The following is a 230,686-nucleotide window of genomic DNA, read 5'->3' on the forward strand; positions in this document are numbered from 1 at the left end:
GTACCGGAAGTACCTTCCAGCCTTACACCTTGCAAGCCAATTTCTCCACCGGCCTTACCGCCTCCAGTTTCTTTAAATGGATGAAGAACGGCAACGTGGTGGCACAAGGCACCAATATGACGTCCTTTACCATCACCGGCCCTAATCCTTTTGGCACGTACTGGGTAGAAGTGATTGATGTGAACGGATGCCTTGTGAAGTCCAATGCCGTTTCGGTAATACAGGACTGCGGTTCTACCGGCGGATGTACTGTAACTCCCAGTCCGAATCTATCAGTAACCGCTTCATTGGGTTCCTGTAATACCATCAATGCACAGGTTACCTTCACTACCGCCCCAAGCAACATTGTCTGGAAGCTGAACGGCAATGTAGTACCGGGCACCGGAGCCACCAATTCCATGACCACTACCCTTGCGGGAGTCAATGTGGTGCAGGTGGAAGCCACTTACGGCAGTTGTGTGCTGATCAGGACTGCACAGGTAATCAAGCCTTACCAGCCTAAGCTGAAATATGTGATCGGATGCGGTGGCGTGAACCCAAGTGCCTATACACTAACCGCGCATAACATCTCCTCGCTTTTCGGAGTCTCAGCCAATGCGGTGACGTACAGTTACCAACTGACCGGAGGCGGACAGCCACCACAGAACGGCAGCGGGCAAAGTGCGACGTTTAGTGGCCTGACACCGGGACAAACCTATCAGCTGACCCTGACGCTCACTTCGCCGGGATTGTTGCCCTGCAGCATTACGGAGAACATTACAATGCCGGCAATGCCTGACATGAACTTTACCCTTTCCCCGGATCCAACGGGAGGAACGGTGTGTTCAGAGAGTGTCATCACCGTGAATATCCCGGGATATGATCCTGCGAATTCCTACTATATTGGATTTAGCGGAACGGGTGTGTATGCGACAAGTGGAAGTCATCCTATCACCATAAATAGCATTTACCCATCCTTATTTTCATTAACAGTAACCACTCCGTTAAAATGTAAATTTACTTCAAAGACAAATTTAGTTGCTGTGCAGAAAGCAAAGTACGAGGGTCTACTTAACCCGATAAATGGTTACAGTGTAGATGAATCGAGCTCCGTAAAACCCCTGATTACGTTCAGAAATTTAATTCCTGGAACTCCTTCACCGTCCAGTTATATCTGGATGAATGATGACCAACCGGTACCGGGTGCACCCAATACCCAGAGTTTTACCCCTACGCAATCGGGGAATTACTGGCCGATACTGTTGAATGCCAATGGATGCAGAGATATAGGTATGGCTAAAAAAATTATCCCAATTATTATCAAACGCGAATCTTTACAGTAATTTTTCTATAAGATGACGCCAAGTATAAGTCTTGAAGTGGAACCCAAATTTGCCAAAGTTATTAAGCCGGAATTTGTTATATGTATGTTTTTGATTGTTAAGCATATTTTCTTTTTATGTTTCCCATTAAATGATTAATTTTAACTGAAAATTTTTACTTATGAAAAAAATAGTATACTTTTTTACAATCTTTATATTTCTGCCCGCTTTGTTGCCTGCACAAACGTATAACTGGCAATGGGCAAAGCCCGGCGGGGGTTATGTTGGATCTTACGGAAGCGGAATTAATATGGGCAAAGATGAAATGATTAGAGATATAGTGGTGGACAATAACAACAACAGCTATTACCTGACCTCACTGTATCCCAATAATCCTCAGGTGGGAGGGGTACCCGTTACCCACTATCACGACAAAGATTTATTGCTCTATTCTTTAGACTGTAACGGAAACCTAAGATGGACAAAAACCATCGGAGGGTATCAGGATTACGAGCAGGCGTGGAAAATAAGCGTGGACAATAACGGCGGATTGTACATGATGTTTTATGTAATCAATAGAGTAAATATAAATGCTCCCCCTCATTTTCCCCAAGTTCATCTGGACGATAATGTGGTGCTGCCTAAAATACAACTGAGCTATCCTTACGGAAACACACCGGATGAGGGCTTCCGGTCGGCATTTCTACTGAAATACAGCACTTCCAACGGTGCTCTGGAATGGAGTAAGCCTCTACAGGGAATACCCACTTCTGATACTCTTTATGCAGACAATCAGGTGTGGACGATGGACAGCAACCATAATATTCATGCAATATTAGGATTTCAGGAAGGTACCCATTTGGACGGTTTAATTACCGTGCCGCCCAACTATGCTGATGTTTTCAAATATTATTTAGTTAAGTTTGAATACCAAAACGGCACTATGGTGCCGCAACAAAATCCAATCCCACTACCGATGACTGGTAACATTACCACTGGCTGGAGGGCCGGGGAAGTTAAGTTGTTATATAATGAGACATTAAGCATCTATTATTTAGCAGGTACAAGAATGACTCCTGGCTTTAATTATAATCCTTTAACTTACGGAACGACAACATTTCAGAATGACGCTTTCCTTATTGCTTTCAGCGAGACCAACGGTCAATTGTTATGGAGTAAAGAATTCAGTAGCCCTACAACCGCAGATCCTTTTCATAAAATTTACGACATAAAAAAAGACAATTTATCTAATGATTTATACATCACAGGCTGGTATTTAAATTACGGGAATAATCTCAATACGTACTTTGGTACTACTCCTATGACTGCTAATTTACATCTCCAAAATCCCTACGTAATGAAACTTACGCAGGATGGTACTATTCTTTGGACAAAGTCGGCCACTTCTTTAGATCATGGTTTCACGTGGCTAAGTTATACAGGAGAAAAGATTAAAATAGCCCAAAACGGGAACGAAATCGCCATGGTCAAAGGGGCTTTTTTGGAGAAATGGGATAACCATTCCATGAATATGCCTCTGAATGATCAGAACAGCCCACTGCTGATCCGCCTCAATAAGGATAACGGCAATATCGTAGGTTTTCATAAAATAAGTTCCGGCTACGGTTATCAGGATGAGTTTACCGCCATTGCAGTGGATAATGACGGGAATTATCTGTTAGGAGGGTTTTTCCAACATGAGTTATTTACAGATCCCAATGATGGGATTCCTACCATCACCAGCCCTATTGTAGATAAAACCAACTTTTTCGTAACCAAGCTGGCTAAATCTGCCTGCTCCCAAATGAACACAACAGAAACCCCGGTAAAGCAAACGGATGTGGTGTTTTACCCGAATCCTGTAAGTGATGTTCTTCATATTAAAACTAAAGAAAAGCTGGTTTCTTACGAAGTGATCACTGCAGACGGCAGGTTGATGAAGCAGGGTATATTCAGCGGGAATTTTACGATAGACATGAGTGGTGTTGCCACCGGAGTGTATTATGTGAAAGTGCAGGGTGAGAACTTTGCTACGGCAGGGAAAGTAGTGAAGAAATAGGTTAATTGGTTAATCGGTTAATTGGTTAAAAAGCGAATTTGCGGATTTGCTGATTGCTGGTTAATTGATTAATCGGTTAATTGTTTAGTAATAGCGAATTTGCTGATTTGCAAATTTGCTGATTTGCTTAAAAGACGGAAGGCTTCGACGGACTCAGCCTGAAAGAAGGTTTGTTTTTTCACAGTGGTTTCTTCAGTAGGAGGAAAAAATCCCGGAACAGCTCCTTTTAGGGTCGGGGTAAAATGTTCCGGGATTTTTTGTGTGAATTTGCTTAATAGTGGAGATGCCTACAGCAGAAACAAAAGATAAGTGGCTGACCTTTTCTGTTGCTTTTTTTACCTACAATGCTCCTGAAACGCCAAGCCCAAACAAGGCAAAATCATACTTTGCAGGATCGGCAGCATCCATTTTTCGGAGGATTACATCTAGTTCTTCTACGGTTTTCCAATCGTTTTGCTTCCGAATCACCAAACCCAAAGATCTGGAAACATTTCCCGTATGAACGTCCAGCGGCACAGAAAGATGAGCCGGACTGTGCAGCTTCCAGATTCCAAAATCCACTTTTTTGTTGTCCTGGCGTACCATCCATCGCAGAAACATCATCAGCCGTTTTGCGGAAGAATTTTTATAGGTAGAACTCACATGTTTTCGGCTGCGGTGATCTGCATTTCCCAAAAACACATTTCTGAATCGGTCCAAAGCATGATAATAACTGGATTCATTTTCCTGAGGAAAGAACAAAGGTTCCATGCTGCCATATTCTGCATAAATTCTTTTCAGGTTTCTGATAAATTCTGCAAAATCCTCACCGTTGAAGGTGCGGTGCACAGGCTTTCCCTCAAGGCTTTTTAAATATTTTTCGGAAACATTTAAAACAAAATCATAAGGAGAATGATTCATAAAGCCGAGCATTTTTTCTGCAGAATTTAATATCGATTTCCGGTTTCCCCAAGAAATCGTAGCGGTCAGAAAACCACTGATTTCAATATCCTGTTTCAGCACGAAACGATGTGGAATGCTGATGGGATCTTTTTCAATAAAACCAGAATGATTGTATTGATCAGCTTTTTCGTCCAGAAAGGTTTTTAATTCCTCAAACTTCATTTGAACATGCTCTTAACGAATAGCTTTTGCATCATACTCCGATTCATTTCCCAAACGGTCGACCGCTTTCACGGCTACCGCATTCAGTTTCTTCCCTGATTGTGAAAACTCAAGGTTTTTTGAAACTTCGGAACGTTCCAGAATTTCATACTGCCAGTCGTTTCCATATTTTGAATATAAAATCCACTTGAAAACCTCCGATGTTTCCGAAGAACTCCATCGAATATGAACTTCATTTCCTGCTTGCTGAAGTGTCAGTTGGGGTTTTGTCAAAGGTTTTGTTTTGATCCACGGACTTGCCGGAACCAGCGCTTTTTCCTTATAAATTTCTTTCAGGGCTTTCAGCATTGCCGGGCTTTTGGAGATGCCGTCCATGCTGTAATGAATGACACCTTTACTTTCAGGAAGCACATTTCGGGTAATTTTTATTTGCTTTATAATTTCAGCTGGCCTGTCAGGAACATTTTTAATTCCAACGGTGTTGAGTCCGGGCCAGAGATGAATATTTTTTACATTTTCAGATTCCCACCATTTCAGTAATGCACTGAAACTTTGGGGCCCCTCTTCCTTCCAGTAGAGTTGCGGCGCATAATAATCGCACCAGCCTTCATTCAGCCATAATTTTGCATCGGCGTACAGTTCGTCATATTGGGAACTCCCTGTAATACCGGCAGGAAATCCGGGCTTCCAGATTCCAAAAGGAGAAATCCCAAATTTCACCTGTGGCTTTTCTGCTTTTATTTCTTCATGAATTCTCTTAATGAACTTATTCACATTAGCTCTGCGCCAGTCGGCCTTGGAAAGTGTCCCACCTACTTTCAGATAAGCATTCCAGGTGCGCTGGTCCGGAAAATCGCGCCCACCGTTGTACTCTTTATACGGATAAAAATAATCATCAATATGAATGGCATCGATATCATACCGCTTCACAATATCCTTGATGACGCTGGAAACATGATCCTGTACCTTATCATCGGAAGGATCCATCCAATACATTCCGTTGCGAAGTTTATAAGTAGCTTCAGACATCTTTTTGGCCATACTTTCTCCCGTTACGGCACCACCTGTAGTGTGATGTGCCCGATAAGGATTCAGCCACACATGCAGTTGCATTCCACGTTTATGTGCTTCGGAAATCCAGAATTCCAACGGATCATAAAAATGATTCGGAGCTTTTCCGATATTTCCCGTCAGAAAATACGACCAAGGTTCCAGTTCGCTTTTATAGAATGCATCGGCAGATGGCCGGGCCTGAAAAACAACCGCATTGAAATGGGCTTCCTGCAACATATCCAGAATAGTAATTGCTTCCTGTTTTTGCTGCGCCGTGGTCAAATTATTGCGCGAAGGCCAGTTGATATTGGCAACTGTAGCAATCCAGGCTGCACGGAATTCACGCTCTGCCTTTGGTAACTGAACCTTGGACAAAGTGTTATCCTGAAGTATTTTTGTTTGCTGAGCCGGTTGTGCAATAATTTTTCTTTCACGAACAGTTTCCTGAGCAGCACACGAACTGAACAGTATGGCTGATAAAATAATCGCAATATGAATGTTATATGGGAATTTCATGAAGGCAAAAGTAAAGAATTTTGTTTTGTATCCTGAACTCCTGAAAATTTAATGAAACGGTATTTTAGAAAAAGAGAACAATGCCTTTTAACAATTATCAAAAGAGTCATGTCACAAAGAATATAGACGTAACAATTTCCCGATTCACTTTCAGAATTGGCAAAACTCATTAAAGGTTAAGAAAATTTCGTGTACTTAAAGCTCCAATGCCGGCTCCAGAATCCTTTCCATTCTGTTTTTAACCTGATCCACAGAACCCGCATAATTGTTGATCAACAGAGAGAAAGCAAGGGTTCGGCCGGTGTTGGTTTTTATATATCCGGCAAGCGTTTTCACTTTGTTGAGCGTTCCTGTTTTGGCAAATACCTGTCCGTTCCCGATGGTTAAAAACGATCTTTTCAGCGTTCCGGTTTGTCCTGCAATTGGCAAAGAATCGAAATAGGTTTGGTAGTATTTTTGATCCATAATAGAGGTCAGATATTTCACCTGAGAAATGGGAGTCACCATATTATTTCTGGACAATCCGCTTCCATCGGAATAACTGAGTCCATTCATATCAAAACCTACTTCCGCAAGGTGAGAAGTCACTGTGTTTTTACCGGATTCCAAAGTCTGATCCCCATTTTTATAGAATCCTGATGTTCTTAAAAGTGCTTCTGAAAGCGCATTATCGCTGCGGTGATTGATATCGTACACCAAATCTGCAAGTGCAGGAGATTTGTAGGCGGTGATATAATGCCGGAGTTCAGGTTCTTTATCGGTGATTCTGGATTCCACTTTTCCAGAAACCGGAATTCCGTTTTTCACCAATGTTGTTCTCAAACTGTTCGCCAATGAATAGGGAGCATCTGCAATTTTGGTAGTTAACGAACCGCCGTCGAACTGCTCGGCGTATACCATTTTGTTGATATAGGGAGAAATATAAAAGTATCTTTTGGTCTTTTCTTCAAATGGATTAAATTTCTTGGCAATAACTCGCTCGTTGGCTGGATTAATGCTCAAAGTAGTTCCTACGGGAAGGTAATAATTATGATGTTCCATCCAAACCACATTGGCAGGGAGCACCGCCAGTTTATTTTCTTTAAAAATTGCTGTTTGAACAATAATATTTCCATTGATTTTTTTGATCCCTCTTTCCTGCAGAGCGTACATAAAATCTTTTGAAATAGTACTATATGTGCTCGATCCAGCTTTTCCTGTTCCAATAAAAGGATCGCCGCTGCCAATTACATAAAGGTTCCCGTTCAGATTTCCTGCATCATCCACTTCACCCGAAAACTCAAGTTGGGTAGTCCATCGAAATTTCTCGCCCAACATGCTCAATGCTGTTTCTGTAGTCAAAAGTTTGGTGGTAGAAGCGGGAATAAAAGCTGAATTTTCGTTGTAAGAAGAAACTATTTTCTTTGTTTTCGGATCATAAACTACAAATCCCCAATCGGCATTTCGCAATACGGGATCGCTCATCATGGTATTGATATTGATATCTACCAGTTCTTTTGCAGAAAGCGTAATTTTTTCAGGGGTAGCAGAAGGAGAAGGCAATTGTCTGGTCTGATTTTCATACATGGCCGGATAATGTTTCTCTGCTATTGTGTGCAGTTGCGCCATTCCCCATGCAGAAACCATCAGGGCGGCTCCTGTGATATAATTTTTCAGTGTGTTCATCATTATCTTTTTCTTCATTTGAATCTTTTGGATGATTCAGAGAGCATTATGTTAAACAGAGCATCGTCAAATGCAAAACGTTGCTCCACGGTTCAAATGTAAAAATTATAATTGAAAACCAGCATTTTAACATGCTTAAAAGACGCAAAATACTGTTAAAGTTTGTTAAAAATCGACAAAAATATTCTTTTTCACGCTGTGATAACCAGTGATTTCGTCGAATTCTTCCAGACTGAGCATTACAAAATTCTTGAAATCTTTATATTTTTTTCCACGGGGAAGCTTGAGTAAAATCTGATACTGATACAGCAGGTTGATTTTCCCGACAGGTGATTTTTCAGGGCCAAAAATACATTCCTGAGGTAAATATTTTTTCAGAACCGAGCCCAAAAACTGCGAGGCGCGATCTGCTTTATCCTCTTTTCGGTGTTTCAATTCTATGAGAATGGTTTTTGTAAATGGCGGATAATTGAATTTTCTGCGCTCTTCCAGAAAATAATGGTAAATATTTCCCGGATCTTCTTCCTGAATAAGCTTAAACACAGGATGTTCCGGATGATAAGTCTGAATCAGCACTTCACCCGCACCCGACACTCTGCCTGCTCTTCCGGAAACCTGATGAATCAGCTGATATGCTTTTTCTTCAGCACGAAAATCCTGAATATACAGCAACTGATCCGCTCTGGGAATGACCACGAGTTCGATATGATCGAAATCCAATCCTTTGGAGATCATTTGTGTTCCGACAATAATATCAGTTTCTCCTTCTTCTATTTTTTCGTACAGTTGCTCATACGCAAACTTTCTGCGCATCGAATCGACATCCATTCTTTCCACCGAGGCATCGGGAAAAAGCCGGGCTGCTTCTTCGTAAATCTGCTCCACTCCCACTCCGCGAGCGGTAATATGTTCCGAAAAACACTTTGGACACGTGGAAGGTTTTGATGCTTTATGACCGCAATAATGGCACTTCAGCTCGTTCGAAAACTTGTGATATGTCATCACCACATCACAATTGGAGCAATACGCTGCATATCCACAACTGCTGCATTCCACTACATTTGCATACCCTCTTCGGTTGTGCAGAATCATGATCTGTTTTTTTTCTTCCAGAGTTTCCCGAATGGCTTCAATACTTCTCAGAGAAAAATTCCCTTTCACATGCTTTGTATCCCGGTCTTCTTTAAAATTTAATAACTTGAATTTCGGAAGTGCCACATTACCGAAACGTTTTGCCAGAAAAATATACTTCAATTTATCTCTCGCCGCCAGCCAATAGCTTTCCACAGAAGGTGTTGCAGATCCGAGAATGACTCTTGCCTGATAAAATTCCGCCAGAATCAGGCTCGCATCTTTTGCATTAAAATAAGGACTGACTTCCTTCGGTTTATACGCCGCATCGTGCTCTTCGTCCACAATGATAAGGCCTAAATTCTGAAAAGGGAGAAAAAGTGCATTCCGGGTTCCGATAAGAATGCTGAGGTCGTTATTCCGGACTTTCCTCCAGACTTCCACTTTTTCAAAATCGGTGAGTTTCTGATGGTAAAATCCAAGTCTTTTTCCATACTTTTTCTCTAATCTTTGGATCATTTGTTTTGTTAAAGAAATTTCCGGCAACAACAGCAAAGCATTTTTACCTTCTGAAATCGTTTCTTCAATTTTATCCAAATAAAGATGTGTTTTCCCTGAAGAAGTCACTCCATGCAGGAGCACATTTTTCCCGACATTAAAAGCCAAATCCATCTGCAATTTTGCCTGTTGCTGAACTTCTGTGAGTTGTTCCACTGCTTCCGTTTCTCCTTCATACGCTTCCAGCCGGTCTTTCTGAAGATAAAATTCTTCCACGAAACCTTTCTCGATCAATGACTTCAATGGTGCGTTCGCAAAGTTTCCTGATTCAAAAACTTCGGATTTCCGGAGCGGTTTTTCAGAATTGGCGGTATCATGTTCCAAAATGAGGAGCAAAAGTTCTTTCTGTTTCGGCGAACGTTTTAGCTGGAGTAAAACTTCCGGCAGTTGACTAACCAATGTTTCCTTATTTTTCAGCCTCAGATAAGCAATTTCTTTCGCCCTGTATTTTTCGGAAACTTTTTCATCGATTTCAATATACTGAAGATCGATTAACGAATGAATGGTTTTTACGATTTCCTTTTTGGGTATAAAAGCTTCAATTTCGGAAAGACTGATGAGCTGCCGGACTTCCAAAGCCTGAATAAGATACAATTCATTCACATCCAAATGCTGAAGATCGATAACCGCACCGGGTTTCAATTTCAAGTACGTTTCACTTTCCAGTTTTAGCGAACCCGGAAAAGAAAAGCGGTAAATTTCACCTTTATTGCAGAGATAATATTCCGAGAGCCACTTCCAGAATTTCAATTGTTGTGGCGGCACAATAGGCGCATCATCCAGAATATTGATGATGGGTTTTGGAATAAAAGCTTCGGGAATATTGGAATGAAGTTCTTCTACGATTCCCGTATAGATTTTCTTACCCCGAAAAGGCACCAATACCCTCATCCCGATTTGGATTACAGAAACGAGTTCCTCTGGTACCGAATACGTAAAGGTTCCTTTCAGGTTGAGCGGCAAAATGATTTGGGCAAAATTCAAAATCGGGCGGCAATTAATCGTACTTACAAAAGTAGCAAAATAAATGCGGAACATAATCCTGGTATTAACAGGTCGCAGCTACCCTGCCTTAATTGCGCGGGGAATGATAGTAATGCCAAGAGTAACAGCAGCGATTTTTCGCAGCTACGTTACTATCAATTATCAAATTGCAAACTTATCGCACAAACTTTTAGATTCCGTTTTTCCGGCGTTTGATTTCTTTATCAATCAACATCAGTTCACGGCCGGTTTGCCCGGCAACAGAAGTGTTTTCCTGTGCTCTTCTGGTAAGATACGGCACCACATCTTTCACAGGACCGTAAGGAAGATATTTGGAAGCGTTGTATTTTTTTTCACCAAGATAATACGTAATATTATCGCTCATTCCGTACAATTGGCCGAAATAAATATTAGGATGATCGTTCGCTAAACCTTTTTCCCTCATTCTGTCCATCACGAGTTCCGTGGATTTCTCATTATGAGTTCCGAAATACCCTGAAACTTTTCCCAAATGACGGATAACAAAGTTGATGGCGGCATTATAATTATCATCGGTGGCCTCTTTTGTAGGCTGTATTGGATCCGGATAGTTTAGTTCTGCGGCCCGCTCTCTTTCTTTTTCCATATAGGCACCCCGCACGAATTTATATCCCAGAAAATAGCCTTTTTCAGAAGCGCGTTTTAAATCCTGCTCCAGATACTCGATGCGGCCGGTTCTGTACATTTGAACCGTATTCCAGATGATTGCTTTTTCTTTATTAAATTTTTCCATCAGGCCATTCACCAGTTCATCTACAGCATCCTGAGCCCAGGTTTCTTCGGCATCGATCATGAGGACAACATTTCTGTCATAAGCCATCTGCCCTACGTCTTCATACCGTTTTTTTACCTTTTCCCATTCTTCTTTCTCACTACTGGTAAGTGTTTTTCCGGCTTGTACTTCTGCATAAAGATTCAGTCGCCCAAAACCGGACGGCTTGAATACCACAAAAGGAATGGCAGGATTTCCCTCGGCAAATTTGATGTTTTGTTTTATTTCTTCGCAGGTATGATCAAATGCGGATTCTTCTTCCTTGCCTTCAATAGCATAATCAAAAATACTCCCAACATGGCTTTTAAAAAGTTTTTTCACCACTTCCATGCTTTTTTCCCGGGTTTCGCCGCCCACAAACTGATCGAATAAAGTTTTGCGAACCACGGTTTCCACAAAAGGAAAGTTGTTTTTTATGGTAAAATTTAACGCCGCAATTCCAATATTGGTGACTGCCGGATTTTCGATGGCTTTGAACATCCAGTACGCTTTTCTGAGCTGGTCTGTAGACTTATGCTGAAAAGCGATTTGAGTATCGTTGAAGATTGACATAAAGATTCAAAAAATTAATGTCAAATTTAACAATAGTTTGCAGGATAAAAAAAGGAAATTAATATTTCTGAACGATGCCGTCAGCAAGCATGGCCAATATTCCGATAAAAATCCACAATCTGAGAAGGTTCAAAGTAATAAATCTGGCGTTTCTGGTGTTGCGAAACATCTGGAAAACTGCTGTTAAAATTACAGCAAATCCGGCTACAAAATACCAACCCATTATTCTGTAAAAGCCGATTCCGTAAAGAATAACGGCCGATACCAGAAGTGTTGAAATCAACAGAAAAACAGCAATCACACTTGCAGTTTTTCTTCCGAAATAAATGGGAATGGTAGTATATCCGAAAATTCTGTCAACTTTCGCAGTAAGGGTATCTTTTATGATATCTATCATAAGAAGCATCAGAAAAAGGAACGCCGCCATCATCATAACTTTACCCGAAAAGGTTCTGTAATACACCAACATTCCGAAAAAAGGATATAAGGTGAGTGCGACGAAAGTCAGATTATTGAGAATCAGCAATCTGCTGAGTTTATGGCTGTAAAACCACATCAGGAACTGGTACAGCAGATAAAAAAGAAAAACCCGATAGGAAATAAAAAATGCAACGCCCAGGGAAACGGTGTTCAGAATAATATAGGCGTACAGAAAATATTTCTGTTTCAGGAAACTTTGAAGCCTTGTCCGAAAGGGTTTGATGAGATGGTCTTTTTCCACATCATAAAACTGATTGATAATTCCTCCTGCAAGAATACTGAGTACAGCACAGAAAATAATCCCATGAACCCTGAAATCAAATACAAACTGACGCAGATTTTCTTCCTGATTGAACAGAAAAAAAGTGGAAACATACAGTGCAAAAGTGAGGAGTAAAGCCATGAAAAAACGAGCTCCCACCAGAAATCCAATCAACTGTGAAATCCGGTATGAAAACGTTCTGGGAGCAGAAGCAGGAGCCGCTGAGGTTCTGTTTTCTGTGCCCATTTTTTTCTTAGAAACGGTAGATTACTTCCTTATTAAAACCTTCAAGCATTTCCTCCGCTTTCTCGTAATCGCGGGTAAAACCAAGAATGTATCCTCCGCCACCGCTTCCGCAGAGTTTCAGATAATAAGCATTGGTATCAATACCTTTTTTCCAGGCTTTATAGAGGCTTTCCGGAATCATGGGTTTAAAATGTTCAAAAGCCCAAACGGATAGATTTTTAAGATTCCTGAAAAAAGGATTCATTTCTTTACTCAGAAAATACTCGATGCAGGCGTTGTTGTAGCGGATAAATTCTTCCTTCAGTGTTTTGCGGAAACCTTCGGTTTTCATTTTTTCAAAAAAGATTTGTACCATAGGTCCGGTTTCTCCGGCAGTACCACTATCGATCAGAAAGATGGCGCCTTTTTTTCCTTCTTCACTTTGGGGAATCGCTACTTTGTCAACATTCTCTTTATTTTCAATCAGAATCGGAAGATTCATGTAACAGATGAGTGGATCAATTCCCGAACTGGTGCCGTGAAAATAACTTTCCAGTAAACCAAACACTTTTTTCAGAGCTTTCAGATCGTCTTTGGAAATGGTTTCAGCATCGTATTTTTTCAAGGAATATTTCTCAAAAACTGCAGCCACCAAAGCACCGGAACTTCCGATACCGTATCCTTGCGGAATATTGCTGTCAAAAAATAATCCGGAATTGATGTCTTTGATGAAACTTTCAGTATCCACTTCAAAACCGGCAGGCAAAGTCAGAACCTTCAGATATTCTGCATAATTCCTGAGATGTTCGTTAGATTTTTTCTCGAAATCTGACTGAAGTTCTGAAAATTTAAGCGTTCCTTTATAAAAGCTGAAAGGCAGCGTGAGTCCTCTGGAATCTTCAATGATTCCGTACTCGCCGAACAGCAGGATTTTTGCATAAAATAAAGGATTGGTCATCGTTGGTTTTTAAAACACTGATATACAGTGGCAAATATACAAAATATTTTTAACAGATTACAAAATCTGCAATTTTCAGGCCGTTTTATTCTTAATTTTCAAAAAAGAAAACCTGACTCTACAGTTTGAAGAGAGTCAGGTTGATGATTTTTAATGATTGCTGACCAACTTTTCAATTTTATCCAAAGCAATCTGAATTTCTTCCTGCGACACATTCAGATGTGGGCGAAAACGAAGCGATTGGTCGCCACACGGCAGAATGATAAGATGATCTTCGTACAACATTTCGCGCATCCGGTCGCGTTGTGCTCCGTCCGGTAAATCAAAAGCACACATCAGGCCTCTTCCTCTCGGATTGGAAATAACGTCAGGATATTTTTTTGCCAATTGCTGAAGTCCGTTCAACAGATAACTACCGACGGTTTCTGCGTTCTGACAAAGATTTTCTTTTTCAATTACTTCCAGAATCAGTTTAAACCTCATCATATCAATGAAGTTTCCTCCAAAAGTGGAATTAATTCTGGAGCTTTCACGGAATACATTATTCGGGATCTCGTCAAACTTCTCTTTGTTGGCAAGGACTCCGCACACCTGAGTTTTCTTTCCGAAAGCAATGATGTCCGGCTTTGCTGTAAAATGTTCAAAAGCCCACATTTTCCCTGTGATTCCGATGCCGGTTTGCACTTCGTCAAAAATCAGCAATACTTCATTCTGATCACAGAGATCGCGCAATCCTCGGAAAAATTCATCCCGGAAATGATGATCGCCACCTTCTGCCTGAATGGGCTCAATGATGATGCACGCCACTCTGTTCGGGCTGGAAAGGATGGCCTCCTCAATATTCAGCAATGCTAACTGCTCATTCTTAATGGTTTCTTCCAGATTTTCTTCTGTAATCGGGAACGTGAGATGCGGATTGATGATTCTTGGCCAATCGAATTTCGGGAAATACTGATATTTTCTGGGATCTGACGTATTGGTAAGGCTCAAAGTATATCCGCTTCTGCCATGAAAAGCCTGGCGGAAATGAATACAGATATCGCCTTCTACGTTGATATCTTTCTCAAAGTTTTTACGGGTTTTCCAGTCAAAACATGCTTTCATCGCATTTTCTACAGCCAGCGTTCCTCCGGAAATAAAAAACGCATACTGAAGATGTTCCGGGATGGCTACCCTTTCAAAAACCTCCATAAATTCTGCATATTCTTCAGAGTATACATCGGCAAGCGTTGGTTTGTTAATGGCCATTTTCCCAAGCCAGTTTTGATGTTGTACGAGATACGGATGATTGTATCCGATGGAAGCGGAGCCGAACATGGAAAACATATCCAGATAATTTTTCCCAGTGAGAGAATCATGAATCCATGATCCCTGCGATTTTTCAATATCCATTACGAAATCGAATCCGTCGGCAAGAATATGACGGGAAAGGGTTTGTTTTACTTTGTTGATTACTTCGGGTTGCGAAGCAGTTGTGTTGTTCATACTATTATTTTTGGATTTAATTCTTTTTAATGACGATATTTTATTAATGGGTTTGTCGGTGTCAGGCTGGGCTTTCGGTCGTCGAAGCCTCATTGATATGATTTGTTGTTAGATAACCAGGTAATAATTCCCATTGGTTATTGATGATTTGTAATCCCTGTAATAAGAATTATCAGAACATTGAACAATATAAACAAAATAGGTTTTCATGTTTTAATGCTTCGACAGGCTCAGCATGATCATCGTTTGCCTTCGTGATGTTTTACACCGCATCAATTTCTTTTTTTTCATTACCGCTCAAATCGAACTTAATGCCCTGAGCAAGAGGCAATGTTGTAGAATAATTGATGGTATTGGTTTGTCTTCTCATATAGTATTTCCATACATCGGACCCAGATTCGCGGCCGCCGCCGGTTTCTTTTTCACCACCAAAAGCACCCCCGATTTCTGCTCCTGAAGTTCCGATATTCACGTTTGCAATCCCGCAGTCTGAACCAGCATGGGAAAGGAAAAGTTCGGCTTCACGCAGATTCTGAGTCATTATTGCAGAAGACAACCCTTGCGGAACATCATTCTGAATGGCAATTGCTTCGTCCAATGTGTTATATTTCATGATATATAAAATAGGAGCGAAAGTTTCATGCTGCACTATTTCGTAGGAATTCTCCACTTCAGCAATACATGGTTTTACATAACATCCGGAAGCGTACTGATTGCCGGAAAGCACTTCACCTTCTACGATGAACCTGCCTCCTTCTTTTTTACATTTTTCAATAGAAGCTTCATACTGTTTCACTGCATCGGTATCAATCAGCGGCCCTACGTGATTATTTTCATCCAGCGGATTTCCAATTTTCAACTGGCCGTATGCCTGAACTAGTCGGTTTTTCATTTCATCATAAACGGATTCGTGAATAATAAGCCTTCTGGTAGAAGTACATCTTTGGCCGGCCGTTCCTACTGCGCCGAAAACTGCGCCGATAATGGCCATATCCAAGTCTGCATGTTCAGAAATAATAATGGCGTTATTACCTCCCAATTCCAAAATGGATTTTCCGAAACGTTCTGCCACTTTCGCTCCTACCATTCTGCCCACTTTGGTGGAACCGGTAAAGGAAACCAGCGCAATATTTTTATCGTCCACTATTTTTTGGCCAATGGTGTGATCTGCGACAATCATTCCTGAAATACCTTCAGGCATATCATTTTCTTTTAAAACTTCGGCAATGATGTTCTGACAGGCAATGGCGCATAAACCAACTTTCTCAGACGGTTTCCAAACGGTCACATTTCCACAGATCCATGAAAGCGCGGTGTTCCAGCTCCATACGGCAACAGGAAAATTGAAAGCGGAAATAACGCCCACAATACCAAGTGGATGGTACTGCTCATACATCCGGTGCGAAGGCCTTTCTGAATGCATGGTAAACCCGTGAAGTTGCCTGGAAAGCCCGACAGCGAAATCACAAATGTCTATCATTTCCTGAACTTCACCCAAGCCTTCCTGAAGTGATTTTCCCATTTCATAGGAAACGAGTTTTCCGAGATCGTCTTTTTTTTCTCTTAATTTATTTCCAAATTGCCGCACCAACTCTCCTCTTTTGGGAGCGGGCATCATTCTGAATTCCTGAAAAGCCTTTTTTGATTTTTTGATAATTTGTGCATAATCGGCTTCATTTCCCGACTTTATTTTGGCAATCAGTTTTCCGTCTGTAGGAGAAAAGCTTTCGATAACTGCGCCATTTCCGAAGGAAGTTCCGCCGGCAGATACGCCGTAGTTTTCTGAAGTAATACCTAAATTTTTAAGGGATTTTTCGATTCCGAAATCGTTTGTATTCTTTGTCATTTCACATATTTCATTGGTGCTTAAAGGTAGGGAGATTTTACAGAATAGCAAAAAAGCACGAGCTTAAAAAAATAAAATTTTTATTAAAAACCTGCAATGAGGAGCGTTAAGGAAGCAGCTTAATGATATAACAATCGCCTGATTTGGACAAAAAAAAGCACCATTAATTTAAGCTTGATTTACCTGGAAATCATCTGGCATTGAAACAAATGTTCTTTCCAAAGGAATAGAGAATTTCTCACCGGGGATTCCCGTAATGCAGTAATAGTGGGCAAGAGGTTCCCCAATCTGATCTCGTATTTTTTTGTTGAGCCTCGATTTGTTATAGGAGAAATTGCCATCAATATTATCTACCAATTTTTGAATATTTTCCCGTGCGGTTCTTATTTTCATCAACTGATATAAGGAAAAAATTTCCATCTCATATTCATCTAATTCAGCAAGACGTATCCCTTCCGGATGTGAAAGAAAGAAAACCCAAATCGTTTTCTCTAAGGGTGTTAAACGAAGTTCCAATTCTCCAATCTGAATTTTTCCTTTGTCAGTAATGGTCAGTTTTTTAGGCTTTGCATTTCTGGATAAACCTTGCGAGAATTTTAACTGCGACCTGATTTTCTCAAAAATGGCAAGCGACCGCATAATTATTCCGGAAGCAACGCCATTGTCATCCAAACGCTGAAGACAGGAAAGACACAGATCAGCGGTTCTTAATTTCAGGATAATCTGGCTTTTGTTTTCACAGAAATCGTTCATGCATCCAATAGAATCCATATGAAAATTAACTTCCATATTCTCAGAGAGATCAAATTTCATCAAGATTCTCAGGAGATTGGCCACCACTTCATATGCAACCGGAAAACACTCTGAAGCCTTCAGGAAAACATCCCAGTCTGAAGATTGAACAAAAGCATTTTTTTTTCCACCAGTATCGAACATACTGAAGTAATTCATCGAATTTCTGCGGTTGGTAATCAGAATTACAAAATCTTCCGGAGAGAATTCCTCAGACATTCGCGCTTGCTCACAAAGAAAAAACAACTCCCGCCAACTTAACGGATAACCAAGTGCTTCCCGATAAGGCTGAATCTTATCCTCAGATGCTAATAAAAATCTGAAATCAGAACGATAGTGTTGCTGATTTACCTGCTGGAGTTGCACGGCTTTCCATTTCACGTCCCTCACGCCAAACACTATAGGTCCTGAAACACTTTTCAGAATTTCCTCTACTTCATCTATTAGCTGAGGATGAACATCAGGGGTGTAAATAAGATGAACTTTCAAGATAGATAAATGTTTTAGGGAATTGTCTACTGAATTTCAAGATTCTGTCGTGATGACCATGTTAATATCATATATATATATATATTGGAAGCCGGTATTTCAGATATAAATCCTTTTTGACTTACATCATTAACCGGGCAAATTATTTAATTAATTTGAAACATTTATAATAATTTTCATTACGCTTCACAACAAAACTAACGAAATATTTATAATTTTCAACAAATTATAAACTCTGCTTTTTAAAAATAATTCTGTGCGTTTTACTAATTCAATACAAACCGTTCCTGAAACTGCAGCGCAATTTCAACAAAGGACATCGGCAAGCGCATCAGGGTAAATTCCGCTATCTCCTGAGGCATCTCCTGATAATAGGCCATGGCAAAGGCTGCGGATAGCGAAGCTAAAGCTTCAGGACTGACCCCAATTTCAAGTGCATTTCGGATGGCGTGTTCATAAGAATCACTTTCCATAAATGCTTGGAAAGCCAGAGGCGCAATAAACTGAGCATGAAGCGGATGTCTGAAGCATTTTCTTAGTTTTTCAAGAGTCTGTGTATGACGGTATCCGGGAATGTATTGATCCAGCGTATTCTTGATATCGTTCTTTCTGTAACCACAGATACAAAGATAGAGAGCCGTTGTAATGAAACGGGACGCCTGAAGTGAACCTCCGTCGTTTTTTGTGGCATCCAGCACCGTTTGGGAAATCTCCGGGAGGCTGCAAAAACTATTAGCTATATAAGGAATGGGGATAAATCGCAACAACACAGGTTTGCTGTATAGATTCATTGCATAAGGATCTCCTCCAATCAGAAAATCTAAAAAAGGAGAAGTGAACTTTTTAGTGGCATAGGTGCCAAAATAGTGGCAAATACGCTTTATAACACATTTTTCAGTGAGCAGAGCATCTGCAAAAAGAGTCTCATCTGAAAATGTAGCGTCTGGATTTAAAAGATTTTCATCCCCTATTTCATACGGACGGTGCGCATAGGAGGAACCCAATAAATCTCCAGCTATGCAACCCAATAAAATGTTTTTTCTAAAGTGCATCATTATTTTTTTTTATCATAAATGCTTAAGCATCAAATGTGCCTCTCTCAGTTTTTGCAAGGTTGCAGACAGCCGAGAGATTTCCTCTCCCAGCCTTCACGAAAATACCTCTAAAATATTTTGCATTATCCACGAAGAGTTTTATATTTGCACCACTGAAAACGGAACATCTGTTTTTTTGGAGAAATGGCAGAGTGGTCGATTGCGGCAGTCTTGAAAACTGTTGACTGTAACAGGTCCGGGGGTTCGAATCCCTCTTTCTCCGCCACTTTTTAAAATCCCGCACACGCGGGATTTTTTTTGTATTTTTGCCGCATGGAATTGATTCACCGAAACTTACTGATAGGAATCCACGATGCCCTGCAGGAAACCTTTTTTGAGAAAAATAAATATGCAGATAAAGTCATCGAACGCCTGCTGAAAGCCCATAAAAAATGGGGTAGCCAAGACAGAGCTGTGGTTTCTGAAATATTTTACAACATCATCCGGTGGAAAAAACGCCTAGAATATTACATGGGCGAAGGGGTAAAACCCGGCAATATCTATAAACTCATCCTCGCCTACCTGCTGTGGAGCAAAACAAAATATAAAAAATTTGAAGAATTCGACGGGATCAAAACGGCTGATATTCTGAAAAAATTAGAGAAAACATCCTTCCCTTCCAAGGCCATTCAGCATTCTGTACCGGAATGGCTGGCAGAGACCATGGAAAAAGAACTGGGCTCGGACTGGGAGAAAGAAATGATTGCCCTAAACGAACAGGCTCCCACAGTACTTCGGGCGAATACATTGAAAACCTCTGTTCACGAGCTAGTCAATGAACTGCGCGAAGAACAGGTGGAAAGTTTCCCTCTGAAAAAATATCCTGACGCTGTACAACTGGAAGAGAAAAAAAATGTGTTTCTGACTTCAGCTTTCAAGGACGGACTTTTTGAAGTTCAGGATGCCAGTTCCCAGAAAATAGGGGAAATGCTGGATGTACAGGACGGAATGCGCGTGGTGGATGCCTGTGCAGGAGCCGGAGGAAAGACACTTCATCTGGCTGCATTAATGAAAAATAAGGGACAGATCATTGCGCTGGACATCTACAATTGGAAACTGGCCGAGCTGAAGCGCCGGGCCAAAAGAGCCGGAGCACACAATATTGAAACCCGCGTTATAGAAGACAATAAAGTCATCAAAAGGCTGCACGGCAAAGCCGATCGTGTGTTGATAGATGCACCTTGTTCCGGGCTGGGTGTTCTGAAAAGAAATCCGGACAGCAAATGGAAAATCGATCAGGATTTCATCGACAGAATAAAAAATGAGCAGCAGCAGATTCTTCAGGATTATTCAAAAATGCTGAAAATAGGAGGCAAAATGGTATACGCCACCTGCTCCGTGCTTCCTTCAGAAAATAATGAACAGGTAGCCTCATTTCTGAAAAACAATCCGGAATACACCCTTATCCGTGAAGAAAACATCATGCCCAGCGAAGGCTACGACGGGTTTTACATGGCTTTGATACAACGAATGGAATAGCGAGTGGCTGATTTAATGTTGTAATTACAAAACAAAAGAAGAATCTTATAGGCTTAAACATATTTTCTTTCAGGAGACCCGTCTCAATGAATAATAATTTCAATTTTAACATTTCGCTTTTAAAAATATCCAATAAATAACTATATTTGAACAATGATAAAATATTCATAAAAGATGAAAAGAAACCTATCTCTACTTATTGCTGTACTATTCGCCTTTAATTTTTCTTTTGCACAGAAGAATAAGTTTGAAAATGTAATGAATTCCAGAAAACTGGGTGTTTCTTATAAAAATGTAAAATCTAAGGATAAAGAAGATTTCTATCAGCAATATTACTGGCTCACTAAAATGGAACAACTGAAAGCGTATCCGCATCTGGATGGCATCAAGCCGAAGGTGCTGTATTCTTTTGTGAAAGAAATTACGCCACAGATTCCTACCAAAAACTTATCTGAAGAAAATAAAAAATTCAGAGCTGAAGCCGAATTGTCACTGGATCAGTACCTTAAAAACAAAGACTGGAGTAATCCTATCATGGCTCTCAACCTGGAAACCTATGTGGATCCTCAGAATGAAAAGTATTTCGACGTCATCAAACCGGAAAGAATAGTCACCCTGCTGCCAAAGAAGCTTTATTCTTTCACATCTGAAAATGTGAAAACTGCGGAACAGAAAATCTATTACTTGTGGATTAATGAAAGAGACCATAAAATTGTAAGCATTATTCCGGACGAAAAAAAGAATCCTGATTTCTACAGACTGCTTCACGAGATTTTGCCGGAATACAAGTTCCCGAATTATGTGCCCGAAGAGGCCAGAATGGGCGACAGAAAAGTGAAGAGTGATGCCGATTATATTTATATCCGAGCATTTCAGATAGGTTCCGATAATATTGAATACAAAACCTTAGATTTCGAAAACTTCATCTTTGTGAGGTACAAAAAAGACGGCGGTCCGTGGACGGACGTGGAACACCGACCAAGAAAATATTAATTTCAAAACCTGCTTCTGGCAGGTTTTTTTCTGCTTATTAATATCTCTTTATTTTCCGTTCATGAAATGCGTACAGATACAAATCAGATAAACGACAAAATCAAAAAAATTCTTCCGATCATCATGGCAACATCTATTTTCATGCAGATGTTGGATTCCACGATTCTGAATACCGCTCTACCATCTATTGCAGAAAGCCTGAACGAATCTCCGCTAAACATGCAGAACGCCATCATAAGCTATGTACTCACCTTGGCTCTGTTCATGCCGGCCAGCGGATTTTTGGCGGACAAATTCGGAACCAGAAAAACTTTCATTCTTTCGCTGGTACTTTTCAGTCTGGGTTCCGTGTTCTGCTCCCTTTCACAGGATCTTACACAACTGGTCGTTTCCAGAGTCATTCAGGGACTTGGCGGTGCGCTGATGACACCAGTAGGCAAACTGGCCATGATCAAAACCTATAAAAAAAATGAATTGGTAAAAGCCCTGAACTACGCTATTATTCCTGCTCTTATCGGGCCTGTTCTCGGGCCTTTGTTGGGCGGTTATCTCGTAGATTACCTGTCCTGGCATTGGATTTTTATCATCAATATTCCTTTTGGAATTGCCGGAATTATTTTGGGAATGAAATACATGCCGGACTACCATTCGGGAGAAACACATTTTGATCTTAAAGGATTTCTCATTTTCGCCGCAGCATCGCTTCTGCTTTCGGTTTCCCTCGAATTGTTTGGTAATACGCAGAACATCACTCCTATTCTGATGATTTTTATTCTGGGTTTCCTACTATTTTATTTTTATTACCGTCATGCTAAAAAAGCGACCAACCCCTTGTTTCCGCTGAATCTTTTTCAGGTGCGCACTTTCCGGGTAGGCATTGTGGGAAATATGGTGACCCGTCTTGGCATCAGTTCCGTTCCACTCCTGTTACCGTTGATGATACAGATAGCCTACGGTGGATCTGCTGTTATTTCAGGGTGGATTGTCGCACCGATGGCTTTAACGGCCATGTTTGGAAAGAATTATGTGATCCAGATTCTGAACAGATTTGGTTATCGGAAAACCTTGTATTACAACACTATTATTTTGGGCATACTCATTATATTCCTGGCCGTACCTGGAATTGCGGATTCTCTCTATTGGTTTGTGCCTATTATCGCATTAATGGGATTTTTCAATTCTATTCAGTTTACGTCTATGAACACTATTTCCATTGCAGACCTGAGAAGTTTCCATACCAGCAGCGGCAACTCTCTTTTATCCGTCAATCAGCAGCTTGCGGTAGGATTCGGAATTTCGCTAGGTTTATTAATTCTTAACATCTTCGAAACACAGACCAATCTGATCTCCGGTGAAATCCACAATGCCTTCCGATATACTTTTCTCACCATCGGATTGCTGACGATATTGTCCAGTAATGTATTTAAAAGGCTTCATTTCGCTGACGGAAATAATATGAAAACTGTAGAGTAAACCATACGCCGGTAACTAATTTTTCATAACTTTATACGTAATATAGCACTGCTGTTATTCTTAATATCTATAACAGTTTAGTTCCTATTAGCAAAAATCTGAATAATTTAGCTTCACCAATTTAACAAAATATGACTATGGACAAGAAAAAACTGACACGGCAAACCGGTGCTCCTGTACCTGACAATCAAAATGCAATGACCGCTGGACCGCGAGGCCCCTTGTTGATGCAGGATTTTTGGTTTCTGGAAAAAATGGCTAACTTCGACAGAGAGGTTATCCCAGAAAGAAGAATGCACGCCAAAGGTTCCGGTGCTTTTGGGACGTTTACCGTTACCCACGACATTACCCCTTTCACGAAAGCCCATATCTTCAGTGAAATCGGGAAAAAGACAGAAATGTTTGCCCGTTTCTCTACAGTTGCTGGCGAAAGAGGGGCTGCCGACGCTGAGCGTGATATCAGGGGTTTTGCTCTGAAATTTTATACTGATGAAGGCATCTGGGATCTGGTAGGAAACAATACTCCCGTTTTCTTCTTCCGAGATCCCATGAAATTTCCAGACTTAAATCACGCTGTAAAACGTGATCCCAAAACCAATATGAGAAGTGCCAACAACAATTGGGATTTCTGGACTTTGTTGCCCGAAGCATTACATCAAGTCACCATTGTGATGAGCGACCGCGGAATTCCAAACGGATACCGGCACATGCACGGTTTCGGAAGTCATACCTACAGTTTTATAAACACGGATAACGTGCGGCATTGGGTGAAGTTTCATTTCCGCACACAACAGGGAATAGAAAACCTGAGCAACGAAGAGGCAGCTTCTATTATCGGACACGACAGAGAATCTGCACAGCGAGACCTTTTCGACGCCATTGAAAGAGGCGATTTCCCAAAGTGGAAACTGTACGTTCAGATTATGACAGAAGAGCAGGCTAAAACGTACCGCTTTCATCCTTTTGATCTTACCAAAGTCTGGTCGAAAAAGGACTTTCCGCTGATTCCGGTGGGGGAATTTGAACTGAACAAAAACCCTGAAAATTACCATGCTGATGTGGAACAAGCAGCTTTTAATCCCACCAATATTGTTCCCGGCATCGGCTTCTCGCCGGATAAGATGCTTCAGGGTCGTCTTTTTTCCTATGGTGATGCTCAGCGTTACCGTTTGGGCGTGAATCATTTCCAGATTCCCGTAAACAAGCCGAGATGTCCGTATCATGCGTTCCACAGGGATGGTGCGATGCGCGTCGATGGAAATTATGGCGATACCTTACATTATAATCCGAACAGTTACGGAGAATGGCAGGAACAGCCGGAAACAAAAGAACCGCCCTTGGAACTGGAAGGAACTGCGTATGCACATAATTTCCGTGATGATGACGAAGATTATTATACCCAGCCGGGCGATCTTTTCAGAATCATAAAAGCCGACGGCAAAGCGGAAATTCTTTTCAGCAATACCGCAGCGGAAGTGGGTGCGGCAGAAAAATTCATCCAAATCCGGCATATCAGAAACTGCTACAAGGCAGATGCTGAATATGGCGAAGGTTTGGCGAGAGCACTCGGGATGACGATGGAAGAAGTGAAAAGTTTTGATATGAGTCCGTACGACAGATGGGCACCGAAACCGACTCACGGTTAATTTATTTCATTACTAATACATACAAAACCCCGGAATATTCGGGGTTTTTTGTTATGGTTCCGCAAGAATTCGGATGTGATCATACTTTTGAAATCCGTTGAGAAAATCTTTGATCAACATTCTTTTCTTTCCTTCCAGCTGTACTTCTTCGGGATAATAAATGCCATCCTGGGTATAAATCTTAAAAGTAGATTTGTCTACTTCCACAGTTGCCGGAGCATGTGAATGAGAAAAAAGCTCTTTTCTTCCGGAATAAATTTTAAGTTGCTTTTCCTCTTCCCCAATCTTCAAAGTGGTAAAAGCACAGGGATAAGGAGACATACCGCGGATGAAATTATACACCCGATCCGTTTCCTGATCCCAGTTGATTTTGGTGTCTTCCTTAAATATTTTAAATGCGTTTTTAGGCTGCTCAACTTCGGGTTGTGGTTTCGGCGTCAGCGTATCTTCGGACAGTCCGTCAAGGGTTTTTACGACCAGAGCAGCACCTACTTCCATCATTCTATCGTGAAGAGAACCGGCATTTTCATCAGGAAAAATAGAAACTTTTTCCTGAAGGAGGATATTTCCTTCGTCAATCTTTTCATTGATAAAAAAAGTAGTGAGTCCTGTAGTTTCTTCGCCGTTAATCACTGCATAATTAATAGGTGCAGCACCACGGTAATCCGGAAGCAAGGAAGCGTGAAGATTAAACGTTCCCAGCGCAGGAATTTCAAAAAGTACTTTGGGCATCATCCGAAAGGCTACGACGACGAACACGTCTGCATTCAGCGATTTCATCTGTTGCAGAAATTCCGGATCTCTTAATTTTTCAGGCTGAAAAACAGGCAATTGTTGTTGTTCCGCAAAAACTTTCACCGGCGACTGATGAATTTCCAGTCCTCTACCGCTTGCTCTGTCAGGCACTGTAACCACGCCTGCGATCTTATGTGGGGAATTTTGAATCGCTTCCAAGGATGTTTTTGCAAATTCAGGAGTTCCGAAAAATACGATATTTAATGGCTTCATGATGCAAAGATAACATCATTTTAAGAATTTCTAAGCCAAAGTATAGGTTCTGAAATTCAGCATTTTTATTTTTCCTACATCCAAAAGAAGAATAATATTTTCAAGGATTTTTTCTTTTTTGCAATAAGCCAGTTGCATAAAAATTTCATCCGCAGTGGCAGGCTGTGCCGTCAGAATTTTTATAATTTCTTCACTTATACTTGTTGAAGAACGGCTTTTCTTGGTTTCACATACATCACAGGTTCCGCAGTTTCCGGTATTTTTTTCGCCAAAATAAGTGAGAATCATTTTCATTCTGCAATGGTCTTTATTCGCAGCAAAAAATTTCATTTCTTCCCATTTCCTGATTTTATTTTTTTGAATCTGCTCAAAAAGATGCCAATATTTTCCTTCAAACGACCGGTCGTCCCGCGGTTTAATAAAAGTAATGCTCGATAGCGCACCGTCAATGTATTCCAGATGGCCCGCTTCGCGAAGTTCACGAATTCTTTCTTTAATCAACGGCATTTCAGCTCCTATTTTAACGCTCAGATTTTGTTCACTGAACATCACTTTATGCGTTGAAATCCCTGGAATACTGCGCAGTAATAGTTCGATAAAATAAGCGTCTTTCTTCGGAAGAAGATCTATTTCATGAGGCTCAAGTTTGAGTTCAAGAGAAGAAAGGCTTTTATGATTATTCAAAAAAATAAGTTCCTGATTGTGAAGAAAATTCAGCACATTTTTGATCTTTGCTGCCGAACATTTCGTCGTATTCTGAAGGTGATGCAGAAAGAGTTGATGCGCTCTTTCCGGCCTTTCGCTGTCTGCAATCTGAAAAATGGAATAAAGGTGTGAAATGATTTTCAAAAATTCTTTTTTATCGGGAATTTGATTTTTCAGAATTTGATCGAACTGAAGGAATTCCTGCTCATTCCAGATCATGAAAGCGAAACTTTCCTTACCATCGCGGCCGGCTCTACCGATTTCCTGATAATAATTTTCCAAACTGGCAGGAGCAGAAAAATGGATGATAAAACGGACATTTTCTTTGTCAATTCCCATCCCGAAAGCATTAGTAGAAACCAACACTTCGTTTTCACCGGCAGTCCAGCGCTGCTGTTTCTGATGTTTTTCCCGGGAAGACAAACCTGCATGGAAAAAATCCACCCTGCTCTTATCACGGTTCTTTAGAAATTGGGTAAGCTCCTCAGCCTCTTTTCTGGTTTTGGTATAAATGATCCCTGAACCCTGGTGATAGCGCAGAAGATCATAAACCCATTGGTATTTATCAGAAATGGTTTCAGAAAAGATTCTGATGTTATCTCGCTGAAAACTTTTTTTAAAAACAGCGGGAGCTTTCAGTTCCAGTTTCGCTATAATTTCACTGAGCACTTTTGGGGTGGCGGTAGCGGTAAGCGCAAGGCAGGCAAGTTCGGGATGATCGTTCCGAAATGTTTTAATGTTCTGATATCCGGGTCTGAAATCCTGGCCCCATTCTGAGATACAGTGTGCCTCATCCACAGCGATAAAGGAAAGTTGAATATCCAGAAGATGTTCCAGAAAAGCAGGACTGGCAAGCCGTTCCGGAGAGACATACAAGAGTTTTGTAATCCCTTCCCTGCATCGGGAGTAAATTTCTTCAGCTTCAGCTTCATCGAGTTCTGCAGAAAGATATTCCGCTTCGATATTTCTGAATTTCAATTGCATCACCTGGTCTTTCATTAAAGCAATGAGCGGCGATACCACCATACAGGTACCCTCCATAATCAACGCCGGAAGCTGATAACACAAAGATTTTCCGCCACCGGTAGGCAATAGCGCAAGAGTATCTTTTCCGGAGGCGATACTGTCTGTAATTTCGTCCTGTAAATCCCTGAAATGTTGGTAGCCCCAGAAATGTTGGAGCGTCTCATTTTTTAATTTCTTGAACTCTTGCAGCGTAATCATGAAGTAAAAATACAAGAAAACAAAAAGCTGCGCAAATATGCGCAGCCTCTCATATCAAAAGATGAGTTTTGATTTATTTTGCTTCGAAGTATACTCTTCTGTTAGCTCTGTTTTTCCATTCAGGACATTTTGTAGCCGGATCACACTCAGGATATTTAAGGTCTTTTTCACCTCTTCCCACAGCTTCCAGTTTCCCTGAACTTACTCCCTGTTGTACCAAATAATTTTTAACATTATTTGCTCTTCTTTCAGAAAGTCTTTGGTTATAAGCATCTGAAGCTCTTGTATCTGTAGCACCCACTACTCTGTACGCTCCTGTTGAAGAGTTGATATAGTTTACTGCATTGTTCAGGATCGGGGTGTTGGAAGGCAGAATTCTGTCAGAATCAAGGTCAAATTCGATTCCTTCTAAAGTTCTTGTGTTGTCAGTAATAATTCCTCCTGTAGAAGGCATCGTTGTAGGACATCCGTCATTTTCAACAGGCCCGGGAACGGTTACACACTTGTCATAAAGGTCAATCACTCCATCCAAATCAGTATCTAAAGCGACTCCAGCTCCGTCAACTCTTGCTCCTGCAGGTGTATCAAGCTGTCTGTCCCAATCGTCACAAACGCCGTCATTGTCGTTGTCTCCCGATTTGCACACTTCAATATCCTGGTTTCTTTGCTCCAGTACATCCAGTTTATAATAAACTTCCTGTAACGGATCATGCCAGAAAAGGTGTGACTGATGTCTTCCTAAGTTGAAAGTAAGACCTAAAGTCGTATTGAAGAAATTGTCAGAAGTTCTTGCTGTTGTTGTCAATCCGTCGAAAGCATCATCTCCGGTATAAACGTACATTACTCTACCTTCAAGGTCGATGGTATTGTTAATTTTATATTTTAAACCGGCACCACCCTGTCCGAACCAAGAGAATCCTGGTTTGAAAGCTTTCACTTCATGAGCCAGCCTTTGTCCTGCCATGTCTTCAACATACGCTCTGTAAGCTAAAGTACCGATACCGGCATATCCGTGCAATGCCCATCTGTAAGGTGATTTGTTATCTACTCTTCTCAAAAGATTCGAGAAGTTAATATCTCCCAAGATAGAGATGGCATCGTACTGTGTTCTGGCTCCTATAGGCATTGTTGGAGAAGCATCATCATTTTTCGTATTGAAGAATCCTTGTCTGGTTTCCCCTCTGTCATACTGTAATTTCAGGCCAAACGCATGAGTAATAGCCTTATCAACACTGATGTAAGCAGAGTATCCGAACACATCTTTACCCATACCGTCACCATCCTTGATGGAGGTAAGAGTAGCGGTTTGCATTAAAGGAATTCCAGCTCCTACAGAGATAGACCAGTCGTTGAATCTCTTTGATTCCTGAGTGAATGGGTAAACGTTAGCAGAACCGGAAGAGTACGTATTAGGGTACTGATCCGAATAAACCGCAACTGAATCTTGTGCAAAGAAAGCAGCCGGCATTGCCAGTGCTAACGCAGCAATTGTTGAACTTAGTTTCATAATTTAATTATTTAAAGTTTATAAATGATCTTTTAATTCGGCTTATATTGAGGGCAAACCTATCTGTTTTTTTTAGAAACACCTGTGCCAGTACAAATACTGTACCTTAGGTCAATTTGCTGAATATTTTTTTTATTTTGAAAAAAAAACTGAAAAACATATAACAATTTCTGCTCCGTGACTTTAAATTTCTAATACTACTCAACCGTTTGATTCAATTCAGAAATCAGTACCTGTGAAAACGCTCTTTCAAAGAGATGTTTCTTATGTGGAATCTGAAGTAGCTCAGAATGAAACACTAAGTTACGAAATTTTACAATATCAATATCAATAATTCGGTCTTCATATTTTCCGGCTGCCAAACTGTCATTAGTTCTTCCCATTTCAGTTTCTATCTTTTTAATGAGTTCGAGCAATTTCAAAGGAGATAATACCGTATTCACGTACACTGCTACATTGCAGAATTCATGAGAACTTGAAAATTCTACAGGCGCAGAAAAATGAAATCCCGTCTTCTTTATGATTTGGCATCCGGAGTCTTCAAGCCGCTTCAGCGCACAATTCAAATTCTTTTCAGTATCTCCCAGATTACTTCCGAGTAACAAAAGGGCATTATGTTGCGACATATAGTAAAATTTAGATTCAGCTATGAAAAGTTTCTTTAAAAGTGTATTAGCAAATATAGTGGCTATATTCATTATCGGAGTTATCTTCTTCGTGTTTTTTGTTTTCATGATTGCCATGAGTGCTGCGATGGGAGACCCAAAAGTAAATGTGAAAAGTGATTCCATCCTTACTTTAGACTATAAAACCAATATTATCGACAGCCCGACTGAAGATCAGCAGGGAATTTTTGATTTTAACAATAAAAACCAAAATATTCTGGTGTATGATTTCGTGGAAGCGATTCAGAATGCCAAAAATGATGATAAAATAAAAGGAATCAGCATAGAAACCGATTTCATAAGTGCGGGCTTCACCCAACTGGATGCTGTGAGAGCTGCTCTCGAAGATTTTAAAAAATCAGGAAAGTTCGTATATGCTTATGGAAATATGGTATCGCAGCCTGCTTATTATTTAGGATCGGTTGCGGATCAGTATTACCTGCATCCATCGGGCGGTATCGAACTGAAAGGAATGGCCACAGAAGTTATTTACTGGAAAAGTTTCGCTGAAAAATACGGAATTGGCCTCGAGGTTATTCGTCATGGAAAATATAAAGCAGCCGTTGAGCCTTACCTGAGAGATGATATGTCCGAAGAAAACCGCGAACAACTTTCTACACTCTTGAATGATATTTGGAGTACTGTGTCCACCAAAATTGCTGCTTCAAGAAAAATAGAACCTGCCGTTTTTAAAACTGCGGTAGACAGCCTGTATGGAATTATCCCGGAATTGAGCGTACAACATAAACTCGCTGACAAACTGATTCAAAAAAGTGAGTATGACCAACTTCTGAAACAAAAGCTTAAAGTAAAAAAAGAGAAAGACCTGAACAGAATCTCGGTTTCAAAATATATTGCTGCCAATAGCGACCGCAAATCTTCCGGAAAGGACGGACAGGTTGCTGTTTTATACGCTTCCGGACAGATATTTAACGGCGAAGGCTATCAGAATATATACGCTAAAAATTTCGTAGAAGAAATTCAGAAAATTGCGGATAACGATAAAATAAAAGCAGTAGTATTCCGCATCAATTCTCCAGGAGGAAGTGCAAACGCGTCCGACGAGATCCTGTTTGAACTGCAGGAACTGAAAAAGAAAAAACCTTTGGTCGTTTCTTTTGGTGATTATGCTGCTTCAGGCGGATATTATATGGCGATGGCCGCAGATAAAATTTATTCTGAACCCAACACGATTACCGGTTCCATCGGTGTTTTCGGAATGATCACTTATTTTAAAGACCTGGCCAACCGCAACGGAATCAACTCCTATGATGTGACCACTAATTCCAATTCCAACTACTACTCTATTATTAACGGAGTTTCACCGTCAGCCGTGGATATGTTTACCAAAAGTGTAGAAGGAACTTATAAAAGGTTTGTGTATTTTGTTACTCAAAATCGCAAAAAGTCCTTTGAACAGATTGATGAAGTGGGTGGAGGAAGAGTATGGAGTGGAACCCGTGCGAAGCAAATTGGCCTGGTGGACGAACTGGGAAGCCTGCATGATGCGGTGAATTTTGCTGCACAGAAAGCCAAGCTAAAGGAATACAAAGTATCGGCGTATCCTAAAAAACTCACTCAGTTTGAGCAAATCTTTAAAGATTTTGAGGAAGATAAAATCTCTGCAAGATACTTGCGCAAAAAAATGGGTGATGAACAGTATAAAATTTTTGAACAGGTAACCAACCCTAAACTTCAGTCTGGCGTTATAATGGGAATGCCTTACACCATCACCCTCAAATAAAAAGAACATTCTTTCAACTTTCATATTAACTGAAATCCCCCGCTGAGTTGTTCAGCGGGGGATTTTGTTGTGTTAAAATAGGTAATTTTGTTAACCTTTTCTGGTGGCCATTCCGTATAGCCAGAGGACAATTAATGCTCCTACAACTGCAAGAAGGATACTTTTAAAGTCAAATTCATCGACTGTTCCCCAGCCAAGAAGTGTTCCGATCCAGCCTCCAACAAACGCACCTACAATTCCTAGAATGATGGTCATCAGCCATCCCATATTTTGGTTTCCTGGCATAATGAGTTTTGCCAGTGCACCGGCGATAAGGCCGAAAATAATCCATGCTAAAATGCTCATAGTTTAAAATTTTAATTGTTAATAATTGATGATTTGCATTTTGCACAGCGAAAGTTGTACCCTTTGCGAGACCAAAACTCCTCTCATTAAAATTTTATAACATTTAGCCTGAATTCTAAAATCACCTCTTTTTGAAGAAGGAATCTACAAATACTTCTCCGTTAAAGAGCTGCAAATCCTGCATTTTTTCGCCAACACCGATGTACTTCACCGGTATCTGAAACTGATCTGAAATACCGATGACCACGCCGCCTTTTGCTGTGCCGTCCAGCTTGGTTACAGCCAGCGCATTCACTTCCGTAGCCGCTGTAAACTGTTTGGCCTGTTCGAAAGCATTCTGTCCTGTAGAGCCATCCAGCACCAGAAGGATTTCGTGAGGCGCATCCGGAATGACCTTTTGCATCACTCTTTTTATTTTTGTCAGCTCATTCATCAGGTTTACTTTATTATGCAACCTACCGGCAGTATCAATAATGGCGACATCCGCATGCTGAGCCAACGCACTTTGCACGGTATCGAAGGCAACGGAAGCCGGATCCGAACCCATTCCCTGCTTCACGATAGGCACTCCTACCCTTTCGCTCCAGATCACCAGTTGATCCACGGCAGCAGCGCGAAAAGTATCCGCAGCACCCAACACAACACTTTTTCCTTCAGATTTGAATTGATGCGCCAGCTTTCCAATGGTGGTGGTTTTTCCCACACCATTGACGCCGACCACCATGATCACATATGGCTTTTTGGAAGCATCGATGTTTCCGGTTCCGGCATGGGGATTTTCCAGAAGTAATCCGGTGATTTCTTCGCGAAGGATGGTATCGAGCTCATCGGTGCCCACATATTTATCGCGGGCCACTCTTTCTTCGATCCTGTCAATAATTTTGATGGTGGTGGCAGCACCCACATCGGAAGCGATCAGGATTTCTTCCAGGTCATCCAGCACTTCTTCATCTACCTTGTTTTTCCCAACAACGGCTTTTGATATTTTCTCAAAAAAACCCTTACTGGATTTTTCCAGGCCTTGGTCTAAAGTTTCTTTCTCCTGTTTGTTGAATATTTTTTTGAACCAGCTCATCCCTTGTCTTTAGTTAATAATGTCGGTATTTATTAGTTGTTACGCCGTACAAAGATAAATAAAAAACTACCCAAAAAATTTGAGTAGTTTCATATTGTTATGTAGAAGTAGATTATTTCTTCAGGAAAGCATCCACTTCGTCAGCATTCATTACTTTTTCATCGAAAAAATAAGCTCCCGTTTTTGGGGATTTTACCATTTTCACGACTTTAGTCATCTTCTTAGATGTACCGTCTTTCAGGGTTGCTACTACTTTTTTTGCCATTGTAAATATCTTTAAAGAGGGTTACTTAATTTCTTTGTGAACCGTGTATTTCTTCAAAACCGGATTGAATTTTTTCAGCTCCAGTCTTTCAGTGGTGTTCTTTTTATTTTTCGTAGTGATATAACGGCTCATGCCGGCTACACCGCTTTCTTTATGCTCTGTACATTCCAGGATTACCTGTACTCTGTTTCCTTTTTTTGCCATGATCTGATTGGTTATTTAATGAATCCGTTTCTTTTCGCTCTTTCCACTGCTTCTTCGATCCCCACTTTGTTGATTACTCTCAATCCATGAGCAGAAACCTTCAGTGTGATGTTCTTTTCAGTTTCCGGAAGGAAAAATTTCTTTTCTAATAAGTTAATTTCAAAACGTCTTTTCGTTTTGTTATTAGCGTGGGAAACGTTGTTACCAACCATTGCACGCTTTCCTGTTATTTGGCAAATTCTTGACATATCTCGATGTTCTTTTTTACTACTAATATTTGAGTGTGCAAAATTATAAAGAATTTTCCAGTCTTACAAATGTTTTCTCTTTTATTTTGAAAAAGTTACCTGCCTACGGGACGGCGCTTTGGGGTTCTCTTTTGGATCTGTTTGATCAAGGTATAAAAAATTAAAAAACCGAGGACAAAGATAGAGATTCTTGAGAGCAAGTCCCCTACCTGTGTATAAAGAGTCTGGCCTTCGTACAACTGTATTTTTGCAAACAAAGCTGTTTCATCTCCGTATAAAGTATCTGCCTCTATCTCGCCTTTCGCATTAATATGAGCGGATATTCCACTGTTCGCTGCCCGAGCAATTTCCCTTCTCGTTTCTATAGCGCGAAGCCTCGCATACGACAGCAGTTGCTGATGTCCCTGAGTAACACCCCACCAACTGTCATTGGTCATGATTGCAAGAAAATTAGCGCCTTTTTTCACATACTCGGTGGTGAATTCCCCATAGATACTTTCATAACAAATAATGGGAGCCATTTTTCCATTATTAAACGGATTGCTGAATACTTTTCTTTCCTCATCGCTTCCTAAAGACGCAATAGTCCCGCCCAGATTCAGCATCGCATCACCCAAAACAGGTTTTAAAATATTGATATATGGGAAAATCTCTACGCCAGGAACCAGCTTTCCTTTGTGATAGGCCTCCACTTCATGTCCCGGAATAATTTGAACCCCCGTGTTATAACCTTCTACCCAACCCTGAGAAACGGGATAGGCATTATCTGGCGCTTCACTTTCACTCGTGAACAGCGTATGCGACGAGATTCCCGTTGCAAATATAGCACCCGGCTTTGTAGCTAAAAATGACTTGACCCCATTCAAAATCATGCTTTCTTCAAATCCGGATTCCGAAATGGAACCTCTTCCGGGAAGCGATGTTTCCGGGCCGATATAATAATCAATATCTCCTTTTTTAAAGTCTTTCGGTGAATGTTGTTCTGCCAGAGTCAGGAGTTCCTGCAATACCTGAATACTGTCTTTCTGATACTTTTCGGTATAAGGATCCAACTCCGGCTGCAACAGCAAAACACTGACCTGCCCAGAAGGCTTTTCGTTGAAGTTTTCGTATTTCCACACAGAAATGAGCATCGGCAGAGAAATTCCCAGAACCAGAATAATGGAATTGAGGATCAGCGGTTTTCTCTTTCTTCCGGCTTCCCAAATGCGCAGTGTGTAGAATGCATACACATTCACGAGCAATATCCAGAAACTGCCTCCGGTTGCGCCCAAAGTATCATACCATTGGATAATCACCGGATATTCTGAAAAGACATTCCCGAGGTTCAGCCATGGCCAGGTGAGTTCCCAGCCCAGATGAAATTTCTCGAAAGCCATCCAAATGGCAACAAAAAAAGTAAGCCCCCAATAGGTTCCCTGAATTTTCTTGTACCAGTGATACAGCATAAAAATGGTGCTGTACAGCAACGAATTCACCAGCACCGGAAACACCACTGCCATCAGCGCCGGGCTTCCGTCAGGATTTTGAGAACCGTACAGCCAACCCGTGGTGACAATGTTCCAGATGATGAAGGTAAGATAGGAAAGTCCGAAAATAAGACCGCTTTTCCGGCGGAAATTAGAGAATTTTGTAATTTCATGTTCCGCCATGAGCAGCGGTACCAACGCAAAAAAAATGAAGAACGGCAAGCCGTAGGTTGGCCAGGAAATACTTAGCAGAACAGCACTGATAAGGCACAGAAAAAGGTATTTCATTTCGGAATTTTAAGCAACAAATTTACTATTATTAATTCATTTCTTTCTTCTAGCGTTCCGCGGTTTTTCTTTTGCCTCAAATAATTCTATCTTTGTAAAAAGAATGAACATGAGCGAAACTGTGCTTTGCCCGAAATGTACTTCGGAATTTACGTATGAGCAGGATGGCCTGCAGGTATGTTCCCAATGTTTCTATGAATGGAATCCTTCGGAAACGCCCTCAGAAGGTAAAATCCTGGACAGCAACGGAAATGAACTTCAGAACGGAGACAGCGTTGTAGTGATCAAAGATCTGCCGGTGAAAGGGGCTCCGAAACCGGTAAAAGCGGGCACAAAAGTGAAAAATATCAGACTAAGGCCGGACAGCGATCATAATATTGACTGCAAAATTGACGGATTCGGCTCGATGGCGCTGAAATCGGAATTTGTGAAAAAGGCATAAAAAAAGGAAATAATTGGACAGGGTTCCTATTCTAAGACTTTCATTGCACAATGCTAATTTCCAGTCCCAAGGCAGAAAGAGAATTAACCAAAAATTTCCTTATTCGTTTGGAACTGCTAAATTACACATTATTTTCAATATATCATGGTTATCATCACATAACTTACTAACATACTAACAATAACGAAATGCCGTTCCGCACGTTTCAACAGGCCAGGAAGAGTAAAATTACTTTTGGAAAAATCCTGATAACCCTCGTGATCCTTGATATTCTGGCGATCATCACCCTACTTATTCTGGCTTTTCTGCCTCAATATTACAGAATGAAGGATGATTTTCTCTACCAGACGTTCACCCTGAATCTGGTTTTGGTGGCTCTTCTCATCATTTCCGCAATATATTACATCGGCTTTCGGGGAAAGAAAAAAGAAAAGGTTTCGGGCTTGCTGGAACTGAAAGAAAATGAAATCGTCCTGAACGGAACCTCTATTCCTTTGGCTGATATTCAAAAAGTCAGGATCATCGGTAATGATATTAAAGGAGAATTTCGCGGCTTTGTTTCAAAAGGCTCTCAAAATCAGATCATCATCACCAAAATCAACAGTGAAGAACTGAGTTCTTTTTTTGAACAAACCATAGAAAACCCGCTTCGCAACTCAAAAAACATATTGAATCTTTATCACGACAAGGGCATTCTGTCCGAATCTAACTTTACCAATATTATGAACAATACCAATTATTTCTGATTCAGCGCATCAGCAGCCTCGCGGATAATTTCGTATGATTTCTTCCGGGCTTCATGATCAAAAATATGCGAAGCCACCATCAGTTCGTCTACCTGAAACCGTTCCTGAAAGTCGGTCATCTGCTGCTGTACGGAACCTTTACTCCCTTTAAAACTGTATTTCAATTTCTGTAATAAATGGGCTTTTTCGGCCGGATTCCAGATTGCATCCATATCGTCCACAGGCGGAGAATAAGGCTCTCTGACATTACGGATCAGATTTAAAAAGGTAATATACAGCGTTGAAGAAATCCTTTCAGCTTCCTCGTCCGTATCTGCTGCCATACCGTTTACACAGGCAATGGTGTAGGGATTTGGGAATTTCTCACTCGGCTGATAATGTTCGTGATAAATCTTAAAGGCGGATTCCATCATTTCCGGAGCAAAATGGGCCGCAAAGGCGTACGGCAAACCGAGATCCGCAGCCAGCCAGGCACTGTCGGTGGACGATCCTAAAATATAAATCGGAATATCACAGCCCTCACCCGGAATAGCGCGTACCAGAGCGTCGCTGTTTTTAGATGAAAAATATCTTTGAAGTTCTACAATCTGCCGGGGAAACTGTTCATTGATGGTCATTGGATTTCTGCCTAACGCTTTCGCAGTATAACCATCGGTTCCCGGAGCACGGCCTACTCCTAAATCGATTCTGCCGGGATAGAGCGTTTCCAAAGTCCCAAATTGTTCGGCAATCACCAGCGAACTATGATTAGGAAGCATGACACCGCCCGATCCTACCCGGATCTTTTGGGTTCCGGAGGCGATATAACCTATCAGTACCGAGGTGGCCGAACTGGCAATTCCTTCGAAATTATGATGTTCTGCCAGCCAATATCTTGTGTAGCCCAGATTCTCTACAAACTGCGCCAGATCCATACTTTCATGCAAAGCCTGCTGTATAGTGCTTCCCTGCTTCACAGGTGCGAGATCCAAAACGGAAAGTTCAAAATTCTTCATGTTCGCAAATTACAAAACATAAAGAACCTTTCCCAAATCTTTCCATTTAAAATAAAAATAAGGCTGTTCAGGAAAAACTATTTCGGTGAATCACCCTATCGAGGAACCCACTACTAGAGAACGAACCCTCTGTCAGGCTCAGCCCGTCGAAGCCTTCTGTCTTATAAGCAAATCTGCTGATTTGCAAATTTGCAAATTCGCTAATAAGCGAAAAAGCAAATAAGCAAATCCGCTCCTTCTAAACAATTAATGAGATGGGTTACCTTTTATGATCAAAAAAAGACCACAGCAGCCGAATTTCATTATACTCAAAATCAGCCGGAAGCTGCTTCTTCCAATCGGTTAAATTCTCGAATCTTTCCTTTTGAAAAAGCTGTTCAAATACTTCTATTTTCTCTTTGGGCAAAATTCTTAAAAGATCTTCTTTGTTGAGAATTCCGGTTTCCGCAAATTTCGAAAGATGCCCCATGACAGTAGCCGGCAAAACGCCGCGCTCTTTGGCAATTCCAGATATGGAACCTCCTTTTTCAAAAAGCTGCCACGTAAGGATGTGCGCCGGTATTTTCGCTACTTTTGTGGATATAGTTTTTATTTCTTTCCCGGCGTACAACGGGGTATCAAACAAGCGCAGCGTTTGTATATTTTGAAGATAATCGTGGACATCATCCAGAAAAACACGCGCATCTTCATTGTACGCTTTCAGTCCAGTAACACCTTTGGTTTCGGCATAAAAGTCCTTGAAAGGTTCAAAAATATTTTCATGAACGGCCTTGAAAAAAAATGCTGTCGCGCCTTTGCATTTACTTTCTATCTCTGCCCATTCGGTTTTGGTGTCCAGAAAACTTTTCGTCATCGAAAGAAGAACTCTCGAGAATTTCTCATATACCCCCGACAGGTTTTGAACATCTTTGTTGATGTGAACATACAGCTCCTTCGCCTTTTTATGATCCAGTTTTTTACTTTCGGAGGCAGATTTGTACCAATTTACCAGTTCGGGCAGCATCCAACGGCAATCGATGCGCTGCAGAATTTTTCCGATGCTGTAATCGAACTTCTCCGCACCCAGAATCTGTTCAATTTTGTCATTAGCCATCGTGGCATTTTGAAATCCGGAAACCCTGTGGTCATTAAAAATAATTTCCGGCGTAATCCTGGATTTTAAAACAATCCCTTCCAGGGTTCTGCAGCGGGAAAGCGCTACATACACCTGTCCGGAGGCAAAAGAATTTCCGGCATCGATAATCACCCGGTCAAAAGTAAGTCCCTGACTTTTATGAATGGTCACCGCCCACGCAAGTCGAATAGGATACTGTTCAAAACTGCCCAGAACGTTTTCCTGTATGTTTTTATTTGCGTCCAGCGCATATACTTTCTGTTCCCAGATTTCTTTTTTCAGTTTATATTCCTCATCATCTCCTTCGATCTGCACATAAATCTCGTCTTCATCCAGACGCACGACTTCTGCCAGTTTGCCGTTGAAATAACGCTTTTCGCTGGAAGCATCGTTGCGGATAAACATGATTTGTGTCCCTGCTTTCAATTCCAGGCTCACTTCGTTGGGATATGAACTTTCTTTAAAATCACCAACAATTTTCGCGTCATAAAAATGGGAATTCCCAGGCAAAGCCCGCAGTTTCTTCTGATTAATAGCATCGGCAATCCGGTTATGGGAAGTCAGATAAATATAGGCTTCCTCTTCAGGTTCAAAATCCGGATCGTAGCGTTCATTTAAAGCGCCAAAATCAATGTCCTCGCTCTTTCCTTCGCGAATAGCATTCAGAATAGTAAGGAAATCCTCATCTTTCTGACGATAGACTTTTGTCAGCTCAATGGTTACCAGACTGAGCTCCTGCAAAGCTTTGGCACTGAAAAAAAAGGGCGATTCATAATATTGCTGAAGAAGATTCTCGTCCCGAACCACGGGAGGCAGTTGATACAGATCGCCGATAAAAAGCATCTGTACTCCGCCAAATTTCTGTGGATTTCTTCGTATGTGACGAAGCGAAAAATCCATCATATCCAGAACATCTGCCCGCAGCATGGACACCTCATCGATAATGATAATCTCCACCTCGCGCAACAGTTTTATTTTTTCTTTCCGGTATCTGAAATGCTGCATCAAATCGGCAATATTGTTCGCAAGACTACCGTCAATTCTCTCGGTTGTAGGGATAAAAGTGCGCAATGGCAGTCCGAACATGGAATGAATGGTAACACCGCCTGCATTGATGGCGGCAATTCCCGTGGGTGCTACCACGATGTGTTTTTTCTGGGTTTCACTGACGAAACGGTTCAGGAAAGTCGTTTTTCCGGTACCTGCCTTTCCGGTAAGAAAAATACTGCGACTGGTATGTTCTACCAACTCAAAAAGCGGCTCATTCATTTTGTAAAAATACTTAAAATAACAACGGGCTTATCATAAAGGCAGAATTTTTGCAGAAGGAAATTACTTCTAGTTTTAACCAAATGTTTCTTTCATGAAAAAAGTTTTGTTGCTGATGATAGGCTTTTTAACATTCTCCTCTTGTAAAACCAAACAAGTGGATCCGGAAAAGCTTCCCAAAGATATTGCCCTAAAGCCTGAGCGTGAGAATGGGAATCTGGAGCAGGAACTGGCTTTGGAAGCAGAACGCTTGCGAAGCCTTCGCGCCACTATCGATTCCTTAGCTAATTCCAGAAATTGTACCCATGCTGAGGAATGGCGCATTTCACCGTTGGGCTCCAAACCTTGCGGCGGACCCGCTTCTTACATCGCTTATCATAAAGAAAATGAAGAAGAAATCATTCCCAAAATTCAGGAATTTACCAAAAGACAGGCAGACTACAACCGGAAAAGAAATCTGTTTTCTGATTGTGCTATCGAGCCCCAACCCTCCGGATTGCGTTGTGAATCAGGAAAAGCTGTATTGATAAAAGACGGTTCGACTTTGCAGATAGACTAACCGGGTTTTTCAGATTCCTGATACCACGAAGAATATTTTACATAATTCTGTGCAATACGCTGCACTTCTCCTTCCAGAAGTTCAGAAGAAATATCCTTGATTTTTCTGGCTGGAATTCCTCCCCAAACCTCGCCGGATTTGATATGCGTTCCCTGCGTCACTACTGCGCCAGCTCCTACAATGGAGTTGCTTTCTACTACACAGTCGTCCATCACAATGGCACCCATCCCAATCAGAACATTATCATAAAGCGTACAGCCGTGGACAATGGCGTTGTGGCCAATAGAAACATTATTTCCAATCTGCAACGGATATTTCTCATAGGTGCAGTGCAGCATCGCATTATCCTGAACATTTACCCTGTCGCCCATTCTGATGAAATGCACATCGCCCCGGATCACCGCATTATACCAAATACTGCACTCTTTTCCCATTACCACATCCCCGATGATCGTGGCCGTTTCTGCCAGAAAAGTGCCTTCTCCAATGCTGGGCATTTTACCCAAAAGTTCTTTTACGATTGCCATAATTCTTAAAATCTTAATCCGGATCTCACTTCATAATCCTGAAATAGAAAATATCTAACTCCATACCTTCGGCTTCTGATATCTTATCCGTATTTTTGCAGTTCAAATGTAATAAAAAATGAGACAAGTCACGATAGAACCTACCGCCAACGAAAAAGTAATGAAATTCGTTGCTGAATATACCCTTGTTCCGGGATCATTGGAATTCGACCGATCTTCGGATGTGGCAGATATTCCCTTGGCACAGGAACTTTTCAAATATCCTTTTGTAGATAAAATCTTCATCACCGCCAATTTTATCGCTGTAGCCAAGCAGGACAGCGTGGAATGGGAGCATATTGCCGAAAGCCTGAGAGAAGTCATTCAGGATCAGCTGCTGGAACATCCCAGAATCTATAAAGAGAAAAAGCGAGAACTGTTCCCGATTTACGCAGAAATGACCCCGAATCCTGCTGTGATGAAGTTCGTATCGCAGCGGTACATTGTTGAAGGATTTCTGGAAATAAAATCAAAAGACCAAGCGGCTCAGATTCCTCTGGCTCAGGCACTTTTTGATGAGTTTACCTTTGTAAAAGAAGTTTTCATTTCTGATAATTTTGTAGCGGTTACCAAGGATCATTCGGTGGAGTGGCATGAGGTAATGGTTCCTGTAAGAAGTTTCATCGCAGACTTCCTTCAGGCTGGAAATAAGGTTTCCCTCATCGCTCCTCAGAAGCACGAAAGTCCGGTGGAGCAGCTCATCAACAGAGACTATACCGAAAACGAACAGAAAATTTCAGAGATTCTGACCGAATACGTGTCGCCGGCGGTAGAAAATGATGGGGGTAAAATTTCTCTTTTGGAATATAATGCAGAAACCAAAACCGCCAAAATGCTTCTTCAGGGCGCTTGTTCCGGTTGCCCAAGTTCCACTGCCACGTTAAAAGGAGGTATTGAAAACATCCTGAAACAGTTTCTCCCCGATATGGTAGAAAAAGTAGAAGCAGTGAACGGCTAATCCGTAGATCTAAAAATTTAAAAAAAAAGGCTTTGCAAACGAATAATACGGCTGAATTTCAGAAACCGAAAAAAGGAATTCTTTTGGTGAATCTCGGATCTCCAAAATCCACCAATGTAAAAGATGTGAAAGAATATCTGGATGAATTCCTGATGGACGAAAAAGTGATCGACTACCGCTGGATGTTCCGGGCATTGCTGATTCGTGGTATTATCCTCAGAAAAAGGCCGGCCAAATCTGCGGAAGCGTACCGTACCGTGTGGACGGATGAAGGGTCGCCGCTCATCGTAATTACCGAGAAAATAAAAGAGAAACTTCAGAAAATGGTAGATGTTCCCGTCGAAATCGGAATGCGGTATGCCGAGCCGTCCATCAAAACAGGAATCGAAAAACTGGTCGCACAGGGAGTGACAGAAATTGTGCTTTTTCCACTATATCCGCAATATGCCATGAGCACCACAGAAACCGTGGTAGAAAAAGCAGAGGAAGTGAGAAAAGAACATTTTCCGGGCATCAGAATCAATTACGTTCAGCCTTTCTACAACCGCGAAAACTATATCAGCTGCCTCGCAGAAAGCATCCGTGAAAAACTACCCGCGCAGTTTGATGCGCTGCAGTTCTCCTATCACGGAGTTCCGGAACGCCATATTTTCAAAACCGATCCTACCAATACCTGTAACCTGAACGACTGTTGCTCGCGCGACAGCAATCCGAGTCATACATTCTGCTACCGCCACCAGTGTTATAAAACTACGGAACTGGTGCTGGAAAAACTGAACATTCCAAGAGAGAAAGCCATCGTGACTTTTCAGTCTCGCCTCGGAAATGACAAATGGATTGAACCGTACACCGATGAAACGTTGGAAAACCTTCCTGCAAAAGGCATTAAAAACCTCGCCATCGTTTGTCCGGCTTTCGTTTCCGACTGTCTGGAAACCCTGGAAGAAATCGCCATGGAAGGCAAAGAGGAGTTTCTGCACGCCGGCGGCGAACAGTTTCATTACATCCCCTGTCTCAACGATGAAGACCGGTGGATTCAGGTCCTGAAAGACCTTTGTGATGAAAAATTAAACGAGTTTTATCTGGTTTAATGGACAGATTTCTTAGCCGGTCTTAACTTAAAGAGAGAGAAGGCATCATCAAGCTCAGCCTGACATAGAATACACACCTCGGTAAACAGAAAATTTCAAAAACAGCTCATAAGATGGGGTAAAGTTTGAAAACCGTTAACCATGTAAGGACCCGTTTGGTTTCGGATATTTCAGATGTCTGTCATCTCATTCTTTTTCTATTCTATCCAATAAATAGATCTGTAACTTTGTTCCCTTTGGTCTAGCCCCCTCGCACAGGCGTCCTGAATTCCCCATACCCAATCAGGCCGTCATAATTTCTGCCGAAAGGTCGATAATACAAAAACGCCTGATACAGGTTTTCCGTCTGCCAGAAGTTTCCGTTTACTTCACCCAGATTAACATTTCCAGCGGAATCTTTTGTGCCGATGATATAGTTGTAAAACCCCTGTTTCAGATAGATTCTGGCGATGTACTGCTTCCTGTCTTCATCATAATGCATTTGGCTTTCTTCGGTAGGCAAATATTGGTTAAAACCGCCTAAAATGTACAGTTCGCGGGCTGTTTTTTCGGAATCAAGAATGAAATGAACCCAGGAATAATCCGCCTCCCGGTCTGCATTTCTTTCAATTCCCAGATCGCTCCTTCTGAAATAAAAGGCCCCGTTTACATCCGGCTGATACTGATAGTTCAGCGGAAAGGCCCATACCGGATGAAGGTAGGTGTAGTTTCTATTGTCAATAATTTCACCGCCGGCCACCATATCAAATCCCTGAATGATATTTTTATTGTCGAAATAATAAAATTCATTGTTGCCCGGAAATGCGAGATCCAGCTGCTGAAAAAGCATCCTGCTTCCCAGAGTGGAAGTCGGGCGCATATTATTCAGCGACAGGTTCCAGTTGTTGTTCTGCATCACGTTCAGCGATATCGAACTGGCATTAGAAATCAGGCTTTGTTGCGTGGCTACAGCCTGCACTTCCACCCTTTGGTTCAGCTCCGGATGCCGTGCATCGGCATGTCTGGAGATATTCACCCCCAGTTGCACCCCGTCTTCCACCACACAGAATCTTCTTGTAAAAAGCGGCTGCTCTGGCCGGTCTTTATAAACAATAATCTCAAAATTCCCTGAAATTTTAGGCTTTATCTTTTCATTCGGAAACGACAAGGTATAATGGGTATAAGGCTGCAAAGTATTAAACGAATACTGAAACTGATCCAGAAGCGCCGTCATGCTTCCCGTGGCATATTCGGTAAAAAACAATCCGTCTTCCTGCCAGTTGCGGTCGTAATGCTTAATGGTATATCGGTAAATATCCGACCGGTTAGAGAGGTCGTCAAATCTCAGAATGAGCTGCTGCCCGAAACTGATCACCGGCGTCTGGTCGTTGGTCTGTGGATTATGCAGCTGGATACCTCTAATATCTTGCGCCGCAACGAACACACCGAAAAACAATAATAGAAAGGTTAGTCTTTTCATCTTCACGAAGATAGCGATTTTCAGGAGAATGAGAAATAAAATTTCCCTCGGAAACCGTATATTTGTTAAAAACCAGTCAATGATTTCGATACAGTCTTTTACTTTCAACCCTTTTTCAGAAAACACCTATGTGGTGTACAACGAACACCGCAACGGATTTATCATCGATCCGGGAAACATGCAGGATTCGGAGACCCGTACCTTAGAACGTTTTATTTCGGACAACCAATTAAACATCCGGAATATTCTTCTTACACATGCCCACATCGATCATGTTTTAGGCTTGCAATGGGCGTTTGACCAATATCAGGTTCCCGTGCTGCTTCACGAAATAGAACAAGAAATTCTGGACCGCAATCCGATGTCAGCACAAAGATTTGGCTTCTCTATGCCGCCTTTTCAGGGAAATACTGAATTTGTTTCTGAACATCAGATTCTGAAACTGGATAACGATGAACTCATTGTGTATCACGTTCCGGGACATTCGCCCGGGCATGTGGCCTTTCATTGCAAAGCTCAGAAAATAATTATTTCCGGCGACGTGCTTTTTCAGGGAAGTATTGGCAGAACAGATTTATACAAAGGAAATCACGAACAGCTGCTCACCAGTATTCGTGAAAAATTATTCATTCTGGACGACGATACCGAAGTGCTCAGCGGACACGGGAATCCTACCACCATCGGCGTTGAAAAGAATTTCAATCCGTTTTTTAAATAAAAAAGAGGAAAACCAATTCCTCTTTTTTTAACTTTTAATGTTGCATTTTTATTCTTTCCACTTGATGTTGCAGCCCATGCTTGGTTTCTGGAGCTCTTCCTGTGGTTCGCCTGCCAGAAGGTTTTCAAAAGCAACAATCAGATCTTCGCCGGTAATTTCTTTGGTGTTTCCTGGCCGCGAATCGTCCATCTGTCCGCGGTAGACGAGGTCTAATTTTTCGTCGAAGAAATAAAAATCGGGAGTGCAGGCAGCATCATACGCTCTGGCAATGCTCTGGCTCTCATCATAAAGATACGGAAAATCGAATTTCCTTTCTATCTGAAATTCAATCATTTTCTCCGGTGAATCGGCAGGATATTTTTCCACATCATTGGCATTAATGGCGATAAATTCAATGCCTCTTTCCTGATAATCCTCGTACAGTTCGGTAAGGGTATCGATCACGTGCAACACAAAAGGACAGTGATTGCACATGAAAATAACGAGCGTCCCTTTCTCGCCTTTCAGGTCGTGCAACGTCTGTACTTCGCTGTTGGCAGCCGGATTGGGGAGTTCAAAATACGGAGCTTTCGTGCCCAGTGGAAGCATATTCGAAGGAGTATTGGCCATGATAGTATAAATTTAAATATTATTAAAAAGTAAAAGAACGTACTCTTTTTACCCTACAATTTTCTCCAACAAAGATAAGGCTTCTTCGTGAGAATGTTCAAAATTCACCCAATGGATATCATCCTCTTTGCGGTACCACGTCAGCTGCCGTTTGGCAAAACGTCTCGAGTTTTTTTTAATTTCTGAAACCGCCGTTTCCAGATCCCATTCTCCGGAAAAATACCAGAAAAGCTCCGTGTATCCGACGGTTTTTAAGGGAACCAAATCCTGATAAGGCAATAAAGATCGGGCTTCTTCCACCAGGCCGGATTCCATCATCACCTCCACTCTTCTGTTGATTCTGTCGTAAATAATTTCCCTTGGTGCAGTAATGCCGATTCGGATTACCTGAAAATCCCGTTGTTTTCTTGGTACCGAAATCAGTTCAGAATAAGGCCTGCCTGTTTGCCAGATCACGTCGATCGCTCTCAGCAGCCGCCTCGGATTGTCCAGATCTACCTGCTGAAAATAGATTTCATCCAACTGCTTCAAAAGTTGCTGCAACCCTTCGATCCCTGAATTCTTCCAGATCTCATTCAGCTTTTCCTGATGGATTGCGCTGGCTTCAGGAAGGTCGTTCAGTCCTTCAGTTACGGCTTTTTCGTACATCATGCTTCCGCCCACCATCACCACCACCTCATGAATCGCAAACAATTCTTCCAGTTTCTGAAGCGCATCCACCTCATACTGGCCGATGGAATAAGAATCCGTCACCGACAGATGCCCGATAAAATGATGTGGAACCTCAGCGAGTTCTTCCGCAGACGGAGCCGCAGTGCCGATCTTCATCTCTTTGAAAAACTGACGCGAATCACAGGAAATAATCTCGGTTTGGTAATGCTTCGCAACCGCTATGGCCAGCCGCGTTTTACCGATTCCCGTAGTGCCTGCAATAGAAATTAATTTTTTCACATTGCGAATTTAAATTTTTATCTTTGTAAGACAATACCGTTTTATGATATTATCCATGACAGGCTTCGGCAGATCCGAAGGAGTTTTTGAAGGAAAAAAAATTACAATAGACCTTAAGTCTCTCAACAGCAAGAGCTTCGACCTCAACACCAAAGTACCTTCCCGATACCGCGAAAAGGAATTCGACATCCGGAAAATCCTGACCGACCGCATTGGGAGAGGAAAAGTGGACTGTTATATCAATATGGAAAATCTGGAATTGAACACGGATATAAAAATCAATAAGGAACTGGTGAAGTCCTACGTGGAAGAACTTCGAGGCGTGGCAGATGATGCGCCGGATTTTGAATACCTGAAAATGGCCATCCGGTTTCCTGACGCTCTTTCTACCCGAAGCGAAGCCTTGGAAGAAAATGAATGGTTTTTTCTGGTCGGCCTTTTGGAAAATGCGATCGCAAAGTTTGACGAATTCAGAAATACGGAAGGAAAAATATTGAAAAGAGAACTCACAAAAAACCTCAACAGCATCGAAGAAAACCTTCAGAAAGTGATTCCATTCGAAGAAACAAGAATCACCGCAGTCCGGGAACGGTATCAGAATATTTTGAAGGAATTTGAAAACGTAGACGAAACCCGGTTTTATCAGGAACTGGCGTATTATACTGAAAAACTCGACATCTCTGAAGAGAAAGTAAGGCTGACCCAGCACCTCAAATATTATGAAGAAGTGATGAACAAAGAGCATTTTAACGGAAAAAAACTCGGCTTCATCATTCAGGAAATAGGCCGCGAAATCAATACCCTCGGCTCCAAAGCGAACCACGCTGAAATCCAGAAACTCGTCGTGATGATGAAGGACGATTTGGAGAAAATGAAAGAACAGACTTTAAATGTACTGTAACGGTATGGAAAAAGTAATTATCTTTTCGGCACCTTCAGGAAGCGGCAAAACAACATTGGTAAAATACGCGCTGTCGAGATTTCCCGCCATGGCCTTTTCCGTATCTTGCACCACAAGAGCGCCTCGCGGAACAGAAAAAAACGGGGTAGATTATCACTTTCTGACGCCAGAAGAGTTCAGAACCAAAATAGCCGAAGACGCTTTTGTAGAGTATGAAGAAGTATACAGCGGCCTATATTACGGAACCCTGAAAAGCGAAGTAGAAAGAATATGGAACGCGGGGAAAACAGTTATCTTCGATGTGGATGTAAAAGGCGGCATTTCGCTTAAAAATTATTTTGGAGACAAAGCCCTTTCACTGTTTATCATGGCGCCTTCAGTAAAGGAACTGGAAAACCGGCTGAAAAACCGGGGAACCGAGGATGCCGAAACCATCAAAATGCGCGTAGCCAAAGCAGAAGAGGAACTGAGTTTCAGGTCCGGTTTTGATAAAACCATTATTAATGCCGACCTTGCAACTGCTGAAAAGGATATTGAAATGAGTATTAAAGATTTTTTAAAACACTGAAATGAGTACAGAAACATTAGATAAAGCAAAAGCAAACCTGCCGATTAGAGGATATCTGAAACTGGATGATATCATGATTCCCCAAGGCGACGATTTGGTACAGGCCATTCTCGACCTTAAAAAAGAAAAAAATGCGGTGATTCTCGCCCATTATTATCAGATTCCTGCCATTCAGGATATCGCTGATTTCCTTGGAGATTCGTTGCAGTTGGCAAGGCAAGCGAAAGATACGGATGCAGATATGATCGCCTTCTGCGGCGTTCATTTCATGGCGGAAGCGGCTAAGATCCTGAACCCTACCAAAAAAGTGGTTCTTCCTGACTTACAGGCCGGTTGCTCTCTGGCAGACGGCTGCAGCGGAGAAGGCCTGAGAAAAATGAGAGAACAGCATCCCGGTGCTTTAATCGCCACCTACATCAACTGTAATGCGGAAACAAAAGCCGAAAGCGATATTATTGTGACGAGTTCCAACGCAGAAGTCATCATCAACTCCATGCCGAAAGACCGGCCACTCATTTTCGCGCCGGATAAAAACCTGGGCCGTTATCTGATGAAGAAAACCGGCCGCGACATGATTTTGTGGGATGGAAGCTGTATCGTACACGAAGCGTTCTCTATGGAACGAATTGCTGCACAGCTGGCACAGCATCCCGATGCCAAGCTGATTGCCCATCCGGAAAGTGAAACGCCAGTGTTGGATCTGGCCCATTTTATAGGCTCCACCTCCGCACTGCTAAATTATGTAGAGAAGGATGAAGCTCAGAAATTCATTGTGGCAACAGAAGAAGGGATTCTGCATGAAATGAAAAAACGCGCACCGCACAAGGAACTGCTTCCGGCTTTGGTGTTCGACGAGAGCTGCAACTGTTCGGAATGTTTTTTCATGAAAAGAAATACCATGGAAAAACTATATTTGTGCATGAAATACGAACTGCCGGAAATCACCATGGATGAAGAACTTCGCCTGAAAGCGCTGGTGCCGATTGAGAAAATGCTGGAACTTTCCAAATCTGTTAAATAACAAATTTCGTTGCTGACTGTGGGTATGAATTCTAAAATTATCATCGAAGATCTGAGGATTTATGCCTACCATGGCGTGCTTCCGGAAGAAAAGATCATTGGCACCTGGTATCTGGTCAATCTGGAAATCACGACAGACCTGTGGAATGCCGTGGAAAGCGATGCCCTCAGCAGTACACTGAACTACGCTGAAGTTAATGAAATTATTCACCGCGAAATGGCCATACCGTCCAAATTGATGGAACACGTGGGAGGCAGAATCCTAAATACGGTTTATCAGAACTACCCCGGAATTACTTTTTTGAAAATCAAAATCACCAAAACCAATCCGCCCATGAAAGGAGAAATGAAAGGCGTAAGCATCGAATTGGAAAAAAAGATTACCCGCAATACTTCAAAATAATTTTTTATTTTCGCAGAAATCACTATATTTGCCAACCTCAACAAGGTACTTTGGCCGAGTGGTTAGGCAGTGGTCTGCAACACCATCTACAGCGGTTCGAATCCGCTAGGTACCTCACAAAAAATCCCTTCTTAGAAAAGGGATTTTTTTATTGCCTGTTTTTAATAAAAACTTACAGAATCTCAATTTTAACAGTCGTTAACACCCACTTGGTTTCTTTCTTGCGAATCCTTAGCTAAAATTGTTAAAAAGAATCGTCATGAAAAATATAATTACAGCAGGAATGGTTGCTACTTTAATGCTGACCGCCTGTACTAAAAACGACCAGGTAGCCGAAAAGAGCCTGGAACAGCAGAAGATGGAATTTCAACAGCGACAGATTGAAATAGAAAAGCAGCGACTTGCCATTGAAAAGGAAAAAATCGCTTACGAAACCCAAAGAAAAGCTGATAGCATCGAAACGGTGGCAAAAGCCAGACAGGCATCCGCCGCACCGGTGCGAACCAATGTGGTAAGGGAAACCGTTTACGTGAACAATACACCCTCCGGGAATTCAGGAAATACAGGAACTGCTTCTTCCGGAACCACTCAGGCGCAGCAAAAACAGGGAATGAGCAAAGCGGCTAAAGGTGCAATCATCGGTACCGTAGGAGGTGCCGCAGCCGGAGCCATCATCAATAAAAGAAACCGTGGAGCCGGAGCCGTAATTGGCGGTATTGTCGGCGGTGCGACAGGATACACCATCGGCCGGGCACAGGATCGTAAAGACGGCCGCGTTCAGTAACCAAAATAAAAGACCAACATTCATATTAGCAGGCAGACTTCCGAAAGGGGGTCTGCTTTTTTATTGTGTTTTGGGGCAACATGATTTGCCGGTTTTATTAGCCAGAAAAATTAACGCCTGTCATTACAATAACTGCCTTTAAATGATCAGACACAGATATTCAACGCAAGGTTCTTATCCATATAAATTGAAGATGCAGGATTTATCGGTTGTTTTTGATTTGAATTTTATCCCAGTTTCCGGGATTATTGATAATGTAATTTGAAATATTTTCAAATGACCGTGCATCCCGAATGATATGATCATGAAAATGGGTTTCCCACGCCCTTTTGTACTCTTTAATTCTATTTTATTTCTGCTCCATAATCAAATCAATCACTTCTTCGGGGTCGGTATTGTTGTTAATCCAAATGCTTTCTATTGTTGTGGCTCCGTCAATTGAAATTCCGTTTGTTTCTAATCTTTTAACGGCTTCGGAATAATCAACCTCCAGCGCTTTGAAAGCATTATCAATAGGGGCTTTTACTATTTTGTTAATAATGATTGTGTCCACTGGAGGATACATACTTTCTCCAATAATAAGTATAACCGATATTGCCAATACACCCAATAAAGCAGGAATAAAAACACCTTTTTTGAAGTGAACCCGTAATCCTTTCCAATTGAGTATGATGTGAAAAACGGCACAAACCACGAAAAATACACTTAAAAACTCGTGAACGACTTCTGTATAGCCGTCAAATAAATGGAAAAACATCAGTAAGCCCGAAAGACCTACAACAAAGAAAACCAATGATATAAAAGGAGTAACATAATTTCTGTTCAGTTTCATAATAAAAGGATTTAGTTAAATTTTGAAAATCTGTTTTCAAGATTGGATAACCATTCTGCCCTTTTTTCCTGACTGACAGATTTTACAGAAGTAAAACTTATCCAATTCAGATTTTTGTAGCCCATAGTTTTAAAAACACTTCTTAACATTGCTTTTCTGATTAAATTTCCGATGAGCAGGGAATACATTATTTTGGGTTTGTTCATTGTGGTAATGATGGTAATACTTTTCAGTTTTTTTAAAAGCGGAACTAATCCAAAACCTCTCGGATGATGGTCATACACAACTCCCGGACTTAAAACACGGTCAATAAACCCTTTGGTCATTGCAGGCATTAAATCCCACCAAATCGGAAAAATAAAAATCAGATGGTCTGCTTTTTCCAAGCGGTTATTATAATCTGTTACTTGCGGGTCAATAGGTTTGTGGTTTACAAATGCCTTTAAATCTGCCTTGGACATTACAGGATTAAATCCGTCATTGTCAAGGTGCATAAGATCAATTTCGTGATTTGCTTTTTGAAGCCCTGTGGTTACTGCATTCAGAATTGCGTTGCAATAACTTCCTTCGTTAGGATGATTAAATACGATTGCTGTTCTCATTTTCTACTTTGTCAAATTTTATGTTGCAAAGTTGAGAAGTAGCCAATAGTTGGACGATAACAATTGTAAAGAAATCTGTGTGTAAAAAAGATTTTATCGTCTGTTTCGTATTCGGCTTAATGAAACAGAGGTAATTCCTAAATAGGATGCGATATAATGTTGAGGAATACGCTGGACAATATGCGGATATTCTTCGATAAGCTCTTGGTAGCGTTGTTGAGGATTGTTTTTAAGATAGGAATAAAAAGTTTTTTGAGATTGCAAAAGCCGTCTGAATAAATGTTCCTGCATCTCCTCTTTGATTTCGGGAAAGTCCTCCAAAATATTTTGAAAGTCATGTTGCGAAATTGTCTGCAAAATGCAAGGTTCTAAACTTTCGATGCTGTATAAACTCGGTTGGTTCGTTCTAAAACTTTCGATAGATGCAACCTTGTCGCCCTCAAAGAAAAATTGGGTGGTAATTTCTTTACCGTCATTATTTACCCAAGTCCGCAAACAGCCTTTTTCAACAAAAAACATTGTTCTCGAAATATGCCCCTCCTGCAAGAGTATTGTTTTGGCAGGAATTTCCTGTCGTTTAAAAAGATGGCGGAACTTGCTCCACTTGCTTGTATTCGTAGTTGTCTGTTTGTTCATTACGCTGTCGCTTTAGGATTCTGACTAACGTTAAATTTAAATATTGATAATCAAATAGTTATATGTTCTCGTTTTTTGACTATTTGATTATCCAAAATAGTAAAAATTCTTCGTTAGCGGCTAAAAACAACTTCGTTTTCGAGTAGGGGAATTGCAGATAACGGGATTCAGCTATACGAAGGCAGGGCTTTTATCACTGAACTTCCTACGAAGAACTGAACTTTAAATCTACTACTTACCTGTCCTACGAAGCACGAAACCCCTGCTTGCGTATAGGTGATGTTGTCGCTTCGGTGTTCTTTTTCGTCCACTAGTTTGTAGTTCGTTTTGGTTGTGCGGTTGGACAGACACACTCTTTGCCAAACTTGGGTTTGAGCGTTGGTTGGTGTGTATTGGCAATGTGTGTCGCTGCTATGCGATGAAACCGGCATCTATTAATCTAGATAAATGTCTCTTTATATTATTTTGGTGAAAATCGTTTAGAGTTTTAAGACCGTAAGCAAAATCAGCAATGTACTGTAATTCTTTGGTTGACAATACTTTTGCTTTTGTGTCCCATACCACCATTTTTGTTAGTAAATCAGTACTTATTTTATGATTCGAATTAAATTCTGGTATTTTTGAATTTTCTGAAACTTCATCAAAGAAATTTGGAGCGCTTGTCAAAATGTTTTCAATGATTTTTATAGCATCCTTTCTTTGGCTTTCAGATAATACTTTATTTAAGCGTAGCGAGGACTGGATATTAATGGCTCTGTCTTTTAGATGTTGTGTCATATTTTCAATATCTGACCCCATTTTGCTTATTTCAACCCATTTTGCAATTGGTATAGATTTTATAAAATCTAATTCAGCCTGAATTAAATGATTGTCAATGTCATCTTCACTTAACTTTTTCCGCTTTTCAGACGATTTACTTTCCAGCTCTCCTTTTAAACTTTCCAAATCAATACCGAAATCCTCATTTTTTATAGCATTCCAACATTCTTCTTTTTTTGCCCATTCTCCATACAAAGAGCCTGGGGCTTTAGTTTTGATGTAATCCTCTATTTTAGACATTACCTCGTGTAATTTAGACTTTAAAGTATCGCCAAGCGATTGCTGTTTCCATATTTTGTATAAATCAAGTTTGTAGTTCAATTTATTACCTAACCAAGCTAATGAATAAGGAACTGTTATATAACGCATATCTCCAATTGCGTTTGGTTTTACACCATATACCTTTTCAGCAGATGAAAATAAAATAGCTTTTGCAATAGCATCTTCAAACCAAATATTGTCTGGCTTAAAACTAAAATTATAATTCAGAAATTGAGCGTAATTTTTCTGACTTCCTCTAACAACAATATGAGGTCCAATTACTAACTTTTTACCATTATATACTTCCTCGTATGAGTTGATAAACTTTGCCAAAGATTCTTTAGTGAACATCTGACTTCTTGGATTCTGCTTGTCAAATTGTTTTCGCTTTGATGGTGTAATACCAAATCGAATTCGCTCATTTTTATATTGACCTCTTGAACGCTCAAAAAACCAACGTGTTTGAGTAGTTTCTCCTGAAATTGGCGGTGCCCAAATAGTCCGTGAAAGTTTTTCAATTAAAACGTGATTTTCTTTGTTAGAACTTAAATCAGAAGCAGAAACTCTATTTTGAGTGTTAGCATATTCTGCAATACGACCAACTATTTCAGAAAAATTCTCTCTGTTTTTTACAATAGTAAGTTTAACAGGAACAAACACATTACTTATCTCGACTTTATCTTTTTTCCAAGTATGATAAACTGACGCTGTAGTTTGACCACCATTTACAATTTGAAAATCCTTTACTTTGGCAATAGCTTTACCTTGATTGTTTGGCAAATCTGTAATGGTAACTTCTTCGGCAGTAGCTGCGATACCATTATTAAATGCCATAAACATATGTTGCTCTTTCAGAATAGTATTTCGAATTCCTTTATTTATTTTACCTGTGAATTGAAGAAATGAACGAACATTTTGCTCCAGAAGTCTAGCCCCATATTGTTCATAAATATCAGCTAAGGCAAGACCCGGAATAATCGCAAGCCAAGATTGATAATCAGAATTTGCGCTTTCATTGACAATACAAGGCACTTTATATCCAGCTAGTTCAAAGTTGATTTCAATAGGCACTCTGGATTTATCTGAAAGGTTAAAAAGGTAGTTTATATCAATTGTTCTGTAAAAAATAGTATAACCAGCTATTGTATCAGAAATTTTCACATCTGATTTTACCTCACCATTCGTTATTAAAAATATATTTACTCTGGTTAGATATTCTTTAACCTCTGGAACATTTGCTAGAGTCTGAGCAAGATCAAATATTTCAGAACTTTCCTCTATTTCGTTCACATAATCTTTGTAAATAGCATTTCTGAAGAATTTTACTGCTCTTTCAATTGTTTTGTCTGCATCACCCTTTGTAACACTTTGAATGGTGGAGTCACCATTGTATATAGTTACAAACAAATCGAGTGTTTCGTAATTTTCATAAAGTGAGTAACCATTAATTTTATGTTCAACACCTCTTTTACTAATCTTTTCGTCAAAGCAAACTCGATAATTTTCTGTTTCTCCTGCTTCGGATAAATACGATAGGGCTAACTCTGTAAAAATCTGTTCTGGATTTGTTCCTTCTTCTTCCGAGATTAGACTTGAGTTAATTTCTTCTTGAAGGTCTATATAGAACTTTTGTAATTCTTTGTTTTCCATAAAAATGTTATTGTATTTCTCCCAAAAGAGTTTGGTGGTTAATTCTCCATTCCTCTGATTCAGAAAGGACAATAGAATATCTCACATCTCCAACACCTATAGGGATTTGATTTTCAGTTATCCTTGGGAAATTACCCGTAACTCGGTATATATTTTCTTGACGAAGAGTGTAACCTCTCTCATCATAAAGAGGTTTGTGAATATCATAATATCCAGATTCCAATAATTTCAGCTTAAATAGGTTGGAAGCCATTGTGTTATCATTCAATAATTCCGAAACTTCGTCAATTAGTATATTCAATGATTCACCGTTTCCCACTCTTACATCTAGCGAAAGATGAAATAAAAATATTTTTTCAATGATGGAATCGTCTAACTGTCTTTCACTCGTGATATGAATTTTTTGATGATTGTTACCGTGTGTAGTTTTTACTTCAACTGCCCAGTTTGAGTATTGAAAATCTTGAATAGACTTTTCTGGGCCAAGCCAAGATTTAATACAATAGTTTTTATCAGAATTATTAGTCAAGAAAAATCGTAAAAAATAAATTTCACCGTAAAGCCCCCTTTGTGCTTCGTCTGATAAACCTTTTTTACCAACTTTTTCAAACAAAGACTGCCATTTAGCCAACCGCTCCAATAGTTTTTCTACCAAGGTTTGTTCTGTTGACACGTCTGATACTCCGAATATCAAATCTTCGCAAAGCGTAGAGAAAATATCTTTGTGCTGTTTGTTTAGTAAGAGAATTAGTAAAAATTTCTTCGATTTATCTCTTTCATCTAGTAGCGTTTCAATCTTGATGTCTTTGAGTTTATTCCATTGGTTTTCATCAAATGGGAATGTAGCACTTATTTTAAATGCTATGCACCGTAATTTTTCTGGAGCTTTTAATGCGATAAAAACATCCGGCAGTACTTCTGCCGAATACCTCTTATAAAGTAAGCCTGAATGATTGGAAGTCTCACTCTCTAATCCAATCCAAATATTTTCAATCTTCGTCATCTCCATATTCTTCGAATTCTTCTTCAACCACATCAAATCTGTCGAGTAACTCCTCATTTACAGCGTAAGATACTGGTGCGTTAAAATTACTTTTTGGGAAACTTATTGCATAGCCTACAAAAGGGCTGGTTCCTTTTGGCAGGGGATATTTTTCAAGACTTTCTTCTGGGTCAAGTAAATAGATTATTAATAATGGCCTTCTTGGGTCTCTTAATTCATTTCTAACTATTTGTCCATTTGGATACATTGCTTCACCTTCTTTTTTTCTATGAAGATTGGTCAATTCCATCGCTCGTGATTTCTCAGCATCCGTAAAATCAATAAATTCGTCAGATGGACTTATTATATGAGACTTTCTTAAATAGTAAAGTTGTTCGCTAGAATTCTTATCATCTTCTGTCCTTTTCCATTGACCGATTGAAACAGTATTACCACTAACAACAAAATAAGAGGTGTTTTTGGCGTTTGGCTTAGTCATTAGGGCGACTCTCCAATCGGTTAGTTCTCCATTTCGCAATTGAGTAGTAATGAACTGAATTATTTTCCTAGGTTCTGCTTTTTTAAGGTTTTCCACGGATTGAATTCCCTCAAAAAAGTTGATGACTTGTTCAGCTGGGATATCATACCAAACAAAAGCATTTGGTTTAGAAACAAAATTAGCTGGTAACCCTGATATAAATTTTTGAGTGTTACTAAGGTTGTTGTCTATAGTCGAAATATCTTTTTTAAACTCGTAAGATTCGACCAATCTACCTGCCCAAGATATTTGAACCGTAGTTGCTGAACGCATTTTGTTCGTTGCAGAAATTTGAAGAACACCAGGGTGAGTTCTCACTCTTAAAGCATATTGTTCTGGCGTTGAACCTGCAATATCCGACATATAGTCAAACTCTTCTCTTAGCTCCTCAGAGGCTTGTGTTATATGGCAGAACCACTCATTCAATTCTCTACTTGTAAAAAGTCTGCATAAGTCAACATAACCACCCCTATAACCAAACCAACGCCCCATTTGCATAAGTGTATCATACATTCTTGATGCTCTTAAATAGTAGCTAACGGAAAGTCCTTCTAAAGTCAAACCTCTGGATAGCTTGTTTCCCCCAACTGCAATTACTGAAAGTCCGTCTTTGTGGTCATAATAGTCAAGTGCTTCACCAGACCCACCGTGAATAGCTTTTACTTTTATTCGTTGAACAGCGTCATTTAAATGCTCTAGTACATCACTCCATTTATGCACAGTAATTTGTGAATCAATTTCTTTTAAAGGTGAGTTGAGAATTTGTTCTGAAATGGAAACATAAGATTTATATCCATTTAAATCTGTTTCAAAAGTATTTCTGAACAGTTCTAATGTTGTCTTATCATTTTGATCTATTCGATTTCTGTAGTCGACTAATTGGTTAGAAATTAAATCAGTAATAAAATCTTGCCACCGTTGGAATCTGGAAACGTGGATTAACATTGAATTATGAACTGCTGTTTGCCCTCTTAATCTTCTAATCGCACAAGTGATGATAAAACAACGAATAGCCCTTTTCAAGGACTCTGGTAATGATGAAGGTAGTTGGTCATCTTTTTTATGTCTGTCCGGAACAAATCCACTGTAATCATTTATTCTGTTTACAATTGGCAAAACAGTATTTGAAGCCTCGTCTTCCTCTAATGGACTGAATCCGAATACTTTTTCGGGTCCAATATAGTTTGAAGGAGCTGGAATATTTTTTATGAAGTTTCTAGGAAATAAATTTTGGTCATCCAGCGGAATGAAAATATTGGCAAAAGGTGTAGCTGTGTAGCCAACATAAGCACTTTTATTAAATAGATTAAGAATATCTCGTATTTGCCCATTTATTCTTGTTGGTTCTCGTTCTTTTTTATTGGTATTGATTGAGGCGTTATCGGCTTCGTCATCAATAACCAAAATTGCTTTTTCGCGAATGGCCTTTCTCAAATCAGAATCTTCTTTGGCGTTTGCTGATAGCCATCCATACAAATGTCTCAATGGACTTGGATTCTTCTTCATTACTGCTATTAAGGTATCCGAAGTATCAAAATTTAAACCTAGGGAATTTGCTACAGCCTGTTTAAAATCCCCATTTTCTTCACTTGAAGTAAGGGAATGGGCCACATTTTTATTTGAGTAACTTGGTTGACCTACTCCAATTCTAATATTCTTCGTTATTAATGCACGTTTATGTTTTGTGTCAAAACCTAAAAAACTTTCGTCAATTCTAAGCTGGGTTTGGCTTCTTAAATTATTATGTATTCCTGCCAGCACTATAATTAACCCAAAACCGGCATCAGCTGCTTTGCAAATTAGACCTGTATAATTTGCAGTTTTTCCTGATTGTACTTGACCAACTACAAGACCTTTTTTGTTTACTTTTATTTTTTCTGTTGGGTCAAATAAATTATCTAGAATACTATCCGTGAGCCTATCGAGTTTGTTAATAACATCTGGAGCAAAGTTTTTTTCTTCTTCAAGGTGCTGCTTATAATTACCCCAAAAACCATTTGCAAAATCAATTTTAGCTCTTTTTTCACTTAACCAAGGTAAATTTTCATCTGCTTTTTCTATCGACCTGAATTCATCTTGACGGATGGTAAAAAGCTCCTCAACTTTTCTGATTAACATTTCTCTTGAATCAGGAATTGGGAGGTTCATTTTCATAAAAGTATCAACTGCCGTTTCCACTTCCTGAACAGTAACGGAAGACTTTCCGAAAAGTAGTTGCCTAATTATTTTTATTGGATCTATGTTGCTCATTCGGTTATAAATTCTATGTATTCGGGATAAAAATTAAAAGGTTCAGTGTTAAGAATTCGTGCTTTTGCTTTTTCAACAGAAAGTCCACTTGCTACAAATCCGTTAAAAAGTTTTTGCATTGTTTCCTTAATTGCGTTGTGGTCTATTCCTTCAAATGGTTGCCCGTGTGGTTTTTCATTTTCGCTTTCTTGAAGCGCGATTAAAGGCACAGGTATTGTTTCCTCAATGAACTGAATTACTTTTTCAATTTCTTTTTTTAAATCGCCTGATTTAGAAAGTAATTCATTTAAAAGCGGGTGATTCCGATTTATTTTATAGAATCTTTTACCGTGTCTGGCTCTTTCTTCCCAAAACGGAAAATATTCATCCGATGCCAATTTTCTTTTAAGCACCTTGCCCTTGTGTCTATAAACCTCTACAGCTTGATTTCTAACATCTTTTGTTAGTGCAAGAATTTGTTCACGGTAAATTGAAGGAGGTCTAGCGATAGATTTCTTGATGTCAATTTGCCAGTCATCATCAAAATTATTTGGTAAGTCAATTTGAATTCTACAAAGGTCATAATGTCCCTCTTTTTTAAAAAGACCAAGCCAATCGCCAGCAACTAACAATCTGCGATTTCTATAAACATAGAAACCTTGATGAGCTGTCCAACTATCTTTTGGACCTTTTCCATAATTATATTGTTCTGCTGAAAGTTTCGACCGGTGTGGAAGCACAAAACCTTTAATCTTTATTGAACCACCTTCTAATCTTGTTTCGGGTTTGCTTTGTAAATTATCTATTCCAATCATAAATGGATCCCAAGATTTTATTTCCCTCTCACGTAAATAGATTTTTAAACCTTCGTCCATATACCTATGAAAAACCATAGATAAGTGAGATTTTACAGAATCCATTATTCCAAAAAACTTACTTTTTGCTTCTTCATTATCTTCTGAAGTATCTTTTGTAAGTCTATCCAAATCCCACCAAATTACACAAGTGCCTGTCTCAACAGTTTCTATTTTCTTAGTCCAGTTTTCTACGTTAGGAATGTATCTAATTAATTTCCATACTTTTTCTTGATTGACAAAGTCCAAATCCCAAGTCCAAAATACAGGCTTGTAACCCTTAGCTTTAGAGAAAACAGTAAATTTTCTTGATTGCGAAAATGAAGCAGTTTTTAATCCTAAACCAAAACGACCTAAATCATCTCGATTTCTTTCATCTAATGGATTTTTGCTTCCAGGACGCATAGCTTGAATGAGTTGTTCATTATTCATCCCAGTGCCATCATCTAAAATAGACAATGTTGTGTTTGAACCTTTCCAATCGTAATCAATCCATATATTTTTCGCTCCAGCAGTAATCGAATTATCAATAATATCAGCGATTGCAGTTTCAATAGAATAACCAATCGCTCGAAAGGTTTCAATCATTGAGCTTGCCTCTGGTTCTGCGGAAGTGGATGGTATGTTGGTGTAGTCAATCATTTATTCCTTGTAATTCGTTATTTGAAACACTCCACTGCACTTGGACTGTTTGGATTATATTCTTTTTGGGATTTAATTTTGAAAATGGGTCATTTATGAAGGAAATTTCAGGAGAATCATTAATGTTTGACACAATACAAACTGTATATCGTGACCTTTCTCGTTTTGCAGTTTCCCATTCTTTATTTGTAAAGAGAAGTCCGCCTATATTACTAGCCAGTCCTTTAACTTCAATGAAATGTTGATATGATTTAGATTTGATTTCAAAATCATATCCACATCCTAAATCTCGCGAATCAATTAACTCGCCTGCAACAGGCAAATTATTTAATCTATGATATTCAATAAAAAACTGTTCAGCTTTTTTTCCTGTTGGACCTCTTAGTATAAAAATCGGATTAGTAATGACTTCATTTTCTGAGTTATCTATTTCAGGCAAATCAATCTTATTCCCATTTATAATTTCCACTGCTATTTGTCTTATATCAAATTCCTCCAACTGCTCAAATTGGGAAATAATATTTGAAATTGTTTTTCTTGGTTGTCTCTGATGCCAACCTGCTCTATGTCCGTGAAATGGATCAAACTCATCTCTCCAATTTTTTATAGTATGTTTGTTAATTTGAAGCTTGTCAGATAAATCATCAAAAGCATCTTTCCAAGTTTTGTATCCTAAATTATTAACAGCATCATCATTGAAACGTGACAAATAGTAAGAGACAACAATAGCTTGTTCTTTATTTTTCATTCTTCAAAACTTTAAACAATTCTTCAGCTATTTTTTTTGCCATTAAAGGTGGTACTGCATTCCCAATTTGTTTAAAAGCAGCTGTTCTATTAGCTCCTTCCTTTTCTCCTTCAAAATAATAGTCATCTGGAAAAGATTGTAGTCGTGCTGCTTCTCTTACGCTGATTGATCTATTTTGCTTAATATCAGGGTGAATATAGTAATGTCCATCTTTGGCAATATGGGCGACTACTGTTTGCGAGTAGGGTAAGTCAGAAGCAACCACCTTAAATCTGTCAAAAAATGAAGTGCGATTTTGATGGGTCTTTAATCTTTCTGGTAAATCATTGTAGTTTAATCGTTCTTGCTTTTTATCCCATTTCTGTACAGCAATTCTGTATATTTCTTTATCTTGCTCTCTATGTGGTCTTGCAATATGTTGGGTTAAAATATCAATACCATTCCGTAAAGCGTGAGATTTTAAGTATTCCGTTGCTTTAGTTTTGTATTTTAAAAATCTGTCTACACCTTCACCAGCTTTTATCACAGGCAAATCTTCCAACAAATCTTTAACTAAATAATTATTTTCAATTGCAATTTCTTCCAGATTTGGTATACTAATCTTTTTGTTTTTTTGCCAACCTAGTATGATAATTCGTTTTCTGTTTTGCAATACTCCAAAGTTTTTTGCTTCAAGCGTATGCAGTTTTATTTGATAGCCTTTTTTGTTAAAAATCTTTTCCATCTCTTCGAGATAGTGTCCACCTTTAGCAGACTTTAATCCCAAAACATTTTCAAAAACAAACATATTAGGCTTATATCTTTCTAAGTATTTAGCATATTGAATAAAGAGGTAATTTCTTGGGTCACCTACCATTTTGGTTTTGGACCGTGAGCGTCCAACTAATGAATATGCTTGGCACGGAGGACCACCAATAATTAAATCAACCTTTCTTTTTCCTAGGCTTTTCTTTATTTGCTGGTGTATAGTTTCATTGTGCTCATCTCCAATTGGAAGGTTAATAACAGAGTCCAAAATGTCTTTTGGCACACTTAAATATAATTGCTCACGAGTTATTTCTCCTTTAAGATAAGAAATGTAAATTTTATAGTTGTTGGTAGCTTTTAAGTAATGGTAAGCTGCTCTTGTTCTCAGAGTATTACATGCAGAATTTTCAATTTCAACGTGAGCAATAGGCTCAAAACCAGCTTGGATAAATCCTTCTGAAAGTCCTCCTGCTCCTGCAAATAAGTCTATGAAATTGTATGTCATTATTATCTTCTCTAATTATTTTTTTCTGTTCAACAGCTTGAAATTAAGCTTATTTCTGACAAGGAATTACTTATAAATAATGCGTCGGAAAACACCTGAAAATGTCTGCCATTTTTTGTATTGCCCAACATTCAAATATAGTAATTGTCACTAATATAACCACAATCGCTTATGAAGTAATCCAATATTTATTGAGTATGGTTCATTAACTGACAATTAATTAGAGTAGATTTTGCAAATCAGCTTCTCACACTCCATCCATCATCTTCCTCATCAGCGATATCTGCTCCAAATGATAATAACCGTGCTCGATAACGCCTTCTATATTTTCAGAAAAGTTCCGTATCGCTCATCGATAAACGTCTTGTCATTTGCTCAACCAATCGTCAAACTTTTAAACGTTTTCAAAAAAGCCTGCAACGCTCGACGCCTGTTTTCGCAAACAAAAACTTGTTTTTTTTATAAGAAAAATCTCTTTTCCTTCTTCCTTTTGTTCGGGTACGGTTCGGGTCTCCTTCGGATCGTGTTCGGTAAAATGGGGGTTTTACCGAAGGTTTACCGAACACGACCCGAACAACATCCGAACAAAACCACTTTTCTGTTACCCGTGTTCTTTTTCACTACCGGACAGTATTCGGACAGTTACAGGACCTCTTCGGGCATTACCCGGTAAAATGACGTCAACCCGCTCTACAAGCTTGTTTACATGGATTTGCGTGCGTATGTTTGTAACTCATTTTAAACACTTTTTGCAATGGCAGAGATTAAAAAAGGAATCCTGGGAGGATTCAGTGGTACCGTAGGTACCGTAGTAGGAACCAATTGGCGCGGCAAGGACATTATCAAAAGCCGCCCCAGAGCGTCCAGGAAAGCTCCAACTGCAAAGCAGCTGGAGCAGAGGGTTAAATTTTCAGCAGCGGTAGGTTTTCTTACGCCGCTGAAAGAAGTGCAGAATGCCTATTTTGGCAGCAACTCAGGAGCCAGGTCGCGCCTGAACCTTTCGGTATCACAGATGATACGGGAAGCGATGGAAATGACGGGGGATGTACCTCAGATTATTTTCAACAAGGTGCAGGTGACCAAAGGAGAACTAACCGGATTGATGAACCCCGAAGTGGCTCCCGGTACAGGCAATGTTCTGGAGTTTACGTGGGAGGACAATTCGGATCAGGCGAAATCCAGTGCAGACGATGTATTCTCCACGGTGTGTTACTGTTCAGACCTGAAGGAGTTTCACCTCACGGATGGTCCGGCAACCAGAAGCACGATGACTGAACAGGTCAGCATGCCTGCTGCCTTTGCAGGAAAAGAGGTACAGGTGTATGCCTTCCTTCACGCTGCTGACGGCGGCATCGCCTGCAATTCGGTGTATCTGGGTGCGGTTACCCTTCAGTAACCCGCAGGATGCCACAAGTAAGGCCGTTTCACGAATTGTGAAACGGCCTTCTTCTTCAGAATAAAAAGTAAAAATCAGCTTCTCCCTCTCATTCTTTTGCGGATGCTTCTGAGGGTAGATTTGGGATAGTAAAACTTCCCGTTCATCTTGGCATATCTTACCAGACCCTGTTGTCTCCAGCGATAAAGTGTTCTATCACTGATATGCAGCATACTTTTCAGATCCGCATTGTCATAAAACCCTTCATCTTCCTCCTCAACCTTTTGCAATAATGCTTTTAAAGTCTGTGCAAGATCAAGAAGCATCTGCTCCATGTTGTCGTTTTCATTCATCATTAAAATGTTATGAATTTGAACCCCTGCTTACTCGTTCCGGGCAGGACTCGGATGGAAGATTGGGCCGTACTCTGTAAGGCAGGAACATAAAAAAAAGTGTTAAATTAAAGCAAAAGGCTGCTTCTAAATGAACTTTTTTGTAGTTTCGCGTTTACAAAGCAGGAGGTTGATGTATCTTCCAGACATCGCTTCCTCTCTTGGTGAATAAGAAGTCCATTACTTTTCGAGGGTGCAGGGCTTCTTTTTTTTTTTTATTTTTTGATCACTCTCTTGACCAGTTGGTAATGGTTTTCTTCATCCATTCGCCTGATGTCAAAAATAGTGGTGTCTTCTGAAGTATAATCAATATCCAAATCCTGCAGCAGGCTTTTAGCATTTATATAATAATACGCTCCCGCCTTGGCTATATTAAAGGTCTCATCGTCCGCCTGGCTGAACATCAGTATCACCAGCTGATCGTTCTCATCAAACCCGAATTTAGCAAACTTGTATTTATTCAGGTTTAAAAGCTCCATCGCTCCTTTTGAGAATCCTAATTTCCCTGTCTTGTGCACCGTAATTTTCGCCGGTGCATGACTTTCTTTTGGCTTCAGTATTCTTATTTTCATACCATTTCTTTTAGTTTAATATCACAAAAATATACTTTTGATTCCAATTTACAAAATTACTTTGCAAAATATTTATCCACAATCTTCTGATCTGTAATGTTATATATGTACATGTGCAAGTTTAAAACCCTTGTTACAAGCATTTAATCACCATTAAATCTCTTGTATTGTTCTCTCATTTTTTAATTAATGTTTCTTTTTGTGTTTACTTTTTTAATTACTTGCATATTTGCAAATAACCTCTGGAGTGCATCGCCTTTCAAGACAATCAGCAAGCAATCATACCAGTCCCTACACAATAAACCGATTAACCAGCGTACTAAGTGAATAAGTTAGCAAGTGAATAAGCAAATAAGCGAATAAGCGAATAAGCGAATAAGCGAATAAGCAAAATTACAACAAAACAGATATCCGCTGTGGCTTCGAGTACCTCAGCCACCCGAGGCGACTAACCATATAAACGATTAATCACTTAACCGAAAAGCAAATTCGCAAATTTGCTGATTTGCAAATTTGCCCATTAAACAACTAACCGATTAACCAATTAAACCAATATTCACCATTCCCTTTTTGCGTTTTATAATCGTGAAATCCGTGAGAACTAAAATCCACTTTGGTTTCGAGAGCCTCAGCCACCCGAACCGATTAACCATCTAACTATCTAAACGATTAATCACTTAACCCAAAAGCAAATTCGCAAATTTGCTGATTTGCAAATTTTCCCACTAAACAACTAACCGATTAACCAAATAACCTTCTCAAAACAATTAACTAATTAACCGATGAATCCATTCCGCAAATTGCTTATCTTTGTCCTATGTTCAGTTTTGGAAATTTTCTGACTTTATCTACTTTCGGCGAGAGCCACGGTGAAGCCTATGGTGGCATCATCCAGAATGTCCCTGCCGGACTGACCATTGATTTCAAAGCCATTCAGCACCAACTGAACCGCCGGAGACCGGGACAAAGTTCTCTGGTGACCCAAAGAAAGGAAAGCGATACCGTTACTTTTCTGTCCGGAATTTTCGAAGGAAGAACCACTGGCACCCCCATCGGTTTTCACATCAGAAATGAAGATCAGAAGCCCAAAGATTATCAGCACCTCGCAGACACCTACCGTCCCAGCCATGCCGATTTCACCTACGAGCAGAAGTACGGCATCCGCGATTACCGTGGTGGCGGAAGATCATCTGCCCGGGAAACCCTCAACTGGGTAGCGGCAGGAGCTTTGGCGAAACAGCTCATCCCTGAGGTGCAGATTCAGGCCTATGTTTCCTCTGTAGGGGAAATATTTTGTGAGAAACCGTATCAGAAGCTGGACTTATCAAAAACAGACGACAGTGAAATCCGTTGTCCGGATCCTCACACCGCTGCCAGGATGACAGCAGAAGTAAAAAGAATAAAAAAAGAAGGCAACACCATTGGAGGAACCATCACCTGCGTGGTAAGAAACCTTCCGGCCGGAATTGGAGAACCCGTGTTCGGGAAATTACAGGCCGAACTGGCCAAAGCCATGATGAACATCAATGCCGCAAAAGGCTTCGAATACGGAAGCGGTTTCTGCGGTGCAAAAATGACCGGAGCCGAACACAACGATATTTTCAATCCTGATTTTACCACCAAAACCAACCTTTCAGGAGGCATACAGGGCGGGATCTCCAACGGAATGGACGTGTATTTCCGGGTCGCATTCAAGCCGGTCGCCACCCTGCTGCGGCCGCAGCCCAGCGTAGATAGGGACGGCCAACCGGTAACGCTGGAAGGGAGAGGACGGCACGACGCCTGTGTAGTTCCCCGGGCAGTACCCATAGTAGAAAATCTCGCCGCATTTGTCCTGGCAGATTTGATGCTGATCAACAAATTAAGAACTTTCTGATAACATGTCGGATGAGGATAAAGAATTAAAAACACAGTAATACAATGAAAACATATTGGGAGAAATCCATCACCTTCGACGAATATATGAAGGTGGCCAAAGAAAGAGTAAGCCATCCAAGAAATGAGGCTGATGAAGAAATGAAGGAATACTACGACCTCGGGTTGCAGCGGATGGAACGCACCCTGAAAACCTTCAGAAAGGAAGAGGAGCAGCTGGAAACCCTGAAGAAGAAAAACTTCAAAGGAAAAATTCTTATCGTTACCGAACCCTGGTGCGGCGATGCGAGTGCTACAGTACCCGCAGTCAGCCAATTTTTTGAAGGCCATAACGAAGTCCGCATCTTCCTTCGCGATGAGGATACTTCCCTCATTGACCAATTTCTCACCAACGGAACCCAGTCCATCCCTATCGTGATTCTTCTGAATGAAAATTATGAACTGATCGCCCATTGGGGACCGCGTCCGGCCTTCGGAACGGAGCTTCTGGCAAAATTCAAGGCGGATCCTGAAGCCTATCCGAGAGAAGAGTTTTACAATGACCTGCAAGTCTATTACGCAAAAAACCGCGGCAAAGATGCCATAACAGAAATATTAGAATTAATGTAAAACCATGAAGTTCTTCAGAAAAAATATCATTTACCTCCTCCTGCTGGGTGTGCTGGCAGCCATATTTTTAATTCCCGGTGCCAAAGATTTCCTGAAAGACCGTTTTTTTCCCGTCGCCGCCATTGAAGAAGCGGTTCATGTGGAAGATACGGCCTACGATATTGTGCTGAAAGGCATTAATGTTCCGGATGCCAATTTCAAAGATTTTAAAGGGAAGAAGACGGTATTCCTGAATTTTTGGGGAACCTGGTGTGCGCCGTGCCGGGAAGAATGGCCCACCATTGAAGCCCTCTACGAATCCCGGAAAGACAAGATGGATTTCGTGCTTATTGCGATGATGGACAAGGAAGAAGATGTCCGTAAATTTGTAGAAGAAAAAGGGTATACCGCACCGGTGTATCTCGCGGAAAGCCCCATCAGCGGAAAAATTCTGCCTAAGGTATTTCCGACTACTTTTATTCTGGACAAAAACGGAAGAATCCTGCTGAAGGAAACCTCCTCCAAAGACTGGAATACAGATGCTGTTCATCAGTTTATCGACAGGATTGCCCCTTAGACACCTGGATAAAGTAGAGCAGCTTTTGGCAAGTAAATTGATAAAGTATGGACATTGAAATGACTCGAACAAAAAACATTTCCATACCAAACACAAAAATGAAATATTCAAAAATAGAACTTGCAAAACAGGCCATCAAACACAAAGGCCTGATGAGGAAAATCCCCGACATCTACAGGATGATAAAGTACTGGAGAAAAGGAATTTATCCTGTGAACTCCATCGATATGATTCTGCCGATCCTCGGAATTCTCTATATCATCTCTCCTATCGACCTGCTGCCGGAAATTGCGGTGCCTGTTCTGGGAATAGCGGATGATTTGGCTGTACTTTCCTTAACTTTGCCTAAATTGCTGAAGGAAGTGGACAAGTTTCTCCTCTGGGAAGCAAAGCAAAAAGGCAATTTACAAAACATATCCGATGCCAAAATCATCGGGTAAGTGACCATAGAGGTGATCCTGATGAGCATGTATCCGGGTTTTTTTATCCTTTTTAAAATTTATTGGTTGAAGTAGAATACTTTATTTCTGCCTGAAATACACTTCGATGGGAACACCGGTAAAACCAAAATGTTTCCGAAGCTGATTTTCCGTATACCTTTTATAAGGCTCCTTCACATACTGCGGAAGATTGCAGAAAAACACAAACTGCGGCGAGGGAGTTCCCAGCTGAACGCAGTATTTAATCTTAATATATTTTCCTTTCAAAGCAGGCGGCGGATTGTTTTCAAACACCGGAAGCATCACTTCATTCAGTTGAGAAGTCTTGATTTTCTTCTTGCGGTTTTCGAACACTTCCATCGCGGTATCGACGGCTTTCAGAATTCTCTGTTTCGTTAATGCAGAAACGAACAGTACCGGAATATCTGTAAACTGCCCGATTTTATTTTTGATGGTTGCTTCAAAATCCCGCATCGTGTTGGTGTGTTTGTCTTCTACAAGATCCCATTTGTTCACCAGAATCACGATTCCTTTTCTGTTTTTCTGTGCAATGCCGAAAATATTCATGTCCTGGCTTTCCCAGCCTTGAGTGGCATCCACCATAATGATGACTACATCGGAATTTTCAATAGCTCGCACGGAGCGCATCACGGAATAAAACTCGAGATTTTCGCTTACCTTGGCTTTCCTCCGCATTCCGGCAGTATCTACCAATACAAACTCGTGCCCGAATTTATTGTACAGGGTTTCAATACTGTCGCGCGTGGTTCCGGCAATATCGGTCACAATATTTCTATCGTGATCCAGCAGCGCATTGATCAGAGTGGATTTCCCTACATTCGGACGGCCGGCAATGGTGATTTTAGGAAGGCCTTCAAAAGGATCTTTATAATCTTTAGTCGGAAAATCTTTTACGATATCATCCAGCAGCTCTCCGGAACCCGAACCTGTTGCAGAAGACATGGTGTAATATTTATCAATTCCCAAAGAATAAAACTCGGTGGCAGGAAGCTCTTCTTTGGCAGAATCTACCTTGTTGATCACGATATACACAGGTTTTCCGGAACGACGGAGCATTTCATTAATTTCTCTGTCTGTATCGGTTAGGCCTTCCTCCACGTTCATCATAAAGATAATGGAAGTAGCTTCATCGATGGCCAACTGCACCTGTCTTGCGATTTCTTCCTGGAAAATATCTTCGGTATTCACTTCATATCCACCGGTATCGATGACGGTAAATTCAATTCCATTCCAGTCGGATTTCCCGTAATGACGGTCACGGGTAACGCCTGCGGTAGCATCCACGATGGCTTCCCTGCGTTCCAGAAGACGGTTAAAAAGTGTTGATTTCCCTACATTGGGACGGCCTACAATGGCGACAATGTTGCTCATAAAATTTTGTTTAATAATTCTTCTTGAGAAAGAATGTTGATTATTAATGGGTTACCCGGACTTTCCGAGCCCAAAAATTTCGGCAAAGATAATGTTTTCTCCCTTAGCATGGGCAAATACATCATTTTACAAAATCAATGGGAATTTTGTACATTTAAACACTAAAATCCAGCGTATGAAAAAAATACTAATTGTATTGGTTGTCCTTCTGATCCTGATTCAGTTTTTCAGAATTGACAAGGCTAATCCGCCCGTAAATCCCGGGATGGATTTTCTGACTATAAAAGAAACTCCGCAGAATACTGCCTCTCTGATTCGCAACGCATGTTACGATTGCCACAGCAATGAAACCAAATATCCGTGGTATTCCAATTTCCAGCCCGTCGGTTGGTTTTTGAAAGATCATATTGATGAAGGCCGCAAAAAACTCAATTTTTCCCTGTTCGCTACCTATGAGCCCAAAAGGCAGGCACACAAATTGCATGAAGCAGCCGAAGTAACAGAAAATGGTGAAATGCCGATGGATTCTTATCTTATCGGTCATCCTGAAGCGCAGATTACCGATGAAGAACGAAAAATACTGGCTGATTATTTCAGGAAAATAGAAACGGATATCAGAATCAGTCACCGGCTTCCGGCAGAGGAAGAATAATTATGAACAAACACCCCGACTCTTCCAAATACTATATTTTTTATGACGGAGCATGTAGCTTCTGCAATTATTGGATTCAATGGATTCTGAAAAACGACCGTAAGGACCAGTTTCTTTTTTCTCCGCTGCAGTCCGCATTTGGACAAAAATTCCTTCAGGAAAGAAATCTGCCGCGACAGCAACTCAACACCCTGTATCTCTGGAGGCCGAATTCTTTTTATTATGTTAAATCTGAAGCTGTCTTGGAAATCGCAAAACTTTTGGGCGGGAAATACCAGTTGATGACTGCTTTCAAACTCTTCCCGAAGTTCTTTTCGGACTGGGTATATGACAGAATTGCCAGAAACAGAAGCAAACTTCCGGGAGCACAATGCCATGTTCCTACGGCACAGCAGAAAGAAAAATTTATTGAATAAAAGACCTTCAAATCCTTATATTTGCATTTATGGAATACAATACCGACAGAACCCATTTATATATGCCAGAGTATGGAAGAATTGTCCAAAGCTTGGTAGAACGCTGCAAAACTCTTGAAGACAGAGACGAGCGCAATACAATGGCCAAAGCCATCATTGATTTTATGGGGCAAAGAAATCCGCAACTTCGCGACGAAGAAAACTACAAACATAAACTCTGGGATCATCTTTTTATCATGGCTGATTTCGATCTGGATGTAGATTCTCCGTATCCCATTCCGCCCAAAGGGGAAAGAATGAAAAAACCTGCGAAAATGGAATATCCTGCCCTTCAGGGCGACTTCAAATTCTATGGGAAAAGTATTCTTCAGCTTATTGAAAAAGCTATTGCACTGGAAGAAGGCGATGAAAAAGATGCTCTTATTGAAGTGATTGCCAATAACATGAAAAAATCCTACAACATTTATAATAAAGAACATGTGACGGATGATGTGATCTTCAGGCATTTAAAAGAACTCTCCGAAAACCGTCTGGATCTTACGGGAATCGACAGTCTGGAGAAAAGTAAAATTTACTACAGTGCCACCAAGAATAAAAATCAGCAAAATAAAAACCAGGGACAAAGTCAAAGTCAAAACGGTAACCGCAACAAGCAGAGAAATCAGCAAAACCAGCAAAATAAAACCCGGCGAAAATAATGAACGGAACATTTGAGATCAAAGGAGGAAAACAACTGAAGGGAGAAATTACGCCGCAAGGAGCCAAAAATGAAGCTTTGCAGATTCTTTGTGCAGTGTTGTTGACAGATGAAGAAGTACGGATCAACAATATTCCGGATATTCATGACGTGAACAGGCTGATCGAAATTTTAGGTGCGATGGGCGTGGAAATTCAGAAACATGGCAAAGGCGATTATTCCTTCAAAGCCGAAACGCTGGATTTTAATTACATCCAATCGCCGGAGTTCAAAAAAGAAAGTGCCAGACTGCGGGGTTCCATTATGCTGCTGGGCCCGATGCTCGCCCGCTTTGGAAAAGCTTCCATGCCTACTCCCGGCGGCGATAAAATTGGGAGAAGACGATTGGATACCCATTTCCAAGGCTTCACAGAATTAGGAGCCGAATTCCGGTATGATGAAAAAGAAGGATGTTATAGCCTGAAGGCCAAAGAATTGCAAGGAAAGTTTATCCTTTTGGAAGAAGCTTCGGTTACCGGTACCGCGAATATCATCATGGCGGCCGTTCTGGCCAAAGGAAAAACGAGAATTTACAACGCGGCTTGCGAACCTTATATTCAACAGCTTTGCCGAATGCTCAACAGAATGGGCGCGGTAATTTCCGGAGTCGGATCCAATCTGCTCACCATAGAGGGCGTTCCCCACCTACGCGGAACGGAACACACGATGCTTCCCGATATGATAGAAATCGGTTCGTGGATCGGCATGGCAGCCATGACGAAATCAGAAATCACCATCAAAAATGTAAGTTGGAATCATTTGGGCGTTATTCCGGGAGTTTTCAGAAAACTGGGAATTGCCATGGAACGTCACAATGACGATATTTATATTCCGGCACAGGAACAATATACCATTCAGAAATTCATTGACGGTTCGATCCTTACCGTAACAGATGCGCCCTGGCCGGGCTTCACGCCAGATCTGCTTTCCATTATTCTGGTGGTGGCAACACAGGCTCGGGGAACTGTTCTGATCCATCAGAAAATGTTTGAATCCCGATTGTTTTTTGTTGATAAACTGATTGATATGGGTGCGCAGATCATCCTTTGCGATCCTCATAGAGCTACGGTGGTGGGCCTGAATCATGAATTCCCGTTGCGGGGTACTACCATGATTTCCCCTGACATCCGAGCCGGGAATGCACTGCTGATTGCCGCTCTCTCTGCGGAAGGAACATCTGTCATTCATAACATTGAGCAAATTGATCGTGGTTACGAAAATATTGATGGAAGATTGAAGGCATTAGGCGCAGAGATCACAAGAATATAAAAAAAAGTGACATTCCATTTCTCTCGCAAGTGCTTCTGATACTACTACACTAAAAGCGATTTATCCCGGTAAAAACAGCTTTTTAAAATTCATATTGGGTTAATACGTGTTTGTTTACATTTGAAAAAAAATTGGGAATAATGAGAAGACGTGATTTCTTGAAAGGCGGCTCACTAGCATTTGGAGGATTGCTTTTAACACCTATTGGCACTAAAGCCAATATCATAAAAGAAGAATTTGGCAAAAAAAAAGCCAAGAACATCATCTTTATGGTGAGCGACGGAATGAGCGCAGGAACCCTGAACATGGCAGATATCTACAGCAGAAGAAAGTTGGGAAGGCCGTCGCACTGGATTTCCCTATATGAAGATAATTTGGCACAAAGAGGACTGATGGATATGGCTTCTGCCAACTCTATTGTCACCGATTCTGCAGCAGCCAGCTCTTCGTGGGGAGGAGGACATCGGGTAAACAACGGCAGTATCAATATCGGCGCGAATGGCGAAGAGTACCTTCCCATCCTTCAAAAATTTAAAAAAGCAGGGAAGAAAGTAGGATGTGTCACCACGGTTCCGATTACCCATGCTACACCAGCCGGATTTTCCGTGTTTACCAAAAACAGAAATTCTCAGGAGGAAATTGCCTCCCTGTATTCAGAACTGGGATTTGATGTGATGATGGGCGGGGGACATAAATATTTTGATGCAGCACAACGAAAAGACAAAAAAGATCTCTATTCCGTTTTCAGAAACAAAGGCTATGCTGTAGCACGAAATAAAGCGGAAATGAATGCCGCACCTCAAAACAAACCGTTGCTGGCTACTTTTGATGAAGATGGACTTCCTTATTCTACAGATCAGTTCAGCAGCAGTTTTATAAAAAATAATATTCCGACTTTGGCAGAAATGACTTCGAAAGCCATCAACCTGATGAAAGACCATAAAGAAGGTTTTGTAATGCAGGTGGAAGCCGGAAAAGTGGACTGGGCAGCGCACGGAAATGACATCGCCGGACTTCTTTATGATCAGCTCGCTTTTGATGATGCCTTGAAAGTGGCACTTGATTTCGCAAAAAAAGACGGAAATACTCTGGTGGTTATCACTTCTGATCATGGAAATGCAAATCCGGGACTGATTTATGGTAAAGAAGTCAACAATAATTTTGACCGGATTCAGAAATTTTCGCAAACCAATGAATGGATTCTTCAGGGAATTCAGGCGTCTGACAGCATCAGCACCATAAAAGACAGAATTGCGCAGGCGAATGCCGGAATTAAAATCACCGATGAACAAGCCAAAGAAATCCTCTCTTTTTATTCTAAAGCCAAGAGAGAAGACGGGATTTACAACCCGAGACATCTCCCTTTCAAACTGCTTTCGCAGATTCAGCAGGAATTTACTTCCGTAGGCTGGATCAGTATGGATCACTCAGCGGATTATACCGAACTTGCAATGTACGGCCCGGGTAGCGATCAAATGAAGCCTTTCATGAAGAATACCGACATACATACTTTCCTGCTGAAAGCAGCACAGGTGGAAAATAAATTTTAAACAGAACAAAACGCTTCGGAAAACCGAAGCGTTATTGATTTAGATGAATAAAAGAATTTTATTGAATCCAGAACTTGATTAAGCCCACGGATCCAGAACTACTTTCACACAACCGTCTTCTTTTTTATCGAAAATTTCATACGCTTTAGAAACTTCTGAGAGCGGCATCCGATGGGTGATAATATCCTCCAGCGTTACTTTTCCTTGTTCCACATAGCCCAAAAGCCTGTCTATAATGTTGTGCACCGGAACTTGCCCGGCTTTTACGGTAAGCCCTTTATCAAAAATCTGTCCCAATCTGAAATTATCATAATGGACAGGATAAACTCCTAAAATAGAAATCCTTCCTCCCCTTCTTACAGCGCTGAAACAGGCATCCAGAACCTTAATAGAACCTTTTTCAAAATTCACGGTAGCTTTCAGACGATCGATTATATTTCTTTCCGGCTCAAATCCAACGGCGTCAATACATACATCGGCACCCCGTCCTTTGGTCAGTTCCCGGATTTGGGTAATGGTATCGCGGTCGTTTTTCCAAAGTACAGTTTCGCAACCGGTGAGTTGCTGCACTTTTTCCAAGCGGTAAGAAAGCGTATCGATGACGATCACCTTGCCTGCATTGTGGAGCACGGCACTTTTCGCTGCCATCACTCCTACGGGTCCAGCGCCGAATATGGCTACTGTTTCGCCGGGTTTCAGTTCTCCCCATAAAACTCCCATATATCCGGTCGGGAAAATATCCGTTAAAAAAAGTACTTGTTCATCCGTAAGGTTATCCGGAACTTTCCGCGGGCCGTGATTCGCATAAGGAACCCGTACATATTGCGCCTGGCCACCATCATGTGCGCCATACAAATCGCCGTAACCGAAAAGTCCGCCTCCTTTTTCTGTCAGGATACCGCCTTCCGGGCCATAATTTTTGGGGTTGGAATTTTCGCAAGCAACGGGAAGCTCGTGCTGGCAGAAAAAACAACCGCCACAGGCGACGGGAAACGGAACGACCACACGGTCTCCTCTCTTCAGATGGTGCACGTCCGGGCCGGTTTCTTCTACAATACCCATAAATTCATGGCCTAAAACCATAGGACGGGCTTGTGGAACGCCGCCGGAATAAAGATGGAGATCACTGCCGCAGATCGCAGTGGCCGTCACTTTTAAAATAACATCTTCAGGAGATTGTATGTTCGGGTCTTCAGTTTCGTCACAGGTTACTGAACCGGGACGGTGGAATACGGCTGCTTTCATATGGAATGTTTTTGAATATTTTAGATGATTACCTCATCAAGAAATATACTGATACACAGCCAAACCCTGAATTTTAAAAACAATAAAGAAAATATTGTACAATGCTTTCGTACTGAAAACGAGTTCGACACAAGAGGACATTATGTATTCCTGAAGTGTTCTCTATGACAAACTATCAATAAAAATATGCGTCCGGAGTAACCCATTTTCACCTGCACATACTACCCGTTCATTTCATTCGTAAAACTGATTCGCCCATTATCTGTATAAGAGAAAGTTTATTTCCCGCCACCTTCATTTTTCTCTGCATTCACTTTAGAATTCTCTTTTACTTTTTGATTTCCAAATCGCTTGACCAAAGTAAATGAAGCACCGTACCAGTCAGACCGGCTTATGGTGTGGAAAGTTCCCACCTGGCTGTACGTAGTTTGATCAAACACCGGCTTCATAAAGATATTATTGAAACGGAGACTCGCCTCAAGTCCCGCTTTTTCAAAGATTTTGGTTACCGAAAAGTTGTGATAGAAATTAAAAGTATTGCCCTGCGTATTTCCGTTATTCTGTTTGTACAGACCTCCCCATCCGGAAAGATTGATGTTTTTACCAAATAGATTCGTGTAAGAGAAATTAACTGATCCCCCGAAATTGGTTAGATAATCCTTCGCTTCAATACCGTTTCTCGCATTAAAATCACTGTTATCGATATAGTTGAGACCCAGATTCAGATTCACATTCAGTTTGTTTTGAAAGAAGGTCTGGTTCGTATTGAAATTGGCTGAATACCGCTCCGATCTTCCCGGGAAGTTGGCCGGATAAGAGATCAGCCGGTCTCCGTCCTGAATATAATCGTCCCAGTAATCCTGATTCGTAAATCCGTAATTCAGGGAAAGGAAATATTTTTTATAAATGCCGGCTTTCAGCGTAAAACGATGGTTGGGATTGGGCTCCAGATCCATATTCCCTTTAGTATAATTGCCGTCTCCGGATGGAAGCTCAAAAGGATTGAACTCCGAATACCACGGTCTCCAGATGCTGTAATTATACGATGTAGAAAGATTGAAATTTGGGGTGAAGGTATATTTCAACAACACATTGGGCATCAAAATACCATAAGAATCTTCTCTTTGAATATTGTCCGTTTCCTGATGCAGTTTCAAGGTCATGTATTCGTAGCGCAGACCTATTCTTACATCCAGATAATCAAAAAACTTACTGCTGTAATTGGCATAAACAGAATTGAGATTATCCCGATACCTGAATCTGTTTTTCAATATTTGCGAAGTGAATCCGTAATAGTCCGTCGGAACATGATTATTGTTAAAATCCAGTTTCATTCCTGCTTCAAAAGTGCTTCCAGCTGAATCCAACAGCTGCGAGTAATCCAGTTTCAGGTAATAATTCCGCATTTGGGTATGGCTCATCACCTGCTGGAATTCCATGAACGGTAGAAGAGTCTGGTATCTCAGGAAATTCCGGTCGCTCTCGTGTGTATTATAATTAACGCCGGCATTCACATCAAAAATCTTATTTTTCTGCTTATCGTAATATTTGTAGAATATATTAGAACTCAGAACTCTGTAATTGGAGTTTTCTTGCTGCTCTACTGAATACTGATTGTAAGGCAATCCGTTTCGCAGAATTTCACCTGTAGAATTTCCTTCAGAACTACTGTTGTTCTGAAAAAACTCCCCAATGATTCCGATATTGTTTTTATCGTTCAACTCCCACTCTGAAGTGCTGGAAAAAGACGGCATTCTGCTATGATACAGCGCGTTGCTTTCTGTACGACGGCTTTCATTGTTCAGATATAGCAGACTTTCGGTAGTATCAGACTGAAAACTGGAGTAGTCGTTATAACTGCCGGTGATGGTTTGGGTGAATTTTCCTTTGTGATAATTCAAATTCAGGCCGGAATACTGATTGTTTTTGCGGTTCTGCGTATTGGTCATGGATATACTTCCTTTCACGCCCTCATCTTCCCTTTTTTTCAACACAATGTTGATAACCTGTCCGCTTGTTTCATAACGAGAAGACGGATTCGTGATGACTTCAATTTTCATCAGATTATCTGCGGGAATGGATTTCAGATATTCTTTCAGTTCTTTGCCTGTGAATACTGATTTTCTATCGTTAATATAAACAGTTACGTTCTCGCCCTCAGATTTTACCACATCATTATTATCAATGCTTACCAATGGCGTCATGCGCAACACATCCCACGTGGTATTTCCTGCAAGAATGGAAGAATTCTCCACGTTGAAAACGGTACGGTCCACCTTACTTTCAACGGTAGGCTTCCGGGCAGTAATGACGACACCTTCTATTTCACTTTGCTTCAAGGTATCTTGAGTTGACTGCGCAGAAAGCAACGTACAGAAACATAAAAAAGCGAGAGTAATGCTGATTCTCATAATGGTATTTAGCTGGATAATAAGACAGCGAAATTCCTGTTTTGTTACACCGCTTAAGTTATTTCTGTTTTAGATTTATTTTAATTTTTTTTGCGGCGGCTGCGCCGCCGCAAAAAAAGCGCGCCCAACTGGACGCGCTTCCCCAATATATTATTCGGTTATTCTTAGAACTTCAAATCCCCATTCACTTCTCTTACCGCCTGTGCAGCAGTTGCGAATTTTTCTTTTTCAGCATCTGTTAAAGAGATTTCCACGATTTCCTCCACACCGTTTCTTCCGATAATGGCCGGAACGCCAAGACAAATATCCTGTTGTCCATACTCACCATCCAGCATTAATGAACAGGGAATCATCTTTTTATGATCGCAAAGAATCGCCTGAACCATCACAGAAACAGCTGCTCCTGGAGCATACCAGGCTGAAGTTCCCAGAAGTTTGGTAAGCGTAGCACCTCCTACTTTGGTTTCTTCGATAACGTAGTTTTGTTTTTCTTCATTCAGGAATTCGGTAACAGGAACGCCATTTCTGGTTGCTTTGCTCAGCAATGGAAGCATTCCTGTATCGCTGTGTGCGGCGATTACCATTCCGTCTACATCAGAAATCGGAGCTTCCAGGGCTTCAGCCAATCTGTATTTGAATCTTGCACTGTCCAGAGCACCGCCCATTCCGATGATTCTGTTTTTTGGCAATCCGGAAGTTTTATGAACCAAATAAGCCATCGTATCCATCGGATTCGATACTACAATGATGATGACATCCGGCGAATGTTTTACCAGATTGGCAGTAACTTCTTTCACGATCCCGGCATTAATTCCGATGAGTTCCTCTCTTGTCATTCCCGGTTTCCGTGGAATTCCGGAAGTGATAACGGCTACATCTGAACCTGCTGTTTTGGAGTAATCTCCTGTTGTTCCTGTAATTTGGGTATCGAACCCGTTCAGCGAAGCGGTTTGCATCAGATCCATGGCTTTTCCCTCAGCAAAACCTTCTTTGATGTCTACTAACACAACTTCTGCACAGAAGTTTTTCATGGCAATATACTCAGCACAACTTGCTCCTACTGCTCCTGCTCCTACTACGGTAACTTTCATATTTTTTATGTTTTTTAATATTGTTTTCAGCACCTTCCTCTGTACCAGAGGCAGCCTGTAATTCAAGCATTCAAATTTACAAATTATTGAAAGCCTGACCAAGAGATGGGAACAGGTTTTCTGTTTCAGGTTGTCAGGTTATTTTTCTTCATCAAAATAAAGACGATAATATTTCCCTTTTTCGTCCTGTCCGGTTTCTATTTTCTGACGGTCGCCATGTACATAAATATGGAAATTCTTATCCAGTTTGATGACACTTTTGAAATACCGGGAATTCTTTTTAACCGCTGTGGCATTGATGGGAAATTCCTCTGCAATGGAAACCTGCATATCTTGTTCGTAATCTGTTTTATAGTTCACAAAACTTTCGATCACATTTTCATCCTGAAGAACTTCCTTGGAGAATTCCTGCAAATCGAATTGTTCTTTTTCTTTAAAGAAAGTAATGGATTTATTCAGAAAATCAGCCTGATCTGCTTTTGACACTTCAAACTCCTGCGGAAGCTGTTTGGTAATGAAATCCTTATAAACAGAAAGGGTTTCGCCGGTATGGAAATAATCGTCACTGCGGGGTTGTACTTTCAGGAAATCCTCGAACCAGTAATATTCGTCGCCGTTTTTATTTTGATCAATCACCGAAACGGCATATCCTGTTTCCCGGGAATGATTATAAATGATGCAGCCCTTATCCAGTTTTGAAAGCCCGATTCCCCAATCCTGTTGTAGATCGAAGCTTTCCTCTTCTCCTTTAATTTTCAGGAAAGGCAGTTTATTTTCAGTTTTAAAAATCCCGATTTTATCTATTTTACCTTCGTCCGTTTCTTCTCCTTCAAAATAACAGACGAACATTTCACCGCTCTGAATTCTTGGATTTTCCGCTACTTCATACAAATGTTTTGCGATGGCTTTACTTTCTTCGGTAAAGTTTTTTTTATCATCAAAAATTTCAGAAACAGCGTGATAGACGGGATTATTGACCAGATAAGAATCGCTGTAAAACTGAAACTGTTCTTCCGATTTGAACGCTTTCAGAAAAAAATCTGAGAGCAGTTCCTTCATCTCATCTTCCAGTTGAAGAGTATCGTGAGAAAGATGAAGGTTTTCCTGGCGTACTTTATTTCCGACCCGGTGTACGATAATATCCGTGAACATAAGTAAAAATTTATCGGCTGCAAAAATACCTTTTTATCTTCACAATAAGTTTGCTGAAAAAACTTTCTATGATCGCTTTAGCAATGTCTTTACTTTACGAAAGGTTATAATTCTGTGCGTTGGTTGATGTTCAGGATATTGTAGATAACTTTCAGATGGTATTTGACGGTGTTTTCAGAAATAAATAAAAGTTCTGCGATTTGTCGGTTGTTTTTCCCCTGCTTTACAAGCTCAATGATCTCTCTTTGTCTTTCAGTAAGGTTGAAGGAGGCCAGATCAGTTTTAGAACCATCTTTTTTGCTTGCAGAATTGGTTAGAATTTCTATTTCATGCAGAATGCGCCGGTTTTCATCTTCAGTTAAAATCCGTTTCTGTTTGTTCACGAGATAGAGTTTGATGAATATCAGAATGAGAAAAATGAGAAGTCCGGATAAAATAACAAAAAAGAACTGTTCATTTCGTTTTTCCTTCATTTTATATTCGTATTCCCGGGCTTTCATTTGTTGTTCCAGAAGTTCTATTTTGCTGCTGTTGCTGTTGGAATTGTATAGAAAAAATACAGAATCACAGATCTGCTGAAACTCGAACGCTTTGTGGTAATCCTGATTTTTACGGAATACATTTTTCATGATTTCGTGCAGATAGAATTCGTATTTCAAATTTCCAAATTTTTGAGCAATTTTCAGCCCCTCTTTGTACATTTCATCACGCTTTTCCGTGTCGTTCGTTTCATTATACAGTTCTATTTTTTTCCCGTAAACGATGGGAAGATCTTGCAAATAGAATTTCTTGGCAATCTGAATCGCCTGATCCAGGCTTTTTTCAGCCTCATCATATTTCTTATCTTTCATCAGAAAATATCCTTCCTGAGTGTAAAGGAAAACGCGTTGTTTTGCGGAAAGATATTGGTATCCTGTAGCTTCCAGCTCTTTCATGAACTGTTTCGCTCTTTCAAACTGCTGCAGATCAAAATATACAAAAGATTTTTCGGCTTTTATTTCCTGCTGCACCATTTCCTTTCTGTTGCTTTTCATTCCTTCCTGAAGGGCGAGATCCAGATTATGCAACGTCTGATCATAATTGAACAGTTTCTTGTAAATCATGGCTTTCAGCAAAAAAGCAGTGTAGCGTTCATGATGTGAAGCGTGACCATCGGCTAAAAAGTCCGATATAAGCTGCATAGAAGTTTTATATTCTGCGAAATCGTTGTAATGAGAGATTTGGTTTCTAAGCGAATCGATATGAATTTCTTTTGCAGTAAATGCAAGCGAGTAGAGAATAACCCATAAAATCATCAGGCGTTTCCAGAACATTTATATGTTTTTTTCAAAATTAGGAAAATTACAGAACACATTAAGTTTTTTATCACTTTTTTCATCACTATCTCATTCAAAAAATAAACGTAAACTGAATATGAAAGAACTATCCCATTCTACTGGCGAAAGCTGAGATTAATAATAAGATTTATCTGCAAAAAGCTTTACCAGACGATTTTTATGTGTCTGTAGAAATGTTAAGAGCAAATAATAGATTATAAATTTTTAATTTCCATAACCATAACTACTTGCATTTTCTATAAAGCTTTTTTCTTATTTAAGAGATATTCTATATTAATAAGAAAAGCCTGATATTTTTTTATTGCGAATATTAAAATTAGTTATACCTTTGTCACAAACACAAATGATGGATACTATAAAATTTTATTTATATTATCTTGATTCACTATTTATCGGTTATCCTTTTGTCATCAGAATGACGGTCAGCCTTATCACGTTATTGATAAGCTTGTATGTCATTGCGATGGTCAGAATTGTCGTCACCGTTAGGAAGCGAAAACGAGATAATGCACGACGCGAAAACATCTCCGAACGATTTGGAGAAAAACTGCGAACCGTATTGCTCACTGAGCAGGAAATGTCTTTTTTTGAAATAAAAGACCTCCTGAATCCCAATGACACTGTTTTTAAAAACTGGGAAAAAAGGTACATCACCGATCTGGTTATTCAATTAAAAGAAAAACCTTCTTTTAACGATCACAACTATACACACCTGTTAGAGATTTTTCCGCTCCTGGAATTTTGGGAAAAAAAACTGCAGAAAGATAATCTTGGTGAAAGTAAAAATGCTATACGTATCCTGGATCAGATCAAGCAAGGGATTACGGGAAGTTTATTTTCAAAGAAAATTAATTCTAATGAAGCCTCACTCCGCAAACACATCAAAAGCGAGTATCTGAAATATGCTTCTAATGATGCTTTCAAATTCTTGGAAAATAATTTTGACAAAGATTTTAATGGACTGGATGGCGTTCGGCTTCATGATTCCCTGAAAGAACGGGATGCAGCACGTCCATTGCCTTTGCTTACCAAATGGCTGAAAAACTCCGGAAATGAATTTTACCAAAGTTTCATTATCAAAGAAATCGGCTATTTTGAACAGAGAGCTGCTGCACCCTATTTAGTAGAATTCTTCAAAGAGACCGACAGCGTCGAGGTAAAATCCGAAATTGCCAATACTTTGGGAGTTTTGAAGTATGAAGATGCAATATCTCTGTTGGCACAGGAATACCCTTACCAAAACACAGTAGTACAGGAAGCCATCATCGATATGATGGGAGAACTGCGTACCAAAAAAGCCTTTGATTTCCTGAAAGAAATCTATCCTGAGACCCAAAACAATGAAACAGTAATTAAGATCATAAAAAATCTGTATAAAATTGATAAACGTAAGACCAATACTTTTATACAGAAATCTGCTCCTACATCCTTTGAGAAGGAAACCCTTGCTTATATTAAGCATAATGCAGTAACTTCTGTATAAGATATCCCATGGAACAAATCCTGTATTTTTATCAGTACCTTATTTACTTTTACAGTTTTGCGATCACTATTTTCTATTTATTTTTGATGATCTGCTCTTATTTCATGATTGAAAAGAAAAAGATCAAATACACACATATAGAAAGCGAACTGTTGGTAAGCCTACCAGAATATGCGCCATATATTTCCATCATTGCACCTGCCTTTAACGAGGAAGTTATAATCATCGACAATGTGAAATCATTGATGAGCCTTAATTATCCCAATTATGAGGTGATTATTGTGAATGACGGCAGCGAGGACAAAACATTAGAGCTTCTGATCGAGAATTTTGATCTGGAAGAAATCGCTTTTCCTTATATTGAAAAAGTACGGTGCCGTCCTGTAAAAAGGGTTTTTAAATCAACTAATATTGAGTTTCAGAAACTTATAGTGGTGGATAAAATCAACGGAGGAACCAAGGCCGATGCGATGAATGCAGGGGTGAATGTCGCCAATTACGATTATTTTATTAACACAGATGTGGATTGCCTTTTGGCACCAGATACGCTTACGAAAGTCATTCTTCCCGTATTGGATTCCAAGGTAGAAGTTATTGCAGTAGGTGCAACCATGCGAATGTCGAATGGCTGCGAAGTGAAGCATGGTGTGATGACAAGAGTGCGCCCGCCAAAAGGAATTATCCCGACTTTTCAGGAAACAGAATACCTGCGATCCTATCTTTTGGCGAAAATGGGATGGTCCATGTTTAATCTTATTCCTAATGTATCCGGAGGTTTTGGGCTCTTCAGTAGAACAATCGTTATTGAAGCCGGAGGTTTTGATCCGCTTTCTCATGCCGAAGATATGGATATGACGATGCGGATGGTGGCATACATGCGGGAAAATAACAGAAAATATAGAATTGTACAGATTCCTGATACCTGCTGCTGGACACAAGGACCACCGAATCTTAAAGTTCTGAACCGACAGCGTACACGTTGGGGACGAGGCCTTCTGCAGATTTTTGTGGTACACCGTAAATTTCTTTTTAACCGAAAATACGGAAGAATGGGCCTCGTGATCATGCCTTATGCATTGATATTTGAATTTTTGGCCCCCATCATCGAGCTTACCGGATTGGTGACCATAATATATCTTCTGTTTACCAGCCAGATAAATTTCAACACCTTCTGGCTTATGCTTCTCTATGTTTATCTGATTGGTATCACCATGTCATTGATGACCATTTCTTATGACGTGCGTGTGAAAAGACAATATAAAACCTATCCCGAATATCTTCGCCTGATTTTATTTTCATCTATGGAAGCATTTGTCTATCACCCTCTTGTTGTGTTTTTCAGCTTGAAAGGATACTGGCAGTTTTTAACGCGGAAAAACTTCAGCTGGGGTGCAATGACGAGACAAGGATTCTCCCAACAAAATCCGCCATCCAAAACGGCCGCATAATTTTTCAATAAATACATCTATTTCTATGAACTGGATTTTAAAAAACAAAGCCTCTATCGCCGCCAAACAGTTCTTAACCCTTGTGGCGCTTTTTGGTTTTATGGTAATGAGCCACGCCCAAACTCTGGAAGATCCTGACGGAAGTGTGGAACTTGCTACTCAGGTTAAAAATCATTACCAGAGCGGAAACTGGGAAACCGGCAAAAAAATCCTGGACGAAGGACTGAAGAAATACCCGAAAGATTCTGACCTGAAAATGCTTTCAGGAAGATATTTTCATCAAAAAAAGCAATATGACAAAGCACGATACGAACTAAAGAAAGCTTTGGATTTCAATGCTAAAAACGTAGATGCCAAGCAAATTCTTGTAAATGTGGAAAGCGAATCAAAAAGATACTCCAGCGCGATCTGTTATGTAAATGAATTATTAGAAGTAAATCCATACTGGAAAGGCCTTTGGCAAAAAAAAATTGAACTGTATGAGCAGCAGGGAAACAATGTAGAAGCCAACAGACTGAGGAAAAGGCTGAGTCAAATTTATCCGAAAGATGTCAAAATACAGCAAGATTATACTTATACTACCGAAATGAGAGCCAATGCACTTCGCAAATCCGGAAGAATAGATGAAGCTATTGCCCTCAGTACAGAACTTGTAAAAAAACAACCCGACAATCCGAATCATTACCTCACCCTGATTAACGATCACCTGAAAGCCGGAGATCCTTATACTGCGATGACGTACGCTGAGCGCGGACTAAACCAGTTTTCAGGAAATATCCAGCTTGTCAATAAAAAATCAGGAATATTGGCCGATCAGAAAAGGTATGATGAACTCCTTCCTTTTCTTCAGGAACAAATGAAATATGGAAACCGCGGTGTTCTTCAGGAACAGTACAACTACTATCTTCTGGAAGCAGCCCGTCATGCTAAAGATCGAGATCCTTCTACTCTTTATGGGAAAATATTTGAAAGCAGCCCGGGAAATGAGGAAGCATTCAATTATGTTTTTAACAACGCCGTTGGAAACCAACAATATGAGGAAGCACTGCACATTCTTACCCGCTACCGAAGAGCGCGGGGTGGTTCCAAAAACCTTTCTTTGAAAGAACTGATGGTATACAGCAGAATGGGAAACATCAGCCGTGCTGAATCTCTCACCAAGCAGCTTTTTACTCAATATCCAGGAGATGCTGACCTGAAAAGTGCCTATGTGAAAATTCTCATCAATGAGGCTAAAGATTTGATGGCAGATCAAAGATTTGATGAAGCCATTCCTGTGTGGGATTTGGTAAAAAGATATGGTGACAATGAAAGTTTCAAAACTGCAGACAACGCACTCTACAATGCTTTCGTGGAACTTAAAGATTATAATAATGCATTGAATACCCTGAACAGCATCCAACTAGACGATCCTGATAATCCTTCTTTAAACATCCGAAAAGCAGATCTTTATTTTCAACTGAAGCGTTATGAGATGGCCCTCACTTCTTACGAGCAAGCTTTCACACAAGTTACAGAAGAACAAAGGGTGAAATATCTGTCAGGATATGGAGAAATGCTCACCATTATCGTAAAAGAACTGAATGAGCAATTCCGTTATGATGAATCAATGACGTACGTACAGCGCTGGCTTCAGCATGATCCGGTGAATCTTACGGCATTAAAATATGCGGTGAATCTTGCTTTCCAGAGAAAAAACCCTCAGGAAATGAAAATGTATGCCCAGAAGGGGAATGATGCTCATCCTGATGAACTTTATTTCAAATTGAAACTGATGGAAATCGATACATTGGATGCAGAAAACTATGCGCAGGTTTATAATGGACTTCAAAATGAACTTTTGGAAAACCCTTATCATCAGGAAACCATTAAAGCATTTGCCGATGTATCAGAAAAATACAGCATTTATCTTATTAAAAACAGCCGTAGCGAGGAAGCCGTTGCCGTAGCAGATGCGGCTCTGAAATATATGCCGAATCAAAAAAGCCTTCTCTATACGAAAGGAATGGCTTTTGAAAAACTGAAAAAGTTTGATTCTGCTTATGCGTATCAAAAAACCTTTGAGCCTTCCCTTCTGGAACTTCAGGAGTTCAAACAGCATCTTCATTATTTAAAATACAAAAGTTTTCGAAATGAAATTGCCGTCTATCATTTGAGAAGCAGATTCGGAGATCAGGATATTCTCAGTACTATTTCCACTTTGGAATACAATCGTTTCGGGGCAAAAGATACGTATACCGGCCGGATTAATTATGCAGGAAGAGATGCCGGAAAGGGACTTCAATTCCAGGCGGAATGGTTCCGGAACTGGGATGAAAAAACCCGCACCAAAATAGACGCAGCTTGGGCGAGCCAGTTTTTCCCTTCCATCGCTGTGAATGCTTCGGTTTATCGGGATTTTCCGGTACTGGAAGGAATCGAAGCAGAGCTGGGAGCCGGTTTCAGAAAGTTGCCGGAAGGAGAAAGCCTCCCGAATGCGGTTGTAGGTGCCACCAAAGTACTGGATCCGTGGCGCCTGAACCTCAGGTTAAACAATTTCTTTCTGAACGGACAGTGGTTGTATAATGCTTCTACTAATGTGCGGTATTACCTGTCTTCTCCTAAAAATTATTTAACAGCGATAGGAAGTATTGGTTCTTCACCAGATGTGGATCTGATTAATTATCAGTTTTATAACGGATTTTCTGTGCTCAACTCTATGGTAGGAGCCGGATTCAGCCATTTGATTACCGATTCTGTTTCCACAGGAGTTCTGGGAACCTGGTATCATTACAAATCGAATGATGTGAGCTACCGCAATCTGTATAACATTTATATGAACCTCAATGTTTCTTTCTAAAATTTTAAAAAGAAATTTATTACTCATTATTTTGGCATTTGTGAGTTGTTCGTCAGGGAAATCACCTGCGCTAAAAGCGGACGGATACGTCATTTCTTCAGAAGAAGACGCCGCCAGTGAGCGTTGGGCAGAATATCTTTTCCGTCATTTAAAGAAAAGAGCCAAAGATCCATCGACTGTTGTTCTGGTAAAAGGCACTCAACAGGGACCGGAGAATTTCAAGAAAATCCATATTGAAGTCGCTGCTGACTTGAAACACAGCTATTGTATAAAACATGATGAAAAACGCCTGCACATCCGGACAAAAGATGAAGCTACTGCGCTTTGGATGGCGTATCAGGTAATCGAAAGCATTTCTAATGAAGATTCCAAAATCAGCACTCCGGATCTTCCTCCACCCGTTATTGCGCTCAACAGCTCGTGTTTTACTTTTGATTTTTCGTATCGAGGCCCTCATTATTCTCCAAATCTGGAAGAAGACATGGCTCCGGTTTATGGAAATGACATGGTAGAAACAGCTTGGGGATTGTGGGGGCATCAGTTGTCAAAAATCGCAGCTAAACTGCCATCAAAAAACGTTTACGCATTGGTTAATAATAAACGAAATTCTAACCAGCTTTGTTTTTCATCTCCGGAACTTTATGATGGAGTCCGGAATTTTATCATTGATGAATACGGAAAAGGAGAAAAAAATTCCCATCGTTTCATGTTGATGCCGAACGACAATACTATGGTATGCACCTGTCCGCTTTGCCTCCAGGCCGGAAATACGGATAAGAATGCTACACCAGCTGTGGCAGAATTTATGCGAAAATTGGCAGACGAATTTCCCCGTCATCAGTTTTTCATGACCGCTTATCTCACTACTCATACTGCTCCGGAATATGAGCTTTCAGAGAATTCAGGGGTGTTTTTCAGCACCATAGAACTTAAAAAAGGAGTTGCTCTGAATATGGATCAAAAAGAAACCAAGAAATTTATTCAAGACCTTCGTCAATGGCGCATTGCCACGCCAAATCTTTACATCTGGGATTATGGAGCCAATTTCGATGATTACCTGACACCGAGCCCGCTGTTGTACGGTTTACAGAAACAGCTTATTTTCTTTAAAGAAAACCAGATACGGGGTATTTTCCTGAACGGAAGCGGTTACGATTATATGCCATTTGATGATATTAAAACCTATGTTTCTGGTGCCCTAATGATGAATACAGATGCTGATATCGATGCGTTGACCCGGAATTTTTTCAAAAAGAAATATCCCGTCAGCGGAACTCTTTTGGCTAATTATTATCTTGGTTTAGAAGCTGAATACGATAGCAAAAACAAACCATACAACCTTTACGGAGGTATGCGCGAGAACCTGAAAACCTATTTCAATCCAGAAACTTTTACTGAATTTTACACTCAGCTTCAATTCATCATTCCCAAAACTTCAGGAGAAGAACGGGTGAAACTGGAAAAGCTGTTTACGGCTCTTACTTACCCCCGAATGCAAATCGCCTATACCCAAGGACACCGACAATGGGGATACGCGACCTTAAACGGGAAAAAACTAATTCCAAAGCCGGAAGTCCGGACATGGCTGGCGGCATTGAAGAATTATGAAAACTATGAAAATTTAAATTCTTATAAAGAAACCGAAGGAAATCTTGCAGAATATATTGGGGAATGGAAAGAACTGTTGGCAGGAGACAGTTATGAAAACCAACTGCTGGAAGGTGCGGTTTCAGTACTTTCAGAAAAGGATGAAGGTTTCGAGAAAACGCAGCTTTTAAATGACGGCACTCGTGGATTTACACAGGATTATCATCAGGGTTGGTATCTTAACAGCAGTAAAAATTTCAGGGTAGCATTTTCTACTGAAACCTTGAAGCAAGGCGGAAAAATACGCATGCGGTTCCTTCGCAATGAAAGACACCGAATTCTTCCTCCGGAAAAAATCACGGTGATTGCAGATGGAAACACTGTCAGGACATTCACAAAAAACGACTTTACCGTTTCAGAAAATACCGCTATGGTAGAGATGGCTCTTCCCTTATTGCAATTCAAAAATATTGAACTTCATTTCGACCAGGATCCCGACACCAAAAGCATCATTGCCTGTGATGAGATTCAGGTTTTAAATTAAAATAAAATGAGAAAACTATTTTTCATGACCACTGCGGTATTATTATTACTTAGCGGTACTGCCTGCGACGATATTAAAGGCAAGAAAACAACCATTCAAATTACTGACAATAACCGCCATTACTATCCTATCCTCATGGGCCAGGAGCTGAATATTGTTTTTCCTATCAAAAATACTGGGAAAAATCCGTTCATTCTGGAAGATATCATTACCTCGTGCGGATGCATAACGCTTGAGAAATCTTCCATCGGCACTATTCCGCCTGGTAAAGAGGCCAAGCTTGTCCTGACTTATAATTCTGCTAAAAACATCGGGGAAGTACAGCACTACATTACGCTGTACGGTAATTTTGCTACAACTCAGAAAATGGAACTCATGTTTGATGTGCATGTGGTGCCCCAGTCATTGTACACTAAGGATTATGAAGAAATGTTTCAGGAAGAGAAAGACCGTGCCGGAAATATAGAAGATTTGGCAGACGGCAATGAAAATAATAAAGGGTATTATCTGGACTAAAGAAATCGGAAATAGCCGATCCATCTTTACAAATTCTCCCGACTTCTCGGTCTCCGTGAAAATTAGGAATTAATATTAGTTCTAAAATAATTTGTTTACTCACCTTTAAGAGTCGGCGCTCATTTCTGATTTAAATGGGAACAGTTTTCATGAGTTTTAATCCTGTATTTTAAATACTTAGCAAGCAATCGACAAATCAAGAACAAAAAGAAGCGGCCCTAAAGCCGCTTCAATACTATATATGAGGATCAGAATATTATTTCTTGATCACTTTTACAGATTTCACTGAACCATCTTTATACTGTAATTTCAGAAGGTACAATCCTGAGGTCAAGCCACCAAGGTTGATCTGTTTTTCAGGAGAAGTTATTGTTTTCACAGTTCTTCCGGAAGCATCAATCACGGTTACCGTTCTCAAATCCTTAACATCAGAAATATAAATGACTTCTGTAAACGGATTCGGATAAACGGTCACCTCCTTAGTGTTCTTCACGGTTTCATTTGTAGAAAGAGATCCTGATATTGCAAAATTATCTACAAAAAATTCGAAGTCCTCTGGATCATCTACAGTTCCATCTGTTCCAAAAAATGCAAACCTTGCAGTGGTAACAGTATTTGGAATAGTATAGGTGTACGGATTTGAAGTATTGGTTACCGGTGTAGTGGCATCCCAGGTCTGAAGTACGGTCCAGGTAGCTCCTGCATCTGCAGACATCAGAAGTTGAACCATATCATCACTTCCCATTGCTGAAGAAGTGGTAGAAGCATATTCCGTAACTCCATAATCGAATGTTAACTGATGTCCACCTCCGGCAAGATTGAAATCGGGAGTGATCAGCCATCCTGCACGACCTGTAGTCCATAAATTAATCTTCACAGCACCCGTAGTTCCCACATTCAGGAATCCACCTACGACCCATAAAGCATTACTTCCGGTAGGTCCTGTTGCTGCCGTTCCTCCGTTACCCTGAGCCCAGCACGGCCCAGTAGCAGAAGTAAAAGCATAAGTATATGATGGCGTTATGGTATCACACACTGTGGTAAAGTTTCTTATGGTACAATTGGGTGCTATCACTGTTCCATTAGATGCTTTCACAGAATAGAAATATTGTGTAGAATATTGAAGTGGTGTCGGAAGGGTATATGAGGTTACATTTCCTACATCTACTGCATTCATAATATCAGTTCCACCTGAAGTAGTACCAATGGTCAGCACATAGCTGGTAGCTCCTGCCAGAGCATCCCAGGTAATGGTAGGTGTAAGTGAAACTGCTGCGGCATTATTGGCGGGACCAGTAACTGTCGGACAGAAATTCACTGTAGTGAAAGACGGACCAACACTCCAGTCGCTGAATTCAGTAGCACTACATTTGGCTCTTACCCACACATAATACGTAGTTCCTGGAAGTAAATTCTGAAGCTCTGTATAAATTCCGTTAATTCCAGTTACACTTGGTGCAGTAGCGGCAGTCGGTGCAGTATTGGTAGTGTTGTAATATACTTCATATCCCATTGCCGGTACAGGAAGTCCTCCCCAGTTTACTTCAGCAGTAAAGGAAGTGATGCCGGAAATAAAGAGACCTGTTGGCTGAATACAAGTTGGCTGTTCCATAACGCGTACATTATCCAGCAATAGATCATCATAGAAATAACCATTTCCACTCACATCTTTATCTACAGTAAATCTGACTTTTATGATCGTATTGGCAAAGGTTGCTGGAATGACGACACCTTCAAGTCTCCAACCGTTGTTGTTGGTTTCATCCATAAATACTTGTGTCCACGTCGTTCCATTTCCTATTTCTACCGTCAGCCTGTTATTATCATAAGGTGGCAGGTTACCTGCAGCAGCATCTAAGTGATTTTTGAACCACTCAAACTGTAAATATGGATTCGTGAGTCCAGTAAGATCAATCATTGGCGAGATTAACTGTACGGTATGAACTCCGGTGTATGGAGAACTGGCGTCAACCCAAGCATATGTTCCAGAGGTTCTGCCATTATTCGTCGCTCCGTACCCTGGTGCTCCTGTAAACTTCCATCGTACATTAGCATCCGTTGAGGTACTTGTTGGGTTTACATTTTCCCAGCATCCTGGTTTTACACCTCCATCAAATGTTTCTGTAAATGGCGCAGAGAAAGCAACACAGTCTGTAAGGAATGTGGCATAAGGAGTCCAGACGCTTTTTTCCGTAGCACTACAGTTGGAACGAACCCAAACATAATAAGTAGTATTAGGAGTCAGTCCACCGATCGTGGCCGTAGAAACGCCTGGAGGAGCCGTTTCAGTAGGTACTGCCGTTGCTGTAGGCGTAGTATTGATATTAGAATGATACAATTCATATCCCAAAGCCGGTGGCGTTCCTGGTTGTGTCCATGAAACAGTTCCTGATGAAGATGTAACACTCTGCACAACCAATCCTGAAGGTTCGGCACAAGATGGAGTTTCTAAAATTAAAATATCATCAATATATAGATAATACTGGTTTGCATCTGAATAAACATTGAACCCAAGATAATAAACACCGGAAACAGCAGGAGTGAAATCATGGAAACCCAGTTGCATTGTATTAGAACCCGTAATATTCGTATAATCATGGATGACATTGGTTTGACTGGCGGCTGTTTGCGCTGTTCCATACGTTATTTTCAGTTTTTCTACAGAACCTGCACTGTTTTGTCCATATTTGAAATAAACACGATAACTGGTTCCTGCAGTCAGGTTCACGCCTCCTGTATAAAACCATGCATTGGCAGGATTTGACCAATCATATTCATAGGTAAGCGTATTGCTTGTGAAACCATATCCCGGATTATTGCTAGTTTCCCAGTTATTCCCGGATCCCAGATTCTCTTCTAATGTACATATTGGCATTCCAGGCACAGTTGCATTTTCAAAATCAATAGAATACGGCAACGCATACGGTGTACAAGGGGTCGTAAAAGTATGAACTGAAGACCAGATACTTTTATCGGTAGGAGAACATACAGAACGTACCCATACATGATAAACAGTGCCGGAAGAAAGACCAGTGAGAGGCTCAGATAATCCAGATGCTGTTAGCATTGCAGAAGTAGAAGCAACAGGGGGCACTCCGGTAGTGTTATAATAAATTTCATAACCATTGTTAGGTACCGTTGCAGGTGCAGTCCATGAAAGTGTAGCACTGTTCACTGTTACACCACTACTACTGACTGCCGTTGGCATCATACAGGTAGGAGGTGCTGCCACTACTAAAGTGTAGTCATGCGCTTCCCCAAAACCTGAGGTATTACAGGCCATTGGAGGTGATGTATTGTCAAAATCATACTTTGAAGCAATCCTCAATCTATAGCTTCCCAGGGGAGTAGATGCAGGAATTGTCAAAGTTCCATTGGTAGTCAAAGAAGTTCCGGAATACCCTGAACCGATCTCCGTATCAAGATTAAAACTGTTAGTAAAATCTCCCCAGATCCGAACACTTTGTGTTTCATAACCATGGGTTACCGTAAAATCATACGGAATACCTGCCTGCAAAGTAATTGTCATACTTGTAAAATCGCCATACGCACCTGTAGAACAGCCCGTATTGACGTGTGAAAAACCGGCTGAAGGAATCAAAAAATTATTGATCCGGTCACCATCTGCACATCCATTTGGAAAAGCAGGGGTACAGTAGCTCGTCTGTGCATTAAACTGTCCTAGAAACAGAATAAATGCTGTTAAAAAATAGATTCTTCTCATAACACAAAAATTTTTAATTGGTTAAATGTATACATAATTTATCGAAAATCAAACAATACTTCATTTTTAATATGAAAATAAAATGAAATTATCATAAAATAGATAAAAACAGTCATTATTAAACAAATTGATCAAGGTCGTGAAATCAGTGATAGTAGGCAGAAGCACCATTTTAATTACGCAAAACCATGAATAAACCAACAGGAAAATTAAAACTCTACTCATCATAACCTCATGGAGAGTTGCCAGTTTGGGAAAATAAATTTAGATTCGCTTAAAATTTTATTCTATGAAAAAAATATTCTTCTTTTCGTTATTATGTATCTCTTTTTCGATGCTGTTGTCTTCTTGTTCCGGTGATGATGAAGAACTGCCAAACCTGGGTAATTTCACTGTAGATGGTGCTACATACCAAATCAACAAAGGAAATCTAAAAGGGTATAAAAGCACAGCTGCCAACCAATCCAACAACTATACTTTCGATTTCGCTTCAGAACAGGGAAACACAGTTCGCACCGTAAGATTAAGCATCAGCTTTCCTTTCAATACGATGATGAACGGCGAGTACAAAATAACAGGCAGCAGCCGGCAACTCGATCCATGGTTATCCCAATACACTGAAACCACAGGAAAACATACGGATACCTACAATAACCTGATTACAGGAGTATGCACAGTAGCGCGCATTGGTGAAAATAATTTCAAAGTAAAGTTTCAAATGCAGACTACTTCTGGGCCTGAAATAAAAGGAGAATTTGAAGGAGATGTAAAAATACAGGAAATTGAATAAATTTCAGGTATGGGCGGACAACCCTCTTAAATATTCCCTGAAGCAATTTGAAACTTTTTTCATATAATTTAAAATCAAAAACAATGGCAACAGTAAATACCTATCTAACTTTTAACGGCAATTGTGAAGAAGCTTTCAACTTTTACAAATCAGTATTTGGAGGTGATTTCGCGTATATCGGAAGATTTGGCGAAATGCCCGAAGGCGACGGATATTCGGTTCCCGAAGCAGACAAAAACAAAATCATGCATGTTGGTTTACCCATAGGAAACACCATCTTAATGGGAAGTGACACCGGAGGCGACTGGGCCGCAAAATTAATAGAAGGCAATAATTTTTCTGTTTCCGTTAATACTGAAAGCAAGGAAGAAGCAGACCGTATTTTCAACGGCTTGACGGCAGAAGGACAAATTACTATGCCTATGGAAAACACTTTCTGGGGTGCCTATTTCGGAATGCTGACCGACAAGTTCGGCATTCAGTGGATGGTCAACTTTAATCACTAAAACCGATAATCCAAAATTAACAACCTCCCTTTATTACGCAAAGGGAGGTTTTTTTTCATCTCGGCCGAAAAGGATTACTCAGATTCTTTGAAGATCAGAAAGCAGTCTTCCCGGCTTTTTCCTCTTGCTTCTTCATTTGTCTTTCTTCAATTTTTTTAACAATAAATCCGATAATCAATGGCGCTGCCCACAGAAGGGCTTTTCTTAAAAGTCTTGCTCTCATAATGTTTTTTTTGATTTTGAAAAACATTGCAAGAGATACGCCAATTATGACCAAAGTCAGAATTTTATAAGAAAGCGAATGCTACCTTTGTTTCATATAATCGTTGGTATGAGAATTTCCGATTTAAATTTTATCAAGTGTTCCGAAGCTTATTTGGACATTTTCTCATTACTGCTCTACAAAAAATTTCTGCGCAAACCTACCTGATTATTGTCTCTTATATTTTAATTTTTTCAGGAATTTCTCATTATAAAATTCCTTACAACTCTAATTTTCAATCTTAAAATGACAAAACAATGTTACCAAAAAGAGACAGCTGGGCAGAACCCTACAAAATAAAAATGGTGGAACTTTTGAAAATGACCACCCCTGAACAAAGAAAAAAAGCGCTCACAGAAGCCGGATACAATACCTTTCTTCTCAAATCAGAAGATGTATATATCGATTTGCTTACCGACAGCGGAACCAGCGCCATGAGTGATGAACAATGGAGCGGAATGATGCGCGGCGATGAGGCCTATGCCGGAAGCAAAAATTACTATAATCTGGAAAATGCCGTTTCAGAAGTTTATGGCTACCAATATCTCGTGCCCACCCATCAAGGAAGAGGAGCCGAGAATATCCTTTCCCAAATCATGATCAAACCCGGAGATATTGTGCCCGGAAACATGTATTTTACCACCACACGCCTCCATCAGGAACTTTCCGGAGGAATTTTCCATGATGTGATTATTGATGAAGCGCATGATCCGGAATCTGAATATCAGTTCAAAGGAAATATAGATCTGAATAAAGTGGAAAAACTGGTTCAGGAATACGGAGTGGAAAAGATACCCTACATCTGCGTCGCAGTTACCGTCAACTTAGCCGGCGGACAGCCCGTTTCCATGCAAAACCTGAAAGAACTCCGAAAATATACAGAAGAGAAAGGCATCAAAATCATGCTGGACATGACCCGCATTGCGGAAAATGCCTATTTCATCCAGCAACACGAAGAAGGGTACCGCCTGAAAACCATCGCAGAAATTGTAAAAGAAATCTGCAGTTATACCGACGGTGCAACGTTCAGCGGCAAGAAAGATGCTCTGGTCAATATCGGTGGATTTCTCGCACTAAATGATTGGGATAAATTTGAAGAAGCCCGGAATCTGGTTGTCGTTTATGAAGGTTTGCATACCTACGGCGGACTTGCCGGAAGAGATATGGAAGCCATGGCCATCGGTATTTATGAAAGTGTACAGGATGCGCACATGAAAGCTCGGATAGGGCAGGTGATTTATCTGGGCAATAAAATGAAAGAATTTGGAATCCCGATCGTAAAACCCATTGGCGGCCACGGAATTTTCGTAGATGCCAAACAGTTTCTGCCCCATATCTCACAGGACGATTTCCCGGCGCAAACTTTAGCCGCAGAAATTTATCTTGACGCCGGAATCCGGACAATGGAGCGCGGAATCGTTTCTGCAGGAAGAAAAGCCACCGGCGAAAATTACTACCCTAAACTGGAACTCGTACGTTTCACCATACCCCGGCGGGTGTACACACAGGCGCACATGGACGTTATTGCCGAATCCACCGCCAGAGTGTATGAAAGAAGAAACGACATCAAAGGCCTGAAAATGGTGTATGAACCGAAATATTTAAGATTCTTTCAGGCGAAATTTGAGAAGCTGTAAAACTGAAATGTAAATATTATTTTTACAAAGCAGATGATGACACCCTCACAGATTGATGAGGGTTTTTATTGCACCTTACGCTATGGGAAGTCTATGCGCCCCGAAGTCTCTCGGATACTGGGACACAAATTACATTCTCTACTGCGAGTTCCACAACAAAAAAGAGCTGTGCAACTCTCAGAACAGGACATAACGATGCAGATCACCGCAGTACCCGAATCACAGATCCCTCAATACTGCCGACATCACCCACGGACTCCGTAGGAGTCAAATGTGCATAAAAAAAACCACCGAAGTTCGGTGGTTTCACTATCTAAAGTCCTTTAATTAGAATCCTTCCGGCTTCTCGTCAATCGGGTTTTCTCCTTCGTTCAATGGTTTGAAGGTATCTTCGCCGGCTGGCCTTTCATCGGTTCTCCCGCTGTGTGAAGGACGGTTGTTTCCGCCTTGTCTGCGGTCGCCGTTTTCTCTTCTGTCACCTCCACCTCTTCTGTCTCCACCTTCTCTTCTATCCCCTCTTGGCGGACGGCTGTCGCGGTTTTCGCGTCGCTCTCCTTCTTTTCCTTCTTCTCTTGGCGGTCTTGGTAGGAGTACTTTTCTCGAAAGTTTCATCTTCTTGCGGTCATCAAAACCTAAGAATTTCACTTCCACTTCATCGCCTTCTGAATATGGTACTTTGTCGGTACGCTTCCAGTCGATTTCTGAAATATGCAACAGTCCTTCTGTCCCTTTCGCAATCGCTACAAAAGCTCCGAAGTCCATTACTTTCACTACTTTTCCATTGTATACTTCACCAACCACTGGTACGAAAGTGATTTCGTTGATGGCTGCTATGGTAGCGTTGATGTTTTCTCTGTTCACACCGGAAATCTCGATTCTTCCGATTTCGCCAATCTCCTCGATCGCGATAACAGTATCGAAATCTTTTTGCATCTGCTGGATAATTTTTCCTCCAGGCCCGATGATGGCTCCTATGAAGTCTTTCGGAACTTCCAGTACTTCCATTTTCGGCGCGTGTGGTTTTACATCTGCTCTCGGCGCATCGATGGTCTTCAGCATTTCGCCAAGGATATGAAGACGACCTTCTCTCGCTTGTTTCAGTGCAGTTTCCATAATGTCCATAGAAAGTCCCTGGATCTTGATATCCATCTGGCAGGCGGTGATACCGTCGGCTGTTCCGGTTACTTTAAAGTCCATATCGCCAAGGTGATCTTCGTCTCCAAGGATATCAGAAAGTACAGTAAACTTACCTGATTCAGGATCTGTTACCAATCCCATTGCAATTCCGGAAACCGGTTTTGTTATCTGGACACCTGCATCCATCAGAGCCAGTGTTCCTGCACAAACCGTTGCCATTGAAGATGAACCGTTAGATTCTAAAATATCGGAAACGATACGGATCGTGTAAGGGTTTTCTGCAGGAATAATTTTGGAAAGTGCGCGCTGTGCTAGGTTACCGTGACCAACTTCTCTTCTTGATGTTCCTCTTAAAGGTCTTGCCTCACCCGTTGAAAACGGCGGGAAGTTATAGTGAAGGAAGAATTTCTCGTCGTAATTAATCGCAACTGAATCTACCATGTTGGCATCTTTAACTGAACCTAAAGTTACTGCTGTTAAAGACTGAGTTTCACCTCTTGTAAACACGGCAGAACCGTGAGCACCCGGCAGATAATCGATTTCTGACCAGATCGGGCGGATGGTTTCCGGTGTACGGCCGTCCAGACGTATCTTTTCGTTCAGAATCATCTGACGCATTGCCTCTTTTTCCACATCATGAAAGTAGATCTTCGCGAAAGGCTCCACTGTTTCCACTTCTTCTTCTGAATATTGAGCTAAGAACTCCTCAAGAACTGCCTTGAAGTTTTCATGTCTTTCTTCTTTTGCCGATGGTGTTTTGGCCACCTCGTAAACTTTATCGAAAGTTTCTTTCCACACCTTCTCACGAATTTCCTCGTCATGTGTTTCGTGGCTGTATTCTCTTTTTGGCAAGGACTTGCCTACTCTTTCAGCAAGTCTTTCCTGAGCTTCCACCTGAACTTTAATTTCTTCGTGGCCGAATTTTATTGCTTCAATCATTTCCTCTTCGGTAATCTCGTCCATCACACCTTCAACCATTACGATAGAATCTTTGGTAGCACCTACAAGGATATTCAGGTCAGCTTTTTCCAGGTTTTCTCTGCTTGGGTTTATCACCAACTGCCCATCGATTCTGGCTACTGTCACTTCAGACATAGGACCGTTGAAAGGGATGTCGGTAATGGCGATGGCAGCAGAAGCGGCTAATCCAGCCAATGCTTCAGGCATACATTCTTTATCATAAGAAATCAGGGAAATCATCACCTGAACCTCAGCATGGAAATCATCCGGGAAAAGCGGGCGCAATACCCGGTCTACCAGTCTCATTGTTAAAATTTCCTCGTCAGATGGTCTTGCCTCTCTTCTGAAAAAGTTTCCGGGAATCTTACCGCCTGAATAGAATTTCTCTCTGTAATCTACGGTAAGCGGAAGGAAATCCACACCCGGGCTAGCATCTTTATTGGCTACAACGGTGGCTAGAAGCATCGTTCCGCCCATTCTTACTACTACAGATCCGTTGGCCTGCTTTGCCAGTTTCCCTGTCTCAATGGTAATCTCTCTACCATCCTTTAATTGAATTTTTTCAATAATTGCTTGTGGAGCATTCATAAAATTTGTTCGTCTTGGCACTCCGTATTGAGTGCGGTTAAATATTTAATCTTTTTAAATTTCGAGGGCAAAGATACATTTTTTGACCGGAAAACGATGTTACATTTTTGAAGAACAGCACTGTAACATTCCAAACCGGGAAGAATACTCATTAGAAAAATATTTACATGAAAACAATTTTACGTCTTGAGTATTTGATGCTTTTTTTTGCTGGATTATGGATGTTTTCCGAAACAGAATTCACGTGGTGGTGGTTTCCGGCATTATTTTTTGTTCCTGATATTTCTATGTTGGGATATCTTTTCGGAACTAAAACAGGAGCTGTCTGTTACAACGTGTTTCATCATTTTGGAACAGCAATTTTTTGTTATATAGTCGGAAACTATATCGATTCTGATATTCTGAGTTTGGCCGGCATTATCCTTTTCTCACATACCGCCTTTGACAGAGTTTTGGTATACGGACTAAAATATCCTGATGATTTTAAAAACACTCATTTAGGAAGAATCGGGAAGTAACTTTTATGATTTACTCGCTGTTTTTCAAAATTTCCATTCCGTTTGAATGCGGCATAATAGTGGATTTACGAAGTGTATAATCACTAAAAATAAAAGTTATGGGAATTTTATGGACACTTATTATCGGAGCAATAGCGGGATGGCTGGGTTCCTTAATTTTCCGGGGTTACGGATTAGGACTTCTGGGAAATATTATTGTAGGAATCATTGGCGGATTCATCGGATATTGGCTTTTGGGGTCGCTATTCGGAACCGCAATTATCGGCCAGATTTTAACAGGTGCAGTTGGCGCAATTATCCTTCTGGCGATTATCAATTTGGTATCAGGACGGCGATTAGATTGACGTTTCTACTTTTAAAAATATAAGAGCTTTCGTGGAAAGCTTTTTTTTATTTCCTACCCGCTCGTGCCAACATGGGAATAGAAATAAATCCCATGACTACCATGATGACCAGTTGCATGGTATGAGAAATAAAGGCGTAGGCCAAACCTACTTCAGCTCCTTCTTCATACGATTTTCCCATAGCGAGAAATAAAGCGCCAATCCCGATTTTCAAAGCAAAATGAAAAGCGCCGATACCACCGCTCGCCGGAATCATCATTCCCAAAGTTCCAATGACAATGATGAAAGCGCCGTCAGCCAAAGTAAAACCGGAAGTTTCCGGAAGTGAAAAACACACGAGATAAGCTGCCAGATAATAACAAAGCCAGATGGCCAAAGAGTACAATATGAATTTTCCGGGTTCTTTCAGTTTAAAGACCGACATAATTCCCTGAAACAAGCCATCCACAACAGCATATATTTTCCGAAAAAAAACGTTTTGTTCTAAAAATTTCCTGAGGGCAAAAAAGAATACTGCACCAAAAACTCCGATTCCCAGGATCCACCACAGATTTCCCGAAGAGCTTGCCGGTTCACTATTTCCATTTACGGAAAACATCCAAAAAGCAGCTATTGCATCATATTTGAAAATAAGGGTGATGCCCAAAAATAACAACATACACAACAGATCCACTACCCTTTCCAGAATGATCGTCCCAAAAGATTTATCTACCGGAACTTTCTCTACACCATACAATGCGGTAGAGCGCGCCAGTTCGCCACTTCGGGGAATAGTGAGATTCATAAGATACCCGAAAGCAATAGTCCAGAAAGCATTGGAGTTAGAAATCCTGTATCCCATCGGTTCCAGCAAAAGGTTCCATCGCACCGCCCGAAACCAATAGGCCAAAATTCCAAAAACCATCGCTGCAGCTACCCAAAAATAGTTGGCCTTTGCAAAATAACTTTTTATTTTTTCAAATTCCAGATCACGAAAGGCAAGCCACATAAAAAAAACGGCCACTGCCAGTGAAATGACAATGGTAAGCACCTTTTTCAGGGAATTATTTTTTTTGTTATGCTTCACAACGACTAAGTGAGAAGATTGGTTTTTTCGTCGGGAAAGATAATTTTAGGTTGGAAATCTTTAGCTTCTTCAGGGGTCATTTGCGCATAAGAGATGATGATGATGATATCGTCTTTCTGAACTCTTCTTGCTGCAGGCCCATTCAGGCAGATTTCACCAGATTTTCTTTTACCTTTTATCGCATAAGTATCAAAACGTTCACCATTATTGATGTTGACAATAAACACCCGTTCGCCGACTATAATTCCCGAGGCTTCCAGAAGATCCTCATCAATGGTAATGCTTCCGATATAGTTCAGATCCGAAGAAGTAACCCTTACACGGTGAATTTTTGATTTAAAAACTTCAATTAACATAGCCGCAAATTTATTAATAAATATTGGAACTGATTCAAAAACATCAAGTTCAGCCAGTGAATTTCACTTTTTATAATCATTACATTATTATTATGTTTCGAATCTATCTGTTGCCAACCTAACAACAATAACAAAATAACTTTATGATATATTTAGAATTTGAAAATCCTCAATTCTTACGCTAAAAGAATCAAAATACAATTATATAAGTACCCACAAGGGTTCAGGGCAAAACCAACTGTTGCAAAGCCTTAGTTTTGGCGTCGGAGGTCATTATCATTTCCAAAGCAATCCCCAAATATTAATAAAATTTTCATTAATTTTTTCAAAATAATTTGCACAAATTGAATTTTGTTTTATATTTGCTCAAGACAACGAATCAACTAACTTTAATATTTAAATTATGAACAAGTCTGAATTAATTGATGCTATGGCACAGGATGCCGGAATTACAAAAGTGGCTGCAAAAGCTGCTCTGGAATCTTTTATGTCCAATGTACAGTCTACATTGCAACAAAAAGAAGGAAAAGTATCTCTGGTAGGTTTCGGAACTTTCTCTGTAGCTGAAAGAGCTGCAAGACAAGGAATCAATCCTGCTACTAAAAAACCAATTAAAATTGCTGCTAAGAAAGTGGCTAAATTTAAGCCGGGCGCAGATTTATCCAATGCTGTTGCAGGTGCGGGTGCTAAGAAAAAATAATTTTCAGATATTCTGAAAAATACGAAGAGGCGGCATAGTGCTGTCTCTTTTTTGTGTTTATTAAACAAGAACTATTGAGAAAAAAATTTTAGAGAAAATAAAAATTATCGAGATCATTGAAGTTCAAAATACGCAATCATCAGGGAGCCAGCCTTGAAATTTTCCAATCGAAATCGTGAGTAAGTTCGTACAAAATACGGTCGTGAAGGCGATTTGGGCGGCCTTGCCAGAATTCTATTTCGTAAGGTTTAGCCAAATAGCCACCCCAGTTTTCAGGACGTCCCACTTCTTTTCCGTCAAAAGCTTTTTCCAGTTCTTCCAGTTTCTTTTCCAGGAAATCCCGGTCTGGAATCACAGTGCTCTGCGGGGAAACCAAAGCTCCCAACTGACTCCCTTTCGGCCTTGATGCAAAATAACCGTCACTTAAATTCTCAGAAAGCCGCTCCATTTCTGCTTTAATAATGATTTGCCGTTCCAAAGGCGGCCAAAAAAAGTGAAGACACGCTTTGAGATTTTTCTCGATGGCTTTTCCCTTTCGGCTGTCATAATTGGTATAAAAAATGAAACCTTCCCAGGTATAGGATTTCAGCAACACCATTCTTGTTCTCGGGCAACCGTCGTTTTCCATAGTGGAGACGGACATCGCATTCGGTTCAGAAATATTTCCGTTTTCTTCAGCATCAGAAAACCAATCGCGGAACTGCTCTATCGGATTGGCCTTGACATTCGCTTCCAAAAGTTCAGATTTGCTATAAATTCTCCTTTTATCGTGCAGGTTTTCCATACTTTTTTTTACATTTGAACAAAGAAGGTGATTATTATGGATTATTCGTACAAAGGTAAAATATTAATTTCCACTCCTGACATCTCTACAGATATATTTTCGCGCTCTGTAGTTCTGATTGTAGAACACGATGAAAACGGCGCTTTCGGAATTATTCTGAATAAAAAGGAAGATACCGTCAGCCAGAGTATTTCAGAAGTTTTCGGTTTCCCAGTGGATATTTATGAAGGCGGACCTGTGGAACACAACAAGATTTTTTTTATTGTAAAAGGAACTCCGGTAACAGAACTTTATATACGTATTGATGAACAATATTATCTGACGGAAGACAGCGAAACCATCATAGAAGAAATGGTGAACAAAAGGCTGGGCACGGAGGAAGTGAAGGTGTTTTCAGGATATTCGGGCTGGACAGCGAAGCAGCTCGAAGGTGAAATTCAGAAAAAATTCTGGACGGTAGTAGAAGTGTACAATCTGGAGTATACAGCGCCTAGCACCCACCATCTGTGGAAAAATATTATGCAAAACCTGGGTGGAGAATTTCTGATTTGGGCCAATGCGCCGGAAAATATTTCGATGAACTGACGGCAATCGTAAAGGTTAAAGACGAAGAATATACTATTCCCCCACTATTTTCGTTAAAGAGAATACAACCAATAAAACCCGGCTAAATGACTTCTCGAAAGGTTGTTTACCGGGTTTGTCAAAGAAGGAAGTTATACGAGCAATGTCGCCTTCCACAGGTCTATCATTTCTGAAAATCTAGAATATCCAAAAGTTTTGTTGCGAATTTTACCTACAGGAAACACTCCTTTCTCATCTGAAATCATTAGAATTTCATCGGCCTTTTGAGTTTCAAAAGCAATCATTTCTTCCTGTTCTATTTCTGCCAGATTATTTTTATGAACAAAAGTAATAAAGCTTTCCATGAGTGGAGAAATATACGCTCCTTCAGATTGCTTCGGAACGCGAATAACATTATTGTGTAAAAGCAGCAGATTTCCAAACCTTGTTCTGGCCATTCTTTTTTGCGGATTTAGCAGGATGACATCATCTAAATCATTCTCCCGGGCATAAATTTCTGCATACACATTTTCCGGACAATGCACCCGTATGTTGCTGAGCAAATTGGTATTGACAGATATTTCCCTGATCATATCCAGTTCAATTTCCGGCTTCAGCGCCAACACATCATCCACTTCCTGAACTTCAAAATAGAATGACGTTCCCGATTTGGGCAACGGATGATCATCAGCATCCCGATAAGCCATAAAATGCACCACGGCATTCATCACACCCTGCTCTAAAACCCGTTGAACGATGAGTTCCCGAAAGAAATCGAAAGTATACTCCAAAGGAATATTCATTCTCATTTTGCGCATGGATGCCATCAGAAAAAAATAACATTCTTCGGCCAGAATCAGTTGTCCGTTTCTGATAAAAAAAGATACTTTCACTGCATCTCCAAAAAGGAAGGCACGGTTTACAGGTTCAAAATTTCCTGAAGCGTAGTATTTGTGAGCCATTTTATGAAGTTTTTAAACAATAAATGAACGATCTCTCGTCCATCATGTATTTTAAAAATGAGTTTTTCGGGTTTATGCTGCCCCAAGTTTTATTTGAAGGTTTTCGATTAGATTTTCCCAATAAAGTCGGTTTTCTTCCCGATCTTCAGGTTCGCTAAAATCAGTAATATTCAGGGAAAGATCTTCGGTTATTTCATCGATAACGATGGTCATTTCAAAGAAATTTTTGGTTCCTTCATCTTCTTCCCAACGAAAACGAACGAAGCTTTCGGGTTTGTAGCGGATCAGTGTTGCTTTTTCGGCAGGCCCTCCTCCCCAACTGAAATAGAAGTCATCTCCTTTTTCCACAACCTCATCAGCAAACCATTCCGCAAGCCCTTCTGCACTTGCCAGATATTCATATAAAATCTCTGAAAGACAGTGCATTGGGAATTCGTACTGCACTTTCTGCTTCGCCATATTGTTCACTTTTTAATGTTGCGCAATATATAAATTAATTATTGAACTATGCAACAATAGAGATATGATTTTTATCTAATCAAAATTTAGTACATCCAGAAGGATACGGCAACCTTCGCGGATTTCTTCTTCGGAAATAGTGAGCGGCGGCGAAATTCTAAGATACTCATTTCTATACAGTTGCCAAAAGACAATAAGTCCTTTGCCCATACAGTCTTTGGCGACCTTCAATGTATAGTCAGGCGAACCGAGATCTACAGCCAGCATGAGACCTTTCCCGTTGATCTTCTTAATTTTCGGATGTACAAGCAACTCCCGAAACAACCGTTCTTTCTTTGAAATTTCATTCATCAGTCCACTCGAAAGCACTTCTTTCAAGGTAGCATAACTGGCCGCTGCAATGAGTGGATTTCCTCCGAAAGTAGTGATGTGCCCCAATTTCGGAGAATGCGAAAGCGTTTCCATAATTTTCCTTGAACTCATAAAAGCACCAACAGGAACACCACCGCCCATACCTTTCCCCATCACCAGAATATCGGGAACGATTCCGTAATGCTCGAAAGCAAATAGTTTTCCGGTTCTTCCAAAACCCGGTTGTATTTCATCCAGAATCAGCAAAGCGCCGGTTTCTTCACATCTTTTCTTCAGCTTTTGAATATAAGAATGATCGGGAAGAAGAAATCCTGCAGCACCCTGAATAGTTTCCATAATGACAGCCGCTGTTTTTTCTGTAATCTTTTTCAGATCTTCCTCCGCATTGAATTCGATGAAATTCACCAAAGGTAAAAGTGGCCGGAAAGCATTTTTATGATATTCATTACCCGAAACCGAAAGCGCACCGTGGGTATTGCCGTGATAGGAATTTTTAAACGATATAATTTCTTCTCTTCCTGTGTATCTTTTTGCCAGTTTCAGCGCACCGTCTATCGCTTCTGCTCCTGAATTTACCAGATAAGTAACTTCCAGAGGTTCGGGAGTGTTTTCTGCCAGAAGCTGACATAATTTCACGGGCATTTCCTGTGCATATTCTCCATAGACCATCACATGGAGGTATTTATCTGCCTGTTCTTTTATAGCGGAAATAATTTTGGGATGAGAATGTCCCAACGTATTGGCCGAAACTCCGGCGACAAAATCCAGGTATTTTTTTTCGTCGGTTCCGTAAATGTAACTGCCTTGCGCCTTGGCGACTTCAAAACCGGCAGCAAATTGGGTAGTTTGTGCCTGATAGGCGAAGAACTCTTTTTGCATACCGCAAAATTAAGAAAAACCGCCGCATTCTTATTTATAAATGGAGAAGACCTGCAACTAAACGTATTAATTGTGATGAAAGCCGATCTGTCGTCTTGGCATTTCCACTACTTTGTAAGTTTCCAGTTCGTGTTTCAGTTTTTCTATTCTTTTGGTAAAAGCATCGTAATCATTCGCGGAAACTTCAAAAATAAATTGCTGTACCGAGTTCAGATATTCATCAGTAAGCTTAGTTGCGGCTTCGATAAGGCTGTGTTCCAGGAGAGATTTTTCGATTTTGAACTGATGCGTTTTTACTTTCAGGTAATGATTGCGGAGGCGTTTTTTCACACTTTGCGTAAAATCAATCACCATCGTATTGCTGAAAAGTTTCATCTTGGAAGAATATTCAGTCCAGAACGGTTTATGATCAGCTTCATTGTATTCCAGTATTTTCATCAGAACAGCGTCTTCTTCCAGATGATGGGTAAGATAGCGGAGAATCATTTGAGCCCTTTCATCCTGATTGGGTGGGAACACCGGGATTTTGACATCGAATCTTCCGGGTGCGAAAACTTCGCTATCCATCCCGAGAAGATTATCTGCGGCAACCACCATCAGCAGATCTTCGTTCACAAAACGATGAATACTGTGGAGAATAATATCTTTGGTATCTTCATTTTCAGTGATCTGATTCTGATTGGGCGACCGGTCTTTGGCGATTTTATGAAAGTCCTCCAAAAACAGAAGTACTTTTTTCTCCTTCATCATCGCCGTTAGAAAATCATTGAAATCTGCTTTTTTTCCGTTGATAAATGACGTTCCCAGATAAGAATTTTTCACTTCCCGAAATTCGTAGTTGATAATTTCTGCGATTTTACGAGCCCAGAAAATTTTTCCGCTTCCTTTCGGCCCGTACAGGATAATTCCGGCGGGTTTGTAAATTCCCCAATCTTTCGCCTGTTGTTCATCAATAAAGGGATTCAGCATGTCGGTAATATAAAAAAACAAATCGCGGTATCCGATGAAATCCCGTTGAGACAAAGGCGTTTTATTTCCGAAATAATCATAAACAAATTTGTAATTTCCACCCAGATCATGATCTATACCATAACTGGAGACAGACGATTTGTACATTCCGTTTTCGAAAAGATTCGGCTTTTGTTTTCTGATCAGCGCTTCTACTTTTTCAACCGGCTGATTGATTTGTTCCGCAATCTGGCTGCATGTTTTTTCCTCAGTAAGATCTTTTTCATATTTCAGGAGAAATTTTCTGTTTTCGCGGGCAAACCTCAGGAAATCATCTTTCACCTCCATATTCGGATACAGACATTCCGAAAGTTCCAGATCGAAATCCTCAATAAACTGTTTGATGCTGTAAGTAGATACGCCCAATTCCAGCGCAAGATCTGTGATTTTCATTGAATTTATTTAGAAAGATTACTTAAAGATATAAATTCTGTTGCAAAAAGTATGCGGTTTTGGTTCTCTCCCAACGTTCCTGTCATTTTAAATTTTCATTTAAAGTTTGATTTTATCAATATTGAATACCGAAATAGTGTTCAACATGCTTTTTAGATTCACGAAAAACGAATAAAATTATCACTAAATTTCCCTAAATTTGCACCTTATCTGACTTCGGCAACCGACTTCAGGCCTCAAGCAAAAAGAATATGACTTCACAACAGATCCGCCAGCAGTTTTTAGATTTTTTTGAAAGTAAAGAACACCTTATCGTCCCTTCCGCACCCATTGTGCTGAAAGATGACCCTACCCTCATGTTCTCGAACTCGGGAATGACGCAGTTCAAGGATTATTTCCTGGGTTACAAAACCCCGAAATCGCCACGGATTTCCGATACACAGAAATGCCTTAGAGTTTCGGGCAAACACAACGATCTGGACGATGTAGGACGCGATACCTATCACCACACCATGTTCGAAATGCTGGGCAACTGGTCTTTCGGAGATTATTTCAAGAAAGAAGCTATAAGCTGGGCATGGGAACTGCTGACCGAAGTGTACGGAATTCCCAAGGAGAATATTTACGTCACTATTTTTGAAGGCGATGCGTCCGAAAATCTGGAGCGCGATCAGGAAGCGTATAATTTCTGGAAAGAACATATTGACGAAAGCCGCATCATCAACGGAAATAAAAAAGACAATTTCTGGGAAATGGGCGACAGCGGGCCTTGCGGGCCTTGCTCAGAAATACACGTAGATTTGCGGACAGCCGAAGAAAAAGCACAAATCTCCGGCCTGGATCTGGTGAACAACGACCATCCTCAGGTAGTGGAAATATGGAACCTCGTTTTCATGGAGTTCAACCGGAAAGCGGATGGCAGCCTTGAGAGGCTTCCTGCACAACACGTGGACACCGGAATGGGCTTCGAGCGCCTGTGTATGGCACTTCAGGGAAAATCCTCCAACTATGACACGGATGTTTTCACACCGCTTATTGCAAAAGTAGAAGCGCTTTCAGGAAAAAAATATACCGGAATTTTAGAAGACGAAAAAGATATTGCCATCCGCGTGGTGGTAGATCATATCCGAGGAGTTTCCTTTGCTATTGCAGACGGACAACTGCCTTCCAACGGAGGTGCAGGATACGTGATCCGAAGAATTCTTAGGCGAGCTATTTCTTATTCCTATCGCTTCTTAGGAATGAAAGAACCCTTCCTTTATCAGTTGGTAGAGGTGCTGAACAACCAAATGGGCGGATTTTTCCCGGAAATCAGGAAGCAGCGTACCCTAGTTTCTGAAGTCATCAAAGAAGAAGAAAATTCATTTTTAAGAACCATTGAAACCGGCTTGGTTCGACTGGACAACATCATCAATGAAACTCTTAAAAAAGGCCAAAAGGACCTTCCCGGCGAACAGGTTTTTGAACTCTACGATACTTTCGGATTCCCCGCCGACCTTTCCAGAATTATTGCTGAAGAAAAACAGCTAACGGTGGACGAACAGGGCTTCGAAGCTGAAATGGCAAAACAGAAACAACGATCCAAAAAAGATTCGGCAGCGAAGGTGTACGACTGGGTGGTACTGGAAGAAAGACCTGAAACTTTCGTCGGATATGATCAGATGGCTGCCGAAACTTACATTACTAGATACCGCAAAATTGAAAATAAAGACGGCGAATTTTATCAGATCGTTCTTTCACAATCGCCGTTCTATCCCGAGGGCGGCGGACAAATCGGCGATACCGGTGTACTGATACCAAGCTATGCTCCACATTTCGATATTTCGCAGCCGGATATGTACAATATAAAAGACAATCCCGATGTGATTCAGGTGCTGGATACCAAAAAAGAAAACAATCTGATCGTCTCTCTGATCAACGAACTGCCGAAAGATGCAGGGGCGGTTTTCTATGCCAAAGTAGAGGCGAAAAACCGGCGGAACACCCAGGCCAATCACTCGGTGACGCATTTGCTTCACGAAGCCCTGCGCGAAGTTCTGGGAACGCACGTGGAACAGAAGGGTTCGTTTGTTGGCCCGGAATATCTGCGGTTCGATTTCTCGCATTTCTCCAAAATGACTGAGCAGGAACTGGCGTTAGTAGAAGAAAAAGTAAATGCTAAAATAAAGGAAAATATTGTGCTGGAAGAGCACCGAAGCATTCCCATTGCGGAAGCGATGGAGCGCGGAGCACTGGCGCTTTTCGGCGAAAAATACGGCGATTCCGTCCGCATGATTCAGTTCGGAACTTCCAGAGAACTTTGCGGCGGCACCCACGTGAAATCTACCGGAGAAATCGGTCATTTTAAAATCATTTCAGAATCTTCTACAGCCGCAGGAATCCGGAGAATAGAAGCCATTTCCGGAGACAAATCTGCAGAATATTTTAAAAATCTGGAAACACAACTGGCTGAACTTTCGCGGGTATTGAAATCCAAAGACTTGGCGAAATCGGTAGAAAAGTTATTGTCCGAAAATGCTGCACTGAAAGCAGAAGTGGAATCTTTGAAAAAAGAGAAAGCCCAAAGCGAAACTGCCAACTGGAAAAATGATTTTACAGAACAGAATGGCAAAAAACTTCTCGTGAAAAAAGTATCTCTGGAAGCCGGAAGCGTAAAGGACATTGTATTTCAGCTGAAAAAAGAAGTTTCGAATTCCATTACGGTGATTATTTCTGATGCCGGCGAAAAACCGATGATTACCGTGGGCGTTTCACCCGATCTGGAAGGGCAATACCACGCCGGAAACATTGTGAAAGAACTGGCCAAGGAAATCCAGGGCGGCGGCGGCGGAAATCCCGGCTTTGCCACAGCAGGCGGAAAAAACCTGGCAGGAATAGATCAAGCTGTTGCCAGAGCGATGGAGCTGTAAATTTATTTATTAGCTTAAGATGAAACTACTTTCAGTATGTGAAAAAGCTGATTTATTAGCTATGATCTGCCTCGTCCATATATTTTCCCTCAGCTCTTGCGAGCGAGGGATTTTTATTTAATTTTGATTCCTGATCGCTTATAATCTTTTTATGCAGATACGCCCGTATATAGTTCTTGTATTCATGCTGGCTTTCAGTGTGTTTCATGCGCAACAGAAAATTACTGTTGCCGACGAATATTCACAACTTCCCGTTTCCGGAGCCTCGGTGCTGTGCCAGGGAAAGCTGTTGGGGAAAACCAATACCTTGGGCGTGCTTGAATTTGAAGGCACATGCCGCGAAATCACCGTGCGCCATGAAGAGTATCAGGAAGAGCGAACCACGATGACGGAAGACCATGCCGAGGTGTTTCTGATGAAAAAAAACAGAATGGCTTCGGAAATAGAAGAAGTCGTTATCAACGATAAAAGTGATCCGAACGCTTTGTCAATTCTGAAAAAAGTAAACCAGCGTTTTCAGGAGAATTCTCCTCTTTCGCTGCCTTCGTACCGGTTCAGTTCTTTTCAGAAACTCGCTGTGGATCTGGATAAGGATTCCCTGGACATTTATAATAAGTTCATTACGGCATATCAGGATTCTTTGAAAATGAAGGAAATCCCTGTACAGACCGAGAAGCAGAAAAAAGATTCCCTGATGGAGGTTCAGTTTCAGAATGTGTTGAAAGAAAGCCAGATGTTCATGTGGGAAAGAGCCATGCAACACCTCTATTCCAAAAAGTACGGCGAGAAGGTAAATCTGCTAGACAACAGGATTTCCGGCCTGCAGCAGCCTATTTATGAACTCATCACTTTGCGATCGCATCTGAACAAAATTCCAAAGGAAGTGAACACCGACAATGAAGGGCTGTACCGCTATTACCTGACCGATAGTATTGATATTGACGGACGGGAGAACTACGTGATTCTCTTCCGGGAAAAATCTGACAAAAATGCCCAAAAGAGAAGGCGGTTCAACGGGTATATTTATATCGACCGTGACAGCTATGCGATAAAAAAGATTGAAAGAAATGCCACCAAAGCTACGGAGGGCAGCATCAGTTCCACATGGATTCCGATGTACGGCAAATGGTTTCTGAAAGAAGAAAAGATGAAAATCAATCTCGGCTATCAAAGGTATGACATCGCTAAAATTCAGGATGAAAACGGCAAAGAAAAAACTTTGAGAAAGCGGTTCGGAAACTATGCCTATCTGCACAATGAATATTTCGATTTTGAAAGCCCTGTAGAATTCCGCTCCGGCGATTTTGCGGGTTACACTTATTCGGTGCAGAACAGCGACGGCACTTCGCTGGATGAGTTCCGCAGAGATCCGCTTTCCGAACGTGAAATGAATACCTATGTGAAAATAGACAGCATCGGCCAGAAATTTAAAATTGACAGAAGAGTGGCCATCGTGACCAATTTATTGCGAGGTTACCTGAGGCTCGGGAAAGTGGATCTCGACATTATCCGCCTGTTCAGTTTCAATAATTACGAAGGTGTGCGTTTGGGCGCAGGTGCCAAACTGAATGAACATTTCCACAAGTATATTTCACCCGAAGGTTATTTTGCCTATGGCTTCAAAGACAGAAAATGGAAATTTGGAATCGCGACCGATATCCGCACCACACTGAAGAAAAACTCACTCTTCAGGATAGAATATATGGATGATGTCATCTCCACTGGAAAATTCAATCAATATTTGTGGACGACGAATATGCGGATTCAGAATGCCGGTGTAGATGTGAACAACGGACGGTATTTTTCTTCGAAACAATTCCGCCTCTCCTATGAAAACGATCTTACGAATGCCCTCACCATGAGAATCACGGCGAGAAAGCAGGAACTGGAATCGAAGTTTGAATATCAATATTTGAATTACCCTAATCATTTTCAGGATTTTGGAAGTATTCTGACCTTGAAATATTCTCCTTTTTCAAAAAATATTATGACTCCCGCAGGAAAATATACGTATGAACAGGGCTATCCGGAAGTGTATTTTAATTACGAAAAAGGGATGAAACTTCTGGGCGGTGAGTTCGATTATCACCGTCTGGATCTGTTGTATCTTCAGATTATCAAAACTACCTTAGGCACAACAGGAACGCGGATTTACGCAGGATTGCAGGAAGGAAAAGTTCCTATTTACAATACTTTTGAAATGGGCGGACTCGATCACTTTGAACATCAGAAACTCATTAATCGTGTGAATTTCACTACGTATCTGGGATTTGCTACCATGCCTTCGGCGAAATATTTTAATGACCGTTTTGTAGGCTATTATCTCACCCATCGACTTCCTTGGAACTTCAGGTTTTTAGGCAAGAAATCGTCCAGCATTGATATTCTTTACAAAGGCATCATCGGTGATTTCAAAAATATGAGCGATCATCAATTTGAGTTTGAAAAACTGGATCGTCTTTATCAGGAAATCGGGTTCGAGTATAATAATATTTTCAACACTGGATTCAATCTCGGTTTCTTTTACAGAATCGGACATTATGCCCATCCGAAATTTATTGATAATATCGGTTTCCAGATTAAACTCCAAATGCTCGGTTTCTAAAGCTTGATGTGAGCCGACAAGGTAACCCCGAATTTGGGCGGTACTCTTCCGTCCGGCAGCGGATTCAGATGCGTAAGCCTGTGAATAAAGTCTACCCGAAGAAATCTGAAGATATTAGAAACTCCGTATCCTACTTCCATATACGGTTTTCCCTGCAATCCCTGAAAATAATTGTGTCCGATGCTGTTGCCGGCCATCATTTTCGGATCCAGCGACCCGATAAGGTAATTGAAAGTAACATGATTCCGCCAGTGTAATTTCCTGATCAGCGGAAGACTGTTGGTAATAAGGCCTTCCAGATTCTGGATATATTGAAAAGACGCGTACCTGTTGCTGGTGAATTCAAAAAACCGCATCATGTTGAATGCATATTTGTTGTAAAACATGAAATCATTTCCCAAATGATTTTCCAAAAGCGGATATGGCAGTTGCCCCGGAATATAACCGCCGGTTAAGGAATATTCTCCCCTTCCGAGAATTCCCATGGGAACAGTCTGCTGCACATTCAACGTGAATTTATTATAATCAAAATCGCTGTCCAGCACACCTTTGATTCCTCGGTGATACCGGAAAGTAACGAGTGGATTGTAAATATTGTCTTTCAGGTTGAGCTGCGTGTTATTCGCCCGCTGCAAAATTCTTCTTCCCGGTCTCCAGACGGTTTCCGCTATTAATTCTGACGTTTTGTAATCATTCATTATTCCCTGTTCAGGATCGTGATAGGCAAAATCAAAAAGCGGATCGAAGGTAGCATGTTTAAAAGTTATTTTCTGCGTCAGTGAATTCAGCACATCCATTTTAAAATACGCTTGATACTGATCTTCCCAAAATGGCCGCCGCACGCTCATTTTTCCATTTTTGGTAAATGCATTGAAAATATTGTTCATTCGCACAGAAAAGTCTTCGTACTGGAATGCCACCTGTCCCAGATCGTGAGCGTAGTTCACTCCTGCCTGAATCCATGGTTCACGGGAAATAATATAATCTGCATGAACGCCGTATTTCAGTTTTTCATCTTTAAAACCATAACTCAGATATCCTCCGAAAATCCATTTTTTGCTGAAATGTTGATTGGTTTTAAATCCTGCCCTCAGCCGCAGTCCTTCCACATCATTATAACCCAAAGTGTACAGATACGGACCAATACTGATGTTCCCGACTTTATAATATCCGTTCAGCAAAACCTCGATCACATCCAGATACGTGCGCAGCGACGGAAGGTTTTTCACTTCTTTGATCATGCCGTACATTTTTTTCTCAGCTGCGGTCATCGTGCTGTGCCTGTTCTGTTCCCAATAGGCTTCATCCTCTGTTGTCGCATTTTCCAAGACCACTATTTCTTTCTCAAAAACCTCCTTATTAATGGGCTGATTGATGACCGGATCTTTAATAGAAGAATAATATTTCAGAAAAACGGCAACACTTTCTTTTCCCGGTCTGGCTGTTTCCAGAAATACTCTGGTTTTTCCCGGAAGCCAGTTGTCCTCTTCCGGAAGCCGCATCATTTCTTGCTGAATTTTCAGGGAATGGATAAAATTGATGTTGGCTGTCGGCATAATTTCCGCATCTATTCTGAAAAGCGAATACGTGCCATGATTGATGAGCATGCTGCCCATAAAAGCGAGATCAGACTCCCTTTTAGGTTTAAAATTCAGGAGATAATACCGTTCTCCGTCTATTTCGTGGTTTTTGCTGACGAGTTCATAATCATACAGCAGTTTATAGGTATCATTAATTGGTGAGACGAAATCTTTCCCCAGAATCCGGATGTTGTTGTTATAGAAATTGTATTTCACAAAAGTAGAACTGGTGAGTTGGGTAAACATGCTGCCATCTTCAATCCCGATACCTTCAATTTTAGTTTTTTTTATGATTTCTGTAGACTGATGAGGACTTTTCTGATAGTAATAATCTGAAAGGTTTTCTGAAATAAACACTGGCAACACCGGTTTGCCGTCCTCTCCGGCCACTTCTTTGGCAGTTTCCATAATGGTTTTGATGTCGCGCACCACTTTCCTTTTTTCCATTTTTTTTCCGAAATTACTGATCGAAATTTCCATCCGGTTGTAATTTTCATACGAATAGGAATCAAACTTTTCTGGATTGTTACTCGGTTTTCGTTCGATCACTTTTTCCATGATCTCAAAAGCGGGATTTTTATATTTCTTCTTTTTCTTGGTGATCACCACTTCATCAATGTGCCTTTCTCGGGTTCTTTCAGCTTTTTTGGTGTTTTTATTCTGAGCAACCTTTCTTTGAAGGGTTACGTGATGTTCGGGTTGAAAATCTTCTCTGATGAAAAAGCTTTTTCCTTCAAAACCATCCAGCGAAACCGCAAGCGAATCGGGAACAGTGTCATAAGGAATGGAGTAGAATCCATCAAAATCTGTGGAGGCAGAACGTTTGGAACCGTCGGCATAGGTAACATACACCTTGGCATATGGTAACGCCTCGCCGTTTGCGGAGTTGATAATTTTACCGGTGATTTCTTTCTGTTGTGCACTGCCAAACAGCGAGAACAAAGGAAATAATAGCAAAAATATCTTCAGTAAAAGTATTTTCATAGATTATTAGTTATGATGTAAAAATAACAAATTCACCCGATACACAATAATTTTTTAACTTTGCTCTTTAGTTTTCTTGAAAAAAGAAAATTACCATTACCATCAACTCATGAAAAACATTCAGATTACAGCCTCCCTTTTCTTTGATTTGCTGAAAACCCGCGACACTTCCATGTGGGAAATATTCTCACAAATGATCGACGGAGAAGAAAAGGAAATTGTTTTTATGGATGATGACGGCAAAGTGCTGTTCAACTATATATTGCCTGCCACACAAGCGGAACTCGCAAAAGATCAGAAAAAATTCGCGAAGGAATACGCTGAAAAACTGACGCAACAATAATAAAATTCTTACTTACTCTTTTAAGAAAGCATTCACGGTTTCTTTGGCAGCTTTCACATCGTGCACCCTCAGTATTTTTGCTCCCTGTTTCAGCACTTTATAATGCAGCTTTTGCGTCTCTTCTGAAATTTCCAATGGAGATTTTCCCAGAGGTTTGTAAATAAACGATTTGCGGGAGATCCCGATAAGCACCGGAAATTTACCGAGTCCGATGTATTCTGTTTCATCAATCATTTTGTGCTGGTCATCCACCGTTTTCCCGAAACCGAAACCTGGATCCAGAATAATATCTTTCACTCCTACTTCCAGCAGATTTTGGCTTTTTTCCAACAGAAATTTATTGATTTCCACCATAATATTCCCAAACTTCTTTTTCACATGCATTTCCTCATAAACGGGATTTACGTGCATCAGGATATACGGAAGACCGGTTTGCGATACGGTTTCAAAAAGCTTTTTATCAAACTGTCCAGCTGAAATGTCATTTACAATATCCATTCCTTCATTGTACCCAAAACGCACCGTTTCAGACCAAAAAGTATCGACAGAAATTAACGCTTCCGGAAACTCTTTTCTAAGGGAAGAAATAACTTTTCCCAACCTTCGTATTTCTTCGTTGCTGTCAATAAATTCCGCATTCGGCCTTGTAGACTGTGGCCCGATATCGATAATCTCTGCTCCTTCTGTCAGCATTTTTTCGGCATGAAGCAAAGCAGCTTTTTCGGTATTGAATTTTCCACCGTCCGAAAAAGAATCGGGAGTGAGGTTCAGAATTCCCATAATTTTCGGACGGTCGAGGTTGATGAGCCTGCCGTTGCAGTTCAGCGTGAAAGAATTGCGGTGTTCCATCGAAATGCGGTGTATCATGACACAAATGTACAGAAAAAGCAGTCATCGCACCGGAGATCCGGCCTCGGTTTCGGGCAAATTTGTTATCTTTGGAAATCAAGAATAGCTATGACGAAAACCTCTGTACAGTTCGATAAAGTGATTGCGGAATGCCGAGATCTCTTCAGCAAGAAAATGCAAGATTACGGTGCTGCATGGCGGGTTTTGCGCCCAAGCTCGATTACGGATCAGCTTTATATTAAGGTGAATCGAATCAGGACGCTGCAGATGACGGATAAAAAAATGGTGGATGAAAGCGAACATACCGAGTTTATCGCCATTGTAAATTATGCGATTATCGGATTAATTCAGATAGAAAAAGGGTTAAGCGAAACGCTGAATGAAAATCCCAGCGAAATCATGAAACTTTATGATCATTATGCGCAGGAATCCAAAAACCTCATGGAAAGAAAAAATCATGATTATGGCGAAGCCTGGCGCGATATGCGGATTTCTTCCATCACGGATTTGATTTATCAGAAAGTCCTGCGAACCAAACAGATTGAGGACAATGCCGGTTCAACTTTAGTTTCAGAAGGAATAGATGCCAACTATTTTGATATGCTGAACTATGCCGTTTTCTGCCTCATCAAGTTTTCTGAGGAAACCGAAATACAAAATCTTTCACAATCCGTTTCACCTTAATTCTTTTACCATGATCACCACTATTCTGCGTTATCTTATTGCGCTCATCTTTATCGCTTCCGGTTTTGTAAAGGCAGTCGATCCGGTCGGTTTCTCCTTTAAGTTGGAGGAATATTTCTCTCCCGGAGTATTCAATATGCCTTTTCTGGAATCCTTCGCATTACCGCTTGCCATTTTGGTCTGTTTTGTAGAAGTCGTTCTGGGCCTCATGCTTTTGCTGAAATTTAAGCTAAGATTGACGCTCATCCTGTTAATTGCACTTTGCGTTTTCTTTGGCTTTCTGACATTTTATTCCGCTTATTTCAATGTAGTGACTGACTGCGGATGTTTCGGAGACGCCCTCAAAATGACGCCTTGGCAAAGTTTTTGGAAAGACATTGCTCTTCTCATCGGCTTGTTGATCCTTTGGTTTACAACCCGTAAACAACCGGAAACTGAAGAAAAAAATAATTTTAGGTTAATGATTTTAGGGTTAGGCATTGCCATCACCGTTTTCTACCTATACAGCGGCATCCGCCACGAACCGTTGATTGATTTCAGGGCTTATAAAATCGGAACTAATCTGAATGCGGAAAAACAAAAAATTGCTGAAAACCCTTCTGTGTATAAAACATTTTATGTGCTGAAAAACACCAAAACCGGAGAAGAAAAAAAGGTAAATCAAGATGATTACGTGAACGATAAAACCTTTTGGGAAGAAGGAACGCCCTGGGAAATTCAGGAAGACAAATCAACCTCCGAAATCACGCATCAGGGTTATGCTTCCGAAATCAGCAAACTCAGGATTGAAGATCTTCAGGGAAATGATATTACCGATACTATTTTAAAAGCTGAAAAAGCTGTTTTAGTATTCAGTTACCATCCGAAAACCCTGACTCCTGAAGAAGTTTCGCAGGCGGTTCAGGTTATTCAGAGCCATCCCTTTTCTTATGGAATTTCGACACATCCGGACACGTTCCCGAATGTTCCGAATGCAATGCTGGACGGAACTGCCATTAAAACCATTGCGCGAAGCAACCCTTTTGTGCTGACGCTCGAAAAAGGAATTATTAAAGATAAAAAATCACTTCAGGACTATTTAAATAAATAAGAATAAAAAATACATTATGCAAAAATCCAATAAACCCATTGCCGGCTATCATCTTCTCATGATTCTTTCAGCTGTTGACAATGAATTTTCACCGGAAGAAGGAATGAAAATACAGGAATATCTGGCTGAGGAATTTCCTTTCCGGATGAACCTAGACAACGAACTGGACACCATTGCGACCCTGAAACCTGAGGAATGGAAAGACCATTTTGAGTTTCATGCAAGATGCTTCATGGACGATTCTACCGCAGAAGAAAGAGACAGTTTCATCAGTTTTGCAAAATCACTCATCAAAGCAGATGAAGAAGTGAGCGAAGACGAACACCGATTTTACAAGCTGTTGAAAAACCTCTGGAATCTGGATTCATAAAATAATTAAAAAACCGAATTTGTAAAAAAACTTAAAATAATGAGAAGAAAAATTGTAGCCGGAAACTGGAAAATGAACAAAAATGTTATTGAAGCGCAACAGCTGATGTTTCAGTTACTGGAGTATCAAAAAAGTAATGCCGTGAACTGCGAAGTATGGATTGCTCCGCCGTCGCTTTATTTGATGATGGCAAAAGACCTGTACGAAAACGATGAAATCGGAGTGTTTGCCCAAGATGTAAGTGAACATGAAAAAGGAGCCTACACCGGAGAAATTTCTGCCGATATGCTGGAATCCATCGATGCTGAAGGAAGCCTTATCGGACACAGCGAACGCAGACAGTACCACGGCGAAACCGATTCGCACTGCAACAGAAAAATAAAAATAGTTCTGGAGAAAGGAATGATTCCAATATATTGCAACGGCGAAACTTTGGAACAAAGAAAATCCGGCAAACATCTGGAAGTCGTGAAGAATCAGACTGAAACAGCACTCTTCACCCTTTCTGCAGAGGAAATTAAAAAGGTAGTCATCGCTTATGAACCTGTTTGGGCCATCGGAACCGGAGAAACGGCAACTCCTGAACAGGCGCAGGAAATTCACGCACACATCCGCAGCCTTATCGCTGCAAAATACGGACAGGAAGTGGCGGATGAAATTTCCATTTTATACGGCGGTTCTGTGAAGCCTGACAATGCGAAAGAAATCTTCTCTCAACCCGATATTGACGGCGGCCTGATTGGCGGTGCAGCTTTAAATATTGATGATTTCGCAAAGATTATTGAAGGATTTAACGCTTAATTTTCTCATGAAAAAAGTAATTCTTCTCCCAGCGCTTCTCATCGGAACGCTTTTGTTTTCGCAGACGAATATCCCTAAAACCTCATCGAAAGGAAGGATATTAACATCCACAGATGTAAATATAAATTATACTCAGCTGGTTTATGAAAAAGGAAAGGTCACCTTTTTTAATTATGAAACCGGAAAAGAGGAATTTCTGTACGACAGTTCTATAAAAAGTATTTCTGATGAAGAAACAGGGAGTGAATTCTCTGTTCCGAAAACTGAATATACTCTCGCGAGCCCTGCCATAACACAGCCTTCAGAAAGTTATCTGATCAAAAATGACTTTGTTAACAATGCAGATTATATTAAAGCCAAAAAACTGAGTCAGTTAGGCACCGGATTCCTTGTGGGTGGTGGCGCCTGTTTTCTGGTAGGTGGTATTCTGAATTTATCTTCATCCTCGAGCCAAACAGTAAATGAAGTGAACCAGAAAGCTGAAGCGAAAGGAAGTCCGATTCCGTTGATTATTGGATTGGCGGGAATGGGAGCGGGATTGGTAATGAAAGTTTCGGGAAATTCTAAAATGAAGAAAATTAAAAATAATTCCGCTTTTATCATAAAACCTGCCACAGAATACTTTGTTGTTACCAACGGCGATGGTGTCGGGATTAAAATGAAATTTTAACATTATATCAATGTATACTATAAACAAAAAAAGAACGCAAAATCGCGTTCTTTTTTTATACCAGATAAAGTATTCTATTTCTCTTTTTTTCTTTCCAGAACTTCATCTACCATTCCCATTTCTTTGGCTTCAGTAGAGGTCATCCAATAGTCACGATCCGACGCTTTTTCTACCCATTCATAGGTTTGCCCGGAATGCTGTGCAAGAATTTCATAAAGTTCTTTTTTCAATTTAAGCATTTCGCGAAGATTAATTTCCATATCAGAAGCCACACCATGTGCACCACCGCTCGGCTGATGAATCATCACTCTGGAATGCTTCAGTGCGGAACGTTTTCCTTTTTCGCCTGCAACCAGCAAAACAGCTCCCATGGAAGCCGCCATTCCGGTACAGATGGTGGCTACATCAGGTTTGATGATCTGCATGGTATCATAAATTCCAAGTCCGGCATATACACTTCCTCCCGGAGAATTAATATAAATCTGAATATCTTTTGACGGATCTGAACTTTCTAGGAAAAGCAATTGTGCCGTAACGATATTAGCGACCTGATCGTCAATTCCGGTTCCTAGGAAAATAATGCGGTCCATCATCAGTCTGGAAAAAACATCCATTTGGGCAACATTCAGCCTTCTTTCTTCCATAATGTACGGCGTAAGGTTCGTAGGGGAAAAAGCTCCCATATATTGGTCGGTGGCAAGGCCGCTGTTTCCAAGGTGTTTTACAGAGAAATCTCTGAAATCTTTTTTAATGTCCATATAAAGTTATTTAATATCTTCTGATTTTCAAAAACTGTTCCCCTTTCAAAGACAGTCAAAATGTCATAAAATTCTGTATAATTCTGCATCCATTTCTTTGCGGAGTTCATTCAGTTTCATCATCATTACATACTGTTCGGTATTATCGGTTTCCGCCTTCAGGCTTTCTTTTATTTCCTGAATCATGCTCACCACATATTCCCTTTTATGGCGGATCATGGTATCGCTGATGAGTTTGGGAAGCACTTCCTCCTCCTTGCTGAAAAAAATATTATGCTTGCTCCAGTCGCTGATTTCATAAGGTTCCAAAAGCGCATTGGCTACTTTCACGGTCAGTTCTTCATCCATCAAAGTAAAGAAAAAACTTCCCGAACGCAGTTCATTTTTTTCAATTCCTTCCTGTATTTCCCGGATAATTTTTTCATTTATTGGCGACTGTATTTTGTAATCGTCTTCCTCAAAATGAGCCAGAACCTCTTCTATCACGGTGATGGTGTACGGTGTGCCGTCTTCAGTTTCTCTGTTCAGCACTTGTGCTCCGTATTTCAGCATAAGTTCTATCAGTTTTTCTTCCAGAACCAACAGCGGCTGGACCGAAATCGCCTGTTTGGGAACTACTTCAAGTTTCGGAGAAGGCCTGGATTCTTCCCTTTTGTACTGCTGTTGCTGAACCTGTTTTTGTAAACCCAGTTCATTGAAAAGGCTTTGTTCGCTTAATCCAAACCGGGAAGAAACCTCCTTCAGATAGATTTCCTGTTTCAGCGCATTGGGAACACACGCTACCGATTTTACAATATCCCGAATCGCTTCTCCTTTTCGGATCGGATCGGTGTTGGCTTCCTGGAGAAGCACTTCCGCTTTGAAATCGATGAAATCCCGGGCTTGTTCCGCAATATACTGTTCTACATATTCCTGAGGATGTTTTCCGGAAAAACTGTCAGGATCGTCTCCATCTGGAAATAATACGATGCGGATATTCATTCCTTCCGAAAGCAACATATCAATGCTCCGGAAACTGGCTTTAATTCCTGCTGCATCGCCATCAAAAAGAATGGTGACATTTTCGGTGAGCCGTTTGATGAGTTTAATTTGTTCTGTAGTCAGCGCGGTTCCGGAACTGGAAACCACATTCTGAATTCCGTTTTGGTGAAGGGCGATCACGTCCATATACCCTTCCACCAGCAAACAGAGATTCTGTTTGGAAATGGCCTGTTTACTGAAATTCAATCCGTAAAGAACATTGGATTTGTGATAAATTTCGGTTTCAGGAGAGTTTAAATATTTCGCAGCTTTGGCATTATTCTTCAGAATTCTTCCTCCGAAACCCAAAACTCTGCCGGAAAAACTGTGAATCGGAAAGATGACCCGCTCGCGAAATCTGTCGATTCCGTACGATGCGTTTTCAGGAAAAACAGAAAGGCCTGATTTTTCAATAATCTCTTTGCTATAGCCTTTTTCCAGAGCGTATTCGGTGAAGGCATTCTTTTTTTCCGGAGAATACCCCAGCTGAAATTTCCGGATAATATCGTCCGGAAGGCCGCGTTCTTTAAAATAGGAAAGCCCGATCAGCCGGCCTTCTTCGGTTTCATGAAGTTGTTCCTGAAAAAAACTCTGAGCAACCTCATGAATTTTATAAAGCTGGTCCCGTTCAGACTGCGCCATTTTCTGCTCTTCCGTCTGTTCCTGAATGGTTTCCTCAATTTCAATTCCGTACTTTTTTGCTGCATGCCGCAATGCTTCGGGATAGGTAAAGCTTTCGATTTCCATTAAAAATGAAATGGCAGTTCCGCCCTTTCCTGTAGAAAAATCTTTCCAGATCTGCTTGGAAGGAGACACAACAAAACTCGGGGTTTTCTCGTCCTGAAAAGGGCTGAGCCCTTTGAAATTGGAACCTGCGCGCTTCAGTTGTACATATTCACCAATAATTTCTTCCACCCGGATGGCGGAGAAAATTTTATCGATGGTCTGTTTGGAAATCATGGGGTAAAAATAACAATTAGTTTCCAAAGCCATCATAAAATCCTTATTTTTGGATGAAAATAAAACGTTCTGATTCTATGAAAACGTTCACCATTACGTCGCCTGAAGAATGGCAGGAAGTTGTTGCTGAAGTTCTGCCTGAACTGCAATATCCGGTTCTTCTTCTCAAAGGAAATCTGGGCGCAGGAAAAACAACCTTCACGCAGTATTTACTGAAAGCATTGGGAAGTTCAGATGACGTTTCTTCGCCCACGTATGCTATTGTGAACGAATATCATACACCGAAAGGCTTGATTTTTCATTTTGATCTGTATCGGATGAAAGACGTAAGCGAAGTGTACGACATTGGAATGGATGAATATCTGGATCAGGCCTTTTTGTGTATTATTGAATGGCCGGAGATTTATGAAGACGAACTGCAGCACTTGCCGCATCACATGATGACGATTGAAAATTCGGACGGCAGCCGCACCATAATTTTTGAATAGTGTATCTTTGTATCTGATGATTTTAATTTAAAAAAATGAGCAGCGGAACTATTTTCACCCCTTTCAAGGAGGAAGAACTGATGCCTTTGGAAGAAAAGCTGGAGGTGGTTCGGAGAGAACCGAAGTTCAGCATTGGCGTTCCGAAAGAAACGTGCCTGGAAGAGCGTCGAACCTGTCTCACTCCCGATGCCGTTCAGGTGTTGGTTCAGCACGGACACGAGGTCATCATTGAATCTGAAGCGGGTTCCGGTTCCTTTTTTACCGATCAGCAGTATGCCGATGCCGGTGCACGGATTACTTCAGATCCTAAAGAAGCATTCGGCCAGAATTTGGTGATGAAAATCAATCCGCCGACGTTTGATGAAATTGATTTTCTGAAACCCAATGCGCATCTTATTTCTGCGCTTCAGATCAATCTTCGCGATGCTTCTTATTTCCTGAAACTGGCAGAAAAAAAAATCAACGCTATTGCTTTTGAATTTATTTCCGATGAATACAGCCAATTGCCTTTGGTGAGGCTTATTGGCGAGATTGCAGGTACGGCTTCTGTTCTTTACGCTTCTGAACTTCTGGCACTGTCTAACGGCAATATGCTGGGTGGAGTCACCGGCGTTCGCCCGGCGGAAGTCGTGATTATCGGAGCCGGAATTGTAGGTGAATTTGCCGTAAAAGCAGCTTTAGGACTGGGAGCGAGTGTTAAGGTTTTCGACAATTCGCTTTCCAAACTTCGCAGGCTTCACATGATGATTGACGGTAGGGTTCCTACTTCCATTATCGATCCTAAAGAACTATCGAAAAGCATACGGCGGGCTGATGTACTGATTGCCGCTTTGCCCGAAGCAAGCCGGGTTCCCGTGGTGACCGAAGATATGGTGCTTAAAATGAAAAAAGGAAGTGTGATCATCGACGTGACGGTGGATTATGGAAATCTGGTAGAAACTACGGAAATTACAACACTTACCGATCCTTACTTTATAAAACATGATGTTATTCACTGCGGACTGCCGAATCTTACGTCGAGAATTCCGCGGACGACCAGCAAAGCGATCTCCAATTTCTTCCTGAGTTATCTTTTGGGATACGACAAAGAAGGAAGTATTGAAAATATATTCATGCATAAAAGCGAAATGAAACAGAGCTTGTACATGTACAAGGGGCGTCATACAAAAAAAATCATCTGCGACCGCTTCGGGCTGCCTTATCACGATATCAACTTATTACTTTTTTAATGTTAAGAAAATTCAAATTCTACCTCATCGGCCTTGTACCAGGGCTTCTCATTGTTTTTTTCATCCTGAATCAGAAAGGGGCAAGCTGTAGTGGCTACCTTCCGAACAGCCGCGTTATTGCTGAAACGCTGAGCAAGGATTTTTCTTATTCTGAAGATTTTCAAACAGAAATGAAGACACTCAATATCGACGAAAAATTCCTGAAAGACAGCATCATCACCAAAGGTTTTGTAGATTTTGAAAGGAGCAATGCCCAAAAAAAGCCCTGCCCCGATTATCTTTTGCATTATCCTGAAAAAAATCCCCGCTTTGAAATCACCTTCGAGAAGTGTTCCGAGAAAGTAACTTTTCAGACGGTGAAGAAAGTGAGGTGACGACTTTTTACCTTGAGACTGGAGATCATTTTTATTAAAATCATGGTTAAAAGAATATTGCTTCAGAAATAATTCTTACATTTGTAATGTTTTACATTATAATGCACGGAAATTTTAAAATACTATTGCTTTCCCTCACACTCGCGTTATTTCTGGCACCGGGGATCTCCTTAGCTTGCAGCAAAAAGGAGAAGCAGGTTTTTAAAACCCAGTCACAAAGTAAAACTCACATTAAACAATCCTGTACTACAATTCATTCCCATTCCGAAACGGTCATTAAACAGTCTTTTCCGGCAATGCAACCGTCTTGCGATAGTACCGATTGTAAGGATGAATGTTGTCATCCCAAATCTCACAATTGCCAAACGGAAGGTTGCTCAGGAAACTGCAGTGGCAATCTTTGTGGATCTGCACAATATACTGTATTATCCGACAGCAGATTTTTAGAAGATTCCAGAAATGAAGTACTCGGTTACTATGACAGTAATTCTAATTTTTATTATCACAACCCTAAGTATTCCGGTGGGTTCCATACCATCTGGCAACCCCCTAAAATAGGTTAATCCATTCCTTGTACAGCCTAAAATATGTTTGGTCGTAAAGTTTTGATACTTTATCCAGAATTATTTTATGGTGAATTCCGTTGAGAACTCCCCTTTCTTTCAAAAGTCGCACTTCTGCCCAGTTTATGGTAAGCACACTTTTAAGAAACGAATGTTCACTAACGGCTTCCTGAAAAGTAAGCGCATCATCAATCTTTAACCTATAATTTAATGAAGAATATTCTTTTGGGAATACTGGCTTTTGCATCGGTATTTCTCGTTTCCTGCAACAATTCAAAAGCCGAAAATACACAAATCGCGGTCGCAAAGTTCACCACGGGCGATATTGTTCCGCACGATCAGGTATGTATGGTAAACAACGCCTATATGGGTAAAAAACAACTCGAAGTACAGCACGAAGGTAAAACGTATTACGGCTGCTGTGAAAACTGCCAACTGAGAATTCCGGAGGAAGAAAATGCCCGCATGGCCTATGACCCGATATCAAAAAAACTTATTGATAAAGCCACTGCTATTATTGCGATCTCGGATAAAAACGACAACGTTGTTTACTTCGAAAATAAAACAAACTACGAAACCTTTTTTAATAAATAAAATAATCTTTAAACTTATAAAATAATGAAAACAGTACTATTCAGCCTTTTGGCAATCGGCACATTTGCACTTACTTCCTGCAAAGAAAACAAAGAACATAAAAACACCACTGATACAACCATGCAACACGATATGAGCACAATGTCTGACAGTCCAGCGATGGACAATATGGAAATGAATAAAGAGGTAACCGTAAGCGAAGCAAAAAAAACTTCCGCTGACCTCACGGAGCTTTATTCTCATTACACCCACCTTACATTCGCGTTGTCCGGTGATGATGATAAGGAAGCGGTAAGTGCAGCAAAAGGAATCTTGGCGTCCTTTCCCAAAATAGACAAAATCGGTTTTTCCGCTGAACAGAAGAAAGAATTTGCGGAACTGGAAGCCAGCATCCGGGAACACGCCGAGCACATTGCAGATAACGCCGGAAAGATTGATCATCAGCGCGAACATCTGGATTTAATGAGTGCAGATTTTTACGACCTGCTGAAAGATTTCGGAACTCCAAAACCGGTGTACAAAGTATTTTGTCCAATGTATAACGATAACAAAGGCGCTTTTTGGCTTAGCGATTCACGTGAGGTGAAGAATCCTTATTACGGCAAAGAAATGCTTTCATGTGGCGAGGTTCAGGAAGAAATTAAGTAAAACCGTACAGAACCATGATTCAAAATTTAATCAAACTGTCCCTCCGCAACAGGTATTTCGTGTTGCTGATAGCAATCGGCCTTTTTATCTGGGGTATTTTTGCGGTAAGGGACAATCCCATCGATGCCATTCCGGATCTGAGCGAGAACCAGGTCATCGTTTTTACGGAGTGGATGGGCAGAAGTCCCCAGATCATTGAAGATCAGGTGACTTTCCCGCTGGTCAGCAACCTTCAGGGAATTCCGAAAATTAAGAACATCCGCGCCTCTTCCATGTTTGGGATGAGCTTCGTGTATGTTATTTTCGAAGATAACGTGGACATTTACTGGGCCAGAACCCGGGTAATGGAACGGCTTAACTATGCCCAGCGTTTACTCCCGCAAGACGTTACGCCTACTCTCGGACCGGATGGCACCGGTGTAGGTCACGTCTTCTGGTATCATTTCGATGCACCCAAAATGGATTTGGGAGACCAGCGTGCCCTTCAGGACTGGTATGTAAAGTTTGCGCTTCAGACGGTTCCCGGTGTGGCGGAAGTAGCCTCCTTTGGCGGCTTCGAAAAACAGTACCAACTCATTGTAGATCCTGTAAAACTCCAGTACTATAACGTATCCCTCATGGATGTCATGAACAAAGTGAAAGCCAACAATAATGATGTGGGCGGACGTAAATTTGAGATGGCCGATATGGCCTATATCATTCGCGGCCTGGGTTATATCAAGAACGTAGCCGATATCGAAGAAATTGCTTTGGGAAATTACAACGGAATTCCTGTGCGGGTTAAAGACATTGGTTCTGTACAGATGGGTGGTGATTTGCGTCTGGGTATTTTTGATGCAGACGGTGAAGGCGAAGTTGTGGGCGGTATCGTAGTGGCAAGGTATGGCGAAAATGCAGATAAGGTCATCAACGATGTGAAAGAGAAAATGAAGGACGTTGAAAAAGGACTCCCTGAAGGTGTCACCTTCAAGACATCGTACGACCGCAGTACCCTTATTGAAGGGGCAATAGACAATATCAAAACCAAGCTGATCGAAGAGATCATCGTGGTCGCTATCATTGTTATTCTGTTCCTGTTCCACTGGCGAAGTGCATTCAGTATCATTATTCAGATTCCGGTCACCATTGCCATCAGCTTTATTCTGCTCAATGCGTTTGGACTTTCATCCAACATCATGTCGCTTACCGGAATTGCACTTGCAATCGGGGTGATTGTAGATAACGGAATTATTATGTCTGAAAATGCGTATAAAAATCTTTCGGATTGGCAGAACCATCAACAAAATAAAAACCCATAACAATGAAGACCAACTGGTTTAAAAATATATTCAGAAAAAAGGATAAGGAGAAAGACAGTTACGTTAAAATTCCAGAAGATATTAGGATGAAGATTATTGAAAAATCGTCCTTACAGGTATCCAGAGGCGTCTTTTTTTCAACAGTGATCATCGTGGTTTCTTTTCTCCCAGTATTTATGTTGACGGGGCAGGAAGGTAAACTTTTTCACCCCCTAGCGTTTACCAAAACCTTTATCCTGATCGTTGATGCAATCCTGGTGCTTACCCTTGCACCGGTGCTGATCTCCTTTTTTATGAAAGGAAAATTTAAGGACGATAATAAAAACCCAATAAACAGGGGCTTGGAAAGGGTGTACGAACCGCTTATCAGATGGTGCATGAAATGGAAAAAAACGACGCTTGGCATTAATATTTTGGCCCTGCTCATCAGTATTCCAATGATTATGAACCTCGGGCGTGAATTTATGCCGCCTTTGGATGAAGGATCCCTGCTCTTTATGCCGGTAACCCTGCCCGATATTTCGAACTCTGAGGCCAAAAGATTACTGCAGGTGCAGGATAAAATCATTAAAGGAGTTCCGGAAGTGGATCATGTCCTTGGAAAAGCTGGAAGAGCCAACACGGCGACGGATAATTCACCCATCTCCATGATTGAAACCATTATTTTGTTGAAACCGCAAAGCGAATGGCGCGAGGGCAAAACAAAAGATGATCTCATCAATGAGCTGAATGCCAAACTGCAGATTCCAGGCGTAACCAATGGCTGGACCATGCCGATTTCCAACCGAATCAATATGCTTTCAACCGGGATCAGAACGGATGTGGGCGTAAAAGTATACGGACAGAACCTGGACAGTATTGCCGTCCTTTCAGAAAAGATTAAAAAGGAACTCACAGGAATTGAAGGGATCAAGGACATGTATGTCGAACCGATTACCGGCGGAAAATATGTGGACATTCAAGTGAAACGCGAAGAAGTAGGAAGATACGGGCTAAGCGTGGATGATGTAAATGCAGTCGTAGAAAGTGCCCTTGGCGGAATGAAACTAACCACCACCGTCGAAGGCCGACAGCGATTCTCGGTAAACGCCAGGTACGGCCAGGATTTCAGAAATAATCTGGAGTCACTGAGAAGACTGCCTATGCAGACCATGGAATTTGGTTCCATCCCACTGAGTGCAGTGGCGGACATCCGCCTTACAGAAGGTCCACCAATGATTAATTCTGAAAATGCCATGTTACGCGGAACTGTTCTGTTCAACGTCCGTGATCGGGATTTAGGCAGTACCGTAGCAGAAGCACAGAAAAAACTCAACAGCATGGTCACCAAAATGCCTAAAGGCTATTTCGTGGAATGGAGCGGCCAGTATGAAAACCTGATTCGGGGTGAGCAGACCTTAAAAATGATTATGCCACTGGTATTGGTCGTGATTTTCCTCTCCATGTATTTTGCATTCAATTCTTACCGCGAAGCTTTTTTTAATCTCATCAGTATTCCTTTTGCATTAATCGGGGGCGTTTTTATGATTTCGATTTGGGGGGTGAACCTTTCCGTAGCAGTAGCAGTAGGATTTATTGCCCTATTCGGACTTGCGGTGGAAACCGGAATCGTGATGGTCATCTACCTGAACGACGCCATGGTTCAGCTTATTGCAAAAAATGGCAACTCAAGGGAGACCATCACCAATGAAGAACTTCGTGAATATGTCATTCATGGTGCAGCCAAAAGATTAAGACCAAAGATTATGACGGTTTGCGTGACCCTCTTCGGGCTTGTACCCATCCTGTGGAGCCACGGCGTGGGAAGTGATATGATGAAACCAATCGTATTGCCGATGGTTGGTGGTGTTTTCACTTCGGCCATTCACATCCTTTTGGTAACACCAATTATCTTTTATATGCAGAAGGAATGGGAACTGAACAAACTAGGGAAAATTGACGTCCTCGACGCTGCCCATTAATCCTTAAATGATTACAAAATGAAAAAATTAATAATAACAGCAGTACTGGCCTTCCTTTACACTACCATTGATGCTCAGCAAATGTCCCTGCCCGCAGTAATGGACAGTATCGCAGCCAACCATCCGGTGGTAAAAATGTACAATGCCGAAATCCGGTCAATGGATGCTGCCGCAAAAGGAGCAAGAAGCTGGATGCCTCCAACCGTAGGAGCAGGTTTCTTCATGACGCCCTATAATGCAAAACTCTGGCAGCGCGACGGCGATATGCTCGGCATGGGCTCAGTAGCAGTTTCGGTGGAACAGATGTTTCCTAACAGAAAGAAACTCAACGCCAACGAAAATCTGATGAAGGCAATGTCTGCTGTAGAAAAGGAAAAACTTTATGCCGCCCTCAATGAAAACTTTCAGGATGCAAAAAAACTGTATTACAGTTCCATTGTCCTGGATAAAAAGCTGAAGGTCGTTAAGGAAAACGAAAAGATGCTGGACTTTATGATTAGAAACGCCGAAATCCGGTACAAAAACGGACTTTCCAAAATATCCGCCTATTACAAAGCCAAAGCGGCCCTCGGAAGTTCAAAAAACATGCAGCTCATGTATGAGAATGACCTGCGCGTCAACCGCATCCGGTTGAATGCCCTCATGGGAAGAGACGCGTTCGCACCGCTGGAGATTGAGCCCGAATACAACCTGAATGACTACTCTCTCGAGACTTTTGGTCAGGATCTCTTTTATCAGAACAGAAGTGATCTCCGCGGCATCGACCGGGAAATCAATATTGCCAAACTGAAGCAGGATCTGGAAAAACAGAATCTGAGACCGGAATTCGGCGTTAAGTTCGAAAATATGTTCGGTTTTGGTGGCCAGCCCATGCAGTTTTCTCTGATGCTGATGGCAAAGCTGCCGTTTGTTTCGTGGGCTTCGGGCATGAATAAAGCCAATATTGAAAGCCTCAAACTGAAAGAAGAAGCCTTGCAGGCACAGAAAGAAATGATGGTGAACGAATACAGTGGAATGGCCTACGGAATGCGCAATGAACTGGACCTGAATAAAAATCAGCTCAAACTCTATGAAGACACCATCATTCCAGCTTTAAAAAACAACTACAAATCCATGCAGTTGGGCTACGAGCAGAATACGGAAGAACTCTTCATGTTGTACGATGCCTGGGAACAGCTGAATATGACCCAATTGGAATATTTCGAGATCCTGACCAAAGCACTGCAGACGCAAACTGAAATTGACCGCTTAATTGAAAGAAGATGAGAAAAATTATAATATTCACTATGCTTTTATTTGGTTTGACGGCGTGTGACAAAGTTAAGTTCTGGGAAGATAAGCACTCGGCAGAAGCTGCAATGCATACTTATACCTGTCCGATGCACCCGGAAGTGATCTCAGACAAACCCGGTCAGTGTCCCAAATGTGGGATGGATTTGGTCCTGAAAGATGCCCCTGAAAAAAAGGAAGAGGGGATTAAACTCGACGATCTGCTGAAACCAACCAATGAATTTGTAGTGTCGGAACAGCCCGTAATAAAAGTAAAAAGAGAAAACATACCCACCACGGTTGATGCTTTAGGGACGGTAGAATACGATACTCGACAGATTGGCAGTATTTCCTCACGCGTTGCGGGCCGTATCGAGAAACTCTATGTGCGGTATAAATACCAGAAAGTGTCGAAAGGGCAGCGTATTTTAGATATATACAGCCCGGAACTTTTAACCGCACAGCAAAACCTGCTCTTCGTTATTAAAAATGACCGCTCAAACAAAACAATGATCGATGCTTCACGCCAGAAACTCCTTCTTTTGGGAATGCCGGCTTCACAGATACAGAAAGTCATCCAGCGAGGGAAACCTGATCTAACAGTTCCGGTTTTCAGCAATTACAGCGGACACATTCAGCAGGCAGGATCGGCCGGAAGCATGGGGTCATCACCACAATCTGCACCCGCAATGGCTTCAAATACGGCAGCCACCGCTGAACTACCCCTAAAAGAGGGAATGTATCTCCAGAAAGGACAGAATATTTTCAGTGTCTACAATCCCAACAGAACCTGGGCCCTGATCAATATTTTCTCTGAAGACATTGCATTGGTCAGCAAAGGACAGTCAGTCATGATCATCCCGGAAGCCAATCCTGAAAATCGCTTCAAAGGAATCATCGGTTTTATTGAACCCTTTTTCAGGCAGGGCAGCAAAACCGTAACAGCGCGCGTCTATTTTGATAATTCCACCGCAAAAATTCCTGTCGGAAGTCAGGTTAAAGCGGAGATTATGAGCCACAACAGAATGGCAGATTGGCTGCCGAAATCAGCGGTGGTTTCTTTGGGGATTGATAAAATTGCGTTCAAAAAAGTTGAAGGCGGTTTTATTGCCCACAAGGTTGTTACCGGCGCGGTGGTAGGCGATAAAATTCAGATCGTCAGTGGTTTGCTTCCTGAAGATGGAGTTGCCGAAAATGCACAGTACCTGATGGACAGCGAAAGTTTCATAAAAATTAACAGATAAAAATTGATAAGATGAAATTTAATATTTTAATGCTGGCCTTGCTGGTTTTTCTTTACTCCTGTAAAAAGGAGGAAGATCCGCATGCCGGCCACGATATCTACTACACCTGTTCCATGCACCCGCAGGTAGTCTCCGATAAACCCGGAAAATGCCCCATTTGTCACATGGATTTGGTGCCTGTCGAGAAGAAAAAGAATGCTGATCCCAATGAAATTATCTTGAATGACGAGCAGGTTAAACTTGGGAATATCAAAACAGTCGCGCTATCTGATGGGTCTATGGCCGACAAACTTACCCTGACTGGAACACTCAATTTTAATCAGTACCAAATGCAGGCAGTAAGTTCCAGAGTAATGGGCAGAGTTGAACGGTTGTATTATAAAAACATTGGCGATTTTGTTCCGAAGGGGGCGCCGTTGGTCGATATTTACAGTGAAGAACTCAATAATGCAAAGCAGGAATATTTGCTGGCATTAGAAAGACGCAAGCTGTTCGTCGGTAATACTTCCATTGATTTTGATCAGTTGCTCCAAAGTTCCCGCAACAAGCTTTATTTATGGGGAATGTCCGAAAGCCAGATCAAACAGCTGGAAAGATCAGGAAAAGCCACGCCCACCACTACCGTGTTCAGCAATGCAGCCGGGTACATCACCGATCTGAGCATTGCTGAAGGTGATTATCTTGCGGAAGGCGGCACCATCGTGAATCTGGCAGATCTTTCATCGCTTTGGGCAGAGGCGCAGGTGTATTCTTCCCAAATGGCTCTCCTTCAGAAAGACAGCAAGGTCACCGTATATATTCCCGATCTGGATAATTTGAAGATTAATGGGAAGGTTGATTTTACAAACCCTGAAATAAGCGCCTCCAGCAGGATAAATCTGGTTTGCATTTCCGTGCCCAACAAAGGAAATCTGCTGAAACCCGGCATGCCGGTATATGTTCTTGTGGAAAACAAATCACGTGATGGACTTTCAATGCCTGTAGATGCGGTGATCAGGGATGGGAAATCCTCCACCGTCTGGGTGAAAACAGCGAAGAACACTTTCGTAAACAGAATGGTGGAAACAGGTCTGGAATATGAAGACAGAATAGAAATCACATCCGGAATTAAGGCGGGGGACGAAGTAGTGGTTTCCGGGGCCTATCTGCTGAACAGTGAATACATATTCAAGAAAGGAGTCGATCCGATGGCAGGTCACGATATGAGCACCATGTAATATGAGAAAATTGAATATCATAGGTTGGCTGTCGGTGATAGTAGTGGCGGTTGTTTTAACCATTCAATTCATACCGGTGGAGCGTAATGTCTCCACCGTGCCGGCAGGTCAAAGTTTTGAAAGAACCGAAAAGGTGCCCGCCAACGTGGCTGCAATCCTTAAAGTTTCCTGCTATGACTGTCATTCAAATAATACCCGTTATCCCTGGTATTCGGAATTACAGCCGGGCGCGTGGTTCATGGCCCGGCATATTAAAAAAGGCAAAGAAGAACTCAATTTTGATGAGTTCAATAATTATTCAAAAAGACGCAAAAAAGCAAAAATAAAAAGCATCATCAGCCAGATTGAAAAAGATGAAATGCCTTTAAAATCTTACCGCATGATGCACGGAAACGCCAGATTATCAGCAGATAAAAAAAAAGAACTGTTAGATTTTTTTCGTGACAACGAATATAGTAAGTAACGCAGAACATCAGAAATTACCCTCGACTTTGGTCTTTAGAGTATCAGAAATGGCCGTTTAAAATAAAAAAGGATCGGAAAATACCATGCTGTAGAATCAACAAATTAATAACAACGTGATGAAATTAAATATTAAAAACATGGTTTGCAGCCGTTGCCTAAAAGTGCTTAAGCAAGAGCTTGAAGAACTGGAGGTTAACGTTTCGTCAATTGAACTTGGAGTATTGGTAATCGACGAGACGGCCGGTAATCATAATGAAATTATGGAGAAAATTGAAAGCGTTCTCCATACCAATAAATTTGAAATAATCCATAGTCCAGAGGAAGTGCTCGTCGAAAAAATTAAACATTTTTTGCTTTGTAAAATAGAAGAGCTCCCTCTTGATTCCACAGTAAACCTATCTCAAACTTTAAGCGCAGAGTTCAACCATGAATATAAATCATTGAGCAAGCTGTTCTCGCACCTTGAAAATACAACAGTGGAAAAGTATTTTATTAATTTAAAAATAGAGAAAGTAAAACAACTTATTCAGCTCAGGCAGTACACCTTTTCAGAGATAGGGCATCTCCTGGATTACAGCAGCGTAAACCATCTTTCGAGACAGTTTAAAGAAGTTACCGGAGAGAGCATGACGGAGTACAAAAATGCTGAACTATCCAATCGGAGACCCTATGATGAAATTAGTTAACCTTAGAACTTAGGCGTATGAAATTATAAATAGGAAATAGTTGCGAAATAGAAACGGCAATCACAGGGACGTTTGCGCAACTCTCGATAAACTTCAGGTATAGTTTTGATGTTACTTGGCCTTTTTTTCAAAGCGAAATTATATAGAAACTAACGAAAATTATGCAGAACATCCGTTTAAGAAACTTGTACTTTTACAGTAGTAATTACAACCAGCTCGCTTTCAAAAAACTATTTTATTGCAACACGAGTTTGGCCAAGTAAGGCTCACAGAACGTATTGTAAAACGGATAGTTGGAAAGTAACAATATATAAAAGAATAAAATCAAACAAAATGAAACAACAAATTGAAATAACAGGAATGTCCTGCGAAGGCTGCGTTAAAAATGTCGAAAAAGCGTTGAAAGAAATTGATGGCGTACAGAATGTAAAAGCGAGTCTGCATCCACCACGCGCAGTTATTGAAGCAGAGAAATCGATTAATACAGCGCAGTTAACGCAAGCCTTGGCGAAAGTAGGTTATAGTATTGCCGGCGCTTCCGTAGATGAGAATTTAAAAAAGTCTGGTGGCTCCTGTTGCTGTTGAAAAGTATGAACTGCGCGGGCAAGTATAATGTTAGTACGATGTGAACGATAACGGTAGAAATGCTCCGCTGAAAACTAAGTAAAAGAAGCAAATAAATTTTTTAAAAAAATCAAAGTAGCCAGCAATAGCTTGCCTGATCAAACGCACTTATGATTGCGACAGGATCAGCGCAGGAACTGCATATTTATTGAAAAAACCAACCTATTTATTAACATAAAAACCAACAATTATGACAGGTTATCACACGTACCAAAGTTGTATTGAAGCATGTTTAAAATGTGCTGCAATATGTAATCACTGTGCTTCATCATGCACTGAGGAAGAAGATGTAAAAATGATGGCGAGATGCATTCAGTTAGACATGGAATGCGCAGCGATCTGCTATGCCTCAGCACAGTTAATGAGCCTCGGCAGCGACAAAGCAAAAGAAATTTGCCGCATTTGTGCCGACATCTGTGAAGCATGTGCTGCAGAATGTGAAAAACATGCACAACATGGAATGGATCATTGCCGTGAATGTGCAGAAGCTTGTAGAAAATGCGCCGAAGAATGCCGGAAAATGGCAGCGTAATTTAAAACGGGTGGTGATTTTAATGATTGCCACTCTTTTTATCTACATCCTAACGACCAAATTATGTGCAGGTGGCCCCCAATGGAAAATCTGTTTGGGTGGCGCCAGCAGGTATGCACAGCAGTAAAACAAATTACTTAATAGTTATTGACCCAAACAGCGGTACAATAAAAGAGCGTGTGCTGTTAGGTAAAGATCTACACGTGGCCCATGTGGTTTTAGACGATCAATCAAAGAATGCATTTGTAACCGCAGGTGAAACGAATGAAGTCATACAAGTAGATGCAACGACCTATCAAGTGGTACGCAATTTAATTTAGGAGAAAAACATGCACCTCATGGCTTACGCTACGCTAATGGCAAATTGTATGTAGCCAATATGGACGGAAAAAGTATGTCTGTCATTACTATAGCTGATGGTAAAGTAACTGATATCCCTCTTGGTGGTATAGCTCCACAGGTAGCCGTTACCCGTGACGATAAATTTGTTTTCGTCTCTTTGTACGATACAAAAGAGGTGATACAGTATGACCTTAAAAATGGCCAAATAATAAGAATACCATTACCTGGCACCGCTCAGGGCCCTATTCAGTTGTACGCAACCCCGGATAGTAAATTACTTTATGTAGCAGACCAGGGTGAACTCTTGGGCAGGCCGGTTTCAAACGAGGTTTATGTAATAGACATACCAAACGCAAAAGTGATAAGTACCATTAAAGTTGGTAAGAAGGCTCACGGTGTAGTAGTAAGCAACGATGGTAAATCAGTTTTTGTAACAAATACTATAGATAATACCGTTTCTGTGATTGATGTGGCAAGTCAAAAAGTGATCCACACAATCCCGGTTGGCAAAGGCCCTAATGGAATAAGCTATTGGTTTGAAACTGGTGGAATGCCATAAACAGAATATTAAAGGAAATACACATCGGAAACCTTTTAATTTAATCGATAAGCTAAATATATATATTATGGAAAAAATAAGAGTTGCCATTAACGGATATGGTGTCATTGGCAAACGGGTTGCCGATGCGGTGCATTTGCAAGAAGATATGGAACTGGCAGGTGTATGCGATGTAATAACAGACTGGCGCATTCAAATGGCAGTATTGAAAAAATATCCCGTGTTTGCTTCCGATGACATGTTTAAAACAAAGATGAACGAAGCAGGCATAAATTCATCAGGCACGTTGAACGATCTGCTTGCATCCTCAGATATTATTGTGGATTGTACGCCCAAAAAAATTGCGGCTCAAAATATAGAGCTTTATAAAAAACTTGGTAAAAAGTTTATCTTACAAGGAGGTGAAAAGCATGAAGCAACCGGTCATTCCTTTAGTGCCGAAAATAATTATGCAACTGCAATTAACCTTGATGCTACAAGAGTAGTTTCCTGTAACACTACTTCCATTGTAAGAACACTAACCGCACTGAAGAATGCAGGCTTGCTCTTAAAAGCAAGAGGCACTTTACTTCGTCGTGCAACCGACCCATGGGAAAGCCATTTGACCGGGATTATGAATACCCTGGTTCCCGAAAAAGATATACCCAGCCATCAGGGACCGGATGCGCAATCTGTTGACCCCTCTTTTAACGTTATCACATCGGCAGTTAAAGTGCCGGAAACGTTAAGCCATCTACATTACTGGAATGTACAGTTGACCAGAAAAACCGATAAGGAAGAAGTTTTGGATGCGTTCAATAAATCTACCAGAATTGCAATGATTGAATACAGCGATGAGTTAGCAGCTAATAATACAGTTAAGGAATTAATGCTTGCAATAGGCCGCCCTTATGGAGATATGTATGAAGTAGCAGTGTGGAAAGATATGCTGAAAGTAGTTGGGGATGAGTTGTTTTATGCATACATAGTAGATAACCAGGCTATAGTAATCCCCGAAACCATTGACGCTATACGTGCATTGGCGGGAATAGAACCAGACGCTGAGAAGTCAATAAAAAAGACCAACGAAAGCCTTGGAGTAAAACAAAGATTTTATTAGCTGGCAAGCAGTACAAATAACTTACCAGATAAAAATGGAATATGAATAAATCAATTTACGGTATATTATTTTTCTTTCTGCTTGCAATTCCTTTTGTGTTAATAAAAGCTCAAGACAAAGCGATGGTGATTGAGCAAATAGAAGGCAAAAAAATAAATCGAGAAAGTTTTGACAAAAAAGGAAAACTTATAGGGAAGCAAATATTTACCGCAGGTAAAATAACCCGGCGCGGGCAGTCTTCTTTTGTAACTATCAAAACAGAACTTTATGACGAAGCTCAGAAGTTAGAAGCAACCTACACGACCACTTACGAGTGCAGGCCTGGAGAAGCCGATGTACTGTTATCGGTTTTTGCAATTATTCCCAAAGAGAGGAAGGTTCGGGTCTCCGTAAAATCCGGCGACTTTAAAAAGTTATATGCCCTAAAGCCTAATGATATGGTGCGCAATATGAGTCTGACAATGTATGTCGAAACGGGCATTCTTAATTTTTTAGGGTCAAGAAACAATGTGGAGGTCATCAATAGGGTGCTCGTTAAAGAAAATAACAACCTTAAGATTAGCGAAAAAATTTCCATTAAGGCTTACCTGATGGGGGTTCGGGTAAGAACAATCAACTATGACGTAACGGAATATTTATCACTTTCTGGTTTGTTACAAAAGCAGTTGTTTAAGCAAGAGGGCGGGGATTACTTTACTGTTACTTATAATTAAAATCAACTTGAGATGGCAAATGATAGCAATAATTAATTTTTAAAAGCTTAGGAAAAATCATAACCGCTGCCCGAGAAATAATAATGTTCTTTAGTATGATTGGTAATAATGTTGTAGCATTTACAGCTATTACAAGACTACCCCTCTATTTCCAAAGCAAATAAACGTTTAGGAACAAATTAAAACTCTATTAAAAATGAAAGCTAATAAAAGTATTATCGAACTTCTGGGCAATAGTGCATCCTATTATCTGGATCATGTTTGCGAAAAAATCACAAAAGATGAACTTCAAACTCCCGGTAAATATAGTCTGGAAAAGGTTTTTGGCGATAGTAACAGAAACCCGCAAGTTCTGCGGAGTCTCGCTCAACTTTACGGTCATGGTAATCTTGGCGACACGGGTTATCTGAGCATTCTTCCCGTTGATCAAGGTATTGAACATAGTGCAGCATACTCATTTTATAAAAATCCGGACTACTTCGACCCTGAAAACATTTTAAAACTTGCACTCGAAGCTGGTTGTAACGGTGTGGCCTCTACTTTTGGGGGGCTAGCTCTATATGCCCGAAAATATGCACATAAAATCCCTTTTATGATAAAAATTAGTCACAATGAATTACTAAGTTTTCCAAATAAATATGACCAAACGCTATTTGGAAAAGTAAAAAACGCCTGGGATATGGGGGCAGTTGCCATAGGAGCAACCATCTATTTTGGTTCGGAAGAAAGCGACAGACAAATCAAAGAAATTTCCGAGGCATTTGATGAGGCTCACAATCTGGGTATGGCCACTATACTATGGTGCTATTTACGCAATGAGGCCTTCAATACGACGCAAGAGGATTATCACACAGCAGCTGATTTAACGGGACAAGCCAATCATATCGGAGTAACAATTCAAGCTGATATTATTAAACAAAAATTACCGACAAATAATTATGGATTTAAAAACATTAATTTCGGTAAATACGATGACGCAATGTATGAGACATTAACAACTCCCCACCCTATTGACCTTTGCAGGTTGCAGGTAGCGAATTGTTATATGGGCAAAATAGGATTAATTAACTCCGGCGGCGATTCAAAAGGTGAGTCAGACCTCATGGAGGCTATTACGACAGCAGTCATCAACAAAAGAGCTGGCGGCTCTGGACTAATAATGGGTCGGAAGGCGTTTCAACGCCCGTTTAAAGACGGTGTGAACTTATTACAAATGGTACAGAATGTTTATCTCGATCATGAGATAACGGTTGCATAACGTAAGTCTTAACAAAATTTAAAAAATGAACAGTCTCATTAACATCGTAAAAAAATCCGGAGATATTGCCGCATTTGATGTGGAAAAACTCATTAACTCGCTTAGGCGCGCGCATGCCTCGGAAGATATTATTCAGCAGATTGTTAGTCAGGTTCAGTCCACGATTTATGAAGGCATGACCACTACAAGGATCTATAAAATTGCTTTTGATTTGTTAAAAAAACACTCCCGCGTGAGCGCTTCAAAATACAAACTTAAAAATGCACTCTTTGAACTGGGCCCCACGGGTTTTCCTTTCGAAAACTTAGTAGGTAAATTACTCTCACATGAAGGATTTTCAACTCAGGTTGGGGTTATAGTGTCGGGCCACTGCGTGTCGCATGAGATCGACGTCATCGCGGACAAAGATGACCAGCATTATTTTATTGAATGTAAATTCCATAGTGACCAGGGAAGATTCTGCAATGTAAAAATTCCTTTATATGTCAATTCCAGATTTCTGGATGTAGAAAAACAATGGAAAAAACAAAAAGGTAACGACGGGAAAATCTCTAAAGGAGGCGTGTACACCAATACAAGATTTACTTCTGATGCCACGCAATACGGAAAATGTGCAGGTTTGCTGATGGCAAGTTGGGACTATCCTTTTGGGAACGGTTTAAAAGAGCGAATAGACAAATCCGGTTTGCACCCATTAACCGCTTTAACAACCCTGACCAAAAACGAGAAAACAAAATTATTAGACCTGGGTTTAGTCCTCTGTAGAGAAATTTACGAACACCCGCAGGTCTTAAACAAAATCGGCATTTCAAAAGCACGCCATAAAAATATCGTAGAAGACGCAAAGGAATTATGCATTCAACATTAAAACAATCTGACCAATGAAAAACACTAAGATTATCATTCATTTTTTGGGAGCTGCAGGAACAGTAACGGGTTCCAAATATTTAATCGATACAGGAGATCATCAACTCTTAATAGACTGCGGCCTTTTTCAAGGGTTAAAGGAATTACGGCTTAAAAACTGGGAATATCCGCCTGTGGACGTTTCAGGCATTGATGCCGTTTTATTGACTCATGGCCATTTTGATCACACAGGATACCTTCCCCGGCTGGTGAAATATGGTTTTAAGGGGCCTGTTTATGGGACTAACCCCACTTTGGACATTGCCGAAATCATTCTGAACGACAGTGCTAAAATACAGGAACAGGAGGCAGCGCGAGCCAATAAGGAAGGTTATTCCAAGCACAAACCCGCAGAGCCGCTGTACGATTTAAAAGATGTAGAAAAAACCATTTCCCATTTTAAGGAGGTTCCACCATCACAGTGGATTCCGTTGTTTGAGGGCATCAGTGCCCGATTTCAGTACAATGGGCATATCTTAGGTGCTACTTTTATAGAGTTGGATGTCCATGGCAAACGCTTTGTTTTTTCGGGAGATATTGGACGGACCAATGATTTATTGTTGTTTCCACCCCTTAAACCCCAAAAGGCAGATGTGCTTCTCATAGAATCAACTTACGGAGGAAGGTTTCATCCTGATGAAGTAGAGGCAATTCCGCAGATTGAAAAATTAGTCAATGATACTATCAACAGAGGTGGCAGCCTGTTTATCCCAAGTTTTTCTGTTGAACGCGCCCAATTGATGATGCTTATTTTATGGAGGTTACTTAAAGAAAATAAAATACCCAAAGTACCGATGATCATGGACAGTCCAATGGGAGCCAGCATATTGGATCTGTTTCACCGTACCAGAGACTGGCACCGGTTAACAACCGACGAATGTGATGAAATGTGCGATCATTTCACGGTGGTCAGCAGCTATCAGGAAACCATGGAGTTGCGTTCCGACAACAAACCAAAAATTGTTATCGCCGGCAGCGGGATGCTCACCGGGGGCAGAATGCTCAATTATCTTGAAACTCAAGCGCAAAACCCTGAAAACACGCTGCTATTTGTGGGATACCAGGCGGAAGGAACTCGGGGAAGAAAATTATTGGAGGGCGAGAAAGAAGTAAAAGTATACGGAAAATGGATCCCATTTAATATGGAAGTAGCAGTAATTGAAGGCTTATCTTCCCATGCAGACCATAATGAGCTCATACAATGGATGAATGAAATAACCAGCCAACCGAAAAGAATTTTCGTCGTACATGGTGAGAAAGAAGGTGCAGAAGCATTATTGCAAGCCATCAACGAAACTTATGGCTGGGATGCACAAATACCGCAGCTCTATGATATTGAAGAACTATAATTTGGATAAGTATAATGAACAGTAAAATCAAGAATTCAAAGGAGACCAAATGGTATGTGATCACTGGCGGACCCAGTACCGGGAAAACAACGACCATTGATTTGCTTCAGAAGCAAGGTTATCAAACGACAATAGAACATGCACGACATTATATTGATACAATGCAAAATGAAGGAAATTCTGTTGAAGAAATCAGGCGTAATAAAAAGAAATTTCAATTAGGCGTTTTAGATATGCAGATTGCCCAAGAAGGATCGCTCAATAAGGAGGATATGGTTTTTTTGGACAGGGCTATCCCGGACGCAATGGCTTATTATCAATTTTTAAACTTGGATTATGATGAAAAGTTACTTAATGCCGTCAACGGGGTTTCCTACAAAAAAATCTTTATTTTAGACCGATTGCCTTTTACCAAAGACTATGCGAGAACCGAAAATGAGGACGATCAAAAAGTAATTCATCAGTTACTAATAGAAGCATATTCCAACCTCGGTTTCCCTATCGTTTTTGTGCCGGTTTTGCCTCCCGCAGAAAGAGTGCAGTTTATTTTAAATAATTTATGAACCGATAAACCAAGACAACAAATATTTAACCTATTGTTTTATAGCGATTAACCTAAAAAAAATGGAACATGGAAAATTCTCAAAACAGTCCAAAGGACACCGGCAACCATAACGCAGCAACTGCTAATCACGCTAAACATGACACACCATCTGATGACGGGGCAAAACATGGAAAAATGAATCACAGCGGGGCATACAAAAAGTTGTTTTGGATGCTTCTCATTTCCTTCCTATCCATGTTTATATTAATGTATGCGATGGTTGATCGGTTAGCCAATGTGATTCCCAATATCAATCAGTTTTATATGGCCGGACTAATGGCTTCTCCTATGTTGATCATCGAACTGCTGTTAATGGGAAAGATGTATCCCAATAAAAAACTCAACAAAGTCCTGATGGGTGTCGGTGTGTTGTCGATGGTGCTGTTTTGGTCCGGAATTCGGCAGCAGACCGCCGTTGGAGATATGCAGTTCCTAAAGTCCATGATCCCCCATCACGCAGGTGCAATCTTGATGGTCGAAGAAAGTAATTTGGTTGATCCGGAAGTCAGAAAATTGGGTGCTGAAATTATCAAAGCACAAGAGGAGGAAATTGCTGTAATGAAAGCTAAAATTCAAGAGTTGGAAAACCGAAAATAATCTTCAAATAGCAGAAGTTTAACGATTAAAAAAATAAATATGAAAAAATACACTTGTCCCATGCACTCCCAGATACTCAAAGATGAGCCTGGGAAATGCCCATTATGTGGAATGGCCTTAGTTCCTTTCGGTATACACGAAAAACACGATTACAGTCACCATCACCACGGCGATGATCCACAATCAGCAAACTTACACGATAAACACGAAGGCCATCAAACCCACGATTTCCTGCAACGATTTTGGATCAGTTTAATTATTACTGTCCCTATTCTGGCACTTTCACACATGATTCAAAAGTGGCTTGGTTTCAGCTTGGAGTTTCCCGGCGATAAATACGTACTGTTTGCCCTTGGGACTTTAATTTACCTGTACGGAGGGATGCCGTTTCTCAAAGGAATGATCGGCGAAGTCAAGGCCAAAGCGATTGGAATGATGACCTTGGTAGCCATAGCTATTTCTGTAGCCTATTTTTATTCCACCGCAGTGGTTTTTGGGCTTCAAGGAATGGATTTCTTTTGGGAATTGGCTACGCTTATCGTGATCATGCTGCTCGGGCATTGGCTGGAAATGCGTTCGCAAATGGCCGCATCCAAAGCCCTTCAAACTTTGGTAGCCCTTTTACCCAATGAAGTGACGGTAGAAAGAGACGGGGAAGCATATAGAATAAGGCTGGATGAATTGGTTAACAACGACATCGTAATTATAAAGCCCGGTGAGAAAATACCCGCAGATGGTGACGTGATCGAGGGGCTATCCTATGTAAACGAAAGTATGCTTACAGGCGAAAGTGTTCCGGTGAAAAAGGAAACCAAAGCCAGAGTGATCGCCGGTTCCATTAATGGAGACGGTGCCTTGAAAATCAGAGCAAAAGGTGTAGGAAAAGATACCTATCTAAATAAGGTGATCAACCTGGTGCAGGATGCCCAAGCCGCCAAATCGAACACGCAAAACCTTGCTGATAAAGTGGCCAAGTGGCTAACTTTTATTGCGATCGGCGTAGGTGTAGGCACATTTGCATATTGGTATAGCGTAAATGGAGACTTGGCATTCGCGATGGAAAGAATGGTTACCGTGATGGTTATTGCCTGTCCGCACGCTTTGGGAGTCGCAATTCCTTTAGTGGTTGCCATTTCAACTACCCTATCTGCAACCAATGGCTTGCTTATTAGAAACCGGACTGCATTTGAGATGACCCGTAATCTAACGACCATTATTTTCGACAAAACCGGAACTTTGACCGAAGGGTCACACGCGGTACAAAGAATAATTGCTTTGGATAATTTTAGCGAAGATGAGATTATTCAGTACGCTTCTGCGGTACAGCAAAACTCCGAGCACCACATTGCAAAAGGGATGATAAATCTTCTCAAAGAAAAAGAACTTCAGTTATGGAAATCCGAAAACTTCCAGTACATGCAGGGAATTGGCGTAAAAGGAAAGGTAAACGGAAAAGAAGTTGTTGCAGCAGGCCCGAATTATTTCACCGAAAACAAAATGGACATACCCGCTATGCCCCCAGAAATCGATCAGGATACAGAAACTGTAAATTATGTATTTATTGACGGCAAGGTTATAGGGATTATCACCCTCGCAGATAGAATTCGTGAAGGTTCCAAAGAGGCTATCGATAAACTTAAGGAAATGGGAATAAAATCCTTCCTGTTAACAGGCGATAACGAAAAAATCGCAGCATCGGTTTCCAATAAACTGGGGATGGACGGATTTTTGGCCAATGTGCTTCCCCATCATAAACAGGAAAAAGTAAAAGAATATCAGGCCAAAGGTGAGATCGTGGCCATGACCGGAGACGGTGTGAATGATGCCCCTGCACTGGCTCGGGCGGATGTTGGGATCGCCGTCGGATCCGGAACTGATGTTGCCGCTGAAACTGCTGATATTATCTTAGTAAACAGCGACCCACGGGATGTTGCAATTATGATAGATTTTGGCAAACGCACCTATCGCAAGATGACACAAAACCTCATTTGGGCGGTGGGTTATAATGTAATTGCCATTCCGCTGGCGGCCGGTGTACTCTATCCGAATTTTTTGTTGAGTCCTGCGGTGGGCGCTGTCTTGATGAGTGTAAGCACCATAGTGGTTGCCATTAATGCAAGTTTGTTAAAAATTAAATAATCACAAAATGAAATACCTACTATCGCTCTTAATGTTTGTGGCAATATCCATAAATACGTATTCACAGAGCACCAAAACTGTTTACACCTGCCCGATGCATCCGCAGGTGGTGAAATCAGCACCCGGTAACTGCCCCATTTGCGGTATGACCCTGGTGAAGAAAACCGTTACTGAGAAAAAAACGGCGGCCAAATCCGCGCCCGCTCCTAAAAAGGCCACCGTAGTTAAAAAAACTACGGGTAAGAAACCTGAAATTACCGCTGCAAAAACAAAGACGGTAACGGAAGTTAAAAAACCGGTGATGCCAAAGACTAAAGCAGTACCGAAAGACCCAGCGAGCATCAAAACGCCGGAACATTCAACACCTGCTCCGCATCAGCATGAAGCAGCGCAAAAGATGTACACTTGTCCGATGCACCCCGAGGTGGTTTCGGACAAACCCGGAAAGTGTCCCAAGTGCGGTATGAATTTGGTCCCTCAGAAGGAAAGCGGCCGGCATCAGGCTACCGGCAAAACCCCGGAACATCAAACTTCAGATGCGCATCAGCATGAAGAAGCGCAAAAGATGTACACCTGCCCGATGCATCCCGAGGTGATATCGAACAAACCCGGAAAGTGTCCCAAGTGCGGTATGAATCTGGTCCTTCAAGAAAAAAAAGAAGATCATTCTGCACACGGAAACATGCAGATACATGGTGAACACAAAATGGTCATGCCCATGCCCGAAAAGCACCTAAAAGGCGGACGCAAAGTGACCTACCATCTTTATGTGAAAGACACCCTGGTAAATTTCGCGGGCAAACAGAAACGCGCCATTGCCGTAAACGGGCAGATTCCGATGCCAAAGCTGGAGTTTTATGAGGGCGATACGGCGGAAGTGATTGTCCATAATTTAATGGACGAAGAAACTTCTCTGCACTGGCACGGTCTTCATCTTCCAAATAAAGAAGATGGGGTTCCCTGGCTTACCCAGAAACCCATTCCACCACATTCAACCTACACGTATTCGTTTCCGATCATCCAAAACGGAACCCACTGGTATCACTCACATACTGGCCTGCAGGAGCAGATTGGAATGTATGGGATGATGATTCTGAAAAAACGTCCCGAAGATCCTACTTTCCGGCCGGGGATTGATGATTTGCCCACAGAGCACCTTATCCTGAGCGAGTGGACAAACCTGAACCCCAATAATGTTCAGCGGATGCTTCACAACGCCAATGACTGGTTCGCAATAAAAAAAGGCAGTACTCAAAGTTATGCAGAAGCCATAAAAGAGGGACACTTTAAGACAAAACTCACCAACGAATGGAAGCGGATGCTTGCCATGGACGTGAGTGACGTTTATTATGACGCCTTTCTGATTAACGGTAAAATAGAAAGCCAGCTCGCAGGATACAAAGCCGGTGACAAAGTGCGGCTTCAAATTGCCAACGGCGGTGCTTCCTCCTATTTTTGGCTCAATTATGCAGGAGGAAAAATTAAAGTAGTGGCCAGTGATGGATTGGACATTGAACCGGTAGAAGTGGACCGTCTTATTCTGGCAGTTTCTGAAACAGTGGATATCGTAGTGGAAATTCCTGAAAAAAACACCTCCTACGAGCTCCTTGTTACGCCCGAAGACCGCACAAAATCTGCGTCAGTGTTTATTGGAGAAGGAGCTACGAAATCCCATGATCCATTACCCAAACTCAAATACTTTGAAGGGATGAAGATGATGAACAACATGATGAAGATGAACGGTGACATGAAAGATATGGGCATGAAGATGAGTTATCAGACGATGGATATGAATCAGGTGATGTATCCTGAAATTAGTGCTGAAAATAATGCAGCAATGCCGATGGACAAGATGGACAACAACGATGCGCAAATGGATCACTCACAGCATCAGATGCCTGCTTCCGGGATTACCACATTGAATTATGGGATGATGAAATCGCCTTATGACACTTCACTCCCGAAAGACAGTCCCGTGCGCGAGCTCAAGTTTACCCTTACGGGAAACATGAACCGCTACATATGGAGCATGGACGATAAAGTCCTGGCAGAATCTGACAAAATATTGGTAAAAAAAGGCGAAATTCTCCGCATTACCCTATTCAATAATTCAATGATGCGTCACCCGATGCACCTGCACGGTTTTGATTTTCGGGTACTCAACAAAAATGGAGTTCAGGCACCCCTCAAAAATGTGTTGGATATTATGCCGATGGAAACTAATGTCATCGAATTTGAAGCTAAAACTGACGGGGACTGGTTTTTCCACTGTCACATCCTCTATCACATGATGGCGGGGATGAACCGTGTTTTTGCTGTTGGTGATTATCAGAATCCTTTGCTGCCCGATAAAGCTTCAGCTTACAAAAAGCTCCAGCGCGAAAGTAACATGTGGCACCTTATGGCCGAAAACGATTTTGCTACTAATGGTAACGACGGGATGGCGAGGATCTCAAATGCCCGCTGGGAATTGGGAACAGAATGGCGTTTAGGTTACAATCCCCATCACGGCTACGAGGTGGAAACCCAACTCGGCAGGTATGTGGACCGTATGCAGTGGCTGAAACCATTTATCGGATTTAACTACCATTATAGAAAGATTGACAGGAATAATATTGAAAAAAACCTTTTTGGACAGGCATCTACTAAAGATGAAAGAAAAACTTTCAGCGCTGGTATCATGTATAAACTCCCGATGTTGGTGGACCTGCAGGCAGAAATATTTACAGACGGAATTGTAAGGTTCCAGCTGAAACGTGAAGACATTCCGTTGACTGCGCGTTTGCGCGGGGCATTCATGGTCAATACCGACAAAGAATATATGGCAGGTCTTAAATATATCGTCACAAAAAATATCGGAATCTCAACCCACTACGACAGCGATATGAGCTGGGGTGCAGGGATTACGCTCACTTATTAAGAGAAATTAAGGTAATAAAATTCCGCAATAACGCAAAATCTTTTACTCAAAAAACAGTGGTAAAAAAGCGAATATCTATAAGAAATGCTAACCTAACTAAAAAAAGCAAGTTTTTAAACATGAAAATTAGCACCAAAAAGGTGAAAAACAGCCTTTTTCACCTTCAAAACTTTTCATGAGTACAAAAATATTAGCTCATTAAAACGAAAAAATATTCCGTAAGGATGAAATAACAAATCCATAGGGACGAAAAAATATTTTGTACGGACGAAAATCCGGGGAAAATAGGTATCTTTAGACCACAAAAAAGCCCCGGTTATTTGCCGGGACTCATTCCAATCATCTGTTCAGGTCGTGGTACTACACGTCCTGAACTTTTTTTACCGGGGCTATCGCCACCGTACGTTTCAAAAGAGGAGATGGCGAGAAGATGATCCGCTTTTTGGTTACGCTGGCAGCGATGACGTCTTCAGCGGTATCAGCCCCTATTCCGCTCAGCGAAGTGCGGAAGGTTCCAAGATCTCCAAATTTCACAATGTATCCCTCCTGAAGATACTTCAGAAGAGATTTTTCCAGTCCGAAAAGTACCGCCCGGATAACATTTAACATTCCGCCACATTCACGGCAATGGCGAGGCCGCCTTCTGAAGTTTCTTTAAAGCGCGAACTCATGCTTTGCGCCGTTTCCCACATACTTTGAATAACTTCATCCAGAGAAACCCTTGCTTTTGCCGGATCACTTTCTATGGCGATGTTAGCGGCGGTAATGGCCTTGATGGCACCCATAGAATTTCTTTCGATGCACGGAATCTGTACCAGTCCGGCAATCGGATCGCAGGTCATTCCCAAATGATGCTCCATGGCAATCTCGGCTGCCATCAGTGCTTGAGCCGGAGTTCCGCCCATAATTTCTGTAAGTCCTGCTGCCGCCATTGCGGAAGACACTCCTACTTCCGCCTGGCATCCGCCCATCGCTGCAGAAATAGTAGCATTTTTCTTGAATAAAGTTCCGACTTCACCGGCAACCAATAGAAAACGGACAATCTTATCGTCACCTTTATACGGAGTGAACGCCTGAGAATACATCAACACTGCCGGAATCACACCACTTGCTCCGTTGGTGGGAGCGGTAATAATGCGGCCAAAACTGGCATTTTCCTCATTCACGGCTAAAGCAAAACAGGACACCCATTTGTTGATGGTGGTAAAGGTTTCGTCGGCTTCCTGCACCAGCTGATACCACTCTTCCTGAGTGTTGTAAGTTTTATCCCCCAAAAGTCTGCTGTTCAGCGATGCGGCTCTCCGGGTAACATTCAGTCCGCCCGGAAGCACCCCTTCCTTGTTTACGCCCTTATAAATACATTCCCGAATCTGTTCCCAGATATATAAAGCCTCTCTTCGGGTTTCCTCTTCAGGACGCCAGCTTTCTTCGTTCAGTAAGACAAGATCTGAAATTTTATCCAAGTTGAGTTTATTGACATTTTTAAGGATATCTTCCCCTTTATGACACGGATACAAGGTCCGGATACACAGGTCCGACATCGTATTGTCTTCTTTTGTGGCCACAAATCCGCCGCCAATGGAATAATAATCCTGCTCCAGAATTTCTCCGTTATTGAAAACCGCTTTGAAAATCATTCCGTTCGGATGAAACTCAAGCGTCTGTTCTTTGTTTAGAATCAGGTGTTTTCCATAAATAAAAGGAATTATTTTTTCGCCACCCAGATTTAGCTGTCCGGAAGATTTAATCTTTTCTGTTTTTTCATCCACAGTAGTGGTATCTATCGTTTTGAAATCTTCTCCGGAAAGCCCGAGCATACCGGCAATATCGGTTCCGTGCCCGATTCCCGTTTTAGCTAATGAACCGAAAAATTCCACGAACACCTCTTTTACCTCAGCAATGCCCTGAGATCTGCGGATCTGATCCAGAAACAATCCTGAAGCATTCCACGGACCCATAGTGTGGGAACTGGAAGGACCGATTCCTACTTTTATAATTTCAAATACACTGATAGATTCCATAATATTGATATGAATAACAAAGATAACACAATAAGATGAAAGCTAAATACAGAATTAACTGTTGAAAATCTTCTCCAGCACGGCAGAAACTTCGCGATGGCGTGTTGCCGGAAAGAGATGGGTTCCACCTTTAATAACATAATCGGGATGACAAGCAGCAATAGGAAAAATCTGATCTCTGTCTCCTAGAATCTGGATTACTTCCGGGCTTTCTTCCGATTTCCAAGCGGATATCTGTGCGATTCCCCACTTCAGGTAATACGGATCGCGAACCGTGAAATACTCCATCAGCTTTGTATTGTTGGAGTCAAACATTTTGGCAATCAACTGGTTTTCTGTAAAAGTGGAAGTGAAGAGTTTCTCCGGCAGATAATCTGCAATTCTTGTAAGTGCAGCTGCGCGAAGAAGCCCCGCTTTTTCTTTGTGTGAACGGATGCTTCCCAAAATAACCACTTTCTCTGCAGGGAAAATGCGGTGAATTTCCTGTACGATAATTCCGCCGAAGGAATATCCCAAAAGACAAAACGGTTCCGAAGCGTCTATTTTCTTTGCCATTCTCAGGACATAATGATCCAGCGTTTCATTTTTCTCAGGAATGAGCCAATCCAGAAACACAGGTTCCAGATAAGCAGGAAATTTCAGGTGTTCCAGTATTTTGAAATCAGCGCCCAAACCACTGATGATATACAGTTTCATTTTCTTCATATCAGGACAAAAAAAAGAGCAGAAAATATCTGCTCCTGTATTGATGTTCACCTTTTTAGTTGGCGGTCATTTTAATCTGAATGTCGATATCATCCTTAATCAGGTAATCTCTCACGGCTGATTTATAGAAGACTTTGTACTTCTGTCTGTCGAGGGTAATTTTCGCTGATTCAAACGATACAAAACGGTCATTTGTCCGGATGTTTGCAGGGAAAGAAATGGTTCTTCGGATCCCTTTCAATGTAAGATTTCCGTACACCAAATAATTATAATCCAAGTTTTTAGAAGGAAGGATTTTAGTAATGGTAAATTTCGCTACCGGATATCTTTTCACTTCAAAAAAGTCTGAACTTCTGAGGTGTTCAGTCAGTTTTTGCTGATCTTCTCCCGTCAGGTCTGTATTGGTAAGGCTTCTCATATTGATCACAAAATCGCCTCCGGTTAGCACCTTATCAGTGAAGTAAAACTTACCGCTTTTCAACTTTACAAATCCGGTATGCGAAGTCGCTTCAGATTTGACGACTTTATAGCCCCACCATCTTATATCGGAGGTTTGTACTTTTGAAACCTGAACTCCTTTTGATTTTTTTCTTTGTGCAAATACAACTGTCACACTGAATAATAACAATGTCAGTAAAAATAATTTCTTCATTCTTTCTTTTTTATCAATAAACAAATATAATAATTCTATGTAATAATTTGTTTCTTTTTACTCAAATCTCTATAATAATGATAAGAAACAGTCGGAACAGCAATATTTGCCTCCATTCCGGTTATTAGATAGGAGTTATACTATTATGTTAAATTAAAATATTAAATTTCGGAAAAAGCAGCATAATACGCAGCACCTACAAGGATCATTTTATCATTAGGGATCATAAAAATAGGGATATTTTTCAACAGTCTTTCCATTTTATCGCTAATCATAAACTTCTGATAAAGCCTGTTTTTATCGATATAATCTCTGAAAAGAAAAGGAAGCTCGCCACCAATGAGCAGGCCGCCGGTTGCCTTCAGTTTCAGCACAAGGCTGTTGGCTTCGCGCGCAAGAAATTCCAGATACGTATTTAGGGTAATGGTACTGATCTGCTCTTGATCTTCGATAACTGAACGATAAATGGCCACGCAGAAATCTTCTTCATCCTGAAGCTTTGCCAGAAGTTTTTCGGAAAGAGGATGCCTTTTTTCATCTCTAAGGAAGCGGAAAATATTAAACAATCCATTTTTGGAGAGCACATTTTCCCAACTTACGATACCATAAATCTGATTCAAAAACTGATAAAACTCTACTTCGATATTGGTTCTGGGAGAAAATTCAGAATGTCCGCCTTCAGTTGCGAAAGGCCTGAGATACGTCCCGTCATAATATAGTCCTGCTTCGCCCAGACCTTCGCCGGGAGCCAGAATCGCTACATTCCCCGTTGTTGGCGTATCGGATTCATACACTGAGGTGAGGGAATCATTACATAAATCTGCCAGTCCGTATGCGGTAGCTTCCACATCATTGATGAGATATACCCGATCAATTCCGGTTTCTGTTTTTATTTTTTCGGCATCCAGCATCCAGGGAAGCCTTATGGAAACACACTGTCCGTTGATGACCGGACCTGGAGTTCCGACTGCAATTCTGGAAAATTCGGAGATTCCGATATCTTTCATGAAGTGCAACACGATTTCTGAAAAAGATTCATAAGATTTGGTGGGATAGTGTTTTTCCTGTTCCAGAATTACCTGTCCGTTATGGGTAGTACAATGTGCCAACAGTGTTTTCTCCTGACGGATATCGGAAGAGATAAATGATAAATGATCATTATTTTCGCTTTCCCTTCCGGGAAGATAGAGCGGAAATTTGGAGATTGCATCCATAGGAAAAAGTGTTTCATCCAAAGATAAAAATGTTTCAGTAAACTAAAAAGCCTTTTCACTTAAAATTGAAAAGGCTTTGTGTATTGCGTAATAAATTTATTCTGCAGTCGTGGTTCCGCTTCCCAGAGGAATGTTGTAGGCAACCCCCAATCCGAGAGAACCGGCGTTATATTTCTGACTGCCGATTTCACCGGTACTTCCGGTAAATACTTTCTGATATTGAATAGCAAAATTCCAGTCTTTGTTGTGGTAACCGATTTCAGGTTTCAGGTAAAAACCACCATCAGGCCTGTTAGGCGATCCTGCATTGGAAGCTACCTGATTGTCTCCCACAATAAAGCCGTATCCTAAATCGGTTCCGAAGTAAAATCCGGTCTGTTTCGGATATACTCTGATGAGAGCTGCTACCGGAACTACTCCGAAATCGTTGTTGTTCAGGGTAATTCCGCTGACGGTATTTTCTCTTCCGAAATAATGCGTATATCCGGTGGCGATACCCAAACCAAACCCCGGAACACCTAAATGCTGATAAGCAACATCCATCCCTACTGCTGCGGAAGTATTTTCCTGCGGAACAGCCATTCCGACGTTTGCGCCTACTTTAATCATATTTCTCATATCGGCACTCTGGGCACTTAACACTCCAGCGGATATAATACTAAGTCCAATTATGGTTTTTTTAATTGTTTTCATCACATTGAAATTTAAATTATACTTTATTTTCTTACTGTTTCCCGTCTATCCTGTAATATTTATGCCAAAAAGAGTGAAAATCCGGGCGATAGAAATCAACAATTTCACAAATTGCTGTAGGATAATAATTTACGATTCAATCAAAATTAAACGTTTATTTAAATTCTGTAATGAAGTTTTAAAATAATGAAATACTTAGCTTAGCCCGGTAATATTGCCATAACGGTCGATATCCATGTGCTCGGATGCCGGCGTATTGGGCAATCCGGGCATTCTCATCATATCTCCGAGGATGGGAATCACAAACCCGGCACCTGCAGCAAATTCAAATTCGCGAACAGTAATCATAAATCCGGATGGCCTTCCAATTTTTTTCTCATCATCAGACAGGGATTTTTGTGTTTTCGCCATGCATACCGGCAACTGTCCTAATCCCAGATCATCGATGACTTTCAAATCGGCCATTGCTTTCGGAGTAAAATTGACGCCGTCAGCACCATAAACTTCTGTTGCAATTTTTTCAATTTTCTCGACAACGGTATCCTTAATATGATATAAAGGTTGAAAATCATTACCGTAATTCTCAGTTGCATTTACTACTTCCGCTGCCAGTTCTTCCATGCCGGCTCCCCCTTTGGCGAATTCTTCTGCCAGTACCGCTTTGACGCCCATTGCCTGGCATTCATCTATAATATACTGGATCTCTTGAGGATCATCCGTAGAAAAATGATTGATCGCCACCACTGGTTTCAGTTGAAATTTGATACAGTTTTCAATATGTTTTCTCAGGTTTTCCATTCCTTTTTTCACTGCCTCATACTGTGGATGTTCATACTCGCCTTTTTTGGCTCCTCCATGATAGCGCAATGCCCGAACGGTAGTGACCAACACCATGGCGGCGGGCTTAAATCCGGCGTAATGACATTTGATATGAAGAAACTTCTCTGCTCCCAGATCTGCTCCGAATCCCGCTTCGGTAACCACATAATCGGCGAGCGACATTCCGGTTTTTGTTGCAATAATGGTATTCGTTCCTTGTGCAATATTGGCAAAAGGGCCACCGTGAAGAATGGCGGGATTTCCTTCCAGCGTTTGCACCAGATTGGGTTTTATAGCATCCTTCAGTAGAATAGCCATGGCACCTTCCGCTTTCAAATCTTTTGCGTATACCGGTTTTCGGTCAAAAGTATAGCCTACGAAAATATTCCCGAGCCTGGCTTTCAAATCATCGAAATCTTCGCTCATACAAAGGATGGCCATTACTTCAGAAGCAGGCGTAATATTGAAACCTTCCTCCCTCGGAACACCGTTAGCAGCACCACCCAAGCCTATTACGATATTCCGCAGGGCACGGTCGTTCATATCCATCACCCGTTTCCAGACGATGGTTCGCGGGTCGATGTTCAGGGAATTTTTTTTATTCTGAAGATTATTATCGATGAGTGCAGACAATAAATTATTGGCTTTTTCCACCGCTGAAAAATCCCCGGTAAAATGCAGGTTGATATCGGTCATCGGAATCACCTGCGCATAACCGCCACCTGCCGCACCGCCTTTCATTCCGAAAACCGGCCCTAAAGACGGCTCGCGAAGAACTGCAATAGCCTTTTTTCCAATTCGGGCAAGTCCGTCTGTAAGGCCAACAGAAACCGTTGTTTTTCCTTCGCCGGCAGGAGTAGGATTCACCGCTGAAACCAAAATCAGTTTAGACTGCTGAACTTTTTCTTTGTCAATGTAACTTAAAGGAATTTTAGCTTTGTGTTTGCCGTAGTATTCAAGATCATCATCATCAATATTGATTTTTTGAGCAATTTCTTTAATATGTTGAATGGAGGCATTTTCTGCGATTTCGAGATCGGAAGGAAAATTCATGGTGTTTTGGATTTTATTAAACATTCTGTGCCTAACAAAATTAGCCATTTTCGCTTCCAAGACCACGGTGTGATAACATGAGAGTTGTCAGTAGTGGAGCGAAGGCTGGGGCTGAATTGCAATTCGCTCTTACTACTATCGCTGTCGTCTTATCCCATTCCACCAATCCTGTAGCCGTTTAAAATCAGATAACAAACGACTAAAGTTGTGATAAAAGCGACTGAAAAAATAACTAGGCCGATTTTCTGCTCCCTAGCGTAGGAAACCACGGCAAGGCCCAGGATGCCGAGCAGGAGCAATCCCATTTTCATGTAGAGATCGGGCAGAAAGACGGAAACGGCTACCGCCATCAGTGACAAAAGGCGAAAAACGCCTTCTCGCCGTAGAATGTATTTTTTCATGGCATCAAAATTAATAAAATAAAAATCCTTCCAGCACATCTGAAAGGACTTATGAGTAAGCGTTGTTGTTGTATTATTTTTTTGCAATAGAACGGGAGATCACGATTTTCTGAATCTCTGAAGTTCCTTCATAGATCTGAGTAATTTTGGCATCACGCATCATTCTTTCCACATGATATTCCTTCACATAGCCATATCCGCCGTGAATCTGTACCGCTTCGATGGTGGTGTCCATCGCTACCTGAGAAGAATAAAGCTTGGCCATAGCACCACTTTCCGAAATATCTTTTCCTTGATCTTTCTCGCTTGCCGCTTTCAGACAAAGCATTCGTGCTGCCGTGATTTGAGTTGCCATATCCGCCAGTTTAAATGCAATCGCCTGATGGTTGATGATTTCTGTTCCGAACGCTTTACGTTCTTTGGCATATTTCAACGCCAGTTCGTAAGCACCTGAAGCAATTCCTAAAGCCTGGGAAGCAATACCGATACGGCCGCCGTTCAGAACGCCCATAGCGAAATTGAAACCGAAACCGTCGTCTCCGATTCTGTTTTCTTTCGGAACTTTTACATCCGTAAAAAGCAAAGAATGCGTATCAGAGCCTCTAATGCCGAGTTTATCTTCTTTCGGACCAATTTCAAAACCTTCCCAACCTCTTTCCACGATGAAAGCGTTGATTCCTTTGTGTTTCTTCTCAGGGTCAGTTTGTGCGATCACAATATAATAAGAAGCTGTACCCCCGTTGGTAATCCAGTTTTTTGTTCCGTTCAGAAGGTAATGGTCACCCATATCCACGGCGGTTGTTTTCTGGGAAGTCGCATCGGAACCCGCTTCCGGTTCGGAAAGTGCAAATGCACCGATCACCTCGCCACTGGCCAACGGCACCAGATATTTCATTTTTTGGTCTTCGTTACAGTATTTTTCCAATCCTGCACATACCAGTGAATTGTTAACCGACATTACCACGGCCGCCGAAGCATCTACTTTAGCAATTTCCTCCATCGCAAGAACATACGAAATGCTGTCCATTCCGGCACCTCCGTATTTTGGATCCACCATCATTCCCAGAAATCCCATTTCTCCCATTTTCTTCACCTGCGCTGCAGGAAACGTCTGATGAGTGTCTCTTTCGATAACTTCTGGCAGGAGTTCATTCTGCGCAAAATCTCTGGCAGCCTGCTGTATCATTACGTGTTCTTCAGATAAGTTAAAGTTCATATATTGATTTTTGTTTTGCCGTCAAATTTACGCTTTTTAGAAGAACCTTAAAAATATTCTTTTTCATTGGGCAGTTGAATAAAAAATTATAAATTTACCCTTAACATTTCCTCATTTATAAAAAAATACCGCTATGTCTATCAGAAGATTATTCGATATCGCCCGTCATGTTCATGCCAAATTCCCGAAAGAAGATTTGTTCGTCACGAAATACGACGGCGAATGGAAAAAAACATCCACTCAGCAATACCTGAATCTGGGAAATAAAATCTCGCGCGGCCTGTTGGAACTGGGCATCATGCCGGGAGATAAAATTGCTGTGATCACAACTGCCACCCGAACAGAATGGGCTATTATGGATTTCGGAATTCTTCAGATCGGTGCCATCAGCGTACCTGTATATCCTACCATCAGCCCAGAAGATTATGTCTATATTTTTAATAATGCTGAGGTAAAATACTGTTTTGTATCGGACAAGGCACTTTTAGAAAAAGTTCATGTTGCCAAACCACATGTTCCTTCCTTACAGGGTGTTTTTACGTTCGACCGCATTGAAGGTGCTGCACATTGGCAGGAAGTGTTGGATTTAGGAGAAGATAAGGCGCGCCAAAATGAAGTAGAAGATATTGCCAATACGATCCAGCCGGAAGATCTCGCCACCATCATTTACACTTCCGGAACGACCGGAAAACCAAAAGGAGTGATGCTCACCCATCATAATATTGTTTCCAATGTACTGGCGTCTGACCACAGGATTCCCCGGGAAAAAGGGCTGAATTATCAGGATGTTCGGGTATTGAGCTTTTTACCTATCTGTCATATTTTTGAAAGGATGCTTTTTTATCTGTTCCAGCTCAATGGTTTTTCCATTTATTTTGCGGAGAGTATCGAAAAAATGGGCGATAACATTAAAGAAGTGAAGCCTCATTATATGAGCGTAGTGCCAAGGCTGATTGAAAAAGTATATGATAAAATATATGATAAAGGAACCAGTGCAGGCGGACTGAAATCGAAAATATTTTTGTGGGCCCTCGGTGTAAATAAAGCCAAGAAATCCATCGGGAAACCTTCCGGCCTCAAGGAAATCATTGCAGACAAACTCGTATTCAGTAAATGGCGCGAAGGCCTGGGCGGAAATATCATCACTTTGGTTTCCGGTTCGGCTGCATTATCTGCCCGACTCAATAATATGTTTCAGAATGCCGGGATTCCGATTCTGGAAGGATACGGACTTACAGAAACTTCGCCGGTAATTTCTGTGAATTCTTTTGACCGCATGAAAGTAGGAACCGTGGGACACCCGCTGGATAATCTGGATGTAAAAATTCAGCCGGACGGTGAAATTACCGTGAAAGGACCGAGTGTTTTCAAAGGATATTTTAAAAATGACGAAATGACTGCAGAAACATTCACCGAAGACGGATACTTTAAAACCGGCGACATCGGGCATATTGACGACGAAGGCTTCCTTCACATTACCGACAGAAAAAAAGAAATGTTCAAAACTTCCGGAGGAAAATATATTGCGCCTCAGGTGATTGAAAACATGGCGAAAGCATCGAAATTTATTGAGCAAATCATGGTAGTGGGAGACGGCGAAAAAATGCCGACTGCACTGGTACAGCCGGATTTCAATTTTGCCAAAAGCTGGGCCGAAAGGAAGGAATACAAAATCGGAAATACACCGCAGGAAATGGCGAATAGCCCTGAACTGAGAGCGCGCATCGAAAAGGAAATCGATTATCTGAATACCAAACTGGGAAGCTGGGAGCAGATCAAAAAATTTGAATTGACCCCTGAAGTGTGGTCTATAGAAACGGGACTGCTGACCCCTACCCTCAAATTAAAAAGAAAAGCCATCAAAGAATATTTCATCAACCTGTACAACAGAATGTACGGGCATTAATTAAACACATATCAGACAACCAAGCGGCCTTTGGGTCGCTTGGTTGCTTAAGTGTTATCTTTACATTTAGTTTTAACCCCTACAATTGTTTCATTTTTATACATACCTTGCTTGTATTTTCTATTTTTTTTTAATTTTACAACCATGTATTGAATAAGATTCTCACCTTATTAGCTCTTAAAAACTTAATATTATGAAAACATTAAAAATTTACTTTGCTGCTCTTTGCTGCTGACAACGCACACTTTTGCTCAGGAAGCCAATGAAACCGTTTATTATTTTGCCGTAGGCTGGGAGCATCTTCCTCAAAACGAAAAGGCGAAACTCAATATGCAACCCGTTGTAAGTAATGTAGTGCGGATCAACTGCGGTGACTATAGTGTGCCTAGCACCAGCGTCACCAATCAACTGAGAGATTACTACCAAGCAATCACGCCAAACAAAGAGGTTTTATGAACATCAACCGCACCATCGCGTGGGGACCCTATCCATCATGGGAGGAGGCAGAAAATGAACGCAGAAAACAAATTGCTGACTACAACAGAGATTGGAACCCCCTAATTCTCCAACATTTCAGATATCTATGCGAATAGAAAATCTTCATTTCCGGGTATAACCCATCAGCTATGTAACTGGAACAGGCAATTGAAAATTAAAATCCTTTTTGGAACGTCGCAGCATTTATTCACACTCGTATATGCGCCGGAACAACTGAATTTTTTATAGAATATTAAAAATATACCGTTATAAACAATTTGGTCGTGACCCCTGGCATCTTTATGTATAATTATATATATTAAAACATCCAAGTAAAGACTTTCGCTTATTTAAAACAGATACTATAAAAATAATTATGAAAAAGTTGATCACCCTATTGGCGTTACTTTTATTTTGTGTATATAGTAACGCCCAGACAGCCGAACAAACTATTGACTGGCTGAATTCAAAAAAAACAGATATTAGACCATTGAGGTCGGTATATCATTATGACATTAGTCATGAGTTAATTTCAATTAACTTCAGCACAGAAGGTATTTTATTTGCATACAAATATTGGTTTGGCGACAAATATATTTCTATAGATGATAAAATTGCCTGGAAAAATATTACAGAAATAAATATTGACCAAGAATTTAATGACATTATCATAAAGACAGGATTGACCAGCAAAGGAAAAAACCGTTATCTTAAACTATATATCGGGGGGAAAAAAGATTTGGCAGATAGATTCAGCAAAGCTCTTACGCACATGGCAACACTGAAAGGCGCAAAACTCATAGATGAAGATTTATTTTAAGAAACAAAAGGCGAATGATTTTCGTATTTTAAACTTATTCTAAACTTTAGAATTCGCGCTGCCGATTCATTAAGCTACAAGAATCCTGTTAAAAAACAAAACAGATAAAAATTTTTAATCATGAAAAAGCATTTATTGTCATCCTTAGTTTTCATTTCTACCCTCACCTTAGCGCAAGAAAGCGGAAGATACAGAAACAGCATCACTCAAAATGAAGTGAATGTGGTGGTTGGAGAACAGGCAGCGGAAGTAACCGGATGGGATTTTCAGATTTCGTTTCCAAAAAACACCGAAGGTCAGTATGTTTCAAAATATGGTGCAGTTCTGGAAAAAGGAAAAGACCGATCCGTTACCATCACGAACCAAAACGGCACAGTGGAAACATTTAATCTTTATGCCCCGCTAACCTATAGCTTGCCTGACGGAGTAAAGGAATATACCATGGATGGAAAGACTTATTTTTATATTTCGGGAGTCCGTGAAGAAGGACTGGTAGGTGAATATCTGTACGAAGGGAAGGGCGAACCTAAAGTTCTATTGTCAGCAGATGGCGCCGGTTATTTTCAACGTCACATGGTTCCAGCAGATGAGCTGGAGTGGTGGGGCATAGAAACCGATTATAAAGGTGAAATTCAAAAAGTGACCGGCGAGAAGGGAAAATACAAACTGATCATTGCCATGAAATATAAAAATGGTAAATACGACCGTGCGCAGGCTGTAGTAAATCCGGAACAAAGAAAAACCTATTTTTTGGGGGAACGGATCTTATCCTGGTAAAGTTTTTTCTCGCCTAAAAATAATAAAATAAGACATAATCATCCCGAAACGTCCCAGTTAGAACTCCAAATATGTTAATGAATTTTGAAAAAAAAAGCAATTCTCCCGCTTATCAGGATTGGCTGAACGCTCAGGAGCTCTATCAGAAAGGCCGTTACGAGGATTGTTTTTTTGCGCTTACTGCAGGATTTATTAAAGATGCAGATTACGTTCCTCTTTATCAGTTGGCCGCTGCTGTTACTGCCCAGCTTGATGCCCCCGGTGCTCAGGAACTTTTTACAGAAATAGCCGAGAATCTGGATAACCCTGTCCTTTTTGATGAATTGGGCTACCTCTATTTTGAAGGACAACAATGGGCTCTAGCCGCATTATTCTTTGAAAAATCCCTGCAGTTGCATCCTGAGAATCCCGACGCCCTTTATGATTTAGCGTTATGTTATGGTCATATGACCGAGTTTCAGAAAGCCATTGGCGCACTTACGCAGAGGCTGACGCCTGATTTTTGGTGCAGCTACCTGCTATGTAAATATAAAATATTTTGCGGAGAAAGAGAAGGTGTAAAGGAAGATATTGAAGTCCTAACTTCCTTCCCTGAAGCACAGCTGAAGGAGAATCAAAGCGAAGTTCCCACTCTTAAAATCATTGAATTGCGGGAAATGCTGGAACGCTGCTATCAGGTAGAAAGCCTGAGGACACACATCAGAGTCTGGCAGTTTATCCAATACGGAAGCGCAGTACTAGATTGTCATGAGAACAAAAAACAATCTTCCGGGGGACGTTATGTTTCTGTAGTGCACACCTATGAATCCATTAAAACATGGGCGGTAATAGCGAAGACGTTTTTCAGCACGCACTCCGTTAATATCACAGAAATTGCTGCCCTACCCGACCGGGATTCGGAGATACTCGGTCGTGTTCTTGCTAAGATTCTAGAGGTGAACTTTACCATTTATGATGAAGAAAGCAGCACCGGGAATCAGCTTATCATTGCTGCAGAGGGATCTCTCTTAGACAACTGTTATGAACTGGGGGTCATCAGCAACGGCAACATCCTGTTAGCCTTCTGGCAGAACTGGCTGTGCAGCAGCTATATATGCCCGGACATTATTGGATGTATGGCGCAATCCTGTGAATTCCCATGGAACGTTGCTGGCATTCAAATGATAGACACTGAAATGCATACATTTGCACCCAGAAATGAGAATCATCTTTCTCCTGAAGAAGTAGCTGTAAATATTTGCAATGCAGTTTCAGAAAATATTGTAACCAGCGGATTGGACTTCTATGCCGGCCGAAAAGAATTTCTGAAAGGGATCGGCCGTTATTCCGGTGAGCACCGTTATAACTTTATGACCGAAAGTCCAGTGCCGGGATCCTGGTTTAATTCAGATTTTTTGAACCTACTGTAATCCAAAAACAATCTTATTTCTTCTCATAATCATGTGTCACTGACACATATCACCAGAAAAAATCTGAATACTAAAAAATCATCATGAGAAAATGGTTACTTTTTACTGTACTCCTCATAACCCCGGGAGCGAATGCCCAACTTCAGGATATTCAGAAGTTGTTAAATAAAGCCCTGCTTCAGGAGGTGATCGGTCAAATTCAGCAGCCTGACCAGAGCTCTTCCCTTATTATTGTGGAGCCTTTCCGCATCAGCCCGGATACCAAAATGATCTCTCTTACCGTTTTCCTTCGCGAAATGAACGGGGCTGCGTACGAAGTTTCTCAATACGTCTCTTTGGATCACATTAAATCATTAAAGAAGGACGGTCAGCTGTATTTCGAAGCCCAACCCGGCTCGGTCATGCGTGTGATAACATGGTGTGGATCTCCCGGAACTTCTACAACAGATCATGATCAGTTTCAACTCTATTTCCGCGGATCGGCCTCTTGGGAAAAAAAGCTGGTAAAAGCTTTTGGCCGAAATGGCTATTTTATTGCCACAGATGAGAATGAATAAAACACAACAAAGCTTTACTGTGGTTGGGTTATCTTGCTTACAAGATGTTTTTATAACTCTGAACGGTGCTTAGCACCTAATTCTCTCAAAGTTTTATAATAACCTTTCAAAATTGTTTGTGCTTTCGTGCCTTTATTTCTTTCAGCCTCTTTCTGAATGTAATCCAACAGTGTTCTATTGTCCGATGGATCAATTGCATTGAGGTTTACTTTCCAAATCTCTGCAGCCAAAGAGATGAAATCATAATTTCTTGTGAGTATTGAATATTTGAGTACACTTCCTCTTGGAACATCGAAATTTGCATTATTACATTTGGGGTCTAATTTAACCCACATGCTTTGAATTTTTCTGTTAATTAGATCTTCAGAATCTTTTTCTGGGTCGGCACAAGCCGCTTCATGTACTAATCGCTCATATCGGTAAGCGAAGGGGCTTTCAATAGGTTCTTCAACTCTCTCAGCAATATCTACACATAAATTATTCAACTTCTCCGGCTTCGCACACCCACCGGACACTCCTTTGGAAGGGGTCAATGAAGACATCCCTGTTTCATACTGTACCTTGGTTTGCTGGGCACTCAAAAATCCTGAATCCAATCCAGACACAACGAAACCCACTAGCATTAGTCTCTGGCATTCTGATCGCAACATTTTACTCGCTTTTTCATATAAACAATTCATTATTAGACAAATTAATCAACAAATATAAAATAAATCAGGTAATTTGAAATAGAATCGAATTCACCCACTCAGCCAGTCCTTAAAATCCCGCACACGGTCGCGGCTCACGGTGATTTCGGTGTCGGGCTGGAACTCCAGATCAACTTTGTAATAAGGTGAAGTGTGGATGTTTTTAATATAATCGCAATGAATGATATATTGGCGGTTCACCCGAAAGAACTTTTCCGGATCCAGCACGGTTTCGAGTTCGTCTAACGTAAAATCTGTCGGGAAAGCGCGTTCCCTGGTCTGCAGATAGACCATTTTATTTTCGCTGAAAAAACACGAAACCTCATTCGTCTGCACAATCTTCAGATTGTAACCGATTTTTACCAGAATCCTCGAGAGCTGCTGCTTTTCTTCTTTCATCAGCGTTTTTATTTCCCGCATATTATGAGGCCGGTCAGCAGGTAAAAAACTTTTGTATTTATCTATGGCCTGGCGAAGGTCTTCTTCGGAAATAGGTTTGAGAAGATAGTCGATAGAGTTCAGTTTGAATGCTTTTAAAGTGTACTGATCGAAAGCGGTAGTGTAAATCAGGAAACTTTTGGTAGGCAGTTGCTCAAAAATATCGAACGACAGGCCGTCGCCTAAAACAATATCGGTAAAGATGAGATCCGGATGATCGTTTTCAGACAGCCAGGCCACACTTTCCTGCACGGAATGGAGGGTTGTTACCACTTCCAGTTCGGTAAACAGGCTCAATAACCTGGCAAGTTTTCTGGCTGCCGGTTTTTCATCTTCTATAATAACGGTTCGGATCATCAGCATTTTTTACTGTCTGTATTTATCCATCAGTTCTTTTATTTTCCTTTCTTCCCAGTCTTTTCCCAGAAAGAAGCGCGGCATAAAAACGCTGAGCGCATGTGCCAGCAAACCGATTCCCCAGAAAAGAGCTGTCCAGTAATTGTTCATGTCCGTCCAATGGCCTCCGCCCCGAACATTCTGTACAATAATAAACAGATTAACGAAAACGTACACAGTTGCGTGGATATAAAACGATTTCATCTCTTTCACACGGCGTTTTGCGGCTAAATATCTTTCATTGTTGTGGTCAGGATTTTCCATGATCTTGATTTTTCAAATATTGATGGGTAAATTCTTCTGTCTTGCGGGATTCCCATTTTCTGATTCCGGGCATAAAAAGGCTCACGGCGTGGATTACAACCACTGTTCCCCAAAGCACGAAAACGATGAAATGGAAACCGGGTTTCGTACTGGATTCGGGAGCGAGATTCAACCGGAAACTGAACAGGATGACGAGATTCACATAGAGATACACTGCCAGGTGAACGTAAAATCCCATGATTTTCCTCGTTCTTTTCCGGATCGCCAGACGGTGTAAATGTTCCGGGTCAGGCGTTTCCATTTTTTTCTTTTTCTAGGATTTTCTGAATCTGTTTCTCTTCCCAATGCCGCCCGATGCCAAAAACCTGAAATGCGTGCGACGCCAAGCCAATTCCCCAACCTAACATCGGCCACCAGAACCAGTGGTATTGCGGAACGGTGTACAGATTGACAAAGATCAGGAAAGGGATCACAAGACAGTACGAAATAAGGTTTCCGTAAAATCCTTTCAGTTCTTTTACTCTTTTGGAGGCGCGGTCGTACGCCAGCGATTCGTGGGGATTTTGTGTAGTCATAACAGCTGTTTTTTGGGTTAGTATAGGTATTTTTACGCGGAAAAAGTCCGCAGATTTTTCGATAAAAACATTTTCTGGTGTTAAGAGTGCATACCGCTGAACGATATTCGACAAGCCAATTCCTGCACTTTCTTTCACCTGTTCGCGTACCTGTAGGTTGTTTTCGATGAGCAGAAATCCGTTTTCGGAATAGATTTTTACGAACAGTGGATTTTGTGAGGTTGCAAAATTATGTTTAATACAATTCTCCAATAACAACTGAAGGGAAAGCGGCACTACAAACGATTGTAAATCCTGCTCAGCTACATCGAAACGGAAACTCACACTGTCTTCAAAACGGGTTTCCAGCAGGTCGCAATAGGTTTGTGCAAAGTCCAGTTCTTCCGCCACTGTAACCAGTTCCTTGTCTTTCTGTTCGAGGACATATCGGTAAATTTTAGACATTGCGCCCGTAAAATGTTGTGCCTGATGGGGGTTTTCATCGATGAGTGCGCTTAAAACATTCAGCGAATTAAAAAGAAAATGAGGATCTAGCTGATTTTTCAGGCTTTCAAACTGTGCGTTGGCCGAGCGTGCAATCAGTTTCTGTTCCACAACTTCTTTGCGGGTAGACTTTTTCCATTCTTCAATGAATCCTTTAGCATGCAGGACAGCCGATATCAGCAATGCAATATTAATCCCCAGCCAGTTGAAAAATCCCATGTTTCCGGTAAAAAAACCGGTGAACTCCCTTTTCTGAATCACGATCAGATTGATATAATTACAGAACAGGACCAATATGAAATTGACCAAAATCGTGGCCACTATTCCGAGAATCGCACGGGTTTTGGTTTGCTCTACCCATGAGAAGTGGCGCGACAGATAGCTGTTGACCATTCCGTTTCCCAAGGCGATGGTGACAGTGTATACACCGGCAATCAGGATATTCAAAAGATAGGTTTCGATTGTTTTTTCTGGAGTGAAAAAAGCAAAGATGACGGTCCCGGTCAGAAACGTTATCCACAAAATGATTTTAAAGCTTTTTCGCGACATGGGTGATTTTTCTGATACAAATGTATCGCGGTTTCCATACAAATAATAATATTTCACACCGAAAGGCAGAAATTGAGCACTGAACCGTAAAATATAAAGTTAATATTTTTCCGGTGTGAACAAATCATAATAGTGTTATATCCTTATTCTGTTAAAACCGGAAGATAAAAGTCTTGACCAGCCAATGTTAAAATCCTGACCAGACTTTAGAAAATCCTGACCAGCTTTTCTGATTTTCATACGATGTTTGACAAGAAATCTGACCAGCCTTTTTGAAAACCTGACCAGTCTTTTGAAAAAACCTGACCAGCTTTTCAACAGTTGTTGGTAACAATAATTCGTCATTTAGTTACTCTTTGGCCAGAATTTTCTTTAAATTATTTAAAGCATTATGTACCGCTAATTAATTTAAAAGTAACCCAGCGCTTCTCTGCCGGCAAGCCCTGCTTTTACAAGCGCCTGAAGACATTTATTGAGTGATGTACTGCCGTCGGTTAAGTCCCAGTAAGGGATCACGACAATCACAGAAACATCGGTGATGGGATCGTACATCATGGTGGAAAGATACCCTTCAGTAGCACCGTTATGTCCGTATCCTAATACTGGATGACGGGAACAACCCAAAGCATAATGAGTCTGCGGTGTATTGGCCGGCCCTTCAGCAGTTTGCATCAAAGTGACAGAAGTTTTGTTCAGCACATTTTCCCCTTTCATCAGTGTGCGGATATACCGGTTCAGCATAGCCATTGTCCCTACGCCATTTCCTTCCGCCACATGAGGAGATGCATTTATTTTATCCGTGATTACTGTGTTCGTGGGATATTGAATCATCCCCGTAATATAAGGTGAAGGAAGCTGCTGATCGGTAGAATTTTCCACGAAATAGAGGTTTAACGGAACCTTGGAACTTGCACCATGTATTTTATCCTTCAGATAATCGCCGTAGGTTTTAGGCTGCCCTGCCCGGGCGGAATATACTCTTGCGATAATTTCCCCCAAAATGGTGTAACCGGTGTTGGAATAATGATACACCTGATCCGGAGCGCCATAAGACAAATTATGGATGGTGATCTGGTTCACTAATTCTGTGGCTGTAAACTGATGAAGGGGTGAATTTTCCAGCATATATTCCACATAAGGAAGTCCGCCAAAACCCGGAACAGGATCGTTGCTTACGTCATATACACCGCCATTATGTTGCAAAAGTTGTTTTATGGTGATCTCATTTTTGTGAGGAATCGCCCATTCGGGACTGTTGGGAACATAGGGTTCTGTAGTGGACGGGATATATGAGGTGATGTTGTCATCAATATGGAGCCATCCGTCCTGCATCATCTTTAAAATCGCAGTCGCCGTGAAATTTTTGGTATTGCTGGCAAAACGGAAATGGGTATTTTCGGTAATGGCTTTTCCGTTTTTGCCTGCTGAACTTGTGAAAAAAGTGCCGTTGGGGCTTTCCACCAGAACACTGATGGAGGGAACATCATGTCCCAGCTCCTTTTCCAGATTCGTTCGCAGGGTTGCAATAGCGGCGTCTAATTGCTGTTGCCCGTGCATTTCGTCCGCCGTATGATTACAGGTCATTAAAAGTGTTGTACTAACCAATACAGCAAGAAGCATAGTGTTTAAAGTTCTCATGATAAGCGATTTATGTATTTCAAAGTTAAATAAATTAAATAAAGTAGCGGCATCATTCGGATGCTTTTATAGTACAAACTCCGTTTGTTCCTTTTAAAAAAACAAAAAAAGCGGCCCGAAGGCCGCTCAAAAAATCAAATAAAATCAGAGTTTATCTCTTGATCACTTTCACCGTTTTGGTGTTTCCGTCTGCATAGCTCAGTTTCAGGAGATACAGCCCGGATTTCAATTCACCTAAGTGGATCTGTGCACCCGGATTATCAATGGTTTTCACCATTCTTCCCGAAGCATCCATTACGGTAACGGATTTCAGATTCTTGGTATCAGAAATATTGATCACATCGGTAAATGGATTTGGATATACTTTTACTGACTGATCATCTTTCGTAATTTCCGAAGTACTTAAGCTACATCCTGTATTGACATCTACAGCTACAGGTACTCTCGCACCTTCACACTTGGTAGAGATCTGCCAGTCATAGAAATAATAATACGAGGCAGAAGTAGTATTCCCTGAACAACAGTTACCATTGGTAATTGATAATACAGAAGGTATCGTCAGAGGGTAAGTACCCCAAGCCGAGCCGGACTCTCTGACCAAACTGGCAACGCCACCGGATCTGCTCATCATCATGAGTTTATAATTCGTTCCGGGGACAATATTGAAGTTAAGAGGAACAAAAGTTTTTACATAAGGTGCCCCTGATCCGGTAAGGGTCACGGTCACAGTCTGAAGGGTCACCGCCGGCGAGACACTTCCGTCCTGTAAAGCAATGACCACATCACCTGAGCCTGTTCCTATTGGGTATACATACACCCCTTCCAGCACGAATGAAGCAGAGGCATCAAAGAATAAACCTGCTTCCTGTGTATATCCAGTGGTGGAAGTAGCATTAGTAAGTGCTGCGCTCTGCGTACCTCCGAATGAGGCTGCAGCATAATAATTAGTAGATGCAGCAAGTGCCGGAGTGGTAAAGGTTGCTCCTGTTCCTACTGCAGTTCCGCCCGTTGGCGCATCGTACCAGGTAATATTGGCTCCTGCATCAGCAGTGGCGGTCAATGTAGCGGTATCGTTCATACACATTGGTGTAGCAGAAGTACTGGAAGTCGTTCCTGTAATAGAAGGTGGCTGACATAGCGTTGCCACGGTTACCGGAACTGAAGTCCATACACTCTGATCGGTACCTGAACAGTGCGATCTTACCCAAACATAGTAGGTCGTTATCGGTGCCAATCCGGTAATGTCTGCAGAAAGGCCCGGAGCATTCTGCACCTGAGGAACAGAAGTTGCCGTTGGCGGCGTATTGGTAGCGCTGTAATAAATATCATACCCCATCGCCGGCGGCGTAATGGACGCATCCCATCCAATGGTAGCACTGTTGTGAGTTACATTAGTCACCTGAATATTAGTAGGTGCTACACAGCTTGGAGGAGGAACTACATTCAATGTAACATCTACATAATTACCGCTAGTTATTACACCACAGGCATTGGTAGGAACTCCGCTGAAAGAAGAACCAATTCTTACCCGATACATACCGACAGGAGTTCCAGCAGGGATGATAAGATTACCTGTGTGCGTTGCTGCTTTTGTAGTCGTTGCCAATATGGTTTCACCCGGATCATCAAAATTCAGGTTATTGTTCCAGTCAACCCAAATATAGTAATAATACGTACTGGTTCCGGATCCATCCAGAAAGAAATCAAAGGTCTGGGTCGGATAAGCCGAAAATACCTCTGCAGTATTCACATAAGTTTGGTGTGAAGTAGCGGTATAATTAAGGTCAGTAATAGCACCGGTAGTCGTGGCATTCGCCAGATAATAGGTGGTAGAAGTTCCGGATTGAACTGGTGTACAATATCCTGTAGTTGCTTCCAGCACCGGACTCCAGCTGCTGGTATCCGTAGCAGAGCATACCGATCTTACCCACACATAATACACCGTATCGCCCGTAAGTCCGTTGATGCTAACCGAAGTCGCAGAACTTGTTCCCGAAGCAGGGGTGGCTGCAGTAGGAGGGGTGTTTGTCTGAGAATAATAGTATTCATAACCTTGAACAGGTGTTGGGGATCCTACAGGAGCACTCCAAGAAATATCCAGTGAGGAGCTAGTTGCACCAGTCAATACAAGATCTGTAGGAGCATAACAGCTTGGTATCGCTTCCCAGTACACATCATCCCAATAGTAGGATTTCGCGTCCGCAGGATTCCTTACGGCCAGTCTTGCATTGGCTGGAACCCATGCTGGAACCTGAACAGTGTAATAATTGCCGTCGTACGCAGTATTGGTAATATCCAGAGTCGTAAGGTTGACAAAGGTATTGGCATCCGTAACATCCATCATATATCCCACTTCCAGTGCACCTGGAGCCGTGCTTACTTTTGCCTGAAATCTCAGCCAGTGCGTTCCCGCGTTGATGTTAGTAAATTCCGGCAACACCACGATAACAGGTGTTTGAGAAGTAGAGGCATTCTGGTACAGGTGTCTCAATCCCGAAGCGGGGCTAGAAGACGAGCTTATGGTTTGAGATCCCGCACCCGTTGCTGGTGCAATACGAACCCAGCACTGCGGCACAATGCTTCCTGTAGCATAGGAATCAAAATTTTCGAAAAGTGTAGACACAGGAGCACATAAGGTCACGAAAGTAACCGGAATCTGAGTCCAGTCGCTTACATTGCCTGCCCCACAATCGGATCTTACCCAAACATAATATGTGGTGGCCGGCGTAAGCCCGGTAAGGTTAGCCGACAGTCCGGGTGCATTGACTGAATTGGTAGCATCCAGAACAGTGGTGCCATCAGGAGCAGTATTCACTGTGGAATAATAAACCTGATATCCGTTGGCAGGAATAATGGTGGCAGCATCCCAGCCTATAGTAGCCGTAGTGCTCAGGAAGGAAACCACGTTCACGTTCGTAGGTGCGACGCAGGTTGGAGCTTCAACAACTGAGATATCATCCAGTGCCATATCACCATAAAAATCCGTACCCCTAAAAGCTCTGAAACGAACCCTGATATCTCCGGTAATGTTCAATGATCCTAAATTAACCGTCGCTTTTAACCACGGTGAAGTATCTGAAGTCTGCTGTTGTCCGGTAAGCACAAACAGGTCATTATTCCAGGAAGCACCGTCGTAAACATCCACTCTTAATTCACCCATTGTTGAACCGTACATGTGATAATAAAATTGTACCGACGGAGTGGTTAATGCGCTTACATTAATAAAAGGAGTATATAGTTCCGCAATACTTCCTGTAGAGCCGCTTGATGCTTCAGTATAGAAATATTTTACGCCGCTGTGCGCTCCCGAAGGCCCGGTGCTTGAAGATGGCGTAGAACCGGAGTCATCCACATTCCAACGGTATAAAGAAGTAGTATTCGAAGGTATGGTGGTCCAACAGTCTGCAATAACGGCACCGGTAGTAGCAGTTGCCGTTTCAACGGTGTAAGTCCACGGTGCAGACACCGCAGTACAAGCTGTCAAAACAGTACCGACAGGTACCCATAAACTGACATCAGGAGCTCCACAGTTGCTTCTCATCCACACATAATAAGTGGTATTGGGTGTAAGCCCTGTGATAGTACCCGAAGTTCCTGTGGCAGTGACAGAGTTGCTTGCATTTAATACTGTCGTAGCATCAGGCGCCGTGTTGGTGGTGCTGTAATATAGAGTATAAGAGGACGCCGGAGTTCCTGAAGTCGGCGCACTCCAGTTTACTGCAACGGTACTTGAGTTTACTGCGCCAAAAGCTAATGTTCCCGGAGGATAACAGGATGGAATCGGCTCCACAAAGACATCGTCAATATAGATTGAACTTGCCGATCCGGTAGTGGCGTTATTGAATGCAAAGTAAGCCGCAGTACCTGCCGGGAAGTTCACATCATACTCTGTATAGGTAGTAGTGAGTGGAATGGTTTGCAAAACGGTGAAAGTGGCTATGTTTGCGGGATCCGTCATGGTACCAACTTGCAGTTCTTTACCAGCGACAGTAGCTTTTGCAGAAAATCTCACCCGGTGTGCTCCGGTACTTAAAGTCGGAGTCTCTGGGGAAATTAACATCACGTGGCCCGTTGTAGTAGAAGCCCGGTACAGGTAATATGCATTTGGGGAAGATAGCACATTCGTAGAGCTTGAGGAAACATATCCGTATCCTGTAGAACCCGATGTTTCATAATACGTCCAGCAAACCGGTGCATTATTAACCGTGGAAGACCCTGTCGGTGTGGTATCAAAATTCTGAGAATATGGAATAGTAGAAGGTATACATACCGTAGCAAAGCTTCCTGCATTCTTCCATTGGCTGCTTTCTGTTGCACTGCATTCGCTGCGGATCCACACATAATAAGCAGATGACGGGCTGAGAGGTGAAAGCATAGCAGAAACTGATCCTGCAGGCACCTGAATGGAGTTGGAACTGTTCAGCACCGTAGAAACAGATGGGGAACCATCAGTAGTACTGTAATAAATCGTATAGCCGCTCGCAGGAGGATTTGCCGGAGCATTCCAACTTAAACCTGCTGAAGTGGTAGTGATCGTATTAATGGACATTCCGGAAGGGCCTATGCAGGTGCTCGGTGTCCAGGTAAACGTAAGTCCTGAAGCCGGAAAAATAACATCGTCTCTCGATACTGAAGAGTTATTGGCAGTACCCACAGTAGTATTGGTCCAGCCCGTAGTGGAAACTCTGTTATTAAAATCCGAATTGTTCGCACCTCTCAGGCCAATCTGATTTGTCCTCACAGTAGTAGCCGTGTTGAAATGATCGCCATAAACTATCGAAACAACATTGGTGGTTTCTGAAAGCCTGAGCTGGAAACTCATATAGTTGCTGAGCGCGACAGTTGTTCCGTAATCGTTATACCCTGACCATTCGATCACAAATACCCTGTTGGGAGCCGTGCCTTCGGTATGGGTAAAAACTTTACCGCTGCCATAGCGAACCACAGCTGCAGCAGAACTGGAGGTAGCAGCCGCCGACATCGTAATGGTACCGGCTGCGGTATCAAACGCTGTTACGGTTGCCCCGGTAGGAATCCCATCGGCTGCATTGAGCGCCTTCCCTACTTCAAGTCCGTAGAAATTGGCAACATTGGTAATGACGTTGGATCCGCTGGTCGTAACTCCGGAAGTAATAAAGACACCCCATAAATCCCTGTTCATAACCGCAATCGCGCCGTCATACGCTGTGGATGCAGAGATCACCGAAGAAGTAGTACTTGTGGTGGTGCCAAAAGTTACCCCTCCATTGGAATTCACATACAGCGAGGTGTAATTACTGCCATTGAAAGCAAAACTAAACGGAATCGTAACGCTCCAGCCTGCTCCGTCATTAGTAGTTCCGGTCGATGCTTCACTGCCGGGAACCAAGGTGCCTGTACCGGCAATACTGTTATAGGTTCCTGTGGATTGTGAAAATACATAGCCACTTACCTGCGCCTGCATTTTTACTGAACTTAATCCTAAAAGGAAAAAAGCCAGAAGAATGCCTTTCAAATACGCCTGTCGAACTGCGTACGACAGACCTTTTTCATAAAAGTTCTTCATAAAGTTAAGTTAAGATGTTAATAAGAAACAAATATATAAAAAAAAACTAGTTTTTATACGATAAAATCAAATAAAATATTAAAACTATGACATATTGAAAATCAACGCTAAAAAACCCAATATCAATATGCTTTATACATTACTACTTAAGCTAAAATGCCAAGTTTTGATATGGTCGAAAAACTTCTTCTGAAACTTTCTTCCGTTCCGCAAAATAGTTAATAAAAAACAGCAGGTGGTGTTCCTGCTGTTGTATTGAATAAAAATGGTTTTTTTATTTATTGAGCAAAGCCTGCCTTTGGCGAACTGCATAGAGGGCAAGGGCTACACCGGCGACCATGAGCACCGGAAGGTAGTCATCAATCGGGGCAGCGGGGTCATCTCCTTCCAAACCTCCTGTTCCTGGCCCTGTCGTGTCTCCGTAAGCCTGATAATACACTTCATCTTCGGACTGCTGAAACACATTGTCAGAACCTTCCGATTTCCACTGCCCCCACACAGAGGGTGAAGCCAGCATTATTACTATTCCTATGATAATCTTTTTCATTTTTATGTTTTTATATTTTTACTTTTTTGGAAACCTTGCTTCCGTCAGCAAGCTCCACTACTACCATAACATATACTGCACCTTTGGCCGGAATGCTCACAGTTCTTGCTTTTTCGGTTTTTTGTGAAAGCAATCTACCCGACATGTCATATACGCTGACTTTCGTAATATCTTTTCTAGCAAGTACCGTTACCATACCCTCATTTCCATACACCTGAATATCATGTTTCACAGTCTCTGAAGTTCCTAATGCCATGCTGCTGAAAAACACTTCAAATCGATCTTCTTCTCCAATGCCGGCAGACGTAAAGCTGTAATTGCCGGAAGTAAGGTCAGTAATAACACCGGTAGCCTTGTCCTTTATATATACCGATTGCCCTGCAGCTGCAAGTGCTCCTAAACGGTGAACTACCGAAATGGTATAATTCTGAATATGGGAAGTGTTGATAAATACATTAAACTGATCATTATTCTGGAAGGTTGCGTGGGCATCAATGACCAATTTGTGTCCTCCTGCTTTGGTGTACATGACATCCGTACCTTCACCAAGTAACTTTCCATCGTATGTGCTGTCGAATCCTGCAGTTGCTGCTCCGGCAAACGCCATCAGCACCTGCGACTTCGCTCCTGAAGCACTTTCCATCTGCAGCCAGAATTTATCGTTAACGCCATTTCCGGCCTTCTGAAATACGCCTGATGTTGCATCAGTCACTCTCATCGCATTGGTAAAATTAAAACTGTTCTGTGAAGCACCTCTTTCAACGAAGAATCCCTGTCCTGTTGCAATGAGTTCGTCATCTGTACCAAATGGTACTGTCCCAGTCGGGTTCAGTGCCCAATAGGTATTTCCAGTGTATTGGTTACCGGCGTCCATAGCCGAAGCACTATCCCACACATACAGGGTTTGTGATGCAACGCCGGTATTTTCCTGAAGGAATGCCAATGCTGAAATACTTCCCGGATACGGGTTACCTAAGAACACATAATCTCCTGTAATTGCTGTGGCATCATATGTAATATTTCCGGAGTTGGGCACGGAACCGGTAAACCAGCCCTGAAAGTTCTGTGCAGTTGTGGTGAAATCATTCGGTGTCCGGATTTGGTAACCTTGGCCCGGCACAAAAGTATTTCCTGACGGAATGGTTACATAACTAGCACCGCTATACGTGTAAAAACGGTTGTCCAAAGTTCCTGTTGCCGACTGGTTGCTTCCGTCATTCAGTTTACCATACGAAAACTCTTTCAAAGTTTGTGTACTTGAGGCCATCGGGCTGCTCCATGAAATATATCCCAAACGCAGCACAGGTTTTGTTACCCTTCTCACATTGAAAGCAGAACCGGCTCCCGCTGTAAAGGTTCCTGTCTGTATGAAATTCGCATTATTGGCTACTGTAATCGTTCCGTTGTTCACCACATCGCCTGTCCTTACGAAGGAATTAACCGTCAGCGTAGCACCACTGTTCACAGTGAGACTTGCTGCTTCGAAAGACGACCCATCATAATCGTTATCAATTACTGCTGGCATAGAAGCATCGGGGCCTGTTCCATTAGACCATGCAGAACCATCCCAAGTAATAATGGGCAATGTTGTTACAGAAATTGTATTGCTCACAGCAGATTCAACCGTTCCTTTTACTGCTATTACACTATAAGTATAGTTGGAATCTGGGTTTAATCCTGTTACATCGAATGTTAACACATTCCCTACATTTTGTGTAGATAGTAAAGTTTGTGTTACTGTGTTGGCGGTGTGTGAACCGAGATCTGACACGGTATTGATATCAAACAGATCCCATTCTGTGGTAAGAGTTGTAAACGCAGTTTCACCTGTACCGGTCGGATTTACTGTCACACCTCCCGTTACGTTACTTTTTCTTCTTAAGGTTTTATCCAAAGTTGAATAACCCCCTGCACCTGTCCAAGCAGTTCCCGGATCATCTCCGATAACTCCAAAAATATCAATTTCAAAACCGTTTTTACGAAGTACTACTGCATCATCACCATTAAAATTACAAACACTCGAAATGTAAGTCGCAACACCAATTGGCGTAGTCAGATTAGCACCACTATTCCGTAACACAATAGTTGCTCCATTTAACAAAATTGGTTGTAAGTCACTCAAATTCTGAGTATTTGTTATTCCAGATGTACCATTAGCATGTAATGTGACTGAATAAGTACTTAAATCAACATCAACCCCAGTACCATTATAAATTTCAAGGTATTTATTATTACTTGAACCTTCCACATATTCAGAAATGATAAGATCAGTCATTGGAGCACCGGTTTCCTCATAAACCTCCAAAACATAAGAATCCGCTCCCGTCACCGCATTCCAGTTGGCGGTGAAGCCTGCCGGAGTGATGTTGGTGGCCGCTGTGGCTACAGGAGCATCTAAAGTGGTGGTAAAACTCAGTTCATTGCTGAAATAATACTGTCCTGTTCCATCCATTACATACGCTTTATAATAATAGGTAGTTGCGGGTGATAAGGTCGTCACGGTAGCATCAAACACGCCTGTTGCAGCGGTACCATCTGTCAAGAAAGTTCCTCCGGAAAATTCAGGATTGACAGAAGTTCCGTACACAAATCCTTTCTCTGTCAACGGATTGCTTAGACACGTTCCCAAGGACGTGATCTCTCCATTCAGGGTAGCTTCCGTTGCCGATATTGAAGTAGCTGCGCTGGTTGCGAGTGCTGGATCAACCGTAGTGTTTCCAGTTCCGGTGATATCAAAAGTAGCTACATTACTGCCGGAAGTTGAACTCTGTACAGTGATAGTTGCATTTTGTGCTCCCGAAGAGGCTGGGGTAAATGTAACATCAAAAGTAACGGTACCGTTGGAGCCGGGAACCGTGGTAGCCGAAAGATTCGATACCACAAATTGGCTATTGTCTGAAACTACAGTAAGTCCGCCTGCTGAGGAGTTACCACTGTTTGTAATGGTGAAGGTTTCTGTAATAGACGTACCAATGCAAGAGTCTCCGTGATCAGCTGCTCCTGTGATAACCAACGATGGTGCGGACGATGTAATTGTTAAATCATACGTTGCGGTTCCTGTACAATAAAGGGTAGCATTATGTGTTCCTTCTGCTTGTGTAGCAGTAATCGTTACGGTACCAGCTGTTACAAAATTCACCACTCCTGTATTAGGATTAACAGTCGCAACAGTTTCATCTGAGCTACTATAAATGATGCCTGTAGTTCCATTTAAAGAGGTCGCCGTTTGAGTATAAGTTCCGGTTGATAAATCTTGAGAAACTGTTGTGTTAGTAAATGCGAGATCAGAAGTTTGACAAGCAGCCGCAACTTGGTATGTTATTTTAATTTCGGCAATATTTGTGTTTCCACCCGCCTGTAAATAAAAATATCTATAATTATCTGCAGCATCTAAGTCCCAACTCAAAGTTCCCGAATTTGAAGTAAAAGTTTTCGCTGCAAGTTTTGTTCCTTCTGAGGCAGAGGTAATTTCAGTACTTGCAGAAACGCTAGGTGTCCAAGCTCTTAAACTACCACTTCCCGGCATTGTAATTTCAATTTTAGTTATTGCCCCAGGTATTGCTGTACTATTGTAAGGATGAGGGATTTGAGTTCCTCCAATTTGAATATAAGCTACAGTTGTCAAAAACAAATTAGATGTTCCTGTAATTGTTTCTCCTGTCGATGCAGTTGCATTCCATGTAGAAGAAGTATAGCCGGTTCCGCTAGGAAAGCTACTTCTAGTTATGGTAACATTTCCTTGCCCCCATCCCCAGACGGAGCACAGCACCATGAACAGCGCGAGGGCTGTCCGGATTAAAAAAAGTCTTTTTCTTTTCATGTTTTATTGGTTTATGGATTATAATAATAGCGCAAAAATACGCATTCTTCTCTCATGGAATGGATGATTTAGATTACATTTCTGTTAATAATGCGGTACAGTCAAGGGCCGTTCACATCGTATGGTAAAACGCTGGAAGTAAAGGTAATAAAAAAAGGGAATCGGGCAAATAATATTGGGTTAATTGTTTAGAAAGAGTGAATTTGCTGATTTGCGAATTTGCTGATTTGCTGATGGCTGATAGCTTACAAAGTGAATTTTTCTCTCCGGTACAAAAGAGGTTGAAATATTCCCCTCCTCCGGAGGGGTGGCAGCCGACGAAAGGAGGATGACGGGGTGGTTTTTTGCAGTTAATACTTAGAAAAAGCGAATTTGCTGATTTGCGAATTTGCTTATCAGCTTATGAACTCATCATGTTTTGTTCGGATGTTGTTCGGGTCGTGTTCGGAAAACCTTCGGTAAAACCCCCATTTTACCGGACACGATCCGAAGGAGACCCGAACCGTACCCGAAGAAAGATGAAAAAGATTGAAATTGTGAACCGTTCTGAAATAACGATGGATTGTTAATGGAGCGAAGAGAGCGGATTGCTTATTTGCTGGTTAATCGGTTAATCGGTTAGTTGTTTAGAAAGAATGTGCTTTTCTCTACAGCACAAAAGAGGTTGAAATATTCCCCTCCTCTGGAGGTGTGGCAGCCGACGACAGGAGGATGACGGGGTGGTTTTTTGCAGTTAATACTTAGAAAAAGCGAATTTGCTGATTTGCGAATTTGCTGATTTGCTTATTGATGGTTAATTGTTTAATCGGTTAATGGTTTAGAAAGAGTGAATTTGCGAATTTGCTTTGCTAAAACGGGCCGGGATTTTTGCGAATTTGCTGATTTGCTGATTGCTGGTTAATCGTTAATCGGTTAGAAAGAGTGAATTTGCTGATTTGCGAATTTGCGAATTTGCTTTGGTAAAACAGACCGGGATTGTTCGAATTTGCTGATTTACTTATCAGCTTATTAGCTTATTAGCTTATTAACTCATCATGTTTTGTTCGGATGTTGTTCGGGTCGTGTTCGGAAAACCTTCGGTAAAACCCCCATTTTACCGAACACGATCCGAAGGAGACCCGAACCGTACCCGAAGAAAAGCAGTATGCTGATTAAAGTTTAAATCGGTTAATCGGTTAATTGTTTAGAAAGAATGTGCTTTTCCCTACAGTACAAAAGAGGTTGAAATATTCCCCTCCTCTGGAGGGGTGGCAGCCGACGATAGGAGGATGACGAGGTGGTTTTTTGCAGTTAATACTTAGAAAAAGCGAATTTGCTGATTTGCGAATTTGCTGATGGCTGATGGCTGATGGCGGATTCTTGTTCTTTTGCCTTGACGCAAATCGCAGATTCATCGATTCCATTAAAAACAGTAAATAAACTCTGAGATAAAAGAACCAAAAAAGTACCTCTCTGGTTTTTATTATTTTTAATGGAATCGGCGAACCACTTCGTTATGTTTCAAGACTGGACCTTTTTGCTAAAAAAACATAAACTTCCTTTTCGAAAATATCTGAACTTGCTCGCATTCATGTTGAGGGGATAAGGAAAGTTTTGTGGCTCGCTTCAAACACCAGATATTTTTCTTAGGTGATAATAGCAAGATACAACAACAGAAATTTATGTTTTTTTTTACGCCAAAAGCTCCTAGGTCGGTTGCCTTCTTCAGAGCATTTGGTCTTTAAATGGTGGTGTAAATCCGCTTCTTAGCTCACCTAAAAACTGCTAAAACAGGGACTTCGCATCTCCAAAATTCTTTACCTCCATACTTCACCCGTACATACCCCGTACATACCCCGTAGTTACCCCGTAGTTACCTTATGGTTGATCGTAGTGACCCGTCCTGAAATAACTATACAGGTTAATAAATTAATCCTGATATAACTATACAAATATAGTTGATAATCCTAAATGAACTATACAGCCGTATTTTAATGACTAAAATTTCTGTTATAGTTCTTCCATCTTTTCCTTAGTTTTCCTGACCTTAAATTCGGCTGCTGACTGATAGCTTATCTGCTTATTTGCTGATTGCTGGTTAATTATTTAGAAAAAGTAAATGACCCCATCCAGTACAAAAGAGGCTGGAAACATCCCCCTCCTCCGGAGGGGTGGCAGCCGACGACAGGAGGATGACGGGGTGGTTTTTTACTGGTGAATTTTAGAAAGAGTAAATTGCTGATTTGCAAATTTGCTTATTAGCCTATTAGCTCATCATGTTTTGTTCGGATGTTGTTCGGGTCGTGTTCGGTAAACCTTCGGTAAAACCCCCATTTTACCGAACACGATCCGAAGGAGACCCGAACCGTACCCGAAGAAAAGGAGTATGCATAAAGTTTAATCGGTTAATCGTTGTTTAGAAAGAATGTGCTTTTCCCTCCAGTACAAAAGAAGTTGAAATATTCCCCTCCTCTGGAGGGGTGGCAGCCGACGAAGGAGGATGACGGGGTGGTTTTTTGCAGTTAATGCTTAGAAAAAGTGAATTTGCTGATTTGCTAATTTGCTAATTTGCTGATAGCTTACAAAGTGAATTTTTCTCTCCGGTACAAAAGAGGCTGAAATATTCCCCTCCTCTGGAGGGGTGGCAGCCGACGAAGGAGGATGACGGGGTGGTTTTTTGCAGTTAATACTTAGAAAAAGCGAATTTGCTGATTTGCAAATTTGCTTATTAGATTAATCGTTTAATCAAATTAGCCTTTTTCCCTTTTTTGCGAAATGCATAAATATGACATTATTCAGCCAAAATTATTAGGAAAAAAAAACGGAGCGTACTACCTTTACTCTAGAAAAAATACAACAGCTGCCGGCGGTTTCGTACGATTCTAAAAACACAAAACAATACGTATAACAGCAAAAAACCCAAGGCTATGGCAACAACCACCTCATCAGAATTCTCTGAACACGCATCTTAAAACGAAGGAACGGCTGGCTTTACGCCGGAAAAGAAAGGCAATTACTGTGAAAAATCGCAAATATTGCCAGATGAACGACTCAGGGTGTATTTTTTCATAAGCGAATTGTATTTTTTAATAATTGCGCATCCGAAAACCCTGCATATCTTTGCAACGTCAAAAATGACAGAAACACAAATATACAAAATCTCTCAACACAAAAGAAGAATTAAAACACAAATTATGAAAAAAAGATTTCTTGGACTTGCTTTAGTCCTCACAGCATTCGCAGCAAACGCACAAACAGCATTCGCAGCAAACGCACAACCAGAAACAGATCAAGTTGCACTAAACGTAAAATTGCATCCTATTCAGACAATTGTAGTGAACGCAGCTAACGTAGATCTCGAATACAAAACCAAAGACGATTACGCTAATGGTGTTACGGTATCTCAGGGAGACCACCTTACCGTGTACAGCACCGGAGGATTTACAGTAAACGTAAAATCTGAAACCCCTACTCTTACCAGTTTGCTTCCAGCAGCTGCCGCAAAGTCTATTAGCTCAAGCGACATCTTGATTACATCAGCAGCAGGGACAACCAACTCTTTAGCAGGAGCTGCTTACGAGACAGACGTGCCTCTTACTACTACCGGTGCTCAATTAATTAAAAGTACAACAGGTGGAGTAAACAAAAACTTCAACGTAACCTATTCGCATAAAGATAATGGAGATCTTGATACTTTCGTAAACAAATACTTTAAGGATGGTGACAATCCTACAGTATATACTACTAACGTGATTTACGAAATCGTAGCAAGCTAAAACACTTATGACACGATAAAAACAAAAGCTGTTTCCCTCTTGTGAAGCAGCTTTTTTTTCAGTTCTGGTAATCAGGGGGATACCGTACAAAGAGAGAAAAAAAGCGTTGTCATGACATTTTTCATAGTTGTATGTGAAAAACTTTGCTATCTTTATCTCAACACAAATGAAGGAGAAAAAATAACGTAAAAAGTTCATGTTATGGAAAAGTTATTCATCTCTATATGTACTGTCGTATTTGCAAACATCGTAATGCAGGCTCAACAGCAAACCACCGTTAATATACGGTTATATCCCATTCAGACTCTGGTGGTGAACGGGAATCAGAAAAATGTCAACTTGGATTATCATACCAAGGCAGATTATGCTAATGGCGTAAGCGTGGAGCAAAAGGACCATCTCCAGATCTACAGCACAGGCGGATTCAGCGTCCACGTACGTTCTGAAAGCCCGACTCTCACTAGCCAACAGGCTCTGGTGACGGAAAGCATTGCTGCTTCAGACCTGACCATCACTGCCAAAAGCGGAGACTCAAACCCTCTGTCCGACGCAGTGTACAGCACCGCAGGACTGTCAACCTCTCCCGAGAAAATCATCGAGAGCAGCACCGGCGGCATCAACAGAACAGTGACCGTAGAATACAAAGCCCAGGGAAACCTGGATGCCTATATCAATAAGCACATGACACCGGGAGAAGCAACGGTATACAGTGCCGAAGTTATTTATGAAATCGTTGCCCAATAGCGCCTGCTTTCAGGTAAGGAAGCAGGCGGGAAGGGCATCAATCTTGCTAAGAACACACAATGAAAATAAAATCTCTTTTTCTGCTTACCCTGCTCTCTTCCCTTTTTTCTACGCTGTCGGCGCAAACCGGTATTTCGGTGAGCCCGCCCAGAAGCTACTATACAGGTACTGCCGGACAAAGCACCACCAATACCATTCTGGTTACCAATCCCAGCGCTACCCACACGCTGGAAATGACGGTAACCCTGAACGACTGGAAATATGATACACAGGGAAGCAATGTGATTCAGGAACCCGGCACCCTGCCCACTTCTATGGCCAGCTGGATTTCCATCCGGCCACAGTCTTACTTCAGTCTGGCACCGGGAGAATCCCGCGAAATAGAACTCGTGGTCACACCACCGGCAGGAAAGGAATCTTCTGATGTACCCGTGCATACCGCTCTCGTCTATTTTACACAGACCAACCCTATTGACTCTTTTAACGAAAGTGGCGCCTTGGTAAAAGTGAGTGTGAGAACTGGGGTAAAAGTTTATCACCGGCAACCTTCCGCTCCCGCTCCGGATATTGACTTTTATGATTTTGCTTATAATAAAAAAGCCAAACAATTGAAACTGGGCATGGTGAATCAGGGAAATACCTGGACCGACGGAACGGTGGTCACAGACCTGGTGCGTCAGGACGACGGTACGCGGATTAAAATGGAAAATGTCGTTGTCTACACGCTGCCTGGCGACCGTCGGGAAGTCGTGCTGCCACTGCCGGAAAAACTAAAGCCGGGTAAATACATTGCCTCTTCCACCTTCACCTACGAAGGGGATCAGGAACTGATCAAAGTAGCCGAACTGACTTTCACTCATGAATAAATTTCTCTTTGCTGTACTTGCAATTTTGATAGGAGGTGTCGGGGCGGCACAGACCACTATTGGACCCTACAATACAGGCTGGCTCCCGGTAAACAGCTACAGTGGTGCCACATCAAACAACTTGATTTTTATCCCTTTTCACATCAACAGCAATCAGGGAAGCCAGATGAAAAGATGGTCATTGACTTTCAGGGTCGCCAATCCCATAGTGAATAGTGAAGGCAAAGTATTCCCGGCGGAAAAGCTTAGTTTTAAACTGGCCTCGATTACCGGCAGTCAGGCGAATGAAGACGGTAAACTTCCCTCAATAGCCAATTTGCAACCGCTTACCAATAAAATTCCTTATCAATTCTCCAATTCATTTCTGGTCAACAACTCACCTTACAGTCTTCAGATGAAACAGTATTTCAATATGAATATGCAGTATGACGTTGCTGTAGAAGGCGGAGCTTATCTGGACACTTATAAATCCTGGCAGAACTATACCGTGAACCTGGTGATAGAACTCTGGAATTCAAAAATGGAAACAATGGACAGCAAAACCGTGTCATTTCAGATGCAGGTATACCCCTCGGGAGTACCACCCCAGCCGGTTCAGAACAGTATTATCATTGACGGCGCTGCCAAAAATGTACTTTTGGAATTTAAAACTCCGGCGGATTATGCCAACGGGGTCAGCAAAACGTTATCCCGTGCGGTATCGGTAACCTCTTCTACGGGTTATAGCGTCACAGTACAATCCATGTATCAGAATCTGACCACCAGCAGCAACCAACAACTTCCCGTGAACCTCATCCGAATGATCTCCCGGGATCACAGCACGCAGGCCGTTACCGGAAACGTTGTACTATCCACCGCTTCCCAATCGGTAGCCAACAGCAACACTGCTGCTACCGAACCCCGTTTTTTTGATCTCACGTATGCCACTCAGGGCGGAGAAAACAGCTTTTTCAACAGGTCTTACGAACAGTATTCAGGAACCTTAATTTTCAGCCTCATTCCTCAATAATCACCCATTGTTGAAACCGTTATTTTCATTTTTATTGTTCTTCAGTCTTTTCAGCCCCGGCCTGATTCTTCAGGGACAGGAAGCCCCGGTGCAGATTTCTGTGGATTCAACAGTGAGCGGCCGGAATAATACGATGCTGGATCTCATGGTCACTGTACACAATACCTCTGCTACTGAACGCGATATATCACTTTTGATCAACGGAGATTCCGGGCTGAGAATCATCAATGACTCCCGCAGCCTGTCTCTGGATGCGGGTGAAAAAGCGTTTCTTCCAGTGAAAATATTCATCGGAAAAGAACTGCCTGCCGGGAAAAGTCTGATCCGCTACACCGTGCTCGAAGGCAATACACCGGTAGCCCGGTCTGAAACCCTGCTCACCATGGACGTGCGCCGGGAACTCCGCCTGGGCGCTGTAGAACCTCAGGTAATGATTTTCCGTGAAGGGGATTCACTGAAGCTGTCCGCACAGATTTTCAATAATGGCAATACCACCGAAGAAACACAGCTTATTGCGCAGTTTCCGAATATCTATGGCCGTGCGATTACGCTGAACAGAAAAGTAACCATGGAACCTTTTTCCAGCCAAACGGTCACCTTCAGCACTGTGGTTGACCGTGAGCTGCTGAATATTGAAGTTTTTACCGTGAATATCGCAGGACTGAACCGGAACCGGGAATTTTTTGGAAATACCATGGTAACGGTACAGAATGCCTCTTCCAACAGAAAATACATTGATCCATCACAGGTTTCTTCCCTACTGAACCGCATTTCTCCCAATCGCCTCCGGTTGAGCACCCGAAATACTATAGAGGGCAGTGAAGCTTCTTATTTGGCTGACGGGCATACCGAATTCTATCTGAAGAATCTGGAAGGCACCTTGAGTTTTAATGCCGTTTATCGCCCTGAGCAGTTTGAACCACTTTATCTGAGCAATACCTGGCTTGATCTGAAAAAAGGAAATACAGCCGTTCGCTTGGGCAACCTGAACACCTCCGGACTGGAGCGGAATCTCTATGGCCGCGGCATCTCCTTCACCGAAACCAACGACGAGGCTAAACCCCGTATTTCGGTAGGTGCCATGGATAAAAGTTATAACCTGGCCGAACCCCTGCAAAATAACCGGGGTTATTCTGCCTTCGGCACGACTGCGTTTCAAATGGGAGAAAAATCTCAGGCAGAGCAGATGGTGGTTTTCGATCGGGAATCTGACCAGCAGCACTTTATTTTCATGAATACCTACCGCTATCGGAACGAACAGAAAACGTCCCTGGATATAAAACTCGGATATGGAAACAGCAGCGCTTTTAATGAAGGAATGCAAAAATCCTCATTGGCGGGAGGTTTGGACCTTCGAACCAGTCTTGGGAACTACCACCTAAACACCAGCGGATTTTACAGCTCCGGATATTATCCGGGACTGCGACGCGGAAACACCTACTTTGACCAGCGGATTTCGCGAAATTTCACGAAACAAAATGTGTGGATGGCTTTCAGCTACAACCGTTACCGTCCGGAATATGTGATTCCGTCATTATTCGGCTCACAACACAGCGAACAGATCAGTATCGAAGGCGGAACCCAGTTTCAGCTCACAAAAAAACTGAGCCTGAATATGAGCCCGAAATGGAGAAAGGAAATGGCCAATACTTTTCTCCCGGGATCTACTGCCCTGCATCCGCTTACGTTCAACAGTCAATTGCTGAACACCACCCTGAACTATTCGCCTCAAAAAAATCATTTCATCCAGTTCTCTTTCCAGCAGGGCTTCTCAGAGTTTGCAGGAATCACCCCCTTAGCGTATATCCACCGTTCTCAGCTGAACTGGACTATCGGAAAATTCTCCGTGAACGGGACTTACCAGAAAGGAAATTTCATGCTGTATGAAGGCCAGTTCGGTAGGGAATTTTTCAGGAATACGGAAAAGTTATCTGCACAAGGCAGCTATCAGTCTGAGTTTCTGAACCAGCGGCTTTCTTTGCAGCTGAACAGCACGTTCAGCTATGACCTGTATTCCGGAACCAATCTCGGAGGCATGATGAACGCTGAATACAAACTGGGCCGGAAAACCCTGTTACAGGCCTCTTTCAATCACATGCGGTATTCGGGACAATATTATAAAGGCGCCTATAGTTTTTATCAGCTCGGGGTACAGCAACTGCTTCCGGAACTTGGAGAAAAAGGAAGTCCGGACAGTGGAACGCTACAAGTGTTTCTATACCGCGACCTGAACAACAACCGGGTGTACGATCCTCTCATCGACGAGCCTGCTTCCGGGATCAGAATCAGCATCAACAATGCACGGTTTATTACCGACGAAAAAGGATATATACAGTACAGGAAAGTTCCTTACGGCAGTTACAGAATCAGGCCGGAAGATAGTCAGTGGTTTGCAGCTCAAACGGTAGCTGAAATAAACCAGAAGAACCAATTGATCACCATTCCACTCGAAAAAGCAGGACTGGTCCGTGGAAAATTCCAATATGAAAGCACCGGCATTCACCAGTTCGACGTCTTTGCCTATTACTCCGGAATCCCGTTAATTTTCCAAGATGCTTTTGGCACCCGCTATACTTTTTACGCCAACGAAAAAGGTGAGTTTCACGGGTATCTTCCTGTAGGCCGGTACGATGTGGAAACCAATGCCGCCGCACTGCAGAAAAATGTATATGCCGTTCCCCACCGCCTGACCATAGACGTGAAGGCAGACGAAACCAACCTCCTGGGAACCATTATGCTGAAGGTTCGTGAAAAGAAGGTAGAAATAAGGAGATTCGGAGAATAATCCAAAGGCTACTTATTATGCAGCACTCTGCAATTCAGTACATTATGTTTCTTCCAAAAGATAATAATAATTGACTATTATTGTGAGATTAACCTGATTAATAAAAAATTAACGATTAATCTTGTCAGAATGACATATTTTTCTTACTTTTATTACACAATACACATGGATGAATAAATTTTTGAGAAATTGGGGGTTTGAGCTGCTTACCCCTCATAAACATATTGATGCAGAAGGAAAAATAACGGCTTTTTGCATCGTGTATACTGCCACAGAACATGTAGAATTGGAAAGTAATGGCAAAACGATGAGCTTGAAACCCGAGACTTTTTTCTTTCTTCCCCAAAACTGCAGCTTCTCTGTCCCTCAGCCTTACGAGTACGCTGTACTCATCTGGTTTACGGGAGAACTTCTCGCCAATCATCCACAGTTGATGTATTACATTAACCACAGTTTGCTTTTTCAGGAAAAAACAGGCACTGCAGTAGACAATCATTTTCTGCCGTATGATGCTTTGCTGAAACAATATGTATCTCCGTTGCTGAACAGAAAAGTAAACCCGATTTTTAAGAAAAACCTGCTCACCAATTTTATTGAGTTTATCATCATCCGTTCATTGCTGGAAAGTGATCCTTTGCTGATAGAAAATACGCAACACCAATATGAAAAAGAGATCGCTTCCAAATTTTGCCATCTGGTGACCCAAAACGGACAGCATGATACCACCGTGGAGGAATATGCAGAGCAGCTGAACATGACCAAAAGATCTTTGGACCGCGCTATACAAACGGTCTACGGATTCAGTGCCAAGAAATTTATTGATGCCAAAATCACCGACATGGCGAAAATCAGGCTTCGCGCCAGTGCCGTTCCGGTGAAAAACATAAGCCATGATCTGGGATTTTCTCAGGAATCAAACTTTACGATCTTCTTTAAGAAACATACCGGGCTCACGCCCTTGCAATACCGCGAATCAAGCAGTGATCTTCCGGAAATGAGCACCGCAAATTAATTTGACGAGAATTCAGATGGTTTCCGTTTTCGCACTCATTCCGTTGGCGTTTTTGGGACAGAAAATTGACATAACTTCGGCAAAGTTGATTCCGTTTTCGGTGACCATTTTGAGGCTTCATTTCACCTTGTTATGATTTTCACAACCCCAGATCATCATCCGACACTGCGGTTCCGTCAGCCATCAGAAACGCTTTCAAAAATGGAGTAATTTCGCCGTTCATCACCGCATCCACATCGGAGGTTTCATACCCTGAACGCACGTCTTTTACCAGCTTATACGGATGCATCACGTAATTCCGGATCTGGCTTCCCCACTCTATTTTCATTTTTCCGGCTTCTATTTCGTTTCGGGCTTTCATCCGCTCTTCCAGCTCCATTTCGTAGAGCCTCGATTTCAACAACTGCATCGCTTTTTCTTTATTCTGTAACTGCGAACGGCTTTCGGAGTTTTCAATAATAATGCCTGTGGGCGCATGACGAAGTCGTACTGCGGTTTCTACTTTGTTCACGTTCTGTCCGCCTGCTCCGGAGGAACGCATGGTTTCAAAACTGATGTCTGCCGGATTGATGTTGATTTCAATGGTATCGTCCACTAAAGGATAAACATACACGGAAACAAAACTGGTGTGGCGCTTGGCATTGCTGTCGAAAGGTGAAATTCTCACCAGTCGGTGCACCCCGTTTTCCCCTTTCAGATATCCGAAAGCAAATTCTCCGTCCACTTCCAGGGTAACGGTTTTTACACCGGCTACATCGCCTTCCTGAAAGTTCAGTTCCCGAAGTTTATAGCCCTGATTTTCTGCCCACATGGTGTACATCCGCATCAGCATTCCTGCCCAGTCGCAGCTTTCGGTTCCGCCTGCTCCCGCGGTAATCTGCAATACGGCTGAAAGTTCATCGCCTTCATTGGAAAGCATATTTTTAAACTCGAGGTTTTCGATTTTTTCTTTCAGTTGTGCGAACAAAGCTTCGGCTTCCTTTTCAGTATCGGGATCTTCTTTGGCAAATTCCAGAAGCACCTGTACATCTTCCATTCCGGTAGCGATTTCTTCATACTCTTCCACCCATTTTTTCTTGGAACGGAGCTGTTTCAGGAAGACTTCTGCTTCTTTAGGATGATCCCAGAATTCGGGAGCTGCGGTTCTCTCGTCATCGTTGGAAATTTCTATTTTCTTTCTTTCGATTTGTAAGAACTTATGCAGGTCAGTAATTCTGGACTGGATTTCTTTCAGTTGGTCGCTGTTTATCATGCTGCAAAAATAAGTTTTTTCTGCGGCAAATGAATCTCACTTTCAAAGCGAAATAAAAGTACTGTTTCTCGTTATTGCGAGTCTTATAATACCGCAGTAGAGCAGTTATCGTTGTTTTAAGTTAATACCAAACTGCTCAGCATAAAAAAACCCCTTCAAAAACTTAAAAGGGATTTCTCGAATTTTATTTTTATGATATTCTAATTACATACAGAACAGTAGTTGGTCTAGCCACAATCTTTGCATACTTTACAGTTGGCTTCATTAAAGTAATCGGCTTCATTGCAACCGTACATTTTGGCAAAATACTCTTGCGCTTTCTGACATTTTTCTGTACCTGCGGAAATAGGTACGGTTTTCTTAGAGCCTATTGCACATGTAAAACTAAAGTCATAACCGGGTTTTTCATTGGTCGTTGTAGAAATTTCTTCTTCTTCATCTTCCAGACCGAAAATATCTTCAAAACAACTAATGGAAATTGTTGAAAAACAGAATAGCAACAAGATGAGATAGATAGTTTTTTTCATGGTGATAATGTTTTAATATTAGTTCGGACAAAAATAGACACGATGAACTGGTTTCTGCAATACCCCAAAAGTGGTATTTTGGGGATTCATTCTCAAATCCGTTATAGTATTTTGTACATGAACAACATTAATTTCCTCCATGCAACTTCTTCTTCCATGAAGCATTAAACTTTGTGGTCTTTATTTTAAAATTTTAAAAAACTCTGTGGTCTTTGCGTGAAAGTGTAATCCCCCCAAAACCCACTGTTCCCAAAATCCTTTCCACATTCAATAAAAATTCCTGCCTGCCAATCTAAAGCATTCACTATTTTTGTGGCCAAAAAAACTATATTTGCTCAACTTAAAATTTCAAAGGAATGAACTCAGCTACAGTGCTGCTCTTTTTTGTGTTCGCGTATTTTATTGGCCTGTTGGTTATTGCCTATATTACGAGCCGCAATTCTGACAATCAGTCGTTTTTTATCGGAAACAAAAAAAGCAAGTGGTGGCTGGTCGCTTTCGGAATGATCGGCACCAGCCTCAGCGGCGTTACCTTCATCTCGGTTCCTGGTACTGTAGGGAAAATAACCGGCGGCGACTACCTTTACGGAGGTTTTGAATATTACATGATGGTGATCGGATTTTTTATCGGGTATTTCATCGTAGCATTTATACTTTTACCGTTGTATTACCGCATGAATCTGACGTCCATTTACACCTATCTGGGAAGAAGATTTAATATAGAAGCCCACAAAATCGGTTCGCTTTTCTTTATTATTTCCAGATCTATCGGTGCTACAGCGAGGTTGTATCTCGTAGTAAATGTGCTTCAGATCTTCCTTTTAGAAAGCCTTGGCGTTCCTTTTTGGGTCACGGCGGCAGTCATTTTGCTGATGGTGCTGCTCTACACTTTTGAGGGCGGCGTGAAAACCATCGTGATTACCGATACCCTGCAGACCTCCTTTATGATCTTAAGTTTGATAGGATGCATCGTGTATATTCTTTCTAACCTGAATCTTTCTGCCGGCGAAGCCTACACGATACTTGCAGATCAGCAGTATACTCATCTCATTAATACCGATATTAATTCCAAAACCTACTTCCTGAAAACCGTTTTGGGAGGGATGTTCATCACCATTGCCATGACCGGCCTCGATCAGGAAATGATGCAGAAAAATATTTCCGTGGACAATCTGAAAAATTCTAAAAAGAACATGCTGACCTTCGCAGTTACCCTTCTTTTTGTGAATCTGGCTTTCCTTTTTCTGGGCGGCCTGCTCTATCTTTTTGCAATGGAAAACGGCGCACAGTACGATACCATCGTGAACATCATCAATGGCCAGGAAACCGTTTCCAATGTGTTCGGATTTAAAGATGCAGCAGGAAATATTAACAATATCATGGGAGACGATCTTTTCCCGGCTCTGTCGCTGCAGGGGTATTTTCCCATGGCGATTTCGGTTATCTTTATTATCGGACTGATTTCCGCTTTGTTTCCATCTGCAGACGGTGCGTTAACAGCCGTAACCAGCTCCTACTGTGTCGATTTGCTGACCCTGAATGATGACACCACCCTCACTGAAAAACAGAAAAAAAAGATCAGAATGAGAATTCATCTTATTTTCACCTTGGTGTTCTTTGCTTTAATCATGATCTTCAAAGCCATCAATGATAAATCCATTGTATATCTCATCATGGAAGTGGCAGGTTATACGTACGGACCTTTATTGGGATTATTTGCATTCGGTATTTTTACCAGATTCCAGATTATGAAAAAAGGCGCGATCCTCGCAGTGACACTCATTGCTCCGGTACTCACTTATGCCATCAATACGATGGTAACTCATTATTCAGACTACAGAATCGGGGTGGAACTTATCATCATCAACGGACTCCTTACCTTCATCGGACTCTGGCTTATCAGGAAAAAATAATTTTCTAGACGTTTTAATCTGAAAAAAGCTCAAATACCCACCAACTCAACCGCGACGAATCATTGCACCAACAGGTTGGCGATAGTGGGAAAATATGCCGATACCCTGAAAGGTTCATTTTCCCAACCCGTATAAAAACCGTAAATTTGCACGCAGATAAATCAAGCAAAATGAGCAAAAGTATTGAAGAGCTGAAATCTCTTACAACCCAAATCAGAAGAGATATTATCCGGATGGTACACGCTGTCAATTCAGGACATCCGGGAGGAAGTCTCGGCTGCACAGAATATTTTACCGCACTGTACGGAAAGGTGATGAACTATTCCTTACCCTTCACCATGGAAGGCAAAAATGAAGACCTTTTCTTTTTATCCAACGGCCATATTTCGCCCGTATTTTATTCCACTCTCGCAAGATTTGGCTTTTTTCCGGTAGATGAACTGAGAACCTTCAGAAAACTGGATTCCAGATTGCAGGGTCATCCTACCACGCACGAAGGTTTGCCTGGAGTCCGTATTGCTTCCGGTTCTTTGGGACAGGGACTTTCTGTTGCAGTAGGAGCTGCTTTGGGAAAGAAAATGGATGGTGACAAAGGCTTGGTATTTTCTCTTCACGGCGACGGAGAATTGCAGGAAGGACAAATCTGGGAAGCCCTGATGTTTGCAGCACACCACAAAGTGGACAATCTGATTTCCACCATCGACTACAACAACCGCCAGATTGACGGAGATGTGGATGATGTGATGAGTCTGGGAGATTTGCATGCGAAACTGGAAGCTTTCGGATGGACGGTCCTCAATGAGAAAAACGGAAACGACCTGGAAGCCGTGATTGCTATTCTGGAGAAAGCCAAAACAGAAACCGGAAACGGAAAACCGATCGCGATTATTCTGAACACCGAAATGGGATTCGGAATTGATTACATGATGGGAACCCACGCATGGCACGGAAAAGCCCCGAATGATGAGCAACTCGCTTTAGGAATCAAACAACTCTATCTGGAAGCTCCTGCTGATTATTAATCTTCAATACCAAAAAAATGAAATTTACCTACACAGAAAAAAAAGATACACGCTCCGGATTTGGTGCCGGCCTTGCAGAACTGGCAGATAAAAACCCGAATGTGGTGGCCCTTTGTGCAGACCTCATCGGTTCTTTGAAAATGGAGAAATTCATCGAAAAAGCACCGGAAAGATTTATTCAGGTGGGAATTGCTGAAGCCAATATGATGGGCATCGCAGCCGGACTTACCATCAACGGCAAAATTCCTTTTACGGGAACGTTTGCGAATTTTTCTACTTCCAGGGTTTATGATCAGATTCGTCAATCCATTGCCTATTCAGGAAAAAATGTGAAGATTTGTGCTTCTCATGCCGGATTAACGTTGGGCGAGGACGGAGCAACGCATCAGGTTCTGGAAGATATCGGAATGATGAAAATGCTTCCGGGAATGGTGGTGATCAACCCATGTGATTACAACCAGACCAAAGCCGCTACCATCGCAATTGCAGAGTACGAAGGCCCGGTGTACCTCAGATTCGGGCGCCCCGCAGTTCCTGTTTTCCTGCCGGAAGACATGCCATTTGAAATCGGAAAAGGAATTCTGCTTCAGGAAGGAACGGATGTGACCATCGTAGCTACAGGACATCTGGTATGGGAATCGTTGGTTGCAGCAGAAGAGCTGGAGAAGGAAGGCATTTCCTGTGAAGTGATTAACATTCACACAATCAAACCGCTGGATGAAGAAATCATTTTAAAATCTGTAGAGAAAACCGGAAAAATTGTGACCGCTGAAGAACACAATTATTTAGGTGGACTGGGAGAATCTGTTGCCGGAATGCTCGCGAGAAAGCGGCCGACTCCACAGGAATTTGTAGCCGTTAACGATACTTTCGGAGAATCTGCTACCCCGGCAGAGCTGATGAAGAAATATAAAATAGACGCCGCTGCCGTGAAAGAAGCGGTACAAAGAATTTTGAAAAGATAAAACCCTTTTAAACACGATATTATAATCACACTTTCAATGGTGTGCAACTTTGCCAAGGTTTAAGACTTTGGCAAAGTTTTTTTCAGTTTGAAATTAAAATATTTTTAAATTTAATTATAATTTAAACATGCTTTCAGGTGTGTTTTTTATATCTTTGAGAAATCAGTTGCTGATTCATAACATTAATCCACGATAAGTCTACCTCGAAAACTGTAAAAAAAATTAAAATTTTATAATTCTATGAAAAGTATCTTTTCTTTCTTATTTTTTTTATCTGTAAGTACAATTTCCTATGCTCAAACCTTTACATTGGAAGAATTGCAAAAGAAATTCAAACCTGAAAATTATTCTGAAAAGGTATTGTTGGAATTCCAAAAATCAATAGAACATTTAGAAGAAAAACCGGACCTTTACGAATATATTCCAGGAGAAATTATAGCTTGGTCATTTATGGATGGTCGATTTCTATTAAATAGTATGTTTCTTATTGAAAATGATTCATTAAAGGAAATTGAAGCCTTGCCAAAAGATGATGCTTTCTTAACAAAATTAAACAGCTATGTCCCTGAAAAATCTAGATTTATATATCGAAGAGAGTTATGGACACTTCCAGCCGTAAAAGAGAAATTAGCTAACAAATCCTACTTAATCAAAGTTAGTGTTAAATCCTACAATCCTCGTCCTTACGAACCCAGTGAAGATATTCTAACCTATAATTTAGAATATGCAACGAAAGACTTTAAGAATTTTCGCTTGCTTAGACTTAAAAATGCTAATTCTGAAAAATGGGTTAAAGTTGGTAAATATTGAATCTTGAGCAAATGTTGAACAACACCCGCGTTCGAGGTCTCATGGTGTGCAACTTTGGCAAAGTTATTTTTAAATTGAATTACAATTTAAACACGCTTTCGGGTGTGTTTTTTTATCTTTGAGGGATCAACTGTTGATTTATCACTTTAATCCATGAAAAAAATCGTTCCCCTTTCAGTTATTCTTGTGTTGGCTTCCTGCAACAGCGGAAAATCTGCTTACACGTTGGGAAACGCTGAACCCATCATTGATTATCCCAGATCTTATCAGGAAAACGAACAAATGTTACAGATACAGCAGGTGCTGAAACAACAGGAATCGGAAACCGTTTATCTGTGGAATGGTAAAGTGATGACGTACAAAAAGTTTATAGAAAAAATGGGCGAAAAAAAAGTCAAAACTGTGAAGACGTTGACCAGCCCTGATGAAATAAATGCGCTTGGTTTTGATAATACGAAAGTGAAGAAAATAATGGTTGCTACCAACTAATTTACTTTTTGAATACGAAATACACCGCCAGAATGAGGCAGATACAGGCGTACAGATGATTGAGGCTAAGCCGTATGTTCTTGAAAAACACGACGGCAAAAATTACAAAGACGATGAGTGTAATGACTTCCTGAAGCACCTTCAGCTGAAACAGGCTGAAAGGGCCGCCATTTCCTTCAAAACCAATCCTGTTAGCAGGAACCTGAAACATATATTCAAACAACGCAAGGCTCCAACTGATCAGAATAACTGCGAAAATTCCTGCTTTCTTCAGCCAACCCATTTCCCCGAACTTCAGATGTCCGTACCACGCCAGGGTCATGAAAACATTGGAAACAATCAAAAAAAGAATGGTGGTCAGTCCTTTGCCCATAGGTTAAAAATTAAAAAATGCCCCTGAAAACAGGGACATTCAAATTTAGAAAAATATATGGATTGGTACTATGCGGATTTAAAATTTACGGATAATACATTAATGAAATCCTTTCAGTTTGCTGTAAATATTAATTTCTCAGGGTTTTCTCCAACTCGATGGCTTTCGGGAAAAGAATATTATTTTCCAGGTGAATATGCTTGTGTAGATCGGTTTCAAACTCTTCCAGCATTTGGAAACTGACGCGATACGTATTGCACGCATCTTCCGGAAACTGATAATTATTGGTCAGTTCCGCGATTTTCTGGAACCTTTCTCCTTCTACAGCGTGTTCATGTTTCATCATGGCTACCGGATTTTCAACGGTTCCAAAGTGTGCAGTGTCCAAAGGAGTACCGTCGCGCTGCACCTGAATCATTTTTTTGATAAACGGAAACAGGATCAGTTCTTCTTTTTTCATGTGTGCTCCTAAATCCTGAGCCGATTCCATGAAGAGTTCGTATACTTCGTGAAGTTCGGGATGACGCTCCCCGTGAACTTTAGCAATTTTCTGTAAAAACTGGATCAAAATTGGCGTCTTTTCTTCAACATACCTGTGGTGCATCCGTTCCACATAATCTGCCAATAAATCCAATGGCCAGGAATTAAAATCTGTATTTTCTGAATGAACATTACGGAAGTTCTCCAACTCGTTATAGATATTCGCAGGATCGATGCCTTTCGGTTCGCAGGCTTCGGCAATGCTTCTGTTCCCTTTGCAGCAAAAATCGATTCCATATTTTTTGAATACCGCAGCCGATCTGAAATCTTCTGCTACAATTTCTCCGATGGTTTTTTCTAATGTTGTCATCTTAATTATTTTATTTGTGAGAACAAAATTAGGTATTATTTCTAATTAAGACAAACTTATCTTAATTAAAGCACTGCTGATTTTCATCATGTTTTTTCTTATCTGTTCAGGGGAAATAATGTTATTTAAAAAACTGCCACTTGGGAATAAAAGCGAGCAGACCGATTCCGGTATAGAGGAAAAGCGCCGTAACGTCCGAATACAGGAAGGTGTCTAAATAATAAATATGAAAAAGAAAATGAGCCGCCATGGCCAGAGGAAAGAGAAAAACACCCACTTTCCGGTAGAAATAAATGAGAGCCAAAGAAATGAGAATCACCAAATCAACGGCAAAAATCAGATAGAAATACCAGGAAGGTATCTGCACATTTTTCTCCTGCTGTTGCAAAAACTGGTCTACATCTATCCCAATACCCATAAGTGCAAATAGCAACATGGCTATCAGCGAAAGGTAAAATCCCAAATCCCGTTCAGAGGTTTCGCCTTTAAAATAGTTGTTTTTCATAAGCTGTAAAGATAAGAACAAAAAAAAACTTATGAACAATGTCATAAGTTTTTTTATGAGTAAGCTGAAAGTACCGTATTAGATTCTTACAGCGTTGATGAGTCTGTTTTTATCACTCAGATATTCTTCCATAGAGATCATACTTTCGGTTCTCATTACATCCTGAATGTCATCGATCTGATAAATAATTTTCTTGGCATCGTCGGTGTTTTTTGCCCGGATTTTACAGAAGATATTGTACTTCCCGGAAATTACGCTAATTTCCACAACGTTTGGAATTTTGGAAAGTTCTCTGAGGACCTCGTGGGTTCGGTTGGATTTGGTAAGAAGAATTCCTATGAATGCTGTAAAATAATAGTCCAGTTTAGTGTAATCAATATTCAGTGAAGAACCCAGGATAATTCCGGCATCTTCCATTTTCTTAACCCTTACGTGAATGGTACCTGCAGATACATCCATTTGCTTGGCAATTTCCGTAAAAGGCATTCTTGTGTTTTCTACCAGAAAATCGAGTATTTTCTTATCTATTTCGTCCAGTTGATAGTTCATTGTCTTAAATTATAATATTAGTAAAGAATGTATATATTTTTTGCAAATTTACAAAAAAATATTATAATATGCATTTTCATTTAAAGATTAACAGTTTTTAACCAAATCTTATGTTTTGCTTGTTAATATGTTATTGTAATGAATCTTTCTTTTCAGAAGTAATGGTGTCTGAAGCAAGTTTTGGAACATGATTTTTATCATTTTTCTTACTTCCAAAGATTCTGTTAAAACTCTTACTCCAAACTACCCCTACTCCATAGGCTTGATTCGCAGCACTATTGGTTCCCATCTGGGTTCCCATTCCGATATTCATGGGTTTGGAATATCCTCGAAGAACCAAAGTACCGTCATTTTTCTTGGACGCATCATACTCTATGGTCCCTTCTCCTGAAAGATAATCCGTATTGGTTCCTTCAGAACCTCGGGAAAGCGGAATCCCCAAACCGGTTTTCACACTCACCCGCGGCGAGAGCGCAAAACTGACTCCCGCATTCGCACGGTCTCTGGTTTGCGACGCTTCATCTCCTTTGATATAATTTAAATCAATCTGAAATTCGCTGCTGATGGTATTGAGTACCGAACCGAGTTGTTTAAATAAAATATTATAACCCGTGTCTTCTGCAATGTTTGCGACATTAAAACCGGTAGCAGAAGTATTGAACCTGTTCATCAGTAAAACAGAACCAAACTGAATAACTCGTTCATCCTCTTCGTTCATTCTGGAAGCCAGTGTTTCTTTTATCTGGCTGGAAACATCCATCGCAGAAACTCCCAAAGAAATTTTAGGATTGTTCAGCGTTTGAGTGATTTTAGTTTGCAGAAGCACCTGTATCGGCTGCAGATATCCGACACCGAGATAATCGCCAGCATTGGAAACCGTACGCACATAATTAGCGGTAATATCCAGCGAAGGCGTCATCGCATCGCCATCCCACAAGATGCTGCTTCCTTTCTCAATCTGAAAAGTACGGTTCAGCACTGCTTTGGAAGTAAAGGTTCCTGTATCTACAATATATCCACCGTTCATTTCTATATTTCCGTTTCGCGACATGTGGAATCTGAGGTCTTCCGAAGCACCTCTCACAGAGATATTTCCGATATCATCACCTACAAGAACATTCACCGTGGTACCTTTATCCACAGTCAGCCTGAAGTTAATATTCATATTCGCACCAGACCTTTCTACACTTTCGGTAATAATGCTGCCTTTGTCATCTTCTTTTAGAAACCGAAGCATTTTAAATTCTTCTACATTTGAAGTGGAATTGGAATTAAAGGTAAACACACTGTTATTCAGTGCTCTCATATTAGGCGTTTGAATACTCAACGAATTCACAGGCCCGGAAACATACAGATCACCCTCTCCGTAAATTCTTCCCCAAAACAGGTCGTAATCTTCCTGCGTTGAATTGAGCATCAATAGATTATCTGCCCTCATAATGAGTTCCACCGCCATAGAAGCCAGCGTTTCAAAATAAATTGCTCCGGAAATGGTACCGCTCGAATTGGCCCGGCCATCACGAACACCAATGTTATTCAGCACTGCAGCACCGCGGGTAAGATGAACCATGGTATCATCAAAGGAATAGTCTACACCGGTGAAATCGAGTTTTAATCCGAAATCTTTCAGCGAAATATCACCGCTGTAATCCACTTCTTTCAAAGTTCCTGTTATCGCCAGCGAGCCATTAGCTTTTCCTCTCAGGTTACTGAAAATTCCTTTTACAAACTGATTGGCAAAACGAAGATCAAAATCGTCCATATTGGCGTGGATATTCAGCGTTGGAGAAGGCGTATTATTATCTATCGTTCCACTGACATCCAGATTGTTATTTCCGATAATTCCAGCCGAAACCACTTTAGCATCTACATCAAAAACATTCGGAATATCACTGCTTTTAGCAACAACCGTAATGATTCCCATATCCTCTCCTCCCATCGAAATATCCTGAACCCGAAGGTTGACCAGTGGTTCCAGATTGCCGCCATTCATCCTGATATTAAAAATACCGTTGGCTACTCCCTGAATATCCAGTGAATTTCCGTCTTCCTGCATTTCGAGAAGTTTCGCAACCTGAAAGTTTTTAACTTCTCCGTCAGCCACAAAATCAGATCCTGATTTAAAAAGCGCATTTTTCACGAAAAGCTCGCTGTCTTGGGAATAAATTCTCACATTTTCCAGTTCAATGTCGCCGGTAGCCTTGCGGTAGATCACAGAATGATTCAGGGCAGGGCTGGTGTCTATATGCCAGGTGACATCATTCAGGGTGAGTGCAGTTGGGTCGAAACGTACGATATAATCTCCAGCAGAATTGGTGGTTTGATTGAAATTAACGGCATAATGCTGCAATGCTCCTTTCACCTCATCTTCCTCGTCTCCATGTTGAAGACTCACACCGATATTTAACTGTTGATTATTTTCCTTATTTCCGGTAATCGTGACTTCTCTGAAGATATTTTCACCATAAACACCACGGTCTATTTTGGCAAAAATCTGTTCTTCCAGATTGGCAGTATTAATTCTCACTGCAAGGTTGTTCACGAGAATGCTGTCTTTGATGACCTCTACTGCAGGTGGATTTGCTGAAACCAAAACAGGTTCTGCTTCATTTATTTCCTGAGTTCCTTTGAAGTAATATTTAATCTCTGTAGCATCAAGGTTTAATACCAGATTGTTTTCGTTGCCGTCGTAAGATCCGATCACAAAAGCACCATTGGAAATCCGAAGTTCCGGCATAAAATAATTGACGATATTCTGCCGCACCTCAAATTCAATATTAAACTGCTGGTTCCGGAACATTTTTCTTGGAGGTGGCCCTACCAGAATTTTATTCAGTCCGTTCGTGATCATCTCCTGCAGATCGGCCAGATTATATTTTCCGGTAATTTTCCCATTCACTGCACCGGGGGCATTCACCGAAACGACTCTGTTTCCGTTTTCAAAAAAGGCTTTTACGTCTGCAGTCGGAATATCAAACCGCTCCTTTCCGGTGCTGAAACTCACGCCGTTCAGGTTGGCATCCAGCGTCATGTCATTCAAATCCGTCATCGACAGATTACCTTTCAGATTTCCGCTGATATTCTGAGTTCCTTTTCCGCCCGTAAAGTAAGTCAGATTCAGATGCCGGATATTAGCGGCTACATCCGCCCGAATTCTGGAGGTTCTGAAATCAATACGCCCTTCCACATTCGCTCTTGCCTGTTGGTCGTCTACATTAATAACTCCCGTGTACACCTTTTCATTCAGAAGTCCGTTCAGATAAACATTATTAATTTCTTTATTCAGAATTTCAATTTTGCTGATGCGCGAAGTGGTCCGGATCCTCATGGTATTCACATCGAAACTTTGCCCGTCCAACTGGAAATTTCCTGAAATTAAACCTACTTCTTTGCTTTTGGTGATGGCAAACGTATTCAGATCCGTCACTTCGGCATAACCTCTGTATTTGGGTATGTCGTTGGAATAATCGGTCAGGTAAAAGTTCCTGACAAACGCCCGCCCAATTCCTGTGATCAGGTTTCCACGCGGAACAAAAATTTGTTTTGGTGTGATGCGCGCTGCACCGGTGTACCTGAGCCGTCCGAAATCGTCCGCAAAATCTTTCATTGGTTCAGAGATAAAAGAAGGAAGCATCGCTTTCAGATCACGATAGGTAAAATCGGTAGAAAGATGGTTGGTTTCAATAAGAAAATCACCTTCCATCAGGTTTGCCAGTTTCATCGTGCTGGTATTGATACTCACTTGTTTATTTCCGAGCACGAAATCATGCAGATGAAAATTATTGAGCGGCCCTGCCATTCTCCCGGAAATATTGACGGGTTTATAATTATCCCAATCGGTAACAAAATAACTGATGTCATAACCGCTGATCTGGCTTCCGCGTTTCAGTTCCATTTCCCAGCGTACCCTCTCGGTAAAATTACTCCAGGAACCGTTATTGAGATTGAATTTCAAATCTCCCTGCAGCAAACTGTGGTCGGTATTGATGGTAAGGTCTTTCAGCAAAAGAAAATCGTCGGTTAGTGCTGCTTCTGTGGAAAAAGTATCAACGTAATGTTTTTTACCCCAACGTGTGGTCGTGAAATTCAGGTTATTAATCTGGGCAAAGACATCACCGCCATTCACCTTTATTTTAGGAGCTTTAAGGTTCAGATTTTCTGCCTGAAGCCAATTTCCCTCTTCTCCCTCACTGTTTTTGTTGACAATCGAAACACGGGAGTTGATAAGATGAACTCTGGAATCCAGCTGAAAAGGCGGCGTACCCGGATCTCTTTCTTTTCCTGAATCAAAATTATCGATATAGCGGATAAAATTCGAGATGCTGTCGCCTTCATAGGTAATGACCTTGATATCTGCATTGGTTAGCGTTAAAGCGTTAAAACTTAAAGAATTATTGTTCGCTGAAAGAGCATTTCTCACCAGCGCCAACCAGTTTGAATTGGCCCGGAATTGTTTTATTTTAATAAACTCAAGGCCTTTGTGATCTTTAATCCTCAGTCCGTTCACAATGACATCTCCGAAGTAATTGACCTGAACATCATCCGTGTACATTTCGGCTTTAAAGTCCTGATTTAAAACCTGAAGTGCCTGATTGGCTGCCCATTTTTTTGTAGCAGGCAAATTAACCACGATTAAAACGGAAACCACAATTCCTAACGCTGACCAGAAAATAATCAACAACAATTTGGCCCACCATTTTACGCTGGTCACATCTTTCGTGGCCTGTTCTGCAAGATTTCCTACGGTTTGCACAGGATTTTCAACGGCTTTTTTAGCTTCGTGAGCCACCGTTTTAACTCCTTCTTTCAGGTCTTGTGCGGTTTCAGTAATTTTTTCATTAATTTGATCCACAGCAGAAGAGCTTGGTTTCTTTTTACCGGAAGGATCCGGCGGAGTGTCGTTATTTTGATTGTTATTTTCTAAATTTGCCATCGTAATGAACGGATCAATAATTTTAGGGATAGAATCGTCCTGCGACGATACTTCGGCTGCAGTCATCAAAGGAAACAGGATACTGTCAAATATAGCTGCTAGCCAGACTATTCATAACGAATACGGCGGGGTTGTCCCCGAGTTGGCTTCGCGTGCCCATCAGCAAAATATCATTCCCGTCATCCATCAGTCTCTCACCAAAGCAAATATACAACAAAATGAGATTTCCGCTATCGGTTTTACCCGCGGTCCCGGACTTTTAGGCTCACTGCTCGTAGGTACTTCCTTTGCAAAATCTCTCGCGATGAGTCTGGATGTTCCCTTAATTGAAGTCAACCATTTACAGGCCCATATTTTGGCGCATTTCATCGAGGATGCAAATCCTGTGCCGCCCAAATTCCCATTTTTATGCCTTACTGTCAGTGGCGGACATACCATGATTGTGCTTGTTGAGGATTATTTTGATATGAAAATTATCGGCAAAACCATCGACGATGCAGCAGGCGAAGCTTTCGATAAAATAGGGAAATTATTTGGCCTTGATTATCCTGCGGGTCCCATCGTGGATAAGTTGGCCAAAACGGGCGATCCCAATGTCTTCACCTTCAGCAAACCGAAAATGGACGGTTACGACTATTCTTTCAGTGGTGTGAAAACATCTGTACTCTACTTTATTCAGAAGGAACTGAAAAAGAATCCGGAATTTATTTCGGAAAACCTGAATGACCTCTGTGCATCGGTACAAAAAACCATTACGGAAACGCTCATGCTGAAACTGGAAAAGGCAGCCGCTGAATATCAGATCTCTGAAGTAGCCATCGCCGGCGGCGTTTCTGCCAATTCAGGTTTGCGCGAAGCGATGTTGACCAATAAAGAAAAACTGGGCTGGAATATTTACATTCCCAAATTTGAATATACGACGGATAATGCTGCGATGATTGCCATGGTGGCACAACTGAAATATGAAAGAGGTGAGTTCTCCGACCTCTCAGTATCGGCATCTGCAAGATATGACCTGGAGGAATCTTTTACAAAATAAACCTTCACAATATGAAACTTTTTTTCGGCACTGTATTTCCGGAAACCACCATTGATGCGGACGAGCAACAGCATATAATAAAAGTACTCCGCATGCGCATCGGCGAAGAAATTTCCATAACCGATGGAAAAGGAAATCTGGCCAAAGGAACTCTTGTTCTGGAAGGTAAAAAAGCAAATATTGAGGTTTCCGCCATCGAAAAAGCCCTGCCGGATTTTTCACCGAAACTTCATATTGCCATTGCCCCGACAAAAAATATTGACCGAACTGAGTTTTTCATTGAGAAAGCTACCGAACTGGGTGTTTCTGAAATTACTTTTCTCCAGACCGATAAATCTGAACGGAAAATCATTAATCCCGAAAAGATAAAAAAACAGACCATCAGCGCCTCGAAACAGTCGCTGCGGGTTCATTTCCCTGTGATTCATCCTATGGTAAAACTACAAGATTTTATCTCCACCACAGATCTGGAAACAACTTACATTGCGCACTGTGACCCTTCTTTCGAAAGAACCAACCTAAACGCACTAAAACCAAGAGATCATATTACTTTCCTCATCGGTCCGGAAGGCGATTTCAGTCCCAACGAAATCAAATTACTCACCGAAAAAGGCATCAAATCGGTCACGTTGGGAAATCAGCGGTTGCGCACGGAAACCGCCGGAATTTTCATCGCCGCCTGGAATTATTATAATATGATGAGTAAGACTGTTGACAACTGAACATGATGACTGTTAAAAAATCCTAAAGAACCTCCCTAACAATTCATATCTCCCGACGTGTAAAATTAATTCATTATAACTTTATTGTCTGCACGTTACATCTTATCCACTATAATTACTGTTCGAAACCAACTTCTGATCGTTTGTGTTAATTATTTTTCGTGAATCCACACAAGAATCCGATGCAGAACATTAAAAAATTCAATATCATTGATCATTCAAAATTGCTGACTGATTTCCAAAATTTCTGCAATAAAATTCGTAAATAATTTCTTATTTAATATAGTCTACCGGTAATTCCTGCTTCACTTTTGTACACAGCAGAGAAAGCAACCGATAAAAGGTATTAAACAATTAAGTAATATCTTTATCACTTTTTCATTTCAAACTCCATATTATTGTAAAACTTTAACACCGCTCCGCTTTTTTTTATGAAATTGTCGTAATATCTTAGCATCACCAAATCACAAAATATTATTATTATGGCAATTAGAAGAAATTCCGGTAACAGAAGACCATCGTCTTCTTCCGGCAGAAGAACTTCCATGAGAGGTTCAGGATCACGAAACTCAGGCAGAAACCGTTCGTATCGGGATGATGAGGACGACAGAGATTACTATGATGATGACTATAACAACCGTTATTATGACGATGAGTATGATGATGAAGACTACGACGATTATGACGACGATGACTGGGATGATGATGAATACGATAATGAGTGGGACGATGACGAGGATTGGGACGATGACGAGGATTGGGATGATGACGAGGACTGGGACGAGGACGATTGGGACGATGACGACGATGACGACGATGATGACAGACGAAGAGGCGGAAGAAGAAGCTCCCGCTCCTCCTCAGCAAGAAGTTCAGGTTCAAACAGATCAAGAAGTCGCTCCGGATCTGGCAGAGGTTCATCGGCAGATGATCAGCCACGAGACGACCAGGGCAGATTTGTTTCCAGATCCGGAAGAGGTTCTTCTGGCAGAGGTTCATCCGGTCGTGGAAGATCAGGGTCATCTTCCGGAAGAAGTTCAGGATCATCCGGCAGAGGCAGATCATCCGGCAGAGGCAGATCAGCAGATGATCAACCAAAAGACAGCCGGGGAAGGTTCATCTCGGAAGGCCGCGGTTCATCGCGTGACAGCGGTTCCCGCTCCGGAAGGAGTTCGTCCGGTAACAGAGGAAACTCCGGTTCATCTTCAAGACGAGGCAGCTCATCCGGCAGAAATTCAGGTGGATCACGCAGATCTTCACAAAGAGGAAATCCGTATCATGATGAAAGGGGCAGATTCACCTCCGAAGACAATGCAAGACGCCGGGGCGGATTCGGAAGCAGAAACAGACGTAATAACTAATCTATTCTATCACCCACAACTGGCTGCGTAATGCAGCCGGTTTTTAAAAATCAAAAAATATGGATACCAATAAAAATCCCGCTGCCACAGCTAAAACTGCTGAGAAAACCCCAAAAGGTTCGGTTTCAAAAGAAAAAGAAGTGAACATGAACAACAATTCGGAAGCCAAAAGACAGACGTTGGAAACGAATGGAAACTCCGAAAATAAAGAGAATCCAAATCAAAAACCATCAGAAACTGAACGGGACGGACCGTTGTTCAAATTTTTCACCGACGCACTAAAGGATGTTCTGTACGCAGAGAAACACATCCTGGAAGCCTTGCCCAAAATGCAGAAAGCAGCGACTACTCATGAACTTCAGGAGGCTTTTGAAGACCATTATCTTCTTACCCAAAAGCACATCTCCCGCCTGGAAAGAGTTTTCAAACTCATCGGTGAAGAACCTGAAGAAAAAAAATGTGAAGCCATTATCGGCATCGTTAAAGAAGGCGAATCCGTTATTGAAAACACGGAAGAAGGAAGCATGACCCGGGATGCCGCTCTTATTATTGCTGCACAGAAAGTAGAACATTATGAGATAGCAACCTACGGCGGACTGGCCGCTTTGGCCGAAACACTGGAATTATACGAGGCTTCCGATCTGCTTCATACGACATTGCAAGAAGAAGAAGAAACCGATGAAGACCTGACGGACATTGCAGAAAGCTTTATTAATTTTGCAGCAAAAGACGACGAAGAGGAAGACGACAATAAGGACGATGCTCTCGGTTTCTGGTAAGATCCCTGAACAGCGACTCTTTCATTAATATGCGCCGGAAAATCTTCCGGCTGTTTTTTTAAGCAATAAGTTTTTCGCGATGATCATTTTCATCATATAAAAAACAATGGGGTTGCAGATATTTCAATCCATTTTTCTGCTGTGGAAAGCCAGCACCGTTATTCAGAGGTAAGCCGGTGAAGCGTTTCCAATAATTCCGGATCTTCTGGAGAAATAGCATAATAATCGGCAATTTTGCCCTGTTGATCAATCACCATAAAGCGTGGAACCCAATTTAATTCGATATAATTGTTAAAGCTATTTTTCCAGCCTTCATCGAACCAGTAGTTTTTCTGACCGGCAATTCCGTATTTATCAAGGCCTTTTTTCCACTGATCATAAGTGCGGTCTAAAGAGAAATACACAAATTCTACTTCCGGGAAACGGTTTTTTATTTCTTCCGTTTTGGGCAGCGCCAGAATGCAGTCGCGGCACCAGCTCGCCCAGAAATCGATAATCAGGACTTTGCCTTGATAGGGTTTCAAAACTTCACCAACAGTTATTTTCTTTCCGTCAAAGGACATGATTTTCTGCTGAAGAACTTTCTCAGTAAATTCTTTCTTTACTGCCGTAACGGGTTTTTGCGAATAGCCTGCCGTATAGAATAACAGCACTATTATCAAAAGGATTTTTTTCATTTTAAATTCATAAAAGCTAGTCTTCGCCTAACAGATCCGGCCTGCGTTCACGGGTAATACGAACGGCTTCATCATGCCGCCATTGTTCTATTTTTGCAAAATTCCCACTAAGCAAAACCTGCGGAACTTTCAGTCCTTTATACTCTTCAGGTCTTGTATAGATGGGTGGTGACAGCAGATCGTCCTGAAAACTGTCGGTCAAAGCACTCTGCTCGTCGTTCAGAACGCCTGGCAACAAACGGATCACCGAATCTGCCAAAACACACGCTGCCAGTTCGCCGCCGGTAAGCACATAATCGCCGATGGAAATTTCTTTGGAAACATGGAGATCGCGAACCCGCTGATCAATTCCCTTATAATGTCCGCAAATGAACATCAGATTATTTTTTATAGAAAGCGAATTGGCGATTTTCTGGTTCAGGGTTTCGCCTTCGGGAGTCAGATAAATAATTTCATCATAATTCCGTTGGGATTTCAGTTCCGAAATACATTTATCCAGGGGTTCCACCATCATCACCATTCCGGCTCCTCCACCGTAAGGCTCATCGTCAATCTGCCGGTATTTTCCGGTACTCCAGTCGCGCAACTGGTGAAAATGAACTTCGGCAAGTCCTTTCTGCACTGCTCTTTTCAATATAGAGGCCTGGAACGGGCTCTCCATCAATTCGGGCAACACACTGATGATATCAATTCTCATTGTTCGGTTTTATTCTTTTTATTAGGAATAATGATGAGCCTCAGCGATGAATCTTTGTTCACATAGCTCCACATCCAGTTGAAGAAAACTGCCAGTTTGTTCCGCACCGAAAGAATCAGCATCAGGTGAAGAAACATCCAGAAGTACCATGCAAAAATACCCTGAAATTTAAAATTGGGCAAATCTACCACCGCTCTGTGCTTACCTATCGTCGCCATACTTCCCTGATCTCTGTATTCGTATTCTTTCCAGTCGGAGCGGTTCTTCTTCAGAAAGTTTTTTCCGAGATTCTTTCCCTGATTGATGGCCACGTTTGCCACCTGCGGATGTCCGTCGGGATATTTTGGGGTTTCCATGTAGGCTATATCACCAATGGCATAAATATTTTCATATCCTAAAACGCGATTGTAACGGTCGGTTTTATAGCGGTTTCTGAACACCACCTCCGGATTCATTCCATCGATTACATTTCCAGTAACTCCTGCTGCCCAGATGACATTATTGCTGGCGATTTCTTTTCCGCTCTGCATGAAGACTTTATTACCGTCATAACCGGTCACCATTTCACCCTTCATGAAAATAACACCAAATTCTTTGAGATATTCTTCCGACTTCTGCTGAGACTCCACGCTCATAGAAGTCAGGGGTTTTTCTGTGGAACTGATCAGAATAATTTTAAGTTCATCGAAATTCATGTGCGGATAATCACGCGGCAGAATATATTTCTTCATTTCCGCAAAAGCACCGGCAAGCTCCACACCTGTCGGTCCGCTTCCTACGATGACAATATTCCAGTTTCCATCGTCGCTGCGTCTTTTTTCAATAATCAGTTTTTCAAAAGTCAGCAACACATGGTTTCTGATGGAAATGGCTTCCTGGGTATTTTTCATTCCGAAGGTCAAGTGTTCCATTTTTGAATTCCCGAAGAAATTGGTTTTGCATCCCGTTGCGATAACGAGTTGATCATAATGAAAATCTCCGTCTTCGGTAACCAGTTTGTTTTCTTCCGGAACGACGCTTTGTACCTCTGTCATCCTGTATTGCGTGTTGCGGGAACGCTGAAAAATCTTTCGGAATGGGAAAGAAATGTTGGAAGGTTCAATTCTTCCGCAGGCGACCTGATAAAAAAGCGGCTGAAACATATGATGGTTCACTTTGTCGATCACCAAAACTTTTTTATTCTTATTGTTGAGTGTCTTGGCGAGTTGTAATCCGGCAAAGCCACCACCAATAATCACTATTTTTTCTCGTGTTTCCATAATATCACAAATTTACAGAAATTATTATACCATCTTCATCTTTAAAATTTTAGTTTTGCACCGAAATGGCAAGAAAAAGAACCAGAATTGGCAGCAAGAGGCGTTTGCATCAGAAAAGAAGACGGAAAGTAATTTTCCGCCGGTTGCTCCTGCTTGCTGTGTTGTTCTTTGCACTTTCCGGAACGGGATTCTATCTGAAAGAAAAAATTGCCTTTTATTATGCTTATTATTTTAACCGTTTCGAACATAAAAAATTAAAAAACACCGCCTTTGAAGCCGAAAGAATCGACAAGATTACAGGAATGTATGCGGATAAGATTTTCGGTTTTGATATTTCCCATTACCAGAATCCGAAAGATTTGCAATGGGACAGCCTGAGCATTGGCAACCGCTCGATCCCGCTGAGGTTTGTGATTTTACGGGCAACGATGGGAAACCGCGGCAAGGATCGGAATTTTGATGAATTCTGGACCACGGCACAAAAGCACGAACTGATTCGCGGTGCATATCATTTTTACCGGCCGGATGAAGATCCTGTGCGGCAGGCCAATAATTTTCTGGAAACCGTGAAACTGGAAGGCGGCGATCTGGTTCCCGTTTTGGATATTGAAAAAAGGCCTGTGAAATATTCCAGAAAAAAACTGATCGAAAACCTGAAAATCTGGATAAAAATTGTAGAGGAAAAATACGGGAAAAAGCCCATTATTTATACCTATTACCACTATTACCGAAATGAGCTTCGGGGAGAATTTGACGGTTACCCGCTATGGCTGGCCAACTATAACGACGTTCCTCAGCCCAGCCCGGAAGATCCTTGGATGATGTGGCAGTTCACGGAAAACGGCATCGCGTACGGCATCAATACAAAAGTGGATTTGAATATTTTCAATGGGAATATGGGAGACCTGGAGAAGCTGATGGTGGAGTGATTTTATCCATAGTTAAATCCGTATTTTAGCACCATAATTTTAATGACAGATGAATTACGTTTCGGCAGAAAATCTCACCAAATCCTTCGGCATCAAAATCTTATTTGAAAACATCTCTTTCAACGTGAATGAAGGCGATAAAATTGCTATCGTGGCCAGAAACGGCACCGGCAAATCAACCCTTTTGAAAATTCTTACCGGAAAAGAAATTGCCGACAGCGGAAATGTCACCGTTCACAAAGATATTCAGGTGGTGCTTTTTGATCAGGAAATTGATTTCGACCCATTACTTTCGGTGGAAGAATTCATGATGACACTGGATTCTGCACCGATTCAGGCATTGAAAAAATACCATCAGTCGCTGATTTCCGCAGATCCGAAGGAAATGGAAAAAGCCATTGCCGAAATGGAACTTCAGAAAGCCTGGGATCTGGAAAATGAAATGAAACAGTTTCTTTTCCAGTTGAAAATCACAGATCTGAACGCCAAAATGGGCACCCTTTCGGGCGGACAAATTAAGCGGATTGCTCTCGCAAAACTCCTTACAGAAACCCGCGCTGAACATCGACACGTTCTTTTAATATTGGACGAACCTACCAATCACCTGGATGTGGAAATGGTGGAATGGCTGGAACATTACCTTTCCAAAGCCAATATGACTTTGCTTCTGGTGACCCACGACCGTTATTTTCTGGATGCGGTTTGCGATATTATCTGGGAATTGGAAGACAGAAATCTGCACGTCCATCAGGGAAGTTATGCCACTTATCTCGAAAATAAAATGATTCGGGAAGAAAACCTGAATGCCACCATCGACAAGGCGAATAACCTGTACCGAAAGGAACTGGAATGGATGCGCAGACAGCCGAAAGCCCGAACCACGAAATCGAAATCGAGGATTGATGCCTTTTACGAAACTGAAAAAACTGCTAAAACCGATACCCGAAAAGCCGGTCTGGAACTGGATTTTGAAATGAAACGCTTGGGCAAAAAAATCCTGGAACTGAAAAATATCAGCAAAAGTTTCGGGGAGAAAATATTGCTGAAAAACTTCTCCTATTCTTTTCAGAGAGGTGAAAAAATCGGAATTGTGGGCAATAACGGAACCGGAAAATCCACTTTACTGAACATTATTCAAGGCCTGGAACCGATGGATTCCGGAAATATCGAAACGGGGGAAACCATCAAATTCGGGTATTTTTCCCAGAAAGGCCTCAACTATAATGAAGAGGAAAGGGTGATTGATTTCATCCGGAATATTTCAGAGAATTTTCCTTTGGCCAATGGAAGAACCATTTCGGCATCACAGTTTCTGAGGCTTTTCCTGTTTGACGACCAAACGCAGTATTCGCCCATTTCTAAACTTTCCGGTGGCGAAAAAAGAAGGCTGCACCTGATGTATGTGCTGTATCAGAACCCTAATTTTTTGATTTTTGACGAACCGACCAACGATCTGGATTTGCCGACACTGACTGTCCTGGAAAATTTCCTTCAGAATTTTCAGGGCTGTTTGATTATTGTTTCACACGACCGGTATTTCATGGACAGAATTGTGGATCATGTACTGGCTTTTGAAGGAGACGGAAAGATCAGAAATTTCACCGGCAATTTTTCCGAATACCGCGAAATGAAATCTCAGGAAAGTCAGGAATCAGCACAGCAGGAGAAAAAAGAAGAAACGGAAGAGAAAAAACAGGAGCCGGTTTCCGTTGCGAAAAAGAAACTTTCCTTCAAGGAACAGCGCGAACTAGAAACCCTGGAAAAGGAAATGCCAAAGCTGGAGAAAGAGCGTTCTCAAATGATGGAAGCCCTGAACAACGAAACCGATTATGAAAAAATAGCGGGCATTTCAGAAAAACTCAAAGATATTTCAAACCGCCTGGAAACTATGGAAGAACGTTGGTTTGTGCTGCAGGAATTGGTGTGATGATTTCTTAACATCTGACATTATAATTAAAATGATGGAATTAAGTAACATATTATTAGGATCTTTATTGTTAATAGCCTCCATCCTTTATACATTTAATTTAATAAAAAAATGGAAAACACGGGAAAGAAAGGATTATCCTGATTACTGGGATTCATCTATGTTTTTTGGAGGTTTAATAGGTGGAATTTCTGTAATGATAGGCATAATTATTTTACTTTTAAATGAATGTAGCCCTTAAAGATAATTCTGTTCTATGTACCGCATGATCATTTTTAAATCGGCATTTCTAAAATTCCTTACCTTTACTTTCTAACCAAAATTGCTATGAAATACACAGAAGGAATGTTGCGCGATGACGCACTGAAAGATAAAATCATCATCGTAACCGGCGGTGGCAGCGGACTGGGAAAAGCCATGACACGGTATTTTTTACAACTGGGCGCCAAAGTGGCCATTACTTCCAGAAATCTGGACAAACTGAAGCAAACCGCAACAGAATTGGAGCAAGAAACCGGAGGAACGGTGTTGCCTGTTGCCTGCGATGTCCGCAACTGGGAAGAAGTGGAGGCCATGAAAAACACCGTTGTACAAAATTTTGGTTTCATCGATATTCTGGTGAACAATGCCGCAGGAAATTTCATATCTCCTACCGAACGCCTTACCCACTCTGCGTTTGATTCTATTCTCGATATCGTGCTGAAAGGAACAAAAAACTGCACGCTTTCCATCGGAAAATACTGGATTGATCAAAAACATCCGGGAACAGTACTAAATATTGTGACTACCTATTCCTGGACCGGATCAGCTTACGTTGTTCCTTCAGCCTGTGCCAAAGCAGGAGTTCTGGCGATGACCCGAAGCCTGGCTGTAGAATGGGCGAAATATAATATCCGTTTCAATGCTATTGCGCCGGGTCCGTTTCCGACTGAGGGAGCTTGGGAAAGATTACTTCCGGGAGATCTGGCCGAAAAATTTGATATGCGGAAGAAAGTTCCACTGAGAAGGGTGGGCGAACATCAGGAACTCGCCAATCTTGCGGCATATCTGGTTTCCGATTATTCTGCTTACATGAACGGAGAAGTGGTTACCCTCGACGGCGGCGAATGGCTTCAGGGAGCAGGCGAATTTAATATGCTGGAAGCGATTCCTCAGGAAATGTGGGATATGTTGGAAACGATGATTAAAGCGAAAAAGAAATCCTGAAAAAAGTTTCATTGGAAAAAATAAAAAAAGTGGCTTCCAATCAAGAAGCCACTTTGCTTTTAACGACCGCTGCCACCGGAACGGATTCCGGATGAATTTCTCTGAGAAGTTTGCGGTGTACTTTGCGCTCTTGTCGCGGATCGCTGGCTGGAATTTCTCGTTCCGCTATTGTTATTTCTAATGGTTGCCGGTGCGCTGTTATTCGCACGAACATTGGCAGTTCGGGGAGTTGTATTCCGTACGCCCGAATTTCCGGAGTGCTGGGATGGAGCAGAAGTATTAACAGATCTGACAGGAGTATTGTTTTGCACTCTCGTTCCGCTGTTGTTTTGCGTTCCGGTATCATTGATCACTCTGTTTCCACTGTTGTACTGATTGGTTCTCACCCCACTTTCAGTGTTGATTGTACGCCCATTATTTGCCGTGTTAGTTCTGGGCTGGTTCCATCCGTAATTATTTCCCGTGGTTTGATGGTAGGTATTCCTGTTGACTTTGTAAATATTAATGTTAATATTCCGGTATCTTGGCCTTACCACATGTCTTGGTCGGTAATAATTGTTCCAATGATTGGTATAATAAACCACCGGTGCATGTCCTCCATAATATACATTTTGATACACGATGAATATTTGTGGCCCAAGAATTCTTTCCAGTGCATAAAATCTGTCGTAATACCAACGGTGAGGATTCATCCTATAATAACTGTTCCACATAGCGAAGGAAGTGAATTGATTGTTCAAATCCATAATCATTTCAATTTGCCATCTTGTTAACCGGTGCTTTCTGAAAAAGCTATTCCAGTTGACCATAGTAATGCTTCTGCGATAATCGTTATAATATCCATTGTAGAAATCATCTGCGAAATAATCATTAGGATATTCGTAATAATAATCTTCCGGAAAATAGAAATTATTGTTCTCGTAATGTCCGTAATCAGGATAATGATTGCCCCAGCTATTGTGGGATCCGTATTGGGCAAAAACCAGCATCGAAAAAGAAACGGCAAGCCCTAAAAGTAATTTTTTCATTTCATTTAAATTTTATCAAGTGAAGGTTTCCCTAAAACAAACCCGTATATATCCGTGATTGCTACCTTTTGGATGAAAATTAAGAATGGAAGTTAAAGCACATTTCATTTGTATCATAAAAAAACCTCCCAAAGTGGGAGGCTATAAGATTATATTAAAAAAGGTTTATTCTACAAGAATTTTTTTGCTGAAAAGTTGTTTGCCGTTGGTGTCTTTTACCACAGAAACATACATTCCGGGCAGTAAGGTTCCCAGTTCCATGCGTTGTTCAGGATTTCTTTGCACTGCAGTCAGTGTTTTGATAGCTGATCTTTGTCCCCTCGCATCGAAAAGTTCAAAAATCAGATTTCCCTCTAATTTAGGATCTGTTATTTTTATATTAACATAGCCTTCCGTTGCTTTTGTAGGATAAATATCAATTCCTGTATATTGCGTTTCCAAAACTTCTTTCTGCTCATTCAACAAGTACTGACTTGCCAGATCATACACCGGAATTTTTACAGATTCTACAAGCGTTTTTGCCTCCAGATTCCGCATATTGACTTCATACGATCCACCTTTTGCACTTCCTAACATCACGTTTCCTTCGGCATTTACGGCAGCTCCATTTACAGAATATCCTTCAGGTAATCCTTTGATTTTACCAACAAATTCTGCAGTCATCGTATTTAATTTTGCTCTGAAAATATTTCCTGAAGCCGCAAAAATAAGGAGGTCACCATTGGCATCGGCAATCATATCTCCACCGTATCCGCTGTTTATCTGATGAAGAGAGATCTCAGCTTTTGCGGAAGTATCTTTTACAGGTCCCAAATCTGAGATCGTATATCTATCGTTAACTTTTGAAATCTTATATAAATGCGATCCGGAATTCGTCATCGCATAAATGTTTCCGTCTGCTCCCAGTGTCATTCGTGTAATGTGAGAACCGATATCACATGCAGAAGATTTCAACAGTGTATTTTCTACCAAAGTAATTTTCTTTGAACGGGTATTCAAAACATACATATTGGAAGAAAACATTGGGAAGTACACGAGATCTTTTCCTGAAGAATCATACGCCAAAGCTGCAATCATAGGCGACTGCGCACGATGAACGGAACTTTTGTTTTCTGAGAATTTACCGTTTAAAGTTTGGGAAAAAACTTCGGAAGCTGCGGTTTCAGCATTCAGAAAAACCTCTCCCGTCTGAAGAGTTTTCGCATTCATCGACCGGAAATCATTGAAGTTAATCTGGTTTCCAGGCGTTCCGGTAAGGGCAAAAATATCATGCTGAGCGTGCACGGTCATTCCTGCGCATAACAACAATAAAGGTAATAGAGACTTTTTCATAATAGGATAATTTGGTGATGTTTTATTAATATCGGACTAAATTACGGAATTCATTTGAATATAAACAAATTTAAAATCTTAAACTTCTTATTTCCATTTGAATTAGGCTAAATTTATGAGCAAATAAAAAACCGGAACAAATTCCGGTTTTAGATTTTATTTTAATTCGTAAGTAGTTCCGTCTCTGCCGTCTTTCAACTGAATGCCTTGTTCCAGAAGCTGATCCCGGATCTGGTCTGAAAGTTCAAAATTTTTCGCCTTCTTGGCTTGCGTCCGGATATCGATGAGCACCTGCAAAGCCTGATCCAGTTTCGCATTGCTGTTTTCTTCCATATTCTGCAATCCCAAAACATCATACACAAAAGCATACATCAAGTTTCTTAGTTCATGAAGATTTTCTTCCGTTATGCTTTCCTTCCTTTCTTTTAAAAGATGAATAAATTTCACGGCTTCAAAAAGATAAGAAATCAAAATCGGCGCATTGAAATCGTCCGCTAATGCCTCTTTACATTTTTGCTCCCATTCTTTAAGATCAAATCCTGCAGATCCGGTTTCCGAAACCTGAATGTTGTCGAGAAGTTTGACTGCTTCCATGAGCCTGTGAAATCCTTTTTCTGCTGCTAACATCGCATCATTCGAAATATCGAGAACGCTACGGTAATGCGCCTGCATAAAGCAGAACCGAACTACGGAAGGATGAAATGGCTTTTCAAAAAAATCATTCTCACCAGAAATTAATTCCATAGGTAAAATATAATTTCCCGTAGATTTGCTCATCCGTTGACCGTTCATAGTCAGCATGTTGGCATGCATCCAATAATTAACGGGAGCTGTTCCATTGCATGCTTTTCCCTGTGCGACTTCACATTCGTGATGGGGAAATTTAAGATCCAATCCACCCCCGTGAATATCAAAATTTTCTCCCAAATATTTAGTTGACATCGCAGTACATTCCAGATGCCAACCGGGAAAACCTATTCCCCAAGGTGAATTCCACCGCATGATATGTGCGGGTGAAGCTGCTTTCCACAACGCGAAATCCTGCGGATTTTTTTTCTCATCCTGACCGTCGAGATCACGGGTATTGGAAAAAAGTTCATCTATATTTCTTCGGGAAAGTTCTCCGTAATTCAAGCCGCGCCGGTTATATTCCATCACATCAAAATAAACAGAGCCATTTTTCTCATAAGCAAAACCGTCTTCAATAAGTTTCTGCGCAATTTCAATCTGCTCCAGAATATGCCCTGTAGCTGTTGGTTCGATGGTAGGCGGAAGCAAATTGAAACGCTGCAGTACTTTATGAAAATCTACTGTGTATTTCTGCACAATTTCCATCGGTTCCAGTTTTTCCAGCCGTGACTGTTTCACAAACCGGTCGTTATTCACATCGCCATCATCGGTCAAGTGCCCTGCATCTGTGATATTCCGCACGTAACGGACTTTATATCCGAAAAAAAGTAAGGATCGGTAAATAAAATCGAAGGACATAAAAGTCCGAACATTCCCTAAATGCACGTTGCTGTACACCGTAGGTCCACAGACATACATTCCCACATTGCCTTCTACTATTGGTTTAAAAATTTCCTTCTCGCCGGAAAGCGAATTATAGATTTTTACGTTCATGATCTTCTTATTTACTTAATAATCCAATTTCGCATGGCTTCCCACATAATGCAGGAATTCTTGTCTTGTAATAGGATTGGTTCTGAATATTCCGCTCAGTTCTGCGGTAATAGTGGAACTTGCAGTATCCTTAATTCCTCGGCAATTTACACAAAGATGTTTCGCATCAATAATACACGCAACATCCGTTGTTCCGAGCGCTTCTTTCATGGCATCTACGATTTGCATCGTCATACGTTCTTGAACCTGAGGCCGTTTTGCGTAATAATCGACAATTCTATTGATCTTTGAAAGGCCAATGACTTCGCCGTTTGAAATATAGGCAACATGCGCTCTTCCGATGATCGGGAGGAAATGATGCTCGCAGAAAGAATAGACTGTTATGTCTTTTTCCACCAGCATTTGGCGGTATTTGTATTTATTGGAAAAAGTCGAAATTCCTGGTTTATTTTCGGGTAAAAGGCCACCAAATATTTCGTTCACATACATTTTTGCGACGCGTCTCGGGCTGTCTTTCAGGGAATCATCGGTCATGTCCAGACCTAAAGTTTCCATGATTTCACCGAAAAGTTTTTCTATCTTCTGAATCTTCTCTTCCGGCGACAGTTGGAAGGCATCCGCACGAATGGGAGTATGTTCTTTTCCGGTAAAAACGTCATCGTCATTATCAAAAATATCTTTCATAGAAGCATTGTATTCAGCAAAATTAAGGAATTTAAATGGTGTTTATATTTTAATTTTAACCAAAAAAACAGTACTTTCGTTACGCTAAATTAGTTCTATGCTGAAAGCGGTACATGTAAGCGGCTCCCTACAAAAAAAAGAATTTCTCGAATTTCCTGCGCGGCTTTATAAAGATGATAAAAGCTACATCCGCCCTCTAAACAAGGATATTGAAGCAGTATTTGACAGAAAAAAAAACAAACTTTTTGAAAGAGGAGAATGCGAGAGATTTCTTTTCGAAAATAATGCCGGACAAACGGTAGGAAAAGTCGCCGTTTTTGTTAATCCATCTTATAAAAACAATCAACCAACCGGCGGAATCGGTTTTTTCGACTGTATCAACGATCAGAAAACTGCTGATTTTATTTTTGATTTTTGCAAAAACTGGCTTCAGGAAAGAGGAATGGAAGCCATGGACGGTTCTATTAATTTCGGCGAGCGCAATAAATTCTGGGGCGTACTGATCGAGGGATTTCACGAACCGCTGTATGGAATGAACTATAATGCTCCCTATTACCAGCAACTATTTGAAAACTATGGTTTTAAGGAGTATTTTCAGCAGCTTTGCTACAGCCGTTCAATTTACGCACCTGTTTCCCGAGCATTTACGATGATGCATTCCAAGCATTCCAGAAATCCGGCTATCAAAGCCAGGCCTTTGACAAAAAACCGGCTGGAAAAATTCGCTAAAGACTTCACAGAAATTTACAATAAAGCCTGGGCAAGCCATGAAGGCGGGAAACAAATCTCTGTCGCAAAAACATTGAGAATGTTCCGTTCTATGAAACCCGTGATCAATGAACATATTGCTTGGTTTGTTTATGAAAATGAAAAACCGGTGGCAATGTGGATCAACATTCCGGATCTGAATCAATGGTTCAAATACCTGAACGGAGGATTTGGTTTATTAGAAAAATTAAAATTCTTGTGGATCAAGAAGTTCCGGGAAAACTCCAAAATGGTGGGCATCGTATTTGGCGTAGTTCCTGAATGGCAACGAACCGGAATTGAAGGATTTATGATCTGGGAAGGCACCCAACATCTGAGGGAACACACCACATTTCAGGAAACAGAACTTCAGTGGATTGGTGATTTCAATCCGAAAATGATGAAAATAGCCAAAAATTTAGATGCACAAGTGACAAGAAAACTGGCTACTTATCGTTATCTTTTCGATCCCAACCAATCCTTTGAAAGACACCCTGATATTTAATCCTTACATCGTTTCTTCCATCACCTCGCTGATGGAAGTGGCATTGGATTTTAAAAGCTGATAATGCTTACCAAGTGCCGTAAACATTGAGAATCGCTTATAGTTAAGGTTATTTTCTTGGGCAAACTCTTTAATTTCTTCAGTAATTTCATCGTAATAAGCATAACTGTAATTTGGGAAAAGATGATGCGCAACATGATAATTGAAATTACCCAGAACATGCCTAACAAACCAATTATTTTCTTTTAAATCATTGGTCACTTCAAACTGATGGCGCATCCAGCTGTACGGAAGATTTTTATCTTCATCCAACTGCGGAAATTCATTATCAGGAAGCGGATGCAACGGCAGTAACACAAAAAGCGCAAAAATACTGGCCACAATAATTTGAATAAACCAAGCTCCTAAAGCTAATCTTAATGAAGCCTCAAAAAATAAAACAGGAACTGCAATCTGATAGAAAAAATAGAATAATTTGAAAATGATCATTTTTATTTTTTCATTTAAAGGTATCGCACCCTGAGTTTTCAGAATGATTCGGTTTTTATCAAAAAAATCGCGGAAATCGCGGATAAACATCCAGTTGAACAGATAAAACGGATAAATTAAAAAGAAAATCCTGTGTTGTATTTTCTGGATGCCTCTTGGTGGTATATGAGGGTAAATCTTTAAAAGTCCGCTCTGCTCAATATCCGTATCCCATCCGTCCACATTGGGATATGCATGATGGCTCACAATGTGACGCTTTTTCCAGATGTAGGAATTCGCGCCTACAAAATCGAAAAACCGAAGTACAACGGCATTTAATCTCTTATTTTTGAAAATATTGTTGTGGGCGGCTTCATGAATAAGATTGAGGTAAATGAGAACGAGCAGAATTCCCATAAGAGCAAATAACATAATGTACCATAAAGGATTTTGCACACTAAGAAGAGCTCCAAAATATAATCCGATATAAAATAAAGGCATAATAACCGCTTTCCAACGAATGGAAACATCGCGGTCTTCCGATATAGAAGCAACGCGATTCTTTACCCGGTTCCTAAGGTCATTAAATAATGAAGTTTCTTCCGTAATTTTTTGATAGATTGGTTTGTCCATTTGATACTGATGATTTCAAAACTAAAATAATTTCATCAAAAAGTCATTTCAGTTTTCTTAACCTTTATTGCAATATTACGTTTTCTTTAAAATTTAAAAAAGAGAAACTGAATTCTATAAAGCCTTCCCTGCGAATTCCATTACCTTTAACGAAACAAATATAATATGAATTTTGAAAACAACAGATCGGGGAACGGGGGTGTGATTACGTTAAACAAAGAAACCGAAGAAGTAGGCAGGTTGACCTACACCATTTTTCCTGATGAAAATAAAATGATCATTTCTTTCGTTTTGGTGCACTCTAAGTTTGAAGGCCGTGGAATGGGAAAATATCTGGTGGAAGAAGGTATCAAATTTGCTCGCGACAATAACTGGAAAGTGTATCCGCATTGTTCTTATGCCCGTGCTGTGATGTCGCGAATGAATGATGTAGAAGATATCTTCTTAACACGTTAGCACCTCATTAATAATCTTTTTTATCCGGAAAATATAAATTGAACTTCCGAAACACCTAAAAATTCAAATTAAAACTGACTATCTTATTATTGAAGTAACGACTATTTCTGAATTTTCTTCATAAGAGTACGAAAAGAACCTCTAAAAAAAAGAATTGTATTTCAAATCAGCGTTATCTTAAAGTGTTTCGAGAAGTTCATCAGAAATCTCCATATTGTGATATACATTCTGTACATCATCATCTTCTTCAAAACGCTCAAGCATTTTCATATTGGCTTTAAACTGATCGTGAGTCATTTCCTTTGTTGTATTGGGAATTCTCTGGAGTTCGGCACTTTTGGGTTCTATTCCCAATTCCTCCAATTTGTGAGATAAGGATCCAAAATCTTCAAAAGCCGTCGTAATCATTACTTCTTCCTCATCGGAATCGATCTCTTCCGCACCACCGTCGATCATTTCCAATTCAAAATCGTCCCAGTCCAAATTTATCTGAAGTTTATCAAGGGTAAAAATTCCTTTCCGATCGAAGATAAAAGCCAGTTCGCCGTTCTTTCCGAGATTTCCGTCAAATTTATTGAAAATCGCTCTTACATTGGCCACCGTTCTTGTTGGGTTATTAGTAGTACAGTCTACAAAAAAAGCGACACCACCTTGTCCGTAACCTTCATATGATACTTCCTCATAGTTTTCAGCATCTGCTCCACTTGCTTTTTTAATAGCTCTTTCCACGTTGTCCTTCGGCATATTGGCACCTTTTGCATTCTGTATGCAACGTCGTAAAGCCGGATTAGAATCAGGATCAGGACCACCAGCTTTCACGGCTAATGCAATATCTTTCCCAATTCTGGAAAACGTTTTGGCCATTTTATCCCATCTGGCCATTTTAGATGCTTTTCTGTATTCGAATGCGCGACCCATACTAATATAAAATTTAGAGTACAAAAATACAAAAACACCCTCAAATATTGAGGGTGTTCATTATGATTTGAAAATTATTATTTTCTTTTTTTAGGAGCAGCTTTCTTAGGAGCAACTACATCAGATTTTTGGTATTTGTTCCATTCAGCATCATCACCAACGTATCTTACAGTTACTTTTCTATCAGCTTCTCTTTCTGCGTTAGATGCATTTTCAGGCACCTTAGCATTTTGCTCACCAACTCCGATAGACTTCAGAACGCTTGGGTCAACTCCTCTTGCATCCAGGGCAGCAACTACAGCAGCAGCTCTTCTTTGAGACAAGTTCAGGTTGTAAGCTTCAGAACCTTTTTTATCGGTTTCACCTACGAGTAAGAATCTACCACCATCTTTTTTGATGATATCTGCAGCAGTATTCAATGCTCCGTTAGATTCTGGTTTGATGGTCGCTTTATCAAAGTCGAAATAAACTGCTTTCAGTTCTTTTTCAACTTCTACTTGAGTTACTTCTTTTGGCTTAGGACATCCATTATATTCAGGAAGACCTGGGATTGTAGGACAAGCGTCGTCTTTATCAAGGATTCCATCTCCGTCAGTATCTGGCCAAGGACAACCTTGATTTTCTACTGGACCAGGAACATCTGGACAGTTGTCATCTTTGTCGATTACACCGTCACCGTCAGTATCTGGCCAAGGACAACCGTTGTTTTCCACAGGACCTGCAACATCCGGACAGTCATCCAAATTGTCAGGAATTCCGTCTCCGTCCGTATCAGGACATCCTTGGAATTCTGGTAATCCTGGAGTATCAGGACATAAATCGTCTTTATCTAAGATTCCGTCTCCGTCTCTGTCTCTCTGTCCGAATCTGAATAAGATAGAAGCAGATGCTTGCCAGAAGTTAGGAGCGTTTCCATTATTGAAAGGTGTAGATACATAATCTCCCTGAATTCCAAGACCGAAGTTCTTAGTAATCCAGAAATTAGATCCCAAACCAAACGGCATAGCAAAGTGATTTGCTTTTCCGCTGGAGTTTTTGTCGTCATAGTTTACCATGACATCATTTGCGGCATCATAAGTCGGGAATATAACTCCGGAATAATCATGTCTCAAATAACTTGCACCTACTCTCAGATACGGATCAAACCATGATTCTTCGTTCCATAGAGCGTTTGCTTTTAATTGTAGACCAAGACCGGTCATTAACATGAATTCTTTACCCATATTAAATCTTGCGTTGGGTACATTACCTACGGAAGTTTGCCAATCTAATACTAATGGCCCAACAAGATGTCTGGCTACTGTTAATTTAGAAAGTGGAGGCGTAATATGATAATCACCGACATTGAACAATCTTTGGAAGTGATTAAATTTTTCACCTACTCCGCCATTTGCAACGGCCATGTGATTCACTCCGTGAGCTCCTACCCCAATTAGCCAAGGGTTATTGCTCGTTTGAGCGAACACAGTAGAGGCAACTGTAAGTGCCAATGCTGAAATTCCTAATTTTAGATTTTTCATAGAATTAAATGATTAAATAATTGATATTGCAAAATAAATATAATTTTTCCTGATAAACAAAGTTTTTGCGTGTTTTTTTAACTTTTTTTAAGAACTCTGTCAAGGTTTCTTTTATTTTCTCTCTCTTTGATGCTTTCTCTTTTATCATAAAGCTTTTTGCCCCGTGCCAAAGCAATTAAAACCTTAGCCTTGCCTTTTTCATTAATATATAGTTTCAACGGCACGATGGTATTTCCGGCATCTTTGAGTTTTTTCTCAAATTTCTGAAGTTCCCGTTTGTGAAGCAGCAACTTACGCTCTCTTTTTGTTTTATGGTTATAAAAGGTTCCCAGTTTATATTCATCAATCATCATGTTAATGATATAAAGTTCGCCATCAATGAACTGACAAAACGCTTCCGTAATACTCGCTCTGGAGGAACGAAGGGATTTTATCTCTGTTCCTGTCAGAACCAGACCCGCCTCGAGTTGATCCAAAATCTCATACTCATATCGGGCTCTTTTATTAAAAATATTGACGGTTTTTTCGATCTTCATATTTTCGTTACAAATTTTGAACAATTTGTCCAGAATATGCTTATAAAATTTTAAACAATGTTATTAAAATTAATTACGCCAAGAGCACTGATCTCATTCCACCGGTTATGAAGCATCAAACCGTTACCTGCTTAAAGCCAATTTCTTTTCGTATTTTTGCACCAAATTTACAAAACAATATGTTAACAGTATCAAATCTATCTTTACAATTTGGAAAGAGGGTTCTTTTTGACGATGTAAATATCATGTTTACCAAAGGCAACTGCTACGGTATCATTGGTGCTAACGGAGCCGGAAAATCTACTTTTTTAAAAATATTAACTGGAAAACAAGTTCCTACTACCGGCAATGTATCTTTAGAGCCAGGAAAGAGAATGTCTGTTCTGGAGCAGGATCACTACGCCTATGATCAATATACTGTGTTGGAAACTGTACTTCGTGGTAACACCAGACTTTTCGATATCAAAGAAGAAATGGATAGCTTATATGCAAAGCCTGATTTTTCTGACGCAGACGGCATCAAGGCAGGTGAACTGGGTGTTATTTATGAAGAAATGGGAGGCTGGAATGCAGAATCCGATGCACAAACCATGCTGTCCAACGTAGGCGTGAAAGATGAAATGCACGGGCAAATGATGAGTGAACTGGAAAATAAAGACAAGGTGAAAGTGCTTCTCGCACAAGCGCTTTTTGGAAATCCAGATGTTTTAATTCTGGATGAGCCAACCAATGACTTGGATATCGAAACCATCTCCTGGCTTGAAGATTTTCTGGCTGATTATGAAAACACCGTAATCGTTGTTTCCCACGACCGACATTTTCTGGATGCTGTTTGTACTCATATCGGTGATTTGGATTATTCGAAACTGAATCTTTATACCGGAAATTATTCCTTCTGGTATCAAGCCTCACAATTAGCAACGAGACAAAGAGCGCAGGCAAATAAAAAAGCTGAAGATAAGAAAAAGGAACTTCAGGAATTCATCGCAAGGTTCAGTTCCAATGTTGCTAAAGCTAAACAAGCCACAGCGAGAAAAAAAATGTTGGACAAACTGAGTATTGAAGACATCAAACCAAGTTCCAGACGCTATCCTGCCATTATTTTTGAAATGGAAAGAGAAGCAGGAGATCAAATCCTGGAAGTGAAAGATCTTCAGAAAACAAAAGACGGAGAATTGCTTTTTTCCAACATTGATTTTAAATTAAAAAAAGGAGATAAAGTCGCTGTTATTTCCAAAAACTCTCTCGCTATTACAGAATTTTTTGAAATTATCTCCGGAAATGCAAAACCAAACGGAGGCGAATATCACTGGGGAGTTACCACCAACCAATCTTATATTCCGCTCGACAACACCGAATTTTTTCAGGATAAAAACCTGAATTTAGTGGATTGGCTCCGTCAGTTTACAAAAAATGATGAAGAAAGACACGAAGAATATATGCGCGGATTCCTGGGCAGAATGCTCTTCTCCGGAGATGAAGCTTTGAAATCCTGCACCGTACTTTCCGGTGGGGAAAAAATGCGTTGTATGTTCAGCAGAATGATGCTGCAGCGTGCGAATGTTCTGCTGATGGATGAGCCTACCAACCACCTAGATTTGGAAAGCATCACCACGCTCAATAACTCACTCAGTAATTTTAAAGGAAATATTTTATTGTCATCTCATGACCACGAATTGCTGCAAACCGTTTGTAACAGAATCATTGAGCTGACTCCGAACGGAGTTATCGACCGTGAAATGACTTACGACGAATACCTCACCGATAAAAAAATAAAAGAACTGCAGACACAGATGTACGCAGGATAATTTTTTGTTTATTTTAGAATATAAAATCCATCTTATCAGCAAGATGGATTTTTTGTTAACGACTATATTCATCACGTCCGGACTTGTAATTTATAAATGATCCAGTTAAATATTAAACCAATTAAATTTGTAAATTTGTAACATTATGAGTCAAAAATGGATTTACAAACCCGAACCGGACGAGGAAGTGGTGGACCGACTGAGCATGTCCCTCGGTTTTGGAACATTTGAATCTAAACTTCTCGTTCTTCGTGGTATTGATAATTACGAAAAAGCCCGGGAATTCTTTAAGCCAAAACTGGAAGACATTCACAATCCTTTTCTGATGGCAGACATGCAGAAAGCTGTAGAGCGTATTGCCACCGCCATAGAAAATGGAGAAAAAATATTGGTGTACGGTGATTATGATGTGGACGGAACTACCGCAGTAGCGCTGATGTACCTGTACCTCAGCAAAATTGTTCAAAAAAAATACCTTGATTTTTATATTCCTGATCGTAATGCGGAAGGTTACGGTATCTCGAAAGAAGGGATAGATTTTGCCAAAGCGAATGGTTTTTCTCTTATTATCGCATTAGACTGCGGAATAAAAGCTGCAGACAAAATAGATTATGCGGCTTCTTTGGGAATTGATTTCATTATCTGTGACCACCATTTGCCTGGCGATGAAATTCCGAATGCCTGTGCTGTTTTAGATCCGAAAAGAAAAGACTGCCGCTATCCTTACAAAGAACTTTCCGGATGTGGAGTAGGTTTTAAATTGTGCCAGGGATTAAACACAATATATAAAATTCCCGATGCTGAAGTCTACGAATTGACCGATTTGCTGGCCATTTCGATTGCAGCAGATATTGTAGCGATGACCGGCGAAAACAGACAGTTAGCAAAATTGGGATTGAAACACCTTCGGAAAACGAGAAATATGGGAATAAGACTCCTTATTCCTGAAGAAAAACTTTCAAATTTTGATATTTCAAATATTGTTTTTGAAATTGCTCCTAAGATCAATGCTGCAGGAAGAATTTCCCATGGGAAAGCTGCCGTAGAACTCATGATTTCGGATAATCTGAAACACGCCCATCAGATTGTGGACAACATTATGGGATTGAATGATGAACGACGCGAATTGGATATGAATTCCACCGTTTCTGCACTCAATCAAATCATCACTACCGGACAAGAAAATAAATTCACTACCATCGTGTTCGATCCCAGCTGGAACAAAGGCGTGATCGGCATTGTGGCCTCCCGACTTACAGAAACGTATTACAAACCGACGCTCGTTTTCACAGAAGGAACCAATAACGAACTGGTAGCTTCTGCAAGGTCTGTTTCAGATTTTGATGTCCATGCGGCGTTGGATAGCTGTTCGGAATATTTCCTGAAATTTGGCGGACATCAGGCTGCTGCTGGACTTTCTATGGAAAAAGATAAGTTTGAAGCATTTAAATTAAAATTTGAACAAGTAGTGGCAGAAAAAATTCAGGAGCATCAAAAAACTCCGTGTCTCATGATTGATTCTGAAATCCATATAGATGATCTGAACCGGGAGTTTATGAGTTTTCACCGGAAACTCGCTCCATTCGGGCCACAAAATATGAAACCCGTTTTGGTTCTTAAAAATCAGAAAGTTTCAGGTTTTGTTAAAACGATGGGGAAGGATAATAATCACCTCAAATTTTATATCAAACAGGAATCTACCGGAAGAAGCTATGAATGCGTAGGGTTTAAACTGGGACAGTTTGCGGATGATTTCAGGACGAAAAGTTTTGACATCGCTTTCACGCTGGAAGAAAACCACTGGAAAGGAAATATAACGTATTACCTCAATATTCGGGATGTCAAATTCAATGAGTAAAAAAATAGGTTTATTTTTCGGATCTTTCAATCCAATTCACATCGGGCATCTGATTCTGGCGAATTATATTACCGAACATTCCGACATGGATGAACTTTGGTTTGTAGTCAGCCCACAAAATCCTTTTAAAGAAAAAAAATCTTTGCTGAAAGATACCAACCGCCTGGATATGGTGCAACTTGCGATACAAAATTATCCAAAAATGAGAGCATCCAATGTTGAATTTTCGCTTCCCCAACCCAGCTATACGATTGACACTCTTGCTCATCTGAAAGAACAATATCCGCAATATAGTTTTGCCCTCATCATGGGTGAAGATAATTTAAAAAGCCTTCACAAATGGAAAAATGCCGAAAAATTGATGAATGATCATCAGATTATCGTCTATCCACGGGTTTCTATTGGCGATGAGGAAAAACAGCAGCACTTTCAGCATGAAAACATCAGCCTCATTCAGGCACCTGTTATAGAAATTTCAGCCACGGAAATCCGGAATATGATCCAACAAGGTAAAAATGTACGGCCGATGCTGCCGCCTGAAGTTTTTGAATATCTGGACGGCAGTTCATTGTACAAATAAAAATCTTTTATGAATTTCATCGAAAAATATTTTTCAAAATATCCTCAGGAAAAAATCATTACCTGGTTCCGAAAAGCCTGTGTTGCAGAAGCGTGGACGTGTTTTTTTCTGTATTTAGTTGCCATACCATTGAAACGGTATTTTCCTGAAAACGATCCCGTTTTAATTTTCATGATTATTATCGGTAATCTTCATGGCTTTTTCTTTGTTGCCTATCTTCTGCTTCTTCTTCCGGTTCGGAAGATTTTCTCTTGGGATGATGAAGATTTCGTGTTCGCAATTCTGGCAGCATTCTTTCCTTTTGCAACCATTTGGATTGACAAAAGCCTGGCAAAATTTGACCGGGAATAATTTTTCTTGAATTTTTTGTAACATTTCTTTCTTCCTTACGTCATATTAGTCGTAATCAAGGATGCATTGCGCTACAATTATTTATTAACAACCCGATAAGGGTTTTATTTTTAAACCATTACTTTGCATTGCAAGCTACTTGACGACGATCACTTCTTTAAAAATAATTAAACAGTAAAAAAAATAATATTATGAAAAAAACAATTTTTCCCTTAGCGCTCTTATCGATGACTTTGGCCTATTCCCAAAAAGGAGATCAGAAAGATACCTTGAGCATTCAGTCCATACAAGAAGTGACCATGACTAAAAAAGTTTTTCAGAAAAAAGCAGACCGTTTTGTTTATGATGTTGCCAATGCTCCTGTTGCAAAAGGAAATACCGGTTTCGGGCTGTTGCTTCAGGCTCCATTAGTAAGCAGCACCGATGACAAGACCCTCCAAATTCTTGGAAAATCCAATGCTATCATCTATATCAACGGCTCCAAAACAATGATGAACACAGAAGCTGTTATCGAAATGCTGAAAAATATGCCTTCGGAGAACATCAGTAAAATCGAGATCATCAGTGTCCCGGGAAGTGAATTTGATGTGGAATCAACCGATGGAATCATCAATATTATATTAAAGAAAAAACCTGATGATGGCATCAACGGAAACGTAAGAGCTACCAACAATCACGCAAAGGTAAACCGTCAGTCGGCAGCAGCATCATTGAATTTCAGAAAAAACAAACTTGGCATCAGCAGCAGTCTCCGTTTTTCCAACTGGACTACCAATCAGGAATATCTTCTGAAAAACGGCACAAAAGATTATTTTAATATTTCCGAAGGTCCGGTAAACGATCCCAGTCAAAATTTGGGAGGATATCTTAATATTGATTATTCCCTTTCTGAAAAACAGAATATTGCTTTGTTGCTGAATTCCAATGCCAACAGAAGTTATGGTTCTGATGCAGAGCTCTTTAATACCGTAACCACTCCTGCAGGAACCACGTACAATATTACTCAGAACAAAGACGATTCTCGTGCTTATAACAATTCAGCAAACCTCAATTATCAGCTAAAAACAGATGAAAACGGCAGTAAGATCAACATGAGCATTGCTTATCTGAATTATAGAAAATTTGCTAACAGTACGAATGAAACTTTTGATTCAGACAGCAACCGCTGGATTCACGGGCTTTCTCAACGATTCCGCCAGGAAACTCCCCAAATCATCAACAGCTATACTGCAAAGGCAGATTATCTGCAGAAATTAAAAAAAGATTTTACCATAACAGCGGGCGGAAATTTTTCCAAAACTGAAACTGACAACGATATTCTTCATGAGAATCTTGATTTGAATACCGGAAGTTACAATAAAGATTTTTCCCAATCCAATCAC

At 41.2% G+C, this 230,686-nt stretch carries 198 protein-coding genes, 2 tRNA genes and 1 pseudogene (1 of these 201 cut by a window edge); 107 read left to right on the plus strand and 94 right to left on the minus strand.

Annotated features, from left to right (window positions below; translation table 11 throughout):
* Positions 1 to 1,322, plus strand: a pseudogene (locus tag DQ356_RS11200) (hypothetical protein); the annotation flags it as partial.
* Positions 1,323 to 1,482: 160 nt separating this feature from the next.
* Complete coding sequence (locus tag DQ356_RS02085) at positions 1,483 to 3,360, plus strand: T9SS type A sorting domain-containing protein (protein WP_114302826.1); 1,878 nt, start codon at positions 1,483 to 1,485, stop codon at positions 3,358 to 3,360.
* A 339-nt stretch (positions 3,361 to 3,699) separates the two neighbouring features.
* Here the strand turns inward: DQ356_RS02085 and DQ356_RS02090 are convergent, their stop codons facing one another.
* The 11 genes from DQ356_RS02090 to DQ356_RS02140 form a co-directional block, all read right to left on the minus strand.
* A complete protein-coding gene (locus DQ356_RS02090) occupies positions 3,700 to 4,464 on the minus strand; it encodes a TIGR02757 family protein (protein ID WP_114302827.1) in 765 nt (254 codons plus the stop codon).
* Between the two features lie 12 nt (positions 4,465 to 4,476).
* On the minus strand, positions 4,477 to 6,033 hold the full coding sequence (locus DQ356_RS02095) for a glycoside hydrolase family 10 protein (protein ID WP_114302828.1): 1,557 nt from the start codon (positions 6,031 to 6,033) through the stop codon (positions 4,477 to 4,479).
* Positions 6,034 to 6,228: 195 nt separating this feature from the next.
* A complete protein-coding gene (gene dacB / locus DQ356_RS02100; protein WP_394337235.1) occupies positions 6,229 to 7,716 on the minus strand; it encodes a D-alanyl-D-alanine carboxypeptidase/D-alanyl-D-alanine endopeptidase in 1,488 nt (495 codons plus the stop codon).
* 147 nt (positions 7,717 to 7,863) lie between these two features.
* Positions 7,864 to 10,365, minus strand: a complete 2,502-nt coding sequence (gene priA, locus DQ356_RS02105; RefSeq protein WP_114302829.1) for a replication restart helicase PriA — start codon at positions 10,363 to 10,365, stop codon at positions 7,864 to 7,866.
* A 136-nt stretch (positions 10,366 to 10,501) separates the two neighbouring features.
* Positions 10,502 to 11,674, minus strand: coding sequence for a proline dehydrogenase family protein (locus DQ356_RS02110; RefSeq protein ID WP_114302830.1), 1,173 nt, complete (start codon positions 11,672 to 11,674; stop codon positions 10,502 to 10,504).
* A 58-nt stretch (positions 11,675 to 11,732) separates the two neighbouring features.
* Positions 11,733 to 12,662, minus strand: coding sequence for a UbiA family prenyltransferase (locus tag DQ356_RS02115; protein ID WP_114302831.1), 930 nt, complete (start codon positions 12,660 to 12,662; stop codon positions 11,733 to 11,735).
* Positions 12,663 to 12,669: 7 nt separating this feature from the next.
* Positions 12,670 to 13,599: a mevalonate kinase family protein gene (locus DQ356_RS02120; protein WP_114302832.1), complete on the minus strand. Its 930-nt coding sequence runs from the start codon at positions 13,597 to 13,599 to the stop codon at positions 12,670 to 12,672.
* A gap of 150 nt (positions 13,600 to 13,749) precedes the next feature.
* Entirely contained in the window at positions 13,750 to 15,084 is a 1,335-nt protein-coding gene (lat, locus tag DQ356_RS02125; protein WP_114302833.1) for an L-lysine 6-transaminase, read from the minus strand.
* Between the two features lie 262 nt (positions 15,085 to 15,346).
* The gene (gene amaB, locus DQ356_RS02130) at positions 15,347 to 16,930 is read right to left on the minus strand and encodes an L-piperidine-6-carboxylate dehydrogenase (RefSeq protein WP_114302834.1); all 1,584 of its coding nucleotides are present in this window, start codon (positions 16,928 to 16,930) and stop codon (positions 15,347 to 15,349) included.
* Between the two features lie 168 nt (positions 16,931 to 17,098).
* Complete coding sequence (locus tag DQ356_RS02135; RefSeq protein WP_114302835.1) at positions 17,099 to 18,211, minus strand: hypothetical protein; 1,113 nt, start codon at positions 18,209 to 18,211, stop codon at positions 17,099 to 17,101.
* Positions 18,212 to 18,477: 266 nt separating this feature from the next.
* Positions 18,478 to 19,266, minus strand: a complete 789-nt coding sequence (locus DQ356_RS02140; protein ID WP_114302836.1) for a hypothetical protein — start codon at positions 19,264 to 19,266, stop codon at positions 18,478 to 18,480.
* A gap of 177 nt (positions 19,267 to 19,443) precedes the next feature.
* Here DQ356_RS02140 and DQ356_RS02145 point away from each other — a divergent pair.
* From DQ356_RS02145 to DQ356_RS02165, 5 genes are all read left to right on the plus strand, one after another.
* Positions 19,444 to 19,531: transfer RNA gene (locus DQ356_RS02145), tRNA-Ser, on the plus strand.
* 47 nt (positions 19,532 to 19,578) lie between these two features.
* Positions 19,579 to 20,784 carry an RsmB/NOP family class I SAM-dependent RNA methyltransferase gene (locus tag DQ356_RS02150; RefSeq protein WP_114302837.1) on the plus strand — a complete coding sequence of 402 codons (1,206 nt, stop codon included), beginning with the start codon at positions 19,579 to 19,581 and terminating at the stop codon, positions 20,782 to 20,784.
* Between the two features lie 174 nt (positions 20,785 to 20,958).
* Positions 20,959 to 21,777, plus strand: a complete 819-nt coding sequence (locus DQ356_RS02155) for a hypothetical protein (protein WP_114302838.1) — start codon at positions 20,959 to 20,961, stop codon at positions 21,775 to 21,777.
* A 66-nt stretch (positions 21,778 to 21,843) separates the two neighbouring features.
* Positions 21,844 to 23,250 (plus strand): MFS transporter, encoded by a 1,407-nt coding sequence (locus DQ356_RS02160; RefSeq protein WP_114302839.1) that lies wholly within the window; start codon positions 21,844 to 21,846, stop codon positions 23,248 to 23,250.
* A 137-nt stretch (positions 23,251 to 23,387) separates the two neighbouring features.
* Positions 23,388 to 24,896, plus strand: coding sequence for a catalase (locus DQ356_RS02165; RefSeq protein WP_114303132.1), 1,509 nt, complete (start codon positions 23,388 to 23,390; stop codon positions 24,894 to 24,896).
* 51 nt (positions 24,897 to 24,947) lie between these two features.
* On the opposite strand, the gene fmt is transcribed toward DQ356_RS02165, so the two are convergent.
* The 4 genes from fmt to folK all read right to left on the minus strand — a co-directional run bounded on the left by fmt (position 24,948) and on the right by folK (position 29,966).
* The gene (fmt, locus tag DQ356_RS02170; RefSeq protein ID WP_114302840.1) at positions 24,948 to 25,904 is read right to left on the minus strand and encodes a methionyl-tRNA formyltransferase; all 957 of its coding nucleotides are present in this window, start codon (positions 25,902 to 25,904) and stop codon (positions 24,948 to 24,950) included.
* A 30-nt stretch (positions 25,905 to 25,934) separates the two neighbouring features.
* Complete coding sequence (locus DQ356_RS02175) at positions 25,935 to 27,833, minus strand: RecQ family ATP-dependent DNA helicase (RefSeq protein ID WP_114302841.1); 1,899 nt, start codon at positions 27,831 to 27,833, stop codon at positions 25,935 to 25,937.
* Positions 27,834 to 27,906: 73 nt separating this feature from the next.
* Positions 27,907 to 29,340, minus strand: coding sequence for an OmpA family protein (locus DQ356_RS02180; protein ID WP_114302842.1), 1,434 nt, complete (start codon positions 29,338 to 29,340; stop codon positions 27,907 to 27,909).
* Between the two features lie 197 nt (positions 29,341 to 29,537).
* Entirely contained in the window at positions 29,538 to 29,966 is a 429-nt protein-coding gene (folK, locus tag DQ356_RS02185) for a 2-amino-4-hydroxy-6-hydroxymethyldihydropteridine diphosphokinase (RefSeq protein ID WP_114302843.1), read from the minus strand.
* Positions 29,967 to 29,988: 22 nt separating this feature from the next.
* Here folK and sppA point away from each other — a divergent pair, with 22 nt between their 5' ends.
* The gene (gene sppA / locus DQ356_RS02190; RefSeq protein ID WP_114302844.1) at positions 29,989 to 31,749 is read left to right on the plus strand and encodes a signal peptide peptidase SppA; all 1,761 of its coding nucleotides are present in this window, start codon (positions 29,989 to 29,991) and stop codon (positions 31,747 to 31,749) included.
* Between the two features lie 90 nt (positions 31,750 to 31,839).
* On the opposite strand, the gene DQ356_RS02195 is transcribed toward sppA, so the two are convergent.
* The 6 genes from DQ356_RS02195 to lnt form a co-directional block, all read right to left on the minus strand.
* Positions 31,840 to 32,094 carry a GlsB/YeaQ/YmgE family stress response membrane protein gene (locus DQ356_RS02195; RefSeq protein WP_114302845.1) on the minus strand — a complete coding sequence of 85 codons (255 nt, stop codon included), beginning with the start codon at positions 32,092 to 32,094 and terminating at the stop codon, positions 31,840 to 31,842.
* Positions 32,095 to 32,215: 121 nt separating this feature from the next.
* Entirely contained in the window at positions 32,216 to 33,169 is a 954-nt protein-coding gene (ftsY, locus tag DQ356_RS02200) for a signal recognition particle-docking protein FtsY (protein WP_114302846.1), read from the minus strand.
* A 112-nt stretch (positions 33,170 to 33,281) separates the two neighbouring features.
* On the minus strand, positions 33,282 to 33,434 hold the full coding sequence (locus DQ356_RS02205; RefSeq protein ID WP_114302847.1) for a DUF4295 domain-containing protein: 153 nt from the start codon (positions 33,432 to 33,434) through the stop codon (positions 33,282 to 33,284).
* 21 nt (positions 33,435 to 33,455) lie between these two features.
* The gene (gene rpmG, locus DQ356_RS02210) at positions 33,456 to 33,638 is read right to left on the minus strand and encodes a 50S ribosomal protein L33 (RefSeq protein ID WP_027384735.1); all 183 of its coding nucleotides are present in this window, start codon (positions 33,636 to 33,638) and stop codon (positions 33,456 to 33,458) included.
* Between the two features lie 11 nt (positions 33,639 to 33,649).
* Positions 33,650 to 33,886 carry a 50S ribosomal protein L28 gene (gene rpmB, locus DQ356_RS02215; protein ID WP_114302848.1) on the minus strand — a complete coding sequence of 79 codons (237 nt, stop codon included), beginning with the start codon at positions 33,884 to 33,886 and terminating at the stop codon, positions 33,650 to 33,652.
* A gap of 95 nt (positions 33,887 to 33,981) precedes the next feature.
* The gene (gene lnt, locus DQ356_RS02220) at positions 33,982 to 35,643 is read right to left on the minus strand and encodes an apolipoprotein N-acyltransferase (RefSeq protein WP_114302849.1); all 1,662 of its coding nucleotides are present in this window, start codon (positions 35,641 to 35,643) and stop codon (positions 33,982 to 33,984) included.
* A 109-nt stretch (positions 35,644 to 35,752) separates the two neighbouring features.
* Here lnt and DQ356_RS02225 point away from each other — a divergent pair, with 109 nt between their 5' ends.
* The gene (locus tag DQ356_RS02225; RefSeq protein ID WP_114303133.1) at positions 35,753 to 36,085 is read left to right on the plus strand and encodes a zinc ribbon domain-containing protein YjdM; all 333 of its coding nucleotides are present in this window, start codon (positions 35,753 to 35,755) and stop codon (positions 36,083 to 36,085) included.
* A gap of 188 nt (positions 36,086 to 36,273) precedes the next feature.
* Positions 36,274 to 36,831, plus strand: coding sequence for a hypothetical protein (locus tag DQ356_RS02230; RefSeq protein WP_114302850.1), 558 nt, complete (start codon positions 36,274 to 36,276; stop codon positions 36,829 to 36,831).
* Here DQ356_RS02230 and DQ356_RS02235 read toward each other — a convergent pair.
* Both DQ356_RS02235 and DQ356_RS02240 read right to left on the minus strand, forming a co-directional pair.
* Positions 36,822 to 37,826 carry an LLM class flavin-dependent oxidoreductase gene (locus tag DQ356_RS02235; RefSeq protein ID WP_114302851.1) on the minus strand — a complete coding sequence of 335 codons (1,005 nt, stop codon included), beginning with the start codon at positions 37,824 to 37,826 and terminating at the stop codon, positions 36,822 to 36,824. The two genes, DQ356_RS02230 and DQ356_RS02235, sit on opposite strands and share 10 nt — an antisense overlap.
* Positions 37,827 to 38,085: 259 nt before the next feature.
* Entirely contained in the window at positions 38,086 to 40,209 is a 2,124-nt protein-coding gene (locus DQ356_RS02240; protein WP_114302852.1) for a helix-turn-helix domain-containing protein, read from the minus strand.
* A 94-nt stretch (positions 40,210 to 40,303) separates the two neighbouring features.
* Between DQ356_RS02240 and DQ356_RS02245 the strand changes: the two genes are divergently transcribed.
* Positions 40,304 to 40,768 carry a hypothetical protein gene (locus DQ356_RS02245; RefSeq protein WP_114302853.1) on the plus strand — a complete coding sequence of 155 codons (465 nt, stop codon included), beginning with the start codon at positions 40,304 to 40,306 and terminating at the stop codon, positions 40,766 to 40,768.
* Here the strand turns inward: DQ356_RS02245 and DQ356_RS02250 are convergent.
* Positions 40,765 to 41,295 (minus strand): gamma carbonic anhydrase family protein, encoded by a 531-nt coding sequence (locus tag DQ356_RS02250; protein ID WP_114302854.1) that lies wholly within the window; start codon positions 41,293 to 41,295, stop codon positions 40,765 to 40,767. The genes DQ356_RS02245 and DQ356_RS02250 overlap by 4 nt on opposite strands.
* A 118-nt stretch (positions 41,296 to 41,413) precedes the next feature.
* Between DQ356_RS02250 and DQ356_RS02255 the strand changes: the two genes are divergently transcribed.
* Both DQ356_RS02255 and hemH read left to right on the plus strand, forming a co-directional pair.
* Positions 41,414 to 42,292, plus strand: a complete 879-nt coding sequence (locus tag DQ356_RS02255) for a NifU family protein (protein WP_114302855.1) — start codon at positions 41,414 to 41,416, stop codon at positions 42,290 to 42,292.
* Between the two features lie 32 nt (positions 42,293 to 42,324).
* On the plus strand, positions 42,325 to 43,383 hold the full coding sequence (hemH, locus tag DQ356_RS02260; protein WP_114302856.1) for a ferrochelatase: 1,059 nt from the start codon (positions 42,325 to 42,327) through the stop codon (positions 43,381 to 43,383).
* Positions 43,384 to 43,624: 241 nt separating this feature from the next.
* Here the strand turns inward: hemH and DQ356_RS02265 are convergent, their stop codons facing one another.
* Positions 43,625 to 44,842, minus strand: a complete 1,218-nt coding sequence (locus DQ356_RS02265) for a type IX secretion system plug protein (RefSeq protein ID WP_114303134.1) — start codon at positions 44,840 to 44,842, stop codon at positions 43,625 to 43,627.
* Between the two features lie 79 nt (positions 44,843 to 44,921).
* Between DQ356_RS02265 and DQ356_RS02270 the strand changes: the two genes are divergently transcribed.
* The gene (locus tag DQ356_RS02270) at positions 44,922 to 45,560 is read left to right on the plus strand and encodes an MBL fold metallo-hydrolase (RefSeq protein ID WP_114302857.1); all 639 of its coding nucleotides are present in this window, start codon (positions 44,922 to 44,924) and stop codon (positions 45,558 to 45,560) included.
* Between the two features lie 48 nt (positions 45,561 to 45,608).
* On the opposite strand, the gene DQ356_RS02275 is transcribed toward DQ356_RS02270, so the two are convergent.
* Entirely contained in the window at positions 45,609 to 46,169 is a 561-nt protein-coding gene (locus tag DQ356_RS02275; RefSeq protein ID WP_114302858.1) for a thioredoxin family protein, read from the minus strand.
* Positions 46,170 to 46,217: 48 nt separating this feature from the next.
* Positions 46,218 to 47,120: a tRNA (adenosine(37)-N6)-dimethylallyltransferase MiaA gene (gene miaA / locus DQ356_RS02280; RefSeq protein ID WP_114302859.1), complete on the minus strand. Its 903-nt coding sequence runs from the start codon at positions 47,118 to 47,120 to the stop codon at positions 46,218 to 46,220.
* Positions 47,121 to 47,163: 43 nt separating this feature from the next.
* On the opposite strand from miaA, the gene DQ356_RS02285 reads away from it, so the two are divergent.
* The 6 genes from DQ356_RS02285 to DQ356_RS02310 all read left to right on the plus strand — a co-directional run bounded on the left by DQ356_RS02285 (position 47,164) and on the right by DQ356_RS02310 (position 50,796).
* The gene (locus DQ356_RS02285) at positions 47,164 to 48,021 is read left to right on the plus strand and encodes a YicC/YloC family endoribonuclease (protein WP_114302860.1); all 858 of its coding nucleotides are present in this window, start codon (positions 47,164 to 47,166) and stop codon (positions 48,019 to 48,021) included.
* A 4-nt stretch (positions 48,022 to 48,025) separates the two neighbouring features.
* Complete coding sequence (gmk, locus tag DQ356_RS02290; protein WP_114303135.1) at positions 48,026 to 48,589, plus strand: guanylate kinase; 564 nt, start codon at positions 48,026 to 48,028, stop codon at positions 48,587 to 48,589.
* Between the two features lies 1 nt (position 48,590).
* On the plus strand, positions 48,591 to 49,610 hold the full coding sequence (gene nadA / locus DQ356_RS02295) for a quinolinate synthase NadA (RefSeq protein WP_114302861.1): 1,020 nt from the start codon (positions 48,591 to 48,593) through the stop codon (positions 49,608 to 49,610).
* Positions 49,611 to 49,634: 24 nt separating this feature from the next.
* The gene (gene folB / locus DQ356_RS02300; RefSeq protein WP_114302862.1) at positions 49,635 to 50,012 is read left to right on the plus strand and encodes a dihydroneopterin aldolase; all 378 of its coding nucleotides are present in this window, start codon (positions 49,635 to 49,637) and stop codon (positions 50,010 to 50,012) included.
* Between the two features lie 44 nt (positions 50,013 to 50,056).
* Positions 50,057 to 50,127, plus strand: a tRNA-Cys gene (locus DQ356_RS02305).
* Between the two features lie 144 nt (positions 50,128 to 50,271).
* A complete protein-coding gene (locus DQ356_RS02310; protein ID WP_114302863.1) occupies positions 50,272 to 50,796 on the plus strand; it encodes a YMGG-like glycine zipper-containing protein in 525 nt (174 codons plus the stop codon).
* A gap of 349 nt (positions 50,797 to 51,145) precedes the next feature.
* Here DQ356_RS02310 and DQ356_RS02315 read toward each other — a convergent pair whose 3' ends face one another.
* The 9 genes from DQ356_RS02315 to DQ356_RS02355 all read right to left on the minus strand — a co-directional run bounded on the left by DQ356_RS02315 (position 51,146) and on the right by DQ356_RS02355 (position 62,841).
* Positions 51,146 to 51,628 carry a DUF4405 domain-containing protein gene (locus DQ356_RS02315; protein WP_114302864.1) on the minus strand — a complete coding sequence of 161 codons (483 nt, stop codon included), beginning with the start codon at positions 51,626 to 51,628 and terminating at the stop codon, positions 51,146 to 51,148.
* Between the two features lie 11 nt (positions 51,629 to 51,639).
* On the minus strand, positions 51,640 to 52,230 hold the full coding sequence (locus DQ356_RS02320) for an NAD(P)H-dependent oxidoreductase (protein WP_114302865.1): 591 nt from the start codon (positions 52,228 to 52,230) through the stop codon (positions 51,640 to 51,642).
* A 93-nt stretch (positions 52,231 to 52,323) separates the two neighbouring features.
* Positions 52,324 to 52,866 carry a Crp/Fnr family transcriptional regulator gene (locus DQ356_RS02325; RefSeq protein ID WP_114302866.1) on the minus strand — a complete coding sequence of 181 codons (543 nt, stop codon included), beginning with the start codon at positions 52,864 to 52,866 and terminating at the stop codon, positions 52,324 to 52,326.
* A 411-nt stretch (positions 52,867 to 53,277) separates the two neighbouring features.
* Positions 53,278 to 55,596, minus strand: coding sequence for an AIPR family protein (locus DQ356_RS02330; RefSeq protein WP_114302867.1), 2,319 nt, complete (start codon positions 55,594 to 55,596; stop codon positions 53,278 to 53,280).
* Between the two features lie 7 nt (positions 55,597 to 55,603).
* On the minus strand, positions 55,604 to 56,599 hold the full coding sequence (locus DQ356_RS02335) for a PD-(D/E)XK motif protein (RefSeq protein ID WP_166413039.1): 996 nt from the start codon (positions 56,597 to 56,599) through the stop codon (positions 55,604 to 55,606).
* Complete coding sequence (locus tag DQ356_RS02340; RefSeq protein ID WP_114302869.1) at positions 56,586 to 59,366, minus strand: Z1 domain-containing protein; 2,781 nt, start codon at positions 59,364 to 59,366, stop codon at positions 56,586 to 56,588. Before DQ356_RS02340 ends, DQ356_RS02335 begins: the two co-directional genes overlap by 14 nt.
* On the minus strand, positions 59,363 to 60,841 hold the full coding sequence (locus DQ356_RS02345) for an ATP-binding protein (RefSeq protein WP_114302870.1): 1,479 nt from the start codon (positions 60,839 to 60,841) through the stop codon (positions 59,363 to 59,365). Before DQ356_RS02345 ends, DQ356_RS02340 begins: the two co-directional genes overlap by 4 nt.
* Positions 60,834 to 61,589, minus strand: a complete 756-nt coding sequence (locus tag DQ356_RS02350; protein ID WP_114302871.1) for a DUF3883 domain-containing protein — start codon at positions 61,587 to 61,589, stop codon at positions 60,834 to 60,836. The genes DQ356_RS02345 and DQ356_RS02350 overlap by 8 nt, the downstream gene beginning before the upstream one ends.
* Positions 61,579 to 62,841, minus strand: coding sequence for a DNA cytosine methyltransferase (locus tag DQ356_RS02355; RefSeq protein WP_114302872.1), 1,263 nt, complete (start codon positions 62,839 to 62,841; stop codon positions 61,579 to 61,581). The genes DQ356_RS02350 and DQ356_RS02355 overlap by 11 nt, the downstream gene beginning before the upstream one ends.
* Before the next feature lie 754 nt (positions 62,842 to 63,595).
* On the opposite strand from DQ356_RS02355, the gene DQ356_RS02360 reads away from it, so the two are divergent.
* Positions 63,596 to 64,237 carry a DUF6266 family protein gene (locus DQ356_RS02360; RefSeq protein WP_114302873.1) on the plus strand — a complete coding sequence of 214 codons (642 nt, stop codon included), beginning with the start codon at positions 63,596 to 63,598 and terminating at the stop codon, positions 64,235 to 64,237.
* 74 nt (positions 64,238 to 64,311) lie between these two features.
* On the opposite strand, the gene DQ356_RS02365 is transcribed toward DQ356_RS02360, so the two are convergent.
* Complete coding sequence (locus DQ356_RS02365) at positions 64,312 to 64,572, minus strand: helix-turn-helix domain-containing protein (RefSeq protein WP_114302874.1); 261 nt, start codon at positions 64,570 to 64,572, stop codon at positions 64,312 to 64,314.
* Between the two features lie 251 nt (positions 64,573 to 64,823).
* Positions 64,824 to 65,180, minus strand: coding sequence for a hypothetical protein (locus tag DQ356_RS02370; RefSeq protein WP_114302875.1), 357 nt, complete (start codon positions 65,178 to 65,180; stop codon positions 64,824 to 64,826).
* A gap of 817 nt (positions 65,181 to 65,997) precedes the next feature.
* On the opposite strand from DQ356_RS02370, the gene aroC reads away from it, so the two are divergent.
* The 4 genes from aroC (at position 65,998) to DQ356_RS02390 (ending at position 68,660) form a co-directional block, all read left to right on the plus strand.
* The gene (aroC, locus tag DQ356_RS02375; protein WP_114302876.1) at positions 65,998 to 67,056 is read left to right on the plus strand and encodes a chorismate synthase; all 1,059 of its coding nucleotides are present in this window, start codon (positions 65,998 to 66,000) and stop codon (positions 67,054 to 67,056) included.
* A gap of 44 nt (positions 67,057 to 67,100) precedes the next feature.
* Positions 67,101 to 67,664 (plus strand): thioredoxin family protein, encoded by a 564-nt coding sequence (locus DQ356_RS02380; RefSeq protein WP_114302877.1) that lies wholly within the window; start codon positions 67,101 to 67,103, stop codon positions 67,662 to 67,664.
* A 4-nt stretch (positions 67,665 to 67,668) separates the two neighbouring features.
* Entirely contained in the window at positions 67,669 to 68,220 is a 552-nt protein-coding gene (locus tag DQ356_RS02385; protein ID WP_114302878.1) for a TlpA family protein disulfide reductase, read from the plus strand.
* Between the two features lie 98 nt (positions 68,221 to 68,318).
* Positions 68,319 to 68,660 carry a YkvA family protein gene (locus tag DQ356_RS02390; RefSeq protein WP_114303136.1) on the plus strand — a complete coding sequence of 114 codons (342 nt, stop codon included), beginning with the start codon at positions 68,319 to 68,321 and terminating at the stop codon, positions 68,658 to 68,660.
* An 81-nt stretch (positions 68,661 to 68,741) separates the two neighbouring features.
* On the opposite strand, the gene der is transcribed toward DQ356_RS02390, so the two are convergent.
* Entirely contained in the window at positions 68,742 to 70,052 is a 1,311-nt protein-coding gene (gene der / locus DQ356_RS02395; protein ID WP_114302879.1) for a ribosome biogenesis GTPase Der, read from the minus strand.
* A 175-nt stretch (positions 70,053 to 70,227) separates the two neighbouring features.
* Between der and DQ356_RS02400 the strand changes: the two genes are divergently transcribed.
* The 5 genes from DQ356_RS02400 (at position 70,228) to DQ356_RS02420 (ending at position 74,675) form a co-directional block, all read left to right on the plus strand.
* Entirely contained in the window at positions 70,228 to 70,704 is a 477-nt protein-coding gene (locus tag DQ356_RS02400) for a heme-binding domain-containing protein (RefSeq protein ID WP_114302880.1), read from the plus strand.
* Between the two features lie 2 nt (positions 70,705 to 70,706).
* The gene (locus tag DQ356_RS02405) at positions 70,707 to 71,120 is read left to right on the plus strand and encodes a thiol-disulfide oxidoreductase DCC family protein (protein ID WP_114302881.1); all 414 of its coding nucleotides are present in this window, start codon (positions 70,707 to 70,709) and stop codon (positions 71,118 to 71,120) included.
* A gap of 29 nt (positions 71,121 to 71,149) precedes the next feature.
* The gene (locus DQ356_RS02410) at positions 71,150 to 71,818 is read left to right on the plus strand and encodes a DUF4290 domain-containing protein (RefSeq protein WP_114302882.1); all 669 of its coding nucleotides are present in this window, start codon (positions 71,150 to 71,152) and stop codon (positions 71,816 to 71,818) included.
* Entirely contained in the window at positions 71,818 to 73,125 is a 1,308-nt protein-coding gene (gene murA / locus DQ356_RS02415) for a UDP-N-acetylglucosamine 1-carboxyvinyltransferase (RefSeq protein WP_114302883.1), read from the plus strand. Before DQ356_RS02410 ends, murA begins: the two co-directional genes overlap by 1 nt.
* Before the next feature lie 140 nt (positions 73,126 to 73,265).
* A complete protein-coding gene (locus tag DQ356_RS02420; RefSeq protein ID WP_114302884.1) occupies positions 73,266 to 74,675 on the plus strand; it encodes an alkaline phosphatase in 1,410 nt (469 codons plus the stop codon).
* A 78-nt stretch (positions 74,676 to 74,753) separates the two neighbouring features.
* Here the strand turns inward: DQ356_RS02420 and DQ356_RS02425 are convergent, their stop codons facing one another.
* The 5 genes from DQ356_RS02425 to DQ356_RS02445 all read right to left on the minus strand — a co-directional run bounded on the left by DQ356_RS02425 (position 74,754) and on the right by DQ356_RS02445 (position 81,887).
* A complete protein-coding gene (locus DQ356_RS02425; protein ID WP_114302885.1) occupies positions 74,754 to 75,920 on the minus strand; it encodes a zinc-dependent alcohol dehydrogenase in 1,167 nt (388 codons plus the stop codon).
* 278 nt (positions 75,921 to 76,198) lie between these two features.
* On the minus strand, positions 76,199 to 78,331 hold the full coding sequence (locus DQ356_RS02430) for a TonB-dependent receptor domain-containing protein (RefSeq protein ID WP_114302886.1): 2,133 nt from the start codon (positions 78,329 to 78,331) through the stop codon (positions 76,199 to 76,201).
* Between the two features lie 164 nt (positions 78,332 to 78,495).
* Complete coding sequence (locus tag DQ356_RS02435; RefSeq protein WP_114303137.1) at positions 78,496 to 79,422, minus strand: malate dehydrogenase; 927 nt, start codon at positions 79,420 to 79,422, stop codon at positions 78,496 to 78,498.
* 138 nt (positions 79,423 to 79,560) lie between these two features.
* Complete coding sequence (locus DQ356_RS02440) at positions 79,561 to 80,574, minus strand: nucleoid-associated protein (protein WP_114302887.1); 1,014 nt, start codon at positions 80,572 to 80,574, stop codon at positions 79,561 to 79,563.
* A 104-nt stretch (positions 80,575 to 80,678) separates the two neighbouring features.
* Positions 80,679 to 81,887 carry a LuxR C-terminal-related transcriptional regulator gene (locus DQ356_RS02445; protein ID WP_114302888.1) on the minus strand — a complete coding sequence of 403 codons (1,209 nt, stop codon included), beginning with the start codon at positions 81,885 to 81,887 and terminating at the stop codon, positions 80,679 to 80,681.
* Between the two features lie 367 nt (positions 81,888 to 82,254).
* Between DQ356_RS02445 and DQ356_RS02450 the strand changes: the two genes are divergently transcribed.
* Genes DQ356_RS02450 through DQ356_RS02470 form a run of 5 tightly spaced genes read left to right on the plus strand, consistent with a single transcriptional unit; the run spans position 82,255 to position 90,328 of the window.
* Positions 82,255 to 83,394 carry a HEAT repeat domain-containing protein gene (locus tag DQ356_RS02450; protein WP_126723220.1) on the plus strand — a complete coding sequence of 380 codons (1,140 nt, stop codon included), beginning with the start codon at positions 82,255 to 82,257 and terminating at the stop codon, positions 83,392 to 83,394.
* 8 nt (positions 83,395 to 83,402) lie between these two features.
* Positions 83,403 to 84,842: a glycosyltransferase family 2 protein gene (locus DQ356_RS02455; RefSeq protein ID WP_114302890.1), complete on the plus strand. Its 1,440-nt coding sequence runs from the start codon at positions 83,403 to 83,405 to the stop codon at positions 84,840 to 84,842.
* A gap of 25 nt (positions 84,843 to 84,867) precedes the next feature.
* Positions 84,868 to 87,681 carry a tetratricopeptide repeat protein gene (locus DQ356_RS02460; RefSeq protein ID WP_114302891.1) on the plus strand — a complete coding sequence of 938 codons (2,814 nt, stop codon included), beginning with the start codon at positions 84,868 to 84,870 and terminating at the stop codon, positions 87,679 to 87,681.
* Positions 87,668 to 89,812 (plus strand): DUF4838 domain-containing protein, encoded by a 2,145-nt coding sequence (locus tag DQ356_RS02465; protein ID WP_114302892.1) that lies wholly within the window; start codon positions 87,668 to 87,670, stop codon positions 89,810 to 89,812. The genes DQ356_RS02460 and DQ356_RS02465 overlap by 14 nt, the downstream gene beginning before the upstream one ends.
* A gap of 6 nt (positions 89,813 to 89,818) precedes the next feature.
* Positions 89,819 to 90,328 carry a DUF1573 domain-containing protein gene (locus tag DQ356_RS02470; protein ID WP_114302893.1) on the plus strand — a complete coding sequence of 170 codons (510 nt, stop codon included), beginning with the start codon at positions 89,819 to 89,821 and terminating at the stop codon, positions 90,326 to 90,328.
* A gap of 256 nt (positions 90,329 to 90,584) precedes the next feature.
* Here the strand turns inward: DQ356_RS02470 and DQ356_RS02475 are convergent, their stop codons facing one another.
* Positions 90,585 to 94,052, minus strand: a complete 3,468-nt coding sequence (locus DQ356_RS02475) for a fibronectin type III domain-containing protein (RefSeq protein ID WP_114302894.1) — start codon at positions 94,050 to 94,052, stop codon at positions 90,585 to 90,587.
* 289 nt (positions 94,053 to 94,341) lie between these two features.
* On the opposite strand from DQ356_RS02475, the gene DQ356_RS02480 reads away from it, so the two are divergent.
* Together DQ356_RS02480 and DQ356_RS02485 are read left to right on the plus strand one after the other, a co-directional pair.
* The gene (locus tag DQ356_RS02480; protein ID WP_126723221.1) at positions 94,342 to 94,842 is read left to right on the plus strand and encodes a hypothetical protein; all 501 of its coding nucleotides are present in this window, start codon (positions 94,342 to 94,344) and stop codon (positions 94,840 to 94,842) included.
* 83 nt (positions 94,843 to 94,925) lie between these two features.
* Entirely contained in the window at positions 94,926 to 95,348 is a 423-nt protein-coding gene (locus tag DQ356_RS02485) for a VOC family protein (protein WP_114302896.1), read from the plus strand.
* A gap of 94 nt (positions 95,349 to 95,442) precedes the next feature.
* On the opposite strand, the gene DQ356_RS11385 is transcribed toward DQ356_RS02485, so the two are convergent.
* Entirely contained in the window at positions 95,443 to 95,571 is a 129-nt protein-coding gene (locus DQ356_RS11385; protein WP_262510888.1) for a hypothetical protein, read from the minus strand.
* 296 nt (positions 95,572 to 95,867) lie between these two features.
* On the opposite strand from DQ356_RS11385, the gene DQ356_RS02490 reads away from it, so the two are divergent.
* On the plus strand, positions 95,868 to 97,247 hold the full coding sequence (locus DQ356_RS02490) for a tyrosine phenol-lyase (RefSeq protein ID WP_114302897.1): 1,380 nt from the start codon (positions 95,868 to 95,870) through the stop codon (positions 97,245 to 97,247).
* A 327-nt stretch (positions 97,248 to 97,574) separates the two neighbouring features.
* Here the strand turns inward: DQ356_RS02490 and DQ356_RS02495 are convergent, their stop codons facing one another.
* Positions 97,575 to 99,932 carry a polyribonucleotide nucleotidyltransferase gene (locus tag DQ356_RS02495; protein ID WP_114302898.1) on the minus strand — a complete coding sequence of 786 codons (2,358 nt, stop codon included), beginning with the start codon at positions 99,930 to 99,932 and terminating at the stop codon, positions 97,575 to 97,577.
* A gap of 167 nt (positions 99,933 to 100,099) precedes the next feature.
* Between DQ356_RS02495 and DQ356_RS02500 the strand changes: the two genes are divergently transcribed.
* Positions 100,100 to 100,450 carry a DUF4260 domain-containing protein gene (locus tag DQ356_RS02500; protein ID WP_114302899.1) on the plus strand — a complete coding sequence of 117 codons (351 nt, stop codon included), beginning with the start codon at positions 100,100 to 100,102 and terminating at the stop codon, positions 100,448 to 100,450.
* A 98-nt stretch (positions 100,451 to 100,548) separates the two neighbouring features.
* Positions 100,549 to 100,794 (plus strand): GlsB/YeaQ/YmgE family stress response membrane protein, encoded by a 246-nt coding sequence (locus DQ356_RS02505; RefSeq protein WP_114302900.1) that lies wholly within the window; start codon positions 100,549 to 100,551, stop codon positions 100,792 to 100,794.
* Positions 100,795 to 100,840: 46 nt separating this feature from the next.
* Here the strand turns inward: DQ356_RS02505 and DQ356_RS02510 are convergent, their stop codons facing one another.
* On the minus strand, positions 100,841 to 101,860 hold the full coding sequence (locus DQ356_RS02510; RefSeq protein WP_114302901.1) for a lysylphosphatidylglycerol synthase transmembrane domain-containing protein: 1,020 nt from the start codon (positions 101,858 to 101,860) through the stop codon (positions 100,841 to 100,843).
* Between the two features lie 5 nt (positions 101,861 to 101,865).
* Positions 101,866 to 102,216 (minus strand): aspartate 1-decarboxylase, encoded by a 351-nt coding sequence (panD, locus tag DQ356_RS02515; RefSeq protein WP_114302902.1) that lies wholly within the window; start codon positions 102,214 to 102,216, stop codon positions 101,866 to 101,868.
* 403 nt (positions 102,217 to 102,619) lie between these two features.
* Here panD and DQ356_RS02520 point away from each other — a divergent pair, with 403 nt between their 5' ends.
* Positions 102,620 to 102,916 carry an HU family DNA-binding protein gene (locus tag DQ356_RS02520; RefSeq protein WP_114302903.1) on the plus strand — a complete coding sequence of 99 codons (297 nt, stop codon included), beginning with the start codon at positions 102,620 to 102,622 and terminating at the stop codon, positions 102,914 to 102,916.
* 139 nt (positions 102,917 to 103,055) lie between these two features.
* On the opposite strand, the gene pdxH is transcribed toward DQ356_RS02520, so the two are convergent.
* Positions 103,056 to 103,700, minus strand: a complete 645-nt coding sequence (gene pdxH / locus DQ356_RS02525) for a pyridoxamine 5'-phosphate oxidase (protein WP_114302904.1) — start codon at positions 103,698 to 103,700, stop codon at positions 103,056 to 103,058.
* Positions 103,701 to 103,736: 36 nt separating this feature from the next.
* Between pdxH and DQ356_RS02530 the strand changes: the two genes are divergently transcribed.
* A complete protein-coding gene (locus DQ356_RS02530; RefSeq protein WP_114302905.1) occupies positions 103,737 to 104,285 on the plus strand; it encodes a YqgE/AlgH family protein in 549 nt (182 codons plus the stop codon).
* 131 nt (positions 104,286 to 104,416) lie between these two features.
* On the opposite strand, the gene DQ356_RS02535 is transcribed toward DQ356_RS02530, so the two are convergent.
* The 4 genes from DQ356_RS02535 to DQ356_RS02550 form a co-directional block, all read right to left on the minus strand.
* Positions 104,417 to 105,226: an aminotransferase class IV gene (locus tag DQ356_RS02535; protein ID WP_114302906.1), complete on the minus strand. Its 810-nt coding sequence runs from the start codon at positions 105,224 to 105,226 to the stop codon at positions 104,417 to 104,419.
* Between the two features lie 72 nt (positions 105,227 to 105,298).
* Positions 105,299 to 105,685: an START-like domain-containing protein gene (locus DQ356_RS02540; RefSeq protein WP_114302907.1), complete on the minus strand. Its 387-nt coding sequence runs from the start codon at positions 105,683 to 105,685 to the stop codon at positions 105,299 to 105,301.
* Positions 105,686 to 105,760: 75 nt separating this feature from the next.
* Entirely contained in the window at positions 105,761 to 106,936 is a 1,176-nt protein-coding gene (locus DQ356_RS02545; protein ID WP_114302908.1) for an aspartate aminotransferase family protein, read from the minus strand.
* A 66-nt stretch (positions 106,937 to 107,002) separates the two neighbouring features.
* On the minus strand, positions 107,003 to 108,337 hold the full coding sequence (locus DQ356_RS02550) for an AAA family ATPase (RefSeq protein ID WP_114302909.1): 1,335 nt from the start codon (positions 108,335 to 108,337) through the stop codon (positions 107,003 to 107,005).
* Positions 108,338 to 108,588: 251 nt separating this feature from the next.
* Here DQ356_RS02550 and alaS point away from each other — a divergent pair, with 251 nt between their 5' ends.
* Positions 108,589 to 111,246, plus strand: coding sequence for an alanine--tRNA ligase (alaS, locus tag DQ356_RS02555; RefSeq protein WP_114302910.1), 2,658 nt, complete (start codon positions 108,589 to 108,591; stop codon positions 111,244 to 111,246).
* Positions 111,247 to 111,397: 151 nt separating this feature from the next.
* Entirely contained in the window at positions 111,398 to 113,851 is a 2,454-nt protein-coding gene (locus tag DQ356_RS02560) for a DUF5686 family protein (protein WP_126723222.1), read from the plus strand.
* Here DQ356_RS02560 and DQ356_RS02565 read toward each other — a convergent pair.
* A complete protein-coding gene (locus tag DQ356_RS02565) occupies positions 113,848 to 116,415 on the minus strand; it encodes a DUF5686 family protein (protein WP_114302912.1) in 2,568 nt (855 codons plus the stop codon). The two genes, DQ356_RS02560 and DQ356_RS02565, sit on opposite strands and share 4 nt — an antisense overlap.
* Positions 116,416 to 116,524: 109 nt before the next feature.
* On the opposite strand from DQ356_RS02565, the gene DQ356_RS02570 reads away from it, so the two are divergent.
* Positions 116,525 to 116,758: a hypothetical protein gene (locus DQ356_RS02570; RefSeq protein ID WP_114303138.1), complete on the plus strand. Its 234-nt coding sequence runs from the start codon at positions 116,525 to 116,527 to the stop codon at positions 116,756 to 116,758.
* 12 nt (positions 116,759 to 116,770) lie between these two features.
* Here DQ356_RS02570 and folP read toward each other — a convergent pair whose 3' ends face one another.
* A complete protein-coding gene (folP, locus tag DQ356_RS02575; RefSeq protein ID WP_228420605.1) occupies positions 116,771 to 117,625 on the minus strand; it encodes a dihydropteroate synthase in 855 nt (284 codons plus the stop codon).
* A 90-nt stretch (positions 117,626 to 117,715) separates the two neighbouring features.
* On the opposite strand from folP, the gene DQ356_RS02580 reads away from it, so the two are divergent.
* Genes DQ356_RS02580 through DQ356_RS02600 form a run of 5 tightly spaced genes read left to right on the plus strand, consistent with a single transcriptional unit; the run spans position 117,716 to position 121,222 of the window.
* Positions 117,716 to 118,291 (plus strand): DUF1599 domain-containing protein, encoded by a 576-nt coding sequence (locus DQ356_RS02580; protein ID WP_114302913.1) that lies wholly within the window; start codon positions 117,716 to 117,718, stop codon positions 118,289 to 118,291.
* Positions 118,292 to 118,301: 10 nt separating this feature from the next.
* Positions 118,302 to 119,381, plus strand: coding sequence for a BT_3928 family protein (locus tag DQ356_RS02585; RefSeq protein ID WP_114302914.1), 1,080 nt, complete (start codon positions 118,302 to 118,304; stop codon positions 119,379 to 119,381).
* Between the two features lie 16 nt (positions 119,382 to 119,397).
* A complete protein-coding gene (locus DQ356_RS02590) occupies positions 119,398 to 119,751 on the plus strand; it encodes a tellurite resistance TerB family protein (protein ID WP_114302915.1) in 354 nt (117 codons plus the stop codon).
* Between the two features lie 39 nt (positions 119,752 to 119,790).
* Positions 119,791 to 120,552, plus strand: coding sequence for a triose-phosphate isomerase (gene tpiA, locus DQ356_RS02595; RefSeq protein WP_114302916.1), 762 nt, complete (start codon positions 119,791 to 119,793; stop codon positions 120,550 to 120,552).
* A gap of 7 nt (positions 120,553 to 120,559) precedes the next feature.
* Positions 120,560 to 121,222, plus strand: coding sequence for a hypothetical protein (locus DQ356_RS02600; RefSeq protein ID WP_126723223.1), 663 nt, complete (start codon positions 120,560 to 120,562; stop codon positions 121,220 to 121,222).
* Positions 121,223 to 121,296: 74 nt separating this feature from the next.
* On the opposite strand, the gene clpP is transcribed toward DQ356_RS02600, so the two are convergent.
* Together clpP and dnaG are read right to left on the minus strand one after the other, a co-directional pair.
* A complete protein-coding gene (gene clpP, locus DQ356_RS02605) occupies positions 121,297 to 121,980 on the minus strand; it encodes an ATP-dependent Clp endopeptidase proteolytic subunit ClpP (protein ID WP_114302918.1) in 684 nt (227 codons plus the stop codon).
* 63 nt (positions 121,981 to 122,043) lie between these two features.
* Positions 122,044 to 123,960: a DNA primase gene (gene dnaG, locus DQ356_RS02610; RefSeq protein WP_114303140.1), complete on the minus strand. Its 1,917-nt coding sequence runs from the start codon at positions 123,958 to 123,960 to the stop codon at positions 122,044 to 122,046.
* 53 nt (positions 123,961 to 124,013) lie between these two features.
* Between dnaG and tsaE the strand changes: the two genes are divergently transcribed.
* The 25 genes from tsaE (at position 124,014) to DQ356_RS02740 (ending at position 149,638) form a co-directional block, all read left to right on the plus strand.
* Complete coding sequence (gene tsaE / locus DQ356_RS02615; protein ID WP_228420609.1) at positions 124,014 to 124,448, plus strand: tRNA (adenosine(37)-N6)-threonylcarbamoyltransferase complex ATPase subunit type 1 TsaE; 435 nt, start codon at positions 124,014 to 124,016, stop codon at positions 124,446 to 124,448.
* A 35-nt stretch (positions 124,449 to 124,483) separates the two neighbouring features.
* Positions 124,484 to 125,677: an alanine dehydrogenase gene (locus tag DQ356_RS02620; protein ID WP_114302919.1), complete on the plus strand. Its 1,194-nt coding sequence runs from the start codon at positions 124,484 to 124,486 to the stop codon at positions 125,675 to 125,677.
* A complete protein-coding gene (locus DQ356_RS02625) occupies positions 125,677 to 126,051 on the plus strand; it encodes a hypothetical protein (protein WP_114302920.1) in 375 nt (124 codons plus the stop codon). The genes DQ356_RS02620 and DQ356_RS02625 overlap by 1 nt, the downstream gene beginning before the upstream one ends.
* Positions 126,052 to 126,824: 773 nt before the next feature.
* Positions 126,825 to 127,208, plus strand: a complete 384-nt coding sequence (locus DQ356_RS02635) for a hypothetical protein (protein WP_114302922.1) — start codon at positions 126,825 to 126,827, stop codon at positions 127,206 to 127,208.
* A gap of 24 nt (positions 127,209 to 127,232) precedes the next feature.
* The gene (locus DQ356_RS02640; protein WP_114302923.1) at positions 127,233 to 127,856 is read left to right on the plus strand and encodes a DUF3347 domain-containing protein; all 624 of its coding nucleotides are present in this window, start codon (positions 127,233 to 127,235) and stop codon (positions 127,854 to 127,856) included.
* 14 nt (positions 127,857 to 127,870) lie between these two features.
* Positions 127,871 to 129,154, plus strand: coding sequence for an efflux RND transporter permease subunit (locus tag DQ356_RS11390; protein WP_089819482.1), 1,284 nt, complete (start codon positions 127,871 to 127,873; stop codon positions 129,152 to 129,154).
* Between the two features lie 2 nt (positions 129,155 to 129,156).
* A complete protein-coding gene (locus DQ356_RS11395) occupies positions 129,157 to 131,115 on the plus strand; it encodes an efflux RND transporter permease subunit (protein WP_114302924.1) in 1,959 nt (652 codons plus the stop codon).
* An 18-nt stretch (positions 131,116 to 131,133) separates the two neighbouring features.
* The gene (locus DQ356_RS02655) at positions 131,134 to 132,381 is read left to right on the plus strand and encodes a TolC family protein (RefSeq protein ID WP_114302925.1); all 1,248 of its coding nucleotides are present in this window, start codon (positions 131,134 to 131,136) and stop codon (positions 132,379 to 132,381) included.
* Complete coding sequence (locus tag DQ356_RS02660) at positions 132,378 to 133,628, plus strand: efflux RND transporter periplasmic adaptor subunit (protein WP_228420610.1); 1,251 nt, start codon at positions 132,378 to 132,380, stop codon at positions 133,626 to 133,628. Before DQ356_RS02655 ends, DQ356_RS02660 begins: the two co-directional genes overlap by 4 nt.
* 11 nt (positions 133,629 to 133,639) lie before the next feature.
* Positions 133,640 to 134,845, plus strand: coding sequence for an efflux RND transporter periplasmic adaptor subunit (locus tag DQ356_RS02665; RefSeq protein WP_114302926.1), 1,206 nt, complete (start codon positions 133,640 to 133,642; stop codon positions 134,843 to 134,845).
* Between the two features lies 1 nt (position 134,846).
* A complete protein-coding gene (locus DQ356_RS02670) occupies positions 134,847 to 135,308 on the plus strand; it encodes a heme-binding domain-containing protein (protein WP_114302927.1) in 462 nt (153 codons plus the stop codon).
* A 118-nt stretch (positions 135,309 to 135,426) separates the two neighbouring features.
* Positions 135,427 to 135,996, plus strand: a complete 570-nt coding sequence (locus DQ356_RS02675) for a helix-turn-helix domain-containing protein (protein ID WP_114302928.1) — start codon at positions 135,427 to 135,429, stop codon at positions 135,994 to 135,996.
* Between the two features lie 333 nt (positions 135,997 to 136,329).
* Positions 136,330 to 136,581 (plus strand): heavy-metal-associated domain-containing protein, encoded by a 252-nt coding sequence (locus DQ356_RS02680; RefSeq protein WP_059344219.1) that lies wholly within the window; start codon positions 136,330 to 136,332, stop codon positions 136,579 to 136,581.
* Positions 136,582 to 136,810: 229 nt separating this feature from the next.
* Positions 136,811 to 137,152: a four-helix bundle copper-binding protein gene (locus tag DQ356_RS02685; RefSeq protein ID WP_059333872.1), complete on the plus strand. Its 342-nt coding sequence runs from the start codon at positions 136,811 to 136,813 to the stop codon at positions 137,150 to 137,152.
* A gap of 71 nt (positions 137,153 to 137,223) precedes the next feature.
* Positions 137,224 to 137,472, plus strand: a complete 249-nt coding sequence (locus DQ356_RS02690) for a YncE family protein (protein WP_147267608.1) — start codon at positions 137,224 to 137,226, stop codon at positions 137,470 to 137,472.
* Between the two features lie 74 nt (positions 137,473 to 137,546).
* Positions 137,547 to 138,053 carry a YncE family protein gene (locus DQ356_RS02695; protein ID WP_166413043.1) on the plus strand — a complete coding sequence of 169 codons (507 nt, stop codon included), beginning with the start codon at positions 137,547 to 137,549 and terminating at the stop codon, positions 138,051 to 138,053.
* Positions 138,054 to 138,120: 67 nt separating this feature from the next.
* A complete protein-coding gene (locus tag DQ356_RS02700) occupies positions 138,121 to 139,152 on the plus strand; it encodes a type II glyceraldehyde-3-phosphate dehydrogenase (protein ID WP_114302931.1) in 1,032 nt (343 codons plus the stop codon).
* A gap of 41 nt (positions 139,153 to 139,193) precedes the next feature.
* Positions 139,194 to 139,865 (plus strand): hypothetical protein, encoded by a 672-nt coding sequence (locus tag DQ356_RS02705; RefSeq protein WP_114302932.1) that lies wholly within the window; start codon positions 139,194 to 139,196, stop codon positions 139,863 to 139,865.
* Positions 139,866 to 140,061: 196 nt separating this feature from the next.
* On the plus strand, positions 140,062 to 141,123 hold the full coding sequence (locus DQ356_RS02710; RefSeq protein WP_114302933.1) for a class I fructose-bisphosphate aldolase: 1,062 nt from the start codon (positions 140,062 to 140,064) through the stop codon (positions 141,121 to 141,123).
* A 25-nt stretch (positions 141,124 to 141,148) separates the two neighbouring features.
* Positions 141,149 to 141,991 (plus strand): ATP cone domain-containing protein, encoded by an 843-nt coding sequence (locus tag DQ356_RS02715; protein ID WP_114302934.1) that lies wholly within the window; start codon positions 141,149 to 141,151, stop codon positions 141,989 to 141,991.
* Between the two features lie 13 nt (positions 141,992 to 142,004).
* Entirely contained in the window at positions 142,005 to 143,378 is a 1,374-nt protein-coding gene (locus tag DQ356_RS02720; RefSeq protein ID WP_114302935.1) for an MBL fold metallo-hydrolase RNA specificity domain-containing protein, read from the plus strand.
* A 14-nt stretch (positions 143,379 to 143,392) separates the two neighbouring features.
* Positions 143,393 to 143,941 (plus strand): AAA family ATPase, encoded by a 549-nt coding sequence (locus DQ356_RS02725; protein WP_114302936.1) that lies wholly within the window; start codon positions 143,393 to 143,395, stop codon positions 143,939 to 143,941.
* Between the two features lie 68 nt (positions 143,942 to 144,009).
* Positions 144,010 to 144,579 carry a DUF305 domain-containing protein gene (locus DQ356_RS02730; protein ID WP_228420612.1) on the plus strand — a complete coding sequence of 190 codons (570 nt, stop codon included), beginning with the start codon at positions 144,010 to 144,012 and terminating at the stop codon, positions 144,577 to 144,579.
* Positions 144,580 to 144,618: 39 nt separating this feature from the next.
* Entirely contained in the window at positions 144,619 to 146,718 is a 2,100-nt protein-coding gene (locus DQ356_RS02735; protein WP_114302937.1) for a copper-translocating P-type ATPase, read from the plus strand.
* A gap of 7 nt (positions 146,719 to 146,725) precedes the next feature.
* Positions 146,726 to 149,638, plus strand: a complete 2,913-nt coding sequence (locus tag DQ356_RS02740) for a multicopper oxidase domain-containing protein (RefSeq protein WP_394337237.1) — start codon at positions 146,726 to 146,728, stop codon at positions 149,636 to 149,638.
* A 360-nt stretch (positions 149,639 to 149,998) separates the two neighbouring features.
* On the opposite strand, the gene DQ356_RS02745 is transcribed toward DQ356_RS02740, so the two are convergent.
* The 9 genes from DQ356_RS02745 to DQ356_RS02785 form a co-directional block, all read right to left on the minus strand.
* Positions 149,999 to 150,247 carry an HU family DNA-binding protein gene (locus DQ356_RS02745; protein ID WP_114302938.1) on the minus strand — a complete coding sequence of 83 codons (249 nt, stop codon included), beginning with the start codon at positions 150,245 to 150,247 and terminating at the stop codon, positions 149,999 to 150,001.
* Positions 150,241 to 151,659 (minus strand): L-serine ammonia-lyase, encoded by a 1,419-nt coding sequence (locus DQ356_RS02750; RefSeq protein WP_114302939.1) that lies wholly within the window; start codon positions 151,657 to 151,659, stop codon positions 150,241 to 150,243. The genes DQ356_RS02745 and DQ356_RS02750 overlap by 7 nt, the downstream gene beginning before the upstream one ends.
* 54 nt (positions 151,660 to 151,713) lie before the next feature.
* Positions 151,714 to 152,355, minus strand: coding sequence for an alpha/beta hydrolase (locus DQ356_RS02755; RefSeq protein WP_114303145.1), 642 nt, complete (start codon positions 152,353 to 152,355; stop codon positions 151,714 to 151,716).
* Between the two features lie 64 nt (positions 152,356 to 152,419).
* On the minus strand, positions 152,420 to 153,016 hold the full coding sequence (locus DQ356_RS02760; protein WP_114302940.1) for a YceI family protein: 597 nt from the start codon (positions 153,014 to 153,016) through the stop codon (positions 152,420 to 152,422).
* A gap of 161 nt (positions 153,017 to 153,177) precedes the next feature.
* A complete protein-coding gene (locus DQ356_RS02765; protein WP_114303146.1) occupies positions 153,178 to 154,230 on the minus strand; it encodes a glucokinase in 1,053 nt (350 codons plus the stop codon).
* A gap of 96 nt (positions 154,231 to 154,326) precedes the next feature.
* Positions 154,327 to 154,923: a hypothetical protein gene (locus DQ356_RS02770; RefSeq protein WP_114302941.1), complete on the minus strand. Its 597-nt coding sequence runs from the start codon at positions 154,921 to 154,923 to the stop codon at positions 154,327 to 154,329.
* Positions 154,924 to 155,118: 195 nt separating this feature from the next.
* Positions 155,119 to 156,795 (minus strand): formate--tetrahydrofolate ligase, encoded by a 1,677-nt coding sequence (locus DQ356_RS02775; RefSeq protein ID WP_114303147.1) that lies wholly within the window; start codon positions 156,793 to 156,795, stop codon positions 155,119 to 155,121.
* A gap of 149 nt (positions 156,796 to 156,944) precedes the next feature.
* Positions 156,945 to 157,235, minus strand: coding sequence for a hypothetical protein (locus DQ356_RS02780; protein WP_114302942.1), 291 nt, complete (start codon positions 157,233 to 157,235; stop codon positions 156,945 to 156,947).
* Positions 157,236 to 157,269: 34 nt separating this feature from the next.
* Complete coding sequence (locus DQ356_RS02785; RefSeq protein ID WP_114302943.1) at positions 157,270 to 158,412, minus strand: acyl-CoA dehydrogenase; 1,143 nt, start codon at positions 158,410 to 158,412, stop codon at positions 157,270 to 157,272.
* Between the two features lie 133 nt (positions 158,413 to 158,545).
* Between DQ356_RS02785 and DQ356_RS02790 the strand changes: the two genes are divergently transcribed.
* The 5 genes from DQ356_RS02790 to DQ356_RS02815 all read left to right on the plus strand — a co-directional run bounded on the left by DQ356_RS02790 (position 158,546) and on the right by DQ356_RS02815 (position 164,358).
* Positions 158,546 to 160,318, plus strand: coding sequence for an AMP-dependent synthetase/ligase (locus tag DQ356_RS02790; protein WP_114302944.1), 1,773 nt, complete (start codon positions 158,546 to 158,548; stop codon positions 160,316 to 160,318).
* Positions 160,319 to 161,171: 853 nt separating this feature from the next.
* Entirely contained in the window at positions 161,172 to 161,615 is a 444-nt protein-coding gene (locus DQ356_RS02800) for a hypothetical protein (RefSeq protein WP_114302946.1), read from the plus strand.
* Between the two features lie 120 nt (positions 161,616 to 161,735).
* The gene (locus tag DQ356_RS02805; protein ID WP_114302947.1) at positions 161,736 to 162,392 is read left to right on the plus strand and encodes a hypothetical protein; all 657 of its coding nucleotides are present in this window, start codon (positions 161,736 to 161,738) and stop codon (positions 162,390 to 162,392) included.
* A 77-nt stretch (positions 162,393 to 162,469) separates the two neighbouring features.
* Positions 162,470 to 163,801 carry a tetratricopeptide repeat protein gene (locus tag DQ356_RS02810; protein WP_114302948.1) on the plus strand — a complete coding sequence of 444 codons (1,332 nt, stop codon included), beginning with the start codon at positions 162,470 to 162,472 and terminating at the stop codon, positions 163,799 to 163,801.
* An 83-nt stretch (positions 163,802 to 163,884) separates the two neighbouring features.
* Positions 163,885 to 164,358 (plus strand): hypothetical protein, encoded by a 474-nt coding sequence (locus tag DQ356_RS02815; protein WP_114302949.1) that lies wholly within the window; start codon positions 163,885 to 163,887, stop codon positions 164,356 to 164,358.
* Between the two features lie 50 nt (positions 164,359 to 164,408).
* Here the strand turns inward: DQ356_RS02815 and DQ356_RS02820 are convergent, their stop codons facing one another.
* The 9 genes from DQ356_RS02820 to DQ356_RS02860 all read right to left on the minus strand — a co-directional run bounded on the left by DQ356_RS02820 (position 164,409) and on the right by DQ356_RS02860 (position 179,302).
* The gene (locus DQ356_RS02820) at positions 164,409 to 164,981 is read right to left on the minus strand and encodes a hypothetical protein (protein ID WP_147267609.1); all 573 of its coding nucleotides are present in this window, start codon (positions 164,979 to 164,981) and stop codon (positions 164,409 to 164,411) included.
* Positions 164,982 to 165,098: 117 nt separating this feature from the next.
* Positions 165,099 to 165,842 (minus strand): LytR/AlgR family response regulator transcription factor, encoded by a 744-nt coding sequence (locus tag DQ356_RS02825; protein ID WP_114303148.1) that lies wholly within the window; start codon positions 165,840 to 165,842, stop codon positions 165,099 to 165,101.
* A 9-nt stretch (positions 165,843 to 165,851) separates the two neighbouring features.
* Entirely contained in the window at positions 165,852 to 166,145 is a 294-nt protein-coding gene (locus DQ356_RS02830; protein ID WP_114302951.1) for a 2TM domain-containing protein, read from the minus strand.
* Positions 166,132 to 166,446 (minus strand): 2TM domain-containing protein, encoded by a 315-nt coding sequence (locus tag DQ356_RS02835; RefSeq protein ID WP_114302952.1) that lies wholly within the window; start codon positions 166,444 to 166,446, stop codon positions 166,132 to 166,134. The genes DQ356_RS02830 and DQ356_RS02835 overlap by 14 nt, the downstream gene beginning before the upstream one ends.
* Positions 166,433 to 167,752, minus strand: a complete 1,320-nt coding sequence (locus tag DQ356_RS02840; protein WP_114302953.1) for a 2TM domain-containing protein — start codon at positions 167,750 to 167,752, stop codon at positions 166,433 to 166,435. The genes DQ356_RS02835 and DQ356_RS02840 overlap by 14 nt, the downstream gene beginning before the upstream one ends.
* 408 nt (positions 167,753 to 168,160) lie before the next feature.
* Entirely contained in the window at positions 168,161 to 169,390 is a 1,230-nt protein-coding gene (locus DQ356_RS02845; RefSeq protein ID WP_114302954.1) for a serine hydrolase domain-containing protein, read from the minus strand.
* A 151-nt stretch (positions 169,391 to 169,541) separates the two neighbouring features.
* Complete coding sequence (locus DQ356_RS02850) at positions 169,542 to 174,935, minus strand: fibronectin type III domain-containing protein (protein WP_114302955.1); 5,394 nt, start codon at positions 174,933 to 174,935, stop codon at positions 169,542 to 169,544.
* 274 nt (positions 174,936 to 175,209) lie between these two features.
* Positions 175,210 to 175,482, minus strand: a complete 273-nt coding sequence (locus tag DQ356_RS02855; protein ID WP_114302956.1) for a hypothetical protein — start codon at positions 175,480 to 175,482, stop codon at positions 175,210 to 175,212.
* 10 nt (positions 175,483 to 175,492) lie between these two features.
* Complete coding sequence (locus DQ356_RS02860) at positions 175,493 to 179,302, minus strand: beta strand repeat-containing protein (RefSeq protein ID WP_114302957.1); 3,810 nt, start codon at positions 179,300 to 179,302, stop codon at positions 175,493 to 175,495.
* Between the two features lie 3,056 nt (positions 179,303 to 182,358).
* On the opposite strand from DQ356_RS02860, the gene DQ356_RS02865 reads away from it, so the two are divergent.
* The 6 genes from DQ356_RS02865 (at position 182,359) to DQ356_RS02890 (ending at position 189,473) form a co-directional block, all read left to right on the plus strand.
* The gene (locus DQ356_RS02865; protein ID WP_228420614.1) at positions 182,359 to 183,057 is read left to right on the plus strand and encodes a hypothetical protein; all 699 of its coding nucleotides are present in this window, start codon (positions 182,359 to 182,361) and stop codon (positions 183,055 to 183,057) included.
* A gap of 201 nt (positions 183,058 to 183,258) precedes the next feature.
* On the plus strand, positions 183,259 to 183,801 hold the full coding sequence (locus tag DQ356_RS02870) for a hypothetical protein (protein ID WP_126723225.1): 543 nt from the start codon (positions 183,259 to 183,261) through the stop codon (positions 183,799 to 183,801).
* 59 nt (positions 183,802 to 183,860) lie between these two features.
* Entirely contained in the window at positions 183,861 to 184,667 is an 807-nt protein-coding gene (locus tag DQ356_RS02875; protein ID WP_114302959.1) for a fimbrial biogenesis chaperone, read from the plus strand.
* Positions 184,660 to 185,676, plus strand: a complete 1,017-nt coding sequence (locus tag DQ356_RS02880; protein WP_114302960.1) for a hypothetical protein — start codon at positions 184,660 to 184,662, stop codon at positions 185,674 to 185,676. The genes DQ356_RS02875 and DQ356_RS02880 overlap by 8 nt, the downstream gene beginning before the upstream one ends.
* 7 nt (positions 185,677 to 185,683) lie before the next feature.
* Positions 185,684 to 188,461 carry a COG1470 family protein gene (locus DQ356_RS02885; protein WP_126723226.1) on the plus strand — a complete coding sequence of 926 codons (2,778 nt, stop codon included), beginning with the start codon at positions 185,684 to 185,686 and terminating at the stop codon, positions 188,459 to 188,461.
* 169 nt (positions 188,462 to 188,630) lie between these two features.
* The gene (locus DQ356_RS02890) at positions 188,631 to 189,473 is read left to right on the plus strand and encodes a helix-turn-helix domain-containing protein (RefSeq protein ID WP_114302962.1); all 843 of its coding nucleotides are present in this window, start codon (positions 188,631 to 188,633) and stop codon (positions 189,471 to 189,473) included.
* Between the two features lie 139 nt (positions 189,474 to 189,612).
* On the opposite strand, the gene prfB is transcribed toward DQ356_RS02890, so the two are convergent.
* Both prfB and DQ356_RS02900 read right to left on the minus strand, forming a co-directional pair.
* Complete coding sequence (prfB, locus tag DQ356_RS02895; RefSeq protein WP_114302963.1) at positions 189,613 to 190,725, minus strand: peptide chain release factor 2; 1,113 nt, start codon at positions 190,723 to 190,725, stop codon at positions 189,613 to 189,615.
* A 227-nt stretch (positions 190,726 to 190,952) separates the two neighbouring features.
* Complete coding sequence (locus DQ356_RS02900; RefSeq protein ID WP_114302964.1) at positions 190,953 to 191,252, minus strand: hypothetical protein; 300 nt, start codon at positions 191,250 to 191,252, stop codon at positions 190,953 to 190,955.
* A gap of 42 nt (positions 191,253 to 191,294) precedes the next feature.
* Here DQ356_RS02900 and DQ356_RS11400 point away from each other — a divergent pair, with 42 nt between their 5' ends.
* The 6 genes from DQ356_RS11400 (at position 191,295) to DQ356_RS02925 (ending at position 196,451) form a co-directional block, all read left to right on the plus strand.
* Complete coding sequence (locus DQ356_RS11400; protein WP_262510889.1) at positions 191,295 to 191,420, plus strand: hypothetical protein; 126 nt, start codon at positions 191,295 to 191,297, stop codon at positions 191,418 to 191,420.
* A gap of 188 nt (positions 191,421 to 191,608) precedes the next feature.
* On the plus strand, positions 191,609 to 193,165 hold the full coding sequence (locus tag DQ356_RS02905) for a sodium:solute symporter (protein WP_114302965.1): 1,557 nt from the start codon (positions 191,609 to 191,611) through the stop codon (positions 193,163 to 193,165).
* A gap of 170 nt (positions 193,166 to 193,335) precedes the next feature.
* Positions 193,336 to 194,187 carry a transketolase gene (locus tag DQ356_RS02910; protein WP_114302966.1) on the plus strand — a complete coding sequence of 284 codons (852 nt, stop codon included), beginning with the start codon at positions 193,336 to 193,338 and terminating at the stop codon, positions 194,185 to 194,187.
* A 17-nt stretch (positions 194,188 to 194,204) separates the two neighbouring features.
* Positions 194,205 to 195,152: a transketolase family protein gene (locus tag DQ356_RS02915; protein WP_114302967.1), complete on the plus strand. Its 948-nt coding sequence runs from the start codon at positions 194,205 to 194,207 to the stop codon at positions 195,150 to 195,152.
* Positions 195,153 to 195,392: 240 nt separating this feature from the next.
* Positions 195,393 to 195,962 carry a hypothetical protein gene (locus DQ356_RS02920; protein WP_114302968.1) on the plus strand — a complete coding sequence of 190 codons (570 nt, stop codon included), beginning with the start codon at positions 195,393 to 195,395 and terminating at the stop codon, positions 195,960 to 195,962.
* A 153-nt stretch (positions 195,963 to 196,115) separates the two neighbouring features.
* Positions 196,116 to 196,451: a hypothetical protein gene (locus tag DQ356_RS02925; protein ID WP_114302969.1), complete on the plus strand. Its 336-nt coding sequence runs from the start codon at positions 196,116 to 196,118 to the stop codon at positions 196,449 to 196,451.
* Position 196,452: 1 nt separating this feature from the next.
* Here DQ356_RS02925 and DQ356_RS02930 read toward each other — a convergent pair whose 3' ends face one another.
* The 5 genes from DQ356_RS02930 to DQ356_RS02950 all read right to left on the minus strand — a co-directional run bounded on the left by DQ356_RS02930 (position 196,453) and on the right by DQ356_RS02950 (position 203,661).
* Positions 196,453 to 196,824, minus strand: coding sequence for a DMT family protein (locus DQ356_RS02930; RefSeq protein ID WP_114302970.1), 372 nt, complete (start codon positions 196,822 to 196,824; stop codon positions 196,453 to 196,455).
* A 130-nt stretch (positions 196,825 to 196,954) separates the two neighbouring features.
* Positions 196,955 to 197,674 carry an iron-sulfur cluster repair di-iron protein gene (ric, locus tag DQ356_RS02935; RefSeq protein WP_114302971.1) on the minus strand — a complete coding sequence of 240 codons (720 nt, stop codon included), beginning with the start codon at positions 197,672 to 197,674 and terminating at the stop codon, positions 196,955 to 196,957.
* Positions 197,675 to 197,795: 121 nt separating this feature from the next.
* Positions 197,796 to 198,179, minus strand: a complete 384-nt coding sequence (locus tag DQ356_RS02940) for a hypothetical protein (RefSeq protein ID WP_114302972.1) — start codon at positions 198,177 to 198,179, stop codon at positions 197,796 to 197,798.
* 78 nt (positions 198,180 to 198,257) lie between these two features.
* Positions 198,258 to 198,728, minus strand: coding sequence for an Lrp/AsnC family transcriptional regulator (locus tag DQ356_RS02945; protein ID WP_114302973.1), 471 nt, complete (start codon positions 198,726 to 198,728; stop codon positions 198,258 to 198,260).
* A 130-nt stretch (positions 198,729 to 198,858) separates the two neighbouring features.
* Positions 198,859 to 203,661, minus strand: a complete 4,803-nt coding sequence (locus DQ356_RS02950; RefSeq protein WP_114303150.1) for a translocation/assembly module TamB domain-containing protein — start codon at positions 203,659 to 203,661, stop codon at positions 198,859 to 198,861.
* A 4-nt stretch (positions 203,662 to 203,665) separates the two neighbouring features.
* Between DQ356_RS02950 and tsaD the strand changes: the two genes are divergently transcribed.
* The 4 genes from tsaD (at position 203,666) to DQ356_RS02975 (ending at position 207,562) form a co-directional block, all read left to right on the plus strand.
* Positions 203,666 to 204,700 carry a tRNA (adenosine(37)-N6)-threonylcarbamoyltransferase complex transferase subunit TsaD gene (gene tsaD / locus DQ356_RS02955; protein ID WP_114302974.1) on the plus strand — a complete coding sequence of 345 codons (1,035 nt, stop codon included), beginning with the start codon at positions 203,666 to 203,668 and terminating at the stop codon, positions 204,698 to 204,700.
* Between the two features lie 11 nt (positions 204,701 to 204,711).
* A complete protein-coding gene (locus DQ356_RS02960) occupies positions 204,712 to 205,422 on the plus strand; it encodes an RsmE family RNA methyltransferase (protein ID WP_114302975.1) in 711 nt (236 codons plus the stop codon).
* Positions 205,423 to 206,016: 594 nt separating this feature from the next.
* A complete protein-coding gene (locus DQ356_RS11210) occupies positions 206,017 to 206,814 on the plus strand; it encodes a hypothetical protein (protein WP_166413047.1) in 798 nt (265 codons plus the stop codon).
* Positions 206,815 to 206,842: 28 nt separating this feature from the next.
* On the plus strand, positions 206,843 to 207,562 hold the full coding sequence (locus DQ356_RS02975) for a ferritin-like domain-containing protein (protein ID WP_228420616.1): 720 nt from the start codon (positions 206,843 to 206,845) through the stop codon (positions 207,560 to 207,562).
* A gap of 158 nt (positions 207,563 to 207,720) precedes the next feature.
* Here the strand turns inward: DQ356_RS02975 and DQ356_RS02980 are convergent, their stop codons facing one another.
* Genes DQ356_RS02980 through DQ356_RS02990 form a run of 3 tightly spaced genes read right to left on the minus strand, consistent with a single transcriptional unit; the run spans position 207,721 to position 210,195 of the window.
* Positions 207,721 to 208,239: a TlpA family protein disulfide reductase gene (locus DQ356_RS02980; protein ID WP_114302977.1), complete on the minus strand. Its 519-nt coding sequence runs from the start codon at positions 208,237 to 208,239 to the stop codon at positions 207,721 to 207,723.
* A 16-nt stretch (positions 208,240 to 208,255) separates the two neighbouring features.
* On the minus strand, positions 208,256 to 208,936 hold the full coding sequence (trmD, locus tag DQ356_RS02985) for a tRNA (guanosine(37)-N1)-methyltransferase TrmD (RefSeq protein WP_114302978.1): 681 nt from the start codon (positions 208,934 to 208,936) through the stop codon (positions 208,256 to 208,258).
* Positions 208,933 to 210,195 carry an NAD(P)/FAD-dependent oxidoreductase gene (locus DQ356_RS02990; protein ID WP_114302979.1) on the minus strand — a complete coding sequence of 421 codons (1,263 nt, stop codon included), beginning with the start codon at positions 210,193 to 210,195 and terminating at the stop codon, positions 208,933 to 208,935. The genes trmD and DQ356_RS02990 overlap by 4 nt, the downstream gene beginning before the upstream one ends.
* Positions 210,196 to 210,260: 65 nt before the next feature.
* Between DQ356_RS02990 and DQ356_RS02995 the strand changes: the two genes are divergently transcribed.
* The 4 genes from DQ356_RS02995 to DQ356_RS03005 all read left to right on the plus strand — a co-directional run bounded on the left by DQ356_RS02995 (position 210,261) and on the right by DQ356_RS03005 (position 214,257).
* Positions 210,261 to 211,124 (plus strand): glycoside hydrolase family 25 protein, encoded by an 864-nt coding sequence (locus tag DQ356_RS02995; protein ID WP_114302980.1) that lies wholly within the window; start codon positions 210,261 to 210,263, stop codon positions 211,122 to 211,124.
* A gap of 49 nt (positions 211,125 to 211,173) precedes the next feature.
* The gene (locus DQ356_RS03000; RefSeq protein WP_114302981.1) at positions 211,174 to 213,051 is read left to right on the plus strand and encodes an ABC-F family ATP-binding cassette domain-containing protein; all 1,878 of its coding nucleotides are present in this window, start codon (positions 211,174 to 211,176) and stop codon (positions 213,049 to 213,051) included.
* A gap of 31 nt (positions 213,052 to 213,082) precedes the next feature.
* On the plus strand, positions 213,083 to 213,292 hold the full coding sequence (locus DQ356_RS11165; protein ID WP_147267610.1) for a hypothetical protein: 210 nt from the start codon (positions 213,083 to 213,085) through the stop codon (positions 213,290 to 213,292).
* Positions 213,293 to 213,378: 86 nt separating this feature from the next.
* Positions 213,379 to 214,257 carry an SDR family oxidoreductase gene (locus tag DQ356_RS03005; protein ID WP_114302982.1) on the plus strand — a complete coding sequence of 293 codons (879 nt, stop codon included), beginning with the start codon at positions 213,379 to 213,381 and terminating at the stop codon, positions 214,255 to 214,257.
* Between the two features lie 59 nt (positions 214,258 to 214,316).
* Here DQ356_RS03005 and DQ356_RS03010 read toward each other — a convergent pair whose 3' ends face one another.
* The 4 genes from DQ356_RS03010 to folE all read right to left on the minus strand — a co-directional run bounded on the left by DQ356_RS03010 (position 214,317) and on the right by folE (position 218,924).
* Complete coding sequence (locus tag DQ356_RS03010) at positions 214,317 to 215,285, minus strand: hypothetical protein (protein WP_114302983.1); 969 nt, start codon at positions 215,283 to 215,285, stop codon at positions 214,317 to 214,319.
* Between the two features lie 165 nt (positions 215,286 to 215,450).
* Positions 215,451 to 216,617 carry a T9SS C-terminal target domain-containing protein gene (locus tag DQ356_RS03015; RefSeq protein WP_126723227.1) on the minus strand — a complete coding sequence of 389 codons (1,167 nt, stop codon included), beginning with the start codon at positions 216,615 to 216,617 and terminating at the stop codon, positions 215,451 to 215,453.
* Between the two features lie 156 nt (positions 216,618 to 216,773).
* On the minus strand, positions 216,774 to 218,240 hold the full coding sequence (gene cysS, locus DQ356_RS03020; protein WP_114302985.1) for a cysteine--tRNA ligase: 1,467 nt from the start codon (positions 218,238 to 218,240) through the stop codon (positions 216,774 to 216,776).
* 15 nt (positions 218,241 to 218,255) lie between these two features.
* Positions 218,256 to 218,924, minus strand: coding sequence for a GTP cyclohydrolase I FolE (gene folE, locus DQ356_RS03025; protein WP_114302986.1), 669 nt, complete (start codon positions 218,922 to 218,924; stop codon positions 218,256 to 218,258).
* Between the two features lie 97 nt (positions 218,925 to 219,021).
* Here folE and DQ356_RS03030 point away from each other — a divergent pair, with 97 nt between their 5' ends.
* Complete coding sequence (locus DQ356_RS03030) at positions 219,022 to 220,176, plus strand: hypothetical protein (protein ID WP_114302987.1); 1,155 nt, start codon at positions 219,022 to 219,024, stop codon at positions 220,174 to 220,176.
* 3 nt (positions 220,177 to 220,179) lie between these two features.
* On the opposite strand, the gene DQ356_RS03035 is transcribed toward DQ356_RS03030, so the two are convergent.
* On the minus strand, positions 220,180 to 221,277 hold the full coding sequence (locus DQ356_RS03035; RefSeq protein ID WP_114302988.1) for a fatty acid desaturase family protein: 1,098 nt from the start codon (positions 221,275 to 221,277) through the stop codon (positions 220,180 to 220,182).
* A gap of 165 nt (positions 221,278 to 221,442) precedes the next feature.
* Between DQ356_RS03035 and DQ356_RS03040 the strand changes: the two genes are divergently transcribed.
* Positions 221,443 to 221,733 carry a GNAT family N-acetyltransferase gene (locus DQ356_RS03040; protein WP_114302989.1) on the plus strand — a complete coding sequence of 97 codons (291 nt, stop codon included), beginning with the start codon at positions 221,443 to 221,445 and terminating at the stop codon, positions 221,731 to 221,733.
* A 177-nt stretch (positions 221,734 to 221,910) separates the two neighbouring features.
* Here the strand turns inward: DQ356_RS03040 and DQ356_RS03045 are convergent, their stop codons facing one another.
* The 3 genes from DQ356_RS03045 to smpB all read right to left on the minus strand — a co-directional run bounded on the left by DQ356_RS03045 (position 221,911) and on the right by smpB (position 224,707).
* The gene (locus DQ356_RS03045) at positions 221,911 to 222,651 is read right to left on the minus strand and encodes a YebC/PmpR family DNA-binding transcriptional regulator (RefSeq protein WP_114302990.1); all 741 of its coding nucleotides are present in this window, start codon (positions 222,649 to 222,651) and stop codon (positions 221,911 to 221,913) included.
* A 77-nt stretch (positions 222,652 to 222,728) separates the two neighbouring features.
* The gene (locus DQ356_RS03050) at positions 222,729 to 224,171 is read right to left on the minus strand and encodes an OmpA family protein (RefSeq protein ID WP_114302991.1); all 1,443 of its coding nucleotides are present in this window, start codon (positions 224,169 to 224,171) and stop codon (positions 222,729 to 222,731) included.
* 77 nt (positions 224,172 to 224,248) lie between these two features.
* On the minus strand, positions 224,249 to 224,707 hold the full coding sequence (smpB, locus tag DQ356_RS03055; protein WP_114302992.1) for an SsrA-binding protein SmpB: 459 nt from the start codon (positions 224,705 to 224,707) through the stop codon (positions 224,249 to 224,251).
* Positions 224,708 to 224,886: 179 nt separating this feature from the next.
* Here smpB and DQ356_RS03060 point away from each other — a divergent pair, with 179 nt between their 5' ends.
* From DQ356_RS03060 to DQ356_RS03080, 5 genes are all read left to right on the plus strand, one after another.
* On the plus strand, positions 224,887 to 226,515 hold the full coding sequence (locus DQ356_RS03060; protein ID WP_114302993.1) for an ABC-F family ATP-binding cassette domain-containing protein: 1,629 nt from the start codon (positions 224,887 to 224,889) through the stop codon (positions 226,513 to 226,515).
* A gap of 145 nt (positions 226,516 to 226,660) precedes the next feature.
* The gene (gene recJ / locus DQ356_RS03065; RefSeq protein ID WP_114302994.1) at positions 226,661 to 228,373 is read left to right on the plus strand and encodes a single-stranded-DNA-specific exonuclease RecJ; all 1,713 of its coding nucleotides are present in this window, start codon (positions 226,661 to 226,663) and stop codon (positions 228,371 to 228,373) included.
* Complete coding sequence (nadD, locus tag DQ356_RS03070) at positions 228,366 to 228,953, plus strand: nicotinate (nicotinamide) nucleotide adenylyltransferase (RefSeq protein ID WP_114302995.1); 588 nt, start codon at positions 228,366 to 228,368, stop codon at positions 228,951 to 228,953. The genes recJ and nadD overlap by 8 nt, the downstream gene beginning before the upstream one ends.
* 9 nt (positions 228,954 to 228,962) lie before the next feature.
* On the plus strand, positions 228,963 to 229,304 hold the full coding sequence (locus tag DQ356_RS03075; protein WP_114302996.1) for a DUF3817 domain-containing protein: 342 nt from the start codon (positions 228,963 to 228,965) through the stop codon (positions 229,302 to 229,304).
* A 191-nt stretch (positions 229,305 to 229,495) separates the two neighbouring features.
* Positions 229,496 to 230,686, plus strand: the 5' portion of a protein-coding gene (locus DQ356_RS03080) for an outer membrane beta-barrel family protein (RefSeq protein ID WP_114302997.1). The gene runs 1,008 nt beyond the window's last position; 1,191 of the gene's 2,199 nt are visible here — the first part of the coding sequence; it begins with the start codon at positions 229,496 to 229,498; its stop codon lies beyond the right edge, outside the window.

The organism is Chryseobacterium lacus, assembly GCF_003336205.1.
GTDB lineage: Bacteria > Bacteroidota > Bacteroidia > Flavobacteriales > Weeksellaceae > Chryseobacterium_A > Chryseobacterium_A lacus.

Coding starts and splice junctions, on each gene's coding strand:
- DQ356_RS02775 (WP_114303147.1), bottom strand. CDS start 156,795: ATGAATTTTCCTTCCGATCTCGAAATCGCAGAAAATGCCTCCATTCAA.
- DQ356_RS11390 (WP_089819482.1), top strand. CDS start 127,871: ATGATTCAAAATTTAATCAAACTGTCCCTCCGCAACAGGTATTTCGTG.
- DQ356_RS02255 (WP_114302855.1), top strand. CDS start 41,414: ATGAGACAAGTCACGATAGAACCTACCGCCAACGAAAAAGTAATGAAA.
- DQ356_RS02085 (WP_114302826.1), top strand. CDS start 1,483: ATGAAAAAAATAGTATACTTTTTTACAATCTTTATATTTCTGCCCGCT.
- DQ356_RS02400 (WP_114302880.1), top strand. CDS start 70,228: ATGAAAAAAATACTAATTGTATTGGTTGTCCTTCTGATCCTGATTCAG.
- DQ356_RS03010 (WP_114302983.1), bottom strand. CDS start 215,285: ATGAAAAAATTACTTTTAGGGCTTGCCGTTTCTTTTTCGATGCTGGTT.
- DQ356_RS11395 (WP_114302924.1), top strand. CDS start 129,157: ATGAAGACCAACTGGTTTAAAAATATATTCAGAAAAAAGGATAAGGAG.
- DQ356_RS02195 (WP_114302845.1), bottom strand. CDS start 32,094: ATGAGCATTTTAGCATGGATTATTTTCGGCCTTATCGCCGGTGCACTG.
- DQ356_RS02800 (WP_114302946.1), top strand. CDS start 161,172: ATGAAAAAGTTGATCACCCTATTGGCGTTACTTTTATTTTGTGTATAT.
- DQ356_RS03045 (WP_114302990.1), bottom strand. CDS start 222,651: ATGGGTCGCGCATTCGAATACAGAAAAGCATCTAAAATGGCCAGATGG.
- DQ356_RS02835 (WP_114302952.1), bottom strand. CDS start 166,446: ATGGAAACGCCTGACCCGGAACATTTACACCGTCTGGCGATCCGGAAA.
- DQ356_RS02430 (WP_114302886.1), bottom strand. CDS start 78,331: ATGAGAATCAGCATTACTCTCGCTTTTTTATGTTTCTGTACGTTGCTT.
- DQ356_RS02160 (WP_114302839.1), top strand. CDS start 21,844: ATGCGTACAGATACAAATCAGATAAACGACAAAATCAAAAAAATTCTT.
- DQ356_RS02225 (WP_114303133.1), top strand. CDS start 35,753: ATGAGCGAAACTGTGCTTTGCCCGAAATGTACTTCGGAATTTACGTAT.
- folB (WP_114302862.1), top strand. CDS start 49,635: ATGAATTCTAAAATTATCATCGAAGATCTGAGGATTTATGCCTACCAT.
- DQ356_RS02715 (WP_114302934.1), top strand. CDS start 141,149: ATGAACAGTCTCATTAACATCGTAAAAAAATCCGGAGATATTGCCGCA.
- DQ356_RS02995 (WP_114302980.1), top strand. CDS start 210,261: ATGGCAAGAAAAAGAACCAGAATTGGCAGCAAGAGGCGTTTGCATCAG.
- DQ356_RS02465 (WP_114302892.1), top strand. CDS start 87,668: ATGTTTCTTTCTAAAATTTTAAAAAGAAATTTATTACTCATTATTTTG.
- DQ356_RS02090 (WP_114302827.1), bottom strand. CDS start 4,464: ATGAAGTTTGAGGAATTAAAAACCTTTCTGGACGAAAAAGCTGATCAA.
- DQ356_RS02270 (WP_114302857.1), top strand. CDS start 44,922: ATGATTTCGATACAGTCTTTTACTTTCAACCCTTTTTCAGAAAACACC.
- DQ356_RS02770 (WP_114302941.1), bottom strand. CDS start 154,923: ATGAAAACAATTAAAAAAACCATAATTGGACTTAGTATTATATCCGCT.
- DQ356_RS02265 (WP_114303134.1), bottom strand. CDS start 44,842: ATGAAAAGACTAACCTTTCTATTATTGTTTTTCGGTGTGTTCGTTGCG.
- DQ356_RS02830 (WP_114302951.1), bottom strand. CDS start 166,145: ATGGAAAATCCTGACCACAACAATGAAAGATATTTAGCCGCAAAACGC.
- DQ356_RS02660 (WP_228420610.1), top strand. CDS start 132,378: ATGAGAAAAATTATAATATTCACTATGCTTTTATTTGGTTTGACGGCG.
- dnaG (WP_114303140.1), bottom strand. CDS start 123,960: ATGATTTCCAAACAGACCATCGATAAAATTTTCTCCGCCATCCGGGTG.
- dacB (WP_394337235.1), bottom strand. CDS start 7,716: ATGAAGAAAAAGATAATGATGAACACACTGAAAAATTATATCACAGGA.
- DQ356_RS02590 (WP_114302915.1), top strand. CDS start 119,398: ATGCAAAAATCCAATAAACCCATTGCCGGCTATCATCTTCTCATGATT.
- DQ356_RS02755 (WP_114303145.1), bottom strand. CDS start 152,355: ATGAAACTGTATATCATCAGTGGTTTGGGCGCTGATTTCAAAATACTG.
- murA (WP_114302883.1), top strand. CDS start 71,818: ATGAACGGAACATTTGAGATCAAAGGAGGAAAACAACTGAAGGGAGAA.
- aroC (WP_114302876.1), top strand. CDS start 65,998: ATGTTCAGTTTTGGAAATTTTCTGACTTTATCTACTTTCGGCGAGAGC.
- DQ356_RS02845 (WP_114302954.1), bottom strand. CDS start 169,390: ATGAGAACTTTAAACACTATGCTTCTTGCTGTATTGGTTAGTACAACA.
- folE (WP_114302986.1), bottom strand. CDS start 218,924: ATGAAAGATATTTTTGATAATGACGATGACGTTTTTACCGGAAAAGAA.
- DQ356_RS02330 (WP_114302867.1), bottom strand. CDS start 55,596: ATGGAAAACAAAGAATTACAAAAGTTCTATATAGACCTTCAAGAAGAA.
- priA (WP_114302829.1), bottom strand. CDS start 10,365: ATGTTCCGCATTTATTTTGCTACTTTTGTAAGTACGATTAATTGCCGC.
- DQ356_RS02155 (WP_114302838.1), top strand. CDS start 20,959: ATGAAAAGAAACCTATCTCTACTTATTGCTGTACTATTCGCCTTTAAT.
- DQ356_RS02890 (WP_114302962.1), top strand. CDS start 188,631: ATGAATAAATTTTTGAGAAATTGGGGGTTTGAGCTGCTTACCCCTCAT.
- DQ356_RS02990 (WP_114302979.1), bottom strand. CDS start 210,195: ATGGAAACACGAGAAAAAATAGTGATTATTGGTGGTGGCTTTGCCGGA.
- DQ356_RS02110 (WP_114302830.1), bottom strand. CDS start 11,674: ATGTCAATCTTCAACGATACTCAAATCGCTTTTCAGCATAAGTCTACA.
- DQ356_RS02250 (WP_114302854.1), bottom strand. CDS start 41,295: ATGGCAATCGTAAAAGAACTTTTGGGTAAAATGCCCAGCATTGGAGAA.
- DQ356_RS02095 (WP_114302828.1), bottom strand. CDS start 6,033: ATGAAATTCCCATATAACATTCATATTGCGATTATTTTATCAGCCATA.
- amaB (WP_114302834.1), bottom strand. CDS start 16,930: ATGACAAAGAATACAAACGATTTCGGAATCGAAAAATCCCTTAAAAAT.
- DQ356_RS02665 (WP_114302926.1), top strand. CDS start 133,640: ATGAAATTTAATATTTTAATGCTGGCCTTGCTGGTTTTTCTTTACTCC.
- DQ356_RS02905 (WP_114302965.1), top strand. CDS start 191,609: ATGAACTCAGCTACAGTGCTGCTCTTTTTTGTGTTCGCGTATTTTATT.
- DQ356_RS02245 (WP_114302853.1), top strand. CDS start 40,304: ATGAAAAAAGTTTTGTTGCTGATGATAGGCTTTTTAACATTCTCCTCT.
- DQ356_RS02820 (WP_147267609.1), bottom strand. CDS start 164,981: ATGCTAGTGGGTTTCGTTGTGTCTGGATTGGATTCAGGATTTTTGAGT.
- DQ356_RS02535 (WP_114302906.1), bottom strand. CDS start 105,226: ATGGCTCACAAATACTACGCTTCAGGAAATTTTGAACCTGTAAACCGT.
- DQ356_RS02635 (WP_114302922.1), top strand. CDS start 126,825: ATGAAGAATATTCTTTTGGGAATACTGGCTTTTGCATCGGTATTTCTC.
- DQ356_RS02705 (WP_114302932.1), top strand. CDS start 139,194: ATGAATAAATCAATTTACGGTATATTATTTTTCTTTCTGCTTGCAATT.
- DQ356_RS02150 (WP_114302837.1), top strand. CDS start 19,579: ATGGAATTGATTCACCGAAACTTACTGATAGGAATCCACGATGCCCTG.
- DQ356_RS02825 (WP_114303148.1), bottom strand. CDS start 165,842: ATGATCCGAACCGTTATTATAGAAGATGAAAAACCGGCAGCCAGAAAA.
- DQ356_RS02340 (WP_114302869.1), bottom strand. CDS start 59,366: ATGAGCAACATAGATCCAATAAAAATAATTAGGCAACTACTTTTCGGA.
- DQ356_RS02425 (WP_114302885.1), bottom strand. CDS start 75,920: ATGAAAGCAGCCGTATTCCACCGTCCCGGTTCAGTAACCTGTGACGAA.
- DQ356_RS02585 (WP_114302914.1), top strand. CDS start 118,302: ATGATCACCACTATTCTGCGTTATCTTATTGCGCTCATCTTTATCGCT.
- DQ356_RS02750 (WP_114302939.1), bottom strand. CDS start 151,659: ATGGAATCTATCAGTGTATTTGAAATTATAAAAGTAGGAATCGGTCCT.
- DQ356_RS02115 (WP_114302831.1), bottom strand. CDS start 12,662: ATGGGCACAGAAAACAGAACCTCAGCGGCTCCTGCTTCTGCTCCCAGA.
- DQ356_RS02325 (WP_114302866.1), bottom strand. CDS start 52,866: ATGAACAAACAGACAACTACGAATACAAGCAAGTGGAGCAAGTTCCGC.
- pdxH (WP_114302904.1), bottom strand. CDS start 103,700: ATGGAAAACCTGCACGATAAAAGGAGAATTTATAGCAAATCTGAACTT.
- DQ356_RS03040 (WP_114302989.1), top strand. CDS start 221,443: ATGAATTTTGAAAACAACAGATCGGGGAACGGGGGTGTGATTACGTTA.
- DQ356_RS02580 (WP_114302913.1), top strand. CDS start 117,716: ATGACGAAAACCTCTGTACAGTTCGATAAAGTGATTGCGGAATGCCGA.
- DQ356_RS02545 (WP_114302908.1), bottom strand. CDS start 106,936: ATGCAAAAAGAGTTCTTCGCCTATCAGGCACAAACTACCCAATTTGCT.
- DQ356_RS02445 (WP_114302888.1), bottom strand. CDS start 81,887: ATGTTCTGGAAACGCCTGATGATTTTATGGGTTATTCTCTACTCGCTT.
- DQ356_RS03030 (WP_114302987.1), top strand. CDS start 219,022: ATGCTGAAAGCGGTACATGTAAGCGGCTCCCTACAAAAAAAAGAATTT.
- DQ356_RS02435 (WP_114303137.1), bottom strand. CDS start 79,422: ATGAAAGTTACCGTAGTAGGAGCAGGAGCAGTAGGAGCAAGTTGTGCT.
- DQ356_RS02205 (WP_114302847.1), bottom strand. CDS start 33,434: ATGGCAAAAAAAGTAGTAGCAACCCTGAAAGACGGTACATCTAAGAAG.
- DQ356_RS03060 (WP_114302993.1), top strand. CDS start 224,887: ATGTTAACAGTATCAAATCTATCTTTACAATTTGGAAAGAGGGTTCTT.
- tsaD (WP_114302974.1), top strand. CDS start 203,666: ATGAACGGATCAATAATTTTAGGGATAGAATCGTCCTGCGACGATACT.
- ftsY (WP_114302846.1), bottom strand. CDS start 33,169: ATGAGCTGGTTCAAAAAAATATTCAACAAACAGGAGAAAGAAACTTTA.
- fmt (WP_114302840.1), bottom strand. CDS start 25,904: ATGAAGCCATTAAATATCGTATTTTTCGGAACTCCTGAATTTGCAAAA.
- DQ356_RS03075 (WP_114302996.1), top strand. CDS start 228,963: ATGAATTTCATCGAAAAATATTTTTCAAAATATCCTCAGGAAAAAATC.
- DQ356_RS02230 (WP_114302850.1), top strand. CDS start 36,274: ATGCCGTTCCGCACGTTTCAACAGGCCAGGAAGAGTAAAATTACTTTT.
- DQ356_RS02355 (WP_114302872.1), bottom strand. CDS start 62,841: ATGACATACAATTTCATAGACTTATTTGCAGGAGCAGGAGGACTTTCA.
- DQ356_RS02960 (WP_114302975.1), top strand. CDS start 204,712: ATGAAACTTTTTTTCGGCACTGTATTTCCGGAAACCACCATTGATGCG.
- DQ356_RS02380 (WP_114302877.1), top strand. CDS start 67,101: ATGAAAACATATTGGGAGAAATCCATCACCTTCGACGAATATATGAAG.
- DQ356_RS02495 (WP_114302898.1), bottom strand. CDS start 99,932: ATGAATGCTCCACAAGCAATTATTGAAAAAATTCAATTAAAGGATGGT.
- DQ356_RS02975 (WP_228420616.1), top strand. CDS start 206,843: ATGGATACCAATAAAAATCCCGCTGCCACAGCTAAAACTGCTGAGAAA.
- lat (WP_114302833.1), bottom strand. CDS start 15,084: ATGAACAACACAACTGCTTCGCAACCCGAAGTAATCAACAAAGTAAAA.
- DQ356_RS02735 (WP_114302937.1), top strand. CDS start 144,619: ATGAAAAAATACACTTGTCCCATGCACTCCCAGATACTCAAAGATGAG.
- DQ356_RS02470 (WP_114302893.1), top strand. CDS start 89,819: ATGAGAAAACTATTTTTCATGACCACTGCGGTATTATTATTACTTAGC.
- DQ356_RS02600 (WP_126723223.1), top strand. CDS start 120,560: ATGAAAAAAGTAATTCTTCTCCCAGCGCTTCTCATCGGAACGCTTTTG.
- DQ356_RS02700 (WP_114302931.1), top strand. CDS start 138,121: ATGGAAAAAATAAGAGTTGCCATTAACGGATATGGTGTCATTGGCAAA.
- DQ356_RS02625 (WP_114302920.1), top strand. CDS start 125,677: ATGTTAAGAAAATTCAAATTCTACCTCATCGGCCTTGTACCAGGGCTT.
- ric (WP_114302971.1), bottom strand. CDS start 197,674: ATGACAACATTAGAAAAAACCATCGGAGAAATTGTAGCAGAAGATTTC.
- DQ356_RS02695 (WP_166413043.1), top strand. CDS start 137,547: ATGTCTGTCATTACTATAGCTGATGGTAAAGTAACTGATATCCCTCTT.
- alaS (WP_114302910.1), top strand. CDS start 108,589: ATGACTTCACAACAGATCCGCCAGCAGTTTTTAGATTTTTTTGAAAGT.
- DQ356_RS02530 (WP_114302905.1), top strand. CDS start 103,737: ATGGATTATTCGTACAAAGGTAAAATATTAATTTCCACTCCTGACATC.
- DQ356_RS02815 (WP_114302949.1), top strand. CDS start 163,885: ATGAGAAAATGGTTACTTTTTACTGTACTCCTCATAACCCCGGGAGCG.
- DQ356_RS02880 (WP_114302960.1), top strand. CDS start 184,660: ATGAATAAATTTCTCTTTGCTGTACTTGCAATTTTGATAGGAGGTGTC.
- DQ356_RS02310 (WP_114302863.1), top strand. CDS start 50,272: ATGAAAAATATAATTACAGCAGGAATGGTTGCTACTTTAATGCTGACC.
- DQ356_RS02710 (WP_114302933.1), top strand. CDS start 140,062: ATGAAAGCTAATAAAAGTATTATCGAACTTCTGGGCAATAGTGCATCC.
- DQ356_RS02235 (WP_114302851.1), bottom strand. CDS start 37,826: ATGAAGAATTTTGAACTTTCCGTTTTGGATCTCGCACCTGTGAAGCAG.
- DQ356_RS02730 (WP_228420612.1), top strand. CDS start 144,010: ATGGAAAATTCTCAAAACAGTCCAAAGGACACCGGCAACCATAACGCA.
- DQ356_RS02370 (WP_114302875.1), bottom strand. CDS start 65,180: ATGAAAATAAGAATACTGAAGCCAAAAGAAAGTCATGCACCGGCGAAA.
- DQ356_RS02765 (WP_114303146.1), bottom strand. CDS start 154,230: ATGGATGCAATCTCCAAATTTCCGCTCTATCTTCCCGGAAGGGAAAGC.
- DQ356_RS02860 (WP_114302957.1), bottom strand. CDS start 179,302: ATGAAAAGAAAAAGACTTTTTTTAATCCGGACAGCCCTCGCGCTGTTC.
- DQ356_RS02620 (WP_114302919.1), top strand. CDS start 124,484: ATGAGCAGCGGAACTATTTTCACCCCTTTCAAGGAGGAAGAACTGATG.
- DQ356_RS11400 (WP_262510889.1), top strand. CDS start 191,295: ATGAACTGGTTTCTGCAATACCCCAAAAGTGGTATTTTGGGGATTCAT.
- DQ356_RS02460 (WP_114302891.1), top strand. CDS start 84,868: ATGAACTGGATTTTAAAAAACAAAGCCTCTATCGCCGCCAAACAGTTC.
- DQ356_RS03050 (WP_114302991.1), bottom strand. CDS start 224,171: ATGAAAAATCTAAAATTAGGAATTTCAGCATTGGCACTTACAGTTGCC.
- DQ356_RS02390 (WP_114303136.1), top strand. CDS start 68,319: ATGAAATATTCAAAAATAGAACTTGCAAAACAGGCCATCAAACACAAA.
- DQ356_RS03000 (WP_114302981.1), top strand. CDS start 211,174: ATGAATTACGTTTCGGCAGAAAATCTCACCAAATCCTTCGGCATCAAA.
- DQ356_RS02785 (WP_114302943.1), bottom strand. CDS start 158,412: ATGAACTTTAACTTATCTGAAGAACACGTAATGATACAGCAGGCTGCC.
- folP (WP_228420605.1), bottom strand. CDS start 117,625: ATGATACACCGCATTTCGATGGAACACCGCAATTCTTTCACGCTGAAC.
- DQ356_RS02680 (WP_059344219.1), top strand. CDS start 136,330: ATGAAACAACAAATTGAAATAACAGGAATGTCCTGCGAAGGCTGCGTT.
- smpB (WP_114302992.1), bottom strand. CDS start 224,707: ATGAAGATCGAAAAAACCGTCAATATTTTTAATAAAAGAGCCCGATAT.
- DQ356_RS02565 (WP_114302912.1), bottom strand. CDS start 116,415: ATGAAAATACTTTTACTGAAGATATTTTTGCTATTATTTCCTTTGTTC.
- DQ356_RS03015 (WP_126723227.1), bottom strand. CDS start 216,617: ATGAAAAAGTCTCTATTACCTTTATTGTTGTTATGCGCAGGAATGACC.
- DQ356_RS02945 (WP_114302973.1), bottom strand. CDS start 198,728: ATGAACTATCAACTGGACGAAATAGATAAGAAAATACTCGATTTTCTG.
- DQ356_RS11385 (WP_262510888.1), bottom strand. CDS start 95,571: ATGAGAGCAAGACTTTTAAGAAAAGCCCTTCTGTGGGCAGCGCCATTG.
- DQ356_RS02140 (WP_114302836.1), bottom strand. CDS start 19,266: ATGATGCACTTTAGAAAAAACATTTTATTGGGTTGCATAGCTGGAGAT.
- DQ356_RS02335 (WP_166413039.1), bottom strand. CDS start 56,599: ATGACGAAGATTGAAAATATTTGGATTGGATTAGAGAGTGAGACTTCC.
- DQ356_RS02910 (WP_114302966.1), top strand. CDS start 193,336: ATGAGCAAAAGTATTGAAGAGCTGAAATCTCTTACAACCCAAATCAGA.
- DQ356_RS02780 (WP_114302942.1), bottom strand. CDS start 157,235: ATGTGCTGGAAGGATTTTTATTTTATTAATTTTGATGCCATGAAAAAA.
- lnt (WP_114302849.1), bottom strand. CDS start 35,643: ATGAAATACCTTTTTCTGTGCCTTATCAGTGCTGTTCTGCTAAGTATT.
- DQ356_RS02420 (WP_114302884.1), top strand. CDS start 73,266: ATGAGAAGACGTGATTTCTTGAAAGGCGGCTCACTAGCATTTGGAGGA.
- DQ356_RS02950 (WP_114303150.1), bottom strand. CDS start 203,661: ATGGCAAATTTAGAAAATAACAATCAAAATAACGACACTCCGCCGGAT.
- DQ356_RS02405 (WP_114302881.1), top strand. CDS start 70,707: ATGAACAAACACCCCGACTCTTCCAAATACTATATTTTTTATGACGGA.
- DQ356_RS02940 (WP_114302972.1), bottom strand. CDS start 198,179: ATGAAAAACAACTATTTTAAAGGCGAAACCTCTGAACGGGATTTGGGA.
- DQ356_RS02360 (WP_114302873.1), top strand. CDS start 63,596: ATGGCAGAGATTAAAAAAGGAATCCTGGGAGGATTCAGTGGTACCGTA.
- nadA (WP_114302861.1), top strand. CDS start 48,591: ATGAGTACAGAAACATTAGATAAAGCAAAAGCAAACCTGCCGATTAGA.
- DQ356_RS02790 (WP_114302944.1), top strand. CDS start 158,546: ATGTCTATCAGAAGATTATTCGATATCGCCCGTCATGTTCATGCCAAA.
- DQ356_RS02670 (WP_114302927.1), top strand. CDS start 134,847: ATGAGAAAATTGAATATCATAGGTTGGCTGTCGGTGATAGTAGTGGCG.
- DQ356_RS02870 (WP_126723225.1), top strand. CDS start 183,259: ATGGAAAAGTTATTCATCTCTATATGTACTGTCGTATTTGCAAACATC.
- DQ356_RS02365 (WP_114302874.1), bottom strand. CDS start 64,572: ATGATGAATGAAAACGACAACATGGAGCAGATGCTTCTTGATCTTGCA.
- DQ356_RS02485 (WP_114302896.1), top strand. CDS start 94,926: ATGGCAACAGTAAATACCTATCTAACTTTTAACGGCAATTGTGAAGAA.
- DQ356_RS02490 (WP_114302897.1), top strand. CDS start 95,868: ATGTTACCAAAAAGAGACAGCTGGGCAGAACCCTACAAAATAAAAATG.
- sppA (WP_114302844.1), top strand. CDS start 29,989: ATGAAAAGTTTCTTTAAAAGTGTATTAGCAAATATAGTGGCTATATTC.
- DQ356_RS02500 (WP_114302899.1), top strand. CDS start 100,100: ATGAAAACAATTTTACGTCTTGAGTATTTGATGCTTTTTTTTGCTGGA.
- DQ356_RS02165 (WP_114303132.1), top strand. CDS start 23,388: ATGGACAAGAAAAAACTGACACGGCAAACCGGTGCTCCTGTACCTGAC.
- clpP (WP_114302918.1), bottom strand. CDS start 121,980: ATGGACATTAAAAAAGATTTCAGAGATTTCTCTGTAAAACACCTTGGA.
- DQ356_RS02560 (WP_126723222.1), top strand. CDS start 111,398: ATGCAGATACGCCCGTATATAGTTCTTGTATTCATGCTGGCTTTCAGT.
- DQ356_RS02180 (WP_114302842.1), bottom strand. CDS start 29,340: ATGAAACTAAGTTCAACAATTGCTGCGTTAGCACTGGCAATGCCGGCT.
- folK (WP_114302843.1), bottom strand. CDS start 29,966: ATGTCGCAACATAATGCCCTTTTGTTACTCGGAAGTAATCTGGGAGAT.
- DQ356_RS02915 (WP_114302967.1), top strand. CDS start 194,205: ATGAAATTTACCTACACAGAAAAAAAAGATACACGCTCCGGATTTGGT.
- DQ356_RS02345 (WP_114302870.1), bottom strand. CDS start 60,841: ATGATTGACTACACCAACATACCATCCACTTCCGCAGAACCAGAGGCA.
- rpmG (WP_027384735.1), bottom strand. CDS start 33,638: ATGGCAAAAAAAGGAAACAGAGTACAGGTAATCCTGGAATGTACAGAG.
- DQ356_RS11210 (WP_166413047.1), top strand. CDS start 206,017: ATGATGAGGACGACAGAGATTACTATGATGATGACTATAACAACCGTT.
- DQ356_RS02640 (WP_114302923.1), top strand. CDS start 127,233: ATGAAAACAGTACTATTCAGCCTTTTGGCAATCGGCACATTTGCACTT.
- DQ356_RS02675 (WP_114302928.1), top strand. CDS start 135,427: ATGAAATTAAATATTAAAAACATGGTTTGCAGCCGTTGCCTAAAAGTG.
- DQ356_RS02505 (WP_114302900.1), top strand. CDS start 100,549: ATGGGAATTTTATGGACACTTATTATCGGAGCAATAGCGGGATGGCTG.
- DQ356_RS03035 (WP_114302988.1), bottom strand. CDS start 221,277: ATGGACAAACCAATCTATCAAAAAATTACGGAAGAAACTTCATTATTT.
- DQ356_RS02550 (WP_114302909.1), bottom strand. CDS start 108,337: ATGAAAATCACAGATCTTGCGCTGGAATTGGGCGTATCTACTTACAGC.
- DQ356_RS02540 (WP_114302907.1), bottom strand. CDS start 105,685: ATGGCGAAGCAGAAAGTGCAGTACGAATTCCCAATGCACTGTCTTTCA.
- DQ356_RS02760 (WP_114302940.1), bottom strand. CDS start 153,016: ATGAAGAAATTATTTTTACTGACATTGTTATTATTCAGTGTGACAGTT.
- DQ356_RS02740 (WP_394337237.1), top strand. CDS start 146,726: ATGAAATACCTACTATCGCTCTTAATGTTTGTGGCAATATCCATAAAT.
- DQ356_RS11165 (WP_147267610.1), top strand. CDS start 213,083: ATGATGGAATTAAGTAACATATTATTAGGATCTTTATTGTTAATAGCC.
- rpmB (WP_114302848.1), bottom strand. CDS start 33,886: ATGTCAAGAATTTGCCAAATAACAGGAAAGCGTGCAATGGTTGGTAAC.
- prfB (WP_114302963.1), bottom strand. CDS start 190,725: ATGATAAACAGCGACCAACTGAAAGAAATCCAGTCCAGAATTACTGAC.
- DQ356_RS02240 (WP_114302852.1), bottom strand. CDS start 40,209: ATGAATGAGCCGCTTTTTGAGTTGGTAGAACATACCAGTCGCAGTATT.
- DQ356_RS02450 (WP_126723220.1), top strand. CDS start 82,255: ATGATGGATACTATAAAATTTTATTTATATTATCTTGATTCACTATTT.
- DQ356_RS02930 (WP_114302970.1), bottom strand. CDS start 196,824: ATGGGCAAAGGACTGACCACCATTCTTTTTTTGATTGTTTCCAATGTT.
- DQ356_RS02855 (WP_114302956.1), bottom strand. CDS start 175,482: ATGAAAAAGATTATCATAGGAATAGTAATAATGCTGGCTTCACCCTCT.
- DQ356_RS02850 (WP_114302955.1), bottom strand. CDS start 174,935: ATGAAGAACTTTTATGAAAAAGGTCTGTCGTACGCAGTTCGACAGGCG.
- DQ356_RS02455 (WP_114302890.1), top strand. CDS start 83,403: ATGGAACAAATCCTGTATTTTTATCAGTACCTTATTTACTTTTACAGT.
- tpiA (WP_114302916.1), top strand. CDS start 119,791: ATGAGAAGAAAAATTGTAGCCGGAAACTGGAAAATGAACAAAAATGTT.
- DQ356_RS02685 (WP_059333872.1), top strand. CDS start 136,811: ATGACAGGTTATCACACGTACCAAAGTTGTATTGAAGCATGTTTAAAA.
- DQ356_RS02520 (WP_114302903.1), top strand. CDS start 102,620: ATGAACAAGTCTGAATTAATTGATGCTATGGCACAGGATGCCGGAATT.
- DQ356_RS02350 (WP_114302871.1), bottom strand. CDS start 61,589: ATGAAAAATAAAGAACAAGCTATTGTTGTCTCTTACTATTTGTCACGT.
- DQ356_RS02840 (WP_114302953.1), bottom strand. CDS start 167,752: ATGTCGCGAAAAAGCTTTAAAATCATTTTGTGGATAACGTTTCTGACC.
- DQ356_RS02410 (WP_114302882.1), top strand. CDS start 71,150: ATGGAATACAATACCGACAGAACCCATTTATATATGCCAGAGTATGGA.
- DQ356_RS02120 (WP_114302832.1), bottom strand. CDS start 13,599: ATGACCAATCCTTTATTTTATGCAAAAATCCTGCTGTTCGGCGAGTAC.
- DQ356_RS02475 (WP_114302894.1), bottom strand. CDS start 94,052: ATGAGAAGAATCTATTTTTTAACAGCATTTATTCTGTTTCTAGGACAG.
- DQ356_RS02440 (WP_114302887.1), bottom strand. CDS start 80,574: ATGTTCACGGATATTATCGTACACCGGGTCGGAAATAAAGTACGCCAG.
- DQ356_RS02320 (WP_114302865.1), bottom strand. CDS start 52,230: ATGAGAACAGCAATCGTATTTAATCATCCTAACGAAGGAAGTTATTGC.
- DQ356_RS02175 (WP_114302841.1), bottom strand. CDS start 27,833: ATGATTACGCTGCAAGAGTTCAAGAAATTAAAAAATGAGACGCTCCAA.
- nadD (WP_114302995.1), top strand. CDS start 228,366: ATGAGTAAAAAAATAGGTTTATTTTTCGGATCTTTCAATCCAATTCAC.
- DQ356_RS02810 (WP_114302948.1), top strand. CDS start 162,470: ATGAATTTTGAAAAAAAAAGCAATTCTCCCGCTTATCAGGATTGGCTG.
- DQ356_RS02275 (WP_114302858.1), bottom strand. CDS start 46,169: ATGGCCAATACTCCTTCGAATATGCTTCCACTGGGCACGAAAGCTCCG.
- DQ356_RS02570 (WP_114303138.1), top strand. CDS start 116,525: ATGAAAAACATTCAGATTACAGCCTCCCTTTTCTTTGATTTGCTGAAA.
- DQ356_RS02725 (WP_114302936.1), top strand. CDS start 143,393: ATGAACAGTAAAATCAAGAATTCAAAGGAGACCAAATGGTATGTGATC.
- DQ356_RS02315 (WP_114302864.1), bottom strand. CDS start 51,628: ATGAAACTGAACAGAAATTATGTTACTCCTTTTATATCATTGGTTTTC.
- DQ356_RS02480 (WP_126723221.1), top strand. CDS start 94,342: ATGAAAAAAATATTCTTCTTTTCGTTATTATGTATCTCTTTTTCGATG.
- DQ356_RS02655 (WP_114302925.1), top strand. CDS start 131,134: ATGAAAAAATTAATAATAACAGCAGTACTGGCCTTCCTTTACACTACC.
- gmk (WP_114303135.1), top strand. CDS start 48,026: ATGGAAAAAGTAATTATCTTTTCGGCACCTTCAGGAAGCGGCAAAACA.
- panD (WP_114302902.1), bottom strand. CDS start 102,216: ATGTTAATTGAAGTTTTTAAATCAAAAATTCACCGTGTAAGGGTTACT.
- cysS (WP_114302985.1), bottom strand. CDS start 218,240: ATGAACGTAAAAATCTATAATTCGCTTTCCGGCGAGAAGGAAATTTTT.
- recJ (WP_114302994.1), top strand. CDS start 226,661: ATGAGTCAAAAATGGATTTACAAACCCGAACCGGACGAGGAAGTGGTG.
- DQ356_RS02720 (WP_114302935.1), top strand. CDS start 142,005: ATGAAAAACACTAAGATTATCATTCATTTTTTGGGAGCTGCAGGAACA.
- DQ356_RS02875 (WP_114302959.1), top strand. CDS start 183,861: ATGAAAATAAAATCTCTTTTTCTGCTTACCCTGCTCTCTTCCCTTTTT.
- tsaE (WP_228420609.1), top strand. CDS start 124,014: ATGAAAATAAAACGTTCTGATTCTATGAAAACGTTCACCATTACGTCG.
- DQ356_RS02920 (WP_114302968.1), top strand. CDS start 195,393: ATGAAAAGTATCTTTTCTTTCTTATTTTTTTTATCTGTAAGTACAATT.
- DQ356_RS02285 (WP_114302860.1), top strand. CDS start 47,164: ATGATATTATCCATGACAGGCTTCGGCAGATCCGAAGGAGTTTTTGAA.
- DQ356_RS02385 (WP_114302878.1), top strand. CDS start 67,669: ATGAAGTTCTTCAGAAAAAATATCATTTACCTCCTCCTGCTGGGTGTG.
- trmD (WP_114302978.1), bottom strand. CDS start 208,936: ATGAGAATTGATATCATCAGTGTGTTGCCCGAATTGATGGAGAGCCCG.
- DQ356_RS03005 (WP_114302982.1), top strand. CDS start 213,379: ATGAAATACACAGAAGGAATGTTGCGCGATGACGCACTGAAAGATAAA.
- DQ356_RS02980 (WP_114302977.1), bottom strand. CDS start 208,239: ATGAAAAAAATCCTTTTGATAATAGTGCTGTTATTCTATACGGCAGGC.
- DQ356_RS02805 (WP_114302947.1), top strand. CDS start 161,736: ATGAAAAAGCATTTATTGTCATCCTTAGTTTTCATTTCTACCCTCACC.
- der (WP_114302879.1), bottom strand. CDS start 70,052: ATGAGCAACATTGTCGCCATTGTAGGCCGTCCCAATGTAGGGAAATCA.
- DQ356_RS02745 (WP_114302938.1), bottom strand. CDS start 150,247: ATGTTAAATGTTATCCGGGCGGTACTTTTCGGACTGGAAAAATCTCTT.
- DQ356_RS02900 (WP_114302964.1), bottom strand. CDS start 191,252: ATGAAAAAAACTATCTATCTCATCTTGTTGCTATTCTGTTTTTCAACA.
- DQ356_RS02925 (WP_114302969.1), top strand. CDS start 196,116: ATGAAAAAAATCGTTCCCCTTTCAGTTATTCTTGTGTTGGCTTCCTGC.